This window comes from Collimonas fungivorans (genome assembly GCF_001584145.1).
GTDB lineage: Bacteria > Pseudomonadota > Gammaproteobacteria > Burkholderiales > Burkholderiaceae_D > Collimonas > Collimonas fungivorans.
On record NZ_CP013232.1, the window covers coordinates 4,818,042 to 5,048,727 of the forward strand.

Below are 230,686 nucleotides of genomic sequence, written 5' to 3' on the forward strand. Positions count from 1 at the left end.
CGCCGTAGCCGCAGCCGGCATACAGGAAACTGTAGCCGATGCGCGGATCGGAACCGATGCCATGGCGCACGGCTTCGATGTCGGCGCCGACCTTGTCGGCCAGGTTGGCCAGTTCGTTCATGAACGAGATGCGGGTCGCCAGCATCGCATTCGCTGCGTATTTGGTGAATTCCGCGGAACGCACATCCATCCAGAAAGTACGTTCATGGTTGCGGTTGAACGGCAGGTACAGCTGCTTCATCAATGCCTGCGCCTGCTGGCCTGAAGCGCTGTCGTCGCAGCCGATGACGATGCGGTCGGGCCGCATGAAATCTTCCACCGCGGCGCCCTCTTTCAGGAACTCCGGATTGGAGACGACGGAAAACTGCAATGCCGCGCCGGCCAGCTTGCGTGCGCCCAATTCTTCCTGGATCGCGGCGCTTACCTTGTCGGCAGTGCCGACCGGCACGGTCGATTTGTCGACGATGACCTTGAATCCGGTCATGTATTTGCCGATGTTGCGCGCGGCCGCCAGAACATACTGCAGGTCGGCGGAACCGTCTTCGTCCGGCGGCGTGCCTACCGCAATGAACTGCACCTGGCCATGGGCCACGCTGGCGGCGATATCGGTAGAGAAATGCAAGCGTCCGGCAGCGCGGTTGCGGCTGACGATTTCCGCCAGGCCCGGTTCGTGGATCGGGATGCCGCCGCTGTTGAGCAGCGCGATCTTGTTTTGATCCAGGTCGAGGCAGAAGACATCGTTGCCCAGTTCGGCCAGACAAGCACCTGTGACCAAACCGACATAACCGGTACCGATAATAGTAATTTTCATGTTGTTCCGTGAATGCGCTTCGCTGCCCGCCGTGGTGTAGCGGGCCAGCGGGTTTTAATTCATTACGTTCAGTTCTTCGGTGCGGCGCGGCGGGTAGGTTTCCCAGCGGCTGCAACCCGGACATTGCCAATAGAACTGGCGCGCCTTGAACCCGCAGTGGCTGCACTGGTAGCGCGCCAGCTTCTGCGTATAGCCATGCACCAGGTTCTTGACTACCGACAGCTCGGTATGCATTTCCGGGGTTATTTTCATCAGCCGCGCTTCCAGCAGCTTGTCCAGCCCGAGCAAGGTCGGCGTACGCCGCAATTCATCGCTCACCAGCTGGTTGGTGGCTTCCACGCCGTCCAGCTCCAGCACCGCCTTGAACACCACTTCCAGCAAATCGATGGAAGATGCTTCAGCCAGGTAGGAGCGCAGCAGGCTGACGCCTTCATGCGGCCGGCCGACGGCGCGATAGCCATCCATCAGGCGCTGCGCCACCAGCGCCACATGCGGCACGCTTTGCTGCTCGACCCGGCGCCAGACATGCAGGGCCGCCTCGACGTCGCCCTGCGCCAGATACACATCGCCCAGCAGCATGGTGGCGCGCACGCTGTTGCGGTCGTTGCTCAGGGCTTTTTCCAGCAAGGACATGGCGGCTTCGGGACGGCCGTCCACCAGCTCATCCTGCGCCAGTTCGCAATAAAACTGCGCGATTTCCTTTTGCCGGCCGCCGGCGCCCGATTGCTGCAAGGTCTGCGCCGCTTCGATCGCCCGCAACCATTCTTTTTCGCGCTGGTAGATCTCCAGCAGGGCGCGCCCCGCTTGCGCGCCATACTGGCTGCCTGCAAGCAGGTTGAAGCTCTCTTCGGCACGGTCCAGCAAACCGGCTTTCAGGTAATCCTGGCCGAGTTCGTATTGGGCATGCAGGCGATGTTCTTGCGCCAGGTCGGGACGCGCCAGCAAATTCTGGTGGACCCGGATCGCGCGTTCGGTTTCGCCGCGGCGGCGGAACAGGTTGCCCAGGGCGAAATGCAGTTCCGCGGTTTCCGGATCGAGCTTGACGATTTCGATGAAGGCGTCGATGGCCTTGTCCGGCTGCTCGTTAAGCAGGAAATTCAAACCCTTGAAATAACCGCGGGGCAAGCTGCGTGATTCGGATATCAGCTGATTGATATCGACCCGCGCGGCGATCCAGCCTAATCCAAAAAAGACCGGGATACCGAGTAACCACCAAATTTCAAATTCCATACGGGCTGTTGTGCTTTATGCGTGACCTGAACGTCAGGTGTGAAAATGCCGGCAAGCTGCCGCCGTGGCATGAGGCGGCAAGTTGATACTTAGCGGCATTATATATTCTTGATGCTGTCTGGTTGCGGTGCTTGTGACTCTGCCAGACGCTGCGCCTCTTGTTCTTTTTGCATCGAGGTCAGGGCTTTTTTGGTTTTTGAAGCATTGCGGCGGTGACGGAATACGGACGGCGCCATCGCCAGCACGCCAAGGATCGCGCCAAAGACAAAGAAGCCTAGCAGAAACAGCACCAGCGGCCCCTGGATGGTCGTACCGGGGAAGAACTGCAGGTCGACGCTGCCCTTGTTCTGCAAAGCGAAGCCGAAAAATACAACAAACAGCAAGATCGAAAGAATTCGGGAAATGATTTTCATGATGCCTTTCCGTGTGATTAGGTAATGGTGGACAGCAGACCAGTCATGCAAGTTTGCAGCAGGCTGATTTTACTCTTGTCATTTTTACAAATCCACGACTCACACAAACAATATAACTTTAAATGATGCGAAATTGTACGTGAAAAAAAACGGCATCCGAAGATGCCGTTTCGATTTTGCTCGCGATTTTGCCCATACAGGCGCTGGTACAAACTTTACAACTCAGTCCTCTTGAATCGGTTGCCCGACCATCGCGTCGACCCGCTCGCGCAATTCCTTGCCTGGCTTGAAATGCGGCACCCGTTTTTCGGGCACCATCACCTTGTCGCCGGACTTCGGATTGCGCCCGATCCGCGGTGGCCGCCGATTCAGCGCAAAACTGCCGAATCCACGAATCTCGATACGCTGGCCGGTCGATAAAGCATCGGCCATGGCATCGAGTATGGTTTTCACCGCGTAATCCGCATCCTTGGCTACCAGTTGCGGATAACGTTCGGCCAAGCGGGCAATCAGCTCCGACTTTGTCATTAGCTTGACTCGCTTACTTTAAGTATTGCTTAGTTCTTGCTGTTATCGAGCTTGGCCTTCAGCAGCGCGCCCAGGCTGGTCGTACCGGAAGCGGCATTGGAGTCCGAAGCCGAAGACAGCTTCTGCATTGCTTCCTGGGTTTCAACATTGTCTTTCGCCTTGATCGACAGCTGGATGCTGCGAGCCTTGCGGTCGATGTTGATGACCATGGTTTCGACTGTGTCGCCGACCTTCAGGTGCGTACCGGCATCTTCCACGCGGTCGCGGGAGATTTCGGAAGCGCGCAGGTAGCCTTCGACTTCATCCGACAACTGGATCACTGCGCCCTTAGGCTCGACCGACTTGACGGTACCGGAAACCAGTGCGCCCTTGTCGTTCATTGCAGCGAAGTTGTTGAATGGATCGCCTTCCAGTTGCTTGACGCCCAGGGAAACGCGCTCACGCTCAACGTCGATTGCCAGCACGATGGCTTCCAGCTCGTCACCCTTCTTGAAGCGGCGAACGGCTTCTTCGCCGGTTTCAGTCCAGGACAGGTCCGACAGATGCACCAGGCCGTCGATGTTGCCGGCCAGGCCGATGAACACGCCGAAATCGGTGATCGACTTGATCGCGCCCTTGACCTTGTCGCCCTTCTTGTGGGTAACAGCGAAGTCGTCCCAAGGATTAGCCTTGCATTGCTTCATGCCCAGGCTGATACGGCGGCGGTCTTCGTCGATTTCCAGAACCATGACTTCAACTTCGTCGCCCAGCTGGACAACCTTGTTTGGCGCCACGTTCTTGTTGGTCCAATCCATTTCGGAAACGTGGACCAGGCCTTCGATACCTTGTTCGACTTCGACGAATGCGCCGTAGTCGGTGAGGTTGGTGACTTTACCGAACAGACGGGTGCTTTGCGGGTAACGACGGGACAGACCGGTCCAAGGATCGTCGCCCAGTTGCTTGACGCCCAGGGAAACGCGATTCTTTTCTTGATCGTACTTCAGAACCTTGGCAGTGATCTCTTGACCGACTGTCAGCACTTCCGAAGGATGACGCACACGACGCCATGCCAGATCGGTGATGTGCAGCAGGCCGTCGATGCCGCCCAGGTCGACGAATGCGCCATAGTCGGTGATGTTCTTGACGACGCCGGTGACGATGGTGCCTTCTTTCAGGGTTTCCATCAGCTTCTGGCGCTCTTCGCCCATCGACGCTTCGATAACGGCACGACGCGACAACACGACGTTGTTACGCTTGCGATCGAGCTTGATGACCTTGAATTCCATGGTCTTGCCTTCGAACGGCGTAGTGTCCTTGACCGGACGGGTGTCGACCAGCGAACCCGGCAGGAAGGCACGGATGCCGTTGGTCAGGACAGTCAGGCCGCCCTTGACCTTGCCATTGACAGTACCGGTAACGATCTCGCCGGACTCCATCGCTTTTTCCAGCGAGAGCCACGATGCCAGACGCTTGGCCTTGTCGCGCGACAGGATGGTGTCGCCGAAACCGTTTTCCAGCGATTCGATAGCGACGGAGATGAAATCGCCGACAGCTACTTCGAGTTCGCCGTTGTCATTTTTAAATTCTTCGATTGGAATGAAGGCTTCGGACTTGAGGCCTGCGTTGACGATAACGAAGTTATGGTCAAGGCGCACGACTTCAGCAGAAATCACTTCACCAGAACGCATGTCTTGACGTGACAGCGATTCTTCAAACAGCGCGGCGAAAGCGTCAGCGCCGGCAGATGCAGGGGACAGAACAGTGATGGACATAGTTTTGACTAGTTGGCCAGTATTGCCGCGCAAGGTACTTACTGGTATGCGGTCAATAAAGGGTTAGGTTTTTCAACGTCCGGACAGACTTTGCGTCAGGCCGGACACCAAGGTGCTGCAAAAAAACAACGTATTAATCATGCTTGAGGCTAAAACGGCTAAAACACCTCTTGCCGCCTCTTACATTACTCATTCAGGCTGCGCATGCAGTGCCTTCGCAGCGGCATACCATTCGAGCACTTGTGCCACCGCCTGATCGGCGGTCATTGCAGAAGTATCCAGCAGATACGCCCCTTCCGCGGCCTTCAACGGCGCCGAGCTGCGGTTGCTATCGCGCGCATCACGCTCCGTCAAATCCTTTGAGAGGTCTTCCATATTAGCAGAAAAACCCTTGTCAATCAATTGCTTATAGCGCCGCAAAGCCCTCGCTTCGACGCTGGCGGTCAAAAACACTTTCAGGCCGGCATGCGGGAAAATCACCGTGCCCATGTCGCGGCCGTCGGCCACCAGCCCCGGATGTTGCCGAAAACTCAACTGCAAGCCGTATAAAGCTTGCCGTACCGTTGGTATGGCGGCAATTTTCGAAGCCAGGTTGCCGACCGCTTCGGCCCGGATATCGCTCGACACATCCTCGTTGGCCAGGAAAATGTGGGCGCCGTTGAAATGACAATGCAAATGCTCGGCGGCCTTGGCCAGGGCGTGCTCATCGTCGAGCGCGATGGGGTTCCCATTAGCGCGCCGCATCACCGACAAGGCCGTCAGGCGATACAAGGCGCCCGAGTCGAGGTAATGGAATCCCAGGTGCTGCGCCACCCGCTGCGCCACCGTGCCTTTGCCGGATGCCGTTGGGCCATCGATGGTGATGACGGGAATGGGTGGATTAGACATAGGGATACTCGATGGTGATGGATTGATGAAAATTGTTGCCAGAAAGAATTTTTCGTTATTCGCTCAAAGACGCGGCCAAGGGTGCAAAGATTGCCTGCAAGTCGTCTTGCGTCAATCCGATGTTCTGGGTCTCGCCTTCAGGGGATAGCATGGCTTGTGCCAGGCCGGCCTTCTTCTGCTGCAGCAGCTGGATGCTTTCCTCTACCGTGCCCTTGGCGATCAGCTTGTACACGAATACCGGCTTGTCCTGGCCGATGCGCCAGGCGCGGTCCGTGGCCTGGCTTTCCGCCGCCGGATTCCACCACGGATCGTAATGGATCACGGTATCGGCTGCGGTCAGGTTGAGGCCGACGCCGCCGGCCTTGAGGCTGATCAGGAACACCGGCACTTCGCCGTCCTGGAAGCTGCGCACCGCCTCCGCCCGGTCCAGCGTGGCGCCGGTCAGCATGGCATAGCCGATGTCGCGCTGGCGCAGTTCGGCGGCAATCAGGGCCAGCATACTGGTAAATTGCGAAAACACCAGGATACGCCGATCTTCCTGGCGCAGCTCATCGACCATTTCCAGCAGCTCCAGCAGCTTGGCTGACGGTATCTCGTCCTGCGCTGCCTGGGTTTCCGGCAGGTCGGTCTTGAGCAGGCGCGGATCGCAGCAAGCCTGGCGCAATTTCAGCAAGGCTTCGAGGATCACGATATGGCTGCGGGCCACGCCTTTCTTGGCGACTTCCTCACGCACTTTCTTGTCCATCACCAGCCGCACGTTTTCGTAGAGGTCGCGTTGCGCCCCGCTCAGCGTCACCGAACGCAGCATCTCGGTTTTCGGCGGCAGCTCCTTGGCTACCTTGTCCTTGGTCCGGCGCAGCAGGAAAGGCTTGATGCGACGAACCAGCAAGGCGCGCCGGGTGGCATCGCCATGCTTCTCGATCGGCTGCCGGAAATCTCGGTTGAAGGCTTTTTCGTCGCCCAGCAAACCCGGCAGCAGGAAATGGAATTGCGCCCATAGCTCGCCCAGGTGGTTTTCCACCGGCGTGCCGGTCAGGCAAAGGCGATGGCGGGCATTCAGCATGGCCGCGCTCTGCGCCACCTTGGAGCGGGGATTCTTGATGTAATGCGCCTCGTCCAGGATCAGCAAATGAAACTCATGGCGGCGCCAGTGTTCTTCGTCGCGCGGCAGCAAGGCATAGGTGGTCAGGACCAGGTCGAACTGGCCGATCTGTTCGAACTGCTCCAGCCGCTGTTTCCCCTGCAGCACCAGCACCCGCAGCTCGGGCGCAAAACGCAGCGCTTCCTGCTGCCAGTTATCCATCAGGCTGGTAGGCGCAATCACCAGCGCCGGCGCGCTCAGGCGGCCGCTCTGTTTTTCGACCAGGATATGGGCCAGGGTCTGCACCGTCTTGCCCAGCCCCATGTCGTCGGCCAGGATGCCGGCCAGGTCGTATTCGCGCAGGAACTGCATCCACGCCAGGCCTTCCAGCTGGTAATCGCGCAAGGTAGCCTGCAAGCCGGCCGGCGCCGCGATCTTCTTGACGCCGCCGAAGGTGTGCAATTTTTGCCCCATGCTGCGCAGGCGGTCGCCGCCTACCCAGCGCAGCTTGGCGCCGGCGTCCAGTTCCGCCAGGCGGGCGGCGTCGAGCGCCGACAAGCGCACCGGGCCATCCGATTTTTCGGCGAAATACAGCTCGCCCAAAGTGTTGAGGATAGGTTTGATGCGGCCCCAGGGCATGGCGACATGGATGCCGTCGGACAAACGCACCAGCAGTTCATCCTGGTCGTCGCGCAGCGCCATGGTGCGTGGATCGAAATCCTGGGGCGCGTGGCGGATCAGGTCGACCAGCAAAGGCAGCAAGGAAACCCGCTGGTGATTGACGACGATGCCCATTTCCAGATCGAAGGAAGGGTTGGCAGGCTGGCCTTCCGCTTCGTCGATCTCGGCGTACCAGTCGTCCACCGCGACCACGTCAAAACGGTATTCTGCCCGCTTGTCGATCAGCCAGCCCTGGCTCGCCAGCCGCGGCAAACCCTCTTTCGCGAAACGCAGCCAGGACGACTGGTCCGGCTGCATGAACATGCCGGGCATCATGGCCAGCGGGTGCTGCGTATCCTGCAGCGGCAACATGCCAAGCGCCAGCAAGGCCTGGGTAAATACATTCTCGGCATCCTGGTCGCGCACGATCTGTTCGATGCCGGCCGGCGTGTTGCGGCTCAGGGTCGGCGTGAACTGGGTCGGCGCGATTTCGCCGTCGTAGCGGAAATGCAGTTCGGCGAAATCCTGCATCAGCGGATTGCTGACGCTGGGCAAACTTCCCAGCACCAGCAAAGGCTGCGGCCGGATGTCCTTGCGGATCGTCTGCGGCACTTGCGGCGGGAACGGGATCACGTCGTTCAAACCCTGGGCCAGCAATTGCCGGGCGACAGCCAGGCGGTCGTCAGGGTCCAGCAGCGGCGCCTGTATCACCAGGTCGTTGAGCGCCTTGCTGGAAATCCTGGCGTCGCGCTGCGGCAGCACCAGCTCGCCGCACGACAGATTGTCGACATACCAGGGCGGCTCGGTCGGCAGCAGGTAATCGACATGCTTACGCGCTTGACCGGATCTTGCCTCGGTTCCCGGCTCCGCCTCCGCCTCAAATTGCCAGCCCAGTTGCCACATGTCGCGCACCACGTCGCGGCTGTCCTCCACCCCGTCGTCCATTATTTCGTACCAGGCCAGGCTGGCCCGGCGCGTGGCGGCCAGCTGCAAAGGATAGGCAGTGCCCTTGGCCAGGTCAGCCAGGGAATTGGCCCATAACAGGCGCTGTTGCTGCAGCAAGGCCTGCAGCAGCTGCGCACCGAGCTTGCCGCTCAATTCGCAAGCCGCGTGCTGCGCATGGTTGCCGTCGTTCTGGGCGACGAACAGGCCGATCAGGTCACGGTCTTCCGGACGCAGGAACACGGCAGGATCGGACAGCAGGCGCGGCACGTCGGTCACCGGCTGGGCCGGCAGGAACTGGCCGGTCGGACGCTGCTGCGCCTTGCATAAATGCAGCACGGCCTTCTTGCCGTTATAAGCGGCGGACAATACAAACAGCACTTGATGGGTGGCGGCTTTCTGGCGCAAGCCCGATGGCTGCGCCGGCGCCGATCCGGCTGCGGAGACCTCGCCTTCCACCCGCGTCAGCCAGGCCTCCATGGTGCGCGCCAGCGCTTGCACTGGCAACTGCGCCGGGCTGGCTTTGGGCACGGCGGCCGGCTTTACCGGATTTACCACCGGCACTGCCGGGATCGGCAGCTGGTCCGTGGACGGACGCTGCAGGTATTCAATCAGGGCAGCCGCCACATGCTTGCAATTGGAGCCGACCGGACAGGAACAGACGCTGTCGATATCGGGTGCGTCGTGGAATACGGAGAGCGTGATTTCCTGCTGATAGACGTTGCTGCCGCTGCCCTGGACTGTCGCATTAAGGACGTCGCCGTCCTGCTCCACCGCAAGCACGCGGCGCTGGCGCACGTATTCCTGGCCGCGGTCATAGGTTGCCTGGTGCAACACGTCGCGCACATCGGCAAGTGTCAGGTTCATGCGCGGGCCGTCGCTTTACAATAAGGTTTGCTCGGCGATTTGCGCGAACACGGTGAAATAGTCAGGGAAAGTCTTGGCGACGCACTGCGGATCATTGATGCGCACTGTGGTGCCGCGCAACGCAGCGCCATCCAGCGAAGCCAGCGAGAAACACATCGCCATGCGATGGTCGTCATAGGTATCGATGGTCGCCGCCTGCAGTTGCGCCGGCGGCGTCACGCGCAGGTAATCGCTGCCCTCTTCAATCGTCGCGCCCAGTTTGCGCAGCTCGGTCGCCATGGCGCTGAGACGGTCGGTTTCCTTGACGCGCCAGCTGGCGATATTGCGCAAGGTGCTGGGGCCGTCGGCGTACAAGGCAGCGACCGCAATCGTCATCGCGGCATCGGGAATATGGTTGAAATCGGCGTCGATGGCTTTCAGCACGCCGTTCGACGACGCTTCAATCCAGTTGTCGCCCATGGTGATGGTAGCGCCCATCTGCTGCAGGGCTTCGACAAACCGGACATCGCCCTGGATGCTGTGGTCGCCGACGCCCTCCACCCGCAGCGGCCCGCCGGTGATGGCGCCGGCCGCCAGGAAATAGGAAGCCGAAGAAGCGTCGCCTTCGACGTGGATGGTCTTCTGACTCTGGTACTGCTGCCCGGCCGGGATGGTAAACGACTGCCAGCCATCGCGCTCCACGCTGACGCCGAAACGCTGCATCAGGTTCAGGGTGATTTCAATATAAGGCTTGGAGATAAGCTCGCCGACCACCTCTACCGTCACCGCTTCATGTTTCGCCATCAGCGGCGCCGCCATCAGCAAGGCTGTCAGGAACTGGCTGGAGACGTTGCCGCGCACCTGCATGCGCTGGGTATGCAGCTGGCCGCGCTGGATATGCAGCGGCGGATAACCGGCAACGCCGGTATAGGCAATGCGGGTGCCGACGGCATTCAAGGCGTCGACCAGATCGCCGATAGGCCGCTCATGCATGCGCGCCACGCCGTGCAGGGTATAGTCACCGCCCATCGCCGCCAGGGCCGCTGTCAGCGGCCGGATCGCGGTCCCTGCATTGCCCATGAACAGATCGGCCTGGTGCACCGGGAAGCTGCCGTTGCTGCCGTGCACAGTATATGTCTGCGTACCTTCCGCCTGTTCCCAGGCCACGCCCAATTGCTTGAGCGCCATCAGCATGACCAGTGTATCGTCGGATGCCAGCAAGTCATGGATCCGGGTGGTGCCATTAGCCAAAGCCGCCAGCAGCAGGGTGCGGTTGGAAATGCTTTTGGAGCCGGGCAGCCGGACCGTGCCCTGCACCCGTGCTACCGGATGCAGATCAATGTATTGGGGATAGTGCTGCTTGCGTTGCGTGTTCATTAGTCGCCGCCTTCTTTGTTCTGTTGTTCCGCCGCCTCGATGGCGCTGATCCAGTTGTGCCTTGCCTGCTGCGCATTGCTGTAGACAGCTTCCAGTCCCGGGCCGTCGCCGGCCGCCAGCAAACCCCGCAGGCGGGTCAGCTGCAGCAGGTAGGCATCCAGCTCGCCCAGCAAGGCTTCCCGGTTTGCCAGTGAAATATCGCGCCACATTTCCGGCGACGAGCCGGCGATGCGGGTGAAATCGCGAAAACCGCTGGCTGCGTACTGGAACAGCGACGCCGCGTGCGGCTTGTTGGCGATATCGTCCACCAGCGCATACGCCAGCACATGCGGCAAATGGCTGACCGCGGCAAACACCGCATCGTGCTGCTGCGGCGACAGGCGATGGATCAAGGCGCCGCACTGCTGCCACGCGGCGGCAACCCTGACGATATCCTGCTCGGCATTTTCCGGCAGCGGCGCCAGCACCACTTTCTTGCCGGCATACAGCTCGGCCAGCGCCGCCTCGGGACCATTCTGTTCACGGCCGGCGATCGGATGGCCCGGTACAAACTGGGCAATCTTGCCGCCCAGCGCAGTGCGCGCCGCCAGCACTACATCGGATTTTGTGCTGCCGGCGTCGGTCACGATGGCGCCGGCTTGCAAATGCGGCTCGATGCTGGCCAGGATGGCGCCGGTCTGCGCCACCGGCGCTGCGATCAGGATCAGCTCGGCGCCGGAGACGGCATCAGCCACCGAACTGGCGATGGCGTCGATGATTCCCAGCTCCTGCGCACGCTGCAAGGTCGCAAGCTGACGACCTACCCCGACCACCTGTTCAACCACCCCGGCTTTTTTCAAAGCCAGGGCAAATGAACCGCCGATCAGCCCCACGCCAAATATTGCGATTTTCTTGAACACGAATGATGCTTTAATAAAATTAGTCGAAGCTGAAGTTGACGTCGCTGAAGTTCACGCCGACATCTAGCTCAGCAGTTTTTTCAATGCATCGATAAAGGCTGCGTTTTCCTCCGGCAAGCCGATAGTGACGCGCAACCATTGCGGCAGGCCATAGTTGGCGACCGGGCGCACAATGATGCCCTGCTTCAGCAGCGCCAGGTTGACGCGGGCGCCGGCAGCCTCGTCGTCGCCGACCTTGACCATGACGAAGTTGCCGAACGAAGGCACATACTCCAGGCCCAGTTCGTCGAAAGTCTGCGTCAGCTGGCGATAGCCGTCACGGTTCAGCTGCGCGCTGCGCTGCAAGAAGGCGGTGTCGTTCAAGGCCGCCACCGCGGCGGCCTGCGCCAGCGAGTTGACGTTGAACGGCTGGCGGATGCGGTTCAGCAGGTCGGTGATCAGCGGCTGGGCAATGCCGAAGCCGATACGCAAGCCGGCCAGGCCATAGGCTTTCGACATGGTGCGCGAAACCAGCAGGTTGGGATATTTGCGTACCCAGGAAATCGATTCGTACTGCAGTTCCGGCGGCAAGTACTCATTGTAGGCTTCATCCAGCACCACCACGATTTGCGGCGGTACGCGCGCCAGGAACGCTTCCAGTTCGGCTGCCGGAATGAAGCTGCCGGTAGGGTTGTTCGGGTTGGCGATGAAGATCAGCTTGGTGTCGCCGGTGATGGCGGCAGCCATGGCTTCCAGGTCATGGCCGTAATCCTTGGCCTTGACCACAATGGCGCGGGCGCCGACGGCCTGGGTCGCCAAGGCATACACCACAAAAGAATATTCCGCATACATCGCGGCTTGCCCGGCCTGCACAAAAGCGTGGGTAGCCAGTTCAAGGATATCGTTGCTGCCGTTGCCCAGCGTGATCCACTCTGCCGGCACATCGTATTTGGCGGTGATCGCAGCCTTCAGGTCGAAACCGTTGGCGTCCGGATAACGGCCGATGTCGGCGACCGCCTTTTGCATCGCAACCTTGGCCGATTCCGGCATGCCCAGCGGATTTTCATTGGAGGCCAGCTTGATGATACTGGCTTCGTCCAGGCCGAATTCGCGCGCGACTTCGGCAATCGGCTTGCCGCCCTGGTAAGGGGCGATAGCGCGTACATATTCTGGACCAAATTTAATTGACATTGTCTGCTTTCGAAACGTGTTGTTGACCGCTTATCGGCTATTTTTCAGAAACTGCGCGGATACGATCCCAGCAGCTTGTAGAACGCCGCATTCTGTTGCAGCTCGTCCAGTGCCTTGGCGACCTTGTCGTCGGCTGCGTGCCCTTCGACGTCGACATAGAAATAGTATTCCCACGCACCCATGCGCGCCGGTCGCGACTCAAAGCGGGTCATCGACACGCCATGCTTGGCGAGCGGCGCCAGCAGCTTGTAGACAGCGCCAGCCTTGTTCGCCACCGACAGCACCAACGACGTCTGGTCCTTGCCGCTGGCGCCGTTCTGCAGCCGGCCCACCACGGCAAAACGGGTGCGGTTGTGCGGGTCGTCCTGGATATTTGCGCTGACCACCTGCAAGTCGTATTTCTGCGCCGCCATCTCGCCGGCAATTGCCGCCACGGTATCATTTTCGCTGGCCATGCGCGCCGCTTCGGCGTTCGACGCTACCGCCTGCCGTTCGATGCTCGGGTAGTGCTGGTTGAGCCAGGCATTGCATTGCGCCAGCGCTTGCGAATGGGCGCAGATGCGGGCAATGCCGGCCATCGTGCCTTCCTTGGTCATCAGGCTGTGATGCACCGGGATCGACACTTCGCCGCTGATGTTGAGCGTGGTTTGCAGCAGCAGGTCGAGGGTGCGGTTGATCACGCCTTCCGAGGAATTTTCGATCGGGGCGACGCCGAAATCGGCGGTGCCGGCTTCGGTGGCGCGGAACACTTCGTCGATCGACACGCAAGGCAGGCCTTCCACCGCGTGACCGAACTGCTGGTACACCGCTTGTTCGCTGAAGGTGCCGGCCGGGCCCAGATAGGCCACCGTCACGCGCTTTTCCAGCGCGCGGCAAGCCGACATCACTTCGCGGAAAATGGTTTGTACATCGGCGCCTTGCAGCGGTCCCGGATTGCGCTCGGCAACCTTGAGCAAGACCTGCGCCTCGCGTTCCGGACGAAACACGGGGGCATTGGTCTCGGCCTTGACGTGGCCGACCTCTTGCGCGATTTTCGCGCGGCGGTTCAGCAAGGCCAGGATTTCGGCGTCAATGGCGTCGATCTGCTGACGCAAGGGTAGGAGTTTGTCTTCGCTCATGTTTGTTTCTATCTCTGGTTCTGCTAATTAGCCTGGCGCCCCGGTTAGCCGCGCTGTTTTTCAAATTCCTGCAGATACGCCACCAGCGCCTGCACGCCCTCCAAAGGCATGGCGTTATAGATCGAAGCGCGCATGCCGCCCACCGATTTATGGCCCTTCAGCTGCAGCAAACCCCGTTCCTTGGCGCCGTTCAGGAAGGATTCGTTAAGAGCTTCATCGGCCAGGAAGAAAGGCACGTTCATGCGCGAGCGGCAGCTGCTGGCAATCTTGGTGCGGTAAAAATCGGTGGCATCCAGGTAGTCGTACAACAAGGCCGCCTTGGCGATATTGCGTTGTTCCATCGCGGCGACGCCGCCCTGCTTCTTGAGCCACTGGAACACCAGTCCGGCGATATAGATCGCATAGGTCGGCGGCGTGTTGTACATGGAATCGTTGTCGGCCACGATCTTCCAGTTGAAGGCTGAAGGACAGGCCGGCAAGGCGTGGCCGAGCAAGTCCTCGCGCACCACTACCAGGGTCAGTCCCGCCGGCCCGATATTTTTTTGCGCGCCGCCGTAGATCACGCCATATTTGGAAACGTCCACCACGCGCGACAGGATATGCGACGACATGTCGGCCACCAGCGGCGCGTTGCCGGTTTCAGCTGCGATGTCTGGCGTGAACTGGTATTCGACGCCGTCGATGGTTTCATTGGTGCAGAGATGGACGTAAGCCGGATCCTTGGACAGCTGCCAGCTGTCGCGCTCGGGAATCTGCGCGAAATGACTGTCTTCGGACGAAGCGGCGACATTGACGTTACCGTAGCGCCGCGCTTCTTTCAGCGACTTGGTCGACCAGGACCCGGTATTGATGTAATCGCTAGTCGCAGGCTGTGCCCGGCCGCCGCGGCCCAGCAGGTTGAGCGGCACGATCGCGTTCTCGGCAATCGCCCCGCCTTGCATGAACAGCAGCTTGTAATTGTCCGGCACCGCGAAGAGTTCGCGGAAATCGTGCTGCGCCGCCGCCAGGATAGACATGAACTCTTTACCACGATGACTCATTTCCATCACGGACATGCCGCTGCCTTGCCAGTCCAGCATTTCGGCGGCAGCTTGCTGCAGCACCTCTTTCGGTAACACAGCAGGGCCAGCAGAAAAATTATAGATAGGCATGATGAATAGCGTCAGATAAAGAAGTGAAACAGGAGTGAAACCGAGAACCGAGATTGACTACGAACCAACAGATGGCGTTACTGTGCTGCTGCAAATGTTCCAACTTAGCTATTCAAACTGAAAATCATGCGCACCCCGGCTTGCGGGCCGGGGCGCGCTACTTTCTTTACTCCGCTGCCGGATCGGAGGCCGGAGCGCCACCTTCTTCGGTGCTGCCGCCAGCATCGGCGTCCGCTTCGGTTTCCACCTCAGCGTCAGATTCGACCACGCGCTGCAAACCGCTCAGCTTGGTGCCGTCTTCCACCGCGATCAGCGTGACGCCTTGGGTAGCGCGACCCATTTCGCGAATTTCCGCGACACGGGTGCGTATCAGGACGCCGCCGGTGGTGATCAGGATGATTTCGTCGCTAGGTTCCACCAACGTTGCCGCCACCACCTTGCCGTTGCGCTCGCTGGTCTGGATCGCGATCATGCCCTTGGTGCCGCGGCCGTGACGCGTGTACTCGGTAATCGGAGTACGTTTGCCGAAGCCGTTTTCAGTCGCGGTCAACACCGATTGCTGTTCGTTTTCCGCGACCAGCAAGGCGATAACCTGCTGGCCTTCTTCCAGGTTCATGCCGCGCACGCCGCGCGCGGTGCGGCCCATCGGACGCACGTCGTTTTCATCGAAGCGCACTGCCTTGCCGGAATCGGAGAACAGCATGACGTCATGCTGGCCATCGGTCAGCGCGGCGCCGATCAGGAAATCGCCTTCATCCAGGTCGACCGCGATGATGCCGGCCTTGCGTGGATTGCTGAAGTCGGACAATGGCGTCTTCTTGACGGTGCCCAGGCTGGTCGACATGAAGACATAACGGTCTTCAGGGAAACTGCGGTTGGCGCCGGACAATGGCAGCACCACGGTGATCTTCTCGCCATCCTGCAGCGGGAACATGTTGACGATAGGCTTGCCGCGCGAATTGCGCGAACCCTGCGGCACTTCCCAGATCTTCAGCCAGTACAAGCGGCCGCGATTGCTGAAGCACAGGATGTAGTCGTGGGTATTGCCGACGAACAGCTGGTCGATCCAGTCGTCTTCCTTGGTCGCCATCGCTTGCTTTCCGCGGCCGCCGCGTTTTTGCGCGCGGTATTCGGAGACAGGCTGCGCTTTCATGTAGCCGGTATGCGACAAGGTCACCACCATGTCTTGCGGCGTGATCAGGTCTTCCGTGCCGAGATCGGTAGGATTGTGCTCGATCTGCGAACGGCGCTCATCCTTGTTGCCGATGCCGTATTCGTTCTTGGCAGCGGTCATTTCGTCGGTGATGATGACGGTGACGCGTTCCGGCTTGGCCAGGATGTCCAGCAAGTCGGCGATCTGCGCCATCACGTCTTTGTACTCGTTGACGATCTTGTCTTGTTCCAGGCCGGTCAGGCGCTGCAAACGCATCTGCAGGATTTCCTGCGCCTGGTCGTCCGACAGCTTGTACAAGCCGTCAGCCTGGATGCCGTAATGCTTGGGCAGGTTTTCCGGACGGAAGGATTCGATGCCGCCGATGTTTTCGTCGCCGGTGCGGGCCAGCATTTCGCGCACCATGGAAGAATCCCAGGCACGCGCCATCAGTTCGGATTTCGCCACCGGCGGCGTCGGCGCCGCCTTGATCAGAGCGATGAAATCGTCGATGTTGGCCAGCGCTACCGCCAGGCCTTCCAGCACGTGACCGCGTTCGCGCGCCTTGCGCAGTTCGAACACAGTGCGGCGCGTGACCACTTCACGGCGGTGCGACAGGAAACATTCCAGCATCTGCTTCAGGTTCAGCAGCTTAGGCTGGCCATCCACCAGCGCCACCATGTTCATGCCGAAGGTGTCCTGCAGCTGGGTCTGCTTGTACAGATTGTTCAGCACCACCTCGGCCACTTCGCCGCGCTTGAGCTCGATCACCACGCGCATGCCGGACTTGTCCGACTCGTCGCGCAGGTCGGAAATGCCTTCCAGCTTCTTGTCGCGCACCAGTTCGGCGATGCGTTCCAGCAAGGCCTTCTTGTTTACCTGGTACGGCAGCTCGTCGATGATGATCGCGGTGCGGCCTTCGCGGCCGAACTCTTCGAAGTGGGTCTTGGCGCGCATCACCACACGGCCGCGGCCGGTGCGGTAACCATCGCGCACGCCGGAGACGCCGTAGATGATGCCGGCGGTCGGGAAGTCCGGCGCCGGAATGATTTCGATCAGCTCGTCAATAGTGCAATCGGCGTTGCGCAATACGTGCAGTGCGCCATCGATCACTTCAGTCAGGTTGTGCGGCGGAATGTTGGTCGCCATGCCGACCGCGATGCCGGACGAGCCGTTGATCAGCAGGTTAGGGATGCGCGTCGGCAGCACCGACGGCTCTTTTTCCTTGCCGTCGTAGTTGGGCACGAAGTCGACGGTTTCCTTGTCGAGGTCGGCCAGCAGTTCGCCGGCGATCTTGTCCAGGCGGCACTCGGTGTAACGCATCGCTGCGGCGCCGTCGCCGTCGATCGAACCGAAGTTGCCCTGGCCGTCGACCAGCATGTAGCGCAGCGAGAAAGGCTGCGCCATGCGCACCAGCGTGTCGTAGATCGATGCGTCGCCGTGCGGGTGGTATTTACCCATGGTCTCACCGACCACGCGCGCGCACTTCACGAACGGGCGGTTCCAGACATTGTTCATTTCGTGCATCGCGAACAAGACCCGGCGATGCACCGGCTTGAGGCCGTCACGCACATCCGGCAGCGCACGGCCGACGATCACGCTCATCGCGTAATCGAGATAGCTCTTGCGCATTTCTTCTTCGAGGGAAATTGGGATTGTTTCTTTAGCGAATTGATCCATTAGCGAGTCGGCGAGTCTTTACTTAGGTTGATCGATCACAGATATCTATATCCGATATAGACCAGCATTCAGAGCCGCAATCGCCGCGCATGGCCGGCTGCTGCTCGGAACACTGGTAATAAGACGTATGATTTTAGCACGCGGGGACGCCGGTTCCGGCTTTTCAGAGGCGCGATGAAATCCCGGGTATCAGGGCCGAAAAACTGCTCGCCGGAAAAAATATGTTTAAATGCCGCCTTGCCCGGTAATCAGGCGATTCCTAAAAACAATCCTGCCTTTACCATTTCTATCAGGAAACAATTTATGCGTCATACCATCGCGCTGAGCCTATTGCTGGGTTCAGCCCTCGTCTTTGCGTCCCATCCAGGCTTTGCCCAATCCGCCGCATCCCAAGCCGCCCCTGAAACGAGTGCTTATGTGCACGATGGAAACGGTCCCGTCGTCCGCAGCCAGGACGGTTTGTGCTGGCGCTCCGGTTATTGGGACCAGAATGATGCGGTCACCGGTTGCGACGGCGCCCTGGTGGCGCCGGTGATGAAAGCCAGCGCGCCTGCCCTGGTCGCCGATCCGATGATCGCCAGCAATGAAGTTGCACCGGCAATTGCGGCCCAGCAATGCGATGTTGGCGTAACGCTGGCGAGCGACCAGAGTTTCAGTTTCGGCAAGGCAACCCTGACCAAGGCGGCCAAGCAACGCATCGACCAGCAGATTATTGCCAAATTGACAAACTGCGCCAGCACGAGACTCATATTAGTCACCGGCCATACCGATCGCCTTGGCTCGGAAGCTTATAACCGGAAATTGTCGATGCAGCGCGCCAGCAACGTTGCCAGCTATTTGAAGAGCAAGGGTGTCTCTAACCAAATAGAAACCGCCGGCGCCGGTGCATCCGATCCGGCATTGCAGTGCAGCAACAAACTGAGCCGTAAAAAACTGGTCAGCTGCCTGGCCCCGAATCGTAGAGTCGTAATAAAAACGCAATAAAATTAAAATAAAATAGATAGTTTTCTTGCGTCGATGTAAGATGTCGCCCGTGGTGATGTTTTCATAATGTTATGTTGTATGAAAACAACGAAGCAGGCAAAACGTGAGCTGGATCATTTGGCATCCTTCGCTAGCGCTTGAAGCCTGTGGCAGAATGGTGGTCAAGTTCATTGCGTGTGGTCAATCCCACATGTAACGGCCTGAACCACGTGATACTATCCAATTTTTGATGTCGTATATTAGTTGCGCAGTTAATCTGCGGATATCTCAACCGAGAGGAGAAACATGAATAAATTAGCAAAACTCGTCTTCGCTGCGTCCGCAGTCGTCGCACTCTCTGCCTCCGCGCAGGAAATCAAAGATATCCAGGCGGCTACTCCTAACAGCGCCTACGTGCAAGATGCACGCGGTGTAATCGCACGTGACCCGTACGGTCTGTGCTGGCACACCGGCTACTGGACACCAGCTGACTCGGTTCCAGGTTGCGACGGCGAAATCGCTCAAGCTGCTCCAGCACCAGCTGCTCCAGCTCCAGCACCAGTCGTTCCAGCACCTGCTCCAGTTTCGCAAAAGGTTACTTTTGCTGCTGACGCATTCTTTGACTTCGACAAAGCTGTCCTGAAGCCAGAAGGCAAAGCCAAGCTGGATGACCTGACATCGAAACTGGGCGCAATCAACCTGGAAGTCATCATCGCTGTTGGTCACACTGACTCGATCGGTTCCGTTGCTTACAACCAGAAGCTGTCGGTTCGCCGCGCTGAAGCTGTCAAGGCATACCTGGTACACAAGGGTGTCGAAGCTAACCGTGTTTACACCGAAGGCAAGGGCAAGTCGCAACCAGTCGCTGACAACAAGACTGCTGCTGGCCGCGCTAAAAACCGTCGCGTTGAAATCGAAGTTGTTGGTACACGTACCAACTAATCGATTCAAACTCGATCAGAACCCCGCCTCGGCGGGGTTTTTTTTCGCACAAAAACAAGAGCCGCGCGCCAACTCGGAAACTTTCGGCGATGGTTTTTAATCAGACAACAAACCGCAACACCGTACTTTCCAGCTATGATTCAACCTATGAACGCAGACCCATCAGAACTCAAGAAATTCAGCGACCTGGCCCACCGGTGGTGGGATCCCGAATCCGAATTCCGCCCTCTGCATGAGATCAATCCCTTGCGCCTGGAGTGGATCAACTCGCGCGCCGCGCTGGCCGGCCAGCAGGTACTGGATATCGGCTGCGGCGGCGGCATCCTGGCGGAATCCATGGCGCGCAAAGGCGCTACCGTCACCGGCATCGACCTCTCCGACAAAGCCCTGAAGGTAGCCGACCTGCACAGCCTGGAATCCGGCGTCCAGGTCCGCTATGAAAAAATCGCCGCCGAAGAAATGGCCGACCGCGAAGCCGGGCAATTCGACATCGTGACCTGCATGGAAATGCTGGAGCATGTGCCCGACCCGGCATCCATAGTACGTGCCTGCGCCACGCTGGTGAAACCAGGCGGCCAGGTGTTTTTCTCGACCCTGAACCGCAACCTGAAAGCCTACCTGCAGGCAGTGCTGGCGGCCGAATACCTGTTGCGCATGCTGCCCAAGGGCACGCATGACTACGCCAAGTTCATCACGCCGGCGGAACTGGCGCAATTCGTCCGCAACGCCGGGCTGACGGTGGACGTCATGCGCGGCATGAGCTACAACCCGCTGACCCGGATCTATTCGCTCAACCAGGACACCAGCGTCAACTACCTGATGGCTTGCACCCGGCCCGCTTAACTGGCTCGGCTGATTGCTTCTGGCCGGCGATGCACTTGATCAGCGCCGGCCGTTTTCTCGCATTTTAGGAACCACCCATGCCATTGCCAATGCCGCGCGCCATCCTGTTTGATCTTGACGGTACGCTTGCAGACACCGCTCCGGACCTGGCTGCCGCACTGAACCGGCTGCGCCGCGACCGCGGCTTGAGCAGCACCCCATACGAACAACTCCGGCCGCATACCTCGGCCGGCGCGCGCGGCATGATAGGCGCTGCTTTCGGCCTGAAACCGGGCGATCCCGACTATGAAGAATTGCGGGTCGGTTTCCTCGACCATTACGCTGCCGCGCTGGCGGTCGACAGCACCTTGTTCGACGGCATACCTGCCTTGCTCAGCGACCTGCGCCAGCGCCAGCTCGGCTGGGGCGTGGTCACCAACAAGGCGGCCCGCTTCACCGATCCCCTGGTTTCCCAGATCGGCCTGGGAGATGCGGATTGCGTCATCTCCGGCGACACCACGCCTCATGCAAAACCCCATCCCGAGCCGCTGCTGGAAGCAGCGCGGCGCCTCAAGCTGCAGCCGCAGGAATGCTGGTATGTGGGCGACGACTTGCGCGACATCCAGGCTGGCCGGGCAGCCGGCATGGTTACCGTGGCCGCGGCCTGGGGTTACTGCGGCGAGAGCGCACCGGAATCCTGGGATGCGGATGCCCTGATCGACACTCCCCAGCAATTGCTGGCTTTGCTGCCGCAAGCAGTCTCGAAGAATTGAATTAATCAGCGGGCAATACTGTCTGGCGGTATATTGTGGACATGCTTGCCCATAAGGAATAAAAATGGCAAATATCCCTCGTCCTTCCTGGCTGCCGCGCGCAATGCGCTGGACCGGCATCACAGTCATCGTATTGCTGGTGCTGGCCCTGATCAGCTGGCTGGCGGTGCCGCCGGTCGCCAAGCACCTGGTGGAACAGCAGATCGAAGCCCAGCTCGGGCGCAAGGCAACGGTCGGCAAGATCGCCTTCAACCCTTTCAACCTGGCGCTGACGGTATCCGATTTCACGCTCTACGAGCAGGACAAGACCACTGCCGCCTTTTCGGCAAAAACACTGGTGGTCAATGCCTCCTCGGCTTCGCTGTTCCGGCTGGCGCCGGTGCTCAATGAAGCCAAGCTGGTCAATCCCAGCCTGCATATCGTGCGCACCAGCGCCGACGGCATCGGCCGCTACAATTTCTCCGACATCATCGACCGCATCCTGGCTAAGCCGAAGAACGACGATCCGACACCGCTGTTTTCGGTATCGAATATCCAGCTGGAAAACGGCAGCATCAAGTTCGACGACAAGGTCACCAACAAGCTGGTTGACATCCAGGCGCTCAACATCGGCCTTCCCTATGTCTCGAATTTCCCGAGCAAGGTCGACAGCTTCGTGCAGCCGCATCTCTCGGCCAAGGTGAATGGCACGCCGTTCGACCTGAAAGGCCGCAGCAAGCCGTTCGCCGGCAGCCTGGAAACCGCGCTGGCGATCGATATCGACCAGCTCGATGTCGCCAGCTTCGTGGCGTTTTCGCCGGTGGCGCTGCCGCTGGCCATCCAGAGCACCAAACTGTCGACCAAACTCGACCTGACCTTCCTGCGCAACAAGGACAAGCCGGAAGTATTGCTGTCGGGCGCGATCAAGCTGGCCGACGTCGCCCTGGCCGACAAGAATGCCGCGCCGCTGCTCAAGGCGCAGGCGATCAATGCCCAGATCAATAAACTCAATGTGCTCACCGGCGCCGCCGCGCTCGACCAGATCGAGATCCAGCAGCCGGAAGTCTGGGTCAACCTGAACGCCAGCGGCAGCCTGAACTGGGCGGCCTTGAGCACTCCCGCCGCAAAACAGGAGGTGAAACAGGAAATCGCCAAGGATGCGCCGAAAAAGCCGGCCGGCGCGGCGCCGCAAATGAGCTTGGCCAAGCTCAGCATCCACAACGGCACGGTCAACTGGCTGGATGCCGCCAATGCTTCGCCCGCGCTCAACCTGCAGGTCAAGAACGTGGCGCTGGAAGCGAGCCGGCTGTCGATGGCGGCTGACGCCAAGCCGGCCACCGTGACCTTGTCCACCGGCGCGGAAAACGACCAGCATATCCAGTTCATCGGCCAGATCACTCCGGCCAAAGGCATCGTTGCCGGCAAGGCCAGCATCAATGCCCTGTCGCTCGCACCTTACCAGCCCTACGTCAACCGCTCGCTGGCGGCAGTGCTGTCCGGCCAGCTGTCGCTCAATACCTTGCTGGCCATCGACGGCAGCCGCATCCGCCTGCACCAGCTGGGCATCGATGTCGACGATCTCAAGGTGGCGGCAAAAACCAGCGCCGGCGGCAGCATAGGCGCCAAGAAAATCAGCCTGGAAAACGCCAGCGTCGATACCGAAGCGCACACTTTCAACGCCGACGCCTTGCGCCTGGCCGGGATCCAGGGCGACGTCAAGCGCGATGCCCAGGGCAAGCTCAACCTGCAGCAATTCATCGCCAACACAGGCAGCGCAAACAAAGGCGCCCCCGCCGCTCCTGCAGCCGCCAAGAAAAGCGGACCGGACTGGGTCGCTACCATCAACAAGTTTGCCGTCAGCGACAGCAGCCTGGCCTATCAGGACGACTCGGTCAAACCGGCGGTCAAACTGCGCGCCGACGGCCTCAACCTGAGCGCCGACAACATCTTCAGCAAGCTCGACAAAGCCATCAAGGTTTCGCTGCGCACCCAGCTCAACAAGACCGGCAAATTGTCAGCCGACGGCAGCGTCGCGCCGCAATTGAAATCGATTGCGCTTGACCTCGATGTGCAAAACCTGCCGGTAGCCGCCTTCCAGCCGTATTTTACCGACTACCTGAACGTGAACCTGACCTCGGGCCAGGCCAGCACCAAGGGCAAACTGTCGCTGACGCCGCCCAGCGGCCGCCAGGAACTCGCCACCAGTTATAACGGCAACCTGCGCCTGGCCAATTTCCGCGTGCTCGACAAGGAAACTTCCTCCGATTTCCTGAAATGGAAACTGCTTGACGTCAGCGGCATCAACGCCAGTATCGGCGGCCCGCGCCAAAACGTCACACTGGCGAAAATTGCACTCACCGATTTTTATGCGCGCATCATCTTGTCTGAAACAGCCAAGCTGAACCTGCAAGATATCGTCGTCTCGAAAAATGCTCCGCCAGGCACGCCGGCGCCTTCCCTGACTTCCGCCGAGGCGGGCGAAGGCATGGGCCAGGGGACGCAAAAAGTCACCAAGCCGACTGCCGAAGGCAAGACCACCGTGGCGCCCATCGCTGCCGCCCCGCCTAAAGAGAATGCGCCGGTGATCAAGGTCGGCCAGGTTGTCATCAAGGGCGGCAACATCAACTACACCGATAACTTCGTCAAGCCGAACTACACCGCCAACATGACTGGCATGAACGGTACTGTCGGCGCCATCGCCTCCGACAAGCCGCAGCCGGCGCCGATAGACTTGAACGGCAAGATCGACAACGACGCCCCGGTAGCGATTTCCGGTTCGCTCAATCCGCTGTTCAAGCCGATGTTCCTCGATATCAAGGCCAGCGCCAACAGCGTCGAACTGCCGCGCCTGACGCCGTATGCCGCCAAGTACGCCGGCTACGCGATCGAAAAAGGCAAGCTGTCGATGGATGTCAGCTACCACATCGAAAACGACAAGCTGGAGGCGCAAAACAATGTGCGCATCGACCAGCTCACCTTCGGCAACAAGATCGACAGCCCGACCGCCACCAAGCTGCCGGTGCTGCTGGCGGTCGCCCTGCTGAAAGACCGCAACGGCCAGATCAACATCAACCTGCCGATTTCCGGCACCTTGTCGGATCCGGAATTTTCGATAGGCGGCATCGTCGTCCGCGTCATCGTCAACCTGCTCGTCAAGGCCGTCACCTCGCCATTCGCGCTGATCAGCTCGGCCTTCGGCGGCGCCGGCGGCGACGATCTCGGTTACGCTGAATTCGCGCCCGGCTCGGCCACCCTCACGGCAGCTACCCAAAGCAAGCTGGACACCTTGGCCAAGGCCCTGGCCGACCGGCCGGCGCTGAAACTGGACCTGATCGGCCGGGTCGATCCGAAAAGCGATACCGACGGAGTGCGCCAGCAAATCCTCAACCGCAAGCTGAAAGCGCTGAAGCTCAAGGATTCGGTTGACGGCAGCGACGATGCGCAGTCGGACGATGTGACCCTGACCGACGCCGACAAGGAAAAATACATGAGCAAGGTGTATGGCTCGGAAAAATTCGACAAGCCGCGCAACATGGTGGGCCTGGCAAAATCGCTGCCGACCGCTGAGATGGAAAAACTGATCGTCGCCAACACCGCGGTGACGCAGGACGCCTTGAGCGCGCTGGCGACCCGGCGCGCCGAAGTAGTCCGCAAGTACCTGGAAACCAAGGGCCAGATCCCGCTGGAACGGATCTTCCTGATCGCGCCGAAACTGACGGCCGACGGCATCAAGGACAAGGGCCAGCCGAACCGGGTTGATTTTGCGCTGAAATAGAGAGCGTCCGGCAAGAGAAATTTTTCTCTTGCCGGAACAAGGACGGTAATATCACACCCGTTGCAGTCCCAGTGAAAACACCACGCCGTCCGCGACATTCAGTGCGGTAATGGTCCCGCCCATCTTGGCCATATACGTCTTGGCGACAAACAGCCCTTGTCCCCGGCTGCCATTCGCACCGGCTTCAAGCTGATCGGACACGCCGTATTCGAAAATCTTGTCGATCAGTTCTTCAGCGATATTCGACCCGTGATTATGGATGGCGATGGTGGCTGCGGTTTCCGTGGTTTTCAGGTCGATGGAAATCATGGAACCCGGCTGGCGGCAGCGATCGGCATTGCGCAAGACGTGCGTCACCACATCCTCCAGGGAATAATCGTCCGCCCTGACCATCACGCCCTCCCGCTCGCCGGAAAACCTGACGTCGGCGATACCGACCAGCGGCGCATTGTCCGCCACGTTGCCGAGAAAAGCGCCGATGTCGATTGCTGTCACCTGCAATACCGTGGATTGAAACGCCTCGCTGGGAGAGGCACTGCCATACAGCACCCGCACCGCCTGCTGCATGCGATTGATGTAGCGGCTGCTCTGGCTGTCGGCCGTGCCGTGCAAGGCCATCAGCGACTGCAGCGGCGACATGATTTCATGGCCCACCGCATGCCACATTTCCTTTTCCTGTTCGGCACGGATCTCCTCCCGCTCGACATCTTCCTTGACGCGCCTCAGCAGGTCATGCAGGCAGCTTGCCAGCACGCCAAGCTCATCGGCGCCGCGCAAATCGGTCAGGTCGAACTGGTCGAGGCCGCCGGAACCCTTGACGATCTTCGATACCTTGGCGGCACGCCGGGTCAGCATCGTGATGCGGCGGATGATGCCGATCTCGATGATCAGCCAGGCCACGAACAATGCCAGCAGCATGGCGCCGACAAACCACAATACCCGCGCCGCCACCACGCCCAGGCTTCGATTGACGCTGCGCTCGTCGCCGATCAGGGTGACGTCATAGATCCCCGCCGAAGTCACGACGGATTCCCGGCTTTCGTTCGGCGCGCCGACTTCGTCCACCGGAAGGCGGCGCACCAGGCGACTCAGCAGGCGCGATGCATCGTCCGGATGATCTTCGGCGCCGATCAGGCTGACCAGGTCGGCGCCGTCCGCCGTGCCGCGCTTCTTGATGCGCAAACTCTCGCCCGGCAACAGCAGCGAGGCAAGGTCACCCACCGCAAAAGCTCGCGCTGCAACCGCGCTTTGACTGTCGAAAAGCGGCGATCCGTCATCCGGTGGCAAGACCTCGATGCGGACCTTGATGTTATCGAGGTCGGCCGGCGGCCAGACCGGATTTTTTTTCTGGAACAGTTCGTCCTGCAAGACACCTACCGGCAGGCGCAGCGAGAAAAACGAACTGCGCGGGCAGTCGGCAGCGCCATCATCCTGGCCGGGTTTGCTGCACAAGGTGTTTTGCCAGATCCAGCCACGGAAATCCTTGACCGGCCTGGATCCCACACGGCCGCTATCGTCATCGAGAAAGCCGGTCAGGCGGCCATGCGCGCCGCGCGTTTGAACGGCATTTGGATCGCCGTTCTTTTCAAACGGCGCTATCCAGCGATAGGTCTGCCCGCGCAGCGTCACTGTCACCCGCACGCGATGCGCGTCGCCGATGTCCTGCTCGCCGCGCTGGTGGGGCATCAGTTCACCGCTGACGAAACTGCCGGCAACATAAATGAAGCCGCCAGCCCACGGGTTGTTGCCGATGGCAACGCATAGCGCGCCGTCGTCGCCATACTGCACCAGGCAGCCAGACATGGTAATGGCTTGCCGTACTTTGTTCTGGTCGTCGAAATCGAGCGAGGGAAACGGCAGCAGTATCGGGTGCAGCGCCGCCGCGCCGCCATTTTCGGTGCGCGGATTCAACAGCGCCAATTGTCCGGCGGGATGGCGCAAGGTGGCCAGGACCTGGTCGCCGGTCTTGCGAAAACTGGCCTGGTAATTCTTGTAGCTCAGCTGCTTTTCCTGCTGCAGCACGTACAGCGCCATGGCAATGGTAGCCACCGCCAGCAGCAGGAAGGCGCCGCGAAACAGGATGCGCAGGCGGTATTGGGCGATATTCGGAAAGCTGGTCTTCATGCGCAGTTGTCTCCGCAGTTGAAGTGGCGGCACATCATTTTTCCTGGTCGACCCAGCGAAAGCCGCGCATCGGGATATTTTCAATGCAGGCAAACTCCGCGTCGACCTCGCGGAACGCATCGCGGATGGTGCTGACGTGCTTGCGGATATTGTCGCGATTGCGCCCGCTCTTGACTACCTGGAACAGCTGCTCATAGGTCACGACCTGGCCGCGATGCTCGTACAGCGCAGCCAGCAGGCGCTGCGCCGTCAGCGGCAGGTTGATGCGTTGCGCGCGCCAGATCGGTGTTTTCTGGCGCAGCGGATCGATCGACAGTTCATTGCCGCTGGCCGCAGGCGTACTCTCTTTCGCGCTGTTGCGGTCCTTGGCGGCGCGCAGGATTTCCAGGAAGGTATCGATGAAATCGGATTCCTCGAAGGTTGCCTTTTGCAGGTAATCCCAGGCATCCAGCGCCTTCATGATGCTGCGGTAGATGGTGGCCGGCATGGCCGACACCACCAGCACCGGCGTTGCCTGGCCCTTGTTGATGGCATTGATGATGGCGACGCCGGCGTGACGCTCGCGCCCCAGCTCGATATCAAGCACCACCAGGTCATAGTTCTCGCGCGCCAGCGCCGCTTCGGCATCGTCGCGCGTATACCACTGGTCGACGCGGATGCCGGGCTTGGCCGACTCGATCCAGCCCTTGAGCTGGTTGCTGGTCGGGATGTCGTCTTCGATCACCGCTACTTTTTGTGCCTGCTTTGACATTTTTTCTCCGCTACATCCGCTATCAATGACGCCCTTCGTCCCGGCTCTTGTCGCCGGTTGCCTGCTCTTCCCGTGCATCCGTAGAGAGAGGAGATTGGCTTGCGGGCCGGAGGGTCATGAAAGTATCCACGCTTTCCCATGAAATGTCTGCGCCGCGCTGTGAGTATTTCTTCACACGGCTTACCGGACTGCGACGTTGCGGAGCATTCACCACTCCCGGATAACGCTACTGCCCCTGCCTGGCCATTGTTACTTCCGCCACCTGGAGCGCAAGATTCTTCCCAGGGAAAAGCACTGCATGCCGCTCCCAACCATCGAATTACCACATCAACCGGGGGAAATATCATGTCTGAACGGCTCGAATCACTGGCGCAGGGTCTGCTGGCACTGCTCACCACAACCATTTCGGCAATCGGCGCCACGCTGGTTGGCCTGGGCCGCGCTGCGCGGCGTGCCTGGATGCTGCTGCTGGCGCTGGTCCTGATAGGCGGCAGCGGCTACGAATTGATTACCCACCCGCCGTTCAAGACCCTGGAACCCGGCGAAGTCGGCATCCGCTCCAACAAGCTCACCGGCGGCACCACCGAGATAAAAGACGGCCTGGTCGTGGTCATCCCCGGCCTGCATGAATTGCGGCGCTACTCGCTGCTCGACCAGGTATATCGCCCGGTCCGCAGCAGCAAGGCAAATGGCGAAGCGCCCTTCCAGTCGATCGAAGGCCTGTCGCTGGGCGTGGACCTGACCATACGCTACGCCATCGACCCGTCCAGGCTGGCCGCTATCGCGGCGAAACTGCCTGCCGACATCAACGGCGAGATCGTCGAGCCGATGGTACAAGGCGTGATCTACAAGTCCTTCACCCGCTATTCGGTGCGCGACATCTTTTCCACTCAGCGCGGCGAGATCCAGAAAGAAATAGAGAACGAGTTGAAACCGAAACTGGCGGCCGACGGCATCATCCTGCGCGGCGTACAGATGGGCCAGGTCGACCTGCCGCCGGAATACCGCCAAGGCATGGAAAAACTGCTGGCCGAGGAATTGGAAACCGAAAAAATGAAATACACGCTGGAGCTGAAGAGCAAGCACGTCAAGCAAACCGAGCTGGAAGCCGAAGCCGACAAGGTCAAACGCGAAAAATCGGCGGAAGCGGCTGGCAACGAACAAATCATTGCCGCCAAGGCCCAGGAAGAGGCCATGAAACACGTGCTGCCATTCAAGCAAAAGCAGATCGAGCAGCGCCAGTATGAAGCCGAGGCAGAAAAGGTATCGCGCATCAAGACCGCCGAGGGCAGCGCAGAAGCACGCCGCATCGAAGCCACCGGTGAAGCCGATTCACGCCACAAGCTGGCCGACGTCGAAGCCTACCGACTGGAAACCATCGGCAAGGTCACCAGCGCCCAGCTTGAACGCGACGGTGCGCTGATCTCGAAGAATCCCTTGCTGATCCAGAAAACCATGGCCGACAAACTGTCCGACAAGATTTCGGTAATCATCGCCGCGCCCCCGGCCAACGGCGGTTTCATCGGTTCTGCCCTGCTCGGCGGCGGTCAGGCGGTTGCCTCGCAAAACCCGCAAGCCAACGCTGCCCAGGAGACACAGCAATGATGCTCGCCGCCCTGGCCTTGGTCGCCATCGTCACCCAGGATAGCGCTGCCCTGCGTGCCGCTCCCCGTGAATCGGCCCAGCAGCAAGCCGTGCTCTGGCAAGGCGACAGCCTGGAAGTGCGCGGCGAAAAGATGGACTACCTGCAGGTATACGATCACCGCCGCGAACGCGGCGGCTATATCCGCGCTTCGCAAGTGCGCACCCAGTCGCTGGAACCGAAAGACGCGCCCGACCTGCTGGCAGTGGTGCGCTTCCTGCGCGACACGCCGGGAGCCGAGGCGCTCGGCATCAGCTACGCAGCGGCCTACCTGAAAGCGGCGCCGGCAGAAGCCATCGGCCCCGAACCGTTCGATGCACTGGGCACCATGGCGGAACGCCTGGCGCGCCGCGCCTCCGCCAAACGCGGAAAAACCGACGATGCCGTATTGGCGGCCCATCTTGAAGTGGCATCCAGCTATGGCATTGGCATGCAGGGCTTCGAGCGCGATGGGCGCATCCAGCTTTGCTACAACGGCGAAGCCTTCCGCCGCGTGCTGGCCATGAAATCGGACGATGGCCAGCGTGCGCGAGCAGCCCTGGCCCTGACCCGGCCCGAATGTGTAGATCCGAACCTCACGCCCACCGACCGCAACAGCCTCGACGCCTGGCGCGGCGACATCCTCGACCGTGTGCAATTGACCAACTTGCCAGAATACCAAAAAAACCGCCTGCGCCTGCGCCGCGCCGGCGTCTGGGCCAGCATCGCCTTCGAACGCGCCAGGCAGCGCCAGCCGGTCCAGGAAGCCGCCAACCGCGCCTTGCAGGAACTGGCCGGCGTCAACAAGGAAGAAATCGCCGAACCGGACGCGGCCGCCTATACCGATGCCGCCGTGCGCGTCGCCGCCTCGCGCTGGGCGGCGGAACCGGAACCGGCTACTGGCAGCGGCCTGGCGGTCGTCACCATGCCCGGGGAAGCCGGCGAAACCTGCGTCACGCTGGTAGATGCCAAACACGATCAAAAAAACCCGCTCTTCAAGCGCTGCACCTACGGCCTGGTCTGGAAAGCCTCGGCCAGCGTCAACGCCCAGCAAACCGCGCTGGCGCTCGCCGTGCAGCCGCTCGATTCATGGCGCGAGCTCTGGGTATTCCACCAGGGAGAAAAGGGCTGGACCATCGACATCCTGCCGCCGGCCGCCAACACGCCCGATATCGGCTACCTGGAATTCGCCGGCTGGGTGCCAGGCAGCACGAAAATGCTGGCGGTGCGCGAAGCGCGCGTGGATGGACGCTTCAAGCGCAGCTTCGAAGTGATCCGGATGGATACCATGGATGTCGAGAAACAAGCCGACAACCCGCGCTCCCTGAGCCTGTTTTACCGCTGGCAGGACCCGGCGTGGAAAAGGGGGACCTTGAGCATGCGGTGATGGATAGATATGCAGGAAATGCGAGCCATTGGCGCCATACCGGCCAAGCCCCTGGGATGTCCGCCTCGGATCGAGCGATAAAGTGGTATACTGATACTTGCTTTATAGCGTCGGGGGCGACCTGGTTTCGACGTGGGTTACAAAGCAGCGCAGGGCATACCGAGGACCGACTACCTCGTAAATACAATCGGAATAGATCTAACTGCAAACGATAACTCGTACGCACTAGCCGCTTAATAACCGGTTAGCTCTACACCATCTCGTCCCTGGGGTGGGCTGGTAAAACAGCAGTAGAGTCATTTACAGGGAATCGCTTTCCGTCGGGTTACTTGGCTGAAAGTTAAATTTAGGTGACTCGCCTGAACGAAGCGTGTGCGTCCGCGTCGGCTGGGTTAAATCAAATGACAGCACTAAGTATGTAGAACTGTCTGTAGAGGACTTGCGGACGCGGGTTCGATTCCCGCCGCCTCCACCACCAATACAAAAGGTCACCCTTCAGGGTGGCCTTTTTTATTGGTGCTCGATATGACGGGTATCGAAGCCGCGGCCGGAACAGACGCGGGGCGAAGACAGGGTTTCGGCAAGCATGCTTGCCGCTGTCTGAGCGGTTTTCGCCGCCGCCAGAAATGGAGGCCGTTTTGTTTGGCACGTCAAAATCTGGAACTCAAGTCCGGTCCGGTGAGGCAAGGAAACAACAAATCGTCTCGCATTCGAGGCATTTTCCAAGCCTTTTCACACTCCCTGCCAACAGTTTTTTTGTAAATTCGCAGGAAAGAAACAGCGCGACACAATTCCCGATTATTCCGTATACAAACTTTCTGCACAGACATAGAATCCTGTGCGTAACAATCGTTGCAGCAGCAATGCGAGCCATTGAAAAATGGACATGAGTTCGTTCAATTGATTCTGGGAGTCTTCTTGTGAAGCGTTACACCGGTGTATTTGCATGTATTCTTGTCTATTCCCTTGCCTTGGCAACCACCTTGCTGCCGGCCCATGAGAGCCGCGCCGATGCACTGGAAGATGTGCAGAACCGCCGCGCGATCCGCATCGCGGTGCCAAAAGATACGCCGCCGTTCGGCGCCTCGAACCAGTACAAGGCGCTGGAAGGTTTCGATGTCTCGATCGCCAGGATGATTGCACTGGAACTGGGCGTCAAGCTGGACATGGTGCCGCTCGACAGCGGCGACCGCATTCCGTCGCTGCTGAACCGGCATGTCGACCTGGTGATCTCCAGCCTCGGCAAAAATCCTGAACGTCAAAAACAGATCGATTTTTCGCAAGCTTACGCGCCGTTTTACCTCGGCGTCTTCGGCGCGCCGGGTATCGACGTCAAGAACGCGGCTGGATTGGCCGGCAAGACTATCGCAGTGCTCAAAGGCTCGATCGAAGACGGGGAATTGAGCAAGGTTGCGCCTGCATCGGCCAATATCAAGCGCTTCGCCACCGAACCTGAGGCCGTCAAATCCTATTTGCAGGGCGAGTCCAAATTGCTGGCGGCCGGCAACGTGCTGATTTCCGCCTTTACCAAAGAGCAAGCGGAAGCAACCCAGCTGAAAATCGTGCTGAAAGATTCACCCTGCTTTATCGGCATTAATAAAAACGAAACTGCATTGCTGAACAAGGTCAATGCCATGCTCAGCACCATCAAGCAAAACGGCATGCTTAATGTCAACGCGCAGCGCTGGTTCAAGGCGCCTTTGCCAGACAGCGTTCTGCATAGCACTATCGAATAAAACCGAACCGTGCTGCATCGGATGGAAAAATGGGATTCCGCAACCGGAGTCCCTTTTCTTTTTGTAGGATAAGCTTGTGCAAAGCTGGCGGCGCGGCGCCGTGACGGCATCCAGCGATATTGACGAAACCAGGCATATGAACCAATCCGGAACTCCATCCGCAGCGCGCACAGATCTTCCCCCACCTGCGGTCAGCTTTCGGGAGGCGTTCCTGTTCTGGCTGAAACTGGGTTTCATCAGTTTCGGTGGGCCTGCCGGCCAGATCTCCATCATGCACCAGGAACTGGTTGAGAACCGACGCTGGATTTCGGAACGGCGCTTTCTGCATGCGCTGAACTACTGCATGGTGCTGCCAGGCCCTGAGGCGCAACAACTGGCCACTTACATCGGCTGGTTGATGCACCGCTCATGGGGCGGTATCGTGGCCGGCGTCTTGTTCGTGCTGCCCTCGCTGCTGATCCTGATCGCCCTGTCCTGGGTGTATATCGCCTTTGGCAATTTGCCGCTGGTCGCCGGCCTGTTCTATGGCATCAAGCCCGCCGTGACCGCCATCGTGCTGCAGGCAGCGCACCGGATCGGCTCGCGCGCGCTCAAGAACAATGCCTTGTGGGCGATTGCCGCAGCGTCCTTCGTGGCGATTTTTGCCTTGCAACTGCCGTTCCCGGCCATCATCGCCGCCGCGGCGCTGATAGGTTACGTCGGCGGCCGCATCGCGCCGGACCGTTTCAAGACTGGAGGCGCACACGGCATGGCGGACCAGTCGTTTGGAGCGGCGCTGATCGACGACCATACGCCGACGCCGAGGCATGCGCAATTTCGCTGGCGCACCTTGTCATGGATAGCTACCGCGGGCGCCTTGCTGTGGGCGCTGCCGATGGGCCTGCTGACAGCGTTCTACGGCTGGCATGGCGCCCTGACGCAAATGGGCTGGTTTTTCACCAAGGCCGCGCTGCTGACCTTCGGCGGCGCTTACGCGGTACTGCCCTATGTGTATCAAGGCGCGGTCGAACACTATGGCTGGCTGACGCCGACACAAATGATCGATGGCCTGGCGTTAGGCGAGACCACGCCCGGACCGCTGATCATGGTGGTGGCTTTTGTCGGCTTCGTCGGCGCTTATGTCAAAGCCGTGTTCGGGCCGGACAGCCTGTTTCTTGCCGGCGCCGCTGCTGCGACATTGGTGACCTGGTTCACTTTCCTGCCCTCTTTCCTGTTCATCCTGGCCGGCGGCCCGCTGATCGAAGCCACCCACCATGACCTCAAGTTTACCGCGCCTCTGACGGCGATAACCGCCGCCGTGGTGGGCGTGATCCTGAACCTGGCGGTGTTCTTCGGCTACCACGTGCTCTGGCCGCAGGGTTTTGCCGGCGCCTTCGACTGGATATCGGCGTTGATCGCGCTGGCCGCAGCTGTCGCCCTGTTCCGTTTCAAGCGCAATGTGATCCATGTCATCGCGGCGTGTGCGGTAAGCGGCCTGGCCCTGAAGATGTGGGTGCTGTAACTCGAATCACGCAACTAGTTGCAGCAGATGTGATAAGTTCGGCAGACGACCCGGAATTCAAGCAGGAGAACATTATGCCAAGCGCACGCCTGAATGGCGAAATCATCACCGATTGGGACAGCTTTCATACCGAATGCGCACAGGTGTTCGGTTTTCCCGAATTCTACGGCCGCAACATGAATGCCTGGATCGATTGCCTCAGTTATTTGCGCGATGAAGACGGCATGAGCAAGTTCCGGCTGCAGGAAAACGAAGTGCTGAGCATCGAGATATCGCACAGCGAAAAACTGCGCCAGCAGGCGCCCGAGATCATCGAGGAGCTGGAATTCTGCATCGCCGCGATCAATGAACGCTACGACGACTACGGCGAAAAACCGGCGCTGAAACTGACGCTCCGCTAGCAGCCTGGCTTAATCGATCAGATCGTCGCCATCATAGAACGGATACGGCCCGTCGAACTCTCCGACATAGGCGGTATGGCTGATCAGGCCGGTCTCCGCATCCCACAGGTGCAACTGGAATGCCGGTGGTTCCATGACGAACTGCGAGGCGGCCTGCGGACTGAGGTCCAGCGCCACCTGGTGCGCGACGCCGGGACAGGTGGAGGCGATCGTACCGCCGAAGCGCACCTGGATGCTTCGGTGCAAATGGCCGCAAAGAATGCGCTCAACCTGCGGGTGGCGACGCACCACGTCAGCCAATGCCTGCGGCTGCGCCAGACCTATCTGATCCATATGGCCGATGCCGGTCTTGAACGGCGGATGATGCATCACAATGACTGTCGGTTTATCCGGCTGCGCTTGCAATACCTGGTCCAGCCAGGCCAGGCTGGCAGGCCCCAGCGCACCACCGCTGGCCTGCGGGATGACCGTGTCCAGGGCGACAATGCGCAGAGGATAATCGTCGATTACATATTCGATCCTCTCTGCGCTTTGCCGCAGGTAAGCATGATCTGGAAACGCGGCGCGCAGCGCGCTGCGCTCATCGTGGTTACCCGGCAGCAGGTAGTAAGGCATGTCCAGGGGCTGCAGCAGCTGGCGCAGGAATGCATATTCTTGCGGCTTGCCGAAATCGACCAGGTCGCCGGTCAGCACCACCGCATCGGGCCGCTGCCTGAGCTGATTGACCTGCGCCACGCAACGCCTCAGGCTTTCAGCCGTATCGACGATGCGGTACGATTTTTTGCCGCCTGCCTTGATGTGCAAATCGGAAATCTGGCAAAGAATCATGCTGCTGCTCCATGGTTAAAGTGCAGCAGCGCATGTTCCGCTACGCGCAACGCAATTGCCTCGCCTGCCTGCCAGGAAGCCCGCCTGCCGGTTTCAACAACGACCGGCTGTTCGGCGCCGATATCGATCAGCAAGCGCGTTCTGTCTCCCAGGAAGAAGGTAGACAGCACGGCGCCTTGCATGTTCGCGCCAGCCGTGCCGGCGGCGACGATTTCCACATCTTCCGGGCGGAACATCAGGGTTGCCGCCGATGCCGGCGACGTTGCGGTGAACGGCAGCATGCCGCCGGCAAATCTCAGGTAGCCGTCGTGCACCCGGCCCGTCACTCGGTTCATGGTGCCGATGAAATCGGCCACAAAATGGCTGGCGGGACGATAGTAGATATCCTGCGGGCTGCCGATCTGCGCAATCCTGCCGCGCTCCATCACTACTACCCGGTCGCCCAGCGCCATGGCTTCGCCTTGATCGTGCGTCACATAGATTGCCGTGATGCCGAGCTTGCGCAACAGCTGGTTGAGATCGGCGCGCAAGGTTTCGCGCAGTTTGGCATCCAGCGCGGTCAATGGCTCATCCAGCAACAGCACCTTGGGTTCGACCGCCAATGCACGGGCCAGCGCGACCCGCTGTTTTTGACCGCCCGACAGCTGGTCGATGCGCCTGTGGCTCAATCCTTGCAGGTGCACCATCTCCAGCAGCGTTTCGATTTTTGCCAGGCGTTGAGCTGCCGGCATTTTGCGGATCTTCAAACCATAGGCAATGTTTTCACCAACCGTCATGTTGGGAAACAAGGCGTAATTCTGGAACACCATGCCGACGCCGCGTTTTTCTATCGGCAAAGCGGTGACGTCTTCGCCGCCGAACAAGACCTGGCCGCCTGCATCCGGAAATTCGAGCCCTGCTATCAGGCGCAAGGTGGTGGTTTTGCCGCAGCCGGACGGCCCTAGCAGGACAACGGTTTCCCCGGGCTCGATTGCCAGCTCTATCGGCTGCAGCGCCTGTGCGCCGTTGGCGAAGGTTTTACCGCACTGGATTAGTTGGATGGAAACAGCATTCTTCATAAACGGACTCTTGAACGTGTGGCATGCGTCACCCATTGCATGGCGATCAGCAGCGGAATGATCATCAGGAAGAAGATCAGCGTGTAGGCGGAACCGACTTCGAGCCGCATCGAGGCATAGCTATCGGCCAGCCCGACCGGCAGCGTCATGGTCAGGGGCGTATGCAGCATCCAGGTGATGTTGAATTCGCCTATCGACAAGGTCACCACCATCAGGGCGCCGGCAAGGATGCCTGAAAACACGTTGGGAATCACGATCCCGAAGAACCGCTGCCCCAGTCCCGCGCCAAGGCTGGCCGCGGCTTCCTCCAGCACCGACAATTGCGACGACTGCATTACCGCCAGCACCGGACGCACCATGAATGGCAGCGTAAACAGCACATGGCCGACCAGGATAAACAGCAGGCTGCCGCGAAATTCCCGATACTGGCCGTACGCCATGATCAGGGCCAGTGCCGTCGCCAGCCCCGGCACAGCTACCGGCATCATCAGCAGTTCTTCGATCACGCGCGCCAGCCGGCTGTTGCCGCCGCGATGGCGCGCCAGCATGTAAGCCAGCGGCACGCCGGCGACAGTGGTGATTGCCAGGCAAGCCAATGCGATGGCAATCGAACGCCAGATCGTCTGCTGATAGGTATCCCAGACCTGCACCACCCAGCGTAAAGTGAAACCGCTGGACCAGCCGATGAAGAAATTCTCGGTGACGCCAGCCAGCATCGACAACACGATGGGCACGATCAGGAATGCACACACCAGCAAGGTGAATCCCAGCTGCAGATAGAAGCGGAAAGGAAAACGAAAAGAAGGCTTCATGCCGCTGCTCCCGCCGCATTGCCTGACCATGAACGTGCCAGCGCCAGCACCAGCCAGGTGGTCGCTCCCAATACGATCGACAGCGCGGCTGCCATCGAAAAATTGGCATAGCTGGTAAATTCGTTATAGATCGCCATAGGCAATACGTCAATATTGGTCGCTAGCGTGAAGGCTGTGCCAAATGCGCCGACGCTGGTGGCAAAACAGATCGCGCCGGAGGACACCAGCGCCGGCGCCAAAGCCGGCAGCACGATATCGGCGAATACCCGCAGCGGATTGGCGCCTAGCGAGCGCGCCGCTTCTTCCAGCGCCGGATCGAGTTTTTCCGCCGCCGCCATCACCGTCAGGATCACGCGCGGAATCGAAAAATAGAGATAACCCAGGAACAGGCCGCCCAGCGAATAGGCGAATACCCAGGCGTCGCCGAACAGCCAGTTTGTCACGGCGCCAATCAAGCCTTGGCGACCGGCCAGCATGATCACCATGAAACCGACTACCACCCCGGGAAACGCCAGCGGGAAAGTCAGCATGGCCAGCAGCAGCGCTTTGCCGGCAAAACGATTACGCTGCAAAAACAGCCCGACCAGGGAAGAAATCATCAATGTCGCCAATGTGACTGCGGCCGACAACAGCAAGGTCGACATCAGGCTGGTGAAATAATGGCGGTTGGTCAGCACGGCAATATACGCTGCGGCGCCGCTCGGCCCGCTGGCGCCGACTTCTAGCAGGCGCAGCATCGGCAGCAGCCAGAAGGCCAGGAACAACGTCACGCCTGGCGCTGCAAACAGCAGGTAAATGTGGCGCCCGGCTGGCGTGCGCCGCTTCTGGCTATGCCGGTTCACCGCAATTCAGCCTGATAACGTTCGCTGAATTTACGCTGGACCTCGGCCATCTTGCCGTAGTCGACCGGCTTGGCGCGGGCATACTCCGCAGCCGGCAGGAAACGTGACTGGGCCTCCTTGGAAATGGCGGAAGCACGCACCGGCCGCAGGTAGGCATTGGCCCAAATCGCCTGTCCTTCGTTGGACAGCAGGAAATCGAGTACTTTCTTGGCGTTGGCAGGATTCGGGCCGTTCTTCACCAGGCTGACCACATACGGCACCGTCACCGTTCCTTCGCTAGGGATCACAAACGCGACGTTGGCTTTGTCTTTGTATTTGGCGCGATAGGCATCGAAGTCATAACCGAACAAAATCGGGATCTCGCCAGACAGCAGGCGTGCATAGGACGTCTGCTTGGGCACGATGGGCTGGTTTTTTTGCAGCGCCTTGAAATAATTGAGGCCCGGCGTGAAGTTGTCGAGGGTGCCGCCCAGCGCCTGATTGACCGCCACCGCGCCGACATAGCCGACAAAAGCGCTGGCCGGATCGAGATAGCCGATCAGTCCTTTGTATTCCGGCTTCAGCAAGTCCTGCCAGGAGCGCGGCACCGGTTTCCCCTTGAGCGCATCGACATTCACCATCAGGCCCATGGTGCCGGAATGGATGGTAAACCAATAACCGTCGGGATCTTTCAGGTCGGCCGGAATCTCATTCCAACCAGCCGGCTTGTAAGGAGTCACGACCTCGTTCTTTTTGGCTTCGATGCCGAAGGTCACGCCGACATAGGTGAAGTCGGCCACCGGGCTGGCTTTTTCGGCGATGATCTGCGACAGCGACTGGCCGCTGTTCTTGTTATCGGGCGGCACCGTGATGCCGGTCTTGTCCTTGATGGCCTTGATCTGTGTTGCCCAGTCAGCCCATTCGGGCGGACAGTTGTAGCAGATTGCGTTTTGCGCAAGGGCATGGGCCGATGCGGCCAGGGCGACGGCGGCGGCCATCGCATGGAAAACACGTGCTAAGCGCATGCTGGTTCCTTTCTTGAATTTAACTGTGAAAAGTTCTGACCGAGCCGCCCAGGCGGACGGTGTGAGGCAATAATTGCGCGGATGCCGGCGCCTGGCCCTCTTGTGGCTCTTCGATTGCACGCACCAGCGTGCGCAGCGCCAGTTCGCCGATCTGCTCGGATGGCTGGGCGACACTGCTCAGCATCGGATCCATCAGCTCGCCTAGCGGGATGCCGTCGAAACCCATCACCGATACGTCGTCGGGCACGCGCAGGCCAATTGCGCGCAGATCGCGCATGACGCTCAGCGCCAGTAAATCGTTGGAGCAGAACAACGCGCTTGGCCGCCGCAAGGGATCTCGAAAGATTTGCAGGTGCTCGGAGGAAAGTGCGGCATAGGTATGGCGAGGAATTTCAATTGGCGTCAGCGCTTGCAATCCGTGCTCGTGCATTGCCTGCCGGTAGCCGTGATAGCGTTGCAGGGCCCGGTCGGAAGCGTGAAATTGTCCGGACAGCATCTGGATCCGGGTATGGCCGAGGTTGATCAGATGGGTTACTGCCTCATGCGCGGCAGCCCGGTTATCGACCGATACGGATGGCCGCGCCGTCTGTTGCGGCTGGTTGTACACCAATACATACGGGATGTGTTCGCGGTCAAGTACATCCAGTGTGCTGCTCGCATCGGCATTGGTGACGGTAAGGATGATGCCGTCGACGCGATGCGCCAGCAGCAACTCGACGGCCGCGGATTCATCTTGCTGGCGATATTCGGTTGCGGTGAACATGACCGAATAGTCGCGCTGGCGCGCCGCCGTTTCTACTCCCTGCAGGCATTGCGCAAATACCGTGTTGGACAAAGTCGGCACCACCACGCCGACCGTGCGCGAACGTCCGGCGCGTAAATTGCGTCCGGTGAAATTCGGGCGGAAACCAAGGACTTCGATTGCCTGGTTAATCTTGCTGGCGGAATCGATGCTGACCGAATCCGGCTTGTTCAGCAGACGCGATACCGTGGCGATCGATACGCCGGCTTCCAGGGCTACCTGTTTGATGGATGGACGCACAATTTAATCCGCGATGTAAACGTTTACATCGTGCCAGCGCTTTGTTACGCGCTGATGACCGTGTGCAAGTCTGCCGGGATGGATTGCTTAGTGTTGTATTGCCGGCTCGGCTGCTGCCCAGCGTTGGATGGATGGCGTGGCCGCTGGAGCAGCGCTATCGTGCTGGACGAAGATAATAGATATCCCATTCCTCTTCTGCAAGGAATTCAAAGCCATGGCGCTGATAGAAACGATTGGCATCGCTTCCTCTCAGGGCGCCTACGCGCACCGGCAGTGAGATCGCATCGGCTTCTTTAAAGACTTGTGCAAGGACTGCGGCGCCGATTCCTTTTCCCTGGTTGCCGGGACGGATATAGAGATGGTCGAGCAGCAATTGACCTTGAGCAGGTTTGACAACCACAAAACCCAGGTGCTGGCCATCGACCAGCACGTGCCGTGTGTGCATTGCCGAAAAACCGGAGCGAAATCGTTCCCTTGCACGAATCGGGTCGAAGCGGCCGATACGTTCCAGGCTTTCGCGCATGGCGTCTATGCGCAATGCCACCAGTTCTTCAAAATCCGTTTCAATTGCCTGAACCAGGCTAACAGGCGGAGTATTTGCGGCAGACATGTTCGCCTCCAGAGTTTTCCTTCGATTGACCTGGCAATTGTAAACCGTCGTCCCAAAGCAAAAACCCTCTGCTGGTAAGAGCAGAGGGTTTTTTAATAAAAGCCTGACGATGACCTACTTTCACACTGGTTGCAGCACTATCATCGGCGCAAAGTCGTTTCACGGTCCTGTTCGGGATGGGAAGGGGTGGTACCAACTCGCTATGGTCATCAGGCATAACTTGTATCGTTTTTGTTCTCCGATTGGAGCAACAAAGAACGCAATTTAGAAGAAGTAGTTTTTTATACCGAACTCACTAGGGTGAGTGAGTCCGGTTGGGTATGAGTGTCCAAACGATTCTTTCGAATCTTGGCAAACAAATAAGCTCATCATATAACCTGCTAAGGTTATAGGGACAAGCCTCACGGGCAATTAGTATCAGTTAGCTTAACGTATTACTACGCTTCCACACCTGACCTATCAACGTCCTGGTCTCGAACGACCCTTTAGGGGAATCTAGTTCCCGGGAAATATCATCTTAAGGCAAGTTTCCCGCTTAGATGCTTTCAGCGGTTATCTCTTCCGAACTTAGCTACCCGGCAATGCCACTGGCGTGACAACCGGTACACCAGAGGTTCGTCCACTCCGGTCCTCTCGTACTAGGAGCAGCCCCCTTCAAATTTCCAACGCCCACGGCAGATAGGGACCAAACTGTCTCACGACGTTTTAAACCCAGCTCACGTACCACTTTAAATGGCGAACAGCCATACCCTTGGGACCGGCTACAGCCCCAGGATGTGATGAGCCGACATCGAGGTGCCAAACTCCCCCGTCGATATGAACTCTTGGGAGGAATCAGCCTGTTATCCCCAGAGTACCTTTTATCCGTTGAGCGATGGCCCTTCCATACAGAACCACCGGATCACTATGTCCTACTTTCGTACCTGCTCGACTTGTCAGTCTCGCAGTTAAGCACGCTTATGCCATTGCACTATTAGCACGATGTCCGACCGTACCTAGCGTACCTTCGAACTCCTCCGTTACACTTTGGGAGGAGACCGCCCCAGTCAAACTGCCTACCATGCACTGTCCCCGATCCGGATAACGGACCAAGGTTAGAACCTCAAACAAACCAGGGTGGTATTTCAAGGTTGGCTCCACGAGAACTAGCGTCCCCGCTTCAAAGCCTCCCACCTATCCTACACAGATTGGTTCAAAGTCCAATGCAAAGCTACAGTAAAGGTTCATGGGGTCTTTCCGTCTAGCCGCGGGTAGATTGCATCATCACAAACATTTCAACTTCGCTGAGTCTCGGGAGGAGACAGTGTGGCCATCGTTACGCCATTCGTGCAGGTCGGAACTTACCCGACAAGGAATTTCGCTACCTTAGGACCGTTATAGTTACGGCCGCCGTTTACTGGGACTTCAATCAAGAGCTTGCACCCCATCATTTAATCTTCCAGCACCGGGCAGGCGTCACACCCTATACGTCCACTTTCGTGTTTGCAGAGTGCTGTGTTTTTATTAAACAGTCGCAGCCACCTTTTTATTGCAGCCCTTTCGTCCTTCTGGCGCAGGCCAGTCAAACTACATGGGCGTACCTTATCCCGAAGTTACGGTACAAATTTGCCGAGTTCCTTCTCCCGAGTTCTCTCAAGCGCCTTAGAATACTCATCTCGCCCACCTGTGTCGGTTTGCGGTACGGTCTCGTGTGACTGAAGCTTAGAGGCTTTTCTTGGAACCACTTCCGATTGCTTCACCAATAAATTGGCTCGTCCCATACCCTTGAATTACGCTGCCGGATTTGCCTAACAGCCTTCTCTGATATAGGAACCGGGACTTCCAACACCCGGACAACCTTCCGCGATCCGTCCCCCCATCGCATCACACGACGGTGCAGGAATATTAACCTGCTTCCCATCAGCTACGCATCTCTGCCTCGCCTTAGGGGCCGACTCACCCTGCTCCGATGAACGTTGAACAGGAAACCTTGGGCTTACGGCGTGGGGGCTTTTCACCCCCATTATCGCTACTCATGTCAGCATTCGCACTTCTGATACCTCCAGCATCCTTTACAAGACACCTTCGCAGGCTTACAGAACGCTCTCCTACCATATCAATAAATTGATATCCGCAGCTTCGGTGACTGGCTTAGCCCCGTTACATCTTCCGCGCAGGACGACTCGATCAGTGAGCTATTACGCTTTCTTTAAAGGATGGCTGCTTCTAAGCCAACCTCCTGACTGTTTTAGCCTTCCCACTTCGTTTGCCACTTAGCCAATCTTTGGGACCTTAGCTGGCGGTCTGGGTTGTTTCCCTCTTGACGTCGGACGTTAGCACCCGGCGTCTGTCTCCCAAGCTCGCACTCATCGGTATTCGGAGTTTGCAATGGTTTGGTAAGTCTCGATGACCCCCTAGCCATAACAGTGCTCTACCCCCGATGGTGATACTTGAGGCACTACCTAAATAGTTTTCGGAGAGAACCAGCTATTTCCAAGTTTGTTTAGCCTTTCACCCCTACCCACAGCTCATCCCCTAATTTTTCAACATTAGTGGGTTCGGACCTCCAGTGCGTGTTACCGCACCTTCATCCTGGCCATGAGTAGATCACTTGGTTTCGGGTCTACACCCAGCGACTGAACGCCCTATTCGGACTCGATTTCTCTACGCCTTCCCTATACGGTTAAGCTTGCCACTGAATGTAAGTCGCTGACCCATTATACAAAAGGTACGCAGTCACGGAACAAGTCCGCTCCTACTGTTTGTATGCACACGGTTTCAGGATCTATTTCACTCCCCTTCCGGGGTTCTTTTCGCCTTTCCCTCACGGTACTGGTTCACTATCGGTCGATATCGAGTATTTAGCCTTGGAGGATGGTCCCCCCATGTTCAGACAGGATTACACGTGTCCCGCCCTACTTGTTGCAAGCTTAGTTCCACAATGATCATTTCGTATAAGGGGCTATCACCCTCTATGGCCGACGTTTCCAAGTCGTTCTACTATGTCCACTGCTAAAACTTGCGGCTGTTCCCATTTCGCTCGCCACTACTTTGGGAATCTCGGTTGATTTCTTTTCCTGCAGCTACTTAGATGTTTCAGTTCGCCGCGTTCGCTTTGCATACCTATGTATTCAGTATGCAATGACCACTAGGGCCGGGTTTCCCCATTCGGAAATCTGCGGATCAAAGCTTGTTTGCTAGCTCCCCGCAGCTTATCGCAAGCTACTACGTCCTTCATCGCCTGATATCGCCAAGGCATCCACCATGTGCACTTATTCACTTGTCCCTATAACTTTAGCCTCTGAGTGCGTTCACACCCAAAAAGCGGTTATAGAGGTATTTCTATGAGTTTAGCGTTTGCCGTATCCAAAGTGTTTTCGCATGTCCATGCAGCTTGCGCCCATGGACTCTTTTGAGAACTCTTTACATACTTTTTGATTTGATACAATCATACCCATCCACAACAATGTCTTGTCATGGACGAATCTTTACTACTTCTTCTAAATTGTTAAAGAACAGTTATTGCTTTTGATCTTAAAAAGACCAAACCTAAATCCCAGTGCCTATCCTTCGCACCGACTTAGGTTTGATATTTCACGATTCTCACCAAGGAAACTTGGTGGAGGTTGACGGGATCGAACCGACGACCCCCTGCTTGCAAAGCAGGTGCTCTCCCAGCTGAGCTAAACCCCCGGAAATCTTTGGTGGGTCTGGTTGGGCTCGAACCAACGACCCCCGCGTTATCAACACGGTGCTCTAACCAACTGAGCTACAGACCCGCTTGGATCAGTACGAGCCTACCATCAACTATCGCGTATCTCTACGCAACAGCCTTTGACCGATACCTGTTCTTCTTAACTAACAGACGATAAGTGTGGACGCTTAACTTTCATGCAAACTCTAGAAAGGAGGTGATCCAGCCGCACCTTCCGATACGGCTACCTTGTTACGACTTCACCCCAGTCACGAATCCTACCGTGGTAAGCGCCCTCCTTACGGTTAGGCTACCTACTTCTGGTAAAACCCGCTCCCATGGTGTGACGGGCGGTGTGTACAAGACCCGGGAACGTATTCACCGCGACATGCTGATCCGCGATTACTAGCGATTCCAACTTCATGTAGTCGAGTTGCAGACTACAATCCGGACTACGATACACTTTCTGGGATTAGCTCCCCCTCGCGGGTTGGCGGCCCTCTGTATGTACCATTGTATGACGTGTGAAGCCCTACCCATAAGGGCCATGAGGACTTGACGTCATCCCCACCTTCCTCCGGTTTGTCACCGGCAGTCTCATTAGAGTGCCCTTTCGTAGCAACTAATGACAAGGGTTGCGCTCGTTGCGGGACTTAACCCAACATCTCACGACACGAGCTGACGACAGCCATGCAGCACCTGTGTTACAGCTTTCTTTCGAACACTCCCAAATCTCTTCGGGATTCTGTACATGTCAAGGGTAGGTAAGGTTTTTCGCGTTGCATCGAATTAATCCACATCATCCACCGCTTGTGCGGGTCCCCGTCAATTCCTTTGAGTTTTAATCTTGCGACCGTACTCCCCAGGCGGTCTACTTCACGCGTTAGCTGCGTTACCAAGTCAATTAAGACCCGACAACTAGTAGACATCGTTTAGGGCGTGGACTACCAGGGTATCTAATCCTGTTTGCTCCCCACGCTTTCGTGCATGAGCGTCAGTGTTATCCCAGGGGGCTGCCTTCGCCATCGGTATTCCTCCACATCTCTACGCATTTCACTGCTACACGTGGAATTCTACCCCCCTCTGACACACTCTAGCCTTGCAGTCACAAATGCCATTCCCAGGTTAAGCCCGGGGATTTCACACCTGTCTTACAAAACCGCCTGCGCACGCTTTACGCCCAGTAATTCCGATTAACGCTTGCACCCTACGTATTACCGCGGCTGCTGGCACGTAGTTAGCCGGTGCTTATTCTTCAGGTACCGTCATTAGGGGACCGTATTAGGATCCCCCGTTTCTTCCCTGACAAAAGAGCTTTACAACCCGAAGGCCTTCTTCACTCACGCGGCATTGCTGGATCAGGGTTGCCCCCATTGTCCAAAATTCCCCACTGCTGCCTCCCGTAGGAGTCTGGGCCGTGTCTCAGTCCCAGTGTGGCTGGTCGTCCTCTCAGACCAGCTACTGATCGATGCCTTGGTGAGCCTTTACCTCACCAACTAGCTAATCAGATATCGGCCGCTCTATGAGCATGAGGTCTTGCGAGCCCCCACTTTCATCCGTAGATCGTATGCGGTATTAGCTAGTCTTTCGACTAGTTATCCCCCACTCAAAGGTACGTTCCGATATATTACTCACCCGTTCGCCACTCGTCAGCGGAGCAAGCTCCCTGTTACCGTTCGACTTGCATGTGTAAGGCATGCCGCCAGCGTTCAATCTGAGCCAGGATCAAACTCTTCAGTTCAATCTCTGTTTTGTGGCATTGCTGCCTAGCATCTCTGCTATCGCTCACTCAAAATACTGACAGGCCACTTTCTTTCAAAAGCGCCTATTTTCTTCTTTTGTGAACATTTAATGTTTTAAGTTATACGCCACCCATTTACATGAATGACGCTGCACTTCCATCAAACGCCCACACTTATCGACTGTTAATTGTTAAAGAACCTTCTACTTCGCGTCACCAGCATGCCGGTTCGCGTCGCCAACAAATCGTTTTGTTTGTCAGCAGCAGAGAGATGAGATTATGTGGCGTTTCCAGCTTTTCGTCAACTACTTTTTTTACTACTTACCGAAAAACTTTTACCTGCCCACATCACCTGCAAACCCCCTTTTCCCCTCTCAAACTCCACTCACAAAACAGCTCTAACTTCTCTTCGCTGTCTCGGTAATTTCGCGTCGTTCTCAACGGGAGGCGAACTATAGCAACCCTTCTTCACCCCAGCAAGCATTTTTTCGCTCTTTCCTTAAAATATTTCTATTTACCCCTTTTACCCACCGCTCCCGCCTCCGGCAGCGGCCTGTCCGCTATGCATCAACAGAGTTCAGCACCGCCCAGCGGGCGGCGCTGACGCCCTTTTCCAGGCTGACCCGGCTCACTATCTGCTCCAGCTGCAGGTGGTTGCTAGGTGAAGTAATCAGATCCGCCCGTACTTCCAGCTGGGTGCCGGAAGCCAGGTCCTCGCTGTGCAACGACTGCACCACCAAGTGCGGCATGCCATTGAGCATATGCAGCATCAAGGTACGCACCTGCACCTCGTCTTCCGGCCGGCATACTATAGAGAGGCGATAGACCTGCTCGATTTCAGTCGCGCTATGCAGGTCTTGCTGGTTGATCATGTGAGAGACGCCTCGCAGCAATACATTAGCCCCGAGGATCGCCGCCGCGCCAATGGCGGCTTCCAGCGCATGGCCGAGCCCGCACAACACGCCGACCGCCGCCGAACACCACAGTGTCGCTGCGGTATTGAGCCCGCGCACGTTAATCCCTTCGCGCATGATGACGCCGGCGCCAAGGAAACCGATGCCGGATACTACATAAGAGGCGATCCGCGTCGCCCCCTGCGGATCCGATTCGAATGCCGACACCATGACAAACAGCGAGGCGCCTATCGATACCAGCGCATTGGTCCGCAAACCGGCCATGCGCTGGCGCATCTGGCGCTCCGCTCCTATCAGCGAACCTAAGGTCAGGGCCAGCAATACCCGCAGGGTAAATATTTTCCAATCCATCTTCACTGCCTCTCTATATGCGTCGCCATGCCGGATGGCGACATTCCATGGGTGCGCAGCGCTGCTTCATGCACTGAAGGTCAGCTGGCAACGCAAACAAACGAATGGGTGGGACAGGCGGCGATGCGAGATCGCCCGGGATACCGCGGCACGTCAATTCACGGGCTGCAGCAATGGACGACTAAAAGCGGGCAAATTGCATCGGGCAAGGCGCCCATCCACGGGTACTGGGACAACTGTCCAAAACCGGATCTCCTGTAAAGATAGTCCACCGGATTCTATGGAGGCGCCACGGGCAAGTCAAGCAACGACCGCCGCATCCGCCGCCAGCTTGCGCAGGACATGGCCGGCCGCAACCAGGCCGAAAGTGGCGGTGACCACTACCGCCGAACCATAACCTGCGCAATTCAGGCCAGTAACGCCGGGCGCGGTGTCGGCATCGACGGCGCACACCTCTGCGCTGAGCGGCGCACTCAAGGGTTCGGTGGAAAACACCGCATCGATGCCGAAACGTACCTTGTCGCCGCGCGGGAAACGGTATTCGGAACGTAAACGCTTGCGCACCTTGGCCAGCAGCGGTTCCTGCTCGGTCTTGGCAAGATCGCGCACTTCAATGCAGGTCGCATCAACCTGCCCGCCGGCGCTGCCGATCGTGATCAGGCGAATTCCCTGGTCGCGGCAATAGGCGATCACCGCCGCCTTGGCGCGCACATTGTCGATGGCGTCGATCACGTAGTCGTAGCGTTGCCCTCCTATCATTTCAGGCAAATTGTCCGCCGTAATGAAATCCTCCACTTCGGTGACGTGGCAATAGGGGTTGATCTGGGCGATACGCGCCGCCAGCGCGCTCACCTTGGCCTGGCCGAGCGTATCGGTCAGCGCATGGATCTGGCGGTTGATGTTGGATTCGGCCAGGTTATCCAGGTCGATCATGGTCAGGTTGCCGACCGCACTGCGCGCCAGCGCCTCGATCGCCCAGGAACCGACGCCGCCGACGCCTATCACGCAGACATGCGCTTGCAGGAAGCGCGCCAGCGCGGCAGCGCCGTACAGGCGCGCGATGCCGCCGAAGCGGCGGTCGAAGTCGATTTCGTCGAGGTCGACGGCAGTGGGGACAAATACGCCAGGAGCGCTTGGTACAACGGATGAGGACATGGCTGGAAACAAAAAAGATGCATGGGCAATCGCCAAAATATCCACGGACAGCCGGATATCGCTATTGGCGCTATTTTACCGGCTCCGCAAGACGGATTTATTTTGAAGTGCTTTAATATGAGTGCATTGCCATTTATCGATGAGTTATCAATGAGTTGCCAGATAAACATCTATCCGCCCAAGGCGCCCCAGCTTAACCCACGAGATACATCATCATGCCAAATGCACTGATCAGCACGGCGCCGGACTTCAGCCAGCCGATAGCCGTCCTCAAGCACTGCCACGACAAGATCCGCCAGCAGCTGAGCACGCTGCAGAACCTGCTCGATCACGTGCCGCAATACGGCAGCGACGCCCAGGCGCAGCAGGCTGCCCACAACGTCATGCGCTATTTCAACCAGGCCGCGCCGCATCATCATGCAGATGAAGAGCAAGACCTGCTGCCGATGTTGCGCGCCACTGCGACAGGGGAAGATGCCGACCTGCTGCAAAAACTGACGCCCGAAATCCTCGCGGAACACCAGCAGATGGACAGCCTCTGGCATTGCCTCAACCTGCAATTGGCGCAGATCGCCGATGGCGCGGCTGTTCAGGCCCCGCCCCTGTTGTCACCGCAAGACGTGCAGCAATTTTCCACCATCTATTCCGCTCACATGGAAAAAGAAGAAACCTGGATTGCGCCCATGGCAAAACGCATTTTCAATGACCAGCAAATGCAACAGCTGGGAGCAGCAATGCAACAACGCCGAGGTATTCCAGCATGAGTCAAAGCAAGGACCAATCCATCGCAGATCTCCGGATCGATTACAGCCAGGCCAGCCTGTCGGAGGCAGACAGCGCCGCCGATCCGATTACGCAATTCGGAACATGGTTCGATGAAGCGATCCAGGCGGAAGTGCCGGAAGCGAATGCGATGAGCCTGGCCACCGTGGGCAGCAACGGCCGCCCATCGTCGCGCATCGTGCTGATCAAGCAATTCGATGAACGCGGTTTTACCTGGTTCACCAATTTCGACAGCCGCAAAGGCCATGAACTGCTGGAGCATCCCTACGGCGCGCTGCTGTTTCACTGGGTTGCGCTGGAACGCCAAGTACGCATCGAAGGCAGGGTCGAGCGCGTCGCCGAAAGCGAGAGCGACGCTTACTTCCACAGCCGGCCGCTGCGCAGCCGCCTTGGCGCGATCGCATCGGCGCAAAGCCAGCCGATCGGCAGCCGCGACCTGCTCGAAGCTGAATATGCGAAGGCCGAAAAAGAGTTCGGCGACCACCCGCCGCGGCCGAATCATTGGGGTGGCTACAGACTTTTCCCGGATACGGTAGAATTTTGGCAAGGACGGCGGTCGCGTTTGCATGACCGGATTCTGTATACCCTGGACGCGGATGGCAACTGGCAGCGGCAACGCCTTCAACCTTAGTTCTGCGTTATTGGTCAAGGCCGGCCGCTTGAGTCCACTAGTACAAGTATTTAATCACCGGAGGAGAAATCGTGTTCTGGGAAAAGAAGCTTGAGAACTGGGTTAATGAAGTCCGCCACCGCGCCGCATTACCGTTACGGCTGGAACTGTGGAACGGCCAGAAGTTTGACTTTGGCAGCTATGCGACGCCGGAGGTTACCGTACGGGTACCGCATGCCTCTGCCCTCACCTACCTGTTGACGCCATCCCTCGCCAACCTCGGCGAGGCGTATGTCGAAGGCAAGATCGAGGTCGAAGGAAAAATCCGGGAAATCATCGCTGTCGGCAATGCACTGGCGGCCAATACGCTGAAAGCGGATGGGAAATTCTCACGCATCACCCGCACCTTCCGCCACAACAAGGAGAAGGATGCGGAAGCGATCCGTTACCACTACGACGTCTCCAACGATTTCTACAAGCTGTGGCTGGACCAGAACATGGTCTATTCCTGCGCCTATTTCGAGAATGGCGATGAAGACCTGGATACGGCGCAGCTGAAAAAAATCGATCACATATTGACCAAGATCCAGGTCCAGCCGGGCCACACCCTGCTCGATATCGGCTGCGGCTGGGGCGCCCTGGTGTTGCGGGCAGCGCAGAAGTTCGGCGCCAGGTGCGTCGGCATCACGCTCTCGGAAAACCAGTATGCATTGGCCAAGGAAAGGGTAAAGCAGGCCGGCCTGGAAGACCGGGTAGAAATCCGCCTGCAAGACTACCGCGACATCACCGGCAGTTTCGACCGCATCACCAGCGTCGGCATGTTCGAGCATGTCGGCCTGAATAACCTGCCCATGTATTTCTCGCGCATCCGCGGCTTGCTGGCGGACGACGGCATCGCCATGAACCACGGCATCACCACCACCGACATCGACAATGGCGAATCGCCTTACGGCGGCGGCGAATTCATCGACAAGTACGTGTTCCCGCACGGCGAGCTGCCGCATATCGGCATGGTGCTGAAAACCATGCAGGAAGGCGGCCTGGAAGTATTCGATGTGGAAAACCTGCGGCGCCACTATGCCAAGACCTGCGGCATCTGGGCCGACAACCTGGAAGCGCGCGCCGACGAAGTCAGGAAAACCGTGGATGACCGCCGCTTCCGCATCTGGCGGATTTACCTGGCCGGCAGTTCCTACGGCTTCGAACGCGACTGGGTGTCGCTGTACCAGGTGGTGTGCCGCAAGGCCGGCCGCAGCGCGAGCACGCTGCCCTGGTCGCGCGACTACATTTACCAGGCCACGCAATAATCGCGGCTATCCACTGTTCCGCCTGGAACAGTGGAGCTATTCTCAGCTGGCGATAACCTTGTCGGCAAAAGTCTTGCGCAACTTTGTCACTTTGGGCGCAACCACGAATGCGCAATAGCCTTGCAGCGGATGCTGGCGGAAGTAATTCTGGTGGTAATCCTCGGCCTTGTAATAGGTCTCGGCAGGGCTCAGCTCAGTGACGATGGGCGCATCCCAGACATTCGCCATTTCCGCCATCACTTTCTTGGCCTCGGCCTCCTGCTGCGGCGACTGGTAATAAATCGCGGAACGATATTGCGTGCCGACGTCGTTGCCCTGCCGGTTCAGGGTAGTCGGGTCGTGGATCGTAAAGAAGATTTCCAACAGCTCACGGAAGCTGATCTGGTCGGTGTCGAATGTCACTGCTACTACTTCGGCATGGCCGGTCGTGCCTTCGCAGACCTGCTCATAGCTTGGGTTGGCTACCTGGCCGCCGGTATATCCCGATTCGACCTGCTGCACGCCCCTTATTTGCTGGTAAACCGCCTCCAGGCACCAGAAGCATCCGCCCCCTAAAACTGCAACTTCCTTGGTCATGGCCGCTACTCCCTGGTTACTTTCCATTAACACTTTCACTTTAACGCAATCTGCCACTGCTTGTCGACGTAGATATACAGAATCTCATATGCAATCCGCGCAGGCAAAAAAATGCCCTGGCTATGCAGGGCATTTAATACAAACCTTATCCAGCGCTTGTCTGATGATTTAGAACTTGTAGCCGACGGTCAGCACCGAAACCAAAGGATTCAGAGTGATTTTGGTAGTCGCGTGGGTCGTTGTTCCATTGCTGTGGCGGGTGCTCAGATCAGCCTTGGTGTCCAGCGGAACATACGACAGGGAGAAATTGGCGGACCAGTTCTTGTCGAAATTATAGGCAATACCGATGTTCGCGACCGGCACGAAAGAACTGCTCAGGTCAGCACTGGTGGAAGCACCAGGATCGCCGCCGGCAAGAAGTCCTGTCAGGCTGTTGGTCAGCTTGATATTCGAATACCAGACGTATGCGGCACCGGCGCCGACATAAGGACGGAACTGGCTGTTAGCGTCGCCGAAATAATATTTCGCCAAGATCGCCGGGCTCCACTGCGTCGCCGTGCCCAGTTGGCCGAGGCCGTTGAGGGAACCTTCGCCGCTCAGCTTGAATTTCGGCGGAATGCCCAGATCCGCAGTGACAGCGATATTGTCGGTAAAGAAATGGGTCATCTGCAGGATCGCGGTATCGGCGTTGGAAACATGCGCGCCGCTGTTTGGCACCGTGATGGTCCCGAGCTTCAGCGGTTCGCTGGACTGGTTCAGTCCGATGTGCGCCCAGCCGAAATTGACGATATTATCGCCAGCCTGTTGCGCCATGGCGGGAGCCGCGCATGCTGCCAGTACGGACAGCGCAGCCAGTTTCGGCAATACGTTGAATTGTTTTTTCATATGTCTTCTCCAAGTTACACTTCATTTTTAGTAGCGGGATTTTTGCCTGCAGCGAATACAGTACAAACCCATTTTTTTTGGCGTTTTTCGGCTCTGGCCTATCCAGACAACGCTCTCTTATTCGACTGCATTTACCAGAATCGGCGTATCCGTGACTTCCGGATATCTTGTCTATGCTTTTTTTCCTCGAAAAGAACGCGCGTGCTATTCTTTTTTTTACACTATGCCAGCTTTAGAATCATTTGACTATAGTTGTAGCTTTTTTACCTCAAATTATTTTTTGAAACCTGCCAGGACGGCAGAGGAATCGTGCGCGGCACGGCGTAAACGATCGTTGACGCCCTGCCAGGCCTGGCTGGACGGCGGCGTTTCCACCACGATCAGGTCAGCCGCGGCGTGATCCATATTGCGCAGTGCCGCATAAAGATCGTGGGCATAAGCCTGGGCCTCAGCAGCCATGGGAAATTGCGCGGCCAGGGACGGCATGCCAGTTGTCAGCGCCGAATAGCTGATCAGCGCCAGGCTCTGTCCAGCCTGGTGCATTTGCTGCAAGGTGCCTGCCAGCTGCGCTGAAGCCACCAGCAGCACCGGCGTGCGCGGCGCATAGTGCGACTCCAGCGTGCCTGAGGCGCGCGGAGCGGCGGCGTCGGCGGCTTGCACCGCAACTCCCAGCACCGCGCCGATTTGTGCGGCGCTGATATGGCCGGGCCGCAGCAGCACCGGCCCATGCGAAGCGATACGGGATAAATCGATGATGGTCGACTCGATGCCGACTTCGCTCTGGCCGCCATCCAGGATGCAGGCGATCGGACTGTCGCCTTCCGTGTCGAATTCGTCGCGCACGTGCTGTGCCGTGGTCGGGCTGACATGGCCGAATTTGTTCGCCGAAGGGCCGGCAATGCCGCCCTTGCCGCCCTTGAACTCACGCAACAAGGCCTGCGCCACCGGATGCGACGGGCAACGCAAGCCGACCGAGCTTTGACCGCCCGAGACCTGATCCGGGATATGCGCGGCGCGCGGCAAGATCAGCGTCAGCGGTCCCGGCCAGAAAGCAGCGATCAGCGCTTGCGCCTGCGGCGGCACCGACTCAACCCAGTAAGCGATGTCCGCTTCCGGAGCAACATGGACGATCACCGGATGATTCGATGGACGTCCCTTGGCGGCGTAGATGCTGGCCACCGCCGCCGGATTCTCGGCATCGGCGCCCAGCCCATACACCGTTTCGGTAGGGAACGCGACCAGCGCGCCGGCTTCCAGCTTGCGCGCGGCCAGCCGGATTGCCTGCAGATCGATGACCGGGGCTTTCATTTACGGAGCGATGCCGAGGATAGCGCAAGCTTGCGCCAGTTGTTGCTGTGCTTCCGCCATGGTGGCGGCGATGAACGTGATATGTCCCATCTTGCGCGCACGGCGCGCCTGCGCCTTGCCGTACAAATGCAAATGCGCCGCCGGCAAGGCCAGAATCTGGTCCCATACCGGTTCACGCGCTTGCTGGCTATCATCGCCCTCGAACCAGACGTCGCCCAGGATATTCAGCATCACTGCCGGCGAATGCTGGCGCGTGTCGCCCAGAGGCATGCGCGCCATGGCCCGCACCTGCTGCGCGAACTGGCTGGTGACGCAGGCATCCATGGTGTAGTGGCCGCTGTTGTGCGGACGCGGCGCCATTTCGTTGACCACCAGCGAGCCGTCCTGCAAGACAAAAAATTCGATGCACAGGACGCCGACATAATTCAGCTGCCCGATGATGGCCAGCGCCGCATGTTGGGCGCGTTCGGCGGTTTCGCCGCAGACGTTCGGGCCCGGCACCGTGGTGGTAAACAGGATGCCGTCGCGATGCACGTTTTCGGCAATCGGATATACCGCTGCCTTGCCGTCGACGCCGCGCACCACCAGCACCGAAACCTCATAGGCCAGCGGCAGCATCTTTTCCAGCACGCAGGCGACGCCGTTCATGCCGGCAAACGCCTGGCGCACTTCGTCCAGGCTGCGCACCCGCGCCTGTCCCTTGCCGTCGTAACCGAGCCGCACCGTTTTCAGGATGCCGGGCAACAGGTCGGACGGGATAGTCTCGATATCCGCTGCCGATTCAATCAGGTGATGCGGCGCCGGCAGTACCGTCGAGGTCTTGGCGCATTCAGTAAAAAAGCGCTTTTCCACCATGCGGTCCTGGGCAACCGAGACAGAGGCGGCGGCAGGCGCGACAAAGCTGCTGCGCGCCAGGATCGCCAGGCTATCGGCGGCGACGTTTTCAAACTCGGTGGTCACCGCTGCGCACAAGCTGGCCATCTCGGTCAGCGCGACTTCATCGCTGTAGTCGGCCAGGAAATGACGATCGGCGACATGGCCGGTCGGGCAATCCTGTTCCGGTTCCAGCACCGCCACCTTGTAACCCATGGCTTGCGCTTCGTGGGTAAACATGCGGCCCAGCTGGCCGCCTCCCATCACGCCCAGCCAGGTGGCCGGCGTGGTGGTGGGCGGGGTGGCGTGGACCATTGGTTCTGTCGAATCATGCGCTTTGTCTTCCATACTGCTCATACCGGAGGCAATTTCATATCAAGGGCAATTTGCGTCTGCTTGGCGCGGAACGCCAGCAGTTTGGCGGCAAGCGCATCGTCGGTAGTAGCCAGCATGGCGATCGCCGACAAAGCGGCGTTGGCAGCGCCGGCTTCGCCGATGGCGTAAGTCGCAACCGGAATCCCCTTCGGCATCTGTACGATGGACAGCAAGGAATCCTCGCCGCGCAGATACTTGGACGGCACTGGCACGCCCAGCACCGGCACGATAGTCTTGGCGGCAATCATGCCCGGCAGGTGGGCAGCGCCGCCGGCGCCGGCGATGATGGCGCGCAGGCCGCGCTCGCGCGCGGATTCGGCATAGGCAAACATCTGGTCCGGCATGCGGTGCGCCGAGATCACTTGCGCCTCGTGCGCGACGCCGAACTCGGTCAGGATGGCGACGGCATGCTGCATCACATCCCAGTCCGAGGAAGATCCCATGACGATGCCGATGATCGGCTTGCCGGCTGGCTGGCTATCCTTGCTCATCATCAATCCTTCAGCGTTTCGCCGGTCAGGCTGAACAGCGCTTCGCGATACTTGGCGCCGGTTTTTTCGATGACATCCTGCGGCAAGGTCGGCGCCGGCGCGGTCTTGTTCCAGCTGGTGACGGTTTCCAGGTAATCGCGCACGAACTGCTTGTCGAACGATGGCGGCGAAATGCCGACCTGGTAACTGGATGCCGGCCAGAAGCGCGACGAATCGGCGGTCAGCACTTCATCCATCAAGTGCAGGACGCCGTCCTGGTCGAGGCCGAATTCGAATTTGGTGTCGGCGATGATGATGCCGCGCGTCGCCGCATAGTCGGCTGCCGTCTTGTACAGTTCGATACTGACGCTGCGGATCTTTTCCGCCAGCTCCTTGCCGATGCGCGCTTCCATGTCGGCAAAACTGATGTTCTCGTCATGCTCGCCCATCTCGGCCTTGGCCGCCGGCGTGAAAATCGGCTCAGCCAGCTTGGCTGCCTGCTGCAAACCCGCCGGCAGGCTGATGCCGCAGATGGCGCCGGTTGCCTGGTAATCTTTCCAGCCCGAACCGATGATATAACCACGCACTACCGCCTCGACCATGATCGGCTGCAAGCGTTTCGCCACCACCGCGCGGCCGCGCACCTGCTCGACTTCGTCGCCCGCCACCACCGACTCCGGCGTTATCCCGGTCAGGTGGTTGGGGACAATCGCCGCCAGCTTGTCGAACCAGAAGTCGGACATGCGGTTCAAGACCTTGCCCTTGCCGGGTATCGGCTGGTTCATGATGACGTCGAAAGCCGACAGGCGGTCCGAAGTCACGATCAGGATCTTGTCCTCGCCGACTGCATAGTTTTCGCGCACCTTGCCGCGACCCAGCAATGGCAGTGAGGTAATGGTGGATTGGTAGAGGCTTGTCATGGTTATTCCAAAAGTCAGAAAACCAGGCAGAGAATGATGTAAGCATCATCCTGCACCTGGTAAGTTATTGCGCCAAGCCTTACCTGGCGCCGGTACTACATTATTTATTACTGAACGATCTGCGCCAGTTCGCCCTTCTTGTATTTCTCTGCAATCTTTTCCAGCGAAACCGGCTTGATCTTGGCAGCCTGGCCTTCGCAGCCGAACGCCAGGAAACGGGCTTTCACCACGGCCTTGGCCGCTTCACGCGCCGGCTTGAGGTAATCGCGCGGATCGAACTTGCTTGGATTCTCGATCAGGTAACGACGGATTGCGCCGGTCATCGCCAGACGGATGTCGGTATCGATATTGATCTTGCGCACGCCGTGGCGGATCCCTTCCTGGATTTCTTCCACCGGCACGCCATAGGTTTCTTTCATGTCGCCGCCGAACTCGCGGATTTCCGCCAGCAGTTCCTGCGGCACCGATGACGAACCGTGCATCACCAGGTGGGTGTTAGGAATGCGGGTATGGATTTCCTTGATGCGTTCGATCGCCAGGATGTCGCCGGTCGGCTTGCGCGAGAACTTGTAAGCGCCGTGCGAAGTGCCGATCGCAATCGCCAGCGCGTCGCACTGGGTCTGCTTGACGAAGTCGGCTGCCTGCGACACGTCGGTCAGCAACTGCTCGCGGGTCATCTTGCCGTCGGCGCCGTGGCCGTCTTCCTTGTCGCCCATCATGGTTTCCAGCGAACCGAGCACGCCCAGTTCCGCTTCCACCGTGACGCCAATCGCGTGCGAGAACTCGACCACCTTGCGCGATACCTCGACGTTGTATTCGTAGCTGGCGACCGACTTGCCGTCTTCCATCAGCGAACCGTCCATCATCACCGAAGTGAAGCCGGACTTGATCGCCGCCATGCAGACCGCAGGCGACTGACCGTGGTCCTGGTGCATCACCACGGGGATGTGCGGGAAAGCTTCGACTGCTGCTTCGATCAAGTGGCGCAAGAATGCCTCGCCGGCATATTTGCGGGCGCCAGCCGAAGCCTGCATGATGACCGGCGCACCGGCTTCATCGGCGGCCTGCATGATGGCCGTGACTTGTTCCAGGTTGTTGACGTTGAAAGCAGGCAGGCCATAGCTGTTTTCAGCTGCGTGGTCCAGCAATTGACGCATGGATACTAGAGGCATGATGTACTCCGATAATAAAAACCTGTAATGGAACAGCGTTCAGGCCGCGCGGATTACGCATTACGACGCAGCGTGCCGATTCTGCTCCAACGAATTCAATACTCGCCGATCTTCATGATCTTCAGCGCATTGGTGCCGCCGATCTGTCCCATCGGCTCGCCCCATGTGACAACCACCAGGTCGCCAAGTTGCACTACGCCATTAGCCAGCAGCAAATTCTGCGCCGCCTTCAGCACCTCTTCGCGGTCGATCGACTTGGCCAGTTCGAAGGTTTGCACATTGCGGTATAAGGCAGCCTTGCGCTGGGTAGCGATGCTCGGGGTGATGGCGCAAATCGGGATATCGATATTGTGCCGGCTCATCCACAATGGCGTCGAGCCGGATTCGGTCAGCGCCGCAATCGCCTTGACCCGCAGGTGATGAGCGGTAAACAAGGCGCCGTAAGCGATCGACTGGTCGACGCGGGTAAACTGGACATTCAGGAAATCGGCGTCGAGCTTGCAGTCTTCCGATTTTTCGGCTTCCAGGCAGATCGCCGACATGGCTTCCACCGTCTCCACCGGATATTTACCGGAAGCGGTTTCGGCAGAAGTCATCACGGCGTCGGTGCCGTCCAGCACGGCGTTGGCGACGTCGGACACTTCGGCCCGGGTCGGCACCGCATTGACGATCATCGATTCCATCATCTGGGTCGCGGTGATGGTCAGCTTGTTGGAAATGCGCGCCATCTTGATCATGCGCTTCTGCAGCGCCGGCACAGCGGCGTTGCCGACTTCCACCGCCAGGTCGCCGCGCGCCACCATGATGCCGTCGGAGGCATCGAGAATTTCCTGCAATACCGGGATCGCTTCGGCGCGTTCGATCTTGGCGATCATCATCGGCTTGTGGTCGTAAGGCTCGCCGGCCACATTGGCCAGCTGGCGTGCCATTTCCATGTCGGTGGCGTTCTTCGGGAAAGACACAGCCACATAATCGGCCTGGAAACTCATCGCGGTCTTGATGTCTTCCATGTCCTTGGCGGTCAGCGCCGGCGCCGTCAAACCGCCGCCCTGGCGGTTGATGCCCTTGTTGTTGGACAGTTCGCCGCCGATCTTGACGATGGTGTGGATCTCGTTGCCGAGGATTCTTTCAACGATCAGCACGATCAAACCATCGTTGAGCAGCAATACGTCAGCCGGTTTCAGGTCGCGCGGCAAAGCCTTGTAATCAAGACCGACGCGTTCCTGGTTGCCCATGGCGCAATCTGCGTCGAGAATGAATTTTTCGCCATTTTTCAACTCGATCTTGCCCTGTTCGAACTTGCCGACCCGGATCTTCGGTCCCTGCAAGTCGGCCATGATCGCGACCTGCTTGCCGCAGGCAGCAGCTATTTCCCGCACCAGCTTGGCGCGGTCGATATGGTCTTGCGCCTTGCCATGCGAAAAATTCAGGCGCACCACATCGACCCCGGCGACGAACATCCGCTTCAGTGTGTCAGCATCGCTCGATGCAGGTCCGATAGTGGCGACGATCTTGGTAGCTCTTTGCATGGACAACCTTTCAGTACAACATGGACAAACCTCAAGACAATTGGTTGTGCAACCAGATGTCCGATTTCGAGGTAAAACTTAGGCGGCGGCGCGCTGCAACAGGATCTCGACCGCCGGCAGGGTCTTGCCTTCCAAAAATTCCAGGAAAGCGCCGCCGCCGGTGGAGATGTAGCCGATCTTGTCGGTAATCTGGTACTTGGCGATGGCTGCCAGCGTATCGCCGCCGCCGGCAATCGAGAAGGCCTTGGAATTGGCGATCGCCAGCGCCAGGATCTTGGTGCCTTCGCCGAACTGGTCGAATTCGAACACGCCGACCGGGCCGTTCCAGACCACGGTGCCGGCCTGGGCGATTTGCGCCGCCAGCGTCGCCGCGGTTTTCGGACCGATGTCCAGGATCAGGTCGTCGTCAGCCACATCGCCGACATCCTTGACCTGCGCCGCCGCCGTCGGCGAAAACTCCTTGGCGCAGACGACGTCGACCGGGATCGGCACCGAAGCGCCGCGCTTGGCCATCATGTCGATAATGGCTTTGGCTTCCTCAACCAGGTCCGGTTCCGCCAGCGACTTGCCGATCTTCAGGCCGCTTGCCAGCAAAAATGTATTGGCGATGCCGCCGCCGACGATCAGGTTGTCGACCTTGTCGGCCAGCGCTTTCAATATGGTCAGCTTGCTCGACACCTTGGAGCCGGCGACGATCGCCACCAGCGGCCGCGCCGGCTGGTTCAGGGCCTTGCCCAGGGCGTCCAGCTCGGCGGCCAGCAAAGGGCCGGCGCAGGCGATCGGCGCAAATTTGGCGATGCCGTGGGTAGTGGCCTCAGCCCGGTGGGCAGTGCCGAAAGCGTCGTTGACATAGATATCGCACAGCTTGGCGATCTTTTGCGCCAGTTCGTCGCTGTTCTTTTTCTCGCCCTTGTTGACGCGGCAATTTTCCAGCAGTACCACCTGGCCCGGCGCCACTTCCACGCCGTCGACCCAGTTCTGACGCAGTTCAACCGACTGGCCCAGCAGTTCCGCCAGGCGCTTGGCGATAGGCGCCAGCGAATCTTCCGGCTTGAATTCGCCTTCGGTCGGACGTCCCAGGTGGGACGTCACCATCACCGCGGCGCCTGCATCCAGCGCTTGGCGGATCGCTGGCACCGAAGCGCGCACGCGCGTATCTTCAGTAATATTGCCTGCCGCGTCTTGCGGCACATTGAGGTCAGCACGGATAAACACGCGCTTGCCTTGCAGCTGGTGTTGCGCGATCAGGTCGCTAAGTCGATTGAATTTCATGTCGATCAGGCAATATCAGGGAGGAAAAGCCGCTATTTTACTCCAGCAGGCTCTGTCAAAACACCGTTTTCGGCGCATGGCGGGTCTCAAAACACCGGCGCCGAGACCAATATTCTACAGAGTAGGCTGCGGCGAATCCGTTAAAATGTCACTTTATACCCAAGAATCCGCCAAAGATCGGCAGTGAGCGACGACAGGCCAATAAACACGACAGGCGCCGCAGTCTCATTCGCAGTTTCATTGCTTATCAGGCAATTTTTATTTGAACTGGAGATTTGAACATGTCCATGGACGACCGCGACGGCAAGATCTGGAAAGACGGCAAACTGATCGACTGGCGCGACGCCAATATCCACGTCCTGACGCATTCGCTGCACTACGGCATGGCAGTCTTCGAAGGCGTGCGCGCCTACAAGACGGAACAGGGTCCGGCGATTTTCCGCCTGAAGGAACACACCCAGCGCCTGCTGAATTCGGCCAAGATCTTCCAGATGCAGGTTCCTTACGACCTGCAAACCCTGATCGATGCGCAAATCCAGGTGGTGCGCGAGAACGAGCTGGAATCCTGCTACATGCGGCCGCTGATCTGGATCGGCTCGGAAAAGCTCGGCATCGCGGCCAAGGGCAACACAGTGCATGTCGCGATCGCTGCCTGGCCGTGGGGCGCTTACCTGGGCGAAGACGGCCTGGCCAAAGGCATCCGCGTCAAGACTTCCTCGTTCAGCCGCCACCATGTCAATGTGTCGCTGGTGCGCGCCAAGGCCAGCGGCTATTACATCAATTCCATCCTGGCCAACCAGGAAGCGCTGACCGACGGCTACGACGAAGCGCTGCTGCTGGATACCGACGGTTATGTATCGGAAGGTTCCGGCGAGAACGTGTTCATCGTCAAGAACGGCAAGATCTATACGCCCGACCTGGCCTCCTGCCTGGACGGCATCACGCGCGATGCGGTGCTGACCATGGCGCGCGACAGCGGCATCGAAGTGATCGAGAAACGCATCACACGCGATGAAGTGTATTGCAGCGACGAAGCCTTCTTTACCGGCACCGCGGCGGAAATCACGCCGATCCGCGAACTCGACAACCGCGCCATCGGCGAAGGCAAGCGCGGCCCGATCACCGAAAAGATGCAAACCATGTTTTTCGATGTAGTGGCAGGCAAGTCGGACAAATACCGGCACTGGCTTACCGTGGTCGGGAAATAAGGCAGCGCCGGCATCACTTGGTTACAAGTAAAGTACAAGCAAATTTGGAGAAGCAGATGAGTACAGTTGCAAATTCGGCAGCAAATATACAAACCCCGGTCGAACTCGACGGCAAGGACCTGCCGGCGCATTGCCCCAATCCGGCAATGCCGCTATGGTCTTCGCATCCGCGCGTGTTTCTGGAATTCGACAAGAGCAGCGGCAACGCCAAATGCCCCTACTGCGGCACGCAATATCGGCTGAAACCGGGCGCGGTGGTCAAGGCCCACTGATGACAAAAAGGGAGCCTGGCTCCCTTTTTTGATGGCAGCAAAACATGGTGACAATTCGTTCAACAGTTTGAGCACGGAGGCGATATGCCGCACGTCAAATTCATGCACGGCTCAGCCGAAGAAACCGAAACCGCTTTTTACGACGCCATGAGCCGCGCCGATATCGAGGCCATGATGGCGCTATGGGCGGACGACGACGAGATCGTCTGCATCCATCCGAACGCAACCCGGCTGCATGGCCATGCAGCGATCAGGGCCGCTTTCGAAAGCCTGTTCGAGCGCGGCGGCGTGCACATCCGTGCACGCCAGCTGCACGTGACGCATAATATGTCGACCAGCATCCATAACCTGGTGGAAGAACTGCACCAGGCCAGCGAATCCGACCGGGAAATGCATATCCTGGCGACCAACATCTACATGAAGACCCCGCGCGGCTGGCGCATCGTGCTGCACCACGCCTCGGTGGCGCCGGGAGCAGCGCCGGAAGAAACCACCTCCAGCGCCACCCTGCATTGAATCGAACATCACAGAAAATCGTATGCCCGCTGCTGCCTCACTTAGCTCCTACCCCGCGCCGTTATGGCTGCCGGGCGGCCATCTGCAAACCATTTACCCGGCCACCTGCATCAGCAAGCCGGCGGTCGCGTTCCGGCGCGAACGCTGGGATACGCCGGACGGCGATTTCATCGACATCGATTTTGTCGACGGCAAGCCGGGACAGCCGCTGGTGGTGCTGTTCCACGGACTGGAAGGCTCTTCCGACAGCCACTACAGCCGCGCCCTGATGGCGCAACTGGCCACGCTGGGCTGGTCGGGAGCGGTGCCGCATTTCCGCGGCTGCTCCGGCGAAATCAACCAGGCGCCGCGCTTTTACCATTCCGGCGATGCTGAAGAAGTCGACTGGATATTGCGCCGCCTGGTTGCCAGCCGCGGCACCAGACAATTCGGCAAACTTTATGCGACCGGCGTTTCGCTGGGCGGCAATGCGCTGCTGCGCTGGCTCGGCGAATCCCAGCACCAGGCTGAAATCGTCGACGCCGCCTGCGCGATTTCCGCGCCGCTCGACCTGGCCGGCGGCGGAGCGGCCCTGTCGCGCGGCTTCAACATGGTCTACACGCGCTCCTTCCTGCGCACCATGAAAAGCAAGTCGCTCGACAAACTGCAGCAATTCCCGCGCCTGTTCGACCGCGAAAAAATGCTGCGCGCACGCAACCTGTACGAGTTCGACAATATCGTCACCGCGCCCCTGCACGGTTTCCGCGACACCGACGACTACTGGCATCGCGCCAGCGCCAAGCTGGTGATCAACGACATCACGCTGCCGACGCTGGTGCTCAACGCCCGCAACGACCCCTTCCTGCCGCCGCAGCACCTGCCGCCCAAGGCCGCCGCCAGCGTCACCCTCGACTATCCGGAACAAGGCGGCCATGTAGGTTTCGCCACCGGCGGCCCGCCCGGCCGGCTCGACTGGCTGCCGCAGCGCATGCTGCGTTTTTTGCAGGATAACTAAGGATGGACCAGATCGTCGCTCAAGCCATGCAAAAGTGGCCCAACGTTCCCCATTGCTACGGCTGGCTGACCCTGGACGCACGCGGCGCCTGGCGCATGCGCGACGAACAGGCGCAGCGCCACAACCTGCCCGGCGACAAGATCATGCATGCGGCGCTGGTCGGCTTCATCAACCGCAACTACAGTGCGGACGAAAACGGCTGCTGGTATTTCCAGAACGGCCCGCAGCGCGTGTATGTCGACCTAGAACTGACCCCCTACATCGCCCACACCGACCCTACGCAGGGTTTTGTCTTGCAAAACGGCGCAGCGATGGCGGCTATCGAATCCGTCATGCTGACCGAACAAGGCCGGCTGCTGCTGATCGCCCCAGGCCAGGTCGCCGCCGTCGACGACCGCGACCTGGTGCAATGCTTGGCCGACTTGCGCATGGACGGAAACCCCGTCAGCGACGAAACCCTGCTCGACTGGATAGCAGCGCCGCATCAAACCCTGACCTGGCAAAAATCAGGAACAACATTACCCGTCATGCACATCGCCACGGAAAACATCGCAACGCATTTCGGTTTTACTCAAAAACCCCGCCAGACGTAGTTAAATGGGCTCAGAGTTTTTTTTCGGCAGTTTTATCGCCGAAAATTACTCTGACCCCATTTAACGGACCACGGAGAAGAAAACTCTCGGCACTAACGCTCTTTAGACGCCGCCAACTCCTCTTTCCACCGCTCCTGCAACTCCCGCTCCCGCGCATCAATCATGGACTGGTCATAAAACCCCCCATCCCCCGAATTGCGCGCAATCCGCAACTGATCCAGCGCCGCCGGCACACTCCCGGTCAACACATAAGATTCCGCCAAAGCCATATGCTGCAAAGCCCGCTTGCCCTGCGCCGAATAGGCCTGGGCCAGCAAATCCTGCACATCCGCATCCTGGCGATACAGCCGGGCCTGCTCGCGCAAATATTTGATGGCGTCGTCAAGTCGCTTTGAAGCAATCAGCGCCCGCGCATATTGATGCGCCAGCCCGCGCGACAGGGGATACTGGAGCTGTCCCTGCTGCACCAGCGTCAAGGCTTCCGCCTCGCGCTTGCTGGCCAGCATGATCTCAACGCCCAGGTCCGTCAGCACCAGGCTCGGCTTCGCCGGCAAAGCCGCAGCTACCGCCTGTTGCAGCAATTCCTCCGCCTTGTCGTATGCCCCCTGCTTGAACGCCAGGAAAGCCATGCCATATTTAGCGGCGACAATCTGTTGCTTGGTATTCAGCTGCAGCTGCGCATCGAATACGATCTGGGCGTCGCGCCGGCCCTGCTCGGTATCGTCCTGCAGCACCCGCACGCGAGCGCGTATCAGCTGGAAATCCAGGCTGTCGGCCCGCTGCCGGTAACGCTGCTCGCGGATCCGGGCCTCGATGTCGGCAATCCGCTCGGTAGTCAGCGGGTGCGTCAGCAGATACGGCGGAACCACATCCGAATAATTGCGTGAAGCCGTTTGCATGCGCCCGAAAAAAGCTACCATGCCACTGGTGTCGAAACCGCCGGAATCCAGGATCGACAGCCCGATCCGGTCCGCCTCGCGCTCGGCGTCGCGGCTGAAATTCAGCTGCCTCTGCATCGCCAGCCCGGTGCCGCCCATCATCACCGCCGCGCCGGCATCGCCGCTACCACGCATCGCCAGCGCCCCCAGCAGCATGGACGCCAGGGCAATCATCGAATCCTGCTTCTGGCTGCCCACCATGCGTGCGATATGGCGCTGCGCCACGTGGCCGATTTCATGCGCCAGCACCGAAGCCAGCTCCGATTCGCTCTGCGCCGCCAGCAACAGGCCGGAATGCACGCCGATAAAACCGCCCGGCAAGGCAAACGCATTCAAGACCGGATCGCGCACCGCAAAGAAGAAAAAATCAAACCCAGCTTCGCCGCGCACCTCGGGCCGGGCGTTAACCAGGGTCCAGCCGAAATTGTTCAGGTATTCCAGCAGCGGCGCATCATTCAGGTAATCGGGATCGCGGCGGATATCGTGCATCACCTCCTCGCCCAGCTTGCGCTCCATCAGCGGCGACAGCGATTCGCGGGAAGTGTCACCCAGAGTTGGCAGGTTTTGCACTGCAAATGCAGGCTGCGCCGGCAGCGCGCAGCAGGCGCTGATGAGCGCTGCAAGCAACATTCGCCCGGGCATTTGCAAGGATAGCTTCATCGAGTACTGGGTGGTGTCAAAATCACGATGCTATGATACTAACAGAGGGCAATTGTTCCACCGTCAGTATGTACCGACAGCCTGCAAAATTCGACCAGCGACTGCATCATCTACAGAAAATACCGCCATGACCAATAAAACTCCCGCAGCCGACAAGCTGACCCACTTCGACCAGACCGGCCAAGCCCACATGGTCGATGTCGGCAGCAAAAAAGACACCCACCGCGTTGCTGTCGCCAGCGGCTGCATCCGCATGAAGGCCGAGACATTGGCGCTGATCCAGTCCGGAACAGCAAAAAAGGGCGATGTGCTGGGTATTGCCCGCATCGCCGCCATCATGGCGACCAAACGCACCAGCGACCTGATCCCGCTGTGCCATCCGCTGGCGCTGACGCGGGTTACGGTTGACTTCAGTATTGATAATGCAGCAAGCAGCATTACTTGCAATGCGCAGGCTGAGACTGTGGGCAAGACCGGGGTGGAGATGGAAGCGTTGACGGCGGTGCAGATTGGGTTGCTGACTATTTATGACATGTGCAAGGCGGTAGATAGGGGAATGGTGATTACCGATGTGCGGGTGATGGAGAAGCATGGCGGCAAGTCGGGAGACTGGATAGCCGAATCATGATTCCCGCCTCCTCTCATTGTCAGAAATAGCCGCCCAGCCAAATCCGCGGACGCAATATCGCATCAGGATAGATCTCTTTCTGCAGACTTTGCTCTTCGTACAAAGGCAGGTTACGAATTTCCGGCCACAAGCCGTTACCAAGGATACAGATCAATATCAGTACACCAACTGCACCCCATATGCGCGTGGCGATAGATAAGCGCATTGTCTGCTTGGCTTGCGCCGACGGCATTACTGAACAGCTCCAACCCCACGTACAACCAATATACAAGGCAATCCATAGCTGGCTGCTCGGCATCACGAACAGACCTGAAACCAATCCGTCAACCAGAACTGCAACCCCAGTGGTTAGCCATGCGGCAAGTATCAACTGATTCTTGCCATCCTTCAAAGCTGTATACCGACGTGCCGCGAGTAGTTTTTTAAAAGCTAAAGCGAGAGCCGCAATCAGGCAAAGAAGGGCCGGAATACCCCACTCGCAAGCAATCTGAAGCACCCAATTGTGAGGGTGTGCGCCATTTTGCACAATACGTCCAAAATGAGCGAAGTGCAGAGGCCCCGCCCCCAACCAAGGATGGGCCATTATTATTTCCCATGCCCGTATCCACAGCAGCCAGCGACTAGAGCCAGGATTGTCCAAGGTTCGGCCAACTACGGAAAGTAAAAACCCAAATGGATGCAGGCCCAGAGACATTGGAATCAATACATAAAATAAAAGATACGCGCCGAAACCGAATAACCCAGAATACAGCATCACTTTGCACCATGGCAAAGCCTCTCGCCTCAGGAACATCGCTGTTACGCACAAACCTGCCAGCACACCAATAAAGGTCCCACGTCCGGCAGTCAGGAAAAGAAGCGCCCACCACATTGACAGCACGGTCCAGGCAAATACTTTTCTCCTTGTGTCGTTGCTGCGGACGGCAAACAGGCCCAGGAATGGTAAAGTAATGGTTTGAACATGATTGAGGAAGCGATAGTTATCGAAACCGAGAATGAGTATTTCGTTTGCTGGCTGACCACCTGCATTAATCACGGCGACATAGATGATGATCTCCATAAAAATGTAGAGCCCGCATCCGAGACCACACACGAACAACATCTTGTCCAGCAACACACTGCCCTTCGTGCGCATCTCGGATGCAATCAGCAAAGACATGATTACCAGCGATAGAAAATTTGCCCATTCGAACAAGGCGCGTCGCGGCGAATAAGCAACGATACTGGATATAAAACCAAGCACAAAAAACAACACCAGGAAGAACATCACAGGTTTGTCGTATAAGCGCGGGATTATTTCCCGACGACTCAAAAACAAGATGCGCATGCCGAGCAGAGCAGACAACATCACGCAGAAAATCTGGAGAATGCGCTGGTTGTCATGATGTCCAGCGCCATCTATCAAGGCAAATGGCCACAGCGGACCTATAGCGGCAACGATGGCGGTCAATATCGCAAAAGACAGGCCAGCTGAAGCTGTCACTGGCGAAATCCGTGTAGCCTGAATTCCTGTCACATCGAATCCTTTGAACAGTCCGCAGATCCTCTTATTTTTGTGAAGCGGCCTCAGTGGCCCATTTTGAAAATTCAGTCAAATTTTCATTATCCGCGTGGGCGGCAGCATGCTTGACCATACCCAGCATTTCAAGTACTCGATTCGGAAATATTTTTTTCATTCTTAGGAACGTTATCCTAGCCTCAGCCTGGTCTCCCGCCATTGCCAAATAAATGCTTTGACGGGCAATCACAATGTTATTAATCGACGCATTCAATAAGCGTTGATTCAGTGCTCTATTTTCCGACAGATTTTCAGTGTTCAGAGCGCGCCCGCTGCTATCGATATAATCCACATAAGGCTCAAGAAATAATTTACTCGGCATTTGTGCAATTTCTTTTAACTCCGCTAAATGCAAGGTACGCGAGTAGGCAATATTCGCTCTTCGCCCATACATATCAGTCACGTAGAGGATTTCAAAAAAAGAATAGAACAAAACTCCGACCGCCATAAAGCTTGCCCCCCTAGCGATCACGCCAGTCAATCTCGAAGGCAATTTGAAACACACGACACCCGTCTCGAACATCCCCGCCAATACACCAAGCGGCAAAAGAAAATAGGCGTACCAGAGCGGATATTCGGCCATGCTATGCATACCGAGGACAATCGCCACGCCGAGCACGAATTGTTTTTCAGGCGAAGCAACGAACTTAAGAAACCGTAACGACCACAACACTACTATGGACAGAACCACGACCGTGCAAAAAACGCCAGTTTCGGCAAGGAGCTGCAAGATTAGGTTATGGACATGGTTGGCAGGCAGGGTCGGTAGTACATCCGCCTTGAGGAATTCATAGGAAACCAACCGCCCCCAACCGATCCCCATCCATGGATGCTCCAGGAATAGAGACCAGCCAATCTGGAGTAGTTTTAAACGCTCATCCCAGCCGCTGTTCAGGCGTTGCGATGCCGAGGTGAATTCGCTCCCCATATAATGAAGCGCAGCGTGCATCAAATAGCTCAACGCCAGATAGGCAAATGGCACGGCGCAAAACCAAACTGAACGGTGCGAAGAGTCAGCGGAGGCGTTGCGTTTCATGGGAAAACGCCAGAACAATATACTTAAACACACAACATATATAAAGCCGCTGCGCTGACCAGTCAGGACGATCCCGGCGAACAATAAAAATATAAGAGGTAAATATAGTCTTAGTGGAAACCTGCCACCAGAGAACAGATAATGAGCCGCAGCCCAGCCGATTGCCAAATAGGTAGCCACATGGTTGGTCTGCCCAATATTGCCATATGGGTTATAACCTGCAAGCCTCGGTATCATGAACGGCATGCGAGAAAAATCTTGCCACAGCAGCTGTATAAATTGCACAATCACAGTGTACACAGCACCAAAAACAAAAAAAGCCGCCAGCCATACAATGCAACGTTCGACCAGATCGTGTTGTCGGAGCCAGTAGCCCAACTGGAACGCACCATACAAACTAATGACATAACATATTGGCAACAAAACTTGTTGCAGATACTCTGGCGGACGAATGACGAACTGAAACATCAGGAAAACAAGCAAGAAAACGCTGCTCAATGCAATTTTTGGGATCACTAATGGCGTTATTTTCCGGCCGTGAAAACTCGCAATAAGCAGAGCTGTCCACAATATCAAAAATGCCTGCCATTCCGCAAAGAGCGACGAAATCGGCGCCTCATGAAATGGCTGAATAAAGGGCAATAGGCACAGCAGTCCGAGCAAGGCCAATATCCAAGTTGCAGTGTTAATCTGTTTCAATTTATCAGCTCCGTGACCTGCCTACTTCCGTACTCATTGGAAGTAAATTGAGTACCACATCTAGGTTCTGATTGCAGCGGCAGCCACGATCATTCGTTCATATTGCTGCTACAGAGTAGTAACAGAAGATATTTTTGCGTTCGAAACGATGGATAAAATATTGTTTTCCATTAAAAAAGCCCCTCCGAAAGAGGGGCCTCCCATGAATAACACCGCAATTTGCGGCACTTCATATTTAGTTCGCCAGTAATTAGGAACCGTTGAGTTTGGTCGTAATGTATGACAAAGCAGCCTTGTTCGAAATGTTGCCGTCAGCAGCGGCGGCCCATTTCAAGACAGTGTCGCCAGCGCCAGGCTGCGAAGAAAATGTAATCACTGCACCTGCTGGCACACCGGTGCCCAAACCACCTGCAGCAATAGTTGCTTCGATTGTAGCTTTAGCAGCGTTAAGACCATTTGTCACGGCATAACTAGCTTCCTTGGTAGGCTGAATGTTAATTCCCGCGCTGACCAACGTGTCTTTATCAGGGAAACTACCATTTGATTGGAAATACTCGGCCGCGGCTAACTCGATAGGAGCAACACCTGCCGCCACATTCGACAATTTAGCACGCAGTGTATAGTCTTGGTATTGAGGAATCGCTACAGCAGCCAGAATACCAATAATCGCCACGACGATCATCAATTCGATCAGGGTAAAACCGTGCTGGGCACGTTTAATCATTTTCATCGATTTCATTTGTTTCTCCGGTTAAAAAAAGGGGGCTTCACTACGCAGCACATACAGCAATGTCTGTGCCAGTAGAAAATCTCCGGGTTTAAAAGGTTTGCGCCGTGAAAAGTGAGGAAATTTGGCAGATTTTCGATACGAAGCTGACAAAGTTTGTCACAAGGAAACTATGCCGATCCACCGCCAAGGACTTAATCCGGCACACGGCATGTATGCAGTCGCTGCAACATAAAATGCGGCATGGCATCCCCCAAAAGTCTGATTGATTCCGGAGGAAAATAAAACTGGCATTGAGCTTAAATTTTGCCGTGGGGCCATTCCATTAAGGCAACCTGTCATGGCGCGGACAAACGATATATCTGGCGGCTAGCACCACAGAAACCGATGGAAAGGTTGAATATCGGCTTTGTCAATTATTTAAGCGGCTTTCCAGGAAAATCTCATCAAAGTCCCGGCGATATCGATCACATCCTCATCCTTAAGCGCTCTCGCGCCAGCACTTAAAGGGGTGTCATTGACTCTGGTATAAGTCGAGCCTTCAACATGCGTCAGTTCATAGCCATGTGGCCGGCGCGTAACGATAGCCACCTGGATGCCCGGACGGCCGATCGTGGTCAGGACTTTCGTCAGCAACATCTCCTTGCCGGCACTGGGCCCATCCAGCACGGTAATAGTGGCATCCGGCCGCGGCACCGGAAACATCTTGGGCCGGTTGTCCTTGATTTCCTCATCCGTATCAACTTGGTACAACAGCTTGTACCTGGCCATCTGGATCACATCGTTATGCTGCAAAAAATGCTTGGTGACCGGATGGCCGTTGACCTGGGTGCCGTTGGTGCTGTTGAGGTCTTCCAGGAACGAATCGTTGTAGATAGTGATGATGACCGCGTGTTCGCCGCTGATGGCAAGGTTATCAATGACCATGTCATTGTGGGCGCGGCGGCCGATGGTGGTGCGCTCTTTGGTGAGCGTCATCTCTTGTATCACGGTGCCGCCTTTGGTCAGGATGATCTTCGCCATTCCTATCTCTTTCGGGAAACGCTATCTGTAAGTTAATTTAAAAGCAAGCTGCAGATCCGGCCACGTCCGCAGCTACTGGTATATTCGGTTTCGCATACTTCCACAAACCCCAGTTTAATGTTGTTTCGGGGCAATGATACTCAAAATCCGGGATTTATATCGGGCGCCAGCCTATTCATTGTCCGGCACGCGGACCAGGATCACCGACACATTATCCTGTCCGCCTGACTGGTTGGCAGCATTGATAAGCATGGTGCATGCCATCTTCAGGTCGCCCTGGGCGTCGCTGACAATGTTGAAGATATCCTCGTCGCCGATCCGGTCCGACAACCCATCCGAACACAGTAAATAAAGATCGCCGGCCGACACCTGGTGCTGATGCACTTCCACCACCAGCTGGTAATCGATGCCGACGGCGCGCGTGACGATATTGCGGTTGTTGGCGAATTGCGCGTCTTCGGCGCGGATCAGGCCGGCGTCGATCTGTTCCTGCAGCAGGGAGTGGTCGCGCGTCAGCTGTTCCAGCAAACCGTCGCGGATGCGATAGGCGCGCGAATCGCCGACATGGGCGATGCTGACGCTGCCCTGCGGCGCGAACCAGGCTACCACCAGGGTGGTGCCCATGCCGCGGTATTCCGGCTCGCGGCGGGCGGCGTTGATGATGGTGCTGTTGGCCTGGCGCACGGCCTGCATCAGCCACAGGCGCGTCGGCAGCTCGGCTTCCGGCTTCTGCAGGCGGCGGTACTCCTGCAGCTGGCTTTCGATTTCTTCCTGGATGGCGACGGTGGCGATGCTGCTGGCAACTTCACCGGCGTTGTAGCCGCCCATGCCGTCGGCCAGGATCGCCAGTTGCAGGACATCGTCGACCACGACGGTGTCTTCGTTTTGTACTCGCACCATACCAATATCCGTTTTGGCGGCAAACTCAAGCGGCATATGTCGAGACACGATAAAAAGTTATGGCAGATCAGACGATTGCCTAGTTACAAGTATTTTCCTTGGTTCTGCTAGGGACGGCAAGACAATTTGCAAAGTCGGCGGCGGCCCCGCTCCTGGATGCGACATCTGCCTTCAGGCCCGATTGTGCACGGCAATAAAAAAGGGAGCCGAAGCTCCCTTTTCATGGTTCGGCAGGTAATCGTCTACACGATAAGCGCCTGCCCTGCTAGCCAGCGACGATTACAGCATCGCCTTCAGCAAACGCGCCATTTCCGACGGGTTCTTGGTCACGGTGATGCCACACGCTTCCATGATGTCCAGCTTGGCTTGCGCAGTATCGGCGCCGCCCGAGATCAGCGCGCCGGCATGGCCCATGCGCTTGCCCGGAGGAGCGGTGACGCCGGCGATGAAGCTGACCACCGGCTTCTTCATGTTGTCCTTGATCCAGTAAGCCGCATTGGCTTCGTCCGGACCGCCGATTTCACCGATCATGATGACAGCATCGGTTTCAGGATCGTCGTTGAACATCTTCATGATGTCGATGTGCTTCAAGCCGTTGATCGGATCGCCGCCGATGCCGACTGCAGAAGACTGGCCCAGGCCCAGTGCGGTCAGCTGACCGACTGCTTCATAAGTCAGGGTGCCGGAGCGCGAAACCACGCCGATGCGGCCCTTCTTGTGGATATGGCCCGGCATGATGCCGATCTTGATTTCGTCCGGCGTGATCAGGCCTGGGCAGTTAGGTCCGAGTAGCAAAGTCTTGCTGCCGGCTTTTGCCATGCGGTCTTTCAAGGCCAGCATGTCGCGTACCGGGATGCCTTCGGTGATGCAGATGGCCAGGTCGAGTTCGGCTTCGACGGCTTCCCAGATCGCTGCTGCCGCGCCTGCTGGCGGCACATAGATCACCGAAACGTTGGCGCCGGTGGCGGCCTTGGCTTCGGCAACGTTAGCGAAAATCGGGATGCCTTCGAAATCTTCGCCGGCTTTCTTCGGGTTGACGCCAGCGACAAACGCGTTCTTGCCGTTTGCGTAGTCGCGGCAGCCGCGGGTGTGGAATTGGCCGGTCTTGCCGGTAATGCCTTGGGTGACGACTTTAGTGTCTTTGTTGATCAGGATCGACATAGTTGTTCCTAGTTATTTACTTATTTACCGTTAGCCGCAGCAACAACCTTCTGCGCCGCTTCTTCCATGCTGTCCGCCGCGATGATCGGCAGGCCGGAGTCGGCCAGCATTTTCTTGCCGATCTCTTCGTTGGTGCCCTTCATGCGGACCACCAGCGGCACTTGCAGCGAAACGGCCTTGGATGCGGTGATGACGCCTTCAGCGATCACATCGCAGCGCATGATGCCGCCGAAGATGTTGACCAGGATGGCTTTCAGGCCTGGGTTCTTCAACATGATCTTGAATGCTTCGGTGACTTTTTCAGCAGTAGCGCCGCCGCCGACGTCGAGGAAGTTGGCAGGTTCGCCGCCGAACAGCTTGATGGTGTCCATGGTGGCCATGGCCAGGCCGGCGCCGTTCACCAGGCAGCCGATATTGCCGTCGAGCGAGATGTAAGCCAGGTCGAACTTGGAAGCTTCGATTTCAGCCGGATCTTCTTCGTCCAGGTCGCGGTAAGCGACGATTTCAGGATGGCGGAACAGGGCGTTGGCGTCGAAGTTGAACTTGGCGTCCAGGGCGATGACCTTGCCGGAACCGGTGACGATCAGCGGGTTGATTTCCGCCAGCGAGCAATCGGTATCCCAGTAAGCCTTGTACAGACCTTGCAACTGAACACGCGCATCGGCGATCGAACCGGCGGGAACGCCGATCAGGGTGCTGATGCTGTCGGCTTCAGCATCGGTCAGGCCGGTAGCCGGGTCGATGACGACCTGGTGAATTTTTTCCGGATGGCTGGCAGCGACTTCTTCGATGTCCATGCCGCCTTCGCTGGATGCCATCAGCACCACGCGCTGGCTGACGCGGTCGGTGACCATACTGACGTACAGTTCCTGCTTGATGTCTGCGCCTTCTTCGATCAGCAGGCGACGGACTTTCTGGCCTTCAGGGCCGGTCTGGTGCGTGACCAGCTGCATGCCGAGGATCTGGTTGGCGTATTCACGCACTTGTTCCAGCGACTTGGCAACCTTGACGCCGCCGCCCTTGCCGCGACCGCCGGCGTGGATCTGGGCTTTCACGACCCAAACCGAACCGCCCAGGGTTTCCGCTGCCTTGACCGCGTCATCGACGCTCAGGCACGGGATGCCACGCGGTGTTGTCACTCCGAACTGGCGGAGAATTTCCTTACCCTGATACTCATGGATCTTCATACGAGCTTCCCTTCTGACACTTAATTGAATGAAATTGCTTGGTTGGATAAATTAATGCGATGCTTCTAAATGCGATGTTTCTAAATCAGATCCGGTGCCGGTTCCTGCTGGAGGGCTGATTGCCCACTTCGGATAATATTTGGCGACAACTGCGCCTTCACTACGTAAAGCGTGGCAACGATCGAGCTGGGGCGGTTTCTGGTCGGTGGCGCGATTGATCTCGCCGCCGAAGGCCTGCAATGCCGCGGTCGGCAGTATCTGCGCCAGCTCGGTCAGGTGCGTACAGCCGAGCGCGCCGCCGATATTCTCTCTCAGAGTATGGCGAAAGCCCTTGACCAGGCTCAAGCCAATCAATTTCTTGTAATCAGGTTCGATGGTATTGCAATGGCCGTGATACGGCACCGCTTCGGAATTCGCCTCGACCTCGACGATCACGAACTGGCGGTCGAGCGTGAGCCTCAGCCACAGGCTGTGCAACGGCTGGCCTGCAGGTAAATTGCCGGCTGGCAAAGGAAGATCGAAGGATTTGGTATCGGTAACATGGGCGTCGATTTCCCATAGGTCGTCGTCACGTACGAACGCGTCGATCTGAATCGCGCGGGTGTGCTTCAACGCTCGGCGGGAAATGGAAGGTGTCAGAGACATAATGGTGGACTGATTTGCGTGTCGTTACCACAGTTTCTATGTGTAACTGCCGCTCCTGCGGTTTGCAAAAAACCCCAAAAGTTTAGCACAGCTGGCGATAGGGCGCGCTATTTTGATGCCGGACTTGCCCGCCCCAGCTGCGTTTCTGGAGTTCTGATGGCAATGGCTGATCAAACATATCTCTGTTAAAAAGATAACTTACATGATCAATATTACAATATTTCCACAAGTAAATTCATGATATATTGACTTTGAACTATACAATATATTTACATATAGCCATCTTTAAAGATGTGTCTAATTTTACAAAAGCCAATTCGACAATGAAATCCGTTTTTTTCAAAATCTCCACCCTTTCCGTATTTCTTTTTCTTCCAGGTTTAATCCTTTTAACCACAAATCATATTCATGATGGCAGCGAAGCATTTGCAGTCATTGCTTTCTCCATTTTCCTGATCTTATCTCCGCTGGTATTTTTTTCGAAATTAAGAAATTATTTTCTGGCATGGACCCCACTGGCTTTCCTGATACCACCATATTGTTATCTTGTGTTGATCTACCACAGCGTGCCGGGAGACGCTTTAATATCGGCAATAGTGCATACGAGCGCAGCGCAATCACTGGAGGTATTTTTATCGTTTGGCTCGAAGATATTAATAATTCCATTTTTTGGAATTGGTTATTTCTTGCTTTCATTTTCAATTGATAAAAATATCTCAATATCGATAATTTCGCGAAAAAAACTATTGGCATCTCTTTTAATATTCGCGATGTTTTTTATGGGAGCACGCGCGGCTCTCGAGAATCATGCCAAAACACCTCCGGTATTTGAAGATTACACTCTAAATTTATGTTTCCCGATTAATCTCGTGATGTCATATACGCGAGTGATAAGAAACGATGGAAAATATGGCAATACACTTTCAGCGAATGGAAGAATTCCTGTTACTTATCCTGCGTCTAAAATTGTAGTTTTAGTTGTTGGTGAAAGCGTAAGAAGCGATCATCTTGAAATTAACGGATATGTGCGAAATACGACGCCATATTTGGAAAATTTAAGAACGAAGCTTATTTCCTACTCGGATGTTGTCTCTACTGCCAATAGCACTCAAAACGCCGTTCCAAATATCGTTCTAAGAAAACACGAAAGTGGCCAAATATCCCTTGCCAGGACGTTCCGCGAAGCCGGATTTAAAACTGCATGGTTCTCCAACCAAGAGCAGGAACCTTTTGCAAAAGATGCAGAAATTACCGATTTCCCGGAATCCAATTTTGATTTTCGCATGCGCAAGGATATGAGCTTGATTCCTCTTTTTGAATCATTTGTCCAGCAGGCCGGATCATATCAATTCATCGTTCTTCATATGATAGGAAGTCATGTTGTTTATGACCAAAGATATACTGGCGATTCAAAAATTTTCCAGCCAACATTATCCGACATCGGAGTGACTGATCCAGTTTCAAAAAACAAGCTAGAAGCCATTAATTCTTATGACAATACGATCATAGAAATGGACAAATTCATGAATAATATAATTACCATTCTGAACAACCAGGATAAACCGGCCGTTTTAATGTACACCTCTGACCATGGTGAAAATCTGTTCGATGATGACCGTCAATTTTTTATGCATACCCAATTTCCTCCCACACAATATGATCTGCATGTGCCATTATTACTTTGGATGAATCCGGCGTATAAGAAAAATCAACCTGGTTTAGAAAAAATATTGACGGATAATAGTAAAAAACAAATCAGCCATAGAAATATATTTCCATCTCTACTTGAGATTGCCGGAATAAATTGGGATGGCAAACAGGAGACTGAAAGTTTTGCATCTGAAAAATTTACAGAGCGCAAAAGAATGGTGATTTCGCCAAAAGGTGACGGGGAATTTGATTACGAAACTTTTAAAAATAAAAACCATTAACCGTCTTCATCCAAGTTGCTCTTGAAGACGCCTCGAATGGATTGCAATGAAAACCCGCGCTGGAGCAAGAATCGCATTTGCTTGGCCCGTTCAACAGCATCCACCGGCGGGTGATTGAATTTCTTGCGCCAGACCTCGCGCGCGCGCGCAACTTCACCGCTAGCGAGATCGGCCCTGATATCCGCCAATGATTCGGCGTCAATCCCGTGGCTTTGCAATTCAGAGAGGATGCGGCTATTGCCGTAGCGATGGGCACGCCTGTGAATCAAGGATTCGGAAAAACGCGCCTGCGACAAGAGTTTTGCCGCCTCCAGCGTATCCAGCAAGGCTTCGATATCGTCGCCTTCCTGCGCATAACGCGCCAGCTTGCGCGCCAGTTCCAGGCGGCTGTGCTCACGCGCCGACAGATAACGCAGCGCCCTGGCCTTGAGACTGATCTGTAGTTTTGCCATGGCAGCTTCCTGTAGTTCTAAATACCTGCCCGAAAACTAAAACGCCCTTCAACAATCCGTCTGGCGGATATGTATGAAGGGCGTTTGCCAAACGGGGCCGGCTATATTGCTATAAGGCGAAGTCTATTAAACCGGCTCTTCAGCCTTGGCAGCAGCCTTGCTTGCCTTGGCAGCAGCTTTTTCCGCCGCCTTGTCACCGCTGTCCGACTTGATCTCGCCCAGCAGCGGCACACCCAGCGAAGCACGCACCTTGTTTTCGATTTCACGCGCCAGTTCCGGCCGTTCTTTCAGGTAGGTACGGGCATTGTCCTTGCCCTGGCCGATACGTTCGCCGTTGTAGCTGTACCAGGCGCCCGACTTTTCAACGATCTTGGCGTCGGAGCCGAGATCGAGGATTTCACCTTCGCGCGATGTGCCTTCGCCATACAGGATGTCGAAGTGCGCTTCCTTGAATGGCGGCGCGATCTTGTTCTTGACGACCTTGACCTTGGTTTCGTTGCCGATGACTTCATCGCCCGACTTGATCGAACCGGTGCGGCGGATATCCAGGCGCACCGAAGCGTAGAACTTCAGGGCGTTGCCGCCGGTGGTGGTTTCCGGATTGCCGAACATGACGCCGATCTTCATGCGGATCTGGTTGATGAAGATCACCAGCGTGTTGGTGCGGTTGATGCTGCCGGTCAGCTTGCGCAGCGCTTGCGACATCAGGCGTGCTTGCAGGCCAGGCAGGGAATCGCCCATGTCGCCTTCGATTTCGGCGCGTGGCGTCAGTGCCGCCACCGAGTCGACCACGATCAGGTCGACGCCGCCCGAGCGCACCAGCGCATCGGTGATTTCCAGCGCTTGTTCGCCGGTGTCCGGCTGCGAAATCAGCAGCTCGGACAGGTTGATGCCCAGCTTCTGCGCATAACCGACGTCCAGCGCGTGTTCCGCATCGATGAACGCGCAAGTGCCGCCCAGCTTCTGCATTTCGGCGATGGTTTGCAGGGTCAGCGTGGTTTTACCGGAAGATTCCGGGCCGTAGATCTCGACCACCCGGCCGCGCGGCAGGCCGCCGACGCCCAGCGCGATGTCCAGGCCGAGCGAACCGGTCGAGACAACCTGCACTTCTTCGACCACGGCGCCGTCTTCCATGCGCATGACCGAACCTTTGCCGAATTGTTTTTCGATCTGCGCCAAGGCTGCGGCAAGGGCCTTGCTTTTATCCGGATTTGGTGCGGATTTTTTATCGTCCATGGTTGTTCTTTCGGCAAAAATGGTGAGTGATAATGGTGAATGATTCAGGACCTGAGCTAGAGCTTCAGGTAGTACTGTATAAAAAAACAGTGATTTATGCAAGCACTGTCGCAAATTTTTAAAAGCCTGATGCATATTGTATGTGCAGAAATCGCTGCCGGCGATGCGAATCGCCCTAAATCCCCTGCAAAAAATCACGCTTTAGGTGCGGACTTATTACGAATCTTATTGCCACGGCTGCGAAGCATCGGGCGCATTTTATGCTTATTACGCATATCGTCATCCGGAAAAGTAAAAAGGATGCCGGATGCGCAAGAGGATGCAATAATCGTGACGCACATTTTGCTTCGGCCGCCAGTCCGCCGCCGGGGCAATGCGCCATATTTCGAGACAGGGGCAAGCGGCTTGCCCACTAATAACGGGGAGAAGGTATGCGTATTACATATTGGATGAAACCATTGGCGGCGTCGGCGCTGCTGCTGGGTTTGCTGGGCACGGCGCAGGCAGCGTCCGCGCCTGCGGTCGAGGCAAAGAACGGCATGGTGGTGACTTCGCAGCACCTGGCGTCGCAGGTCGGGGTCGATATCCTGAAGATGGGCGGCAACGCGGTCGATGCGGCGGTGGCGGTCGGTTATGCGCAGGCCGTGGTGAATCCCTGCTGCGGCAATATCGGCGGCGGCGGTTTCATGACCATCCACCTGGCCGACGGCCGCGATACCTTCATCAATTTCCGCGAAACGGCGCCGGCCGCGGCCAGCGCCAACATGTACCTGGACGCCAATGGCAAGGCGATCACCAACGCCAGCCTGTTCGGCTACCTGGCGGCCGGCGTGCCGGGCACCGTGCTGGGACTCGACAGCGCGCAACGCAAATACGGCAAGCTGACCCGCGCCCAGGTCATGCAGCCGGCGATCAAGCTGGCGCGCGACGGCTACATCCTGAACCGCGGCGACACCGACATCCTCGACACCACCATCGCCCAGTTCAAGAAGGACCCGGAAGCAGCGCGCCTGTTCCTGCGCCGCGACGGCACGCCACTGCAGCCGGGCGACCGCCTGGTGCAAAAAGACCTGGCCAAGACGCTGGAAGCGATTTCACGCAACGGCCCTGACGCCTTCTACAAAGGCGCGATCCCGGCCGCGGTGGAACGCGCTTCCAAGGCTGGCGGCGGCATCATCACCGCAGCCGACTTTGCCGGTTACAAGATCAGCGAAAGCGCCCCGCTGTCGTGCAACTACCGCGGCTACGTATTCGTCTCCGCGCCGCCGCCTAGCTCGGGCGGCGCCACCATGTGCCAGATCCTCAATATTCTCGAGGGCTACGACATGAAGGCGCTCGGTTTCCACTCGGCGTCGGCGGTGCATTACATGACCGAAGCGATGCGCCATTCCTATATGGACCGCAATACTTTCCTGGGCGACCCGGCGTTCGTCAAGAATCCGCTGGACCGTTTGCTGAGCAAGGAATATGCAGCCTCCATCCGCGAGAAAATCGCCGCCGACAAAGCCACGCCTTCGGTCGAAGTGCAGCCAGGCATGGCGCCGCATGAAAAACCTGAGACCACGCATTATTCGATCGTCGACAAGGACGGCAATGCAGTGTCCACTACCTACACCATCAACGGCCGCTTCGGCGCAGTGGTGATTGCGCCCGGCACCGGCTTCTTCCTCAACGATGAAATGGACGACTTCACCGTCAAGGCCGGCGTGCAGAACCTGTTCGGCCTGGTGCAAGGCGCCACCAACTCGATCGCACCGGGCAAGCGTCCACTGTCGTCGATGGCGCCGACCCTGGTCACCAAGGATGGCAAGACCTACATGGTGCTTGGCTCGCCAGGCGGTTCGCGCATCATCACCATCACCCTGGAAACGGCCCTGAACGTGATCGACTACGGCATGGCGCCGCAGGAAGCGGTCGATGCGCCGCGCATCCACCACCAATGGCTGCCGGACGAGGTCTACTACGAAACCCGCGGCCTGTCGCCGGATACCCTGAAAATCCTGGACGGCATGGGCTACAAGATGAAGGAACAAACCCCTTGGGGCGCGGCTGAACTGATCATGATCGGCCTGCCGGGCGCAGCCGGCGTCGCCGGCGCCAGCTCGGGCAACGATGCCGGCGTATCGGGCGTTGTCCGTCCGGGCCTGTATTACGGCGCCAACGATACACGCCGCCCTGCCGGCGCTGCTATCGGTTACTAAAATTTACCTGCCTGATCCGAAAACGGGTGGTCTGCACCCGTTTTTTTTCGCCTGGTCATGAGAAAAACGCATTGAACTATCAGTATTAATCGTTTTATCTCGCCTCAAATCAAATTTACACTGCGCCTATCCTCCCCCGATAAAGAGCGCGCATGTCCTCCACCAACCTGCCCACTAATCTGCAATATATGCTGACGTCGCTGCTGGGCGCCGAGCATGCCAATCAGTTATCCAACCTGCTGCAGATCCCGGCCAGCACCCTGCGGCCGCGCGCCGATACGGTTTCCCGCATCGAAATCGCGCAGGCGCTGAACATGCTGCTGTTCGAGAAACTGTTGAAAGCCGTCCCGCAAGGCAACGACTATGTGCAGGACTCGGTACGCGCCGGCAACAAGATCCGCTTCGACCATGGCGCCTTGCGCACCGTTCTGGGCATCAGCACCGGCACCCTGCCGGCTGGCGAAGCCGCCTTTACCCGTATCCTGCGGCCGCTGGGCTACCGTGTGAACGGCGTCTATCCTCTGCAGCGGATCAGCATGACCGGCCGCGCTTATGCGCATGAAGACGACGCCGAGGAAATCGCCCAGTTCTTCCTGAGCGAACTGCACCCGCATCATTTCTCCAGCGAATTCCAGGCAACCGTCAACAAGGTCTTGTCGACCTCGCAAGACCCAGTCGATACGCACTCGGCGCAGCTATTGCAGCAGCTCGGCAACGACAAGAGCTTGCCGCTGGCCGATGCGCTGGCCTTGCTGCCAGTGCTGGTGACCTGTTTCGACCGCCAGCATGCCCTGCCCAGCATCGCCGAATACCAGGTCTTGCTGGCGGAATCGGCCGAAATGGCCTGGATTTCGACCGAGGGCAACGCCTTCAACCACGCCACCGACCGCGTCGCCAATGTGGAGCAGGTAGCCGATGCGCAGCGCGCGCTGGGGCGCGCCATCAAGGAAAAGATCGAAGTATCGCGCAACGGCCGGGTGCGGCAGACGGCTTTCCGCGCCAGCACCGTGACGCGCCCGATGCGCGACGACAACGGCGCCATGGTCGAGATGAAGGTGCCGGGATCGTTTTACGAATTCATTTCACGCGACCGCTACCTCGACGAGGAAACCCGGCAAGAAAAACTGGACCTGACTTTCGACAGCGGTAACGCCCAGGGCATCTTCAAAATGACCGCCTCGGCCGGCGCTGCATCCTGCTGAAGGCAGACATGGACGATACCAGCCTGGTCCGGCAACACATCGGCGACCTGCTCGGGCCGCAAGGCTGCCTGGTCGCCCCCGACCAGCGCCAACCCTATGAAAAAGGCGCACGCTACGGCGACGGCCGCAGCTTGTGCATCGCGCGCCCGGCCAGCGTCGAAGAAGCAGCCGAACTGATGCGCCTGTGCGCCAGGGAAAAAATCCGTATCATTCCGCAGGGCGCAAATACCGGCCTGGTCGGCGCATCGTCGCCGGACCGTTCCGGTCTCGACGTGGTGCTCAGCATGGAACGCATCAAGGGTGTGATCGATATAGATCCGGTCGACCGCATAGTGCAAGCCTATGCCGGCACCCGCCTGTCCGACCTCAACCAGGCGCTCAAGCAACATGAGCTGTACTTCCCGATCGACCTGGCTGCCGATCCGTCGATCGGCGGCATGCTGGCGGCCAACACCGGCGGCGCGCGCCTGATCCGCTATGGCGACGTGCGGCATAACGTGCTGGGGCTGGAAGCATTGCTGATCGATCCGCCCGGCCAGCGCCTGGACCTCACCAACCGCCTCCGGAAAAACAATACCGGCCCCGACTGGAAACAGAACTTCATCGGCAGCGGCGGCGCCTACGGCATCATCACCCAGGCGCTGCTGCAAGTGCATCCGCTGCCGCAGCAATGCGCCACGGCGCTGGTGGTGCCAGCTTCGCTGCAGGCCGCCGCCTTGCTGCTGCGCGACGCCGAACGCAATTTCTCCGATTTCCTGAGCGCGTTCGAGGGTATCTCGCACAATGCCATGCAAGCCGTATTGCAGCACATCCCTTCGATACAAGCGCCGTTCGAGCCGCTGCCGCCCTATGCTTTCCTGATCGAACTGAGCAGCGCGCGGCCGCGCAGCGCCGATTTCGACCTGGAAAAACTGTTCGGAGCCTGGCTCGAAGCCTGTTTCGGCGACCTGATCCTGGACGCGGTGATCGACAAACCCGAAGTCCTGTGGCGCATGCGCCATGCCATCACCGACAGCGTGCGCCAGGAAGGCAAGGTAGTCGCCTTCGACATCGCCGTGCCGCGCTCGAAACTGGCCCTCTTCCGCGATGAAGCGATAGCGCTGCTGGAGCAGTCTTATGCCGGCGTCAAGGTGTATGACTTCGGCCACTGGGGCGACGGCGGCCTGCATTTCAACCTGGTGCTGCCGCAGCATCTGGCCGACGACTACCCGCCGCAGCGCATCCATGCCCTGCGCCAGGAAATCTACGACCTGGCGGTCCATAAATATCACGGCAGCTTCAGCGCCGAACATGGCGTCGGACCGTACAACCAGCAGTTCTATGAACGCTACACGGCGCCTGAATCGCAGGCGCTGGCCGCCAGGATGCAAGACGTATTCGATCCGGCCGGGCTGCTGGGCCTGACGCGTTTCGGCACGGCGCCGTAACGGCCATGCCCGACTCCCCGCGCAGCCAGGCTAAAGGTAAAGCTGAAAAGCGCCGCCGCGTTTGGTATAGTGCCTGCTCGGCAGCAAGCACGGCAGCACATACCTACACGGCACCAAGAAAAATGCGCAGATTCATCCCTTCCACCTCCTGCCTGATCGCTTTCGATACGGCGGCGCGCCACTTGTCGTTTACCAAGGCCGCCAATGAACTGCACATGACACAGGGCGCAGTCAGCCGCCAGGCCGCCATCCTCGAGGATTACCTGGGCGTCAAGCTGTTCGAACGCATTAACCGCCGCCTGATACTGACCGCGGCCGGCGCCGAATACGCGGCCCAGGTCGCCGCCATCCTCAAGGAAATCGAGATGGCGACGTTCCAGGTGATGGCGCACAAGAATTCCGGCGGCGTGCTCAATCTGGCAACATTGCCGACTTTCGGCGTCAAGTGGCTGATTCCGCGCCTGGCCAAGTTCACCGCCGCCCATCCCGACGTGATCCTCAACCTGAGCACTGAAGTGCTGCCTTTCGATTTCAACAGCCGCGCAGTCGATGCGGCAATCCATTTCGGCGAGCCGAACTGGCCGGGCGCGGTCATGGTGCGGCTGATGGGCGAAGAAGTGCTGCCGGTGTGCAGCCTGGAGCTGGCCAGGAAAATCAAGCGCATCGAAGACTTGCCGGAAATGACGTTGTTGCAACACACGACCCGGCCGCAAGCCTGGCACGACTGGTTCAATCATGTCGGCGTGGCCTGTCCCGACGCCTTGTCCGGTCCGCGCTTTGAACAGCTGTCGATGGTGATCCAGGCCGCCGCCGCCGGCCTTGGCGTGGCGCTGATGCCGAAATTCCTGGTGGAAACCGAAATCGCCCTGGGCCAGTTGCACCTGCCCTTCCCGTTCGCGGTCAAAAGCCCGCAATCCTATTACCTGACCTATCCTGAAAAAAACGCCAGCAAGGCGGCCGTGATCAAATTCCAGGAATGGATACTGGGCGAACTGGCAGAGGCCTGATCAACGTTCTGCATGATCAAAGGTAATGATGTTCTGATATTTTTTGATTTTAAGGAATGACGATTTATTCCTTATACTCAAGCTATAAGCTCGCCCGCAGCATTCCGCAGCATCCGTTTGGCGGCGCTCAGATCAATTCCAGAACAAAGGTTTTCCAATGACGCAAATCTCCACCATCTTCGCTGAACTCGGCTTCGATTTTTCCGCACATGCCGGCGACGACCTCCATTCGCGCTCGCCGCGCGACGGCGCCGCGATCGCTTCGCTGCGCGCGCACACGACGGCGGAAGCTGAAAGCGCCATCAAGAACGCCCACCAAGCCTACGAAAAATGGCGCGTGGTGCCGGCGCCGGTGCGCGGCGAACTGGTACGCATCCTGGGCGACGTGCTGCGCGAGCATCGCGAGCCGCTGGGCAAGCTGGTCACCCTGGAATCCGGCAAGATCCTGTCCGAAGGCATAGGCGAAGTGCAGGAAATGATCGACATCTGCGATTTCGCGATCGGCCTGTCGCGCCAGCTGTACGGCCTGACCATCGCTTCCGAGCGCCCAGGCCACCGCATGATGGAAACCTGGCATCCGCTGGGCGTGTGCGGTGTCATCACTGCCTTCAATTTCCCGGTTGCGGTATGGGCGTGGAATGCGGCGCTGGCGCTGGTCTGCGGCAATGCCGTGATCTGGAAGCCGTCGGAAAAAACCCCGGTCGTTGCGCTCGCCGTGCATGCCTTGTTTGAAAAAGCGGCCGCGCGCTTTTCGCAACAGCGTCCGGACCTGCTGCCGGCCGACCTGTGCCAGGTGTTGTTGGGCCGCGCCGAAATCGGCGCCGCGCTGTCGGCTTCGCCGCTGGTGCCGCTGGTCAGCGCCACCGGCAGCGTGCGCATGGGCCGCAAGGTTGCCACTACCGTGGCCGAGCGCCTGGGCCGCAGCCTGCTGGAATTGGGCGGCAACAACGGCATGATCGTCACGCCTACCGCCGACCTCAACCTGGCTCTGCGCGCCATCACTTTCTCCGCTGTAGGCACTGCCGGCCAGCGCTGCACCAGCTTGCGCCGCCTGTTTGTCCATAGCAGCATTTATCAAGACGTGGTCAGCCGCATCGAACGCATCTACGCCAGCGTCAAGGTTGGCGATCCGCTGGCGGCGGAAACGCTGGTCGGCCCGCTGGTCGACCAGCATTCCTTCGACGCCATGCAAACCGCGCTGGCGCAAGCCAAGGCCGAAGGCGGCGTGGTGACCGGCGGCGAACGGGTGCAGGTGGGCGACAGCAGCAATGCGTTCTATGTGCGGCCGGCGCTGGTGCGCATGCCTCGGCAAAGCGACATTGTGCATCACGAAACCTTTGCGCCTATCCTTTACGTGCTGTCTTACGATAATTTCGAGGACGCGGTGCGCCTCAACAACGCCGTGCCGCAAGGCTTGTCCTCGGCCATCTTCACCAACGACGTGCGCGAAGCGGAGGCGTTCATGTCGGCCAGCGGTAGCGATTGCGGCTTGGCCAATGTCAACATCGGCACCAGCGGCGCTGAAATCGGCGGCGCTTTCGGCGGCGAAAAAGAAACCGGCGGCGGCCGCGAATCAGGCTCCGATTCGTGGAAAACCTATATGCGCCGGGCGACCAACACCATCAACTACAGCCGCACCCTGCCGCTGGCGCAGGGCGTCAAGTTCGATATCGACTAAGCAGCATTGCAGGGCGGATTCGTCCGCCCTGCCTTGTCGTCAGATCTTCAGTAAAGTCGGCGTCCGCTGCTGCAATACATCTTGCATGCGGACCTCGATCGCCTGCTTCATTTCCGGATGGGTCAGGATGTAAAAACGCCCGGCGGCAATTGCATCGAATACCTCGTCCGCCACCTGCGTCACCGCAATCCCGTTCTGCACCGCGTTCAATACCGACATGCCGACCTTGAGCGCCACCGCATCGGCCGGGCTGCTGTCGCCGCCATCGTCCCGGTTGCGTTCCGAATGGCCGATGCCGGTCTTGACCCAGCCCGGACACAGCACCGACACCTTGATGTGCGACTGGCGCAGCGCCAGGTCATGATGCAAACCCTCCGACAGCGTCACCACGGCATGCTTGCTGGCGTTATAGCTGGCCAGGCTGGGCTGCGAAGTGAGTCCGGCCATGGAAGCGGTGTTGACGATATGGCCCTCCTCGCCGTTCTCCAGCATGCACGGGATAAAAGCGCGCAAGGCGTGGCTGACGCCGTAGAAATTGACGCCCATGACCCAGTCCCAGTCCTTCTGGCTGGTTTCCCAGGCTGGCTTGGCTACCGCGACGCCGGCGTTATTCACCAGCAAATGCACATTGCCGAATCTGGCAAATGCCTGGTCCGCCAGGGTATTCATCTGTTCCTCCCTGGCGACATCGGTAGCCAGGCCTATCACTTCCGCGCCCATGGCTTTGAACCCGGCTACGGTTGTTTCCAGCTTGGCGGCGTTGATATCGGCCAGCACCAGTTTCATTCCTTCGGCCGCGGCCCGTGCCGCGATTCCTTTGCCTATGCCTTCCGCAGCGCCGGTAATCACGGCAACCTTGCCTCGCAAATTCTTCATATGGTTTCCTGTTGATCCCAAATCAGTTGAGCAGATAGCCGCCGTCGACATTCAGGCAAACCCCGGTGGTGTAGCTGGCCGCGGGCGACACCAGGTACAGCACGGCGCCTGCCATCTCCTCCGGCTGGGCGACGCGGTTCATCGGGATATGCTGCAGCGCCTGTTTCAGGATCGCCGGGTTGTCGATCAGGGCGGCGGCAAACCTGGTTTCGGTGAAACCCGGCAGCAAGGCATTGACGCGCACGCCGCTGGCGGCGCATTCCTTGGCGAAGGACTTGGTCATCGAGATCACCGCCGCCTTGGTGATCGAATAGATGCCCTGGAACACGCCAGGCGTGACGCCATTGACCGAGGCGACATTGACAATCGCGCCGCCGCCGTTCTGCGCCATCAGCTTGGCGCCGTAGGACGACATGAAAAAATAGCCGCGGATATTGACGTCGACGGTCTTCTGGAAAGCTCCCACATCGGTATCGGTGATCGGCCCGAAATGCGGATTGGCGGCGGCGTTGTTGACCAGGATATCGAGCCGCCCATGTTTGCTGCTGATGGCTTGGTACAACGCCTCGATCTGCGCCATCTCGCCGATATGGCAAGCCATGGTTTCGGCCGAACCGCCCGCTGCCTTGATTTCCGCCACGACTTTCTCGCATGCCTCCGCCTTGCGGCTGGATACGATCACGTGCGCGCCCTGCTGCGCCAGGATCTTGGCGATGGCTTCACCGATGCCCCGGCTGGCGCCGGTCACCAGCGCGATCTTGTCCTTCAAGTCAAAAATGGCCGTGCTGCTCATGTTGTCTCCTTTATCTGTAACTCACTAAAGCCGGGTCGCACGCTGCTACCAGATGCGAAAAATTGTTCAGGTAACTCAGGCTGACGCGCTCCGGGCCGTCACGCCCCGAGCGGTACAACAGCTTGGTCACGCCGGTGTTGGCCAGCGACCAGTTCAAATCGAAAATCTGCCGGTCCGGGATCGCCAGCAGCTGCTGGCAAATCACACTGATCGGTCCGCCGGAAGTAAACACCCAAGCGGTCTGTCCCTTGCCAAGCTGCGCCAGCAAGCGGGCCAAGGCGGCGTTGCAGCGCTCCTTGAACACTGGCCATGGTTCGCTGTATTCGGCGTCATGTTCGCCGCTGACCCAGCGCGCCACTGCGTTCACGAATACCCTCTGGAAAGCGCGTTCGGGATGCTCCTGCTGCTCCAGGTAGGCAGAGAACAGGCTATCGGCAAAACGCGGCATGAAGCGCAGCAGTATTTGCTTGTGATCGAATTCGTCGAATCCCGGATCTTCCAGCACCTTCAGCTCAGGCCCGGCAGCGTTACCTGACATGGCCGCGAGACAGGCTGCGCTGCTCTGCAGTTGCCGGCGGTGGCTGCCTGTCACCAGCAGCGGAATTTCCTGACCGGTCTGGGCCAGCCATTTTCCTAGCAATGCGGACTGCCGCAGGCCGAGCTCCGACAGCTGGTCGTAGTCGGCGGCGCCGAAACTGGCCTGGCCATGGCGCACCAGATAGATAGAGCCCATCTTAAACGCACTCCAATGACGTGTTCTGTGTCATATGCTCGACTGCGCAATCAGGTTCTTGCATCGCTGCTCCAGGTAATTGGTGACGTGGACAAACAAGGCAAATTGCGGATTCTTGGTTTGCCCGTGATGGAAACGATAGTAGATTTGCTGCACGATCACCGCCAGGCGGAACAGCCCGTAGATTTCATAGAAATCGAAATGATCGGTGCGGTGGCCGGTTTTTTCACCGTAATAGGCGATCACTTCCTTGCGCGTCAGCATGCCCGGCAAGTGCGTCGGCTGGCGCCGCATCTGCTTGAATTGCGGCTCGTCGTCGGCCTGCACCCAGTAGGCCAAGGTATTGCCCAGGTCCATCAACGGATCTCCCAGGGTCGCCATTTCCCAATCCAGCACACCGATCACATGCAGCGGATTGTCAGCATTAAGCACCACGTTGTCGAAGCGGAAATCGTTGTGGATCAGGCAGGTGGCGACATCGGCGGCCGGCATCTTGTCTTCCAGCCAGCGCATCACCGACTCGAAATCGACAGCGTCGTCGGTGCGCGCCTTGCGGTAACGCTCGCTCCAGCCGCTGATCTGGCGCTGCACATAACCCTCGCCCTTGCCCAGATGCGCCAGGCCGGCGGCCTGGTAGTCGACCTGGTGCAGGGCGATCATCTTGTCGATGACGTTCAGGCACAGCTGGCGCGTATCGGCGGCGGTCAGCTCCAGGCCGGCCGGCAACTTGTCGCGCAGGATGATGCCGCGCAGCCGCTCCATCACATAAAAATCGCTGTCCATCACGGCCCGGTCCTGGCAGGTCGCAAACACCTTTGGCACATAGGGATAGACCGGCCTCAATTCGGCCATGATGTTCGCTTCGCGCAGCATGTCATGGGCCGATTTGGCCTTGGCGCCGAACGGCGGCCGGCGCAAGATCAGTTCGCGGTCGGCGCCACTCAGCCGATAAGTCAGCAGGTAGGTCAGGTTCGAGGCGCCGCCAGGGAACTGACTCACGGCCGGCGTGCCTTGCAGGCTGCCGTCGACGCTTTGCAGAAACGCGGCGACCTTTGCCGCATCCAGTTCTTCACCGCTGCGCACCGCGCCGGCTTGATCGATCAGCGTCATGCCGGCTCTCCCGCAGCAACCATGCTCCCGGCCTTGGCGGCTTGCGCTTTCAGTTCCAGCTTGGCGATCAGGGCACGGTGCACTTCGTCCGGTCCGTCCGCCAGGCGCAGCACCCGGGCATAGGCAAACAAGGCCGTCAGCGGCAAGTCGTCGCAGAGACCGGCGCCGCCGTGGATCTGGATCGCCTGGTCGATCACCAGCTGCGCCACGCTGGGCGCCACTACCTTGATTTGCGAAATTTCGCTCATCGCCGCCTTGGCGCCGACCGTATCCATCATCCATGCCGCCTTCAGAGTCAGCAAACGCGATTGTTCGATCGCCATGCGGGCATTGGCGATGATGTCGGCATTACCGCCGAGATCGGCCAGCGGCTTGCCGAATGCGCTGCGCGTCAGCGCACGTTTGCACAGCATTTCCAGCGCCACTTCAGCCGCTCCCAGCGCCCGCATGCAGTGATGGATCCGACCTGGGCCAAGACGGCCCTGGGCGATTTCAAAACCGCGCCCTGGCCCCGCAATAATGTTGGTCAGCGGCACGCGCACATTGGTGAAACTGACCTCGCCATGGCCGTAAGGTTCATCCAGGGCGCCAAATACCGGCAACATGCGCTCGATCTTCACGCCAGGCGTCGCCATCGGCACGATCACCATGGAGTGGCGCGCATGCTTGGGGCCGTCCGGATAGGTCAGCCCCATGAAGATCACGAACTTGCAGTTGGGATGGCCGATGCCGGTGCTCCACCATTTGCGGCCGTTGAGCAGCACTTCGTCGCCTTCGACCAGCGCGGTAGCGCGCATGTTGGTGGCGTCGCTTGAAGCGACATCAGGTTCGGTCATGCAGAACGCCGAGCGGCATTCGCCTGCCAGCAAGGGCTTGAGCCATTGTTCCTGCTGCGCCGGCGAGCCGTATTTGGCCAGCACTTCCATATTGCCGGTATCAGGCGCATTGCAGTTGAAGACTTCCGGCGCGATGAACGAGCGGCCCATGATTTCGGCCAGCGGCGCGTAATCGGTATTGCTCAGTCCGGCGCCGAACTCTTCATCCGGCAGGAACAGGTTCCATAAACCGGCTTCCCTGGCCTTGGCTTTCAGGGCCAGCATGACCGGCGGCACATTCCACGGCAGCGGGCCGCGCTTGAGCTGGCTGAAATATTCGGCTTCGGCCGGAAACACGTGCTCGCTCATGAAGGCATTGAGCCGTTCTATATATTGGCGGGCGCGGGGTGAGTAGGCGAAATCCATGGCATTCCTCAACTGTGTAATCGACATTAGGACCCGTCAGGCAGTAAGTTGAACATTTGTGCTGGCCGTGGCCGGCGCGCTGCTGCGTTGCCCACCGCTTGCAGTGCTCGCACTGCGGCGCGTCGGGCGCCTTGCATCGCATCCGGCCACGACCGCCCAAATATCCAACTTACTGCCTAACGGGTCCTATGAAGTGTGCCGCAACGGCTATAATTCATCAAATGAATGATTTATATAGACCATAATTAATCTCATGCATATAAGTCGAATCGACCTCAACCTGTTCGTGGTGCTTGACACCATCTACGCGGAAGGCAACATCACCCGTGCGGCCAAGGCGCTCAGCCTGACCCAGCCGGCGGTCAGCCACGCGCTGGCGCGCTTGCGCGAACTGCTGGGCGATCCCTTGTTCATCCGGCAAGGCAGCAAGATGCTGCCGACGCCGATGACGCGCTCGCTGATCGGCCCGGTGCGGCAAGCGCTGCAAACGCTGGAGGTCAGCGTCAAGCACGGCAACCAGTTCGATCCGACCACCAGCCGCCGCAGCTTCAGCCTTGGCCTGCCGGGCGTGCTGGAAGCGCGGCTGCTGCCGCCGCTGATGCAGCTGCTGCAAATCCAGGCGCCGATGGTGGAAATCAATTCGGTACGGGTCGAGCGGCGGCAGCTGGAATCGGAGCTGGCGGCCGGCACGCTGGACATCGCGGTGGACGTCTTGCTGCAGCGCCCCGGAGAAATCCGCAGTGCTTCGCTGTCGCGCGATACGCTGGTGGTGGTGGCGCGCCAGGATCATCCGGCGCTGAAACACGGACTCGACCTGGAAACCTACCTGGCGCAAAACCATATCCTGGTTTCCTCGCGCCGCACCGGCCCCGGCGTCGAAGACGTGGAGCTGGCCCGCATCGGCCGCCAGCGCCACATCGGCCTGCGCTGCCAGCACTATTACGCGGCTTGCCAGGTGGCCAGCGTTTCCGACCTGCTGACCACGATGCCGGAACACTACGCGCACATCGCCAACATCAACCTGCCGAACCGGATCTATCCGCTGCCGCTGCCTACGCCGCCGCTGGATGTCTATCTGTACTGGCATGAGAACGCCGAACTTGATCCGGCCAATCGCTGGCTGCGCGGGCTGTTGGGATTATTGTTTCCCCGGGCGGACCTGCCGCCGGGCGACACGGAGAAGATGGATTCCTGACTCAGCTTTTTTTTGCCGGGTGAGCCGTTTGCCATTTGTTGACGCAGAATTCGATGTATTCGCCTATGCGGTTCTGTTCTGCCTCCGGGATCGCAAGGAACGATTCCACGCTGATGCTGAAAGGCCACTGGCCGGAAGCCTTGAGCAATATCTTGGGGTCGCCGAGTCCCGTGGCCAGCCAGAATATGTCGACGCCCAGGAATCTTGCCGCAAGCGCCGAATTCTCCGCAGTCAGCGCCTTGGTTTTGCCGGCGATCACCTGCCCGATCGCCTGCACGCTGACGCCGATGCCGTCTGCGAGTTCCTGCCTGTCTTTTTGCGCCAAATGCAAAGCTTCTGCGAGCCGCGCCCCGTAATTATTCATCATCGGTAAAGAATACTTTCAATCATTTAAAGCATGGTTGCAATGTGCACTAAAGAATGCTTTAATTGCGTGTAAAAACTGACAATGATTCTGCCGACCATGAATCCACTTACCGCCTATTTCCCTCTTAAAAACAAGGTCGCCCTGGTCACCGGCGCGGCGCGTGGCATCGCTTTACATATCGCCTGCGCGCTATCGGCGGCTGGTGCACATTTGGCGATTCTAGATGAACGGGAGCAGGAGGGGCGCGTCATCGCCAGGCTGCTCGGCGGCAAAAAGGACAATGTGCGTTTCTGGCAAGTCGACGTCAGCGACAACGACGCGGTGCAGCGGGTGATGGCGGCAGTCGAAGCGCATTTCGGCCGCATCGATATCCTGGTCAACAGCGCCGGCGTCGACGCCAGCAATGCCTCGGCACAGGAACTGCCGCTGAAGCATTGGGAACAGGCGATGCAGACCAACGTCAACGGCAGCATCTTGTGCAGCAAACACGTGGCGCCGGCAATGGAACGCGCCGGCGGCGGCTCCATCGTCAACGTGCTGTCGCTGTGCCCCATGGATGGCGAGCAGCAGGAAGCGGCCGACCATGCGGCACGAGCGACGCTGCGGATGGGCAATGCGCATGCGATGCGCTACGCAATGCAGAATATCCGCGTCAATGCCATCCATCCGGGCGTGGTGCGGCCGCCTGCGCTGGCTGCAGCCATGCGCAGGCAGGATGACCTGACCCAGGTGCTGGCAGACAGGGCGGAATTGCAGATGCTGACAGAGCGCGGTTCGGCTGCCGATGTGGCGGCGGCGATCCTGTATCTGGCGTCGGATGCCGGACGTTTTGTTACGGGTAGCGAATTAGTGATCGATGCAGGGCCATGCCGTTGCTTTTGACATGTACTCCGCAGCCCTTTAGAAGTAAGTTAAGCCCAGAGCTGCCTTGACTTCGTCGGCGGTTTTCGCCGCTACTTCGCGCGCCTTGGCGGTGCCTTCCTTCAGGATCTGCATGACATGGCCCTTGTCCTTGGCCAGCTCCTCGCGGCGGGCGCGGATCGGCGCCAGCAGGTCTTGCAGGCAGGCTTCCAGGCGCGCCTTGACCAGGCTGTCGCCCAGGCCGCCGCGCACATAATGTGCTTTCATCTCAGCCAGGCCGGCCTGGTCGGGATCGAAGGCATCCAGGTAGAGGAAGGCGACATTGCCTTCCAGGTGGCCGGGATCCTGCACCCGCAGGTGCAAAGGATCGGTATACACCTGCTTGACCGCCGCCCGGATCTCGTCGGCAGTCGCACCCAGGTTGATGGTATTGCCCAACGACTTGCTCATCTTGGCCTTGCCGTCGATGCCAGGCAGGCGTCCGATCTCCGGCACCAGCGCCTTCGCCTCAACCAGCACATCGCGCCCCGCGGTACGGTTAAAACGCCGCACGATTTCATTGGTTTGCTCGATCATCGGAATCTGGTCTTCGCCCACCGGCACCAGCGCCGCCTTGAAAGCCGTGATATCCGCCGCCTGGCTGGCCGGATAGGTCAGGAATCCGGCCGGGATATCGCGCTCGAAACCGCGCAAGCGGATTTCTTCCTTGACCGTAGGATTGCGCTCCAGCCGCGCTACCGTCACCAGGTTCAGGTAATAGAAAGTCAGCTCCGCCAATTCCGGAATCTGCGACTGGATCAGGATCGTCGACAAGGCCGGATCGATGCCGACCGCCAGGTAATCGAGCGCAACTTCCACCACATTGCGGTGCACCTTGCCGGTGTCGTCCATATTGTCGGTCAGCGCCTGGGCGTCGGCCAGCATGATGAACTGGCGGTATGTGTGCTGGTAAGCGACGCGGTTACGCAAGCTGCCGACAAAATGGCCCAGGTGCAAAGGGCCGGTCGGACGGTCGCCGGTCAGAATCACGGCAGAATTCGACAGCGGCAGCGGCGCCGCCGACGGCGAACTTGTTGGCAAACTCATTGAAATTCCTTTAGCGGTATCCTGAAAACCCCGTATTGTGCCACTACTGGCGCCACTGGCGCGCGCCAAAAGAAAAAGCCGCCGGCAATTTCTCGCCGGCGGCTTTGTTATGAAAGCTGGTTTCAGCCCGGGCTCAACCCTTTTGTTCGACCTGCTCGATCCCAGCCAGTATCCAGCCGCCCTGCCCCGCGGTCGGCTTCGACAAGTTCCAGACCTCGGAGAACGGCGCGGCGAAAGCTGCATCGTCTTCCTTGATCATGCCGGTGAATTTCACGCTGGCCAGGTATTCGGCGTCGGCAGTCTCGATTCCCAGCAGTTCGGCATCCAGCGTCACGACGTCGGTATGGTTGTCCGAAGCACCGCGCTCCTGCAATTGCATGCGCAGTTCGGCAAACATTTCCGGTGTGGTGAATTCGCGGATGTCGTTGCTGTCAGCCTTGTCCCATGCGGCTTGCAGGCGCAGGAAATAGGTCTTGGAATGGCGCAGGAAACCGGCCGTATCGAAATCGGCAGGCACACCCCAGGCTGCAACGCCTGCGGCGCCAGCGCCAGTCGCCGCCGCTGCAGGCGCGGCGTCAAATGCCGTGCGCTGCATAGGCTGCTCGAGGCGCGAAGCGATTTCCGGCGTGAAGCTGGAAGGCGCTTGGGCGGCATAGGCCGGACGCATGCCATTGCCGCCGGCAGCGCCGTTGCCCATCTTGCGGCGCACCAGCTTGTAGATGAACATGGCGGCGAATGCGAACAAGGCGATCATGATGATATTGCTGATCATGCCGGCCATGGCGCCGCCCAAGCCCATGCTCGACAGCAAGGCGCCCAGGCCCAGGCCCAGCAGCGCACCGCCCAGCATGCCTTTCCACATGCTAGGTTTGGCGGCAGCCGCAGCGGCCGGCGCTGCTGCAGCAGCAGCTGGCTTGGCGGCATTGCCGGCCTGGTTCTGCGCCGGCGCCGCCTGGCGGTTCATGCTTTGCGATTTTTTGCCGAAGGAACCGCCACCGCCCATGCGCTTGGCTTCAACGGCCGACATGCCAGCTGACAACGTCATGGCGACGACGATCAGCGCCACAAATAATTTTTTCATACTTTCTCCTGAGATTTGATGCCGTCACGGCCACACGGGCCGCTAAGTTTTAAAACTTCACAGCCATGCCATGACGCCGAGCCGGCCCGGAATTAAGGCGAGATGCAAGACGCACATCAGCCCGCCGCTCAACATCATGGATGGTTGGAATCGCCGGGCAGTTACCCGGCAGATGGGAAGGCGCCTGCCGCCGGATGCAATCGGGCGGCGTAAAGGCGCTTAAGCTCTGGGCGGAGGACCGGCCGGAGGCAGGAACGGAGGCTGGAGCGCTTTATCGTTGCTCAACGCAGGTGTAGAAGCGATCGCCGCAGCGGCAAATACAAGGGGAAAAGCAGGGACTGTCTCATCGCCGAGATCGACATGCATCTCGATGTCGTCGACAACACTGTCCTGTGAACTGCAATCGTCGCCAGCCGTGCAGGCGGAGGCATCTTGCAAGACTCCTTTCAGAATTTCCTGCTGGACTGCCAGCGTCGCCACGGTGTTTGCCTGGGATTCGGTCATGCCTGCAAAAACTTGCATAGGCAGCAGAAACATCAGCAAAAGAATCAGTAAGCGTCGCATCAAAGTAGGAAAGCAGGTCCAGGCTGGATTGAGTGGCAATGATTATACCAAACAGCGCCAATACCAGCGGCAATGTTACGTCGACCTTGCTGGGAAGAATGAAACGCCATAGACTACAAGCAGTACTTCCATCCACCGTACCGGAAACACCTCCATCATGCGCATCCTGCTTGCCGAAGACGACAGTGTTCTAGCCGATGGACTGACGCGTTCGCTGCGCCAGTCGGGTTATGCCACCGACTGCGTGATGAACGGCATGGAAGCGGATTCGGCCCTCTCGACCCAGGATTTCGACCTGCTGATCCTGGACCTGGGCCTGCCCAAGATGACCGGCCTGGAGGTGTTGCGCCGCCTGCGCGCCAGGAATTCGCGGCTGCCGGTGCTGATCCTGACCGCCGCAGATTCCCTGGAGCAACGAGTCAAGGGCCTGGACCTGGGCGCCGACGACTACATGGCCAAGCCGTTCGAACTGTCGGAACTGGAGGCGCGGGTGCGCGCCCTGACCCGGCGCGGCGCCGGCGGTGGCCCTACCGTCATCAAGCACGGTCCGCTGAGTTACGACCAGGTCGGACGCATCGCCTATATCAATGAGCAGATGCTGGACCTGTCGGCGCGCGAACTGGGTTTGCTGGAAGTATTGCTGCAGCGTACCGGCCGCCTGGTTTCCAAGGAACAGCTGGTCGACCACCTGTGCGAATGGGGCGAAGAAGTCAGCAACAACGCCATCGAGGTGTATGTGCATCGCTTGCGCAAGAAAATCGAAGTCGGCGGCGTGCGGATCGCCACGGTGCGCGGCCTCGGTTATTGCCTGGAAAAAATCAGCGAGCCGCAAGCCGCTGCCGCAGGTCCGGCAGCTTCCTCTGCTTCGCTCTCGCCGCTCGACGCCTCCAGCCGCCGCTGACGCTTGCCCTCATGCGCGACGCTCAATCTCTGGCTGCGCAGCCAAACCCATCCGCCCCGGCCGCCGCGCAAACCGAAGAACGGGTGCAGCGCTCCCTGTTCGGCGAAATCCTGGACTGGATGCTGGTGCCGCTGTTGCTGCTGTGGCCGATCAGCATCGCGATTACCTACGTGGTGGCGAAGTCGATCGCCAACCAGCCTTTCGACCAGGCGCTGGACGACAGCGTCACGGTCTTGTCGCAGCAGGTGAGCGAGGTCAACGGCAAGGTCCTGACGCGCCTGACCACACCCTCGCGCGACTTCCTGCGCGCCGACGATGTCGACAATGTGTATTACCTGATCACCGGACCGCACGGCGAATATATCGACGGCGACCGCGACATGCACACGCCTGTCGCCGAAGACGAGCCCGCACACCCTGGCAAGGTCAAGTTCTGGGACAGCTCCCTGCATGGCAGCGATGTGCGGATCGCCTATACCTATGTCGACCTGCGCAACACGGTCGACGCCGGCGGCAGCGCCGACAAACAGGAGCGGCCGCGGGTAGCGCTGGTGCAAGTCGGGGAAACGCTGGAAAAACGCGCCCGGCTGGCGAATGAAATCATCAAGGGCGTGATCCTGCCGCAATTCCTGATCCTGCCGATCGCGCTGGCCCTGATCTGGTTCGCCTTGTCGCGCGGCCTGTCGCCCCTGTCCGAATTGCAGCAGCGGATCCGGGCGCGCCGCCCGGACGACCTCAGCCCCATCGATTCCGGCCAGGTGCCGGAAGAAATTTCGCCGCTGGTTCGTTCGCTCAACGACATGCTGTCGCGCCTGTCGCTGTCGATCCAGACCCAGAAACGTTTCATCGCCGACGCCGCGCACCAGATGAAAACGCCGCTGGCCGGCATGCGCATGCAATCCGAACTGGCGCTGCGGCAGACCAGCCAGCACGATATCCATCGCTCGCTGGAGCAGCTGGCAAAGAGCTCGGAATCGGCGACCCGGCTGGTGAACCAGCTGCTGTCGCTGGCGCGGGCGGAAAACCAGTCGCAGGAAAGCGCGCCGTTCATCGAAGTCGACCTGTCCGAATTCGCTCGCGCCGTGGTGCAAGACTGGGTCGAAGCTTCATTCGGCCAGCGCATCGATTTCGGTTTCGAACAGGACGAGCAACCGGTGCCGGTGCTGTGCAATCCACTCATGCTGCGCGAACTGCTGGGCAACCTCATCGACAATGCCTTGCATTACACGCCGGTCGAAGGCCGGGTGACAGTCCGCGTGCGCGGCGAGTGGGCAGAAAACTCCACGGCGGTAGCAAGGGGATTCGCGATACTGGAAGTCGAAGATACCGGCCCGGGCATCCCGCCGGCCGAACGCGGCCATGTGTTCCAGCGCTTTTACCGCATCCTCGACAGCGGCCGCGGCGGCAGCGGCCTGGGGCTGGCGATCGTGCGCGAGATCGCGCAGCAGCATGACGCCCAGGTGACGATTTCCTATAATCCGCGCAGCAGCGAGCCGGAACTGCCAGGCAGCCTGTTCCGCGTCACCTTCCGTTTACTGGAAAAACCTGCGCTTGATTTCAACTCGGACTTCCATTGACAACCACCAGCCACCGGACCAGACATGCCCATGCTGAAACCCCGCCCGCACCATCCCGCCAGCCATTGGCACAGCACCAGGCGACTGACGCTGGGCCTGCTGCTGGTCTGGTTCGTCCTGACTTTCGGCGTCATCTTCTTTGCCCGTGAATTGTCCGGCATACGCTGGTTCGGCTGGCCGCTGTCGTTTTACATGGCGGCACAGGGACTGGCGCTGGCCTACCTGCTGATCGTCGCGGTATACACCTGGCAGATGCGGAAGATAGACCGGCGCCAGCAGGAATCCGAGCATAATCGCGGGCATAACCGCGAGCAAAAGCGTGAGCAGCAATGAAAGACGGCTCTTTTTTCTGGCGCCTGGTGCGCTACTACGCCTGGTATACCGGCGGCTTCATCCTGTTGCTGGTGGTGCTGGCGATCCTCGAAAAGGAAGGCTTGCCGCGCACCTGGATCGGCTACCTGTTCATGTTCGCCACCATCGTCCTGTATGCCGGCATCGGCATCATGAGCCGCACTTCCGATGTCTCCGAATATTATGTCGCGGGTCGGCGGGTGCCGGGGCTGTTCAACGGCATGGCGACCGCTGCCGACTGGATTTCCGCGGCCACCTTCATCAGCCTGGCCGGCGGCCTCTACCTGCAAGGCTTCGACGGCCTGGCCTATATCATCGGCTGGACCGGCGGCTATTGCCTGGTGGCGCTGCTGATCGCGCCTTACCTGCGCAAGTTCGGCCAGTACACGATCCCGGATTTCCTGGCGGCGCGCTACCGCGGCCGCACCAGCAGCAATCCGGTCAGAGTATTGGCGGTGGCGGCCACCGTGGTGATTTCCTTCATTTACGTGGTGGCGCAGATCTATGGCGTCGGCCTGATCACTTCACGCTTCACCGGCGTCGATTTTTCGGTCGGGATTTTCCTTGGCCTGGCCAGCATCCTGGTCTGCTCTTTCCTGGGCGGCATGCGGGCGATCACCTGGACCCAGGTGGCGCAATACGTGATCATCCTGTTTGCCTACCTGATCCCGGTGATCTGGCTGTCGATGGAGCACACGCACAGCCCGGTGGCGCAGGTTTCCTATGGCTCAGTGCTGGCGCAGATCACCAATATCGAAAAAAAGCTCGATGTCGACCCCAAGGAAATCGATGTGCGAGCGATCTTCAAGGCCAATGCGGATGACTACGACGCCCGCCTGCGCGACCTGCCGAAATCCTGGGAACAGGGGCGGATTGAAGCGCAGCAGCACCTGGAACTGCTGAAACGCAACAACAGTTCCCTGATCGAGATTCGCGCCGCCAACCGCGCCTTGAACAGCTATCCGAAAACGCCAGAGGAAGCCGAGCGCAAATGGCAGCAGGACAAGGCCAGCAACCTGGCGCGCGCCGAACCGCCGGTGCCGCAGGCGACGCCGTTTCCCGGCGCCACGCGGGAGGCGTCCGACATCAAGCGCAACAATTTCCTGGCCCTGGTGTTTTGCCTGATGATGGGTACGGCGTCCCTGCCGCACATCCTGATGCGCTACTACACTACGCCGTCGGTGCAGGAATCCCGCAAGTCGGTGTTCTGGACGCTGTTTTTCATCCTGCTGATCTATCTCACGGTGCCGGCGCTGGCGGTGCTGGTGAAATACTATATCTATACCTCGCTGGTCGGTTCCGACTACGCGCACCTGCCGGAATGGGTCTCGTACTGGGCCAATATAGACAAGAGCAACCCGCTGGTCAGCATCACCGATTTCAACCATGACGGCCTGGTGCAATTGTCAGAGATCACCCTGGACGGCGACATGATCATGCTGGCGACGCCGGAAATCGCCGGCCTGCCCTATTTCGTTTCCGGGCTGGTGGCGGCGGGCGGGCTGGCGGCGGCGCTGTCGACCGCGGACGGTCTGCTGCTGACCATTTCCAATGCCTTGTCGCACGATGTCTATTACAAGATGATCGATCCGCACGCCTCCACCGCCAAGCGCGTCACGGTATCGAAGCTGCTGTTGCTGGTGGTGGCGCTGTTGGCGGCGTATACCGCTTCCCTGAAACCGGGCGATATCCTGTCGATGGTGGGCGCGGCGTTTTCGCTGGCGTCCTCGACCTTGTTCCCGGTGCTGGCGCTAGGCGTGTTCTGGAAACGCGGCAACCAGCAAGGCGCCATCGCCGCCATCGTGGTCGGCTTCGGCACCTGCATCTACTACATGCTGCATACCTATCCGGCGCTGGGCGGTTCGGCCAGCGGCCAGTGGTTCCACATCGCACCGATGGCGGCCGGCATCTTCGGCGTGCCGGCCGGCCTGCTGGCGCTGATCGTGGTCAGCCTGCTGACGCCGCCGCCCGATCCGCGCGCGGTGGCGCTGGTGCATCATGTGCGGACGCCTTAGGGGTGTTGACGTTGCTTTTTAGCGTGTCACCGCCCCCACTCCGTAGAACGTCAAATGGGGTCAGAGTAATTTTCGCAAAACCCGCGAAAAAAACTCTGACCCCATTTGACTGCTGCCGTGGAAGCTTTTTGATCGTTCAGGGCTTGCTGCCAAAAGGCTCCGACAGGATGCCTACCAGGCTGTTCACACCATTGATGTAATTTCCCAACCGCATATTCTCATTGGCGCTGTGCTGATTGTTATCGGCATTGACCAGCGGCACAATCACAAAAGGAACTTTCAGTGCATCGACTAGCGCGCCGGTGGGAACAGTGCCGCCCATCATTCTGATCTGCACCGGTTCCTTACCGTAGGTCTTGGTCAAAGAGCGGCGCAGCCAATTACTGATTGGCGCGTGCAGATCGGTACGCACGGCGCTGCTGGAAGCCGATGCCGACTCGAACTCCAGCGAGGCCAGTTTAGGATAGCGGGCGCGATCCGCATCGCTCGGCTCCCCATTGACCAAGTGAAAACCCCGCTTCTCCACAAATCCCTTGAGTAAAGCTATCAAGGCCGCCGGCTCAGTTTCAGGTACGGTACGCAGATCCAGTTCGGCGACGGCCATCGCCGGCACGACAGTGCGAGCCTTCTCGCCGACATCTCCAGATTGCATGCCACGCACGTTGAGTGACGGATATTGCATCGCTTCCTGATAATTTTGTCCGACCTTATCTGCGACTGCAATTCCAAGACGCTGGCGCAGCGCCGCTTCGTCGTCAGGCACTGCGCGCATGACACGCAATGAATCGGCGTCCAGCTTGACGCTATCGTAATAACCGGGAACCGTAACTCGGCCCTCGTCATCTTTCATCGATGCCAGCAAACGCGCCATCAATTGCGCCGGGTTGGCGGCATAGTTACCGTAGTGTCCACTATGGCTATCTTGCTTCGGGCCATAAACCTTCAAAGTGCCGACAACGATTCCGCGATTGCCGAATACCAATGTTGGCTGATTGCTGGGATGCATCGGTCCGTCCAGTACGACCAGCATATCGGACTTCAATAAATCCTGATTACGCTTAATGACGCTGCCCAATGACGGCGATCCTTTTTCTTCTTCCGCGTCAAGAATGACCTTGAGGTTGATCGCCGGCGTCCTGCCGCCGGCTTTGAGTGCGTCAATCGCAGCCAGCAGCATCATGATCGGCGCTTTGTCGTCCGCAGAAGCTCTGGCGAACAAACGCCACTCAGGATCGACATCCTTGGCGAACAACTTATCCAGCGGCATGGCTTCCCACTGGCCTGCTGCATTGCGCTGTTTCAATACCGGCGCCCACGGGCTTTTCTGCTGCCACTCGGAGGGATTGACCGGCTGTCCATCCATATGTCCATAAAACAGTACTGTCGGAAGACCCGGATCGCTCTTTGGAAACTCTGCGAACAGCAGCGGCTTGCCGTTATTGGCCAATTGCCTGGCATGGAAACCTCGCCGCTGAAAAGCTTGTTCAAACCAGGCGGCATTGCGCTGGATATCCGCGGCTACCGCAGAGTCGTTGGGAATTGCCAGCACCTCGGCCCATTCCTTGAAACTTGCTTGCGCAGCAAGCTGCACTTGTGGCGCGATCGGTGGCTCAGCCGCAGCCGGTGCCGAAAATATGGTCATGGCGCAGGCCGCCAACTGACAGTGCTGGAAGAATGTTTTCATATGCTTTTTATAGGTGCGATCAAATGAGGTCGGGGCATGTATCGGTTAAACCGCGAATCCGAAACCTGGTGCTTCATGGGCTGGCATGACGGTGACGGCAACATCCATGGTTTGCTGGCCGCCGCCGATCAGGACGCCGCGCAAGGGCGAGATGTCGAGAAAATCGCGGCCCCAGCCAAGCGTGATATGGCTGGTGTCGGGGAAGATGCCGTTGGTCGGATCGGCATCTATCCAGCAGCTGGCTTGGCCGTTGAATCCGGGGCAATACACCGACACCCAGGCGTGCGAAGCATCGGCGCCGATCAGGCGCGGCTGCCCGGGCGGCGGTTCGGTCAGCAGATAGCCGCTGACATAACGCGCCGCCAGTCCCAGGGAGCGCAGGCAGGACAACATGAAGTGGGCAAAGTCCTGGCATACGCCGCGCCGGGTAGCGAACACATCGGTGACCGGGGTGGAAACGGTAGTGGCTAGCGGGTCGAAGGTGAATTCCTGGAAAATCCGCGTCATCAGAGCGTTGATCCCTGCCAGCAAAGGCAGTCCTGGCGTAAACGATTCCATCGCATACGCCAGGAATTCACGCTTGATCCGCACATGCGCCGATTCAAACAGGTAGCGCGTGGCTTCCAGGTCGTCAGGCAGCAGGAACTGGCCGGCCTGGTATGACAGCGCGGCGCGCGCCTGCTCCCAGGGCGGCGTCGCCGGCGGCAGCTGGCGCGGCGTCAGCGTGACCCACGATTCGGCCAGGGCGCGCAGGTCGGTATGGTCGTTTTCCAGCGAAAACGATTGCAGGGGATTGCCGAAGCTGTCCAGGAACATGCGCAGGTTTTGCGGCTCGGGCGTGATGCTGATGCCGTGCGAAGTGCAGGTCTGCCACGGCAGCGAACGCGGTGTCAGGCGCAGCATCTGGTGCGACAGGCGCACCGCCTGCGAATAGGCGTAATGGGTATCGTGGCGGATGTGATAGGTGTGCTCGCTCATCATGACACTCCCTGGCTGACCGGCGCGTTCAAGGGCGTGAAGAAATGGCGCGCCAGTTCGTCCGACAGCGAAAAGGCGCCGGCGATGGCGTCGCGCATCAGCTGCACCAGGCGCGCATGGGCGTCTGCCACAAACAAGGAATCATGGCTGAGGTCTTGCAATTCGAATTCGCGCAGTAAGGCCGACAGATGCGCCGGCGTATCCATGCTGAGGGTGCCGAGCTGTTCGGCGATATCGCTTAAATAGCGCTCCAGCATATGGAACTGGAATGCGATGCCGTGCGGATTGCTGACATCGAACACCAGCAGATGCAGCACCGGCAGCCATTCCGGCGCGCGCCGGTAGCGCACGCGGTAGGTGACCACGCTGTTGGCCGATTCCAGCAGCCACGGCAGGGTCCGGTTCTGGCGCTCCGCCGGCAGCCGCAGGAACTGGCCGAACAGGTTGGCCAGGTGGGTCATGCGTTCTATATGGCGGCCCAGCATCAGGAAGTGCCAGCCTTCATCGCGCGTCATGTCGTCCAGCGCATGGCCGGCCAGGCCGACGCAGGCCTGGATTACATTGTTCAGCATGTGCAGCGCAGCAGCAGGAGTCACGCCGCTGGGGCCACTGCTGTCCGTCGTCAGGCCCGGCATGCGGTTGAGCGCTTGCCAGTTGTCCAGCGACAGATGTTCTCGCACCTGGTAGCCGCAGTGATGCAAATGACGCAGGTTGCCAGCAATGCCGACGCTGGCGGCAGGATCGGCGATGGCGGCAATCAGCGCCTGCTGCAAGGCGGCGACGGTTGGCCGTGTGGTCGCGGCCGGCAGGGCAATCCCGAGGCCGCGGCAGATTTCGCACAGCTGGTAGAAGGTCTCGCGCGCTTCGCCTTGCAGGTCGCTGCTGCGTTGCAGGGTGGCGCGCAGCAGATGCGCCAAGTTGTCGCAGCGCTCGGCGTAGCGCCCCATCCAGAACAGGTTTTCGCCGGCGTGCGATGAAATGTCAACGGTGCTTCTGATCAGATCCAGCGTACGCTGCCGGCCGTCGCTGTCTTCCAGCGGCGCCGTCGCCGTCGCGGCCACATCGCCGACCGCATTGCCAGCCTCGTCGCGCACCGGGCTCAGCACCCAGACATCCTTGCTGGCGCCGCCCTGCTGCATCGACACCACGTCCTTGCGCTGGCGCGGCGCGACCCGCGTCAGGCCGCCCGGCATCACGTGGTAGCTGCCGTCGGCGCCGGCGACCACGAATACCCGCAAGCTGACCGCGCGGCTCATCAAGCGATATTCGCCGCTGCGCGACAGCACCGGCGCCTGTGACAGCCGCACCCATTCCTGCGCCACGTAGGCGTGCGGCTGGGCCAGCAGGCTGTCGACCAGGCGCTGGCGCGATTGCGCATTCAGGCTGTGGCCATAGACCGGTTGCATGCGCATCGACGGAAACGCCGGCATGATCACCAGCTGCTCCAGGTTGGCCAAGGTGTAATCGAGCGCCGGTTTTTCACCGCACCACCAGGACGCCACCGCCGGCAGCGCCAGCGGCTGGCCCAGCAGACGCTGGCAGATGGCCGGCAGGAAACCGTGCAAGGCGCCCGATTCCAGCACGCCGCTGCCGAGCGAATTGGCAATCAGCACATTGCCCAGGCGCGCCGCCTGCACCAGCCCGGGAATGCCGAGCGCGGAATCGGAGCGCAGTTCGAGCGGATCGCAATAGTCGTCATCCAGCCGCCGCAGGATCGCATGCACGCGCCGCAAGCCGCTCAGGGTCTTGAGGTAGACCATGTCGCCGCGCACCATCAGGTCCGCCCCTTCGACCAGCGGAAAGCCCAGGGTATGCGCCAGGAAGGCGTGCTCGGAATAGGTTTCGTTATACGGCCCCGGCGTCAGCAGCACCACCAGCGGCGTCTCGCCGCCAGCCGGCGCCAGCGCGTTCAGGCTGTCGTGCAGGGTATGGAAAAATTTCAGCAGCGATTGCACATGCATATCGCGCACCGTCTCCGGCAGCGCGCGCGACATAATCTGCCGATTCTGCAAAGCGTACCCGGCGCCCGACGGCCCCTGGGTACGGTCAGACATGACCCACCAGTGACCGTCCGGCGAACGCGCCAGGTCGATTGCATACAGGTGCAGGTGTATGCCTGCCGGCGGCTCGATGCCGCGGCAAGGCCACAGGTAGCCATGCTGGCCGAACACCAGCGCCGGCGGCAGCAATCCTTCGGACAGCAGCGTCTGCGGGCCGTACAGGTCGGCCAGCACTGCATTGAGCAGGCGCGCACGTTGCACCACCGCGGAGGACAAGGTCTGCCATTCGTCGGCGGAAATAATCTGCGGCAACAGATCCAGTTCCCAGGGACGGTTGGCTCCCTGCGGATCGGCGTACACATTGTAGGTCACGCCGTCGGCGGCAATCGCTTCGCGCACCTCGCGCGCGCGGCGCCGCAGGATCTCCGGCGACAGCCCTTCGAGCTGGTCGATCAGGGTGCGCCAGTGCGGCCGCAAGCGACCGCCGGCTTCCAGCATTTCGTCGTAACGATCCGCCTCTGCGGGATAACTCTCGAGTAAACGCCGGTACATGGTTATTCGCTTGCGTCACTTGAAACGGTTAAATGCAAACCTTGCCGCCAAGACTGCAGAAAGTCGCAGCGCAACCTCAAATTAGTTGCGCTACGGCTTTTCTGCACCACGGCTGCCGAGCTTGATCAGAAGTGACGTAAGTCTAACGTAAATGGGAACTCGATGGATGCTATCGGTTGCGTTACCTGCATCGGGCCCGGAGTATGGTTGAGACGGAAATAACGCCCCAGGCGCCGGCTTTCGGCTTCGAAGGCATTGACCGGGAATGTTTCGTAGCTGCGCCCGCCGGGATGCACCACGTGATATTGGCAACCGCCCAGGCTGCGGCCGTTCCAGGTATCGACCAGGTCGAAGGTCAGCGGCGAGTCGATGCCGATGGTCGGATGCAGGGCCGACGGCGGCTGCCAGGCGCGGTAACGCACGCCGCTGACAAACTCGCCGACCCGGCCGGTCGGCTGCAGCGGCACCGGTACGCCGTTGCAGGTCAGCACATAACGATCCGGTGCCATGCCGTTCACCTTCACTTGCAAGCGCTCCAGCGAAGAATCGACGTAACGGGCGTTGCCGCCGGAACGGCTTTCCTCGCCCAGCACATGCCAGGGTTCGAGCGCGGTGCGCAATTCCAGCCCGATGCCGTTTATGGCAAAGTCGCCGATTTTCGGGAACCTGAACTCGAAATGCGGCGCGAACCACTCCGGCTTGAGTGCGTAACCGGCCTGCCGCATGTCGTCCATCACATCGCAGAAATCCTGCCAGATGAAATGCGGCAGCAGGAAACGGTCGTGCAGCTCGGTACCCCAGCGCACCAGGCGCGGCGGTTTGTACGGTGTCTTCCAGAAGCGCGCCACCAGCGCCCGCAGCAACAGTTGCTGGGTCAGGCTCATGCGCGCATGCGGCGGCATTTCGAATGCGCGCAGTTCCAGCAGGCCAAGGCGGCCGGTGCTGCTGTCGGGCGAATACAGCTTGTCGATGCAGAATTCGGCACGATGCGTGTTGCCGGTGACGTCGATCAGCAGGTTGCGCAGCAGCCGGTCGACCAGCCATGGCGCACAGCCGTCTTTCGCCAGCTGCTTGTCCATTTCGGTAAACGCCAGTTCCAGTTCGACCACCGCATCGTTGCGCGCTTCGTCGACGCGCGGCGCCTGCGACGTCGGACCGATGAACATGCCGGAGAACAGGTAAGACAGCGCCGGATGGTTGTGCCAGTAGCTGATCAGGCTGCGCAGCAGGTCGGGCCGGCGCAGGAACGGCGAGTCGCTGGTGGTGGCGCCGCCCAGCACCAGGTGATTGCCGCCGCCGGTGCCGGAATGGTGGCCGTCGAGCATGAATTTCTCGGTAGTCAGGCGAGTCTCGCGCGCTACGTCGTACAGATAGGTGGTGTTGCTTACCAGCTCGCTCCAGCTGTGCATGGGCTGGATATTCACCTCGATCACACCGGGATCGGGCGTGACGCTGAACTTGGCCAGGCGTGGATCGTGCGGCGGCTCATAGCCTTCCATCAGCAACGGCTGTTCCAGGGCTTGCGCCGTGGCTTCGATCGCCGCCACCAGTTCCAGGTAATCTTCCAGCCGCTCCAGCGGCGGCATGAACAGGTACAGCACGCCCTGCCGTACTTCCGCGCACAGGGCGGTGCGGGCAATCTGGTCAGCCGATTCGAACGGCGCCGGCGCCGCCTGCGCTTCGCTGGTGAAGGCTGCGCTGTATGAAGTCGAGCTGTACTTCGTTGCATCTGCCGCGGTCGCCTTGCCGGCGGTAGAAACCGGCGTAACCAGCTGCTGGCGGATTTGTTGACCGATTTTCTGACTTAGCGGCAGTGGCGCGAATTCCTGGGTCGGGTCCTGCTGGTGCACAAAGGGATAGTCAGCCTTCTTGACCCACGGCTGCGAATCGAGCGGCAAGCGGTAACCCAGGGGAGAATCGCCCGGCAGCAGGTAGCAGTGTTCGCCGCGCAGGTACCAGCTGCTGCTTTGCCAGCTGCTTTCATCGGCGGAGCGGACCAGCGGCAATACGTAGCCGGCGACCTTGCGCAAGCCTTGCGAAAAGACCCGCGCCAGCCGCGCCCTTTCCTGCTTGTCGTCCAGCCGCGCATCGGACGGATCGACGTTGATCGCCAGGCGGCGTTCGCGCCACAGGTAATAGTAGATGTCTTCATAGGCTGCGAACACATGCTGCCGCTCCAGCGTCAGCCGTGCGGCAACACCATGCAAGAAGCGCTCGGCGATATTGTCGTCGGTGACCTGTTTCTTGGTTTCGTCGGCAATCAAGGCCGGCGTCGACCAGATCGGCTCGCCGTCGCGGCGCCAGTAGCAATTCAGCGCCCAGCGCGGCAGCTGCTCGCCCGGATACCATTTGCCCTGGCCGAAATGCGGCAGGCCTTGCGCCGCATATTGCTGGCGCAGCCGATGGTAGAGCTCGGCTGCCAGCGGCTTCTTGGTGGGGCCCATGGCGGCCGTGTTCCACTCCTCGCCTTCAGGATCGTCAAGCGCGACGAAAGTCGGCTCGCCACCCATCGTCAGGCGCACGTCGAGCTCGTCCAGGTCGTCGTCGATGGCGTGGCCCAGTTCTTCGATCTCTTCCCACTGCTGCTCGCTGTACGGCTTGGTGACGCGCGGCGATTCCCAGATGCGGCGCACGCTCATCGCATGTTCGAACTCAACTTCGCATGGCTCGACCATGCCGCTGACCGGCGCCGCCGACGACGGCTCCGGCGTGCAGGACAGCGGGATATGACCTTCGCCGGCGAACAGGCCGGAGGTAGGATCAAGACCGATCCAGCCGGCGCCGGGCAGGTAGACCTCGCACCAGGCGTGCAGATCGGTGAAATCAGTCTGCGGGCCGGATGGACCGTCGAGCGATTTCTGGTCGGCCGTCAGCTGGATCAGGTAGCCGGAGACGAAACGCGCCGCCAGCCCGAGGTAACGCAATATCTGCACCAGCAGCCAGGACGAATCGCGGCATGAGCCGGAACCGAGGGTTAACGTCTGTTCCGGGGTCTGCACACCAGGTTCCATGCGGATGGTGTAGCTGATCAGCTGCGCCAGCTGCTGGTTCAGGCTGACCAGGAAGTCTTCCGTGCGGATCCTTTCGCGCGGCACCTGGTCCAGGAATTTCTGCAGCAAGGGCGTCAGCGGCAGTTTCTTGCGATACGGCTCGAGCTCGTTCTGCAGCTCCGGCGCGTAGGAAAACGGCACTTTCTCGGCATACGGCTCGAGGAAAAAGTCGAATGGATTGAGCACCGACATTTCGGCCACCAGGTCGACCTCGATGCGGAATTCGCTGGCCTTTTCCGGAAACACCAGCCGCGCCAGGTAGTTAGCCTGCGGATCCTGCTGCCAGTTGATGAAATGCGGCTCCGGCAGTATCCGCAGCGAATAGCTGAGGATGCGGGTGCGGCAATGCGGCGCCGGGCGCAGGCGGATGATCTGAGGCCCCAGGGTGATCGGGCGCTCGTAGCGATAGGTGGTGAGATGATTGAGTGCTACGTGAATTGACATGGATATCCTCTGCGACAATCAATAAGTAGTTCGTAGGGTGGCCCCCCGTACCCATGCGCGACCGAGATAACCGGAGCGCAGGCAACGGCGTGGGCACAGGGTGCCCACCCTACTGATGGCTGTGGATGAAATCGCGCAGGCGCGGGTAAATTTCGTTGTCCCAGCGCCGGCCGTTGAAGACACCATAGTGCCCGACCCCGGTTTGCACATGATGCGATTTCATGTACGGCCGTATGCCGCTGCACATGTCCTGGGCGGCCACGGTCTGGCCTACTGCGCAAATATCATCCTTCTCCCCCTCTACGGTGAACAATGCGGTGCGCCGGATCGCCGACGGCTCTATCGTACGCCCTAATGCCTGCATTTCGCCAAGCGGCAATGCATGGTCCTGGAATACGCTCTGCACGGTTTCCAGGTAAAACTCCGCGGCCAGGTCAGACATGGCGAAATATTCGGCGTAAAAGGTCTTGATGGTGTTGGCTTTTTCGTCTTCGCCGTCGACCAGGTAGTTGTACAAGTTCTGGAAGGCCTTGAGGTGGCGCTCCAGGTTCATGCTCATGAACGCATTCAGTTGCAGGAAACCGGGATAGACCTGGCGCTGGCTGCCGGTGAAACGGCCGGGGACAGTGCTCACCAGGTTTTTCCGGAACCACTCGATCGGCTTGCTTTTCGCCAGCTGGTTGACCGCTGTAGGATTGATGCGGGTATCGATGGGACCTGCCATCAGGGTCATGCTGGACGGCTGCGCCGGATGTTTGTCAGCCGCCATCAGCGACACCGCCACCAGCGCCGCCACGGTCGGCTGGCAAACTGCCACCACGTGGGTGCCGGGGCCGATCTTCTCGATGAAGCGGATCAGGTGGGCGACATATTCGTCGAAACCGAAACGGCCGTCGCTGAGGGCGACGTCGCGGGCGTTGTGCCAGTCGGTGATATACACGTCATGGTCACGCAACAAGGTGCTCACGGTGCCGCGCAGCAAGGTGGCGAAATGTCCGGACATGGGCGCAACCAGGAGGATGCGCGGCTGCACCGCCTTGGTTTCTTTACGGAAACGCAACAAGGTGCAGAATGGCGTCTGGTCGCTTATTTCTTCATGCACCGAAATTGTGCGCCCATTCTCTTCGACGCTGTCTATCCCGAATGCAGGGCGCTGGTGCGTCAACCGGGTGCACGAAAACACTTCGCAGGCGGCGGCCAGCTTGCGCATGGCCAGGCTGTCGGGCCAAACCGGCCAGCGGTAGCCCAACATCGGTGCGGCAGCGCCAGCCCACGCACGCATCGGATCGCTGAGATCCGCATAGCCCTGATATGCCTGGTAAATTTTAGTCATGGGACTACCCTGTTATTGGAATGCCGGCAAATGCGTCAGGTGCAATATCCATGCCCATACATCTGGCACGGCCTTTGCTCAGTAGACATCAAACGGTTTGCCAATCAAAAACGCTTTCGATCCAATACGGAAGAATATTGCCATGCCTAAGACCACTCTGAGCATCACCAGTAAAAACTATTCGTCGTGGTCCTTGCGCGGCTGGCTGCTGACCAGGTTCTCCGGACTGGAATTCCAGGAAAACCTGATCTCGCCGGACGATCCGGATGCGCGCGCCGAGATCCTGCTGCTGTCGTCGTCGATCCTGGTGCCCTGCCTGTACCACGGCAATATCGTGGTGTGGGATACCCTGGCCATCGGCGAGTACCTGCACGAGATCCGGCCCAAGGCCGGGCTGCTGCCGGCGGACCGCGCCGCGCGGGCGCACTGTCGCTCGATCTGCGGCGAAATGCATTCCGGCTTCAGCGCCTTGCGCTCGGCGCTGCCGATGAACATCAAGGCGCGCTTCCCCGACTTCAAGGTGTGGTCGCGCGCCGAAGCCGACATCAAACGCATCACCACCATCTGGAAACAATGCCTGGCGACCTATGGCGGCCCGTTCCTGTTCGGCGAACGCTCGATGGCCGACGCCATGTACGCGCCGGTGGCGACGCGCTTTCTGACGTACGATGTAAAGCTGGATTCCGTCTGCAGCGCCTATTGCAAGCGCATCATGGCGTTGCCGGAAATGCAGGAATGGATCAAGGCGGCCAAGCTGGAGCCGGACGATATCAATGAACTGGATGTGGAATTCTGAAAACGATTTCCAATGCCAAGGAAAGGATAGCTGCAATGGATACGAAGACAGAAGCGAAGATAGACGCGAGCCCGAAGACCGTGTTCTCCCATGTGCGCGAAGGCGACACCGAATTCGAATCGGGCGGCCTGCGCGATTTTTTCCTGTACCGCGATCTCGGTATCGCCGCCGCCACCGGCGGCCAGGTGGTGGCGCACCTGGTGAAAGCCAACATGGCGCCCGAGGTCGGCACCGGCTGGCACCGGCATGAAGCCGATTTCCACATCGTCTACATGCTCAAAGGCTGGGCGCGCTTCATGTATGAGGACAAGGAAACGCTGGTCAAGGCCGGCGACTGCGTGCACCAGCGACCGGGCATCGTGCATTTTTTATTCGACTACTCGGAAGACATGGAGTATCTTGAAATCGTCAGCCCGGCGGCATTCACCTCGATCGACATGCCCGCGCCGTGTCCTGTCCCGGCGCCGGCGCCATGGCCCAAGGAGGGTTGAGCCGCATGGGTTAAGAGCATTTAATGCAGCAGTTTTTGCAATCAGATCATGACGGAGGCCATCACCCAGATTATGCAAAATTTGCTAAGAGCGGACCTAGCATTGCCTAAAATAAAGCCTATTCAACCAGCAAGATCGCATGTTAATCTTTAGTTAAGATAATGCTGAATAAGCAACGAATGAGCAACAACAGGCATGTTACGGGCACGCTTCTTGATAGCTACTTGATAGTTTCCGATCAAACCACAGCAAAGCAAGATCATGGCAAATTTTTTCGATGAAATGTACTCCGATGGCAATTCGTCGGTGCGCCCGCACTATAACGAATTTTCCAATTGGCTCAACGCCCAGACCGCTGAAACGATCGCCCGCAAACGCGCCGAAGCCGACCTGATTTTCCGCCGGGTCGGGATTACTTTCGCCGTGTACGGCAACGACGCCGGCACCGAACGTCTGATCCCCTTCGACATCATTCCGCGCATCATCCATGCGCAGGAGTGGGCGACGCTGGAAGCCGGCCTGATCCAGCGCGTCAAGGCGCTCAACATGTTCATCCACGACATCTACCACGACCAGAACATCGTCAAGGCAGGCGTGATCCCGGCTGAACAGATTTTCCGCAACGCCCAGTACCGCCCCGAAATGCAGGGCATCTCGGTCGCTTCTGACATCTACGCGCACATTGCCGGAGTCGATATCGTACGCGCCGGCGAGGGCGAGTTCTACGTTCTCGAAGATAACCTGCGGGTGCCGTCGGGCGTGTCCTACATGCTGGAAAACCGCAAGATGATGATGCGGCTGTTCCCCGAGCTGTTCCTGCGCCACAAGATCGCGCCGGTCGACCATTATCCCGACATGCTGCTGGATAACCTGCGCTCGGTAGCGCCGGTCGGCGTCACCGATCCGACCGTGGTGGTGATGACGCCGGGGATGTACAACTCGGCCTACTTCGAACACGCGTTCCTGGCGCAGCAGATGGGCGTCGAGCTGGTCGAAGGACAGGATTTGTTCGTCAACGACAACCACGTCTACATGCGCACCACACGCGGCCCCAAGCGGGTCGACGTGATCTACCGCCGGATCGACGACGACTATCTCGATCCACTCGCCTTCCGCGCCGATTCATCGCTCGGCGTGCCGGGCCTGCTGTCGGTGTACCGCGCCGGTAACGTCACGCTGGCGAATGCGATCGGCACCGGTGTCGCCGACGACAAGTCGGTGTATCCGTTCGTGCCGGACATGGTGCAGTTCTACCTGTCGGAAAAGCCGATCCTGAACAACGTGCCGACTTTCCAGTGCCGCAAGAAAGAAGACTTGCAGTACACCCTGGACAACCTCAAGGACCTGGTGGTCAAGGAAGTGCATGGCGCCGGCGGCTACGGCATGCTGGTCGGCCCGGCGTCGACCAGGCAGGAAATCGAAGATTTCCGCCAGCGCGTGCTGGCCAAGCCGGACGGTTATATTTCCCAGCCGACGCTGGCCTTGTCGGCTTGCCCGACCTATGTCGAATCCGGCATCGCACCGCGCCACCTGGACCTGCGGCCATTCGTATTGTCCGGCAAGAATGTCTCCCTGGTGCGCGGCGGCCTGACCCGCGTCGCCCTCAAGGAAGGTTCGCTGGTGGTCAACTCGTCCCAAGGCGGCGGCACCAAAGACACCTGGATTCTGGAGAAATAACATGCTCAGTCGCACCGCCGACCATTTGTTCTGGATGTCCCGCTATACCGAGCGGGCAGAAAATACCGCACGCATGCTGGACGTGCACGTGCAGACCGGGCTGCTGCCGCAGTCGGTCGAGGATGTCGAGAAGGGCTGGCGTGCAGTGCTCGGCATTTCCGAGCTGACCCACGCCTACGACAAGAAATACAGCGTGGTCACGCAAAAAGACGTGATCGATTTCATGGTGCGCGATCCCAGCAATTCTTCCTCGATCGCCTCCTGCCTGAAACAGGCGCGAGAGAATGCGCGCGCAGTGCGCGGCGCGCTGACCACCGAAGCTTGGGAAATCCAGAACGCCACCTGGATCAAGATGCAGGGTTATCTGCAGACCAACGCGCTGGAGCAGAACCCCAGCGAGTTCTTCGAGTGGGTCAAACACCGCTCGCACCTGTCGCGCGGCGTCACCATCGGCACCATGCTCAAGGACGAGGCGTTCCACTTTATCCGTCTCGGCACCTTCCTGGAGCGCGCCGACAACACCGCGCGCATCATCGACGTCAAATTCCACGGCGCCAAGGAAGGCGCATATACGAAGAACCTGCAGAACCAGAACGGCCAGCGGCAAAGCCAGGAGCAGGATTCGATCGCCGATCCGCAAATCGACTTCTATTACTGGGCGGCGATCCTGCGTTCCGTGTCAGGTTTTGAAATCTACCGCAAAGTGTATCGCGACGTGATCACGCCGGCGCGCGTGGCCGATCTGCTGATCTTGCGGCCGGACATGCCACGCTCGCTGCTGTCTTGCATGGAGCAGGTGGTCGGCAATCTCAAGCATGTGCATAACGATACATCCTCCGACACCGAACGCTTCGCCGGGAAATTGCATGCCGACCTGAAATTCAGCAATCTCGATGAAATCCTGGACGCCGGCCTGCACGATTACCTGACCCGCTTCTTCGAACGGATCTTCGAGCTTGGCAATCGCATCAGCCGCGATTTCCTGGTGCCGCTGAATACCTGATAGCGAATTTCCCCACTGATGCTCCTTACCATCCGGCATGAAACGGTTTACCACTACACCGCGGCACTGACCTACACGATCCAGCAGCTGCGGCTGTCGCCGCGCGCGGAAGCGCAGCAGCGCACGCTGGCGTGGCATATCAGCAGCTCAGGCAACCGCCATCCCTACATCGATGCATTCGGCAACCTGTGCCATACGCTGACTGTCACCAAACCGCACCATGAGGTGCGCATCATCGCTGAAGGCACGGTCGCGGTGACGCCGCTGCAGCAAGGGCGGCTGCCGCAGGCGGGAGAATTTTCACCGCTGGTGTTTACCGTGCCGACCCAGCTGACGCAAGCCACCGCGGCAGTGATGGATTTCGCCCATCGGAATTTGCGCGCAGGCGCCGACAGCAGGCAGCTGCTGGAGCTGGCGCAGGCGATCTGCGCCGCGGTGGCTTACCAGAGCGGCTCGACTGCGGTAACCAGCAGCGCCGACGATGCGCTGGCGCTGGGCCAGGGCGTGTGCCAGGACCATGCGCATCTGTTCCTGGCTTGCTGCCATATAGCGGGCATCCCGGCGCGTTATGTGTCGGGTTATATCGACCCCGGCAACACCAATCATGCGGAAAGCCATGCCTGGGTCGACGTCTGGGTGCAGGAAGGCGACTTTGCCGGCTGGATCAGCATCGATGTGACCCATGCCTGTTTTGCCAGCGACAATTATTGCAGGCTGGCAATCGGGCGCGACTACGATTCGGCCGCGCCGGTGCGCGGCGTGCGGCGCGGCGGCGGCGAAGAAACACTGACTGTGCAAGTCAATGTTTCTGCATTACCATCGGATCAATAGGCGGATCAATGAAGGTTTACATTAATTTACAATAAATTGTCGTATTATTAACTAAAAAGCCAATCTGACCGAGAAACTGCCTTGGCTTCCTGTAAAATCGCCACTTTGTATTTTTCTTCGACACCATGACTTACTGCGTTGCCCTCCGCCTGGAAACCGGCCTGGTTTTTCTTTCCGATTCACGCACCAATGCGGGTGTCGACCATGTCGCCACCGCGCGCAAGATGAGCGTGTTCGAAAATCCCGGCGAACGCCTGATGGTGTTCATGACCGCCGGCAACCTGTCGATTTCGCAATCGATCAAACAAGTCATCGGCGAGCACGTGAATGCCGCCGGCAAAACCATCTGGACCGCAACCTCGATGTATGAAGCGGCGCAGATCGTCGGCGAAGCGGTACGCGTCGTGTACGACCGCGAAGCGCTGAAGCTGGAGAAATTCGGCATCGACTTCAATGTCGGCATCATTTTCGGCGGCCAGATCAAGGGCGAGGAGTGCCGCCTGTTTCAGGTGTATGCCGCCGGCAATTTCATCGAATCGCTGAACGAGAACACCTATTTCCAGATCGGCGAAGCAAAATACGGCAAGCCGATCCTGGACCGCGTGATCACGCCCGCCTCGACCCTCGACCAGGCGGCGAAATGCGCGCTGATCTCGATGGACTCCACCATGCGCTCCAACATCTCGGTCGGTTTGCCGCTGGACCTGCTGCTGTATGGGGCGGACACGCTGGCTGTGACGCGTTTCGTCACCATCGACGAGAAAAACCAGTACTTCCAGATGATCCACGAGAACTGGGGCAAGCAGCTGACCAATGTGTTCAACGGCCTCGCCGATCCGGTCTGGAACGCCAATCCGGACACCGTCCCGAATGTCGTGCTGGCCAAGGGTTCAGCCAGCGAACCGCTGGTGCTGGCACCGCCCCTGGCAAACCCCGGCGTCAGCCAGGTGGCGCCGCTGCAAACCCTGGCACAGGGTGCGGACAACAAAGAACAGCACTGAAAATCGAGATATCAGCAAAAACGGCGGCGCATTGCGCCGCCGTTTTCATTGCCGCCGCCGGAATCTCAGAAACAGTGCTCAGGCGCCGGAAACGACTGGTTTTTCACCGCGCTGACATAAGCCAGTACAGCCGCATCGATGCTGGCCTGGCCTTCCATGAAGTTTTTCACGAATCGCGCCTTGTGGCCGGGGAACACCCCCATCAGGTCGTGCATCACCAGCACCTGGCCCGAGCAGTCAGGACCGGCGCCGATGCCGATGGTCGGGATCGTCAGCAGTTCGCTGACTTCCTTGCCCAGCGCTGCCGGAATCGCTTCCAGCACCAGCAGGCTGGCGCCCGCCTCTTGCAGCGCCAGGGCGTCGGCTTTCAGCTGTTCGGCAGCCGCATGCGACTTGCCTTGCACCTTGTAGCCGCCCATCTGGTGCACCGACTGCGGCGTCAGGCCGAGATGGCCGCAGACCGGGACCGCGCGTTCGGTGAGGAAACGCACGGTAGGCGCCAGCCAGGTGCCGCCTTCGATCTTGACCATCTGCGCGCCGGCCTGGATCACCGGCACGGCGTTGGCAAATGCGCTTTCCGGCGTGGCGTAGGCGCCGAACGGCAAGTCGGCCAGCACCAGCGCGGTGTGGTTGCCGCGCGCCACGCTGGCGGTGTGGTAGACGATGTCCTGGATGGTGACCGGCAAGGTTGAGCTGTGGCCCTGGCATACCATGCCGAGCGAATCGCCGATCAGCAGGGTTTCCACGCCGCAGCGGTCCATCAGGGCGGCGAAGCTGGCGTCGTAGCAAGTCAGCATGGTGATTTTTTCACCTTTGTCGCGCAAGGCCTGCAGCGCCGGGATGGTGATCGGCTTGCTACGTGCCGCGGGTCGCTGCCTTGTAAATATCCTGCCATTGTCATTCTCCACGATTGAAAAATTCACGCTTGCCGCGCATGCCGTCGATGCGCGCCAAGAGCAAGCTGAAATCGGCATCGTTGCCGGCCAGGTCCAGGTGTTCGTTATTGACGATCATCAGCGGCGCTTCGTCGTAGTGATAGAAGAAGCGGCTGTAGCTTTCGCACAGGCGCGCCAGGTACTCCGGCGAAATGCTTGCTTCCATCTCGATGCCGCGCTTCTTGATGCGCTCTATCAAGGTTTCGGGCTCCGCCTGCAGGTAAATCACCAGGTCCGGCGTCGCCGCCTGCGGCCGCAGGTGGTCGTACATTTGCTGGTACAGCTTGAATTCCTCGTCGGCCAGCGTCAGGCGGGCAAAGATCGGATCCTTGGCCAGCAGGAAATCGGCGACCAGGTGGCCGGGGCTGTCGAACAGGTCGTTCTGCGCTGAATCTCGCAGCTGGTTGATGCGCTGGAACAGGAAGAACATTTGCGTCGACAAGGCATAACGCGGCGCATCGCGATAGAATTTTTCCAGGAACGGATTGGCTTGCGGCTGCTCCAGCAAGACCCGGCCGCCCAGGTGCATGGCGATCTTGTTGACCAGCGTGGTCTTGCCGACCCCGATCGGGCCTTCGACGACGATGTACTTGTAGCTGTCTAGATTCATGTTTAAGAAGTGTGCTGCATACGTGAAGGGGACAGTGTGCCAGAAGCCGGCGCAGGCTGCCCCGATGAAACCAATCCCTATATCTTGCGGATGGCCTGGTCCGCGACCTGCGGGGCAAACTGGTGCGCCGGGCCTTGCTTGGGAATGACGATGAAGGGATCCAGCTGCAACAGCGGGATCAGGACAAAAGCGCGCTGCGTCATGCGCGGGTGCGGCACGGTCAGCACCGCATCGGCGAAGGTCGACTGACCATACAACAGCAGGTCCAGGTCCAGCGTGCGCGGGGCATTCGGATAGGGGCGCTGGCGGCCGAAATCCTGTTCGATCTGTTGCAAGCCTTGCAGCAAGGCATGCGCGTCCAGGCGGGTCTTGATGCGCGCCACGGCGTTGGTGTAATCGTCACCGCCGGCGTCCAGCGGCGCCGTGCAAAACAGGCTGGACTGGGCATCCAGGCTGGTGTCAGGCAGTTTGCCGAGCTGCAGGATGGCGCGCTGCACCTGGCCGCTGGCGTCGCCCAGGTTGGCGCCGATGCCGATGTAAGCAGTGACCGCTTCGGCGGCAGGAGAAATTGCCGTCATTGACCACCTTGCTCATCATTACCGCGGCCGCCCGCGCTGCTGCCGGTGTTGACACCCTTGGCGCCGCTGCGCGAACCGCGCCGGCGCGGACGTTTTTTGGCAGGCGCCGCTTCGGCGGCAACCTTCGGCTTTTGCGCCAACAGCAATTCGCGCTCGCTGCCGTCGCCTTCCATGAAGCCGGTCCACCACTCGCCGATTTCGCTGTCGATCTCGCCCGAGGCGCAACGCAGCAGCAGGAAGTCGTAGCCGGCGCGCAGGCGCAGGTGTTCCAGCAGCTTGTACGGCGCTTTGCCGACCCGGCGCTCAAAGCGCGGCTGCATGGCCCAGATGTCGCGCATGTCGGAAGCGATCTTGCGCTGCAAAGCCAGTTTGTCGGTCTGGGCTTCCAGCACATCGTCGGCCGCCAGGTGCAGCGCCGGGATCGGGAATTCGCCGGCCGCCTTGTAGGCCGTCCATTTTTCCAGCACCTGGTGCCACAACAGCGATGCAAACAGGAAACCGGGGGAAACCGGCTTGCCCTGCTGCACCCGGACGTCGGTATTGGCCAGCGCCAGCGTGACGAACTTTTCGCCCAGCGGCTGCTCCAGCACGACGTCGAGCAAAGGCAGCAGGCCGTGATGCAAACCTTCCTTACGCAATTGCTGCAGGCAAGCCAAAGCATGGCCGCTCATCAGCAGCTTCAGCATTTCATCGAACACCCGCGCCGCAGGCACATTGTCGATCAGCGCCGCCATCACCGGTATCGGCGCCCGCGTAGCCGGATCGATCGTAAATTTGAGCTTGGCGGCGAAGCGCACGATGCGCAGCATGCGCACCGGATCTTCGCGGAAGCGTGCTTCCGGTTCGCCGATAATGCGCAAGGTCTTGGCGCGGATATCGTCGATGCCGCCGTGGTAATCGAGCACGCTCTCGGTGGCCGGATCGTAGTACATCGCATTGATGGTGAAATCGCGCCGCACCGCGTCTTCGTGCTGTTCGCCGAAAGTGTTGTCGCGCAAGACACGGCCGTGCTCGTCTTTCGGCGAACCGTCCGAGGAAGCACCGCGGAAAGTGGTGACTTCGATCAGTTCCTGGCCAAACATCACGTGCACGATCTGGAAGCGCTTGCCGATGATGAAGGCGCGCCGGAACAGGCGCTTGACCTGTTCCGGCGTGGCATTGGTGGCGACATCGAAATCCTTGGGTTTCACGCCCAGCAGCAGGTCGCGTACCGCACCGCCGACGATAAAGGCCTTGAAGCCGTTATCCTGCAGGGTCTTGGTGACCCTTACCGCATTCGGCGACACCAGCTGCGGATTGATGCCATGCTGTTTCGGGCCGAGTATCAACGGTTGGGTGGGATCTTTTTTCTTTTTCCCAAGGATGGAGCGAATCAGCTTCTTGATCATTGCGCGTCGAATAAATTCAGGATGGGCCAGCCGTTGGCAATTGCATGCTCTTTCAGGCGGGCGTTCGGATTGGTTGCAACAGGGTCGGTGACCAGCGCCATCAGCGGCAGGTCGTTGTGCGAATCGCTATAGAAAAAACTGCGCGGAAAACTGGCCAGCGTCATGTCCATGGTCGCCAGCCAGGCCCGGGTGTGGGTAACCTTGCCGGGGCCGTAGGTCGGCGTATCGGCCAGCTTGCCGGTGATCTCGCCGTCGCCGGTGGTTTCCGGATCGGAGGCGATCAGGAAATCGACGCCCAGGGCCTTGGCGATCGGCTCCGTCACGAAACTGTTGGTGGCGGTCACGATCGCCACCAGGTCGCCGGCGTCCTGGTGCTGCTGCAGCAAGTCGCGCGCCGCCGGGGTAATCTGCGGCAGGATCACCTGCGCCATGAACTGTTCATGCCAGGCGTCGAGCTGCTTGCGCGGGAATTTCGACAAGGTGCCGAACGCAAATTCCAGGTATTTGACCGGATCCAGCGTACCGGCCTGGTATTGGGCAAACCATTCGGCGTTGCTCTTTTCAAAGGCGTCGGGATCGACTGCGCCGATGCGCGCCAGGAACTGCCCCCATTCATAGTCTGAATCGACAGGCAGCAGCGTATGGTCAAGGTCGAATAGGGCCAGATTCATAGTGATTGTTTATCTTCGGATTCGAGTTGCAACAAGCTGCGTAGCAAGGGCAGCGTTATGGGGCGCTGGGTTTCCAGCGAATAGCGGTCGAGTTCGTCCAGCATGGCTGACAAAGACCGCATGTCGCGCCGGAAATGCGTAATCAGGTAGGGTAACACGCCGCTCGACAGATGCAGGCCGCGCGCTTGCGCCGCATGGGTCAGGGCGGCGATCTTTTCTTCGTCGCTCAAGCCGTGCAGCTGGTAAATCAGGCCCCAGCCGAGGCGGGTCCGCAAATCTTCGCGCACGCTCAGCTCGGACGGCGGCAGCTCGCCGCTGGTGACCAGCCAGCCGCCGTGTTCGCGGATCTGGTTGAACAGGTTGAAGGCTTCGATCTGGTCGTCGGCCGACAATTTGTCGCAGTTGTCGATCAGGTAGCCGGCCACGTCCGGCGAAAAATGGAAGGCATCGGCATCCTCATTCGGGCCGTGGATCAGGCGCGCGCTGGTGCTGCTGGCCAGCGCCTGCAGCACATGGCTTTTGCCGGCGCCGGCCTGGCCCCATAGGTAAACGAAGCGGTCGCCCGGCGCGGTGAGGGATTTTGCCGACGGCGCGACCAGACGCTGCAAGAACTGTAAGGCTTCTTGATTCTGCCCGACCACGAAAGTAGCCAGGGTCTGCGGCTCGTCCGCAGTAATGTCCAGCGTTAGCTGCCTCATTCTTGTTTCTTCACTTGTTACTTAAACTTAATCAATTTGGGGAGCAATATAGGGGCATACGGAAGCGATGCATGCTTCACGTATTATAAAAGCTGCTGCTCAGGTAATGTGCGCGCACATGCTTGACCACCACCGACATAATCGCCGAACACGGCAGCGCCAGCAGTATGCCGACAAAACCGAACAGCTGGCCGAAGGCCATCAAGGCAAAAATCACCACCAGCGGATGCAGGCCGATGCGCTCGCCTACCAGCCGCGGCGTCAGGATAAAACTTTCCAGCACCTGGCCGATGCCATACACGATGGCGACCGCGATCAGCCCGTGCCAGCCGCTGAACTGCAGCATCGCCGCGATCAGCGCCAGCGCCAGCCCAAGGCCGAAACCGACATACGGGATGAATACCAGCAAACCGGTAATAATGCCCACTGGCAACGCCACATCAAAACCGGCAATCGCCAGCCCGGTCGAATAATAAATCGCCAGAACCAACATTACCAGCAATTGGCCGCGCAGATACTGCGCCAGCAGGCTATCCACCTCTTGCGTCATGTTGCCGGTCTTGCCTTGCCAGCGGCGCGGCACCAGGCGGCTCAGGCGCGCGACGATCGAATGCCAGTCCTGCAGCAGGTAAAACAGCACTACCGGCACCAGCAGGATAGTGGCAAGCCAGCCCAGCACCGCCGTGCCGCCGACCTTGACCGAAGCCAGCACCGAGGTCCAGATTTCATCGCCGCTGGTGGACAGCTGCTTGGTCAGCATTTCCTTGATGCCGGTACCGTCCAGCCGCACATTGATGCCGAAATCCTGCAGATGCGGTCCGATCACGCCGTCCAGCTTGTTGAGGAAGTTGGGGATCTGGTCTTGCAGCAAGGGAAATTCCTTGCGCAGCACCGGCACCACGATCAGGATCACCGCCAGGATCGCGAACACCAGCAGCAGTATCACCACCAGCACCGCCAGCGCGCGCGGGAAGGGAAACTTGCCGATGCGCCTGCGCGCCAGCCAGTCGACCCCGGGATTGAGCGCATAGGCGAGGATGGCGGAGGCGATGAAAGGCGTCAGGATCGGTCCCAGAGCCACCATCAGCGCTATCAGCAACAGGCCCAGTCCCAGCCATAATGCGGTTTGTTTTTGTTCGTCGGTAAAAGAAAATGGCATGGAATCGAAAGTTTGATGGATCGGTTTGATAAAATACCGCTTTTACCGCGCAATAACCTGGCCGCAACCAAGCGATTGGAAAGTTAAAAACAAGCTAAAAACAAGACAAAACCCGTGGGAAAGCCGTATTTTCCACTGATTTACTGCTTGTTTGGCTGTTTTTGGCCGGTTATTTGACCTGACAGTTGATCTGAGAAGCAGCGCCGATACGGCGCCGAATCTCAGGTGCGTGGCCGAATTCCCCCTATTTTACCGCCTCTGCCGCCAATCACATCATGACTTCCACTTCAAACGTGTCCAACGTTCCTCTCTCTTATCGCGATGCCGGTGTTGATATCGACGCCGGCGACGCCCTGGTCGAAGCCATCAAGCCCTTTGCCAAGCGCACCATGCGCGAAGGCGTGATGGGCGGCATCGGCGGTTTCGGCGCCTTGTTCGAAATCAGCAAGAAATTCAAGGAGCCGGTGCTAGTGTCCGGCACCGACGGCGTCGGCACCAAGCTGAAGCTGGCTTTCCTGCTGAAGCGCCATGACACGGTCGGCATCGACCTGGTTGCAATGAGCGTCAACGACATCCTGGTGCAAGGCGCCGAGCCGCTGTTTTTCCTGGACTACTTCGCTTGCGGCAAACTCGACGTGCCTAGCGCCACCGACGTCATCAAGGGCATCGCCAAAGGCTGCGAGCTGGCAGGCTGCGCCCTGATCGGCGGCGAAACGGCTGAAATGCCGACCATGTACCCGGACGGCGAATACGACCTGGCCGGCTTCGCGGTCGGCGCGGTTGAAAAATCCAAGCTGATCGACGGCACCAAGATCACCCCGGGCGACGTGGTGCTGGGCCTGGCATCCTCGGGCGCGCACTCCAACGGTTATTCGCTGGTGCGCAAGATCATCGAAGTCGCCCAGCCAGACCTGGACGGCGACTTCCACGGCCGCAAGCTGGCCGACGTGCTGATGGAGCCTACCCGCATCTACGTCAAGCCTCTGCTGGCGCTGATGGAGTCGATGGAAGTCAAGGGCATGGTTCATATCACCGGCGGCGGCCTGGTGGAAAACATTCCGCGCGTACTGCAAGACAACCTGACAGCCGTATTGCACAGCGACAGCTGGACCATGCCGCCGCTTTTCACCTGGCTGCAGCAGCATGGCAAGGTGGCGGACGCCGAAATGCACCGCGTCTTCAACTGCGGCATCGGCATGACTGTCATCGTCGCCAAGGAAAACGCCGACGCTGCCGTCGCGCAATTGCAAGCTGCCGGTGAAACGGTCTACCGGATCGGTGAAATCCGCGCACGCGCCGAAGGCGAAGCACAGACTATCGTGCTGTAACTCCTGCTCGGTTAGCCTCAAAAGAAAAAGACGACCTCTCGGGGTCGTCTTTTTTTGCCGGACAATCTCAAGCTGCTTTAGTCTTCATAGCGCTTCAGGCTGGCGGCCATGCCTTTTTCCAGGTCCGACATGCAGCTGACGGTCACTTCCAGGTCGCGCAGCAGGCCGTCGCGCACGCCGTACACCCAGCTATGGATGGTCAGCGGCTGGCCGCGGTCCCAGGCATCCTGGACGATGGTGGTGCGGCAGATGTTGGCGACCTGCTCCATCGAATTGAGTTCGCACAGGCGGTCGTGGCGCAGGCTTTCCGGCAAGGCCTCGCCCAGGTAACGCTCATGCTTCTGGTGCACGTCCTCGACATGGCGCAGCCAGTTGTCGGCCAAACCGACACGACGCTTGGTCAGCGCCGCATGGACGCCGGAGCAGCCGTAATGGCCGACCACAAAAACGTGTTTGACCTTCAGTACGTCTACCGCAAACTGCAGCACCGACAAGCAGTTCAGGTCGCTATGGGCAACCACGTTGGCGATGTTGCGGTGGACGAACAGCTCACCCGGCAGCAAGCCCAGCAACTCATTTGCCGGCACCCTGCTGTCGGAACACCCGATCCAGAAATACTCCGGCGCCTGCTGCGATGCCAGTTTTTTGAAAAACTCCGGATCGCGGGCGGTAATTGCCGCCGCCCACTCACGGTTTCTCTGGAAAAGGTCTTCTCGGGTCAGGGATTGCTTGTTGTTTGCTGTCATCGTTTTCTATTCAATAAAGTTCCATCTGCATGCTGTTTTTACAACACATGCACGACATCCTGGGCCTTATTTTATAGAAAGTTAGCTATTTCCATCGGCTTTTATCCGATATGCAGCATTCCCTTTGGCGCTAGTGTGGTGCTTCGTAAATGGGGGAGCCACAGAAGTATCGATTTTTTGTGTCAGGCTAGGCGCAAACCGGAGCGATAGTGGTGCTATCGCGAGGATTTGCAACGACGCATGGCACAAAAAAGCGGTGCTTATGTGGTTTCATCATTTGCGAAGCACTACACTAACTACCCGGTCTGGCCCAGCAACAGGAGCTTCAGTTTGCTGTCCGCCGGCTTCTCGCCCAGCCAGATTTTCAGCAAGGAGTTATAGAAAACCAGGTCAGGCAGCGTCTCCGATACCGGCTTACCGTTAAAGTGGATCTGGGTGCCGACGCCTGGAATCCAGTCGGTGGTCATGACGTCGCCTTTTTTAAGCTCCGGGATCGAGGCAAACAGCTCGCCGAATTTCAGCAGCTGGTTGACGATCTTCGACTTGTCCGCCTTGTCGACGTTGTTCTGGATGCCGCTCATGAAAGCACGGCTGAAATCTTCGCTGCTGACATCGCGCAGCATCACCAGTTCGATCCGGCGCGCGCCCGGGGCTGCCAGCACGTCCGGCACCGTGGTTTTCTTGTCGGATAAATATAAGGCCGCGGTATAGACCTTGAAAATGACCTTGTAGCGGATCCCGGCGCCGTTGAGCTTCAGGTCCTGGTTGCCGACCTTGGCGGTTTCTTCGATCTTGACGCCGGCCACGTCCACCGCAAATGCACCCTGCGCCAGGAACAGCGCAGACAATACGCAGGCGCAAGCCCCTGCACGCTTCAAACGAGCAACTACTTTCATGTCTCCCCCTATGTTTGTATATGGAGTTTGTATTGATCGCAAATAAAAGAACGATCGTTTTATTATTACCCTATACAGAATAGTGAGCTGGACAAAATTATGCAATAAAGAATTTGTTAACGATGATTAGGCAGTCCGCCCTATCTGAGGTAGCCGCCATGAAAAAAGCCGCCAACCTGCAAGGTTGACGGCTTTCATGAGCCCAGGAGCAGACCGGCTTACTCGAAGAACTCTTTCACCTTGTCTTTCCAGGACTTGCTCTGCGGGCTGTGCTTGGCGCCGCCTTCGCTGGTCAACTGCTCGAATTCCTGCAGCAGTTCCTTCTGGCGATCGCTCAGCTTGACCGGCGTCTCTACCACGACGTGGCAAAACAGGTCGCCGGCATAACCCGAGCGCACGCCCTTGATGCCCTTGCTGCGCAGGCGGAAAGTCTTGCCGGACTGGGTACCGTCGGGAATCGTGAAGGAAGCTTTGCCGTTCAATGTCGGCACTTCGATTTCACCACCCAGCGCCGCTTTGGCGAACGAGATCGGCATTTCGCAGTGCAGATCGTCGCCTTCGCGCTGGAACACCGCATGCGGCTTGATGTGGATTTCCACATACAGGTCGCCGGTAGGTCCGCCGTTCATGCCTGGCTCGCCGTTGCCGGACGAGCGGATCCGCATGCCGTCGTCGATGCCGGACGGGATTTTCACTTCCAGCGTCTTGTTGCGCTTGATGCGGCCGGCGCCGGCGCAAGACGGGCATGGTTCAGGAATGATCTTGCCGCTGCCGTGGCATTTCGGGCAAGTCTGCTGGATGCTGAAGAACCCTTGCTGCATCCTGACCTGGCCGTGGCCGCCGCAGGTCGGGCAGGTGACCGGCTCGGTGCCGGGTTTGGCGCCGCTGCCGTGGCAGGGTTCGCACTCGTCCCAGCTTGGCACCCGGATCGTGGTGTCGAAACCGTGTGCGGCTTGCTCCAGCGTGATTTCGAGGTTGTAGCGCAGGTCGGCGCCGCGGTATACCTGCGGTCCGCCGCCACGGCCGCCGCGGCCACCGCCGCCGCCGAAAATATCGCCGAAGATGTCGCCGAAGGCGTCGGCAAAACCGCCGCCGCCACCGCCGCCGCCCATGTTGGGATCGACCCCGGCATGGCCGTAACGGTCATAGGCCTCGCGCTTTTGCGGATCGGCCAGCATTTCGTAGGCTTCTTTCGCCTCTTTGAATTTTTCTTCCGCACCTTTGCTATCCGGATTGCGGTCCGGATGGTGCTTCATCGCGAGCTTGCGGTACGCCTTCTTGATCTCTTCATCAGTAGCGTTTTTCGCAACACCCAGTATTTCGTAAAAATCACGCTTCGCCATCTTTTTGCACCCTGTTGTTTAAGCGAAAACGCCGAACAGTGCTGCAATAGCATCTGCCCGGCGCATCTTCGCGCCGGTTTGCGGTTATACATTGCATAAATCGCAAACCAGCGCTGACGAAGATCTTACTTGTCTTTCACTTCCTTGAAGTCGGCGTCGACCACGTCGTCTTCTTTCGGCTTGGCTTCCGCACCCGCCGCACCGGCTTCAGCGCCGCCAGCGGCAGCTTGCTGCGCCTGCATGTCAGCGTACATCTTCTCGCCGAGCTTTTGCGCGGCAGTGGTCAAGGCAGCTGTCTTGTTATCGATGGCGGCCTTGTCGCTGCCCTTCAATACTTCTTCCAGTTCCTTGATCGCTGCTTCGATGCTAGCTTTTTCGCCGGCTTCCAGCTTGTCGCCATATTCAGCCAGCGATTTTTTGGTCGAATGGACCAGTGCATCGCCTTGGTTATGCGCTTCGGCCACTTCCTTCAGGCGCTTGTCTTCCTCGGCATTCGCCTCGGCGTCGCGCACCATCTTCTGGATTTCTTCTTCGGTCAAGCCGGAGTTGGCCTTGATGGTGATCTTGTTTTCCTTGCCGGTCGCCTTGTCCTTGGCGCCGACGTGCAGGATGCCGTTGGCGTCGATGTCGAAGGTGACTTCGATCTGCGGCGTGCCGCGCGATGCCGGCGGGATCCCTTCCAGGTTGAATTCGCCCAGGCCCTTGTTGCCGGCAGCCATTTCGCGCTCACCCTGGAACACCTTGATGGTCACGGCCGGCTGGTTGTCGTCGGCAGTCGAGAACACTTGGCTGAACTTGGTCGGGATGGTGGTGTTCTTCTGGATCATCTTGGTCATCACGCCGCCCATGGTTTCGATACCCAGCGACAATGGCGTCACGTCCAGCAACAGCAAGTCCTTGCGGTCGCCCGACAGGACCGAACCCTGGATCGCTGCGCCGACGGCGACGGCTTCATCCGGATTGACGTCCTTGCGTGGTTCCTTGCCGAAGAATTCCTTCACCTTTTCCTGCACCTTAGGCATGCGGGTCATGCCGCCGACCAGGATGATGTCGTCGATGTCGGAAACCTTGACGCCGGCGTCCTTGATAGCGATACGGCAAGGCTCGATGGTCTTGGCGATCAGCTCTTCCACCAGCGATTCCAGCTTGGCGCGGGTCATCTTCAGGTTCAGGTGGATCGGTGCACCGTTCGCCATGGCGATGTACGGTTCGTTGATTTCGGTCTGTTGCGACGACGACAATTCGATCTTGGCGCGCTCAGCGGAAGCCTTGATGCGTTGCAGAGCGATTGCATCCTTCTTCAGGTCGATGCCGTTGATCTTCTTGAACTCGTCCAGGATGTAATCGATGATGCGCTGGTCGAAGTCTTCGCCGCCGAGGAAAGTATCGCCGTTGGTGGACAGCACTTCAAATTGCTTTTCGCCATCGACATCTGCAATTTCGATGATGGAAACGTCGAATGTACCGCCGCCCAGGTCATATACCGCAATCTTGCGGTCGCCCTTTTCTGCCTTGTCCAGGCCGAAAGCCAGCGCAGCCGCGGTCGGCTCGTTGATGATGCGCTTGACGTCCAGGCCAGCGATACGGCCGGCGTCCTTGGTGGCTTGGCGCTGGGCATCGTTGAAGTAAGCCGGTACGGTGATCACGGCTTCGGTGACTTCTTCGCCGAGGTAGTCTTCAGCAGTCTTCTTCATCTTGCGCAGCACTTCCGCGGAAATTTGCGGCGGCGCCAGTTTCTGGTCGCGCACGCCTACCCATGCATCGCCGTTGTCGGCCTTGATGATCTGGTAAGGCATCAGCGCGATGTCTTTCTGCACTTCTTTTTCGTCGAACTTACGGCCGATCAGACGCTTGGTGGCGTACAGCGTGTTGGTCGGATTGGTGACTGCCTGGCGCTTGGCAGGAGCGCCGACCAGGATTTCGCCGTCTTCTTGATAAGCGATGATGGAAGGCGTAGTACGCGCGCCTTCCGAGTTTTCGATCACTTTTGGCTGACCGTTTTCGATAACCGAAACGCAAGAATTGGTGGTGCCCAAGTCAATGCCGATAATTTTACCCATGGTGTATGTCCTTTACTGAATATCTGATGAATGTTTGGATGGTCTGAATATAGGGAGCGAAAGCGCGCTTTCAAGCGCTAAACTGCTCGCTCCTGGCGTTTTTTTCTATTTTCCTTGCGCCACGACGACCAAGGCTGGCCGCAACAGACGATCGGCAATGGTGTAGCCCTTTTGCAGCACGGTCACCACGGTATTGGCATCCTGCTCGGCCGGCACTGTCGAAATAGCCTGGTGCTTCATCGGGTCCAGCTTCTCTCCAACTTCCGGCGAGATTTCCAGCAAACGGTTTCTTTCGAAGGCAGACGACAGCTGCTTGAGCGTCATTTCCACGCCTTCCTTGAGTGATTCCAGCGAAGGCGTTTCGATCTTCAGCGCCATTTCAAGGTTGTCCTTGACCGGCACCAGCGCCTCGGCAAAACCTTCGATCGCGAATTTATGGGCGCGGGCAATATCTTCCTGGGCCCGGCGGCGGATGTTTTCCGACTCGGCCTTGGCGCGCAGGAAAGCATCCTGCATTTCGGCGATCTTGGCTTGCGCTTCCGACAACTGGACTTCCAGCGTCGTTTCGGGAATTACCGCTGCATCTTCGGCAACCTGGCTCTTTTCCGTTTGCGCCTGTTCGTTCTGATTTTCCATGTGTTCCATTCAAAAATCTCCAACAATCAATAACTTACTAAGTATAGGAAGCCAAATGAGGCTAAGCCCTTACTTTTTCAAGGGTTAAAAAATGAGCGCCCTGATTTGGCTGCAGGCCGTGGTCCGGTTGCCGGGGGAATACATCAAACCTGGCAACAATTTGAAACAACATTTACCAGCCAGGGTTTGCTGCAACGCGACATCGGAACTAAGCTGTAGGTGTGGACTCCAACAAGCGAATGTTGCCTCACCCCAACAAACAAAAAGGGAAATATCGTGAAACTACCGTTAATTTCCGCATTTCTGGTCGTTTATATTTTGCTTGCAGCAAGCTGGATCAGCTATTCGCAACTGATCGCATTATATTGACTTTGGCTGATCGCCTTTGCAACTTGCAAAACAAGCAATAAACGCCCATATGCACCCGGCATTGGGCGCTCATTATAGTTGCGCCTTGCCGGAGCGGCGCACTCACACTCAAAATTTCTACGCCAGATAGGCTGTTCTATTGGCTTGCGCCCAGGCGCACAGCCTGTTGCCGCGACACCTCAGCCTGCTGCATCAATTCTTCCCGCTCGCTCTCGGTGGTAGGCCAGCCGATCATGTGCTCCTCTACCAGCGAGGCCATGCCGGTTATCCAGGCCGGTGCCTGGTTCAGGCAGGCAATGAAATGGAATTCCTTGCCGCCCGCCCTGAGGAAATCCTGTTTCGCCTCTATCGCAATCTCTTCCAAGGTCTCCAGGCAATCGCTGGTGAAACCCGGGCACATCACATCGACCCGGCCGACGCCCTGCTTCGCCAGTTTTTGCAAGGTCGGCGCGGTGTATGGCTGCAGCCATTCGGCCTTGCCGAAGCGCGACTGGAAAGTCAGCTGATACCGCTCCGGCCCCAGCCCCAGCTGCTGCGCCAGCAGGCGTGCGGTTTTCTGGCATTCGCAATGATAGGGGTCGCCCAGCAGCAAGGTACGCTTCGGCACCCCGTGAAAACTCATGATCAGCTGGTCCGGCGTGCCGTGCATCGCCCAGTAAGCCAGCACCGACTCCTTCAGCGCCTGGATGTAGGCTTCGTGATCGTGGTAGTGCTTGATGAAACGCAGTTCGGGGACATTGCGCACCCGGGCGTAGTGCGCAAACACCGCGTCATAGATCGACGCCGTGGTGGTCGCCGAATACTGCGGATACGCAGGCAGGACCAGGATCCGCTCGCAACCGTCCGCCTTCAGCTGGTCCAGCACTTCCGGTATCGAAGGCGAGCCGTAGCGCATTGCGTAAGCGACCTGCACCTGATGGCCGCGCTGCCCGAGGTAGCCGCGCAACAGGATCGCCTGCTTGCTGGTGTGGACTTTCAGCGGCGAGCCTTCATTGCTCCAGATGGAAGCATATTTGTGCGCCGATTTGCTGGAGCGGAACGGCAGGATCACGCAATGCAAGATCAGCCACCAGATCGCCCGCGGTATTTCCACTACCCGCGGATCGGACAGGAATTGCTTCAGGTAGCTGCGCACCGCCTTGGTGGTCGGCGCATCTGGCGTACCGAGATTGACCAGCAGCACCGCGCTCTTGCCGGCCTTGCCATGGGTGAACGGGGGTTCTTTACGGAATGCCATGCGGGAGCTCCGGGGAAAAAAGTTAGAGCGCCAGCAGCTCACGCGCATGCTTGCGCGTAGTTGCGGTAATCTCCAGGCCGCCCAGCATGCGGGCGATTTCTTCGATGCGGTTCTTGGCGTCCAGGCCGTCGATTGCCGATACGGTCTTGTTGCCCTGGCTTTGCTTGCTGACCTGGAAATGCTGGTTGGCCTGGCTCGCCACCTGCGGCAAATGAGTCACGCACAGCACCTGGCGATCCTGCCCCAGGCGCTTCAGCAAACGTCCGACTACTTCCGCCACGCCGCCACCGATGCCGCTGTCGACTTCATCGAAAATCAGGGTCGGGGTCGCGGTGGAACTGGAGGTAATCACTGAAATCGCCAGCGCTATCCGCGCCAGCTCGCCGCCGGAAGCTACTTTGGCCAAGGGCCGCGGCGCTACGCCGGCGTGGCCCGCCACCAGGAATTCCACCTGTTCGACGCCATAACTGGCCGCTTCGCAGGGATTCAGCGCAACCGCAAAACGGCCGCCGCTCATGCTCAGGTCCTGCATCGCCGCGGTCACCGCCGTGCCCAGCGCCTGGGCGGCCTTGGTCCGTGCTTTCGACAATTTTTGCGCCAGCCCCAGATAGCTTGCCTTCAGCTTTTCTTCCTGCGCCTTCATGGCGTCGAGATCGCTGGCGTCCGCCAGTTGCCGCAGCTGTTGCGATAATGTTTCCAGTTCCTGCGGCAGTTCGTCCGGCGCCAGCCGGAATTTGCGGCCGGCCGAATGAATCGCTTCCATCCGGTCCTCCACCTGGTGCAGGCGCGCCGGATCGAGCTCGACCCGGCTCAGGTAATCGTTGAGCGCGTAGACCGCTTCCTGCAGCTGGATGCGCGCCGGCTCCAGCGCTTCCAGCACCGGCTTGAGGCTGCTGTCGACATCCACCAGCTTGCCGATCTTCTGGTTCAGCGCCGACAACTGGGACAGCATCGGCGGCGTATCGTCTGCATCGTTTTCGGAAATCACGTTGAGCGCTTCCTGCGCCCCTTCGATCAGGCTGGCTGCATGCGACAGACGGCTGTGCTCATTGGTGATCTCATCCCATTCGCCGGGCTTGACCGCCAGCTTTTCCAGTTCGCCGACCTGCCATTCCAGGCGCTCCCGCTCCAGCAATACATTCTTGGCGTTGGTTTCGAATTCTTCGCGCTGGCGCGCCAGCGAACGCCAGCTTTTGAAGGCGGCCGCCACGGCCAGCAAATCGTCCTGCAAACCGGCTTGCCCATCCAGCAACAATCGCTGCGCGTCGCTTTTCAGCAAAGACTGGTGCGCGTGCTGGCCGTGGATATCGACCAGCATTTCTCCCAGTTCGCGCAGTTGTCCAGCGGTTGCCGCCACGCCGTTGATGAACGCCTTGGAGCGGCCGGCATTGTCGATCACTCGCCGCATCAGGATCACGCCTTCCTCGCTGGCGAACTCGTTCCGTTCCAGCCAGGTGCCAACTTCGCCGTCGGCCTCCCCCGCCAGTGCGAACTCCGCCGTCACATCCGCCTTGGCCGCACCTTCGCGCACCACGCTGGCGTCGCCGCGGCCGCCCAGCGCCAGCGCCAGGGCGTCGATCAGGATGGATTTGCCGGCGCCGGTTTCACCGGTGAATACGGTGAAACCGGCGGCGAATTCAAGCTCGATGGCGTCGACAATGACAAAATCGCGTATGGAAAGTGTGCGCAGCATGGGAGGGCTCAAAATAAGGATAAATGCAGAGGTGTAAATACAGCGCCGGCCAGGCGACGCTGGATAATGGCAATCAGCATAGCAAAATCGGAGACGGCTTAGAACCTGTTTATGATCTTACTGCGCGCCCGTGATCTGGCACTAACCGGTGCTCAAAATCCTCATGTACTGAAGTACATTCCGGTTTTTCCGCGCCGTTTAGTACCAGCTGACGGGCGCTCGCTACAGATCATAAACAGGTTCTTACTTCAGTTGCCCTTCCGCCGACGGATATTCGTTCCAGTGCAGCTTTTGCCGCAGGGTGTCGTAATAACTCCAGCCGGCCGGGTGCAAAAAGGTGATGGCATGTTCGGAGCGCCGTATCAGGATGCGGTCGCCGTGCTGCAGACTGGCCAGCGACTGCATGTCGAAATTGGCGCTCATGTCGCGGCCGTTGACGATTTCGATCACGATTTCACTGCTGTCCGGAATCACGATAGGCCGGTTCGACAGCGCATGCGGCGCAATCGGCACTAGCACGATGCCGCCCAGCGAAGGATGCAGCAAAGGGCCGCCGGCGGACAGGGAATAGGCGGTGGAACCGGTCGGCGTCGCCACGATCAGGCCGTCGGAGCGCTGGTTGTACATGAAACGGCCGTCGACCTCGACCATCAGCTCCGCCATGCCGGAACCGGCGCCGCGCGCCACCACCACATCGTTGAACGCCAGCGCGCTGAAGATCTGCTGGCCGTCGCGCATGACCGAACCCTGCAGCAGGCTGCGCCGCTCCGATTCGACTTTACCGTCCAGCATTTCACCCAGCACCGGCAGCATGCGCTCGAGCGAGATATCGGTGATGAATCCGAGGCGGCCCTGGTTGATGCCGATCAAAGGCACGTCGTAAGGCGCCAGCTGGCGCGCGATACCCAGCATGGTGCCGTCGCCGCCGACCACGATCGCGGCGTCAGCCTGCTGGCCGATCTGCGCCGGCGTCATCGCGGCGATCGGCAGCGCGACGTTCTGCGCGGTCTCGGTCTCCAGCACCACATGGTGGCCGCGGCCTTGCAGGAAATCGGCGATTTCGGTCAGCGACTCGGAAATGCCGGCGGCGAAATACTTGCCGACGATGGCAATGGTTTTCGGCATAGACTCGGGCAAATTCGCTGGCAAAACCGTTTTGGAAGGTAATTTTATAGGCCACATGCTGGCGATTAGACCATAATTTAGGCTTGCAATGAAGGATACGCATATGGCCCCGACGAATAATTCAGCTATCTCCCCAGGTTTCCGGCCCGGCAAACCGCTGACCGGCAAAAAGCCGGCCATAAAAGCGCTGCTGTTCGACCTCGACGATACCTTGTGGCCGATCGTGCCGGTGATCGCGCGCGCCGAGCAGTTGCTGTTTGACTGGCTGCAACAGAATGCCCCCGCGGTCAGCCGCCGGTATACGATCGAGAGCCTGCGCCAGCAGCGCATGGACCTGGTGGCAAGCAACCCGGTGTTCAAGTTTGATCTTTGGAAGCTGCGCCATGCGGCGCTGACCATCGCTTTCAACAGCGTCGGCGAAGATGCTGGCAAAGTGGATGCGGCGATGGCGGTGTTTTCCGAGGCGCGCCACGCAGTGACGCCGTTCGTCGATGTCCAGCCGGCCTTGACGCGGTTAAGCCAGCGCCTGCCGCTGGGCACAGTCTCGAACGGTTTCGCCGACCTCGGCAAAATCGGCCTGGCCCGGCATTTCCAGGCATCCATCGCGGCCCACAGCTTCGGCTGCGCCAAACCCGACCCCAGCATTTTCCACGCCGCTTGCGCGACCTTGGGGGTAGCGCCCGAACACACTGTGTACGTCGGCGACGATCCCTTGCTGGACGTGGCCGGGGCCCAGCAGGCCGGCTTGCAGGCGGTCTGGATCAACCGTTTTGACCGCGTGCTGCCGGCCGGCATCAGCGCCCAGGCCAGTTGCACCAGCTTGCATGAGCTGGAGGCCTGGCTGGAACAAACCGCGGGTGGCGGGTAAAAACAGTGTATAAGTGCATGCATAAGCTGGTAAGCCAGTGCAGTGCTCGCTAAAATAGACCTATATGCAACTAGATAATCGCGCTCAAACCCTGCTCAAAGCCCTGGTCGAACGGTATATCGCCGACGGCCAGCCGGTTGGCTCGCGCGCCCTTTCCAAGATCTCCGGCCTGGAACTGTCGCCGGCGACGATACGCAACATCATGGCCGACCTGGAGGAAATGGGTTTTGTCGCCAGTCCCCACACTTCCGCCGGCCGGGTGCCGACGCCGCGCGGTTACCGCATGTTTGTCGATACCCTGCTGACGGTCGAGCCGATTGACGAGACTGCGCTGGAATCCAAGATGCAGGCGCGCCTGCAGCCGAATTCGCAACAGAAAATCATCGCCAATGCGGCCCAGGTGTTGTCATCCTTGTCGCATTTCGCCGGCGTGGTGCTGACGCCGCGGCGCGAATCGATCTTCCAGCAGATCGAATTCCTGCGGCTTTCGGAGAAACGCATCCTGCTGGTGATCGTCAGCCCCAACGGCGACGTCCAGAACCGGCTGTTGCTGACCGACGTCGACTACAGCCCGGCCAAGCTGGTGCAGGCCGCCAACTACATCAACCAGCATTACGGCGGCCTCAGCCTGGACGATGTCCGCCTGCGCCTGCAAGGCGAGTTGCGCAAGCTGCGCGACGACATGACCTGGCTGATGCAGGCCGCGGTTGAAGCCGGCAGCGACGCCATGACCGACAACAGCGACGAAGTGGTGATTTCGGGCGAACGCAACCTGCTCAGCGTCACCGACCTGTCGTCGAACATGGATTCCCTGCGCAAGCTGTTCGACATGTTCGAGCAAAAAACCAGCCTGATGCAATTGCTCGACATCTCCGGCAAGGCCACCGGCGTCCAGATCTTCATCGGCGGCGAATCGCAGCTGGTGCCGATGGACGAAATGAGCGTGGTGACCGCGCCCTACGAGGTCAACGGCAAGATTGTCGGCACGCTGGGCGTGATCGGTCCGACCCGGATGGCGTATGAACGCGTGATCCCGATCGTGAATATCACCGCCAAGCTGCTGTCGAACGCCCTGAGCCACAGCTGAACGTGTCCCGCAACGACGCCATCATCGACTATATCCGCGAGCTGCTGGCGCCGCTGGGCGCAATCAGCGCACGCAAGATGTTCGGCGGTTACGGCGTCTACCACGATAGCATGATGATCGCCCTGGTTGCCGAAGGCATCCTCTACCTCAAGACTGACGAAGAAACCCGGCCGCAGTTCGCCGCCGCAGGATGCACGCCCTGCATCTTCGAAAGCAAGGGAAAAACCATTGAGATGAGCTACTGGTCGGCGCCTGAAGAGGCGATGGATTCAGCCCCGGCGATGACGCCCTGGGCGCGGTTGGCTTATGCCGCGGCGGTGCGCAAGGCTAACGCCAAGCCGGCGCCGAAGGCGCGCAAGCGCAAGGCGGCATAGTCCGGATCAGCCCTTTTTCTTGCGGCAGTCGCGGCAATGCCCGTACAGGGCCAGCGCATGGTCGGCGATTTCAAAACCGTGTTCCTTGGCGACGATCTTCTGGCGTTTTTCAATTTCTTCGTCGTAAAACTCTTCCACCAGGCCGCAATCCAGGCAAACCAGATGGTCGTGATGCGAGCCTTCGTTGAGTTCGAACACGGCCTTGCCGGTTTCAAAATGGTTGCGCTGCAACAGCCCGGCCTGCTCGAATTGAGTCAGTACGCGGTACACGGTCGCCAGGCCGACGTCGAGATTGTCGCTCAGCAGGATTTTATAAACGTCCTCGGCGCTCAGGTGGCGCACCTCGCTGTTCTGGAAGATTTCCAGGATTTTGAGGCGTGGCAAGGTGGCTTTGAGGCCGCTGGCTTTCAGTTCTGATGGATTGTTCGGCATGTTTTGGTCACAAATGGATGATCTGCTTTATCATATAGCGTTTTAGCACAGTTGCTCAATCAATTGAGATCCTTATGCGAATGTTGCTCTCCCCTGTCCGTACCTCCGCCCGCATCGTCCCTTTAGCCGTTGCAGTTGTCTTCATGGCCGCCCTGGCCGGCTGCGCGTCAAAAAATCCCCCGGCCGGCCAACCCGTCGCCGGCACAGATCCGGCAGCGGCTCCTGTCGCCACTGATACCAGCGGCGTGCAAACCATCAAGCATCGCCGCTTTCTGGGCATTTTTTCCCCGTACCGGATAGATATCCAGCAGGGAAACTTTGTCTCGAAAGAAATGTTGGCACAAGTTAAAGAAGGCATGACTCGCGAGCAGGTGCGGTTTGCACTGGGCACGCCGCTGCTGACCGACTTGTTCCATGACGATCGCTGGGACTACGTGTTCCGCCTGCAAAAGGGTAATGGCGAAGTCACCACCAGCCGGGTCAGCGTTTTCTTCAACGGCAACCTGCTGGCACGCGTCGACGGCGGCAACCTGCCTACTGAGAACGATTATCTGGACCGGATTTCAGGCGGCGCTTCGGAAGCCAAGAAGAGCGTCAAGAATGTCGAAATCGCACCATCTGTGCCTAGCGCGCCTGGCCCTTCCAAGAACTGATTGACAAATTGTCCAGATCGCTGTCTGGGCGACCCCGCAGAGATAATTAGATAATGACTCAGATGAAAATAGCCGTTGCCGGCGCCTCCGGGCGCATGGGGCGCATGCTGGTTGAGGCGATTCAAAACGCCGACGACGCCCTGCTGGCCGGTGCGCTGGACGTGCCGGGCGCGCCTGAACTGGGAACCGACGCTGCCGCGTTCCTGGGCAAGCCTGCCGATGTCCTGATTGAAGCCGATCTGGCCAAGGGCTTGGCGCAAGCGGCTTACCTGATCGATTTCACCCGTCCGGAAGGCACGCTGAAACACCTCGACTATTGCGCCGCCCACGGCATCAAGATGATCATCGGCACCACCGGTTTCGACGAAGCCGGCAAGGCAGCAATCGCGGCGGCGGCAAAAAAGACCGCCATCGTGTTCGCCTCGAACATGAGCGTCGGCGTCAATGTCACGCTGAAACTGCTGGAAATGGCGGCCAAGAGTTTTTCCCACGGCTACGACATTGAAATCATCGAAGCCCATCACCGCCACAAGGTCGATGCCCCCTCCGGCACCGCGCTGATGATGGGTGAAGTCGTGGCCGATGCGCTCGGGCGCAAGCTGGACGACGTCGCGGTCTACGGCCGCGAAGGCATCACGGGAGAGCGCGATCCGTCCTCGATCGGTTTTGCAGCCATCCGCGGCGGCGATATCGTCGGCGACCATACGGTGTTGTTTGCCGGCATCGGCGAGCGTGTGGAAATCACGCACAAATCCTCCAGCCGCGTCACTTACGCGCAGGGCAGCTTGCGCGCGGCCCGTTTCCTGCGCGACAAGAGCAGCGGCCTGTACGACATGCAGGATGTGCTGGGCCTGCGCTGAAGCGCCGGCAAAAAACCCTCGCAATAAAGTAATTTCCCCCGCCCGGCGGCCTTCCGGCCTTGCCGGGCCTGTCTTTTTCTTGCCATCGCTCCCTTTGTAGCTTCTCAGCGCTAGTCCAGGCGCCATCAATTTCCTCTTGGCAATCCAATAATTTCATCAAACTGCGTCGGCTTGCAAGTTTGCATGTAACATTCTATTTTTATTTGTATCTTTATGTTTCTCAAAGTAACGAAACAGATACATAGATGTTTACATGTTTTTTTATTATTTTTTGCTAGACTTCTGATCGCCCAAGCATATGACGCTGTCCTCTTACAATCACCTTTTGTGGTCGGCGGGCCCTCCGGGCTTTATCGGGATTCCATTCCTGCTGGCGCTGGCGATCGCCGAATGGGGCGTGTACCTGGTGCCGACCAGCCTGGTCGGCCTGTGGATCAGCGGCAGCAAGGCTAGCCGCCTGCTTTCCCTCAAGGCAATCGTTACAACTGTTGCTGCGGTATTGGCCAGCAAACTTATCCCCCTGTTTTGGGACGCCCTGGCGCCAACCGCATGGACCGATCACCTGCACCGGGCCAAAAACGCGCATTGCATTTCGCCCAGCGTCACGATTGCCGTCATCCTGGCCACCGGCCTGACGCTATGGACAGCCAGGACCATCAAGATCAAATGGCTGGGCGTATTGCTGGTGATACTGTCGCTGGCCGTCAGCTGGGCCAAGATATTCCTGGGCGTGCATTATCCGCTGGACATTTTTGTCGCCGGCCTGGTCTCCCTGGCGATGATGCTGGCCATGAACACCAGATACGGCAAGGCTATCAGCCGCGGCGCCATCCGGCTGCTCCACGGCCGCCTGCAAAACCTGGCGTTGCTATCGGAAATATCCCATCTTTTTTACCTGCGCCCAGCCCTCGCCCGAACCGGCAGCAGCGGTCCGCGCATTACCCTGCACACTTGCCTGAGGCACTCGCCGCGCGGCTTGTCGTATTTTGCCAAGCAGTTCAAGCTGAGTCTCCGCACCGTGCTGCATTACCGCCAGACGCAGCGCTGGCTGGCCTACTGGAATGCAACGCCGATGCACGCCAAGCTGGCGCAAGCCACGCCCAGGCTGCTGCAGAAAATCTACCGCCCCTATCAGTCGCTGCGCTTGCACAGCCAGGACCGGATGAATATCCTGGTCAGCCACTACGATTTCATCTTCCGGCAAGGCCTCGCCCCCTTGGTCCTGCGCGCGGCGCAAGCACCGCTGCTGCTGGGCAGCTTCAGCGGCAAATCCGGAACCACTTATGAAATCCGGCTATCGTCGATTGCCACCCTGGACCGTGAGGGCGAGCTGGCGCTGGACCTGTGCAGCGACCAGCAGCGCCTGTTCTCGGTGGCCTTCACTTTTTACGGTAACGAAATGGTCCCCTGCGTCGGCGTCGGCTGTCTGCAGGGCCCGCGCGGCAGCGACGCCCAGGAACGGGTGCGCAGTGCTACCCGCGACATGTTCGGCCTGCGGCCGAAGGGCCTGATGGTGCGGCTGGTGCGGGAAATCGGCCGGACCTACGGCTGCAAGAAGCTGATCCTGGTGGGCAACCAGAACCGGGTCCTGTTCCATCAGATCCGCACTGGCAAGGTGCTTGCGGACTATGATGATTTCTGGCAAGAAATAGGGGCGATTCGCCGCCCGGACGGCGAGTACCAACTCTGCTGCGAGGCAATTCCCGTCCCGAATCTGCAGGAAATCCCCTCGCACAAGCGCTCAGAAGCGCGCAAACGCATTGAACTGACCGAACGCGCAGTCCAGGCCGCGCTGAACGGCTTCGCCGGCAGCTTCCACGAAGCCTGAAACAAGACGGCTTTCGGGCCTGCCGGCCGGCATTGCCCAACTCAAGACGCGACTCCCCGCTCCCTAACGCCTCCTTTGCGCTAAAGCGGCATCCGAACCAGTATAATCACCGGTTCGGATGCCATGAATATTGGCTCAGCAAGTTTCCATTCCGATTTGCAACCCGATGTGCAACGACCAAGATCGTCGAATTCGTCCCGGCCGACGCATGACTTGCCGCCGACGATGCGGCGCCTTGTGTTTTTGTAAAGCGGAATAACATTCACCTTTTAGCTCTAGTCTTCAGCTCCAGCCATGCAAGAAAAATACAGCCCTACCGAAGTCGAAAAATCAGCACAAGACCATTGGCATTCCATCGACGCCTACAAGACCGTCGAACACGCCAAGGACCGGCACGGCCAAGAGAAGAAGAAATTCTATGCCTGCTCGATGCTGCCTTATCCTTCGGGCAAGCTGCACATGGGCCATGTGCGCAACTACACCATCAACGACGTGATGTACCGTTATTTGCGGATGAACGGCTACAACGTGCTGATGCCGATGGGCTGGGATGCATTCGGCATGCCGGCGGAAAACGCCGCTATGGCCAATAACGTGCCGCCGGCGCAATGGACCTATGCCAACATCGCCCACATGAAGAAGCAGATGGAAGCGATGGGGCTGGCGATCGACTGGTCGCGCGAAATGACCGCCTGCACGCCGGAATACTACAAATGGAACCAGTGGATGTTCCTCAAGATGCTGGAGCAAGGCATCATCTACAAAAAAACCGGCACCGTGAATTGGGACCCGGTCGACCAGACCGTGCTGGCCAACGAGCAGGTGGTCGACGGCCGCGGCTGGCGCTCGGGCGCGCTGATCGAAAAGCGCGAAATCCCGATGTACTACGCCAAGATCACCGACTACGCCGAAGAACTGCTGGAGCATGTCGAAACCAAGCTGCCGGGCTGGCCGGAGCGCGTGCGCCTGATGCAGGCCAACTGGATCGGCAAGTCGACCGGCGTGCGCTTTGCTTTCCCGCACAAGATCGAAGAAGACGGCAAGGTGATCCAGGACGGCAAGCTGTGGGTCTTCACCACCCGCGCCGACACCATCAAGGGCGTGACCTTCTGCGCCGTGGCGCCGGAACACGCGCTGGCCACTTTCGCCGCCAAGAGCAGTCCGGAACTGGCCGAATTCATCGCCGAATGCAAAAAGGGCAGCGTCATCGAAGCCGACATGGCGACGATGGAAAAGAAAGGCATGCCGACCGGCCTGTGCGTATCGCATCCATTGACCGGCCAGCTGATCGAAGTATGGGTCGGCAACTATGTCCTGATCACCTACGGCGACGGCGCCGTGATGGGTGTGCCGGCGCACGACGAACGCGACTTCGCCTTCGCCCAGAAATACGTGCTGCCGATCCGTCCGGTGATCGCCATCGAAGGCAAGACCTATTCCGAGGAAAGCTGGCACGACTGGTATGGCGACAAGGAAAACGGCGTCTGCGTCGATTCCGGCAAATACGATGGCATGCACTACCAGGAAGCGGTCGATGCGGTCGCTGCCGACCTGGCCGCGCATGGCCTGGGCGAAAAGAAAATCACCTACCGCCTGCGCGACTGGGGCATCTCGCGCCAGCGCTACTGGGGCACGCCTATCCCGATCATCCACTGCGGCGAGTGCGGCGACGTGCCGGTGCCGGAAAAAGACTTGCCGGTGATCTTGCCGGAAGACTGCGTGCCCGACGGCAGCGGCAATCCGCTCAACAAACATGAAAAATTCCTGCACGTCGACTGCCCGCAATGCGGCAAGCCGGCACGGCGTGAAACCGACACCATGGACACCTTCGTCGACTCGTCCTGGTATTACATGCGCTATTGCTCGCCAAACAGCAACGACGCCATGGTCGATTCGCGCAACGATTACTGGATGCCGATGGACCAGTATATCGGCGGTATCGAACACGCCGTGCTGCATCTGCTGTACGCCCGCTTCTGGACCAAGGTCATGCGCGATTTCGGCCTGATCAAGTTCGACGAACCGTTCTCCAACCTGCTGACGCAAGGCATGGTGCTCAATGAAACCTATTTCCGCGAAGACGCCAGCGGCAAGAAAACCTGGCACAACCCGGAAGACGTCGACCTGACCTTCGACGACAAGGGACGGCCGCTGACCGCCATCCTGAAAACCGATGGCAAGCCGGTGGAAATCGGCGGCACCGAAAAGATGTCGAAGTCGAAAAACAACGGCATCGATCCGCAAGCCCAGATCGACCAGTACGGCGCCGATACCGCGCGCCTGTTCACCATGTTTGCCTCGCCGCCGGAACAGACCCTGGAATGGTCCGGCACCGGAGTGGAAGGCGCCAACCGCTTTCTGCGCCGGGTCTGGGCCTTCAGTTATGCCCGCGCCGGCAGCATCGCGCCCGCCGCTGCTGCCGATTTCTCCGGCCTGAACGATGTACAGAAAACCTTGCGCCGCGAAGTGCACAAGATCCTGCAGCAAGCAGATCATGATCTCAAGCGCATCCAGTACAACACCGTGGTGTCGGCCTGCATGAAAATGCTGAACACGCTGGAAGCCGCCAAGCTCGACCAGTCGCCGGCCAGCAATGCGGTCCTGACCGAAGGCCTGTCGATTTTCCTGCGCGTGCTCAATCCGGTGGCGCCGCACATCACCCACGCGCTGTGGCAGGAGCTCGGCTTTGCCGCCGTCCATGGCGACATCCTCGACGCCAGCTGGCCGCAGGTGGACGGCAAGGCGCTGGAGCAGAGCGAAATCGAAATGATGATCCAAGTCAACGGCAAGCTGCGCGGCAGCATCACCGTCGCCAAGGACGCCGACAAGGCCAGCATCGAAGCAGCGGCGCTGGCCAACGAGAGCGTCCAGAAATACCTGGAAGGCGCGCCGAAGAAGATCATCGTGGTGCCAGGAAAACTGGTCAATATCGTCGCCTGAATATCGTCACCTAACTGCAGGCCGGACTGCCCGTCCGGCCTTGAACCTTGAAACAAGGAATGCCCGAATGTTGAATAGAACGCCTCTCGGAATGCCCGCCGCTTCCCGCACCTGGCTGCTGATACTGGCCATGATGACGCTGCTGTCCGCCTGCGGCTTCCAGCTGCGCGGCTCGGCCAATCTGCCGTTCAAGTCGCTGTACATGACCTTCGGCGCCAACTCGCCGCTGGGAATCGAGCTCAAGCGCAACATCCTCGCCAGCGGCAATACCCAGGTGCTGACTTCAGCCGAAGGCGCCGAGGCAACCCTGGAAGTGCTGGCCGAGACGCGTGAAAAAGTAGTCCTGACTACCAACAGTTCAGGCCGCGCCAGCGAATACATGCTGTATTACCGGCTGACTTTCCGCGTCACCGACGCCCAAAAGAAAGAGCTGCTGCCAGCCACCCAGATCACGCTGAAACGCGACATCAGCTACAACTCGTCGCAAGAACTGTCCAAGGCCGCAGAAGAAGTGCTGCTGTACCGCGACATGCAAAGCGACATGGTGCAGCAGATCCTGCGCCGCCTGACTGCCATCAAGACCGCCCAGCCGACCCAGCCGGAGGCAGCGCCGGCAGCCGTCCCGGCGCCGGTCCCTGGTCCAGCTTCCGCGCCCGCCAAATAACCGGGGACCTGTACATGCAACTGCGGTTTGACGCGCTCGACGGCCATTTGGCGAAAACCCTGGCGCCCTTGTACGTAATCACCAGCGACGAGCATCTGCTGGCGCTGGAGGCATCCGACAAGATACGCAAGAGCGCACGCGGCAACGGCTGCAGCGAGCGCGACGTGCTGGTAGTCGACCGCAGCTTCAAATGGGGGGAGCTGCTGGCGGCCAACCAGTCGCAATCGCTGTTCGGCGACAAAAAGCTGATCGAGCTGCGCATCCCGACCGGCAAGCCGGGCAAGGATGGCGGCCAGGCTTTGCAAAGCTATACGGCGACGCTCAATCCGGACAACGTCACCATCATCAGCCTGCCCAAGCTTGACTGGGCCACCCAGAAAGCTGCCTGGGTCGCAACCCTGCAACAGAACGCGGTCTATATTGATATTCCTCTAGTGGAGCGGGCGCACCTGCCGAACTGGATCGGCGTCCGCCTGGCGGCCCAGCAACAGAGCGCGGATCGCCAGTCTCTGGATTTCATCGCCGACCGGGTCGAAGGCAACCTGCTAGCGGCGCACCAGGAAATCCAGAAGCTGGCCTTGCTGCACCCCCCCGGCAAACTGAGCTTCGAACAGTGCCACGATGCAGTGCTCAACGTCGCGCGCTATGATGTATTCAAGCTGAATGAAGCAATGCTGGTGGGCGATACCGCGCGCCTGGTGCGCATGATGGACGGACTGAAAGGTGAAGGCGAAGCGCTGCCGCTGGTGCTGTGGGCGGTTTCCGAGGAAATCCGCACCTTGCTGAAATTGAAATCCGCGGCTGCCCAGGGCCGTCCGATACCGGCGCTGCTGAAGGAATACCGCATCTGGGGACCGCGCGAAAGGCTGATGGAACCGGCGCTGCGGCGCCTGAGCCTGGCGACATTGGAAGCGGCTTTGAAAGATGCGGCGCAAGTCGACAAGATGGTAAAAGGCTTGCGTGCCAAAGCCTTTTCCGGCGATGCCTGGGACGCTTTGCTGCAGTTGGGTCTAAAAGTCGCACATACTTGATAGAGCATATGGATATCCAACAATACATGACCGAAGTCGGACAACGCGCACGCGCCGCATCGCGCGCCATGGCGCGTGCCGACACTGCCGTCAAGAACCGCGCGCTGAGCCTGATCGCCGCCGCCATCCGGCGCGACGCAGACCTGCTGCGCGCGGCCAACCAGGTCGATCTCGAAACAGCGCGCGCCAACGGCCTGGCGCCGGCCATGCTGGACCGCCTGACGCTGTCTGAGCAAGCCATCGCCACCATGATCGCCGGACTCGAACAGATTGTCGCCCTGCCCGATCCGATCGGCGAAATATCGAACATGAAATACCGTCCTACCGGCATCCAGGTCGGCCAGATGCGGGTGCCGCTGGGCGTGATCGGCATCATTTACGAAGCCCGGCCCAATGTCACGGTGGATGCAGCAGGCCTGTGCATCAAGAGCGGCAACGCCACCATCTTGCGCGGCGGCTCGGAAGCGCACCATTGCAACCAGGCGCTGGCCAGGCTGGTGCAAGAAGGCCTGGCCGGCGCCGGCCTGCCGCAAGATGCGGTGCAGGTGGTCGACACTACCGACCGCGCCGCGGTGGGCGCCCTGATCACCATGCCGCAATACGTCGACGTTATCGTGCCGCGCGGCGGCAAGGGCCTGATCGAACGCCTGATCAAGGAGGCCACGGTGCCGATGATCAAGCATCTCGACGGCATCTGCCACGTCTACATCGACGACCAGGCCGATCTCGACAAGGCCGTGAAGATTGCCTTCAATGCCAAATGCCATCGTTACGGCACTTGCAACACCATGGAAACCTTGCTGGTGGCGCGCGCGGTTGCGCCGCAGGTTTTGCCGCAGCTGGCCAAGCTGTACCAGGGCAAGGAAGTCGAACTGCGCGCCGACGATGAAGCGCGCGCCATCCTGGCCGGTTATCCTCACCTGGCTGCCGCCAGCGAGGAAGACTGGCGCACCGAGTACCTGGCGGCGATCCTGGCGGTCAAGGTGGTTGCCGATGTGGATGAAGCAATCGCCCACATCAATACCTATTCATCGCAGCACACCGACAGCATCGTCACCGAGAACCATTCGCGCGCCATGCGCTTCCTGCGCGAAGTCGATTCGGCATCGGTCATGATCAATGCTTCGACCCGCTTTGCCGACGGTTTCGAATTCGGCCTCGGCGCCGAGATCGGTATCTCCAACGATAAGCTGCATGCGCGCGGACCGGTCGGCCTGGAAGGCCTGACTTCGCTAAAATATGTGGTGTTCGGGCACGGCGAAGTACGCGAATAAAATACGGCGGGCGGCAGTCAGGCCGATACCGCCGTCCCCATGCAACCGAATTTCCCTTCCCGCAATAAAAAAAGGAAACACCATGCTTTGGATCAAATCGCTGCATATTGTCTTCATCGCATCATGGTTTGCCGGTTTGTTTTATTTACCGCGTATCCTGGTCAACCTGGCGCAGGAAACCGATACTGCCGCCACCACAAGGTTGCTGCTGATGGCGCGCAAGCTGTATCGCTTCACGACGATGCTGGCGCTGCCGGCGATTGTCTTCGGCGCCTGGCTGTGGCTGGGTTATGGCATAGGCAAAGGTCCGGGCAACGGCTGGCTGCATGCCAAGCTGTTCCTGGTGATTCTCGTGATCGGCTATCACCATGCCTGCGGCAGCCTGCTGAAGAAATTTGAAAACGGGGCGAATACCCGCAGCCATGTCTGGCTGCGCTGGTTCAATGAAGTGCCGGTCCTGCTGCTGCTCGCGATCGTCATCCTGGTGGTTGTCAAACCGTTCTAAGCCCATCCGAGGATCAGCCATGAGCAAGCTCTGTGAATATTATTTTGCCCCGCACTCGCCATTCGCCTACCTGGGCCATACGCGCCTGGTGGCGTTGTCCAGGCAATACGACGTCAAGGTCGCATTAAAGCCCTGCGACTTGTCCAGGGTCTTCAATACCTCCGGCGGCTTGCCGCTGGCCAAACGGGCGCCCCAGCGCCAGGCTTACCGGCTGGAAGAGCTGCGGCGCTGGAGCGAATACCTGCAGCTGCCGCTCAACCTGCAGCCGACGTTTTTCCCGGTGCAGAGCGACGACGCCGCAAAACTGATCATCGCCGGCCAGCTGGCGCACGGCACGGAAGCCGCCCTGGCGCTGACCGGCGCTATAATGCGCGCAGTCTGGGCCGAACAGCGCAATATCGCCGACCACGCCACCTTGGCTGCGATCGCCTCGGAACTGGGGCACGATGGCAAGACCTTGCTGAAATCGGCGGAAACCGCCAGCGTCCAGAGCGAATTCGACCGTTTTACCGAGGAAGCCATTTCCGCCAGCATCTTTGGCGCTCCCTGGTATGTAGTCGACGGCGAAGCGTTCTGGGGCCAGGACCGGCTGGATTTCGTGGAACGTGCTTTCGCCAGATGAATTGTTTTGTAAGGTGGGCACATCGTGCCCACCAGAATACGGGTCCATACGGCTCCCAAACAGGTAGGTGCGTGGAGTCAATTCACGCGTGGGCACGATAGGCCCACCCTACGCAAAATTGTAGTACCAACGGATAAAAGGTCCCCCATGTCACATAAATCTACCGATAAACATTCCTATTTTTGTCCCTGTCCGCGCGGGCTGGAAGCCGCGCTGGCTGAAGAACTGGATGAAATAGCGCAATTCAGCGCACCCGCCGTCACCCTCAAGGTCCATACCCAGGTGCCGGGCGGCGTCCATTGCTCGGGCCTGTTAAGCGACGCCTGGCGCATCAACCTGCATTCGCGCATCGCCAGCCGGGTGCTGCTGCGCCTGACGCATGGCGCTTACAAGAATGAAAACGATATCTACGACATGACGCTGGAACAGGAATGGGAAAGCTGGTTTCCAGTCAGCCATACCATCCGGGTCGACGTCACTGCCGTGAAATCGCCGCTGCGCAGCCTGCAGTTCACTACGCTCAAGATCAAGGACGGCATTTGCGACCGTTTCCGCGACCTGTGCAATGAGCGGCCGTCGGTAGACACCGGCACGCCGGACATGCGCATCGTCGGCTTCCTCGATGCCCACAATTTCACGCTGTACCTCGACACTTCCGGCGAAGCGCTGTTCAAGCGCGGCTGGCGCGCCGAAACCGGCGACGCGCCGCTGCGCGAGAATCTTGCCGCCGGCCTGCTGCGCACCTCAGGCTGGAAGCCGGGTACAGTCTTGTTCGATCCCATGTGCGGCTCCGGCACCATCCTGGTCGAAGCAGCCCAGATCCTCGCCGGCATCCCAGCCGGCGCGCGCCGTCACTTCGCCTTTGAAAAATTCAACGATTTCGAAAGCGCGAAATGGCTGGCGATCAAAGGCAGCTTCAAACCCAACCCTTTGCCGGCCACGCCGACCATCTTCGGCAGCGACATCTCCGGCGACATGGTCCAGATCGCGGCCAACAACCTGCGCAACGCCGGCATCCTGTTTGAAGTGCCGGTCAAGCAGATTGAAGCGCAAGAAGTCAAACCGCCGGCCGACGCCGAGCACGGCATCATGCTGACCAACCCGCCGTATGGCGAACGGATAGGCGTGCGCGGCGACAGCACCCTGAGCAGCGACGATTTGCTGACCGCCTTCTTCAGCGCCTTCGGCACGACGCTGAAACAGCGCTTCGCAGGCTGGAGCATCTTCCTGTTTTCCGCCGACCTCGGTTTGCCCAAGCTGCTGCGCCTGAAAGAAGCACGCAAGACGCCTTTCTTCAACGGCGCGCTGGAATGCCGCCTGTTCCGCTTCGACATGGTGGCCGGCTTCAACCGGCGCGAAGCAGCCAAGCCGAAGGCAGAATGACCGCCTGCGGCTTTCCTTAGCAATATATCAATAAAACAAGCGCAATCTTTGCGCTTGTTTTATTTCCGGCTGTCCAGATCCGCTGCCGCTATTCCCGTCCCCCAAAAATCCATCTCCCCAGAAGCAACTTTGCCCATGTGCATCATGGGCAAGGTGCGGCTGATATTTCCCACTTGACATCTTTTCCAGATTACCCCGCCGGATGCGCTAAAAACGCTTGCATTCCCCGCTCAGGTGACGAATAATACAAATACGAATTGTTCGCATTTACAGAAAGGACTATAATGAGCCAGACGATACGACGCGAAACACAAGTTGAGAAAACCCCTGTGTCCAGCATCACGAAGTCAGTTGCATCAGCAGTCACGCGAATCAAGAGCCAGGATCTGTTCAAGCAAATGCGCGAACTGGAAATTGACCACGGCGGCAGGATTTACAAGCTGCGGCTGACGCAATTGAACAAGCTGATCCTGACCGCTTGATTGGAAACCTGAGCACGGCGTTTTTAATTGATCCAACACCAGCCCGCCCGCAGCAAGTGCCAGCCAGCGAGTTACTGCGAGTTTACTGATAGAGGAGTGCTGATGGTATCGGAGAAAATCAATCCGGCTTTTGTGGAGCCAAACGGCGCACCGGCACAGCCGGAGCTGCTGGTCTCGGCAGTGCTGCACCTGATGTCGCAGTACACCGCGAACAGCCAGGAAATCAGCGGTTGCGTCAAGCTGGCCTCGGTGATCGAGCGGCATTTGAAAGCGCTGGCGGATTTGCCGAACCTGGCGCCGGTATTACGCGCAACCTGCCTGCAGTTGTCGGAGCAGTGGGGCACGGTGGTAGAGAGTACGATGCCTCGCCCTGAGAAGTACAGTCTGTTCAGCAGGTTCGGAGCTGCCAGCCGGGTCTGTTAATGAAGCATGGCGCAGTAACGGCCAACCGCCGCAAGAACATCTTTGTCGGCGGACCCGAATTTCTTAATTTCGATTTCTTAATCTGCCTTTTAACCATGGCAGTGAGGTACAAAATGATCGTTTGTATTTGCAATAACGTGTCGGACCGCAAGATCCGGCAGGCAGTCGATTCGGGCATGTCTTCCATGTCTGAATTGCGCGAGAACCTGGGGATTGCCACCTGCTGCGGGAAATGTCATTCCTGCGCGAAAAGCGTATTGCGCGAATGCCTGGATAACCGGGCCCCGGCAGCCCTTCGCCATGTTCAAGCATTGGTATTTCAACAAAACATACAAGCTGCTGCTTAGTACACAGCGACCCAGCAGGATCAGCGCAACCATGTCGTCAGCAACAATCAGCTCCCCTGCGCTTGCGTGGAAAAAGATAAAACGCATTGGCCCCCTGGGGACGATCCTCCTGCTGCACGTCGCCTTTTTCTGGGCCCTGGAAAGCGGCTTGATTCACCAGGCCGCGCAAGCCGTGCCAAAGGAAATTTTCGCCAGCTTCATCACACCGGAAAAAGCACCTGAGCCGACGCCGGCCGCACCTACGCCGGTCGCACCGAAAACCGTCGCCGTCGTCAAGAAAAACATTACCCCGCCACGCCCCACGCCGGTAGTCAACAACACTCCGTCGGAAACCGCCATTTCAGTACCGACGCCGGCGCCGCAACCGCCCCAGCATGAGGAACCGGCAGCAGCTGCGCCGCCGGCGCCGGCCGCCGCCCCGCCCCAGCCGCGCACCATCACTTCCGGAGTCGAATACATCCAGCCGCCCGACGTGAAATATCCGGCGGCCTCCAAGCGCATGGGCGAAGAAGGCAAGTCGGTCATCCGTGTCCTGATCAATGAAAAAGGCCGCGCCGAGCGCGTCGAGGTGCAAAAATCCTCCGGTTCCAGCCGCCTCGACGATGCCGCCAAACAAGCGGTAATGCGAGCTTTGTTCAAGCCCTATATGGAAGATGGCAAGCCGCTGCCGGTATTTGCCATCGTGCCTATCAATTTCCAGTTATCCAATTAATCAACGGCGCTCTTGGCGCTCCGCCGAGGCAGCCGCACTCAGTTCACAGATACAAGGGAGTTCATCATGGAAGTAAGTCCGTACGGATTGGAAGCGCTCTGGAGCCAGGGCGATTTCGTCATTAAAAGCGTCGCCGTGCTGCTGGTGGCGATGTCGATTGCATCCTGGTATGTGATCCTGACCAAGGCCTTGCAGATCCTGCGCTTCCAGCGCGCCGCGCACGCCGCCGGCCACCAGTTCTGGGACACCACCAGCCTGCCGGAAGGCATCGCCACGCTGGGCACCGAGAATCCGTTTGCCGAAGTAGCCCAGGCCGGCGTTTCCTCGATGCGCCACCACGCCGCACACAAGGGCCATTTGCACGATCAGCTGTCGGTCAGCGACTGGGTCACCCTGTCCCTGCGCCAGGCCATCGACGAGGTGTCGGGCAAGCTGCAGAGCGGCATGGCGGTACTGGCTTCAGTCGGCTCCACCGCGCCTTTCGTCGGCCTGTTCGGCACGGTCTGGGCATTTATCACGCGCTGGTGTCGATCGGCACTTCCGGCCAGGCCAGCATCGACAAGGTCGCCGGTCCGGTCGGCGAAGCGCTGATCATGACCGCCCTCGGCCTGGCCGTGGCGATCCCGGCCACCTTCGGTTATAACGCCCTGGTGCGCGGCAACAAGACCATCATCGCCAAACTGAATAAATTCGGCTTTGACCTGCACGCCCTGTTTGTCACCGGCTCCCGCTCCAGCAGCAACGAAACGGACCACGCCAACGGCTCGAACAATGGCGCCAAGCTGGTCGCCGTGAAAGGTGCATGATGGGCATGGGTTCCCTGTCCGATTCGGACGACGATTTTAATCCGGAGATCAACACCACGCCGCTGGTGGATGTGATGCTGGTGCTGCTGATCATCTTTATCATGACCATCCCGGTGATGAACCACGCGGTAAAAATCGATTTGCCGCGCGCCACCAACCAGCCGGACCAAACCAAGCCGGAAAACATCAACCTGTCTATCGATGCCGACGGCAAGCTGTTCTGGAATGAGGAAGTGGTCGACCGCAACGAACTGAATGCGCGTATCGCCGTTGCGGCGCAAAAGCAGCCGCAGCCGGAATTGCATTTGCGCGCGGCGCGCACGGTGCAATATGAAAAAGTGGCCCAGGTGATGGCGGCAGCCCAGTCGGGCGGCCTTGGAAAAATCGGCTTTGTCACCGATCCGGACGCCAAGTAGGAACGGCGCCGCATAAGCATTCACGGCGGCCGGCGGCCGCCTCTACAAGAGCCTGTGCCGCCATGCACAGGCTTTTTTTTCGTCCGGGGCGGCTATCGTGGCGATGCACAAATCACAATGAAAATGATTCGCGCTACCTGATGATGAAAAAGCTTATCGCTTGCGCTATCATGGCTGCGATTTCGGTTGAAAGTCGCTTAAGCGACGCGCCGATCAAGTGAGAAGCCGGCATACAGTCCAGAAATCCCCGACTTTATCGCTGTGCACTCCGCATCCCCATCATAGCGAGGTTCCCATGCAAGGCGAAAAACAAATCATCACGCTGCTCAATGCGCAGCTGACCAACGAACTGACAGCGATCAACCAGTATTTCCTGCATGCGCGCATGTACAAGCACTGGGGCCTGGAAAAGCTCGGCAAGAAAGAATACGAAGAATCGATCGGCGAAATGAAGCATGCCGACAAGCTGATTGACCGTATCCTGATGCTGAACGGCTTGCCAAACCTGCAAGCGCTGCACAAGCTGATGATCGGCGAATCGACGCCGGAGATGCTGCAATGCGACCTGAAACTGGAGCAAGGCGCGCAAAAAACCGTCAAGGACGGCATCGCTGCCTGCGAAAAGGCCGGCGATTATGTGTCGCGTGAACTGTTCAAGGAAATCCTTGAAGATACCGAAGAACATATCGACTGGCTGGAAACCCAGCTCGATCTGATCGACAAAGTCGGCCTGCAAAACTACCTGCAAAGCCAGATGGACGCTTAAACCGGCGTCTTCCCGGAGTACCGGCTCGCGGCTTCCGATTCATCATCGGAAGCCGTTTTTCTTTTCTTGGCCGCAGTTTACTGCGCCAATGCCAGCAAACTGCGCATGACGGCTTCCGCCTTCAGTGACGGACCAAGCGCTTCGACGATTTTGCGCCTGTTGGCAAGGCCGTGGGTGATGACAACCTGGCTGCGCGGCACATCCAGCAGTTCCGCCAGGTAGCGCACCAGCGCTTCATTCGCCTTGCCCTCTATAGGCTGCGCCTGCAAGCGCAGCTTGAGTACATTCTCCAGGGGGCCGACGATCTGGCTTTTCTTGGCGTTAGGCGTCACCTGCAGCGCCAGCCTGACGCCGCCGGCAATATCGGAGCACCATGCAGCGCCCGCCTTTTGGTTCATGCCATCGACGTGATCAGGTAAATCACCAGCTGGTGCACCACCCGCAACAGTATCAGCGCTGCCAGCGGCGACAGATCGATATTGCCGATCAGCGGGATGATCCTGCGCAAAGGCCGCAGCAGCGGCTCATTGAGTGCCCGTACAAAGGGCGCCAGGGGCGCATTCGGATTCACCCAGCTAAAGATCGCCTCGATGATCAGCAGCGCAATCAGCCCGTAGAATACCCACTGAAAAAACAGCAGCGCCGACAGGCTGAAGATCAGCGAAGCATTCAGCGCCGACCTGACGCCCAGCTCCAGCAGGATGCAGATGACGGCAACCAGGGCCGCGCCTATCAGGCTGGCCCAGTCATAGCCGCCAACCCCCGGCAGCAAGCGGCGCAGCGGGCGTACAGCCCAGTCGGACAAGGTAAAAATGAATTGCGCCAGCTGTTGCGGAGGCCGTACCCGCACCGCCTGGATCCAGAACCGAAGCAACAAGACGCCGCCCAGGACGCTGGCGATAGTTTCGATAATCAAGGTGAAAATGTTCTGCAGCACGACGTGTTTCCCTTTCCAGATGAGGCAACGATACAGGCGAGCCGTCAATCCGCGACGACCCAGCCCATTTACTGATAACTTACCCGAATTCGGGTGGAAGATGTAGAGCCTGTGGGCGAACGCCACGTTTCAAGAAAAGAACGGACTTACCAGCTGGCTATCGTAGCAGTTATTTCAGGTTCGCTGACAGGCCTGCATGGCCGGGCGCCACGCTCATCGCACTTGTCTGCTGCGCCCGATACCCGTAGCCGCAAATAAAAACCCGCTGAAGGGCGCTAGGCCATTCAGCGGGCGATATACCTGAACTTAATCAGGTAAGCCGACAAACGCTAATTACGGGCGTGTGCCAGTTGGGAAAGGCCAAGCTGCTGCCGGGTTCAGCACGGTAGTTGCTGCTGGTGCCGCTGGCTTTGCTGCTGGCTTCTTGGCTGCAGGTTTCGCTGCGGCCTTTTTAACAGCTGGCTTGGCTGCAGCAGGTTTCGCTGCAGCTTTAGCTACTGGCTTTTTTGCTGCTGGCTTAGCCGCGACTTTCTTGACTGCCGGCTTTTTGGCCGCTGGTTTCGCTGCTGCCTTGGCAACCGGCTTCTTGGCTGCTACCGCTTTTTTAGCTACTGGCTTTTTGGCCGCGACAGCTTTCTTAGCAACCGGTTTCTTGGCTGCTGGTTTTGCTGCTGCTTTCTTAGCTACTGGCTTTTTGGCCGCGACAGCTTTCTTGGCAACCGGTTTCTTGGCTGCTGGTTTTGCTGCTGCTTTCTTAGCTACTGGCTTTTTGGCCGCGACAGCTTTCTTGGCAACCGGTTTCTTGGCTGCTGGTTTTGCTGCTGCTTTCTTAGCTACTGGCTTTTTGGCCGCGACAGCTTTCTTGGCAACCGGTTTCTTGGCTGCTGGTTTTGCTGCTGCCTTAGCTGCCGGCTTTTTCGCTGCTACAGCTTTCTTAGCAACTGGTTTCTTAGCTGCTGGTTTTGCTTTAGCTGCTGGCTTCTTGGCCGGGGCTGCTTTCTTCGCAGCGGGTTTCTTCGCTGCGGGTTTCTTTGTTGCTGTTGCCATTTTGTTTCTCCTTCACGTGATGGAAAAAATCAAGCTCCAAGTTGGAAACCCGACGAACCCATCGCGATGGGAACGGCGGATTATTCATCGGCGCAATCAACTCTGCTTGCGCTAATGAATTCGGCACCAGCTGAACTGCTCCATCCCCTCATTGATGCAGCACTTCAGCCATTATTGGTTAAGGGCCTTTTCCCGGCTTCCGGGCCGGGAAAAGGAATTCGCATCACCTGTCGGCTGCGATCCTTAGCCAAAAAAACGCCAGCGGCTATGCCGGCGTCGGAATTCTGTTACAAAACGGTTGGTTTTTCCAAAGAAAACGCCGCCAAACCCGACCGAATCGGGGTAAGCGGCGACAACAGATAAGTACGTTTCTGTCTTTGGCTGTTCATTAAATTTGGAAATCACCTTTTAGTTTGCAGACTTTTTTATAGTACTAAGCGCTGCAGGTTTCCATTTACCTCGTCCATCCACTTCATTATTCTTGTCCGAGATCTGAAGCCTTTATTCCCAGTTCAGGGCACCGCCTGTTTGATATTCGATTACACGAGTCTCAAAAAAGTTGCGTTCTTTTTTCAGATCGATCATCTCGCTCATCCAGGGGAAGGGATTTTCTTCCTGAGGGAACATCGGGTCCAGTCCGATCTGTTGCGCGCGGCGATTTGCGATGAACCGCAAATAACCTTTGAACATTGGCGCATTCAAACCGAGCACTCCACGCGGCATTGTATCCTCTGCGTAGCGATATTCCAACTCTACTGCGCTTAAAAACAACGCTTTGATCTCGTCGCGGAATTCCGGCGTCCACAAATGCGGGTTTTCCATCTTGATTGTGTTGATCAGATCGATCCCGAAATTGCAGTGCATCGACTCGTCGCGCAGGATGTATTGATACTGTTCTGCCGCGCCCATCATCTTGTTCTGGCGGCCCAGGGCAAGGATCTGCGTGAAGCCGACGTAGAAGAAAAGGCCTTCCATGATGCAGGCGAAAACGATCAGCGAGCGCAGCAATTTCTGGTCGTTTTCAGTAGTGCCGGTCTTGAATTCGGGATCGGTCAGCGTATTGATGAAGGGGATCAGGAATTCGTCTTTGTCGCGGATCGATTTGACTTCGTGATAGGCGTTGAAGATTTCCGCTTCGTCCAGGCCGAGCGATTCCACGATGTATTGATAGGCGTGGGTATGGATCGCTTCCTCGAAAGCCTGGCGCAGCAGGTACTGGCGGCACTCCGGCGCGGTGATGTGGCGGTAGGTGCCGAGCACGATATTGTTGGCGGCGAGCGAGTCGGCGGTGACGAAGAACCCCAGGTTGCGCTTGACCAGGCGGCGTTCGTCTTCGGTCAGGCCGTTCGGGTTCTTCCACAGCTCGATATCGCGCTGCATGTTGATTTCCTGCGGCATCCAATGGTTGGCGCAGCCGGCCAGGTACTTGTCCCAGGCCCATTTGTACTTGAACGGCACCAGCTGGTTGACGTCGGTATGGCCGTTGATGATGCGCTTGTCCGCGGCATTGACGCGGTGCGTGACATCGACTGCAGGTGCGGCAGCTGCCTGCCCCACCAATGCCGGGTTGAGAGCGGTATCGGACATCTGCGGACGCGCCGAAGGAGCAAATGCCGGTTGCGCCGGCACAGGCGGAGTACGAGGGGCCGAACTTTTTTCTTCATCCCAGGAGAGCATTCTTTATTCCTTTATCTTTCGTAGGGTGGGCACCCGTGCCCACGCGTGACGTCAACTCGGTCACCAAGCTTGTTTCGGGAACGCGTAGGCAAAACTTCTTGCCCACCCTACTTTTGCAATTGTTTCGTTTTATCTGACTGATGTTACTGGCAGGCTTCGCACTCTTCGAATCCTGGATCGCCGGGACGCATGGTGCACGCCGGACCATCCAGTTCCTGTGGCGCGGCTGCAACAGCAGCAGTGCCGTAAGTTGCCGCCGCACCGCCGCTGGCGCCGCCGTCTACCGACACGGCGTTCAGGGCGCCGGTCTTCGATGTCGACTTCTCGGTATGCGTCGCGCCAATGGTGCGCAGGTAATAAGTGGTCTTCAGGCCGCGCAACCACGCCAGCTTGTAGGTTTCATCCAGCTTCTTGCCGGATGCGCCCGCCATGTAGATATTCAGCGATTGCGCCTGGTCTATCCATTTCTGGCGACGCGACGCTGCTTCCACCAGCCAGGACGGCTCGACTTCGAACGCGGTGGCGTAGATGTCGCGCAGGTCTTGCGGAATGCGGTCGATCTTGGCCAGGCTGCCGTCGAAATACTTGAGGTCGGAGATCATCACTTCATCCCACAAGCCGCGTGCTTTCAAGTCGCGCACCAGGTATTCATTGATTTCAGTGAATTCGCCTGACAGGTTCGATTTCACGTACAGGTTCTGGTAGGTCGGCTCGATGCAAGCCGATACGCCAATGATGTTCGAGATGGTCGCAGTCGGCGCAATCGCCACGCAGTTCGAATTGCGCATGCCGAATTCCTTGATGCGGCCGCGCAGCTCAGTCCAGTCCAGCGAAGCGGACATGTCCGCTTCGAGATAACCGCCACGCTCTTCCGCCAGCAGCTTCAGGGAATCCTGCGGCAGGATGCCGCGGTCCCACAGGGAACCGCGATAGCTGCTGTAGCGGCCGCGCTCTTCCGCCAGCTCGGTCGACGCCCAATAGGCGTGGTAGCAGACCGCTTCCATCGACTTGTCGGCAAATTCAACCGCGGCTTGCGAAGCATAAGGTACGCGCATCATGTGCAGGCAATCCTGGAAACCCATGATGCCGAGGCCAACCGGACGGTGCCGCAGGTTGGAATCGCGCGCCTTCTTCACTGCATAATAGTTAATATCGATCACATTATCCAGCATGCGCATCGCAGTATTGATGGTTTTCTGCAACTTGGCGTGGTCCAGCTGGCCGTCTTTCATGTGCGCAGGCAGGTTGACCGAGCCCAGGTTGCACACGGCGATCTCGGATTCGTTGGTGTTGAGGGTGATCTCGGTGCACAGGTTGGAGCTGTGCACCATGCCGACGTGCTGCTGCGGCGAACGGATGTTGCATGGGTCCTTGAAGGTGATCCATGGATGGCCGGTTTCAAACAGCATCGACAGCATCTTGCGCCACAGGTCCAGCGCCTGGATCTTCTTGAACAGGCGCAGGTCGCCGCGGGCGGCCCGGGCTTCGTAGCCGGTATACGCTTCCTCGAAGGCCTTGCCGACCTTGTCGTGCAGGTCCGGCGCATCGCTTGGCGAGAACAGGGTCCACTCGCCCTTTTCCATGACACGCTTCATGAACAGGTCCGGAATCCAGTTGGCGGTGTTCATGTCGTGGGTGCGGCGGCGGTCGTCGCCGGTATTTTTGCGCAGGTCGAGGAATTCCTCGATGTCCATGTGCCAGGTTTCCAGGTAGGCGCAGACTGCGCCTTTGCGTTTGCCGCCCTGGTTGACCGCGACGGCGGTATCGTTGACCACCTTCAGGAACGGCACCACGCCTTGCGACTTGCCGTTGGTGCCTTTGATATGGGCGCCCAGCGAACGCACCGGGGTCCAGTCGTTGCCCAGGCCGCCTGCATATTTGGCCAGCAAGGCGTTTTCCTTGATCGCTTCGTAGATGCCGTCGAGATCGTCGGCCACGGTGGTCAGGTAGCAGGACGACAGCTGCGAGCGTTGCGTGCCCGAGTTGAACAGGGTCGGCGTCGAGCTCATGAAATCGAAGCTCGACAGCAGGTTGTAGAACTCGATGGCGCGCGCTTCGCGGTTCACTTCATTCAGCGCCAGGCCCATCGCTACCCGCATGTAGAACGCTTGCGGCATTTCGATGCGGATCTCGCGGACGTGCAGGAAATAACGGTCATACAGGGTTTGCAGGCCAAGGTAACCGAATTGCAGGTCACGTTCCGGCTTCAATGCTTCGCCCAGTGCTTTCAGGTCGAATTGCGCCAGCTTGGCATCCAGCAAGTCGGCTTCAATACCCTTTTTAATAAATTTCGGGAAATATTCAAGGTATGCCTCCGGCGCATCGGCTTGCGCCACTTCCTTGCCGAACACTTCCTTGCGGATCGTGTGCATCAGCAGGCGCGCAGTAACCGTGCTGTAGGCAGGGTCTTTTTCCATCAGCGCACGGGCCGCCAGGATCGCCGACTTGTGCAGTTCTTCGACCGGCACGCCGTCGTACAGGTTCTTGACGGTCTCGGCCAGGATGGCTTCAGCGTCGACGTGTTTTTCCAGGCCGATGCACGCGGCGGTAATCAGGCTGCGCACCTGTTCCATGTCCAGCACACGGCGCTGGCCGTCTTCGGTCACGAACAATTCGGTGCCGGCTACGGTCGGCTTGGCGCCGGTCTGCTGCTGCGAACGCTCTTCCATGCGCTTGGCGCGGTACAGCACGTAGGCACGCGCCACGTCGTGCTCGCCGGAGCGCATCAGGGACAGTTCGACCTGGTCCTGGATATCTTCAATATGGAAAGTGCCGCCATTCGGCTGGCGGCGCACCAGGGCGGCGACGACGTTCGAAGTCAGCTGTTCGACCAGCTCGCGCACCCGTGCCGATGCCGCACCCTGGCCGCCGTTGACGGCGAGGAATGCCTTGGTGACGGCGATCGAGATCTTGGACGGTTCAAAACCGACTACGGCGCCATTGCGGCGGATGATTCGGTAGTCGCCGAAACTGCTGGATACCTTGACGGGAGAGCCGCTGCCGGTGGATGGCTGAACACCAGCGATGTCAGCTGATGATTTAACGGAAATTTCTTGAGTAGATTGCACTGAGCCTCCCGAGACTGTGAAAGCAGGCGAAACAATTACGCCTGCTGTTATTAATTAGAACCTTGGAACCGTTGATGGTTCAGATACTGCTATTACTGCATCAGTCATTGCTGTATCGGCTGCCTGTCGGCAGGCGTTCGCGACCGATGCCCGAATCAAGATGAAAAAGAGAAAAACCAGCGTTAAAAGAATGGTTGACGAAGACCGGCAACAAACCCAGAGGCCGCTTAGCAGCCTGTCCGACACCTGCATTTATACTGACATGAGTACAAAAACAAAACACCACATAGGTGGACAGACCATGCAAGGCAAACCAAGGACGAAATACGAGAAAAGACACTACAAACACTACATATAGTTTTCTGGATTTGATTTTTACTAATTGTAGTACCTAGAACTCGCCGATGCAATCCAAAAGTAGGATCTTTTTTATATACAAAAACAGACTAATCAATTGACTTTTTTGTCTATGGCAGGAAAGTGCAGCGCAGGCTTGCCTGGCGTTTTTGGTGCATGCCCGGCTAAGGCTTGCTGGTATTGGGTCCAGTCAAAAAAAGGACCGGGATCGGTCTTTCTGCCGGGGGCAACATGCTCGTGTCCGGCCACCGCGGCGAGAGGGTAACGCAACTGCAAGGCGTGGGTCAATGCCGCCAGCGCACGATATTGCAGCGCGGAAAATTGTTCGAAATCGCTGCCTTCAAGCTCGATGCCGATGGAAAAATCATTGCAGCGCTCACGGCCTTCGAAACACGAAGCACCTGCGTGCCAGGCCCTGTCGTTGGCAGAGACAAACTGGACTACCCCGCCGTCGCGCAGTATCAGGAAATGGGAAGAAACCCTGAGCGGGCGCAGCTGTTCGAAATAAGGATGGGCGTCATAATCCAGGCGATTGCCGAACAGGTCGGCTATATAGGGGCCGCCAAACTGTCCCGGCGGCAGGCTGATGTTATGGATCACCAGCAGATCGGCGGTGTTGCCGTCCGGCCTGGCGTCGCAATTGGGGGAAGACTGGCGCACCACTTCATCGGGACGGCACCAGCCGTCTGCGCCGATTTCAAAACTTGGGGGAAGCGGTTTTTGCTGCTCCGTCATTGTTACCTGATCCTAATCTTGCTCGTGGATCGACAATCGCTGCATCCGGTAGCGCAGCTGGCGAAAACTGATGCCCAGCAGATCGGCGGCCTTGGTGCGGTTGAAATGCGTGCGCGTCAGCGCCTGCCGGATGACGTCGCGCTCGATATCGTCAAGATAGTCCGGCAACGATGACGGCAGTTCGCCGCCATTCAATTGTACCGCCGCGCCGGGCGCAGCCGACTCCAGGTTCGTCGCCATGGGCACGCCGGCAACCGCTGCGGCCTCGCTGTAGTGATCGGCCAAGTCAGGCATTTCCGCCGGCCGTCCCTGGCCGCCCTTCAGACCCAGATCCGCCACTTCGATGACGCCGTCGTTGGCAAACGCCAGCGCCCGCTCCAGGATATTTTCCAGTTCGCGCACATTGCCGGGAAACGCATAAGCGCACAGCGCCGACAACGCCGCCGGCGCCAGCGTCACCTGTTCCGCCTCCGGTGTAAACGTCGACAAGCGCGCCAGGATCGCGGCGACCAGCAGGCCGATGTCGTCCAGCCGCTCGCGCAGCGGCGGCAATTTTAATTCGATGACATTCAAACGATAGTACAAATCCTGGCGAAATCTACCTGATTCGACACACTCGGCCAGATTCTGGTGGGTGGCGCTGACCAGGCGCACATCTACCGCCTCCTCCACCGTCGCCCCAACCTTGCGCACGCGGCGCTCCTGGATCGCACGCAACAGCTTGACCTGCATCGCCAGCGGCAGGTCGGCGACCTCATCCAGCAGCAAGGTGCCGCCGTTGGCGGCCTGGAAAAAACCGTCGCGGTCGTCGGCGGCGCCGGTAAACGCGCCTTTGCGATAGCCAAAGAACTCCGCTTCCATCAAGGCTTCCGGGATGGCGCCGCAGTTGACGGCGACAAACGGCTTGTCGGCGCGCGGACTGAGCGCATGGATATCGCGCGCCGCCAGTTCCTTGCCGCTGCCGGACTCGCCGGTGATCGCCACCGGCGCCATGCTGCGCGCCAGGCGCACGATCTGCGTGCGTAATTCCTGCATGGCGGCAGACTGGCCGATGAGGCGCAACGCCGAGCTTGAGCCGGCGCGCAGCTTCGAGTCCGCCGCCGGACGCAGGTTCTCCACCGGCTTACCGACACGCAGAGCCGACTGCACCATCAGGCGCAGTTGGTCCAGCGCCACCGGTTTCGATAAATAATCGAAAGCGCCTGCTTTCAGCGCCATGACGGCATTGTCGGCGCTGCCATAAGCGGTGATCACGGCAATCGGTATGACCTTTTCGCCAGCGCTGACTTCGCGCACCAGCTCGATTCCGAGCCCGTCCGGCAGGCGCATGTCGGTCAGGACCAGCGCATATTCATTTTGCGCCAGATGGCTGCGCGCAGCGGACAGGCTGTCGGCGCTGTCGACATCCAGCCCCATCTTGACCAAGGCGATTTCCAGCAGTTCGCGCAGGTGCGCTTCGTCGTCAACAACCAGAATACGGGGTGAGCTCATGGCATTCGTCTTTTTCAGTCAGTTCTAATCAGCAGGAGACACAGGGTCATGGGCAGCAAACGCAATAACAAAACGACCACTCACATGGCTGGAATTCTGTCCTTGGACATCATGCCGGTATTCATAATCGAGCAACGCGCCGTTATTCAAGCATAACTCGCGCGCTAAAAACAAGCCCAGCCCGGTGCCCTTGCTGGAGGTGGTATAAAACGGCTCGAACAGGTGCGCCCGCACCGCCGGTGAAATCGGTTCGCCGTCGTCCTGCACATGCAGCTCCAGCCGCCCGGCGACGCTGGACATCACCTGCAAGCGCATCCCGCCCGGCTGGCCGCTGGCGTAACGCACTGCGTTCGACAGCAGGTTGGTCACGACTTCGCGCAGATGCAAGGGATCAAACCAGACGCTCTGCCGCTCCGCCGCGTCGATCTGCAAGTCAATCGCGGCCGGCGCCACCGCATGGGTCTGCCTGAAATCCCTGACGATATCCTGCAGCAAGGGCGCCAGCAAAATCGGTTCGAGTTGCCGTTGCGCCTTGCGCGACAGCTTCAGGATATCCTCAATCATGCGGTTCAGGCGCGCTACATTGTCTTCGATGATAGTCAGCAGGCGCGCCTCCGCCTCGTCAGTCGCCTCCTCCGCCAGCAAGGTCGCAGCATAGGAAATCGACGCCAGCGGGTTGCGCACCTCATGCGCGATGCTGGCGGTCAGGCGGCCCATGGCTGCCAGTTTCAGCTGCTGGGCCTGGTTCTCGATTTCACTGACATCCTGCAAAAAGATGACCGCACGGTACTCGCTCAGCTCGCGCATCCTGACCGCGGCAAAGCGCACTTTCAGATGCGCCGCCAGTTCGCGCCGGCCGCTCCAGTCGATGGCGGCGGCGTCCTGGCCAAGGTCATCGGTATGCTTGATGGTGACGAATACAGCCTCGCCTACTGCCGGCGAAACCGCGTGCGGCAGGTCGCCGGCCCGCGATTCCCAGGCAAACAAGGCATCCGTTATTGGCGCCAGCATCGCATAGTCGCTCAATTTGTGCTGCTGTTCCTCGTCCAGCAAGGATAAGGACAAACCCAGCATACGCTCCGCCGCCGGATTCGCCATGATCAGGGTGCCAAGCGGATCGACCACCAGCAAGCCATCGCCCATGTCCTTGATCGCGATGCGGTTGATATCCATTTGCACCCGCAGGTCCCTGCCGCGCTGGGTCGCCAGTTCCTCTTGCTTGATCAGCTTGTCGGCCAGCCGGTTGATCACCAGCACGGCAAAAAAGAAAGCGCCGCCATACAAACCGGCCTGCAGGGAGGAGGCATCCGGCGCCGACTGCAATATCTGATAACCGCTTTCCGCCAGCAGCACCATGGTCGCAATCGAGACAAACAACAGCGCCACCAGCAGCGGCGCCAGGATGGCTGCGCCGGCCAGGGGGAACAGATACAGGATCGCCAGGCCGCCCTTGGCGCCGCCGGCGCCTATATACAGGATGGACACCGCGATCATGTCCACCGTGATCGGCAGCACTATCTGCGCCATGTAATGGCGGTGGTAATAAGCGGTGACCAGCGTGAAGATGGCCGCGCACAGCAGGTAGACGCTGCAGGTCTGCGGATTGGTAAACAGCTGCGAGAACCAGGTTTCGTTTTTGCTCTGGGTGCTGAGGTAGGCCAGCATCACCATCGCCACCACGATCCGGGTCACGTTGAATGTCTGCAACGTACGCCAGAATGTATCCGGTTTACCGTTCATGGGAGTGAGGCTGGTGCTAATCATGCATGTCCTGTCTCACAATGGATCGTGCAGCCGCAAGCCGGGCGCTCTCAAGCGCCGGCTTCGACTGGAATGTGCGTAACGGCTCAAGTGGGCAGGGTTCAGGTCGAATGCAGGCGACGGTGTTCCGCACTGCAAAAAACCGCGCCGGAAGCATCGGCCAAGGCCTCCGACGCCGGGAAATGCATGCCGCAATGGGCGCAAGCGACTATGGCTTCAGCCTGCGGCGAATCGCCGGCGGCGGAAGCCGCGGCGCCACTGTTGAAGGTCGGCTCGCCTGGTGCCGGACGACTCTGGGTGAGGTTCTTTTTCAGGCGCTGCAGCCAGACGATTACAGCCAGGACGACAACAATCAAAATAATCAGTTTCATACTAATACCCGATGCAACACAACTTCAAGCACGAAGCGGCTCCCTACATACGCCAATAATAAAACGGCAAACCCGGTCAAGGTGAAACTGAGGGCAGTGCGGCCGCGCCAGCCCTGCCACCTGCGGCCCGCCAGCAGCAGCCCGAACAAGGCCCATGACAACATGGTGAAAATGGTCTTGTGATCCCATTTGAAAGCCTTGTTGAACAGCTCTTCGGAAAACACCACACCCGACAGCACCGTCAGCGTCAACAGGAAAAATCCGAAAGCAATCAGGCGAAACAGCAGTTTTTCCATGGTCAGCAAGGCCGGCAAGCGATCCAGCGCAACCCCGAACCAGCCGGCTTTCGCCGCGCCCGGCCGGGTATGCAGGCGCGACTCCTGCAATACCATCAGCACTGCGTGGAATGCGGCGATAGTCAGGGTGCTGTAGGCCAGGATGGAAATCACGATATGCCACAGGAACACCGGCGACTTGCCGTTCAGCGGCACCATGTTGCCCGGGAATATGGCCGGCAGAATCGCCGCCAGCGCCGCCATCGGCAGCACCAGGACCCGCAGGCCGTCCAAGGTATAGTTGCGGTTCTCCAGCCAGTAGGCCGCGACCGACACCCATAAGGTGGCCGACAGCATCATCGAAAACCCGACCCGCAGCTGTTCCGGCCCGACCACGTCGGACCACAGCACGCCGCCGTGCAGCACCCAGGCGGCGGCGACAACAATGGAAATGGTCTGGCGCCGGCTCGACGGCAAAAAGGTGCAGCCTATATATAGCAGCGCCACCAGAACGAAAAGATATGTTTGCATCGTGTAAGTTTACAACATGTGGCGTCTGCGCGGCGTGCTCAAACAGGGTGACTGGCCGGGCTGGCGAACCGGACCGCGATTTCTTGCATCTTGTACATCATCCGTGGCGATCCCCGACGCATGCCTCTATTCCCGGGTCAGCCTCGGCCGGCATCAGGTAAAATGGCTGTTTACATGCATTATCGTGGCCATTTAATGCGCGTCCGTGCATTGCAGACGCAAAAACCGGGCCACATTGACCCATCGCAGTTCTTCTGGAAACGCTGTTACCCATGCTCGACAATCTGACCCAACGCCTCGCCAAAGTCGTCAAAACCATGCGCGGCGAAGCGCGCCTTACCGAAACCAATACCGCCGACATGCTGCGCGAAGTGCGCCTGGCCTTGCTGGAAGCCGACGTCGCCTTGCCGGCGGTGCGCGAATTCATCGCCAACGTCAAGCAAAAAGCGCTGGGCGAAGAAGTGATTGCTTCGCTGACCCCGGGCCAGGCCCTGGTCGGCGTGGTGCAGCGCGAGCTGGCCTCGCTGATGGGCGCCGACCTCGGTCCTGAGGCGTCGCAGCTGAATTTCGCTACCCAGCCGCCGGCGATCATCCTGATGGCAGGCCTGCAGGGCGCGGGTAAAACCACCACCGTCGGCAAGCTGGCCAAATACCTGCGTGAACAAAAGAAGAAAAAAGTACTGACCGTTTCGGCCGACGTCTACCGTCCGGCCGCGATCGGCCAGTTGCAGACCGTGACTGCCCAGGTCGGTGCCGACTTCTTCCCCACCGCCACCACCGACAAGCCGGTCGAGATCGCGCTAGCCGCGCTCGACTACGCCAAGCGCCATTATCACGATGTCCTGATCATCGACACCGCCGGCCGGCTCGGCATCGACGAAGCGATGATGAAGGAAATCAGCGCCATCCATGCCGCCGTCAAGCCGATCGAAACCCTGTTCGTGGTCGACGCCATGCTCGGCCAAGACGCCATCAATACCGCCAAGGCCTTCAGCGACGCCCTGCCGCTGACCGGCATCGTGCTGACCAAACTGGACGGCGATGCGCGCGGCGGCGCCGCGCTGTCGGTCAGGCATATCACCGGCAAGCCGATCAAGTTCGCCGGCACCGCGGAAAAGCTGGACGGCCTGGAAGCCTTCGATCCGACCCGCATGGCCAACCGCATCCTCGGCATGGGCGACATCCTGGCCCTGGTCGAAGAAGCCCAGAAAGGCGTCGACGTCGCCGCCGCCAAGGACCTGGCGCACAAGATCAAGGGCGGCGGCAAATTCGACCTGAACGACTTCAAGGCGCAGCTCGGCCAGATGAAAAAAATGGGCGGCTTGTCCAACCTGATGGACAAATTGCCGGCCCAATTCCAGCAGGCGGCAGGCGGCGCCAATATGGACCAGGCGGAAAAACAGGTACGCCGGATGGAGGGCATCATCAACTCGATGACTGCCCAGGAACGGGCCAAGCCGGAGCTGATCAAGGCTTCGCGCAAACGCCGCATCGCCGTCGGCGCCGGCGTCCAGGTGCAGGAAGTCAACCGCATGCTGTCGCAATTTGACCAAATGCAGTCGATGATGAAAAAACTCAAAGGCGGCGGCATGATGAAAATGATGCGCGGCATGAAAGGCATGATGCCGGGCATGCGCTAAACACCGTATCGCCACGTCGCGCCACTCTCGCGATACCCTGAAAAGCCTTGCAAGTCATTGACTTGCAAGGCTTTTCGTCAATTTGCGACGTTTGTGGGAAGCCGCCGGCCGGCGGCGCCGGCCATTTGTTACCTTGCCCGGATTCCGGCAACCGGCCGCAAAAGCCCGCCAAGCGGGCGTTTCCCCCGCCATGCCGGACGTTCCGCTTCCGTATCAAATCCCGCACAAACCCGCAAAAAACGCTTGCATCGCCAGGAAAAGCGCAACACTATTAGCGATGCGTGCTTGACGCATTTTTTCACTATCCCTGAAGGAGGCTCAAAGATGGCCACAGCCAAAAAACCAGCAGTTGCAGCAAAGAAGCCAGCAGCGACCAAAGCAAAAGCAGCTCCGGTCAAAGCGGCAGCCAAGCCTGCAGTAAAAAAAGCCGACGCTCCGAAAGTAGCGCGCAAGCCTAACGCAGCATTCATGAAAGCATTGACGCCGTCAGCTGTCCTGGCTGCTGTCGTCGGCGCGACACCGCTGCCACGCACTGAAGTCACCAAGAAGGTTTGGGAATACATCAAGAAGCACAAGCTGCAGAATCCAGAAAACAAACGCAATATCATTGCGGATGAAAAACTGAAAGCTGTCTTTGGCGGCAAAAAAGAAGTGTCGATGTTTGAAATGACCAAACTCATTTCCGATCACTTGAAATAATGCTTAGGGCCTAGCTGGATTTTGTCCAACCCGCCGCCCTGAGTGCCAAACAAAAACGCCCGCATCACGCGGGCGTTTTTGTATCTGCAGAATCGGGTCGCCTCTAATCGAGCAGATCCGAGTAGTCGATTTCCGCATAACCAGCCAGTGTCTTCCACGGCAAGACCGGCGGCGCCGCGATCACGCTGACCGCGGTCTGGCGGCGCGCCAGACCGTGCGCATCGAACGACTCCACCAGCCGCGGATACTGGCCCTTGACGTCCCAGCTGACCCGCACTGTCAATTCCCCGCGCTTGCTTTCGTATAGCTGGACGCCGTCCTTGGCCGGACCGACGGCACGCATGTTTTTCAAGCTCTGCGGATCGCTCAGGTAAAACGTACTGCCCCAGTTGCCGTTGAAGCCGATGTTGCCGTAATACTGGGAGTCGACCTTGACGGTGCGGCGCTGGTGCCGCTCGATCAAACGCGCATCCAGCGAACCGTCGGCCTGGCGGCGCACCCACATCGGCGAGCTGCCGGCATCCGGATGGTTGTGCCCGCTGTGGTCGTGCTGATCGGCGGCGTCCGCGGTTCCGGCCGCAGTTCCAGCAACAGTCAGGCGCTCGGTCCATACCTGGTCGCTGCGCCGGTACAGGCGCTCGGTGAATGTCGTTTCGCGCTTGACGCCGTCACGTCCCAATACCATCGAATAGTGCTGCACCTGCAGGTTCTGGTCAGGCGCATTGACAGCCGCCAGCACCGCCGGCAGCGGCGACAGCAGGACCAGCGCGGCCATCAGCTTGCCGGCATTGCCTGCGATTTTTTTCAATAAAATCATTTTTCCACCAAAAGAATTGCCGCCATTATTGCGATGGCGGCATCGGTATTACTAAAAAAAGGATTACAAGCCAAGTGCGTTTTTCACTTTGCCAAACACCTTGATGTTTTCAAACGTGCCCTTGAAACTGTCGCTGCCGGCACCGGCCGAGAACAGCATCACGTCGCCGCCGCCGTGCGTCTCCGAACCAGGCGAACCGGCAAAACGCACGCCGACCTGCTGCAGGTAGTCATCGGCTTCGGTATCGACATTGGTCAGGTCGCCGTCTTCCGGGCGGCGCGGCGCGCTGCCGTTGCCGAACACCAGCGTGGTGTAGGGTTTGCCGTCGGCCGCCAGCGCCAGCTTGCCGTCGTAGTAGTTGGCGACCTTGCCCAGGATCGGATTGCCACGCTTCGGATAGCCATTGAAACCGATCGCATGATCGTGGTCGGCGGTAACCACTATCAATGTGTCTTTCAGGTCGACAAGTTCCAGCGCCTTCTTGATCGCGGCATCAAAAGCCAGGGTGTCTTCCAGCGCGCGTTTGGCGTTGGTGCCGTGCAAGGCATGGTCGATGCGGCCGCCTTCCACCATCAGGAAATAGCCTTTCGGATTCTTCTTGAGCACGCCGATGGCTTTTTCGGTCATCTCGGCCAGGCTCGGCTGGTTCAGGTTTTTCTTGACGCGGTCCAGTTCGTAATCCATGTCGCTGGCGCTGAACAAGCCCAGCAGTTTGCTGACACCGGCCGGATTGACGTTCTTCAGTTCGCTGCCGGAAGCGACGTAGGTATATCCCGCCGCCTTGAACATGCCCAGCGCATCGAGCTCATCGTTACGCTGGCTGCCCGCCGTGCTCTTCGGCAGGAAATGCCGCAAGCCGCCGCCCAGCAATACATCGACGCCATCCTTCAACGCCGTGTTGTAGCGCGCCGCGCCCGGCGTCGCCTGTTCGGTGATGGTGTTGTAAGCGTCGCGGTTGCAGACGTGGGAATAAGTCGTGGCCGGAGTCGCATGGCTGATGCGGGTGGTGCTGACGGCGCCGACCGCCTTGCCGGCGCCTTTGGCCAGTTCCAGCAAAGTCTGCACCGGCTGGCCGTTGCCGGCCACGCAGGTGGAATCCGCCTTGACTTGATACGGCTTGCCGTTGGCGTCGAAGGCATTGGTATCGGAAGACATGGAAATCACATCGTTCTTCATCTTGACGCCAGTCATGTACGCCGCCATCGATGGTGCGCTATCGGTGGTCTGGGCATCCAGCGAGAAGGTCTTGACGCGCGCAGTGCGGGTCAAGGTCTCCATGGTCAGGCGCCCTGCTTCGCCATGGCCGTAGATGCGCGCGGCGGTGACAGTCACCGGGCCCATGCCGTCGCCCAGGAAGAAGATGACGTTTTTCGCGGCCGCGGCGTCGGCCGCCATGACGTTCGCGGTGAAAAGTAAAGACAGCGGCGTCAACGCGCACAGTGCGGCGCATTGGTAGATCCGGCGCTGGAATTGCTTGCTAGCTGGTTTAATCATGGTCTGTACCTTTGTCTATCTTGGGCAAATTCGTTCGGTAAATTCGAAGCGGCATCACAGGCCGACAGCTTTTTTCACCAAGCCGAACACTTCGGTGTTGTCGAGCACGCCGCGGATATTCTCGGCCCCAGTCCCTGCGCACCGATGAAGACGTTGGTGCCGCCGTGGGTTTCGCCGCCGGCTTCGGTCGGGATCACCGACTCTTGCATGTAGTCCTTGTCAGCCACCTGCATGTCGGACAACGCGCCGCGCGTGGCCAGGTGGTTGGGGCCGTTGCCGAAACCGATCACGGTGTAAGGGTTGTTGTTGATATCGCGTTCAGGCTGGCCGGTAGCGACATTTTTCACCAGGCCGAGCACACCCGGCTCGCTGCTGGTGGTCTTGCCGGTGCGCTTGGCGTAGCCGTTCAGCAGGATCGAATGGTCATGGTCGGCAGTAACCACCACCAGGGTGTTTTTCAAACCCGGATCGACTAGCTGCATCTTGTCCAGCGCGACCTTGATCGCCTCATCGAAAGCAACGGTTTCCTGCAACGCGCGCCGCGCATTGGTGGCGTGCAAGGCATGGTCGATGCGGCCGCCCTCAACCATCAGGAAGAAGCCGGTCTTCTTGCTGTTCAGCAGGTCTATCGATTTGCCCGTCATCTGCGCCAGGCTCGGCTCCTTGGCGGCGTCGCGGTCCAGATCGTAAGTCATGTGGTCCTTGTGGAATAGGCCGACCACTTTTGGCGTTGCGGCGCCGATCTTGTCGAACTCGGCAAAGTTGCTGGCATAGGTATAGCCGGCCGCCTTGAATTCCGCCACCAGGTCGCGGCTGTCGCTGCGCTTGCTGTCGGCGTCGGCTTTCGGCAGGAAATGACGGCGGCCGCCGCCGAAAATGACGTCGACGCCATCGCTCAGCTTGCTGTTGAAGCCGGCGCCCTTCGGCGTCAATTGCGCGGCGATATTGTTTTCGCCGTCGCGGTGGCAGATATGCGAATAAGTCGCCGCCGGCGTCGCATGCGTGATCCGGGTGGTGGTCACGACGCCGGTGCTGTAACCCTTGGCCTTCATGATCTCCAGTAGAGTGTCGGCTGGCGTGCCGTTGCCGGCGGGGCAGGTGCTGTCGGCGCCGTTGACATAACTTTTGCCGCCGGCGTCGCGGGCGCTGGTATTGGCCGACATGGCAATCACTTCGTTGTTCGCCTTGACGCCGGTCATGTAGGCCGCCATCGACGGTGCGCTGTCGGTCACTTGGGCATCGTTGGAATAGGTAGTGACGAAACCGCTTTCCGGCAGGGTATCGATGGTCAGGTCGCCCTCTTCGCCCACTTTGTAGATGCGGGCGGCAGTCATGGTGGTGATGCCCATGCCGTCGCCCAGGAAGAAGATCACATTCTTGCCCGGCTTGACTTCAGGCCGCTCGACCGGCACCTCGACCAGCGGATTGCTGGAACCGCTACACCCCGCCAACACCATTGCTCCCGTGGCGGCGGCAATCAAAATACGTAATTTCATTCATCGCTCCGTGTTGTCAATCAGAAACATGCAATCATTTGTAATAATGTGTAACAACTGTAACCAGAAGTTATTACATGCTGATGACGAAAGAGCATGGATCTTCAGAAAATGGGAGGCACAACGGAAGGTTGACCCGTGCAATGCCGGGTCAACCAAAGGGAAGAAGGAGGAGCTATGAGCTTGCTGCGCGACCGTTGTTGGCCAAGGAAGTGTTACTTGCGTGCGGATACCGTATGGATCGGCAGGTCATCCTTGTATTCCCAGCGTTTCCACGCTGCCAGCACGGCGTTGGGATATTCGGGACGGCCGCGGCTGCCGTTGTAGCGGCCGAGCGCGAGGTACAGGTTGCCCTTTTCCATGTCGATATACATGCGCAGGATCGAACAGCCGTAACGCAGGTTGGTCTGCATGTTGAACAGCTTGCTGCGGTCGGCGTCGCCGATCACGCGGGTCCAGAACGGCATCACCTGCATGTAGCCATGGGCGCTGACGCTGGACAGCGCGTACTTGCGGAATGCCGATTCGACCTGGATCAGGCCCAGCACCATGCCGGGATCAAGGCCGGCGCGCTTGGCTTCATACCAGGCGGTTTCCAGGAATTCGATGCGCACCTGCGCATCCGGCAGCTTCTTCTTCAGGCGTTCCGACATTTCACCCAGCCAGTACAGGTACTGGATGCGCTGGTCGATTTCAGAGAACTGGGCTTTTGGGGGACGGGCGTCATTGATGGCGCGCGACAAAGCCAGGCGTACCGAATCCGCCAGCTCTTCTTCTTTTTGATTTCCGGCGTGCGCCATGCTGCAGAGCAGCAACAACATGGGCAACAAGCCAAGCCAACGAGACCAGCGCAATCGATACTCCCCAAAATACACTTTTATTTTGGGGAGAGTATACAAAGAAAACGGCGCAAAAAACCAATCCGCCGCAAATCTGTTGTTATTGGGAAACCAGGCGAGCCTTGATGAAGTCTGCCACCTCCGCCAGCGGTACCGTAGTTGCCTCGGTATCGCGCCGTCCCTGGTACTCCAGCTGGCCATCCTTGAGGCCGCGGTCGCCGATCACCACCCGATGCGGCACGCCGATCAGCTCCCAGTCGGCGAACATCGCGCCCGGGCGCTCGCCGCGGTCGTCCAGGATGACGTCGACGCCGGCAGCCAGCAAGCTGTCGTACAGCTTGTCGGTCTCGGCCTTGACCGCTTCGCTGCGGTCATAGCCCATAGGGCACAGGACTACTTCGAACGGGGCGATGGAGGTCGGCCAGATGATGCCCTTGTCGTCGAAATTCTGTTCAATCGCGGCGCCCAGGATGCGTGTGATGCCAATTCCATAACATCCCATCTGCAGCATCTGCGGCTTGCCGTTCTCGTCCAGGAAAGTCGCTTTCATCGATTCCGAATAGGCGGTGCCCAGCTGGAACACGTGGCCGACTTCAATCCCGCGCAAGATCGCCAGGGCGCCCTTGCCGTCCGGCGAAGGGTCGCCTTCCACCACATTGCGGATATCGAACACCATAGGCTCGGGCAAGTCGCGGCCCCAGTTGACGCCGGTGTAGTGGAAATCCACTTCGTTGGCGCCGCTGACGAAGTCATGCATGTTGGCGACAGTGACGTCCGCCACTACGGTAACCGGCTTCTTTGTATTGACCGGGCCAAGGTAGCCTGGCGGCGTGCCGAAGTACTCGACAATCTCCTGTTCGGTAGCAAAACGATAACCGGCCAGGCCGGGAATCTTGTTGGCCTTGATTTCGTTGAGCTCATGGTCGCCGCGCAGCATCAGCAGCCAGACCACCTTGCTTGCCGGCTCTTTGTCGGTTGCTTCTTTTTCAACAGTCAGGACGATCGACTTGATGGTTTGCGTCAAAGGCAGCTGCAGCAGCTCGGCTACCGCTTCGCATTTGGCCTTGCCCGGCGTCGCCGTCTTGGTCAACGCCTGGGTCGCCGCGCCGCGGGCCGGATACAAGGGCAGGGACTCGGCCGCTTCCATGTTGGCGGCGTAATCCGAGTTCGGGCAATACACGATGGCGTCTTCGCCGGTAGCGGCGATGACGTGGAATTCGTGCGAACCGGTACCGCCGATGGCGCCGTTGTCGGCCGCCACCGCCCTGAATTGCAGGCCAAAGCGGTTGAAAATCCGGACGTAGGCGTCGTACATGATCTGGTAGGACTGTTTCAGGCCATCCAGGTCGCGATCGAAGGAATAGGCGTCTTTCATCGTGAATTCGCGTCCGCGCATCAAACCGAAGCGTGGCCGGCGCTCATCGCGGAACTTGGTCTGGATATGGTAAAAATTCACCGGCAGCTTGCGGTAAGAGCGTAATTCAGTGCGAGCGATGTCAGTAATCACTTCTTCCGAAGTCGGCTGGATGATGAAGTCTCGGCCGTGACGGTCCTTGACGCGCATCAGTTCGGCGCCGTATTTCTGCCAGCGCCCGGTTTCCTGCCAGAGTTCGGCCGGCTGCACTACCGGCATCAGCAATTCCACCGCCCCGGAACGGTTCATCTCCTCGCGCACAATGCTCTCCACCTTGCGGATCACGCGCAAACCCATGGGCATGTAGGTGTAAATGCCGGAACTGATGCGTTTGATCATGCCGGCGCGCATCATCAGCTTGTGGCTGACGATTTCAGCGTCGGATGGAGCTTCTTTGAGCGTGGAGATAAAAAAACGGGAGGCGCGCATAACGATGAATTCTTTTTAAAAAGAGAGGGTTATAATCAACTCAATTTTAAAGGATTAGCTGGCTGATGCGCCTACTCTTTGCACAATTGATTGATGTTCTGGCCATTGTTGTCACTGGCAAGGGCAGATTGCGCGCCTAATCGGGCGAGGACAGAGCTTTCCGCCTAGCCATGGCGGCTGTACGGGCCTGTTCCGCAAATGATGACGGCAAGCAAAGATTTAGCAGAAATACGCAAATAGAGCCGCCCGGCCGCAGAAAGTTTTGAGGTAACAACATGCTTGACCGTGAAGGCTTTCGCCCGAACGTCGGCATTATCTTGCTCAACACCCAGAACGAAGTCTGGTGGGGCAAGCGCGTGCGTGAACATTCGTGGCAATTTCCACAAGGCGGTATCAAATACGGTGAAACCCCGGAGCAGGCAATGTTTCGCGAACTCGAGGAAGAAATCGGGCTGAAGGCGGAACACGTCAAGATCATCGGCCGTACCCGCGACTGGCTGCGCTACGAAGTGCCGGATCATTTCATCAAGCGTGACGTGCGCGGACATTATCGCGGCCAGAAACAGATCTGGTTCCTGCTGCGCATGGTCGGACGCGACTGCGACGTCAACCTGCGCCTCACCGAACACCCCGAATTCGACGCCTGGCGCTGGCATGATTACTGGGTGCCGCTGGATGTCGTGATCGAATTCAAACGGGATGTCTACCAGCGCGCCTTGCAAGAATTATCACGTTTCCTGACGCGCCCGCTGCAAAACGCGCCGCATCACGCCCGTCACCTGCGCACCGGCCATGGACCGCGCGCATCGACGCAATCCCCTCCGGCCTGTGCCGAACCCGAAAAGAAGTGAGTACCCCTATGGCTTTTGCCTTTCGCGCCTTTCATTTTTCTCCCGCTACAAACAAGATACTGCAGCTGCTGGCTGCCAGCCTGCTGTTGCTGAGCGCCGTCACCCAGGTGCACGCCGCCGGCGATCCGTTCAATCCCGGCGCCGGTGCGAGTTCCAGCAATTCAGGCATGTCTGACGATGACGATTACGACGACGGCAAATCCTGGCAAGAAGCCAAGACCGAAATCCCGCCGCAGCCGCAAGCCGCCAACCTGGTGTCGTTTTATGTCAGCCCGACCGCCACCATGAATTTTTTCATCGATGTCAATTCGATATCGGCCGGCAGCGACGGCGTGGTGCGCTACACGCTGGTCAGCAAGAGCCAGGGCGGTGCTGAAAACATCAGCTACGAAGGCATTCGCTGCCAGACCTATGAGAGCAAGTCATATGCATTTGGCCAGAAAGACGGCAGCTGGTCGCGCGCGCGCCTGAGCGGCTGGAAGCAGATCAGCGAATCGTCGGGAAACCGCCAGCATGCCGCTCTTGCCAAAGACTTTCTTTGCCAGGATGGCATGATAGCCGGCAAAGTTGAGGACATACGCAGCAGGCTGCGCAGCAACCGTCCGATCAAACCGGGCAGCTGACCCGCCCTGCCCGCATGTAAAAACGGCTCCTGCAATTTGCGGAGCCGTTTTTTATTGTCCGGAGCTGCCGGTCTTGCCGCCTAGAGCAAGACCATGTTGTCTCGATGGATCAATTCTGATTCTTCGACAAAACCCAGGATAGACTGGATCTCCGCCGATGGATGGCGCATGATGCGGCGCGCTTCCGAACTGGTGTAATTGCTGATGCCGCGCGCGATGGCGTGGCCGTCGACATCGGTGCAGGTAATGACGTCGCCGCGGCCGAACTCGCCGGATACGGCGGTTACGCCGATCGGCAGCAGGGATTTGCCTTCGTTGCGCAGCTTTTGCACGGCGCCGGCATCCAGCACTACCTTGCCGGCGGTTTTCAGATGATCGGCCATCCACTGCTTGCGCGCGGTGAGCTGCGCGGTCTGCGCATTCAATTGCGTGCCGATGGCTTCGCCGCTGGCGAGCCGGGTCAGCACCGCATCTTCGCGGCCCCAGGCAATTACCGTGTGTGCGCCCGAGGTGGCGGCGCGCTTGGCGGCCAGGATCTTGGTGATCATGCCGCCGCGGCCGATGCTGGTGCCGGCGTCGCCCGCCATCACTTCCAGCGCCGGATCGCCGGCTTTGGCTTCATGCACGAACTCCGCATTCGGGTCCTTGCGCGGATCGGCCGTGTACAAACCCTTCTGGTCGGTCAGGATGATCAAGGCGTCGCCTTCGATCAGGTTGGCGACCAGCGCGCCCAAGGTGTCGTTGTCACCGAACTTGATTTCATCGGTGACCACGGTGTCGTTCTCGTTGATGATCGCCACCACGCCGAAGCGCAACAGGGTAAACAGCGTCGAACGGGCATTCAGGTAGCGTTCGCGGTCGGCCAGGTCGGCGTGCGTCAGCAATACCTGGGCGGTGCGTATGTTGTGGGCGCGAAAGCTGGTTTCATAGATCTGCGCCAGGCCCATCTGGCCGACGGCGGCGCAGGCCTGCAGTTCGTCGATGCTGGTCGGACGTTTGTCGAAACCGAGCCGCTGCATGCCTTCGGCCACGGCGCCGGAACTGACCAGCACGACTTCCTTGCCCATCGCCCGCAACTCGGCGATCTGGGTCGCCCATTTTTCGATGGCGCCGGCGTCCAGGCCCTTGCCGTCATTGGTCACCAGGGAGGATCCGACTTTGATGATGATGCGCTTGGCTTTTTGAATGACGGAATTCATATTTTTATCTATCGTGCCTCGGCGACTGGCGAGGGTGGCGGGAAAAAAATAGACCGATGGAGAGAGACTGATTTCTCCGCAGCCATCGGTGCCGGATACTTGCTTAGTCGAGTATCTTGAAGCGAGGATCGTCCGGATCGATAGACAAGATGGCTTGCGCTTCGACCACCATGTGCGTCTCTTCCGAGCGGGTTTCCTGCTGGCGTTTCTCTGCCAGGTAACCGTAGATTTCCGTTACCAGCTCAGGGCAGCCGTCGCGGTTCAGCGCGGAAATTTCAAACACCGGGCCTTTCCAGCCGAAACGCTTGATGAAGTCCTTGACGCGCTTGACGCGCTCGCCTTCCGGGATCACGTCGATCTTGTTGAGGACCAGCCAGCGCGGCTTGTCGAACAGCGACTGGTCGTATTTCTTCAGTTCCTTGACGATCGCCTTGGCTTCCTTGACCGGATCAACCGTGTCTTCGAACGGCGCCAGGTCGACGATGTGCAGCAGCAAGCCGGTGCGCTGCAAATGCTTCAGGAACTGGATGCCGAGTCCGGCGCCTTCCGCCGCGCCCTCGATCAGGCCCGGGATATCGGCGATCACGAAGCTCTTTTCGTGGCTGACACGGACCACGCCCAGGTTCGGATGCAGCGTGGTAAACGGATAGTCGGCGATTTTCGGGCGGGCATTCGACACCGCGGTGATGAAAGTCGATTTGCCGGCATTCGGCTGTCCCAGCAGGCCGACATCGGCCAGCACTTTCAGCTCCAGCCGCAATTCGCGGCGCTCGCCTTCCTTGCCGTCGCTTTTCTGGCGCGGCGCACGGTTGGTCGAGGACTTGAAATGGATATTGCCCCAGCCGCCCTCGCCGCCCTTGGCCAGCAACACTTCCTGGCCGTGGTCGGTCAGGTCGGCGATCGCTTCGCCGGTGTTGACGTCGACGATCAGCGTGCCGACCGGCATGCGCAGCTTGATATCGTCGGCGCCCTTGCCGTAGCAATCCGAACCGCGGCCGTTTTCGCCACGGCCGGCCCGGTGCATCTTGGAGAACCGGTAATCGACCAGGGTATTGATGTTACGGTCGGCCACGGCCCAGATACTGCCGCCTACGCCGCCATCGCCACCGTCAGGGCCGCCGAACGGGCGGAATTTTTCACGGCAAAAACTCGCAACCCCATTGCCGCCATCGCCGGCAATGACTTCGATTTTTGCTTCATCTATAAACTTCATTCGAAGGTCCTAATGAGGTTGGAGGTTAAATTCTTATTGAAAGCCACAGGTAACTTTACCGATTTTTGGCGATCGTTGCAGCCTAGGCCGCAGCTTGTATTGCAATAATGCCATTGCTTCAGGCATAACTCGCCGCCAGCGGAATAGACACGCTGCGTGTTCCGGTTAGCCAGAGCAGTGTTTTACGACCAGAAACTAAAAAGGCTCCACCAGCTGGCAGAGCCTTTCGCAGCAAGGCTGACGCCTTGCCTGTGTCGACGCTTAAAGAAACTTAAGCTGGTACGACAGTAACGTAGTTACGCTGTGTAGCGCCTTTGGTTACGAATTGTACTTTGCCTGGAATCAGTGCGAACAAGGTGTGATCCTTGCCCATGCCAACATTTTCGCCTGGATGCGTCTTGGTGCCGCGTTGACGAATGATGATGCCGCCGGCGTTGATCGCCTGGCCACCGTAGACCTTGACGCCAAGTCGCTTTGACTCTGAGTCACGGCCGTTGCGCGTAGTGCCGCCGCCTTTTTTATGTGCCATTTAAAACTCCTGGTATCTGGTTAAGCCGACCGACGCAATTAAGCGTTGATCGAAACGATTTGAATTTCGGTGTAATTTTGACGATGGCCTTGATGCTTCTGATAATGCTTACGACGACGCATTTTGAAGATCTTGACTTTATCGTGGCGACCTTGCGCCAATACCTTAACCGACACCGTAGCACCTTCGACCAGCGGTGCACCAAACTTAATGGTGTCACCAGCGCCAACTGCGAGCACTTGATCAATAGTGAGTTCGGTGCCAATGTCTGCAGGTATCTGTTCTATTTTGAGTTTTTCGCCGGCAACAATCTTATATTGTTTGCCACCGGTTTTTATGACCGCGTACATATGAAACCTCATCGAAATGATTGAAGACTATTAAAAAAATTTCTTTCCTAAAACACCATATTCAGCGATGGAAAAGCATGAAATCACTGGGCGGAATCGGGAGAACCTGAGATTGTACATGGACTTGGCGCTTTCGTCAAAATCTCTTGACAAGTGCGGAATTCACCACACTTCTGCGCTTCCGCCGGGCAACCCCAGCCAAATCTTGCCTCACGGCCACTCGCAGTCGCAGTCTCACCAGCAGCACAGCGGCCTTTTTCATATAATGGCGGTATTCTGAAACTTTTTAAGGTATTGCCATGAGCGATGTACAAGCGTGGATCAAGGAAACCGTGACCAGCAACCCGGTGGTGCTGTTCATGAAAGGAACCGCGCAATTCCCCCAATGCGGATTTTCCGGTCGCGCCATCCAGCTGTTAAAGGCTAACGGCGCCGAAAACATCGTCACCGTCAACGTCCTGGAAGACCCGACCGTACGCCAGGGCATCAAGGACTATTCCAACTGGCCGACCATTCCGCAGCTCTACGTCAACGGCGAATTCGTCGGCGGCTCCGACATCATGAACGAGATGTCTGACTCCGGCGAACTGAAAACCTTGCTGACGGCCTGAGACCCCACGTGGTCTCACCCAGCCGCCCAGCTGCAGACGCCGCGCCGCCGCGCCGCCTGATTGTCGGCATTACCGGCGCCACCGGCGTGATTTACGGCGTGCGGCTGCTGCAGCTGCTGCGCGACATTCCCGGCGTCGAAACCCATCTGATGATTTCCGACGCCGGCGTGCTGAACCTGCACCAGGAACTGGAGATGCGGCGCAAGCAAGTCGAGGCGCTGGCGCACGTGGTGCACAATGTGCGCGATATCGGCGCCGCCATCGCCAGCGGCTCGTTCCAGTCGGATGGCATGATCGTCGCGCCCTGTTCGATGAAAACCCTGGCCGCGGTCGCCAACGGCCTGTCCGACAACCTGATCACGCGCGCCGCCGATGTCGTCCTCAAGGAGCGCCGGCGGCTGGTCCTGATGGTGCGCGAAACGCCGTTCAACCTGGCGCACCTGCGCAACATGACCAGCGTCACCGAAATGGGCGGCGTCATCTTCCCGCCGCTGCCGGGGTTTTACCACCGGCCGCAAAGCATTGCGGAAATGGTCGACCATACTCTGGGACGGGTGCTCGATCTGTTCGCCATTCAGCATGCGCTGACGCCACGCTGGAATGGCTTGAAAGCCGATTAAAAAAAGCCGGACAACTGCTCCGGCTTTTTTTGCTCAACCCTGCCCGGCTTAACGGCCGCTGCGCCCGGCCAGCCAGGCGGTACGCAGCGCCGGCACCAGCGCCGGTTTTGCTTCTGCCTGCAGGCCGATTTGCGGTGCACTATCCGCCAGCAGCCTGACACGGAAAGTCATCAATTCATCGCGCCGGAAAGCATGGACGACGACACTGTCGCCGACCCGGTAACGCGCCAGCAACGCATCCACACTGTTAGGCACACGAATGCCGTCGACCGCCACCAGCACGTCGCCCGCCGACAAACCGGCGCGATGGGCGGCGCCGCCTTCGTACACGTTGGCCAGCTTGCAATCGCCGCCGTTGCGCGCGGTGCGTACGCCGAGCGACGGCTTGCCCGGCTTGCGGCTATCGTTGAGCACGATGCCGGTCGGCGCCAGCAATTTCGCCAGCGGCAAATCGTCGGTTGCGCGCACATAACGATCGAAGAAACGTTTCAGCTTGAGGCTGCTGACTTCATCGAACAGGGCTTCGACCGCGGCCTCGCTGACGCCGCGCCCGCTGGAAGCATCGCCGGCATAAAAATCGCGGCCGTATCTTTGCCACAAGGCGCGCATCACATCGTCCAGCGACTTGCGGCCCTTGGTCTCGCTGCGGATTGTCAGGTCCAGCGCCAGCGCTACCAGCGAGCCCTTGGTGTAATAGCTGACAATCGCGTTCGGCGCGTTTTCATCCTGGCGATAATATTTGACCCAGGCGTCAAAGCTGGATTCGGCCACGCTTTGTTTATGCCGGCCGCTGCCGAGCAGCACACCGTTGATGGTCTTTTCAATCAACTTGAAATAGGCAGGCTGGTCAATCAGGCCGCTGCGCAACAGCATCAGGTCGTCGTAGTAACTGGTGAAGCCTTCGAACAGCCACAACAGCGGCGTGTAATTCTCCACCTGCAGGTCATAAGGCGCGAACGCCGCCGGCTTGATGCGCTTGACGTTCCAGGTATGGAAGTATTCGTGGCTGCACAGGCCGAGGAAAGTGCGGTAGCCGTCGCTCATGTCCGCCTGGCCCTTGACCGGCAAATCGGCGCGCGCGCAAATCAGTGCGGTAGAGGCGCGATGCTCAAGGCCGCCATAACCGTCGCCCACCGCCAGCGTCAGGAATACGTAGCGCTGCATCGGAGCGCGCTTGGCAAACTTGCTGCCGGCCGGTTCGAAGAAGCTGATCTGGGTTTCGCAGATCTTTTTCAGGTCGGCGCTCAAGCGCGCCAGGTCCAGGTTCGGGACATTGCCGGTGATCGCAATTTCGTGCGGCACGCCGTGCGCTTTGAAAGTCGCCAGCTGGAAAGTGCCCATTTCGACCGGATGGTCGATCAACTCGTCGTAGTTGGCGGCGACATAACTGCCGAAAGAGCCGCGCTTGGCTTTCAGCGTCGGCAGCGCGGTAGCGATGCGCCACGCTTCGTACGCTTCGCCTTGCGGACGCTGGATGTCCACGACGTGCGGCGCATTTTCCTGGCCGACCGCGCGCAGGAATACGCTGGTGCCGTTGAAAAAGCCGTGGGTCTGGTCGAGATGCGCGGTGCGCACCGACAGGTCCCATGCGTACACCAGATAATGCAAGGTCAGCGGTCCGTCGCATGGCGCCGCCTGCCAGGAGTGCTTGTCGAGTTTCTTGAGGGTGATCTTGCGGCCGTTCGACTCGGCGCGGATCTGTACGATATTGCGCGCAAATTCGCGGATCATGTAGCTGCCCGGGATCCAGGCCGGCAAGGCGACGATCTGCCCCACCGCAGCCGGCTCGGCAATACTCAGGGTAACGGCAAACAGATGGGCGGCAGGATCGGCTGCGATGATGCTGTAGCTTAGAGCGCCGCGAGCCGACTTGGCGCCTGATTTTGCAGTACTTTTTTTCATCTCTATCCTCGAACGTTACCGGCAATCACGGTCAGCATCAGCGCCGCCACCGCCACACATGTCAATCTGAAACGCAATTCAATGAACCAGGTCGGCAAGCCGTACCATGGGAACAGGCGCTTGTCGGCCTGGTAAGCCGCAATAAACCCGGCAATCAGCAAGGCGAATCCGAAACCACCGGCCATGGTCGAGAACCAGGCGATGCTGGTCGGCGCCACGCCCCAGATCAGGGCCTTTTTTGTATGATCGGCCGACAGGTCGGCGCGCAACACCACTGCACCCCAGTGTATCCCGCCGAGAAAAGACAGGGCGGCGATGCCATAGGCCAGCTGTCCGCGGATAAAATCGCGCAGCCAGTCGGTGTTGACCAGCCAGCACGCCAGCGTCAGCAGCACGAACGGAATCAATCCGGCATAACCGAGTAAATGAATAATACGTTTGTTCAGGAAATGTGGATTCATCTGGAGGCTTCGTCAGGAGAAACAGCGCTGGCTGCGCAAAAAGACGATAGTGTAGCGGGATTGCGCCCGGCAGGCCCGGCCTCGGTCGCCTGGCGCTGAAAAGTACGGCGGATTGCCGGCTTCAGGCCGTCGATTGTCGTATATCGGCGACGGTGTCGATGTCCTGGTGGATGCCGGGATCATCCACCGCCACTTCAACTACGGGATACGACTGCAACAGACTGCGCGCGCCATGGTCGCCTTGCAGCGCCAGCAGCTGCGGCAGGTGCCGGCGGCTGAAGCCGACCGGATTGCCGCGCCGGCCGAGGCAGGTCGGCACCGCAATGCCGGCGCCTTGACGCAACGCCGACGCCAGTGCCTGGATGGTCGCCGCCTGCACATAGGGCATGTCGGCCAAGGCAATTACCCAGCCTGCGGCATCTGCGGTCTGCTCCAGGCCACAGAGCAGCGACGCCGCCATGCCGTCATCGGCGGTTTCGCATGGCACCCAAGGGTAAGCGGCAACTTGTGCAGCCAGATCCGGGGCATCACCGCGCAACACAACACAGATGGGCAGGGCCGCGGCCAGATTGCCGGCAGCAGTCGCCAGCACCGTCCGACCATCGGCGGTCGGCAACGGTTGCAGCAATTTGCTGCGCGCACCGCTCGGGTCAAAACGCCGGCCGCGGCCGGCGGCCAGCAGCAGGCCGACGATTTGGCCGCTTATTTGACCGCTTACCTGTCCGCTCATTTGCTTGCTATTTGGTTGAACACCCATGACAGGTTTCAGGGAGAAGTCGCGCCTGCCGGATGGCAGGCGTCTGCTTCATTTCAAAGAACTGAATTTCGCTTCCATGGCTTTCGCATCGATCCAGCCTGGCGTACGGGAACCATCGGCAAAAATGATGGTAGGCGTGCCGGTCACGTTCAATTTCTGGCCGAGCGCCAATACCTTGTCGTTCGGCGCCTGGCAGGCTGCCGGCGCGGCGGCGGCGGCTTTGCCGTCGACCATCAGGTCGGTCCAGGCCTTGTTGCGGTCGGCGCTGCACCAGACATTGCGGGCCTTGACGGCGGAATCCTCGGCCAGGATGTTATACAAGAAGGTGTACACGGTAACGTTGTCGACTTCCTGCAACGTGGTCTTGTGGAAGCGCTTGCAATAGCCGCAGTTAGGATCTTCGAACACCGCGATCACGCGCTTGCCGTTGCCTTTGACCTTTTTCATGGCCAGCTCCAGCGGCAAGTCCGAGAACTTGACCTTGCTCAGTTCATCAACCCGCTCGCGGGTAAAGTCGCGCGAGGTCTGGGCATCCATGATGCGGCCGACGAACACGTACTTGGCGGCGGCATCGGTATAAAAGATATCGTTGCCGACGCGCACCTCAAACAAGCCTGAATATGGAGTCTTGGTCACTTCATCGACCTTGACGTTGTCTCCCAGGCGCGGCTCTATCAGTTTCTTGACCGCGGCTTCCTGCAAGGTCTCGGCGCCGGCAGCGCTTGCCCACAAACCCATCAGGGCCGCCAGGGTTGTCAATACCACGCTTGTTTTTTTCATCGTTGTTCCAGTTATTCTTTGTCAGCTGTCCGACCCAAAGCGTGGGCCATCAATTGTCTTTTTAAGACCGGTACTTTATCCAGCAAGTTCAACCCGGCATTGCGCAGCAAACGCAAGGGTCCGAAATCGAAGCCAAACAGCCGCTCCAATCCATCGGTCGTCATTTGCATCAGGACTATTTCTTCCTTGCGCGCGCGCGCATAACGCGCCAGCACGCCGGCATCGCCGCAATCCCGGTGGGCGCCGCGCTCGGCCAGCACCTGGACCAAAGCCGCGACGTCGCCGAATCCAAGGTTCATGCCATGTCCGGCCAGCGGATGCACCACGTGGCCGGCGTCGCCGATCAGAGCGACACGCGGCGCCACCAGCGCATGGGCCCTCAGCAAGGATAACGGAAATGCTTGCGCCAGCTCCGGCTGCAGGGGCTGCAACTGTCCCAGCTTGTCGCCGGCCAGCGCCGTCAGCCGCGCGGCCAGTTCCGACAGGGGTTCGTTTAATAATTCAAGCGCCAGGGCCTCCGGCGCCGACCACACCAGGGATACCCTTTGCCCAGGCAACGGCAGCAAGGCGACAATGCCCTCGGTTTCGGTGAACCACTGGCAGGCAATGCCATGGTGCGGCCGCTCGCACGAGAAATTGGCGACCACGCCGCGCTGTTTATATGAGCGGTAATCGATCCCGATCTGGCATTGGCTGCGTACCCAGGATTGGGCGCCGTCGGCGCCCACGACCAGCGCAGCGCTGACAGTTTCGCCCGATTCCAGCTGCAGCGCCGCCGCATCCGCAGTTACTTGCAGAGACTTGATGCGGCTGCTGAGCAGCCGCACGTTCGAAGAAAATTTCAGCGCCGCATCCAGCGCCTGGTTGAGATTGCGGTCTTCCACAATCCAGGCCAGCGCATCGACCCGCGCGCTGTAAGCGTCAAATGCAAGATTGCCGGCGGCGCTGCCGGTCCCGCCTTTGATCGCCATGCCTTCCACCGGACTTATCCGCTCAGGATCCAGGGCGTCCCACACCTTGACCGTCGACAGCAGGCTGCGCGCCACATGATTCAGCGCATAGACGCGCGTGTCCCAAGCCTCCGGCGCGGCAACCGCCGCCGGCGGCGGCATCCCCAGCAAAGCGACGCGCAAACCTGCCTGCGCCAAAGCCAGCGCCGCCGCCTTGCCGACAGCGCCATTACCGACGATGCAAATATCGTATTTCGCCATCGGCGCGGCACCGGCATTTTTCGAGATTGATGCGATATCTTTCATGCCGCCATTATAACGACTACGCCCGCAAAGCCCTGTGCGCCCCGTTAAATATGGGTTTCCACGCATCCAGGCTTGGAGTTGCCGCTCACAAATCGAGCAAGGCAAAGTTTTTTCAAGAAGTTTCAACAAGGGGCTTTGCGGATCGAAAATGTTTTGCTATACTCCTGTCCCTTGGCCTGGTAGCTCAGTCGGTAGAGCAGAGGATTGAAAATCCTTGTGTCGGTGGTTCGATTCCGCCCCGGGCCACCAAAAACAGAAAAAGGGCTTAGCTTCGGCTAAGCCCTTTTTGCATTTGCGGCGCATTGCGTAACAGTGAAAACCCGTGAAAATCCCCGGCTCAGGCCGAGTGCGGCGGCATGAAGGAACAACAGCCCAGCTATGCTTTTTTCGTGATCTTCCCGAGATTTGGTAAGATCGCAAAACAGGACAATATTTTATATACCCTTAAGCAAACAGATAAGCGAACCATTTGCCGCCTAAACGTTCTATAAACCAATCCATCAGCATTTTCCGCTTTGGTTGCCTATATACCTCACTGCTTTATGCTCAAAAACAAATCCCGCAAGCCGATTGAAATAAAAATTGCAACCGTGGTGGCCGTATCCGCCATCTTGCATGATTCAGATCCGATGGCGCTGGAAGCCGCTTTGCAGGAGATGACCGGCGGCAGCGCCGACTTCTTTGACAATGAATTTGCCGTCATCGATGTCGCCGCACTGGGGCCGGACCGCTCGCCCATGGACTGGCCACAACTGATAGAACTGCTGAAAAAATATCGCCTGAACGCAGTTGCCGTACGCAATGCCCCGGCGGAAATGGAAGCCGACATCATCGCCAGCGGCCTGAGCATCGATCACGTCGTTGCGGCGCGCCAGGAGCCTGCCGCTGCAGCCCCGCCGCCCGCCGCACCGGCCGCCGCGCCTCCCAAGGCTGCCGCCAGCACCATGATCATCGATACACCGATACGTGCGGGGCAGCGGATCTATGCGCGCGACGCCGACCTGGTGATCACCGCCACAGTCAACAATGGCGCCGAAATCATCGCCGACGGCAGCATCCACGTCTATGCGCCATTGCGCGGACGCGCGCTGGCGGGCGCCAGCGGCGATACCTCGGCGCGCATTTTTGCCGCCAGCATGGAGGCCGAACTGGTCTCCATCGCCGGCGTCTACCGCACTTTCGAAAACGGCTTGCCGCCGGAACAAAAGGGCCAGCCGGCACAAATTCGCCTGAGCGGCGACAGGATTGACGTACTATCGCTCAATTCCGCGTCGCGTAATTAAGGGAATCTGCTCGTTACATTAACCGTTTTATCTAATCAGTTGAGGACAGAGTAATTCGTCGCACGGCGGCGACTCTTAAACTCTGTCCCGCAATGCATAACAAAGGAGCTCTTCGTGGCAAAAATCATCGTTGTTACGTCCGGCAAAGGCGGGGTTGGCAAGACCACCTCCAGCGCCAGTTTTGCATCGGGTCTGGCCATGCGCGGCCACAAAACCGCTGTGCTCGACTTTGACGTCGGCCTGCGCAACCTGGACCTGATCATGGGCTGTGAACGGCGCGTGGTGTACGATCTGATCAATGTGGTCAACAAGGAAGCAACCTTGACCCAGGCCTTGATCAAGGACAAGCATTGCGAAAACCTGTTCATCTTGCCGGCTTCGCAAACCCGCGACAAAGATGCTTTGACCGAAGAAGGCGTGGAGACCGTCCTCAACGACCTGGTGAAGATGGATTTCGAATACATCATTTGCGATTCGCCGGCCGGCATCGAACGCGGCGCCGTGATGGCGCTGACGTTTGCCGATGAGGCGATCGTCGTCACCAACCCTGAAGTATCGTCAGTGCGCGACTCCGACCGCATCCTCGGCATCATCCAGGCGAAATCGCGGCGCGCGCAAAACGGCGGCGAGCCGGTCAAGGAACACCTGCTGATCACCCGCTATTCGGCCAAACGCGTCGAAGCCGGCGAAATGCTGTCGTACACCGACGTCCAGGATATCCTGCGGATTCCGCTGATCGGCATCATTCCTGAATCGGAATCGGTGCTGCATGCCTCCAACCAGGGCAATCCGGCGATTCATATCAAGGGCAGCGATGTCGCTCTGGCCTACGAAGATGTCGTCTCGCGCTTCCTCGGCGACGACGTCACCCTGCGCTTTACCTCCTATGAAAAACCGGGTTTCCTGCACCGCATCTTTGGAGGGAAATAACATGGCATTGCTCTCGTTCTTGTTTAACAGCAAGCCTAAAACAGCATCGGCCGCCAAGGAACGCCTGCAGATCATCATTGCCCGCGAGCGCAATGGCCGCTCGGGCCATGATTTCCTGCCGGCGCTGCACAAGGAGCTGATCGAGGTGATTTCCAAATACACCAAGGTCAATGCCGACGACATCAAGATTTCTCTGGATCGCCAGGGAAATCTGGAAGTGCTGGATGTCAACGTGGTGCTGCCGGACGCGTAACCCGGCATTTCTGACTGCAGCTGAATTCAGCGCAATGCCGCGCTAGCCGCGCCGGCCGCAATCCGTGCAGCGACCGGCCAGGATCGCAGGCCCGGACAGGCTCTCGTTATTGAGCGCCGCTGGTGGAATTTTACAAATCCCGTCATACACTGTATGACAATCGCATGTATCGCCAGACAAATACCGCTTCGGTTAAAGTCTTGGCATGGGCTTTGTCAAACACATCCGGCACCACTGAATTATTTAATTTTTTGTGGCAATTGAAAGACACTGGAAATATATAGAATATTTATCTACAGCAATGTAGCAATAAGATTAATATAGTCCATGTATTCGTCCTTGTATTCGCCACAACACCGATGCCGGCCCCCAGCGCTGAAGTCACCTAACATATATAAAATATGAGAATTGCTGTCCTTGATGACGACCCCAGTCAAACCGATCTAGTTTGCCAGGTGCTCACATCCAGTGGGCATATCTGCCATCCATTCCAGAGCGGCAAAGAAATACTGAACCAGCTGCGCCGGGAAAGCTACGACATGCTGGTCCTGGATTGGCAGGTTCCTGATCTCAGCGGCCCCGAGGTATTGCGCTGGGTCAGAGACAAACTTCCCAAAACCATTCCGGTGCTGTTCATCACCAGCCGTTCCGGCGAGGATGACATTGTCGAAGGCCTGGCCGCCGGCGCCGACGACTACATGATCAAGCCGATCCGCCGCAGCGAGCTGGTGGCGCGCGTGCAAGCCTTGTTGCGGCGCGCTTATCCGATCCAGAATTCGAGCGAACAGATCGTATTCAACGATTACCTGTTTGAAACACGCTCAGGCCGCCTGACCCTGGCCGGCAAGCCGATCGAGATCACGCAGAAGGAATTCGACCTGGCGCTGTTGTTTTTTCGCAACCTGGGCCGCCCTCTGTCGCGCGCCTATATCCTCGAAGCCGTATGGTCGCGTGATGTCGACATTCCTTCCCGTACCATGGATACCCACGTCTCGCGGGTGCGGAGTAAGTTACAATTACGACCAGAAAACGGCTATCGACTCGCTCCGGTTTATAGCTACGGTTATCGACTAGAACAACTAACAGGATAAGGCGCGTTTCGGTTGCGCTGATAGACAGATATGCGCAGCACATTCACCAAAATAGCTTTCCTGGCGCTCTGCCTTGCAGGGGCGCCGCTATTTGCTGCCCCGCCGGCGCTGGATCCGGCCGCAGTGCAGGTGGGCGCGGCGACCATCACCTACCGCGCGCAACTCGGCGACACCCTGGGCGTGATCGCCGCCCAGCTGACTTCCAGCAAGAACAACTGGGTGCAGCTGGCGAAACTCAACCATATCGAGAATGACCGCACAATCCCGGTCGGCACCGCCATCATCATTCCGGTGGCGCTGCTGCCGGACGATCCGAGCACGGCCCAGGTAGCAGCCATGTCAGGCAATATCGACGCTGTCGGCGCCGATGGCCGCCCGATCGAGATCGGCATCGGCACCACCTTGAGCGAAGGCACGGTCATCAATACCGGCAGCAACAGCTTCCTGTCGCTCAGCCTGCCGGACCAGTCGCATGTCGCCTTGCCGTCCAACAGCCAGGTAAAACTGAGCAAGCTGCGCACCGCGCGCTATACCAACAGCCCGCGCACCGAGATCACGCTGCTGAAAGGCCGGGTCGAATCCAAGGTCTCGCCGCTGGACAAGAACAAAGGCCGTTTCGAAGTCCATTCGCCGCTGGCGGTGGCCGGTGTGCGCGGCACCGACTTCCGGGTCGACCTGGTCGGCGACAGAGTCATGACCGAAGTGCTGAGCGGCGGCGTCGCGGTGGCGAAGAAAAACCAGGCGCCGGCGCTGACCCTGCGCCCGGGGCAAGGCAACGTCACCAATATCAAAGGGGTGGGCAAGGCAGTTGCGCTGTTGCCGGCGCCGCAGCTCAATGGCCGCCCGCAGCTGCAGGAGCGGCCGACGGTGCGCTTCAGCGTCGCTCCGGTAGCCGGCGCGCGCAGCTACCGTGCGCAAATCGCCACCGATGCCGATGCGCGCAATGTCGTCAGCGAGGCCGAGTCGGACAATGCGGAACTCAAGGTCAACGGGCTTGAGGACGGCAAATATTTCGCCCGCATCACCGCGCTCGACCAGACCGGCTTGCAGGGCATTCCGCAGATCACCGCCTTCACATTAAAAGCCCGGCCCGAACCGCCGATTTCGATCGAACCTAAAAACAAATCGCGCGCCGAAGACGTCATGTTCAGCTGGGCCGAAGTCGGCAACGCGCAAGCCTATCATCTGCAAGTCGCCAGCGATGCCGAATTCAGGCAGCTGGTGCTTGACCAGCCGGCCCTCGCTGCGCCGCAGTTCAGCGCCGGAAAGCTGGCGCTGGGCACTTACTTCTGGCGCGTGGCGACCATCGTCGAGCAAAGCAAGGGCACGGGCAGCGACCAGGGACCTTACGGCGATCCGCAACGCTTCAACTTGCTGCCGGCGCTGCAGGTTCCCAAGATCGCCGATGCGGTCGACGGCGACCTGTCGTTCCGCTGGAGCGCAGAACCGGGACAGACATTCGTGGTCGAAATCGGCCGCGACGCCGGCTACTCGGCACTGCTGCTGACGCAAACCACGGCGACGCCGGAGATCACCGTCCCGCGCCCAGGCAACGGCACCTATTTCATCCGCATCAAGGCGATCGACGCCGACGGTTATGTCGGCCCCTTCTCGCCCTCGCAAAAAGTGTATATCGGCAGCCGCTGGATCACCAGCGACGGTTCGCCCTTGCTCAATGTCGGCGGCAACACCCAGACCGGACATTAAGCCTGCCACGACCATGCCACCTTTCGCCGACTGTTCATGATCAAGCAGGTCATTCCGCTCATCAAACGGGTAGCGTTCCGCCAATGGATGGCGATCACCATACTGATGCTGATCGTCGCCGGCAGCATGGGCTACGTCAACGGCCTTGGCCGCCTCGACCGCACCTTGTACGACCAGTTCATGCGGGCCGATTCGCGGCCGGCGCGCGACGACATCATCATCGTCGCCATCGACGACTACAGCATCAACAAGCTGGGCCGCTGGCCATGGGAACGCAGCCTGCACGCCAAACTGCTGAACCGGATCATGCATGCCAATCCGCTGGCGATCGGGCTGGACGTGATCATGCCGGAGGCCGAACAAGGGCAGTCCCCCGGCCAGCGCGCCGATGATCGCGCGCTGACCAAGGCGCTTGCGGCCAGCAAGCTGACGGTGCTGCCGATGGTCGCTGCCAGCGCCGGCCCCGGCCTGAAAGCCCTGCTGCCGACGCCCGATTTCCTCAATGCCGCACGCGGCATAGGCCATGTGCACCTGGAGCTCGATCCAGACGGCGTAGTGCGCAGCGTCTTTCTACGAGAAGGCCAGGACGGCAAATGGTGGTCGCATTTTGCGGTAGCGCTGGCCGGCGTCGCAGGGCAAAATATTACCAACGCGGACGGCAGCCTGCCAGGCGCACGGTTAAGCGAGACGCCGGTTGATCCCGCCCCGCACAAGGCCGACAGCTGGCAACGCGATTACCAGATCCAGATCCCGTTCGCCGGCGGCAGCGGCCATTTCCGTTCCGTGCCCTATGTCTCGGTATTGCGCGGCGACGTGCCCGATCAGTTTTTCACCGGCAAATACGTGTTGATCGGCCCCACCGCGCTCGGCATGGCGGACACTTTTCCGACGCCGGTGTCGGGCACCTCCGGCGTCATGCCGGGCATCGAGATCAACGCCAATATCCTGGCCGGCCTGCTCGACCACAAATCGATCAGCATCGCCCGGCCGCTGCAAACTGCGCTGTTCAGCATCGTGCCCGTACTCATTGCGCTCTCCAGCTACCTGCTGTGGACGCCGCGCATCTCCTTGCTGATCACCGCCACCCTGATGCTGCTGACGATGGCGGCCAGCTATCTGCTGCTGATGCTGGGGATCTGGATCGCCCCGACCGCAGCCCTGATCGCGCTCGCCATCGCCCATCCCATATGGAACTGGATCCGCCTCGAATCGGCGATTTCCTATCTTGGCCAGGAATTCATGCTGCTGGACCAGGAACCGCACCTGCTGCCTGAAGTGAATACCGAACGGGCGCCGCAGCAAGTGGAAGACTTGCTCGAGCAGCGTATCAACGCCATGCGGGTCGCGGCGCGCCGCGTGCGCGATTTGCGCCAGTTCATCTCCGACAGCGTGAACAGCCTGCCGGACGCCACCCTGATCACCACCATCGACGGCCACGTGCTTGTCTCAAACCAGTTTGCGCGGGATTATTTCGCCGCCGCCGGCATCCGCAATATCGACGGCGCGCTGCTGCCCTACCTGTTTTCCAACATGAGCACGCCGCAAGCCGGCAATACCGCCGCCGGCCACGTCTTCAGCTGGTGGGACCTGATCGACCTCGAGCATGTGGCCACCCTCACCAGCGGCACCACGGTGCAGGACCAGCAAGGGCGCGACCTGCTGATCAAGAGCGGCCCCTGCCATTCCGCGCACCAGGTGCTGACCGGCTGGATCGTCAGCATCGTCGACATCACCATCATCCGCGCCGCCGAACGCAGCCGCGACGAAACCCTGCGTTTCCTGTCGCACGACATGCGTGCGCCGCAAGCCTCGATCCTGGCTTTGCTCGAATTGCAAGGCAACCCGTCCTCGGCGCTGCCGCAGAAGGAGTTTTTCGCGCGGCTGGAGCAGGCGGCGCGCAAGACCTTGGGGCTGGCGGACAATTTTGTCCAGCTGGCGCGCGCCGAATCGTCTGAATACCGGCTGGAAGAAGTCGATTTCCAGGATGTGCTGTATGACGCCGTCGATGAAATGTGGAGCCTTGCCCACAACAAGAAGATCGAGCTGATCACGGATATCGAGGGTCAGGAATTCCTGACCAATATCGATCGCTCGCTGATGGCGCGCGCACTGTGCAACCTGATTTCCAACGCCATCAGCTACAGCTTGCCGGATACCCGGATTACCTGCACCTTGCGCCTGAAATACGTCAAATTGCTGCCGCAGGTAGTCTGCCGCATCACCGACCAGGGTTTTGGCATTGCGCCGCATGACCAGGCCAAGCTGTTCCAGCGCTTCCAGCGCGTCAGCGCCCCGGGCCAGCCGCATACGGACGGCACCGGCCTCGGCCTGGTGTTTGTAAAAACCGTGGTGGAACGGCACTTTGGTGAAATCTCGCTGGAAAGCACCCTGGGCGAAGGCAGCACTTTCATTGTCACTTTGCCAGCCCTCACCTAAGCTGCCCCGAGGGCCAGCCAGGCTGGAATTTCCTCCCTGGCTACTAAGAGTATAATCTTGGGTTAACAATATTGCCCCGTTTCATTGCCAACCCTGCTGCCAACCGCATCCATGCACCTGTTTCTATGCAACTGTTAACCGTCGGACTTAACCACACCACCGCGCCCGTTTCCCTGCGCGAAAAGGTGGCTTTCCCGACTGACCAGATCGGTCAGGCGGTGATGGCGGCGCGCGCCTGGTTCAGCGGCGGCAATGCAGTGAGCATGTCGGATGAAGCTGCCATCCTGTCAACCTGCAACCGCACCGAACTGTATGCGGCCGCCAATTTCGAGCATGGCGTCGACGCTTCTATCGATTCCACCGCACATTTCCTGGCGCATTACCACCAGCTGCCCTACGCCGAGTTGCGGCCGCATTTGTACACGCTGCCGCAAGACAATGCCGTGCGCCATGCGTTCCGGGTGGCTTCAGGGCTTGATTCGATGGTGCTGGGTGAAGCGCAGATCCTGGGCCAGATGAAGGATGCCGTGCGCCATGCAGAAGCGGCGGGCGGCCTCGGCACTTACCTGCACCAGCTGTTCCAGCGCACCTTCGCGGTCGCCAAGGAAGTCCGCAGCACTACCGAAATCGGCGCCCATAGCGTTTCCATGGCCGCCGCTGCGGTGCGCATGTCGGAACGGATTTTCGATACCGTCGCCGGCCAGCATGTGCTGTTCATCGGCGCCGGCGAAATGATCGAGTTGTGCGCCACCCACTTTGCCGCGCAAAATCCGAAATCCCTGACAGTCGCCAACCGCACCCTGGAACGCGCCGAATTGCTGGCGCACCGTTTCAACGGCCAGGCCATACGGCTGGCCGAATTGCCGACGCAGCTGGGCAATTTCGACATCATCGTTTCTTGCACCGCATCGAGCTTGCCGATCATCGGCCTCGGCATGGTCGAACGCGCGGTCAAGGCGCGGCGCCACAAACCGATGTTCATGCTGGACTTGGCCGTGCCGCGCGATATCGAAACTGAAATCGGCCGCCTCGACGATATTTTCCTGTACACCGTCGACGACCTCGGTTCGATCGTGCAGACTGGCATGGAAAATCGCCAGGCCGCCGTAGCGCAAGCAGAAGCCATCATCGAAACCCGGGTGCAGTCCTTCATGCACTGGGTCGATAACCGGGCGGTGGTGCCGCTGATCCAGGACCTGCAGGAATCGAGCGAAGCCATGCGCCGGCTGGAGCTGGAGCGCGCCCGCAAGATGCTGGCCAAGGGCGAAGATATCGAAGTAGTCCTGGAAGCGCTCTCCAAGGGCCTGACCGCCAAATTCATGCACGGCCCGCAACAGGCTTTGCACAATGCCCAGGGCGACGAACGCGCGCGCCTGGCAGCCCTCCTGCCGCAACTGTTCCGCACCAAACGTTAGCGCAGCTGCCGCTATACCCTGCGCGGCCGCGAGCAATCGCCTGCCCTGCGCACTGCTGCATCCCCTTTTCGATTCGCCTTGCCCTGACTGAAACCCGCCATGAAACCATCAATGCTCGCCAAGCTCGATCAACTCGCCAATCGCCTGGTCGAGGTCGGCGACCTGCTGATGCAGGAAGACGCCACCGCCAGCATGGACAGCTATCGCAAGCTGACGCGCGAACATGCGGAACTGGGGCCGCTGGTTGAGCTGTACCAGGCCTACCTGCAAGCCGACGCCGATATCGCCGCGGCGCAAGAAATGCAATCCGACCCGGACATGAAGGAATTCGCCCAGGATGAGATCGTGGCGGCAAAAGCCCGCATGGAACAGCTCCAGGGCGACCTGCAAAAGATGCTGCTGCCCAAGGATCCCAACGACGAACGCAATATTTTCCTGGAAATCCGCGCCGGCACCGGCGGCGACGAGTCGGCGCTGTTCGCCGGCGACCTGCTGCGGATGTATACGCGCTTCGCCGAACGCAACCGCTGGCAGGTCGAGATGGTGTCGGAATCGGCGTCGGAAGTCGGCGGTTACAAGGAGGTCATCGTGCGCGTGATCGGCTTCGGCGCCTACTCCAGGCTCAAGTTCGAGTCCGGCGGCCATCGCGTGCAGCGGGTGCCCGCGACGGAAACCCAGGGCCGTATCCACACCTCCGCCTGTACCGTCGCCATCATGCCGGAGGCGGATGAAGTCGGCGACGTCGACATAAATCCTGCCGATATCCGCATCGACACCTACCGCGCCTCGGGCGCCGGCGGCCAGCACATCAACAAGACCGATTCCGCGGTGCGCATCACCCACATGCCGACCGGTATCGTGGTCGAATGCCAGGACGATCGCAGCCAGCACAAGAACAAGGCGTCTGCCCTGAAAGTGCTGGCGGCGCGCATCAAGGATGGCCAGCTGCGCGCGCAGCAGTCGAAAGAGGCTGCGACCCGCAAATCGCTGATCGGCTCGGGCGACCGCAGCGAGCGCATCCGCACCTACAATTTCCCGCAAGGCCGGATGACCGACCATCGCATCAACCTGACCTTGTACAAACTCGATTTCATCATGGACGGCGACCTGGAAGAGCTGACCAATGCGCTGGCGGCAGAACACCAGGCTGACCTGCTGGCGGCGCTGGGAGATGCGGTTTAAACGCTGCGCAGCCGATCTGAAAATCGCATATGCTAGCGGCTGGCGCGGAACCAAGTAGCACAGGCCGCATCTGACTCGCGACAGGCCCTCATCGACTCAAATCACAATCCAAAAATGAAAACATCCAAATCCGTTTTGCTTGCAGTCGCCTTCATCGCCCTCGCCATCCTGGGCGGCGCATTGTATTTGCAGCACTACCAGGACATGCAGCCTTGTCCGCTGTGCGTGATACAGCGTTATGCATTCGCGGCAATTGCGCTGATTTGCCTGATTTGCGCCGGCTTGCCGGCCGGCGCCCAGAAAGCCGGCGCGGGAATCGGCATCCTGGCAGGACTGGGCGGCGCCGGCACCGCCATCTGGCACCTGTGGATCATTGCCCACCCCTCGGTCTCGTGCGGCCGCGATGCGCTGGAAGCACCCATGAACGCCTTGCCGCCGGCCACCTTGCTGCCGTCCGTGTTCAAGGTAGACGCCTACGCGCTCTGCTCGACCCCTTACGACCCGATCCTCGGCCTGTCGATCCCGCAATGGTCGCTGCTGTGGTTTGTGGTGCTGATCGTGATCCTGGTGGCTACACTGTTCAAACGCAATAGCCGCTACTAAACGACGCAGTGAGATGACTGGAATTCCCGATACGTTCGCAATAGAAGCAGGCGCCAGCATCGCCGCGATATTGAAGCAGGCGCCGCTCAACCCGCTGGAAAACCGCATCCTGCTGATGCACGCGCTGCAGCTGACGCGAATACAGCTGATTACCCAGGACGAGCGAACTATCGACGCCCGGCAAGCGCAGCAGCTGTCGGCCTTGTTTCAGCGGCGCCTGCTGGGCGAACCGATTGCGTACATTGTCGGCCAACGCGAATTTTATGGCTTGCAACTCGAAGTCACCCCGGACGTCCTGATCCCGCGCCCCGAGACCGAGCTGCTGGTGGACCTGGCGCTACAGCATTTACCCGCCGCCGGCACCCTCAATATGCTGAGCGTGCTGGACCTGGGCACCGGCTCCGGCGCCATCGCGGTCGCCATCGCCCACAGCCGGCCGGACCTGCAACTGACCGCGCTGGACGTCAGCGCCGCCGCGCTGGCGGTCGCCAGCCGCAATGCCGCCCACCATCTGGCGCCAGGCAAGCTGCCCATGCAGCTATTGTTAAGCAGCTGGTATGGCGCGCTGGACGGCCAGCAGTTCAACCTGATCGTTGCCAATCCACCGTATATCGTTGCCGGCGACCGCCACCTGACGCAAGGCGACCTGCGTTTCGAGCCGCAAGATGCGCTGACCGACCATGCGGACGGCCTGAGCGCGCTGCGCATCATCATCGGCGGCGCAGCGCGCCACCTGAAAGACGGCGGCTGGCTGTTGATGGAACATGGTTACGACCAGGCGCCGGCAGTGCGCGAACTGCTGCAGGCACAGCAATTCGACGCCGTGCAAAGCTGGGAAGACATCGCCGGCATCGAACGCGTCAGCGGCGGCAGGCGCAAAGAACCAAGTTAATCGGCAGAAAACAAAAAAGCGCGGCATGCCGCGCTTTTTTACATCCATGCAAAGTCAGGACATCAGTCCTTCTCGCCCCAGATTGCCGGGTACACGATACCCGCGATAACCGCACCGACCAGCGGCGCCAGCCAGAACAGCCACAGCTGCTGCAACGCCCAGCCGCCGACAAACAGCGCCTGGCTGGTGCTGCGCGCTGGATTCACCGAAGTATTGGTAACCGGAATGCTGATCAGGTGGATCAGGGTCAGGCACAGGCCGATCGCGATCGGCGCAAAGCCGGCCGGCGCCCGCTTGTCTGTCGCCCCCAGGATCACGATCAGGAAGATGAAAGTCATCACTACTTCAGAGATCAGGGCCGCATTCATCGAATACAGACCCGGCGAATGGTCGCCATAGCCGTTGGCGGCGAAATTGCCGATCTCCGCGCCCGCTTTGCCGGTGGCGATCAGGTACAGGATGCAGGCGGCGATGATGCCGCCGACGACCTGGGCGATCCAGTAAGGCAGGATTTCGCTTTTCGGGAAACGGCCGGCGGTAGCCAGTCCGAGCGTCACTGCCGGATTCAGGTGGCAGCCGGAAATATGGCCGATGGCGAACGCCATCGTCAGCACGGTCAAGCCGAAAGCCAGCGCGACGCCGTGAAAACCGATTCCCAGGCCTGGAAACCCTGCCGCCAGCACTGCGCTGCCGCAACCGCCGAGAACCAGCCAGAATGTGCCAAGGGCTTCTGCGCCCAGACGTTTAGAAAGATGCATATTTGACTCCTGAAGAAATACTACTGTGTGATTAATGAACAACGGGCTTTACCTCTTCGCCCTGTCGCATACGGCCACAAGCATATTTGCTGACTCATCGGCAAACAAGAAAAAAATTATCATTTAACAATATTTTTCATTTACAACCATTTTCCTCACGTCTGCTCAGACTCATCTGACAGTTGTCTATCGAACAGTCTGACAAGCGTGCATAAATAATACCACCAGGAAATAAAAATATGGTGATATGACAAGCTTTTCAGTTCAGGGGATTTTCAGGGCGGCTTCTTTTCGGACTGTCAAGACTGGCGGAATTATCTGGATTGCGTATGATCCAACGCTTGATTTTCATTCTTAAGACCCTCGACTCTCTATGCTGCCTTCGATCGAACAACGTCTCGCCCTTGAACTTGCCGCCAAACCGGTGCAGGTCGCCGCTGCCGTCGCCCTGCTGGACGAAGGCGCCACCGTGCCTTTTATCGCTCGCTACCGCAAGGAAGCCACTGGCGGCCTGGACGATATCCAGTTGCGCTTGCTGGAAGAACGCCTGCGCTACCTGCGCGAACTGGAAGTTCGCCGCAGCGCGATCCTGGCCTCGATTGAAGAACAAGGGAAAATGACGCCAGCTCTATTGCAGGCGATCTCGCTGGCAGAGGACAAGACCCGGCTCGAAGACTTGTACCTGCCGTACAAGCTGAAGCGCCGCACCAAGGCCCAGATCGCCGCAGAGGCTGGCTTGACCGAGCTGGCCGATACACTGCTGGCCAATCCCGAACTGAATCCGGAACAAGAAGCCGACAAATACCTGAAGCCGGCATTCAGCACCGACAATGGCGATAACCCTGGCATCGCCGATGCCAGGGCCGCGCTCGACGGCGCGCGCCAGATCCTGATGGAGCGATTCTCGGAAGACGCCGCGCTGCTGCAGGCGCTGCGCGAATACCTGACCGAGCACGGCGTGGTCGAATCGAAAGTGGTGGAAGGCAAGCAGGATGCCGGCGAAAAATTCGCCGACTACTTCGACTATTCCGAAACCATAGGCACGATCCCGTCGCACCGCGCGCTGGCGCTGTTCCGCGGTCGCCGCGAAGAAATCCTGAATGTGGTGCTGCGCCTCGACACGGAAGAAGAAAAACCGAAATGGGATGCCCCGCACAATCCGTGCGAAGGACGCATCGCCGCCCGTTTCGGCATCAGCAACAAGAACCGCGGCGCCGACAAATGGCTGAGCGACACGGTACGCTGGAGCTGGCGCGTCAAGGTCTTCATGCACCTGGAAACCGAGCTGATGACGAAGCTGCGCGAAACCGCGGAGGTGGAAGCAATCAACGTCTTCGCGCGCAACCTGAAAGCGCTGCTGCTGGCGGCGCCGGCCGGGCCGCGCGCCACCATGGGCCTCGATCCCGGCCTGCGCACCGGCGTCAAGGTGGCCGTGATCGACGCTACCGGCAAGGTGGTCGACACCACCGCGATTTATCCGCACCAGCCGCGCAACGACTGGGACGGTTCGCTGCACACGCTGGCGCAACTGGCGGAAAAGCACAAGGTGTCGCTGATTTCGATTGGCAACGGCACCGCTTCGCGTGAAACCGACAAGCTGGCGCAAGACCTGATCAAGCTGCGGCCGGAGCTGAAGCTGACCAAGATCGTGGTGTCGGAAGCCGGCGCTTCAGTGTATTCGGCCTCGGAATTCGCCTCGCGCGAACTGCCGGACATGGACGTCTCGCTGCGCGGCGCAGTGTCGATTGCGCGCCGCCTGCAAGATCCGCTGGCGGAACTGGTGAAGATCGATCCGAAGTCGATCGGCGTCGGCCAGTACCAGCATGACGTCGGCCAGACCCAGCTGGCGCGTTCGCTGGACGCGGTGGTGGAAGATTGCGTGAATGCCGTCGGGGTAGACGTCAACACCGCCTCGGCGCCGCTGCTGGCGCGGGTTTCCGGCCTCAATGCCAGCGTTGCCCAGAGCATCGTCACTTATCGCGACATGAAAGGCATGTTCACCTCGCGCGCTGGGCTGCGGGAGGTGCCGCGCCTGGGTGAAAAAACCTTTGAACAGGCAGCCGGTTTCCTGCGCATCATGAACAGCGACAACCCTTTGGACGGCTCCGCGGTGCATCCGGAATCCTATCCGCTGGTGGAAAAGATCCTGGCCGACATCAAGAAAGACGTCAAGGGCGTGATCGGCGACGACAGGCTGCTGAAATCGCTCAACCCGGCCAAATACGCCGATGAAAAATTCGGCGTGCCGACCATCGCCGACATCCTCAAGGAACTGGAAAAACCAGGCCGCGACCCGCGCCCGGAATTCACCACCGCGACCTTCAAGGAGGGAGTCGAAGAAATCCGCGACTTGCGTCCCGACATGATCCTGGAAGGCGTGGTCACCAATGTGGCGGCGTTTGGTGCGTTTGTCGACATCGGCGTGCATCAGGACGGCCTGGTGCATATTTCCGCGCTCTCGAATACTTTCGTCAAGGATCCGCACAGCGTGGTCAAGGCCGGCCAGGTGGTCAAGGTGAAAGTGCTGGAAGTCGACGAAAAGCGCAAGCGTATCGCGCTGACCATGCGCCTGACCGACAACGCGCCGGTCGCCGGCGCCAAACCGGAGCAGCGCGCCGACCGCAACGACGCCAAGCGCCTGTCGCAGCAAAAGCAGGCAGCGCCGGCGCCGGCAAATAGCGCCATGGCCGCCGCTTTTGCAAAGTTAAAGGGATAGCAATATCCCTGGGACCGGACAGCGCCGCGCCAGCGCGAGGCGGCACTGTCCGGTATGCCAGTACCAGTTCGGGCGAGAGCCAATTTGGGGCCAACGGGCCCTAATCCTGGCTGTCATCGTATAATCACGGCACAATCGATTTCCAACAGGTTTTATTTTGTCAGCCGCTCCCAACACTTCATCCTCACAATTCATGATGTCCCCGATCGCGGCCGATATGGAAGCGGTCAACGCAGTGATTCGCCGGCAGTTGCATTCCGATGTGCCGCTGGTGAACCAGATTGCCGAATACATCATCAGCGCCGGCGGCAAGCGCCTGCGCCCGGTGCTGGTGCTGCTGATGGCCCAGGCCTACGGCTACAGCGGCGAAAAACACCACGAACTGGCGGCGGTGATCGAATTCATCCATACCGCAACCCTGCTGCACGACGACGTGGTCGATGAATCGTCCTTGCGGCGCGGCCGCCAGACCGCCAATGCGCTGTTCGGCAACGCCGCCTCGGTGCTGGTGGGCGACTTCCTGTATTCGCGCGCCTTCCAGATGATGGTGGCGGTCGATAATGCGCGCGTGATGCAGATCGTCGCCGACGCCACCAACGTCATCGCCGAAGGCGAAGTGCTGCAATTGCTGAATATGCACAATCCGGACGTGTCCGAAGAAAATTACCTGCAGGTGATCCGCTCCAAGACCGCCAAGCTGTTTGAGGCGGCGGCGCAGCTCGGCGCCCTGATTGCAGGCGCCGGCGACGATGCGATTGACGCTGCCGGCGAATACGGCCGCTCGCTCGGCACCGCCTTCCAGCTGATCGACGATGTACTGGATTATTCCGGCAATGCCGGCGATATCGGCAAGAATGTCGGCGACGACCTGCGTGAAGGCAAGCCGACCTTGCCCCTGATTTATCTGATGGAGCATGGCAGCGCCGAACAGCGCGCACTGGTGCGCAGCTGCATCGAAAACGGCGATGAACAGCATTTCGATGAAATCCTCGCCGCCATCACCAGCTCGGGCGCCCTGAACTACACCAGGCATGAAGCAGAGAAAGCCTCGCAGCGGGCGGCAGCGGCGATCTCCGGGTTGCCAAATAGTCAGTTCAAGGATTCTTTGCTACAATTATCCGTGTTCGCAGTGGATCGGAATCACTGAGAATTCAACAAGGGGGACTGCTGCATCGCCACCGCGCGCCACGGTGCGGGCCGGCAGCCCCAAAACCTGTCCAAGTCATTGGACAGCTAGATCGGGGTGTAGCTTAGCCTGGTAGAGCGCTACGTTCGGGACGTAGAGGCCGGAGGTTCGAATCCTCTCACCCCGACCATACAAACACATTGGTTTATTAACTTTTCCTTTACGGTGACCCTTTGGATGCCGTGCCCATATGGGTGCAGTTACTTGCACTAGTCGTACTCATCTTCCTGTCGGCTTTTTTTGCAATGGCGGAGACCGCCCTAGTCGCCGCCAACAAGCACCGCCTGCGCCACCTGGCCAAGCGCGGCAGCAAAGCAGCGACCACCACGCTATGGCTGCTGGAGCGGACCGATAAGCTGCTGTCGCTGATCCTGATCGTCAACACCCTGGTCAACGCCCTGGCCACCGCCCTGGTGACGGCGATTGCCATTACGACATTCGGCAACCACCAGGAAGTGATCACTATCGCTACCGCGGCGGTCGCCTTCCTGCTGATCGTATTCGCCGAAATCACGCCGAAAGTGATAGGCGCGACCTATCCCGAGCGCATTGCCCTGCCGACCAGTTTCGTGCTCAAGCCTTTGATGGCTTTGGCCAAGCCGCTGATCTGGTTCGTCAACCTGTTCGTGTCGGCGATCCTCGGGCTGCTGCACATCAAAACCGGCAAACACGCGCAGGAACAACGGGTATCGCCGGAAGAACTGCGTTCGATCGTGCTCGAAGGCGGCAATTTCATGCCGCAAAAACACAAAAGCATCTTGCTCAACCTGTTCGACCTGGAAAAAATCTCGGTGGAAGACGTCATGACGCCGCGGGCGCAAGTCGAGGCGCTGAACCTGTCGGCTTCAGTAGAGGATATCAAGCACCAGCTGACCACCTGCTATCACAACAAGCTGCCGGTATATGAAGGTGAAATCAACCAGATCGTCGGCATTTTGCACGTGCGCAAGGCCATGGTATTGCTGAACCAGGAAGAGGAACTGACGGTAGAACATTTCCGCCAGCTGCTCACTACGCCTTATTTCGTTCCGGAAGACACCGACGTTTTCACGCAACTGCAATATTTCCAGGAAAACCACGAACGGCTGGGCATCATCGTCGACGAGTATGGCGAAGTACAGGGACTGGTCACGCTGGAAGACATCATTGAAGAAATGATTGGCGAATTCACCACTTCCAAGCCGGGCGCGGCGCGCGCCGACAGTTTTTCCTGGAATCCGCAGGGACAGTGCCTGCTGGAGGGCACGACTACCCTGCGCGACATCAACAAACGGCTAGGCTTGAATTTTCCGCTCGACGGTCCCAAGACCCTGAACGGCCTGCTGCTCGAATGGCTGCAGGATATTCCCGACAACAATGTCAGCCTGAAAATTGCCGGATGCATCATAGAAATCGTGCAGGTGCAAAACCAGGCGATCAAGGTTGCCAAATTGATGCGGCCGAATAAACTACAAGAACATTAAAAACACTGCCCATCGGCAACTTTTACGACACATTTCTTCACAAATCCTTTACAAGTGAGTTTCCCGTAGGGCATCATTGGTCGGTTCGAATGGTTCGGCACATCTTTTGGTATTGACCCCCCTATGGCAGCAGTATTTCCCAACGCTAATTCCACCAGCCCGATCTCCGGACTTGCCCGCGCATTGCTGCAAGCCGGACGTCTTTCCGTACCCCAGCTGGAGGCCTTGCACAAAAAGGCTAGCGAGAGTCAAACGCCGTTTATCTCCGCCTTGCTGGAAAGCGGGCAGCTGGATGCCCGTTCGCTTGCCCTGTTTTGCGCCGAGACCTTCGGTTATCCGCAGCTGGACCTGAGCGTACTCAACCTCGGCATGCTGCCGGAAAAAGCCATCGACGCCAAGCTGATGGAAACCCATTCCGTATTGGCCCTGGCGAAACGCGGCAACAAGATCTATGTCGCCTTTTCCGATCCGACCAATATCCAGGCGCTGGACCAGATCAAGTTCCAGACCGAGCTGACGGTTGAACCGATCATCGTCGAACACCCGGTGCTGCTGAAACAGATCCAGAAACTGGTCAAGTCGGCCGAGCAAAGCCTCAACGAAATGGTCGGCGACGAGCAGGAAATCAACTTCGTCGAAGAGGATGCGGTAGCGGTTGCCGATGCTGCGGCTACCGATATCGACGATGCGCCGGTAGTCAGGTTCTTGCAGAAGATACTGACCGACGCCATCAACCAGGGCGCGTCCGACTTGCATTTCGAGCCGTTCGAAAAATTCTACCGTATCCGTTTCCGGGTCGACGGCGTCTTGCGCGACATGGCGCAGCCGCCGCTGTCGATCAAGGAAAAACTGGTATCCCGCATCAAGGTGATCTCCAAGCTGGATATTTCCGAAAAGCGGGTGCCGCAAGATGGCCGCATGCGCCTGGCGGTATCCAAGACCCGCGCAATCGATTTCCGGGTCAGCACATTGCCGACCTTGTTTGGCGAAAAAGTCGTAATGCGGATCCTGGACCCGAGCCAGGCCCAGATGGGGATTGACGCGCTGGGTTACGACCCGGACCAGAAAGAAATCCTGATGGAGGCTATCCAGCGTCCCTACGGCATGGTGCTGGTGACCGGGCCGACCGGTTCCGGCAAAACCGTATCGCTGTATACCTGCCTGAACATCCTGAACCAGCCCGGCATCAACATTTCCACCGCCGAAGATCCAGCCGAAATCAATTTGCCCGGCGTGAACCAGGTCAACATCAACGACCGTGCCGGACTGACTTTCCCGGTGGCGCTGAAAGCCTTCCTGCGGCAGGATCCCGACATCATCATGGTCGGTGAAATCCGCGACCTGGAAACCGCCGACATCTCGATCAAGGCCGCGCAAACCGGGCACATGGTGTTTTCCACACTGCACACCAACGATGCGCCATCGACGCTGACGCGTCTGATGAACATGGGGGTGCCGGCCTTCAATATCGCCTCGTCGGTGATCCTGATCACTGCACAGCGGCTGGCGCGCCGCCTGTGCAGCTGCAAGCAGCCGATTACCGTCCAGGAAGAAGCCTTGCTGGAAGCCGGCTTCACCGAGGACGACCTCGACGGCAGCTGGATGCCGTACAAGGCGGTCGGCTGCGATCGCTGCAACGGCACAGGATACAAAGGGCGGGTCGGCATCTACCAGATCATGCCGATCACCGAAGAAATAGAACGGATTATCCTGGCGCACGGCACGGCGCTGGAAATCGAAGCGCAGGCTAAGCGCGAGGGGGTCAAGACCCTGCGTTTGTCAGGATTGATGAAGGTTAAACAAGGGTTGACCAGCCTCGAAGAAGTGCTTGGCTGCACCAATATCTAATTTAGGGGAATAGTTCATGGCAACTGCCGCACGCAGCGCCGCAAGCGCACGTCAGGTCAAAGAGTGGGTATATCTTTGGGAGGGCAAGGATAAAAAGGGCAAGGTGGTGCGCGGCGAACTGCGCGCCGGCAGCGAGACCGTGGTCAACGTCACCATGCGGCGCCAGGGGATCTTGGTCACCAAGGTTAAAAAGAAGACCTTCCGCAGCGGGAAGAAAATTTCCGACAAGGATATCTCCCTGTTTACCCGCCAGCTGGCTACCATGATGAAGGCCGGCGTGCCTTTGCTGCAGTCTTTTGACATCGTGGCCAAGGGCCATGCCAATCCGTCGGTGTCGAAACTGGTCAATGACATCCGCGGCGATGTGGAGACCGGCACCAGCCTGAGCCAGGCGTTCCGCAAGTTTCCGCTGTATTTCGACCCGTTGTTTTGCAACCTGGTTGGTGCTGGCGAACAGGCTGGTATTCTTGAGGACTTGCTGGAGCGGCTCGCGATCTACAAGGAAAAAACCCTCGCAATTAAAGGCAAAATCAAATCCGCATTATTTTATCCAGTATCGATTCTGGCGGTAGCGTTTGTCGTAACCGCGGTCATCATGATCTGGGTGGTGCCCGCTTTCAAACAGGTGTTTTCCAGCTTCGGCGCGGACTTGCCGGCACCGACAATGGCGGTAATGGCAATGTCGGATTTCATGGTGGGCAACTGGTACATCATCTTCCCAACCATATTTGCCGGCTTATATTTATTCTTCCAGTCCTGGAGACGTTCGCTCAAAATGCAACGGGTCATGGATCGTTTATTGCTAAAAGCGCCGGTTTTCGGCGACGTGATACGCAAAGCCACGATTGCGCGCTGGACTCGCACTTTGGCCACCATGTTTGCCGCCGGTGTACCATTGGTAGAGTCGCTTGACTCGGTAGGCGGCGCATCAGGCAATGCAGTCTATCTGGACGCCACCAAGAAGATCCAGAGCGAGGTCAGTACCGGCACCAGTTTGACCGCAGCGATGGAAAACGCCAATGTATTCCCGAATATGGTGACGCAAATGGTTTCGATCGGCGAAGAGTCCGGCTCACTGGATCAAATGCTAGGTAAAGTAGCCGATTTCTACGAGGCTGAAGTGGATGACGCAGTAGCCTCCCTGTCCAGCCTGATGGAACCCTTGATCATGGTGATCCTAGGCGTACTGATCGGCGGCCTGGTGGTTGCCATGTACTTGCCAATCTTCAAGTTAGGCTCGGTGGTCTGATGCAAGACGGGATTTTTTTCCTGGCGGCGGGGAGCCTGCTTCCCACCGCGCTGGCAGCTGTTTTTGGATTATTGATCGGCAGTTTCCTGAATGTAGTGATTCACAGGCTGCCGGTCATGATGCAGCGCGAATCGGATAATTACGTCGCCCACGAAAGCGGCAAGCCGCTGCCGCATACCGAGCGCTACAACCTGGTGGTTCCGCGCTCGGCTTGCACACAATGCAAACACCAGATCGGCGCGCTCGAGAATGTGCCGATCTTGAGTTACTTGGCCTTGCGCGGCAAATGCGCAGCCTGCAAAACCCCCATCTCGATGCGCTATCCTCTGGTCGAGGCATTGACCGGAGCGCTGTCGGCCCTGCTCATCTGGCACTTCGGCAGCGGCTGGGTCGGCCTGGCGACCCTGGTTTTCGTCTATCTGCTGATCGCGATGACGTTTATCGACGCCGATACCCAGTTGCTGCCGGACGACCTGACCCTGCCGCTGCTCTGGATAGGCCTGCTGCTGAACCTGTCCGGCCTGTTCGTGCCTTTACAGGACGCCGTGATCGGCGCCGCGGCAGGCTACCTGAGCCTGTGGGCGATTTACTGGGCATTCAAGCTGCTGACCGGCAAGGAAGGCATGGGCTATGGCGATTTCAAGCTGCTGGCGGCGCTTGGCGCCTGGCTGGGCTGGAAGATGCTGCCCATCGTCATCTTGTTTTCATCATTGGTGGGCGCGGCAGTCGGGATCATATTGATCGTTTTTGCCCGCCGCGGACGCGACAATCCCATCCCCTTCGGCCCCTACCTGGCCGCCGCCGGCCTGCTGGCCCTGCTCTACGGTCAAACAATTCTGGAAACTTATTTCGGTTTTGCTACCTAACATCGTATGAACCAGCACCATGCGGCCAGTCACGACCAGCCAGCGCAAGGCAACCCCAGATTCAGCGTCGGCCTGACCGGCGGGATCGGCAGCGGCAAGAGCACCGTCGCCGACATGTTTGCCGAGCGGGGCGCCGCTGTCATCGACACCGATGTCATCGCTCATCAGCTGACTGCGCCGGACGGCGCCGCCATTGCGCCGCTTGCCGCCGAATTCGGCAGCGCTTTCATCGACGCCAGCGGCGCCATGGACCGGGCCATGATGCGCGCCCATGTATTCTCGGACCCGCAGGCAAAACAACGCCTGGAGGCCATCTTGCATCCTTTGATCCGGGCCGAAACCGCCAGCGCGGCGCAACATGCCCAAGGCTTGTACCTGATTTTTGTAGTCCCGCTGCTGGTTGAGTCCGGCAACTGGAGAGAACGGGTACAGCGCATACTGGTGGTAGATTGCGACGAACAGATCCAGCTGGAACGTGTGATGCAGCGCAATGCAATGACGCCGTCTCAAGTACGGGCCATCATGGCGACCCAAGCCTCCAGGCAGCAACGACTGCAGGCCGCCGACGATGTGATTGTCAATGACAGTGAGCCGGCGGCGCTATTGCCGCAAGTGACGCGATTACACGCGCTATATGAAGCATTGAGCCGATCGTTATAATGGTATAAAGCTTTATATATCAGGCAGGAAGCCTGTCGCTCAATGTTAAAAATAGAGGGGCATTTGTAATTTCTGTTCGCATCGTTCAGAATCATGTCTTATCCGGCTCAAATTTTTAAGGGATGTCACTTTGATCGTCTACGAATATCCTTTCAACGAGCGCATTCGCACCATGTTGCGGCTGGAAGACCTGCACGAAAGATTCGGCTTTTTCGTGCAGCAGGAAAGTCCGCTGCAGCACCATATCGCGCTGTCCACCATTTTCGAAATGCTGGAGGTTGCCGGACGCGCCGATCTGAAGTCGGATTTGCTGCAAGAACTGGAACGACAAAAACAAACCCTGCTCGGCTTTAAATCCAATCCCAACGTTGCGCCCGACATGCTGGACGCCATCCTGCAAGAGATAGACCGGATCAGCACGGCTCTGATGGCGACCCAGGGCAAGACCGGCCAGCACATACGCGAAAATGAATGGCTGATGAGCATCCGCGGCCGCACCATCATTCCCGGCGGCGCCTGCGAATTCGACCTGCCTTCCTACTATGCCTGGCAACAGCACCCCGCCGAACAGCGGTTTGCCGATATCGTCGGCTGGTTCGCGCCGCTGGCGCCATTGTTCGACGCTATCAGCATTGTATTGCGATTACTACGAGAAACCGGAAGTTCGGTAAAGATAGACGCACAAAACGGCAGTTATCAGCAAATGCTGCAAGGAAAATCTTACCAGATGCTGCGCCTGATCATTGATGAGCAGCTGGCGGCGATTCCTGAAATATCCGCCAACAAGTACATGCTGTGGGTACGTTTCACCACCCAGGGCGGCGACCTGAAGCCAAAAGCGTATGAAGGCGACGTGCCGTTCGAGCTCACTCTTTGTAATTTTTAAATGTTTTTTGAATAGATTTGTATGACTACTACCGTCGATTGCCCGACATGCGGCACAAAAGTTGAATGGATTCCCGCCAACCGGTTCAGGCCGTTTTGCTCGGAACGCTGCAAGCAGATCGACCTGGGCGCCTGGGCCGAAGAGAAATATGCGATTCCGGCGGTCAATCCGCCCGATGAAATCGATGACGACGGCAAGCTGCCGCAATAACTCGAGGTAGCGAGCTAGGTTACGCGCTCTCTCGGCGCAATTCGTCCAGCCATTCAATCAAGGGAATCGCCGCCGGTAACAATGGCTCGACGTCGACGCTGCCTTGCCATGAAAACGCCTGCCCTTCCAGGCTTTGCGGTTCGCCGCGCCATTCGCGGCTGATGTAGAAATGCAGACGCACGCGCGCATGCGGATAATAATGTTCAATTCCGCACCAGGGCTCGGCAGAGGCAATTTCAACCCCCAGCTCCTCCAGCAGTTCACGCTTGAGGGCGTCGAAAATCGACTCTCCCGATTCGACTTTCCCCCCCGGGAACTCCCAGTAACCAGCCATCGGCTTGCCGGCCGGCCTCTGGCCCAGGAGCACGTCGCCGTTGGGCTTCATCAGGATGCCGACTGCTACATTGACCGGTTCCCGCTCAAGAACGGTCATGGCGGCGTCATTCTGCCGGCGTAATCGCGGGCAAACTGCCATGCAACCCGGCCTGAACGCGAAGCCCGTTGCAGGGCCCAGCGCAAGGCATCGCCACGCGCCTCCGCAATCTGCTCTGCATTGCAGCCGAAATGACTGAGCCAATGGCCGACGATGTCCAGATAATCGTCTTGCTTGAACGGATAAAACGATACCCACAATCCGAAGCGCTCTGAAAGTGAAATCTTTTCTTCGACGGTTTCCCCCGGATGCAAATCTCCATCCTCGGTAGTTTTATAGCTGGCATTGTCCGACATCCGCTCCGGCAGCAAATGGCGCCGGTTGGAAGTGGCATAAATCAGCACATTGTCCGACTGCGCGGCGATGCTGCCGTCAAGCGCCACTTTGAGCGCCTTGTAACCACTCTCGCCCTCTTCGAACGAAAGGTCGTCGCAAAAAATGATGAAGCGTTCCGGCCGCTCCGCCACAAGGTCGACAATATCCGGCAACGCTGCCAAATCGTCCTTATCCACTTCGATCAGCCGCAAACCCTGGGGAGCATACTGGTTCAGGCAAGCTTTGATCAGGGACGACTTGCCGGTACCGCGGGCGCCGGTCAGCAGCACGTTGTTGGCCGGCCGGCCGTCGACAAACTGACGGGTATTCTGGTCGATCTGCTGCTTCTGCACTTCGATATTATGCAGATCCGACAGCGCAATATCCGAAATATGGCCGACTGCCTGCAGGTAACCGCCGGCAGATCCGCCGCGGTGGCGCCAGCGAAAGGCGGTCGCCGCCTGCCAGTCGGGAGCAGCCTTGGCTTGCGGCAGGATGGATTCAAGCCGGGCCAGCAAGGCTTCGGCGCGGATCAGGAATTGGTCTAATTGAGTCATGGCTGGTTTGGTGACAAATGGGATTTCCCCATTCTGACGTAAAGCAAAACGCTGCTGGGTGAATATTATTTGTCAAAACAAATTCGCCGCCGCGACCGACAAACGGCCTCGGACGGCATTTTTCTCAAAGTATGATCGGCTCAGGAGCGATAGTCAGCATTGATCGAGACATAGTCATGCGATAAATCGCAAGTCCACACAGTCGCATCGGCATCGCCTCGCGCCAGTTGCACCCGCACCAGGATCTCGCTCTGTTTCATGACGCGCTGGCCGTCGGCTTCCTGGTATTCTGGATTGCGGCCACCACTTTTTGCCACCAGGACGTCATCCAGGTACAGGTCCAGCTTGCTGACGTCCAAGTCGTCGACGCCAGCATAACCGATAGCCGCCAGGATACGGCCCAGGTTAGGATCAGAGGCGAAGAAGGCCGTCTTGACCAGCGGCGAGTGAGCGATCGAATAAGCGATCTTGCGGCATTCTGCAGCATTCTGCCCCTGTTCCACGGTGATCGTGATGAACTTGGTAGCGCCTTCGCCGTCGCGGATGATCATTTGCGCCAGATGCCGGGAAATATCGGTGACAGCCGCCGCCAGCTCCGCATATTCCGGACTATCGACGCTGCTCACTTCCAGTTCGCCGGCGCCGGTGGCGATCAGCATGAACGAGTCGTTGGTCGAGGTATCACCGTCGATGGTGATGCAGTTGAACGAACGGTCGGCGGCCTGGCGCACCATGTGCTCCAGCACCGGCTGCGCCACTTTCGCATCGATCGCCAGGAAACCGAGCATTGTCGCCATATTCGGCTTGATCATGCCGGCGCCCTTGCTGATGCCGGACAGCGTCACCGTTTTGCCGGCGATAACCAGGCTGCGTGAAGCAGCTTTTGGCTGCGTATCGGTAGTCATGATAGCCTCGGCGGCATTGAACCAGTTGTCGCTTTGCAGGTTCTGTATCGCCTGCGGCAAACCGGCAGCGATGCGCTCCACCGGCAGCGGCTCCAGGATCACGCCAGTCGAAAACGGCAATATCTGTGCTGCATGGCAGCCCAGCAACTCCGCCAGCGCATCACAAGTGGCATTGGCTGCCGCCAGGCCGGCTTCGCCGGTGCCGGCGTTGGCGTTGCCGGTATTGATCAGCAGCGCACGGACAGGCTCGCCGGAAATCTCGGCGGCGGCCAGATGCGCTTTGCTGACTTGTACCGGAGCAGCGCAAAAGCGGTTTTGCGTAAACACCCCGGCTACCGTCGCCGTCGGCGCCAGTTTCATCACCAGCAAATCCTTGCGATTCGCTTTGCGCACACCGGCCTCGGCATGGCCAAGCTCGATGCCCGCCACAGGCAGCAGATCGGCGGCGACAGGAATGGGGGAATTGACGGCCATGAGAATCCTTAACTAGGTATATAGGTGTTGGCGGCGCTGGTTTGCCGAGATTAATGGGTGGTTGCCCGGTCCAGCAGACCGGCAGCTGATCCAAGTGCTTATTTTAAGGGGTATTAAGGCGTATGCGCAGACCATGTGTACATCTGCCGCAACAAAAGCAAAGGGCGGGTTTCCCGCCCTGCTTTAGCCGTTGCCCATCATTGCCGGTTACATCAGCTGGCCGTGGCACTGCTTGTATTTCTTGCCGCTGCCGCACGGGCAAGGATCGTTGCGGCCGACCTTCGGCACGCTGCTGCCCGGCTGCTGCGATTCATCGCTATGCGCGGTGGGCGCCAGCAAGGCTTCCGGCGCCGCGCTCGGATCGAAGTCGGCATGCTGGTAGTGCACGTTTTCCACGTGGGACTGCGCCATTTCTTCTTCGGCAGCCGCAATTTCCTCGCGGTTTTCGATACGCACCGTCATCACCACCTTGACCACTTCATTTTTGATCAGGTCCAGCATCTGGCCAAACAGTTCAAACGCTTCGCGCTTGTATTCCTGCTTCGGATTCTTTTGCGCGTAGCCGCGCAGGTGGATCCCCTGGCGCAGATGGTCCAGCGCAGCCAGATGCTCGCGCCAATGGCTGTCGACACTTTGCAGCATGACGCTGCGTTCGAAGCCTGCGAACGATTCCTTGCCAACGATTTCGGTCTTGGTGTCATAGGTAGTGCTGGCGGCGGTCAGCACACGCTCCAGCAGATCTTCGTCGGTCAGGTTCGGTTCCGATTTCAGCATCTCGCCAAGCGGTACTTCCAGGTGCAGGTCGTTGGCCAGGGCCGTTTCCAGCGCCGGGATATTCCATTGCTCTTCAAGCGACTCTTCCGGCACATAGGTACGGAAAGTATCGTCCAGCACACCTTCGCGCAGCGACGCCACCGTTTCGGAAACGCCTTGCGATTCCAGCAATTCGTTGCGCTGCTGGTAGATCACCTTGCGCTGGTCGTTGGCGACATCGTCATATTCCAGCAGCTGCTTGCGGATATCGAAGTTGCGCGCCTCGACCTTGCGCTGCGCCGATTCGATCGAACGCGACACGATGCCAGCCTCGATCGGCTCGCCTTCCGGCATTTTCAGCCGGTCCATGATGGCGCGCACGCGGTCGCCGGCAAAAATGCGCAGCAAGGCGTCGTCCAGCGACAGGTAGAAACGCGAGGAGCCCGGATCGCCCTGGCGCGCAGCGCGGCCGCGCAACTGGTTATCCACCCGCCGCGATTCATGGCGCTCGGTGCCGATGATATGCAAGCCGCCGGCATTGACCACGTGGTCATGCAGCGATTGCCAATCATCGCGCAGCTTGTCGGAGCGCAGTTGTTTTTCGGTGTCGCCGAGCGACTCGTCGGCTTCGATGAACTGGATCTGCTTCTCGACATTCCCGCCCAGCACGATGTCAGTGCCGCGCCCCGCCATGTTGGTGGCGATAGTGATCGCTTGCGGACGGCCTGCCTGCGCGATGATTTCCGCTTCCCGTGCGTGCTGCTTGGCGTTCAACACGTTGTGCGGCAGCTTGGCCTTGGTCAGGATCGAAGACAACAGCTCCGAGTTTTCGATCGAAGTGGTGCCCACCAGCACCGGTTGCCCGCGCTCGTAGCAGTCCTGGATATCCTTCAGCATCGCATTGTATTTTTCCTGCGATGTCTTGTAGACCTGGTCCTGCCGGTCCTTGCGCTGGTTCGGCCGGTTTTGCGGGATCACCACGGTTTCCAGGCCATAGATTTCCTGGAATTCGTAGGCTTCGGTATCGGCGGTGCCCGTCATGCCGGCCAGCTTGCCGTACATGCGGAAATAGTTCTGGAAAGTGATCGAGGCCAGGGTCTGGTTCTCGTTCTGGATCTTGACGCCTTCCTTGGCTTCCACTGCCTGGTGCAAGCCGTCCGACCAGCGGCGGCCGGTCATCATGCGGCCGGTGAATTCGTCGACAATGACGATTTCGCCGCCCTGCACCACATAGTGCTGGTCCTTGAAGTACAGCGAGTGCGCGCGCAACGCGGCGTACAGGTGATGGATCAGGCTGATGTTGGCGGCGTCGTACAGGGAGGCGCCTTCTGCCAGCAAACCCATGTCGGTGAGGATCTGCTCGGCCTTTTCATGGCCGGCTTCGGTCAGCAGCACCTGGTGCGCTTTTTCATCCTTGGTGTAATCGCCGGGGACTTCAACCTTGCCCTTGCCGTCCGGCGTTTCTTCGCCGACCTGCTGGGTCAGCAGCGGCGGCACTTCATTGATCTTGTAATACAGGTCAGTGTGATTTTCAGCCTGGCCGGAAATGATCAGCGGCGTACGCGCTTCGTCGATCAGGATCGAGTCGACTTCATCGACAATGGCGAAATTCAGGGTACGCTGCACACGGTCGGCGGCGTCGTACACCATGTTGTCGCGCAGGTAATCGAAACCGAATTCGTTGTTGGTGCCGTAGGTGATGTCGGCGCCGTAGGCGACCTGCTTGGCGTCATGCTCCACCGACGACAGGTTGACCCCGGTCGTCAGACCCAGCCAGCTGTATAAACGTCCCATCCACTCGGCATCGCGCTGCGCCAGGTAGTCATTCACGGTCACCACGTGCACGCCCTTGCCGGACAGCGCATTCAGGTATGCCGGCAGGGTCGCCATCAGCGTCTTGCCCTCGCCGGTACCCATTTCGGCAATTTTCCCGTAATGCAATACCATGCCGCCTATCAGCTGCACGTCGAAATGGCGCATTTTCAAGACCCGCTTGCCGGCTTCACGGCAAACCGCGAACGCTTCCGGCAGCAAGGCGTCGAGCTTTTCGCCGTCGGCTATGCGCTGCTTGAGCTCCGGCGTTTTCGCCTGCAGCTCGGCATCGGACAGTTTTTCGAACGCCGGTTCAAGTGCATTAATTTGTCGGACGACTTTTTTATATTGCTTAAGCAGGCGCTGGTTGCGGCTACCGAAAATCTGGGTCAGTAATGACATGCTTGGATTCTAAAAAAAGCGCCGGCGGCATTCCGCGGCATCTTGTGGATGGCCCCGAAACCGGGCTGTGGCTAAATAAATAATCGGAGAATTTTATCATGCAGTCCCCGACACATTGGGGTTATGCACCAGGAAACAATAGCAAGTTGCGCAAATTGTGCCCGGCATCCGGCGCATCCGGGCTCTACTGTGCTTGCATTACAACAACATTCATTACTTCCCGGCCAATGTTGCCATCTTGGCCAGGTCGGTGCCCGCGTTCAGGAACTTGCGCGGATCCTGCGCCACGCCCTTGATTCTTACTTCGAAATGCAGGTGCGGTCCGGTCGAACGCCCGGTAGTGCCGATATCGGCGATATGCTGGCCGCGCTGCACGATGTCGCCCACTTTGACAAACAGCCTGGAGGCATGGGCGTAGCGGGTGATGATGTCGTTGCCGTGGTCTATATCCAGCATGTTGCCGTATTGCGGATGATATTCGGCCGCGATTACCACGCCGGCCGCCGCGGCGACGATATTGGTGCCGACCGAGGCTGGAAAATCCAGTCCCTCATGAAATGCACTGCGGCCGGTGAACGGATCGAGCCGCCAGCCGAAGCTGGAGGAATTGTAGTTGACGCTGACCGGCTGGTTGGTCGGCAGCAGCTTGGACTTGATGCGGTCGCTCATCAGTACGGTTTCGACCACGTTCAGGTAGTCGGTGCGGAAACCGACATCGCGCGACATGGCGTCCAGCGCCAGCTGGAATTCGCTCATGCTCATGTCGTGCGAGCGCCGGTCGTACAGGCTGCTCGATTCGGCGCCGCCGCGTCCCGGCGCTTCCTTGAAATTGAACTCTTCCGGCTTGACCCCAGCCAAGCCCTGGACCCGCTCACCCAAGGCATCCAGGCGCATCAGCTGCGCCTGCATTTCACCGAGCTTGATGGCCATCGCCGCCAGGTTTTCCTTCAGGTACTTGTCTTTATCCTGCACTCCGGCGACAGCGTCGCCGGCGGCCTTGCCCGCAAACGGCAGGCCGACCGCATAACGGGCGGTGAGGAAATACAATAATCCGGTCGCCAGCAATACCGCCAGTAAAAAAACGACGATCATCAGGGTGATGTGCCTGGCGCCTAAGGTGATGGATTTTGCGCGATTAAAACGCGGGTGCAACAGAATTACCTGCATTGCAGCTCCGGTGAAGCCCTGAGCGGGTCACAGGTGTGATATGGTTTCACCATCATGCGTAGACTCTCACCTTCTTCTTACCGGCCAGCGACAACGGGTTCCAGGCCTCAAACTCAAAAAGCCGTTGCCGATTTTTTACGGGGGAATGACAAGATGGCGGCTTTGCTGCCCGCTGTCACACGCATGGCGGCGCTGCAAAAGCAATGCGCCGCCGAATTGCCTGCCATGTTCAGTACCTGCGAAGTATTGCAATGCGAAGCCGGGCAGCTGGTACTGTCAGCTCCCAATGCAGCTCTGGCAAGCAAATTGAAGCAGCAACTGCCACGCCTGCAAAACCAATTGCTGGCAGGAAATTGGCAGATTAATGCAATCCGAATCAAAGTGCAAGTAAGCCAAAACCTAATGAAAGCGCCTGCTGTCAAGCAGGCACTACTTTCATCCAAAGCTGTTTCGGCATTCTCTTCGCTGATGGAGGAACTGGAGCCATCGGCTGCCAACGAAGCACTGAAAAATGCTATCGCAGCGATGGTCAGGCGCTATAGCGATAAAAAATAAATCGCTACGGGCGGGGATAAACGCCATCTTGCAAAAATGGCATTATACACAGACAGCTAGTTGAGAGCCCACTCTTGCCCGACCTGACGCTGATAAGCGCCGGGCGCTTCAGTCAACTCGTCGAAGCTGACCACCTCATAGGCATCCGGCTGAGCCAGTAAAGCGCGCAGCAGCTGGTTGTTCAGGCCATGGCCAGATTTGTGGGCGGTGTAGCTGGCCAGCAGCGGATGGCCGATCAGGTACAGGTCGCCGATGGCGTCCAGGATCTTGTGGCGGACAAACTCGTTTTCGTAGCGCAAACCGTCGCTGTTGAGGATGCGGTACTCATCCATCACGATGGCGTTTTCCAGCGAACCGCCGCGCGCCAGTCCCAGGCCGCGCATGGTTTCCACATCCTGCATGAAACCGAATGTGCGCGCACGCGCCACTTCCTTCACATACGACTGGATGCTGAAATCCACTTCCGCGGTCTGGCCGGTGCCATCCACCGCTGGATGGTTGAATTCGATAAAGAATTTCAGCTTGAAACCGTTGCATGGATCGAGCCGCGCCCATTTCTCGCGGTCGCCTTCGCCTTCACGCACCTCGACCGATTTTTTGATGCGCACGAATTTCTTGGCGGCGTTTTGCTCTTCCAGCCCCGCTTGCTGCAGCAGGAATACGAACGACGAGGCCGAGCCATCCATGATGGGGATTTCCTCGGCAGTCACGTCGACATACAGGTTATCTATGCCCAGCCCCGAGCAGGCCGACATCAGATGTTCGATGGTGGAAACCCGCACGCCGTCCTTGACCAGCACCGAGGCCATGCGTGTATCGCCGACTTCGGTGGCCTTGGCCGGGAAGTCGATGGCAGGATCCATATCGACGCGCCGGAAAACGATGCCGGTATCCACTGCCGCCGGGCGCAGGGTCAGCTCGACCTTGGTGCCGGAATGGACGCCAATGCCTGTCGTCTTGACAATTCTTTTGATAGTGCGCTGTTTCAACATGATGACATTATAAGTCTGACTGATAATTATTCTGTAACGATGTGTAGTTATTGTGGGGTAAAAAACACGCCTGGATGTTTCCGCCCCCGGAACTGAAAAACGGCGCCACTGGCGCCGCCTACTCTACCCGCAACGGCTAGCTTTTAGGCCAGTTGCGCCAGCAGGGTTTCCGCATTGGACACTTCGAACTTGCCGCCCTGCTCCACGTTCAGCTGCTTGACCACGCCGTCGTCGATCAGCGCCGAGAAACGCTGCGAGCGCACGCCCATGCCGAACTTGCCGAAATCGGCGTCCAGGCCCAGCGCCTTGACGAAATCGGCGTTGCCGTCAGCCAGCAAACGCACGATGCCGGTGGCTTTCTGGTCACGGCCCCAGGCGCCCATGACGAATGCATCGTTGACGGAGATCGCCCAGATTTCATCGACGCCCTTGGCCTTGAATTCTGCCGCATGCTGGATGTAGCCAGGCAGATGCTTGGCGGAACAGGTCGGCGTGAAAGCGCCCGGCACGGCGAACAGGGCGATTTTCTTGCCCTTGACCAGGTCGCTGACATTGAACGAGTTCGGTCCGAGCGAACAACCTTCGGTCTCGGTTTCGATGAATTCTGCTAATTTGCCTTCCGGCAGGCTATCGCCGATCTTGATGGTCATGATTAATTCCTTGTCTAGGTGTGGATGCCCTGAAGCCCGTGGCGCAACGCTAAGGCGCGCGCCGGTATTCCAGAGGCACAGAATGTTGGCGGATGCTACAAAAGAAAACGCCGCGCCTTTCGACGCGGCGTTGAACCCGCAGTATGCCCTGTTCCGCAACTTCATGCAGAATGCCGGCCATGATAGCGGGTATCAGCACCCGCCATCATCATTGAGACTAAAGAGCCCTGACTTAGTCGGCTTGCTTGCGCAGGAAAGCCGGAATGTCGTAGGTTTCCATGCCGTTCTTTTCCAAAGCCCGCACCGTGTCGGAAGCCGACTCGCGACGCCATACCGCCGGCGCCTTCATGCCTTCGAACGAAGAGCTGCCGTGTCCCACCGAAGCCTGGCCATGCATCATCGGCTCGTTGTGGGTGCCAGTACGCATCATCGGCGCCTGCACCAGCTGCACGGCCTTGCGTGCACGGCCCAGGCCGGTGGCCACCACGGTGACACGGATATCGTCGCCCATGGTTTCGTCGTAGGCGATGCCCTGGGCAATCGAAGCGTCCGGCGCCGCAAACGCACGCACGGTCGCCATCACTTCCTTGATTTCCTTACCCTTCAGGCTGCGGCTGGCGGTGACGTTGACCAGCACGCCGCGCGCGCCGGACAGATCGATGCCGTCCAGCAGCGGCGAGGCAACCGCCTGCTCCGCCGCCAGGCGCGCGCGATCGACGCCGGATGCGGTAGCGGTACCCATCATCGCCTTGCCTTGTTCGCCCATGATGGTCTTGACGTCATTGAAGTCGACGTTGATGTGACCAGGCACATTGATGATTTCAGCAATACCGGCAACGGCGTTGTTGAGAACGTCGTCGGCGTGCTGCAACCACTCCATCATGCTGTCGTCTTCATAAATCTCTTCGAGCTTCTCGTTGAGAATGATGATCAGCGAATCAACATGCTGGGACAGGGCTTCCAGGCCTTCGTCGGCGATGTCCATGCACTTCTGGCCTTCATACGAAAACGGCTTCGACACTACCGCCACCGTCAGCGCGCCCAGTTCCTTGGCGATCTGCGCCACCACCGGCGCAGCGCCGGTGCCGGTGCCGCCGCCCATGCCGGCAGCGATGAACACCATGTGCGCGCCGCGCAATGCGTCTTCGATCCGGCCGCGCGATTCCTCGGCCAGCTGACGACCCACCGACGGCTTCATGCCCGCGCCCAGGCCGGTCTCGCCGATCTGGATCACGTTGTGCGCCTTCGATTGCTTGAGCGCCTGCGCATCGGTGTTGGCGGCGATGAACTCCACTCCTGACACACCCTTGTTGATCATATGTTGGACCGCATTGCCGCCGGCGCCACCGACGCCGACAACTTTAATCACGGTGCCCAAAGTTGCATTGTCAAGCATATCGATTTCCATGATATTTCCTCATAAAGATGCAGCATTCAGTCAATAGGCATCACGCTGTGTGAGGCCTAGCAACTGACAACTGCGTGTTGCACAAACAACGTTAAAAACAAATCTCGTATTAAAAACCGTATTAGAAATTACCCAAAAACCATTCCTTCATGCGCTGCCAGATCGCCTTCGCCGAACCTTCCTGGCGTGTCACGATATAACCGCGCAGGTATTGCTTCTTCGCTTCCAGCAGCAGCCCCAGCACAGTCGAATAACGCGGGCTGCGCACCACGTCGGCCAGCTGGCCGCGGTAGTCCGGCGTTCCCAGCCGTGCAGGCTTGAGGAAAATGTCTTCCGCCAGTTCGATCATGCCGGGCATCATTGCCGAGCCGCCGGTCAGCACCACTCCGCTCGATAACACTTCTTCGTAACCTGACTCGCGCACCACCTGGTGCACCAGCGCAAACAGCTCTTCGACTCGTGGCTCGATCACCGCCGCCAGCGCCTGGCGCGACAGGGTGCGCGGATTGCGGTCGCCCAGGCCCGGCACTTCCAGCGTCTCGCCCGGATCGGCCAGGATCTGCTTGGCCACGCCGTAGCGCAACTTGATTTCTTCCGCCTCGTTGGTCGGCGTACGCAGCGCCATCGCGATGTCGTTGGTGATCTGGTCGCCGGCGATCGGGATTACCGCGGTATGGCGGATCGCGCCTTCGGTGAACACCGCAACGTCGGTGGTGCCGCCGCCGATATCGACCAGCACCACGCCCAGCTCTTTTTCGTCTGGCGTCAGCACCGCATCGGCCGACGCCATCGGCTGCAAGATCAGGTCCGACACTTCCAGGCCGCAGCGGCGGATGCACTTGACGATGTTCTGCACCGCCGACACCGCACCGGTCACGATGTGCACCTTGACTTCCAGTCGGATGCCGCTCATGCCGATTGGTTCACGCACATCTTCCTGGCTGTCCACAATAAATTCCTGCGGCACCGTATGCAGCAATTGCTGGTCGGTCGGAATGTTGACCGCCTTCGCCGTTTCTATAACGCGCGAGACGTCGGCCGCGCTGACTTCCTTATCCTTGATCGCCACCATGCCACTGGAATTGAAGCTGCGGATATGGCTGCCTGCGATCCCGGTGTACACGTTGCGGATCTTGCAGTCGGCCATCAGCTCCGCCTCTTCCAGTGCGCGCTGGATAGACTCGACGGTGGCCTCGATGTTCACCACCACGCCTTTTTTCAGCCCCTTGGACTCAGCCTGGCCCAGGCCGATGACTTCATGGCGCCCATCGGACAATACCTCGGCTACCACGGCCACCACCTTGGAGGTGCCGATGTCGAGACCGACGATCAGGTTTTTTGCGTCTTTTGTCATAGTGTTTCGCTTATTTTTTCTTGCTTCCCAATCCGGTCGACAAACCGCTAGCCTTCAGCGCCAAGCCATTCGGATACCGCATATCTACACTCTCAATCCGGTTCTGCAAACGCGACAGCAGTTGCGGATAAATCTGCACCAGCCGTTCCACACGGTCTTTCAGCGTGCTCTTGTTTTGCTCACGCCCCAGCTCCACCGTCATGCCGTTGTCCAGTTTCACGGTCCACGCATAACGGCTCGATAAATCCACCTCTACCGGGTTCAGCTTCAGCGGCGCAAACCATGCCCGAAAATCCGCCAGGCGCGCCGTGACATCTTTCTCACTGCCTTTCGGGCCTGACAAGCGCAGCAGTTCGCCGTCTTCTTCCGCCTCATCCAGGTTGGCGGTAAACAAATCGCCATATACCGACAGCAGGCGGCCGTCATCGTCCCAGGTAGCCAACGGCTGATGCTCTTCAATCGTCACGATCAGCGTATTCGGCCATTCGCGCTGCACCGCCGCCTTGCGCACCCACGGCACCGATTCGAACGCGCTGCGCACCGTATCCAGGTTGGCCGTGAAAAAATTGCCCTTGATGCGCGGCAGCGCGCTGGCGCGGACAATCAACGGATTGACGCGCCGCAGTTCGCTCTGCCCCGCACCTTCGATCCTGATCGTCTTCAGCGTAAACATCGGACGCTGCGCCAGCCACCAGACGCCAGACGCCAGCAATGCGAGCGCAGCCAGTCCCAGCAGGGTGCCGGAAATCGCGTTCAACATTTTGATGTCTTGCCACATGGTTATCGACTTTATCGCTTGGATCGTTAAGGTTTTCTATTCAGGTTTTTCGGCCCGGATCAGTCTGGCTTCCAGTCTTTTGACGGATTCAGGTCAAGCGAGGCCGATTTCAGTATTTCCACACACAGGTCTTCATAGCTCACACCGTCCGCCTTGGCTGCCATCGGCACCAGCGAATGGCCGGTCATGCCCGGCGAAGTGTTGATCTCCAGCAGGAACGGTTCGTTGTCGGAAGAGCGCAGCATGAAATCGACCCGCGCCCAGCCCTCGCATCCGAGTGCATTGAAAGCCTGCACCGCCAGCGACTGTATGTGCTGCGTCAGTCCCTCATCCAGGGGCGCCGGACACAAGTACTTGGTATCATCGGTAAAATATTTATGCTGATAGTCGTAATTGCCTTCCGGTGCGCGAATTTCAACAATAGGTAAAGCCCGTGCATTGCGGCCGGCGCCAAGCACCGGCACCGTCAGCTCGCGTCCGGCGACGAATTCTTCCGCCAGCACTTTTTCATCGAATTTGGCGCACAAGGCAAAACCTTCGCTCATGTCGGAATAGCCCACGACCTTGCTGATGCCGATAGTCGATCCTTCATGCGGCGCTTTCAGCATCAGCGGCAAACCCAGCACGTCCGGCACCTGGCGCAGTTCTTCGCGAGTTGCGCTGTGCGAATCCAGTACGATAAAACGCGGCGTCGGCAAACCCATGCTTTGCCAGATGCGCTTGGTCATGACCTTGTCCATGGCAATCGCCGACGCCATCACGCCCGGCCCGGTATAAGGAATGCCGAGCTGCTCCAGCGCGCCCTGCAAAGTCCCGTCTTCGCCGTAACGGCCGTGCAGGGCGATGAACACGCGGTCGAATTTCTCCGCCGCCAGCTCGGCCAGGCTGCGCTCGCGCGTATCAAACAGATAGGCGTCAACGCCATGGCTTTTCAATGCCTTCAGCACGCCGTTGCCGGACATGATGGAAACTTCGCGCTCGGCCGAACGGCCGCCGAACAGCACCCCGACTTTGCCGAATTGATGGCCTGTCTTTTTTTTGCTCATCGTTTCACTCATCGCTGTATTCATGTCTATTGCTCTACCAATTGCGCCAGCTTGCCGGGCACGCCGCTGATCGAGCCGGCACCCATCGTCATCACTACATCGCCGTCGCGCACAATGTTCAGGACCGATGCCGGCATGTCGTTGATGTCTTCCACAAACACCAGCTCGGCCATGCCCGCCACCCGCAAGGCATGCGCCAGGGCGCGCCCGTCGGCGGCGATGATCGGCGCTTCGCCGGCGGCATACACTTCAGCCAGCACCAGCACATCCACCGTCGACAGCACTTTTACGAAATCTTCAAACAGGTCGCGGGTACGGGTATAGCGATGCGGCTGGAATACCAGCACCAGGCGCCGTCCGGGATAAGCGCCGCGCGCCGCCGAAATCGTCGCCGCGGTTTCCACCGGATGATGGCCATAGTCGTCGACCAGCGCGAACTCCCCGTTTGCCTTGCCGGCGGCGTCCTGCAACTTGATTTCGCCGTAGCGCGTGAAGCGGCGGCCGACGCCGTTGAATTCGGTAAGCGCCTGCTGGATCGCCGCATCCGCGACACCCAGCTCACGTGCAATCGCAATCGCCGCGCAAGCGTTCTGGACGTTGTGCATGCCCGGCTGATTCAGGCTGATCGGCATCGCCGCATAACCTTTCTGGATCACCGTGAACTGCATGTGGCCGGCAACAGCCTTGGCGTCGATCGCACGCACGTCGGCGTCGGCGTGGAAACCGTAGGTGGTGATCAGCTTGGAAATCTGCGGCATGATTTCACGCACGTTGGCGTCGTCCATGCACAGCACCGCCACCCCGTAAAACGGCAGGCGCTGGGTAAACTCGACAAAAGCCTGCTTCAGCTTGCCGAAATCATGGTCATAGGTATCCATGTGATCGGCATCGATGTTGGTGATCACTTCGATCACCGGCGACAGGTTCAGGAACGAGGCATCCGATTCATCGGCCTCGGCCACGATGAAATCGCCGGAACCCAGCTTGGCGTTGGCGCCGGCGCTGGTGAGGCGGCCGCCAATGACGAAAGTCGGATCGAGGCCGCCCTGCGCCAGCACGCTCGCCACCAGGCTAGTGGTAGTGGTCTTGCCGTGGGTGCCGGCAATCGCGATGCCGCGCTTCAGGCGCATCAGCTCCGCCAGCATGACCGCGCGCGGCACGATCGGAATGTGCTTCTCGCGCGCAGCCACCACTTCCGGGTTATCGGCCTGCACCGCTGTCGATGTCACGATCGCGTGCGCCTGGTCGATATTCGCGGCGGCATGGCCGCGGCTGACTTTGGCGCCAAGGCTGACCAGGCGCCGTGTGGCGGCGTTATCGCCAAGATCGGAACCGGAAATCGTATAGCCGAGATTAAGCAGCACCTCGGCGATGCCGCTCATGCCACTGCCCCCGATACCTACGAAATGGATATTTTTAACTTTATGCTTCATGGTCTTCGCTCACTGCGTACCTGCCAATTCTTCAAGAACCTGCGCGATCGCCTGGTTGGCGTCGCGCCGGCCGTTTTCATATGCTGCCTGCGCCATCGTCTGGCAGTCCTGGCGCGAGATCCGCGTCAACAAGGCGGCTAGGCGCTCTTTGCTCAAGTCTGTCTGCGGCAAATGGATCGCCGCTTGCTGGGTCGCCATCCAGCGCGCATTGTCGCGCTGGTGAGATGTGGTCGACGCCACCAGCGGCACCAGCACGCTGGCGACACCCGCGGCAGTCAGTTCCGAAATCGTGATCGCTCCGGCGCGGCAGATCACCAGGTCGGCGTCGGCATAACGGCGCGGCATGTCGTCGATGAACGCCACCACCTCCGCGGTCACGCCGGCCGCCGCATAAGCGCTGCGCAAGGCATCGATATGCTGCTTGCCGGACTGATGCGTTATGCTGGGCCGCAGGTCGGCCGGAATCAAGGCCAGGGCCGCCGGCAAGCAGTCGTTGAGCGCCTTCGCGCCCAGGCTGCCGCCCACCACCAGCAAACGCAAAGGACCGATGCGCCCGCTGTAACGTTCGGCCGGCAACGGCAGCGCCAGGATTTCCTTGCGCACCGGATTGCCGGTAACCAGCGCCTTGCTTGCGGCCTTGCCAAAATCCGCCGGGAACCCGAACAGCACCCGCTGCGCCAGCGGCGTCAGGGTCTTGTTCGACAACAGCAACGCCGCGTCGGCGTTCACCAGCACCAGCGGCACGCCGCGCAAGCGCGCCATCGCTCCGCCCGGCACCGTCACATAACCGCCCATGCCCAGCACCACATCGGCCTGGCGCCGGCCCAGGATGCGGAAACAGGCCGGGAAACTAGCCAGCAAGCGCCAGGCGCCACGCAAGGTATGCGCCAGGCCTTTGCCGCGCAAACCCGAGAAGGTGATCTGGTCCATCTCGATGCCGTGCTGCGGCACCAGGTCGCGCTCCATGCCGTGGGTAGTCCCCAGCCAGCTTACTTGCCAGCCGCGCGCGCGCATGGTGTCGGCAATCGCCAGCCCGGGAAATATGTGGCCGCCGGTGCCTGCCGCCATGATCAATAGGCGTTTTGTGCCGAGATTCATGCCCGGCCTCCGCGCATCAGAACCCGGTTTTCGTAATCGATGCGCAGCAAGATCGCCAGGCCGACGCAATTGATCAGCACGCCGGAGCCGCCGTAGCTCATCAGCGGCAAGGTCAGGCCCTTGGTCGGCAGCAAGCCCAGGTTGACGCCCATGTTGATGAAAGTCTGCACTCCGATCCAGATGCCTATGCCCTTGGCCGTCAAGCCGGCAAAAGTCTGGTCCATGGCTATCGCCTGGCGGCCGATTTCAAAAGAACGCTTGATGATCCAGTAAAACAGCATGACTACCACCAGCACGCCGGCAAATCCCAGCTCTTCGCCAATGACCGCCAGCAGGAAGTCGGTATGCGCTTCCGGCAGGTAATGCAGCTTCTCGACGCTGGCGCCAAGGCCGACGCCGAACAGTTCGCCGCGGCCGAAGGCGATCAGCGAATGCGACAGCTGATAAGCCTTGCCCAGGGCATTTTCTTCCGCCCACGGATTCAGGTAAGCGAAAATCCGCTCGCGCCGCCATGGCGACAGCCAGATCACCAGGGTAAACATGCCGGCCAGCATGGCGCCTATGCCGCCAAACCAGACGCCGTTGATCCCGCCCAGGAACAGGATGCCCATCGCAATGCAGACGATCACGCCGAGCGCACCGAGGTCCGGCTCCAGCATCAGCAGCAGGCCGACCAGTCCGACCGCGGCGGTCATTGGCAGAAAGCCCTTGGTCAGCTTGTGCATCACTTCCTGCTTGCGCACCGTGTAGTTGGCGGCGTACAGGACGATGAACAGCTTCATCAATTCCGACGGTTGCAGGTTGAATACGCGGAACGACAGCCAGCGCTTGGCGCCGTTGACGCCGCGCCCCAGGCCCGGCACCAGCACCATCGCCAGCAGGATCAGGGTAATCACGAACAGGTACGGCGCCCAGCGCTGCCAGGTGGCGATCGGGATGCGGAAGGTCACCAGCCCGGCCAGCAGCGAAACGCCGATAAAAATCGCTTGCCGCACCAGGAAATGGCCATTCGTGTAATTCGAATACTTGGGCGAATCCGGCAGCGCGATCGAGGCCGAATACACCATCACCAGGCCGAACAGCATCAGCAGCACGACCACCCACACCAGCGGCTGGTCGTACTCCATCATTTTCGACCGCTGGACGCCGGGTTTCTGGCTGTCGAGCGTGCGCGGCCGCGCCGGCGCTTGGTCCGCCGGCTTGCCTGAAAATGATGGGAAGGCAAATTTCATAGCCCGACCTCGCCACGCGACAAAGCCAGCTCACGTACGGCATCGACGAATACCTGCGCGCGATGGGCGTAATTGCGGAACATGTCGAAACTGGCGCAAGCCGGCGACAGCAATACCGCATCGCCCGCCCGCGCCAATTCGGCGGCACGCGTCACCGCCTCTTCCAGCGTGGCGCAATCCACCATGGCGATGCCGGCCGCCTGTTTTTCAACAGCGGCGCGGATCACCGGAGCGTCGCGGCCAATCAGCAGCAAGGCGCGGCCGTAGGTGGCCAACGGTGCGGCCAGCGGCGAAAAATCCTGTCCCTTGCCTTCGCCGCCGGCGATCAGCAGCAGGCGGCTAGGGTTAGCGTTACCCGTGCCGTCACCGTCGCAGCCGCGTCCCAGGCCGTTCAAGGCCGCCACCGTGGCGCCGACATTGGTGCCTTTGCTATCGTCGTAATATTCGACGCCGCCAATCGTCGTCACCAGTTCGACCCGATGCGGCTCGCCGTGATACTCGCGCAAGCCGTGCAGCAGCGGCGCAAAGGGCAGGTCGATGGCGCGGCACAGGGCCAGCGCGGCCAGCGCGTTGGCGGCATTGTGGCGGCCGCGGATCCGCAGCGCGTCCGCCGGCATCAAGCGTTTTACCGAGACCGGCAGCAAGGCCAGTTGTTCCTTTTTACTGCGTCGCTTTTCGACCCGTTCATCTTCGTCACCCGGCACCGCCACCGACAGCCACTGCATGCCGTTGTCGCTGACCAGGCCGAAGCAGTCGCCGTCCAGCGGTTCGTCGAAACCGAAACTGATGCTGTTGCCGTTACTGAACTGCATCGTCAACGGATCGTCGCGATTCAGCACCCGCACCGTATCGGCGCTGAAAATGCGCGCCTTGTCAGCCACATAGGATTCCATGTCGCCGTGCCAGTCCAGATGGTCCTGCGTGATGTTCAGGATGGTCGCGGCGTCGGCGTGCAGGTTGCAGGTTGCATGCAATTGGAAACTGGACAGTTCCAGCACCCAGACCTGTGGCAAGGCGTCTTTTTCCAGCGCGTTGCGCAATACATCCAGCGCCGCCGGGCTGATATTGCCGGCCACCTGCACCGTCAGGCCGGCGCGCTCGCACAGCAGGCCGGTCAGGCTGGTGACTGTTGTCTTGCCGTTGGTGCCGGTGATGGCAATCACCTTCGGCGTATACGAGCGGCTCTCGCGCAATGCCGCCAGGGCTTGCGCAAATATTTCGATTTCACCCCATACCGGGATATTGCAGTCGGTCGCCGCCGACAGGATTTCCTTCAGCTCGCCGGCGGGCGCCAGGCCCGGGCTGGTGACGGCAAAGTCGATGCCGTCCAGCAGCTCGACGGCAAAACCGCCTTCCGGGCTGGAGGCGACAAATTCCACCGCCGGAATTGCCTGTTGCAGCAGCGGCAGGCGTTCCGGTGTGCTGCGCGTATCCGCCACGCGCAGCGTCGCACCGCAGTGCGCCAGCCACAATGCGGATGCCAGGCCCGATTCTCCGAGCCCTAATACCAGAACATGTTTACCCGTGTAGTCCATTACCGCCGCTTACCTTAGCTTCAGAGTTGAAAGTCCAAACAGCACCAGCATCATCGAGATGATCCAGAAACGCACCACAACCTGCGTTTCCTTCCAGCCTTTTTGTTCATAGTGATGGTGCAAAGGCGCCATCAGCAATACCCGGCGGCCGACGCCGAAACGCTTTTTCGTGTATTTGAAATAGATTACCTGCAACATCACCGACAAAGTCTCGACGACGAAAATACCGCCCATGATGAACAGCACGATTTCCTGGCGCACGATCACCGCCACGGTGCCGAGCGCGCCGCCCAAGGCCAGCGCGCCAACATCGCCCATGAAGACCTGGGCCGGATAGGCGTTGTACCAAAGGAAGGCAAGTCCGGCGCCGGCCATCGCGCCGCAGAAAATCAGCAGTTCGCCGGCGCCCGGGATATGCGGGATCAGCAGGTATTTGGCGAAAGTCACGTTACCTGTCAGGTAAGCGAACAAACCTAGCGCAGCCCCTACCATCACGGTCGGCATGATCGCCAGGCCGTCCAGGCCGTCGGTCAGGTTGACCGCGTTGCTGGTGCCGACGATGACAAAATAAGTCAGGGCCATGAAACCCCAGACCCCCAGCGGATAGCTGATGGTCTTGAAAAACGGTACGATCAGGTCGGCCTTGGGCGGCAGGTCCAGGCTGAAGCCGGACTCGACCCAAGCCACAAACAAGTCCCAGACCTGGGTGTTGTTCGGCGCCGACACCGAAAACGCCAGGTAGATCGCCGCCACCACGCCGATCACCGATTGCCAGAAATATTTTTCGCGCGAACGCATGCCGTTCGGATCCTTGTAGACCACCTTGCGGTAATCGTCGACCCAGCCGATGGTGCCGAAACCCAGCGTCACCACCAGTACGATCCAGACAAAACGGTTGCCCAGGTCGCTCCACAGCAAGGTCGAGATGCCGATCGCAATCAGGATCAGCACGCCGCCCATGGTCGGCGTGCCGGATTTGATCAAATGCGTCTGCGGACCGTCGGTGCGCACCGCCTGCCCGACCTTCAGGCGCGCCAGCATGCGGATCACGCCGGGCCCCGCGATCAAGCCGATCATCAACGCCGTCAAGGTCGCGAACACAGCGCGAAAGGTGATGAAGTTGAAGACGCGCAGGAAACTGAAATCCTGCTGAAAATTTTGTGCCAGCCATAGCAGCATGTTAGTGAGTCCCCTCAGATGTTGTACCGGCCAGATGCTGGACAGCACGCTCCATTTTCATGAAGCGCGACCCTTTGATCAGCACCGTGGTGTCCGGCGTCATGGTCGCATCGAGCGCGGCTAGCAACGCTGCGATGTCGTTAAAGTGTTGTGCCTGCGGGCCGAAGGCGGCGCTGGCGTCTGCCGCCAGGTCGCCCAGGGTGAACAGTTGGGTAATGCCGCGCTGCTGCGCATAAGCGCCGATTTCCTGATGGAATTCGCGTCCTTCGTTGCCGACTTCGCCCATGTCGCCCAGCACCAGCAAACGCGGCGCGGCCGATTGCGCCAGCACGTCGATGGCGGCCCGCACCGAATCCGGATTGGCGTTGTAGGTGTCATCGATCACCAGCGCGCCGGCGCAACCGACAGCTGTCGCCAGTTTGCGTTGCAGGCGGCCGCTGACCGGTGCAAAGGTTTCCAGGCCGCGCTTGATCGCGGCGACGTCGATGCCGATCGCCAGGGTGCAGGCGATCGCGGCAAGCGCGTTGCGCACATTGTGTTCGCCGGCGGCGGCCAGCTGCAAAGCGAATATTTGCGGACCGCCCGCGGTGGCGAAGGTAACGATCAGGTCGCTGCCGAAACCATGCGCCGCGCCGGTGTAGCTGCAGCTGACATCGGCGTCGGCGCTCAGGCCAAAACTGATGCTGCCAGCCTTGTCGGCGGCATAACCGCGCCACAGGCCGGTAAAAGGATCATCTGCCGGGAACACCGCGATGCCGCCGGCCGGCAAGCCGCGTATCACGCTGCCGTTTTCTTCAGCGACCGCGGCGACGCTGGCCATGAATTCCTGGTGCTCACGCTGGGCGTTGTTGACCAGCGCCACCGTCGGCTCGGCCAGCGCTGTCAGCAGCGCGATTTCGCCGGGATGGTTCATGCCGAGCTCGATCACTGCAGCCTGGTGGCCGGCGTCCAGCCGCAGCAAGGTCAGCGGCACGCCGATCTCGTTATTGAAATTGCCGCGCGTCGCCAGCGACTTGTCCGCGCCAAAAGCCGCGACCAGGATCGCGGCGATCATTTCCTTGACAGTGGTCTTGCCGTTGCTGCCGGTGACCGCAATCAAGGGCAGCGTGAATTGCTGCCGCCAGCGTTGCCCTATCGTACCGAGCGCAATCCTGGTGTCGCTCACCACCAGCGCCGCCGGCATTGCCAACCCGGCCAGCGCGGCCGGCACGTGTTCCACCACCACCGCAGCCGCGCCTTGGGCGATTACCTGGGCCAGGAAATCGTGGGCGTCGAAGCGCTCGCCGCGCAAGGCGACAAACACGCAACCTGGCGTCACCGCGCGGCTGTCCGTGCACAAGCCGCTGATCATGACCTGGTCCTGGCCGGCGCCAACCGAAGGCAATCCCAGCCACGCTTGCAATTGCGACAATGAGACGTTCATGCGGCGCCGCCTTTCATCGTAGCCCGCGCGGCCAGCGCCAGCGCGGTATGGTCGGCATCTAGAAACGGCAATTTCTTTCCTTTTATTTCCTGATAAGTTTCATGTCCTTTGCCCGCCAGCAAGACCACATCGGCCTTGGCCGCATGGCGCACCGCCCACAAGATCGCTGCAGCGCGGTCTTCCAGCGCCTGCGCAGCCTGCGGCGCTTTCATCCCGGCCAGGATCTGGCCGATGATGAGGCTGGGCTCTTCGCTGCGTGGGTTATCGCTGGTGACGATGACGTGATCTGCGAGTTCCGCCACGGCGCCCATCTGCGGCCGTTTGCC

Annotated in this window: 200 protein-coding genes, 4 tRNA genes, 3 rRNA genes, 1 other RNA gene and 2 pseudogenes (2 of these 210 only partly in view); 88 read left to right on the forward strand and 122 right to left on the reverse strand. The window is 59.1% G+C overall.

Translation table 11 applies throughout. The features are described from left to right. From CFter6_RS21055 to gyrA, 13 genes are all read right to left on the reverse strand, one after another. Positions 1-811: the 5' portion of a UDP-glucose dehydrogenase family protein gene (locus CFter6_RS21055; RefSeq protein ID WP_061541577.1), read on the reverse strand. Its footprint begins 572 nt before the window's first position; only the first 811 of its 1,383 coding nucleotides appear in the window; its start codon is at positions 809-811; its stop codon lies off the left edge, out of view. Positions 812-865: 54 nt separating this feature from the next. After that, positions 866-2,041, reverse strand: a complete 1,176-nt coding sequence (gene lapB, locus CFter6_RS21060) for a lipopolysaccharide assembly protein LapB (protein ID WP_014007721.1) — start codon at positions 2,039-2,041, stop codon at positions 866-868. A gap of 98 nt (positions 2,042-2,139) precedes the next feature. Next, the gene (locus CFter6_RS21065) at positions 2,140-2,454 is read right to left on the reverse strand and encodes a LapA family protein (RefSeq protein ID WP_061541578.1); all 315 of its coding nucleotides are present in this window, start codon (positions 2,452-2,454) and stop codon (positions 2,140-2,142) included. A 222-nt stretch (positions 2,455-2,676) separates the two neighbouring features. Further along, a complete protein-coding gene (locus tag CFter6_RS21070) occupies positions 2,677-2,982 on the reverse strand; it encodes an integration host factor subunit beta (RefSeq protein WP_061541579.1) in 306 nt (101 codons plus the stop codon). 29 nt (positions 2,983-3,011) lie between these two features. Then, entirely contained in the window at positions 3,012-4,733 is a 1,722-nt protein-coding gene (rpsA, locus tag CFter6_RS21075) for a 30S ribosomal protein S1 (protein ID WP_014007724.1), read from the reverse strand. A gap of 189 nt (positions 4,734-4,922) precedes the next feature. Beyond that, complete coding sequence (gene cmk / locus CFter6_RS21080; RefSeq protein WP_061541580.1) at positions 4,923-5,621, reverse strand: (d)CMP kinase; 699 nt, start codon at positions 5,619-5,621, stop codon at positions 4,923-4,925. Positions 5,622-5,676: 55 nt separating this feature from the next. Then, the gene (locus tag CFter6_RS21085; protein WP_082814928.1) at positions 5,677-9,171 is read right to left on the reverse strand and encodes a DEAD/DEAH box helicase; all 3,495 of its coding nucleotides are present in this window, start codon (positions 9,169-9,171) and stop codon (positions 5,677-5,679) included. 15 nt (positions 9,172-9,186) lie between these two features. Next, a complete protein-coding gene (aroA, locus tag CFter6_RS21090; protein WP_061541581.1) occupies positions 9,187-10,527 on the reverse strand; it encodes a 3-phosphoshikimate 1-carboxyvinyltransferase in 1,341 nt (446 codons plus the stop codon). After that, the gene (locus CFter6_RS21095; RefSeq protein WP_061541582.1) at positions 10,527-11,426 is read right to left on the reverse strand and encodes a prephenate dehydrogenase; all 900 of its coding nucleotides are present in this window, start codon (positions 11,424-11,426) and stop codon (positions 10,527-10,529) included. Before CFter6_RS21095 ends, aroA begins: the two co-directional genes overlap by 1 nt. Before the next feature lie 63 nt (positions 11,427-11,489). After that, positions 11,490-12,596, reverse strand: coding sequence for a histidinol-phosphate transaminase (hisC, locus tag CFter6_RS21100; protein ID WP_061541583.1), 1,107 nt, complete (start codon positions 12,594-12,596; stop codon positions 11,490-11,492). 44 nt (positions 12,597-12,640) lie between these two features. Further along, positions 12,641-13,714, reverse strand: a complete 1,074-nt coding sequence (pheA, locus tag CFter6_RS21105; protein WP_061541584.1) for a prephenate dehydratase — start codon at positions 13,712-13,714, stop codon at positions 12,641-12,643. 44 nt (positions 13,715-13,758) lie between these two features. Further along, positions 13,759-14,865, reverse strand: a complete 1,107-nt coding sequence (serC, locus tag CFter6_RS21110; RefSeq protein WP_061541585.1) for a 3-phosphoserine/phosphohydroxythreonine transaminase — start codon at positions 14,863-14,865, stop codon at positions 13,759-13,761. Positions 14,866-15,031: 166 nt separating this feature from the next. Then, a complete protein-coding gene (gene gyrA, locus CFter6_RS21115; protein WP_061541586.1) occupies positions 15,032-17,695 on the reverse strand; it encodes a DNA gyrase subunit A in 2,664 nt (887 codons plus the stop codon). Positions 17,696-17,869: 174 nt separating this feature from the next. On the opposite strand from gyrA, the gene CFter6_RS21120 reads away from it, so the two are divergent. From CFter6_RS21120 to CFter6_RS21140, 5 genes are all read left to right on the forward strand, one after another. Next, positions 17,870-18,679: an OmpA family protein gene (locus CFter6_RS21120; RefSeq protein ID WP_082814929.1), complete on the forward strand. Its 810-nt coding sequence runs from the start codon at positions 17,870-17,872 to the stop codon at positions 18,677-18,679. Positions 18,680-18,964: 285 nt separating this feature from the next. Then, positions 18,965-19,600: an outer membrane protein OmpA gene (gene ompA, locus CFter6_RS21125; protein WP_061541588.1), complete on the forward strand. Its 636-nt coding sequence runs from the start codon at positions 18,965-18,967 to the stop codon at positions 19,598-19,600. A 147-nt stretch (positions 19,601-19,747) separates the two neighbouring features. Then, positions 19,748-20,443 carry a bifunctional 2-polyprenyl-6-hydroxyphenol methylase/3-demethylubiquinol 3-O-methyltransferase UbiG gene (ubiG, locus tag CFter6_RS21130; RefSeq protein WP_061541589.1) on the forward strand — a complete coding sequence of 232 codons (696 nt, stop codon included), beginning with the start codon at positions 19,748-19,750 and terminating at the stop codon, positions 20,441-20,443. 77 nt (positions 20,444-20,520) lie between these two features. Beyond that, positions 20,521-21,195, forward strand: a complete 675-nt coding sequence (locus CFter6_RS21135; protein ID WP_061541590.1) for an HAD family hydrolase — start codon at positions 20,521-20,523, stop codon at positions 21,193-21,195. Between the two features lie 64 nt (positions 21,196-21,259). After that, positions 21,260-24,949, forward strand: coding sequence for a DUF748 domain-containing protein (locus CFter6_RS21140; RefSeq protein ID WP_061541591.1), 3,690 nt, complete (start codon positions 21,260-21,262; stop codon positions 24,947-24,949). A gap of 51 nt (positions 24,950-25,000) precedes the next feature. On the opposite strand, the gene CFter6_RS21145 is transcribed toward CFter6_RS21140, so the two are convergent. Together CFter6_RS21145 and CFter6_RS21150 are read right to left on the reverse strand one after the other, a co-directional pair. Beyond that, positions 25,001-27,073, reverse strand: coding sequence for a sensor histidine kinase (locus tag CFter6_RS21145; RefSeq protein ID WP_061541592.1), 2,073 nt, complete (start codon positions 27,071-27,073; stop codon positions 25,001-25,003). A gap of 34 nt (positions 27,074-27,107) precedes the next feature. Further along, a complete protein-coding gene (locus CFter6_RS21150; RefSeq protein WP_061541593.1) occupies positions 27,108-27,824 on the reverse strand; it encodes a response regulator transcription factor in 717 nt (238 codons plus the stop codon). Positions 27,825-28,169: 345 nt separating this feature from the next. Between CFter6_RS21150 and CFter6_RS21155 the strand changes: the two genes are divergently transcribed. The 6 genes from CFter6_RS21155 (at position 28,170) to CFter6_RS21180 (ending at position 34,470) form a co-directional block, all read left to right on the forward strand. After that, entirely contained in the window at positions 28,170-29,429 is a 1,260-nt protein-coding gene (locus tag CFter6_RS21155) for an SPFH domain-containing protein (RefSeq protein WP_061541594.1), read from the forward strand. Next, positions 29,426-30,832: an SH3 domain-containing protein gene (locus CFter6_RS21160; RefSeq protein ID WP_061541595.1), complete on the forward strand. Its 1,407-nt coding sequence runs from the start codon at positions 29,426-29,428 to the stop codon at positions 30,830-30,832. Before CFter6_RS21155 ends, CFter6_RS21160 begins: the two co-directional genes overlap by 4 nt. Before the next feature lie 112 nt (positions 30,833-30,944). Next, positions 30,945-31,307, forward strand: a transfer-messenger RNA (tmRNA) gene (gene ssrA / locus CFter6_RS21165). A 445-nt stretch (positions 31,308-31,752) separates the two neighbouring features. Continuing rightward, the gene (locus tag CFter6_RS21170; RefSeq protein ID WP_082814932.1) at positions 31,753-32,568 is read left to right on the forward strand and encodes a transporter substrate-binding domain-containing protein; all 816 of its coding nucleotides are present in this window, start codon (positions 31,753-31,755) and stop codon (positions 32,566-32,568) included. Positions 32,569-32,704: 136 nt separating this feature from the next. Further along, complete coding sequence (gene chrA, locus CFter6_RS21175; protein WP_061542512.1) at positions 32,705-34,069, forward strand: chromate efflux transporter; 1,365 nt, start codon at positions 32,705-32,707, stop codon at positions 34,067-34,069. Positions 34,070-34,143: 74 nt separating this feature from the next. Continuing rightward, positions 34,144-34,470 carry a barstar family protein gene (locus CFter6_RS21180; RefSeq protein WP_061542511.1) on the forward strand — a complete coding sequence of 109 codons (327 nt, stop codon included), beginning with the start codon at positions 34,144-34,146 and terminating at the stop codon, positions 34,468-34,470. 9 nt (positions 34,471-34,479) lie between these two features. Here CFter6_RS21180 and CFter6_RS21185 read toward each other — a convergent pair whose 3' ends face one another. The 14 genes from CFter6_RS21185 to tcdA all read right to left on the reverse strand — a co-directional run bounded on the left by CFter6_RS21185 (position 34,480) and on the right by tcdA (position 48,500). Beyond that, on the reverse strand, positions 34,480-35,298 hold the full coding sequence (locus CFter6_RS21185) for a phosphodiesterase (RefSeq protein ID WP_061541596.1): 819 nt from the start codon (positions 35,296-35,298) through the stop codon (positions 34,480-34,482). Further along, positions 35,295-36,356: an ABC transporter ATP-binding protein gene (locus tag CFter6_RS21190; RefSeq protein WP_061541597.1), complete on the reverse strand. Its 1,062-nt coding sequence runs from the start codon at positions 36,354-36,356 to the stop codon at positions 35,295-35,297. Before CFter6_RS21190 ends, CFter6_RS21185 begins: the two co-directional genes overlap by 4 nt. Further along, positions 36,353-37,168, reverse strand: a complete 816-nt coding sequence (locus CFter6_RS21195; protein WP_061542513.1) for an ABC transporter permease — start codon at positions 37,166-37,168, stop codon at positions 36,353-36,355. Before CFter6_RS21195 ends, CFter6_RS21190 begins: the two co-directional genes overlap by 4 nt. Continuing rightward, positions 37,165-38,010: an ABC transporter permease gene (locus CFter6_RS21200; protein ID WP_061541598.1), complete on the reverse strand. Its 846-nt coding sequence runs from the start codon at positions 38,008-38,010 to the stop codon at positions 37,165-37,167. Before CFter6_RS21200 ends, CFter6_RS21195 begins: the two co-directional genes overlap by 4 nt. Further along, positions 38,007-39,014 carry an ABC transporter substrate-binding protein gene (locus CFter6_RS21205; protein WP_061541599.1) on the reverse strand — a complete coding sequence of 336 codons (1,008 nt, stop codon included), beginning with the start codon at positions 39,012-39,014 and terminating at the stop codon, positions 38,007-38,009. The genes CFter6_RS21200 and CFter6_RS21205 overlap by 4 nt, the downstream gene beginning before the upstream one ends. Before the next feature lie 19 nt (positions 39,015-39,033). Next, complete coding sequence (locus tag CFter6_RS21210) at positions 39,034-40,056, reverse strand: LacI family DNA-binding transcriptional regulator (RefSeq protein WP_061541600.1); 1,023 nt, start codon at positions 40,054-40,056, stop codon at positions 39,034-39,036. Between the two features lie 154 nt (positions 40,057-40,210). Continuing rightward, positions 40,211-40,666: a GNAT family N-acetyltransferase gene (locus CFter6_RS21215; RefSeq protein WP_061541601.1), complete on the reverse strand. Its 456-nt coding sequence runs from the start codon at positions 40,664-40,666 to the stop codon at positions 40,211-40,213. Between the two features lie 101 nt (positions 40,667-40,767). Beyond that, positions 40,768-40,880: ribosomal RNA gene (gene rrf / locus CFter6_RS21220) — 5S ribosomal RNA — on the reverse strand. 176 nt (positions 40,881-41,056) lie between these two features. Further along, positions 41,057-43,931: ribosomal RNA gene (locus CFter6_RS21225) — 23S ribosomal RNA — on the reverse strand. A gap of 331 nt (positions 43,932-44,262) precedes the next feature. Next, positions 44,263-44,338, reverse strand: a tRNA-Ala gene (locus tag CFter6_RS21230). Positions 44,339-44,347: 9 nt separating this feature from the next. Next, positions 44,348-44,424 (reverse strand) — tRNA-Ile (locus CFter6_RS21235). 125 nt (positions 44,425-44,549) lie between these two features. Continuing rightward, positions 44,550-46,080 (reverse strand): 16S ribosomal RNA (locus CFter6_RS21240). Together the 16S, 23S and 5S rRNA genes with 2 tRNA genes alongside form the textbook arrangement of a ribosomal RNA operon. Before the next feature lie 560 nt (positions 46,081-46,640). Beyond that, positions 46,641-47,345 (reverse strand): MgtC/SapB family protein, encoded by a 705-nt coding sequence (locus tag CFter6_RS21245; RefSeq protein WP_061541602.1) that lies wholly within the window; start codon positions 47,343-47,345, stop codon positions 46,641-46,643. 300 nt (positions 47,346-47,645) lie between these two features. Further along, positions 47,646-48,500 (reverse strand): tRNA cyclic N6-threonylcarbamoyladenosine(37) synthase TcdA, encoded by an 855-nt coding sequence (gene tcdA, locus CFter6_RS21250; RefSeq protein WP_061542514.1) that lies wholly within the window; start codon positions 48,498-48,500, stop codon positions 47,646-47,648. Between the two features lie 215 nt (positions 48,501-48,715). Here tcdA and CFter6_RS21255 point away from each other — a divergent pair, with 215 nt between their 5' ends. The 3 genes from CFter6_RS21255 to CFter6_RS21265 all read left to right on the forward strand — a co-directional run bounded on the left by CFter6_RS21255 (position 48,716) and on the right by CFter6_RS21265 (position 51,200). Beyond that, positions 48,716-49,264: a hemerythrin domain-containing protein gene (locus CFter6_RS21255; RefSeq protein ID WP_061541603.1), complete on the forward strand. Its 549-nt coding sequence runs from the start codon at positions 48,716-48,718 to the stop codon at positions 49,262-49,264. Continuing rightward, positions 49,261-49,914 (forward strand): pyridoxamine 5'-phosphate oxidase, encoded by a 654-nt coding sequence (gene pdxH / locus CFter6_RS21260; RefSeq protein WP_061541604.1) that lies wholly within the window; start codon positions 49,261-49,263, stop codon positions 49,912-49,914. Before CFter6_RS21255 ends, pdxH begins: the two co-directional genes overlap by 4 nt. A 71-nt stretch (positions 49,915-49,985) precedes the next feature. Then, the gene (locus CFter6_RS21265; RefSeq protein ID WP_061541605.1) at positions 49,986-51,200 is read left to right on the forward strand and encodes an SAM-dependent methyltransferase; all 1,215 of its coding nucleotides are present in this window, start codon (positions 49,986-49,988) and stop codon (positions 51,198-51,200) included. 42 nt (positions 51,201-51,242) lie between these two features. Here the strand turns inward: CFter6_RS21265 and msrA are convergent, their stop codons facing one another. From msrA to CFter6_RS21310, 9 genes are all read right to left on the reverse strand, one after another. Further along, positions 51,243-51,776, reverse strand: a complete 534-nt coding sequence (msrA, locus tag CFter6_RS21270) for a peptide-methionine (S)-S-oxide reductase MsrA (protein WP_061541606.1) — start codon at positions 51,774-51,776, stop codon at positions 51,243-51,245. A gap of 168 nt (positions 51,777-51,944) precedes the next feature. After that, positions 51,945-52,661 (reverse strand): OmpW/AlkL family protein, encoded by a 717-nt coding sequence (locus CFter6_RS21275; RefSeq protein ID WP_061541607.1) that lies wholly within the window; start codon positions 52,659-52,661, stop codon positions 51,945-51,947. Positions 52,662-52,934: 273 nt separating this feature from the next. Further along, positions 52,935-53,969, reverse strand: coding sequence for an L-threonylcarbamoyladenylate synthase (locus CFter6_RS21280; RefSeq protein WP_061541608.1), 1,035 nt, complete (start codon positions 53,967-53,969; stop codon positions 52,935-52,937). Further along, the gene (locus CFter6_RS21285; RefSeq protein ID WP_150118830.1) at positions 53,970-55,157 is read right to left on the reverse strand and encodes a 5-(carboxyamino)imidazole ribonucleotide synthase; all 1,188 of its coding nucleotides are present in this window, start codon (positions 55,155-55,157) and stop codon (positions 53,970-53,972) included. A gap of 38 nt (positions 55,158-55,195) precedes the next feature. Beyond that, positions 55,196-55,711: a 5-(carboxyamino)imidazole ribonucleotide mutase gene (purE, locus tag CFter6_RS21290; RefSeq protein WP_183081642.1), complete on the reverse strand. Its 516-nt coding sequence runs from the start codon at positions 55,709-55,711 to the stop codon at positions 55,196-55,198. Continuing rightward, complete coding sequence (locus tag CFter6_RS21295) at positions 55,711-56,607, reverse strand: phosphoribosylaminoimidazolesuccinocarboxamide synthase (RefSeq protein ID WP_061541610.1); 897 nt, start codon at positions 56,605-56,607, stop codon at positions 55,711-55,713. The genes purE and CFter6_RS21295 overlap by 1 nt, the downstream gene beginning before the upstream one ends. Positions 56,608-56,714: 107 nt before the next feature. Continuing rightward, the gene (fba, locus tag CFter6_RS21300) at positions 56,715-57,779 is read right to left on the reverse strand and encodes a class II fructose-bisphosphate aldolase (RefSeq protein WP_014007762.1); all 1,065 of its coding nucleotides are present in this window, start codon (positions 57,777-57,779) and stop codon (positions 56,715-56,717) included. 95 nt (positions 57,780-57,874) lie between these two features. Then, on the reverse strand, positions 57,875-59,308 hold the full coding sequence (gene pyk / locus CFter6_RS21305) for a pyruvate kinase (protein ID WP_061541611.1): 1,434 nt from the start codon (positions 59,306-59,308) through the stop codon (positions 57,875-57,877). A 78-nt stretch (positions 59,309-59,386) separates the two neighbouring features. Continuing rightward, a complete protein-coding gene (locus tag CFter6_RS21310; RefSeq protein WP_061541612.1) occupies positions 59,387-60,580 on the reverse strand; it encodes a phosphoglycerate kinase in 1,194 nt (397 codons plus the stop codon). A 281-nt stretch (positions 60,581-60,861) separates the two neighbouring features. Between CFter6_RS21310 and CFter6_RS21315 the strand changes: the two genes are divergently transcribed. The 5 genes from CFter6_RS21315 (at position 60,862) to CFter6_RS21335 (ending at position 64,163) form a co-directional block, all read left to right on the forward strand. Further along, on the forward strand, positions 60,862-61,788 hold the full coding sequence (locus tag CFter6_RS21315; RefSeq protein WP_061541613.1) for a branched-chain amino acid transaminase: 927 nt from the start codon (positions 60,862-60,864) through the stop codon (positions 61,786-61,788). A 56-nt stretch (positions 61,789-61,844) separates the two neighbouring features. After that, entirely contained in the window at positions 61,845-62,060 is a 216-nt protein-coding gene (locus tag CFter6_RS21320; protein ID WP_061541614.1) for a zinc-finger domain-containing protein, read from the forward strand. 84 nt (positions 62,061-62,144) lie between these two features. Then, positions 62,145-62,576, forward strand: a complete 432-nt coding sequence (locus tag CFter6_RS21325) for a YybH family protein (RefSeq protein WP_014007767.1) — start codon at positions 62,145-62,147, stop codon at positions 62,574-62,576. A 22-nt stretch (positions 62,577-62,598) separates the two neighbouring features. Continuing rightward, complete coding sequence (locus CFter6_RS21330) at positions 62,599-63,570, forward strand: YheT family hydrolase (RefSeq protein ID WP_061541615.1); 972 nt, start codon at positions 62,599-62,601, stop codon at positions 63,568-63,570. Positions 63,571-63,572: 2 nt separating this feature from the next. After that, positions 63,573-64,163 (forward strand): DUF2946 family protein, encoded by a 591-nt coding sequence (locus tag CFter6_RS21335; RefSeq protein WP_061541616.1) that lies wholly within the window; start codon positions 63,573-63,575, stop codon positions 64,161-64,163. A 92-nt stretch (positions 64,164-64,255) separates the two neighbouring features. On the opposite strand, the gene CFter6_RS21340 is transcribed toward CFter6_RS21335, so the two are convergent. Next, complete coding sequence (locus tag CFter6_RS21340; RefSeq protein WP_061541617.1) at positions 64,256-65,761, reverse strand: M48 family metalloprotease; 1,506 nt, start codon at positions 65,759-65,761, stop codon at positions 64,256-64,258. A gap of 127 nt (positions 65,762-65,888) precedes the next feature. Between CFter6_RS21340 and moaC the strand changes: the two genes are divergently transcribed. Continuing rightward, entirely contained in the window at positions 65,889-66,389 is a 501-nt protein-coding gene (moaC, locus tag CFter6_RS21345; protein ID WP_061541618.1) for a cyclic pyranopterin monophosphate synthase MoaC, read from the forward strand. A 19-nt stretch (positions 66,390-66,408) separates the two neighbouring features. On the opposite strand, the gene CFter6_RS21350 is transcribed toward moaC, so the two are convergent. The 8 genes from CFter6_RS21350 to CFter6_RS21385 form a co-directional block, all read right to left on the reverse strand. After that, positions 66,409-67,905 (reverse strand): O-antigen ligase family protein, encoded by a 1,497-nt coding sequence (locus tag CFter6_RS21350; RefSeq protein ID WP_150118831.1) that lies wholly within the window; start codon positions 67,903-67,905, stop codon positions 66,409-66,411. Positions 67,906-67,936: 31 nt separating this feature from the next. Next, positions 67,937-69,682 (reverse strand): PglL family O-oligosaccharyltransferase, encoded by a 1,746-nt coding sequence (locus CFter6_RS21355; protein WP_061541620.1) that lies wholly within the window; start codon positions 69,680-69,682, stop codon positions 67,937-67,939. Between the two features lie 250 nt (positions 69,683-69,932). Beyond that, positions 69,933-70,421 carry a pilin gene (locus CFter6_RS21360; protein WP_061541621.1) on the reverse strand — a complete coding sequence of 163 codons (489 nt, stop codon included), beginning with the start codon at positions 70,419-70,421 and terminating at the stop codon, positions 69,933-69,935. A gap of 408 nt (positions 70,422-70,829) precedes the next feature. Beyond that, positions 70,830-71,432, reverse strand: a complete 603-nt coding sequence (locus CFter6_RS21365; RefSeq protein WP_061541622.1) for an FHA domain-containing protein — start codon at positions 71,430-71,432, stop codon at positions 70,830-70,832. A 171-nt stretch (positions 71,433-71,603) separates the two neighbouring features. Then, positions 71,604-72,368: a Stp1/IreP family PP2C-type Ser/Thr phosphatase gene (locus CFter6_RS21370; protein WP_061541623.1), complete on the reverse strand. Its 765-nt coding sequence runs from the start codon at positions 72,366-72,368 to the stop codon at positions 71,604-71,606. Between the two features lie 243 nt (positions 72,369-72,611). Next, complete coding sequence (sucD, locus tag CFter6_RS21375) at positions 72,612-73,493, reverse strand: succinate--CoA ligase subunit alpha (protein WP_061541624.1); 882 nt, start codon at positions 73,491-73,493, stop codon at positions 72,612-72,614. A 20-nt stretch (positions 73,494-73,513) separates the two neighbouring features. Next, positions 73,514-74,710 (reverse strand): ADP-forming succinate--CoA ligase subunit beta, encoded by a 1,197-nt coding sequence (sucC, locus tag CFter6_RS21380; protein WP_257722423.1) that lies wholly within the window; start codon positions 74,708-74,710, stop codon positions 73,514-73,516. A gap of 21 nt (positions 74,711-74,731) precedes the next feature. Then, positions 74,732-75,325, reverse strand: coding sequence for a DUF2889 domain-containing protein (locus tag CFter6_RS21385; protein WP_061541626.1), 594 nt, complete (start codon positions 75,323-75,325; stop codon positions 74,732-74,734). Between the two features lie 323 nt (positions 75,326-75,648). Here CFter6_RS21385 and CFter6_RS25270 point away from each other — a divergent pair, with 323 nt between their 5' ends. After that, positions 75,649-77,256: a phosphoethanolamine transferase gene (locus CFter6_RS25270; protein ID WP_082814935.1), complete on the forward strand. Its 1,608-nt coding sequence runs from the start codon at positions 75,649-75,651 to the stop codon at positions 77,254-77,256. On the opposite strand, the gene recX is transcribed toward CFter6_RS25270, so the two are convergent. After that, positions 77,253-77,708, reverse strand: coding sequence for a recombination regulator RecX (gene recX / locus CFter6_RS21395; RefSeq protein WP_061541628.1), 456 nt, complete (start codon positions 77,706-77,708; stop codon positions 77,253-77,255). The genes CFter6_RS25270 and recX overlap by 4 nt on opposite strands. A 126-nt stretch (positions 77,709-77,834) precedes the next feature. Further along, positions 77,835-78,944, reverse strand: a complete 1,110-nt coding sequence (recA, locus tag CFter6_RS21400) for a recombinase RecA (protein WP_061541629.1) — start codon at positions 78,942-78,944, stop codon at positions 77,835-77,837. A gap of 96 nt (positions 78,945-79,040) precedes the next feature. Between recA and CFter6_RS25800 the strand changes: the two genes are divergently transcribed. From CFter6_RS25800 to amaB, 6 genes are all read left to right on the forward strand, one after another. Beyond that, positions 79,041-79,397, forward strand: a complete 357-nt coding sequence (locus CFter6_RS25800) for a hypothetical protein (protein ID WP_150118832.1) — start codon at positions 79,041-79,043, stop codon at positions 79,395-79,397. Further along, positions 79,394-81,145, forward strand: a complete 1,752-nt coding sequence (ggt, locus tag CFter6_RS21405) for a gamma-glutamyltransferase (protein ID WP_205631503.1) — start codon at positions 79,394-79,396, stop codon at positions 81,143-81,145. Before CFter6_RS25800 ends, ggt begins: the two co-directional genes overlap by 4 nt. Before the next feature lie 167 nt (positions 81,146-81,312). Further along, positions 81,313-82,347 carry a DUF1338 domain-containing protein gene (locus tag CFter6_RS21410; protein WP_417924813.1) on the forward strand — a complete coding sequence of 345 codons (1,035 nt, stop codon included), beginning with the start codon at positions 81,313-81,315 and terminating at the stop codon, positions 82,345-82,347. An 8-nt stretch (positions 82,348-82,355) separates the two neighbouring features. Next, positions 82,356-83,774 carry an FAD-binding oxidoreductase gene (locus CFter6_RS21415; protein WP_061541632.1) on the forward strand — a complete coding sequence of 473 codons (1,419 nt, stop codon included), beginning with the start codon at positions 82,356-82,358 and terminating at the stop codon, positions 83,772-83,774. A gap of 122 nt (positions 83,775-83,896) precedes the next feature. Beyond that, a complete protein-coding gene (gene gcvA, locus CFter6_RS21420) occupies positions 83,897-84,781 on the forward strand; it encodes a transcriptional regulator GcvA (RefSeq protein WP_061541633.1) in 885 nt (294 codons plus the stop codon). 157 nt (positions 84,782-84,938) lie between these two features. Then, on the forward strand, positions 84,939-86,459 hold the full coding sequence (gene amaB / locus CFter6_RS21425; protein ID WP_061541634.1) for an L-piperidine-6-carboxylate dehydrogenase: 1,521 nt from the start codon (positions 84,939-84,941) through the stop codon (positions 86,457-86,459). A gap of 39 nt (positions 86,460-86,498) precedes the next feature. Here the strand turns inward: amaB and CFter6_RS21430 are convergent, their stop codons facing one another. From CFter6_RS21430 to CFter6_RS21450, 5 genes are read right to left on the reverse strand one after another with little or no spacing between them, the layout of a single operon-like run. Next, positions 86,499-87,335 (reverse strand): SDR family NAD(P)-dependent oxidoreductase, encoded by an 837-nt coding sequence (locus CFter6_RS21430; protein WP_061541635.1) that lies wholly within the window; start codon positions 87,333-87,335, stop codon positions 86,499-86,501. Positions 87,336-87,357: 22 nt separating this feature from the next. After that, positions 87,358-88,128, reverse strand: a complete 771-nt coding sequence (locus CFter6_RS21435; protein ID WP_061541636.1) for an SDR family oxidoreductase — start codon at positions 88,126-88,128, stop codon at positions 87,358-87,360. A gap of 10 nt (positions 88,129-88,138) precedes the next feature. Then, positions 88,139-88,861 carry a histidine phosphatase family protein gene (locus tag CFter6_RS21440; protein ID WP_061541637.1) on the reverse strand — a complete coding sequence of 241 codons (723 nt, stop codon included), beginning with the start codon at positions 88,859-88,861 and terminating at the stop codon, positions 88,139-88,141. A 30-nt stretch (positions 88,862-88,891) separates the two neighbouring features. Next, complete coding sequence (locus tag CFter6_RS21445) at positions 88,892-89,971, reverse strand: phosphotransferase family protein (RefSeq protein ID WP_061541638.1); 1,080 nt, start codon at positions 89,969-89,971, stop codon at positions 88,892-88,894. Next, the gene (locus tag CFter6_RS21450) at positions 89,968-91,212 is read right to left on the reverse strand and encodes an acyl-CoA dehydrogenase family protein (RefSeq protein ID WP_061541639.1); all 1,245 of its coding nucleotides are present in this window, start codon (positions 91,210-91,212) and stop codon (positions 89,968-89,970) included. Before CFter6_RS21450 ends, CFter6_RS21445 begins: the two co-directional genes overlap by 4 nt. A gap of 253 nt (positions 91,213-91,465) precedes the next feature. Here CFter6_RS21450 and CFter6_RS21455 point away from each other — a divergent pair, with 253 nt between their 5' ends. After that, entirely contained in the window at positions 91,466-92,407 is a 942-nt protein-coding gene (locus tag CFter6_RS21455; protein ID WP_061541640.1) for a LysR family transcriptional regulator, read from the forward strand. Position 92,408: 1 nt separating this feature from the next. On the opposite strand, the gene CFter6_RS21460 is transcribed toward CFter6_RS21455, so the two are convergent. Then, positions 92,409-92,732, reverse strand: a complete 324-nt coding sequence (locus CFter6_RS21460; RefSeq protein WP_205631414.1) for a helix-turn-helix domain-containing protein — start codon at positions 92,730-92,732, stop codon at positions 92,409-92,411. A 138-nt stretch (positions 92,733-92,870) separates the two neighbouring features. Between CFter6_RS21460 and CFter6_RS21465 the strand changes: the two genes are divergently transcribed. Beyond that, the gene (locus CFter6_RS21465; RefSeq protein WP_167351431.1) at positions 92,871-93,656 is read left to right on the forward strand and encodes an SDR family NAD(P)-dependent oxidoreductase; all 786 of its coding nucleotides are present in this window, start codon (positions 92,871-92,873) and stop codon (positions 93,654-93,656) included. A gap of 18 nt (positions 93,657-93,674) precedes the next feature. Here the strand turns inward: CFter6_RS21465 and trpS are convergent, their stop codons facing one another. From trpS to CFter6_RS21480, 3 genes are all read right to left on the reverse strand, one after another. Further along, positions 93,675-94,721, reverse strand: coding sequence for a tryptophan--tRNA ligase (gene trpS, locus CFter6_RS21470; protein WP_061541643.1), 1,047 nt, complete (start codon positions 94,719-94,721; stop codon positions 93,675-93,677). Between the two features lie 133 nt (positions 94,722-94,854). Further along, complete coding sequence (locus CFter6_RS21475; RefSeq protein ID WP_061541644.1) at positions 94,855-95,802, reverse strand: Tim44 domain-containing protein; 948 nt, start codon at positions 95,800-95,802, stop codon at positions 94,855-94,857. Between the two features lie 219 nt (positions 95,803-96,021). Then, positions 96,022-96,405: a hypothetical protein gene (locus CFter6_RS21480; protein WP_150118833.1), complete on the reverse strand. Its 384-nt coding sequence runs from the start codon at positions 96,403-96,405 to the stop codon at positions 96,022-96,024. Positions 96,406-96,523: 118 nt separating this feature from the next. Between CFter6_RS21480 and CFter6_RS21485 the strand changes: the two genes are divergently transcribed. From CFter6_RS21485 to CFter6_RS21500, 4 genes are read left to right on the forward strand one after another with little or no spacing between them, the layout of a single operon-like run. Continuing rightward, a complete protein-coding gene (locus tag CFter6_RS21485) occupies positions 96,524-97,267 on the forward strand; it encodes a response regulator transcription factor (RefSeq protein WP_061541646.1) in 744 nt (247 codons plus the stop codon). Positions 97,268-97,278: 11 nt separating this feature from the next. Beyond that, positions 97,279-98,844: a sensor histidine kinase gene (locus CFter6_RS21490; RefSeq protein WP_061541647.1), complete on the forward strand. Its 1,566-nt coding sequence runs from the start codon at positions 97,279-97,281 to the stop codon at positions 98,842-98,844. Positions 98,845-98,874: 30 nt separating this feature from the next. Continuing rightward, positions 98,875-99,177, forward strand: a complete 303-nt coding sequence (locus CFter6_RS21495; RefSeq protein WP_061542516.1) for a DUF4212 domain-containing protein — start codon at positions 98,875-98,877, stop codon at positions 99,175-99,177. Next, positions 99,174-101,210 (forward strand): sodium:solute symporter family protein, encoded by a 2,037-nt coding sequence (locus tag CFter6_RS21500; RefSeq protein WP_061541648.1) that lies wholly within the window; start codon positions 99,174-99,176, stop codon positions 101,208-101,210. Before CFter6_RS21495 ends, CFter6_RS21500 begins: the two co-directional genes overlap by 4 nt. A 136-nt stretch (positions 101,211-101,346) precedes the next feature. Here CFter6_RS21500 and CFter6_RS21505 read toward each other — a convergent pair whose 3' ends face one another. The 5 genes from CFter6_RS21505 to CFter6_RS21525 all read right to left on the reverse strand — a co-directional run bounded on the left by CFter6_RS21505 (position 101,347) and on the right by CFter6_RS21525 (position 111,251). Continuing rightward, positions 101,347-102,894 carry a M20/M25/M40 family metallo-hydrolase gene (locus CFter6_RS21505; RefSeq protein WP_061541649.1) on the reverse strand — a complete coding sequence of 516 codons (1,548 nt, stop codon included), beginning with the start codon at positions 102,892-102,894 and terminating at the stop codon, positions 101,347-101,349. Between the two features lie 45 nt (positions 102,895-102,939). Then, positions 102,940-103,875: a transglutaminase family protein gene (locus tag CFter6_RS21510; RefSeq protein ID WP_061541650.1), complete on the reverse strand. Its 936-nt coding sequence runs from the start codon at positions 103,873-103,875 to the stop codon at positions 102,940-102,942. Next, positions 103,872-106,424: a circularly permuted type 2 ATP-grasp protein gene (locus CFter6_RS21515; protein WP_061541651.1), complete on the reverse strand. Its 2,553-nt coding sequence runs from the start codon at positions 106,422-106,424 to the stop codon at positions 103,872-103,874. The genes CFter6_RS21510 and CFter6_RS21515 overlap by 4 nt, the downstream gene beginning before the upstream one ends. Positions 106,425-106,549: 125 nt before the next feature. Further along, positions 106,550-109,918: a transglutaminase family protein gene (locus CFter6_RS21520; protein WP_061541652.1), complete on the reverse strand. Its 3,369-nt coding sequence runs from the start codon at positions 109,916-109,918 to the stop codon at positions 106,550-106,552. Positions 109,919-110,027: 109 nt separating this feature from the next. Continuing rightward, entirely contained in the window at positions 110,028-111,251 is a 1,224-nt protein-coding gene (locus CFter6_RS21525) for a polyhydroxyalkanoate depolymerase (protein ID WP_061541653.1), read from the reverse strand. Between the two features lie 142 nt (positions 111,252-111,393). On the opposite strand from CFter6_RS21525, the gene CFter6_RS21530 reads away from it, so the two are divergent. The 6 genes from CFter6_RS21530 to CFter6_RS21555 all read left to right on the forward strand — a co-directional run bounded on the left by CFter6_RS21530 (position 111,394) and on the right by CFter6_RS21555 (position 117,050). Then, positions 111,394-112,047, forward strand: a complete 654-nt coding sequence (locus CFter6_RS21530) for a glutathione S-transferase family protein (RefSeq protein WP_014007806.1) — start codon at positions 111,394-111,396, stop codon at positions 112,045-112,047. Positions 112,048-112,082: 35 nt separating this feature from the next. Further along, positions 112,083-112,538, forward strand: coding sequence for a cupin domain-containing protein (locus tag CFter6_RS21535; RefSeq protein ID WP_061541654.1), 456 nt, complete (start codon positions 112,083-112,085; stop codon positions 112,536-112,538). 261 nt (positions 112,539-112,799) lie between these two features. Continuing rightward, a complete protein-coding gene (locus CFter6_RS21540) occupies positions 112,800-114,215 on the forward strand; it encodes a circularly permuted type 2 ATP-grasp protein (protein ID WP_061541655.1) in 1,416 nt (471 codons plus the stop codon). 1 nt (position 114,216) lies between these two features. Further along, complete coding sequence (locus CFter6_RS21545) at positions 114,217-115,218, forward strand: alpha-E domain-containing protein (RefSeq protein WP_061541656.1); 1,002 nt, start codon at positions 114,217-114,219, stop codon at positions 115,216-115,218. A gap of 18 nt (positions 115,219-115,236) precedes the next feature. Further along, on the forward strand, positions 115,237-116,049 hold the full coding sequence (locus CFter6_RS21550) for a transglutaminase family protein (RefSeq protein WP_061541657.1): 813 nt from the start codon (positions 115,237-115,239) through the stop codon (positions 116,047-116,049). A 125-nt stretch (positions 116,050-116,174) separates the two neighbouring features. After that, positions 116,175-117,050, forward strand: coding sequence for a proteasome-type protease (locus CFter6_RS21555; RefSeq protein ID WP_061541658.1), 876 nt, complete (start codon positions 116,175-116,177; stop codon positions 117,048-117,050). Positions 117,051-117,115: 65 nt separating this feature from the next. Here CFter6_RS21555 and panB read toward each other — a convergent pair whose 3' ends face one another. From panB to CFter6_RS21590, 7 genes are all read right to left on the reverse strand, one after another. After that, the gene (panB, locus tag CFter6_RS21560) at positions 117,116-117,973 is read right to left on the reverse strand and encodes a 3-methyl-2-oxobutanoate hydroxymethyltransferase (protein ID WP_236904440.1); all 858 of its coding nucleotides are present in this window, start codon (positions 117,971-117,973) and stop codon (positions 117,116-117,118) included. Beyond that, positions 117,948-118,595: a deoxynucleoside kinase gene (locus tag CFter6_RS21565; protein ID WP_061541660.1), complete on the reverse strand. Its 648-nt coding sequence runs from the start codon at positions 118,593-118,595 to the stop codon at positions 117,948-117,950. The genes panB and CFter6_RS21565 overlap by 26 nt, the downstream gene beginning before the upstream one ends. A gap of 77 nt (positions 118,596-118,672) precedes the next feature. Further along, positions 118,673-119,173: a 2-amino-4-hydroxy-6-hydroxymethyldihydropteridine diphosphokinase gene (gene folK / locus CFter6_RS21570; protein WP_061541661.1), complete on the reverse strand. Its 501-nt coding sequence runs from the start codon at positions 119,171-119,173 to the stop codon at positions 118,673-118,675. Continuing rightward, positions 119,170-120,561: a polynucleotide adenylyltransferase PcnB gene (gene pcnB, locus CFter6_RS21575; protein ID WP_061541662.1), complete on the reverse strand. Its 1,392-nt coding sequence runs from the start codon at positions 120,559-120,561 to the stop codon at positions 119,170-119,172. Before pcnB ends, folK begins: the two co-directional genes overlap by 4 nt. Beyond that, positions 120,558-121,232, reverse strand: coding sequence for a histidinol-phosphatase (locus CFter6_RS21580; protein ID WP_061541663.1), 675 nt, complete (start codon positions 121,230-121,232; stop codon positions 120,558-120,560). Before CFter6_RS21580 ends, pcnB begins: the two co-directional genes overlap by 4 nt. Continuing rightward, positions 121,229-121,930 (reverse strand): DnaA regulatory inactivator Hda, encoded by a 702-nt coding sequence (gene hda, locus CFter6_RS21585; RefSeq protein WP_061541664.1) that lies wholly within the window; start codon positions 121,928-121,930, stop codon positions 121,229-121,231. The genes CFter6_RS21580 and hda overlap by 4 nt, the downstream gene beginning before the upstream one ends. Before the next feature lie 76 nt (positions 121,931-122,006). After that, positions 122,007-123,089, reverse strand: a complete 1,083-nt coding sequence (locus CFter6_RS21590; protein ID WP_061541665.1) for an AI-2E family transporter — start codon at positions 123,087-123,089, stop codon at positions 122,007-122,009. A 275-nt stretch (positions 123,090-123,364) separates the two neighbouring features. Between CFter6_RS21590 and purM the strand changes: the two genes are divergently transcribed. Continuing rightward, positions 123,365-124,417 (forward strand): phosphoribosylformylglycinamidine cyclo-ligase, encoded by a 1,053-nt coding sequence (gene purM, locus CFter6_RS21595; RefSeq protein WP_061541666.1) that lies wholly within the window; start codon positions 123,365-123,367, stop codon positions 124,415-124,417. Between the two features lie 77 nt (positions 124,418-124,494). Here the strand turns inward: purM and can are convergent, their stop codons facing one another. From can to CFter6_RS21635, 8 genes are all read right to left on the reverse strand, one after another. Beyond that, the gene (gene can, locus CFter6_RS21600; protein ID WP_061541667.1) at positions 124,495-125,163 is read right to left on the reverse strand and encodes a carbonate dehydratase; all 669 of its coding nucleotides are present in this window, start codon (positions 125,161-125,163) and stop codon (positions 124,495-124,497) included. A 296-nt stretch (positions 125,164-125,459) separates the two neighbouring features. Next, positions 125,460-126,059, reverse strand: a complete 600-nt coding sequence (locus CFter6_RS21605) for a chalcone isomerase family protein (protein WP_061541668.1) — start codon at positions 126,057-126,059, stop codon at positions 125,460-125,462. Between the two features lie 218 nt (positions 126,060-126,277). Then, positions 126,278-127,402 (reverse strand): molecular chaperone DnaJ, encoded by a 1,125-nt coding sequence (gene dnaJ / locus CFter6_RS21610; RefSeq protein ID WP_061541669.1) that lies wholly within the window; start codon positions 127,400-127,402, stop codon positions 126,278-126,280. A 125-nt stretch (positions 127,403-127,527) separates the two neighbouring features. Further along, positions 127,528-129,462 (reverse strand): molecular chaperone DnaK, encoded by a 1,935-nt coding sequence (gene dnaK, locus CFter6_RS21615; protein ID WP_061541670.1) that lies wholly within the window; start codon positions 129,460-129,462, stop codon positions 127,528-127,530. A 105-nt stretch (positions 129,463-129,567) separates the two neighbouring features. Further along, positions 129,568-130,107 (reverse strand): nucleotide exchange factor GrpE, encoded by a 540-nt coding sequence (gene grpE / locus CFter6_RS21620; protein WP_014007824.1) that lies wholly within the window; start codon positions 130,105-130,107, stop codon positions 129,568-129,570. A 496-nt stretch (positions 130,108-130,603) separates the two neighbouring features. After that, positions 130,604-131,704 carry a ferrochelatase gene (gene hemH / locus CFter6_RS21625; RefSeq protein WP_061541671.1) on the reverse strand — a complete coding sequence of 367 codons (1,101 nt, stop codon included), beginning with the start codon at positions 131,702-131,704 and terminating at the stop codon, positions 130,604-130,606. Between the two features lie 22 nt (positions 131,705-131,726). Continuing rightward, positions 131,727-133,397, reverse strand: a complete 1,671-nt coding sequence (recN, locus tag CFter6_RS21630) for a DNA repair protein RecN (RefSeq protein ID WP_061541672.1) — start codon at positions 133,395-133,397, stop codon at positions 131,727-131,729. A 243-nt stretch (positions 133,398-133,640) separates the two neighbouring features. Beyond that, positions 133,641-134,579, reverse strand: a complete 939-nt coding sequence (locus tag CFter6_RS21635; RefSeq protein ID WP_061541673.1) for an NAD kinase — start codon at positions 134,577-134,579, stop codon at positions 133,641-133,643. Between the two features lie 46 nt (positions 134,580-134,625). Here CFter6_RS21635 and CFter6_RS21640 point away from each other — a divergent pair, with 46 nt between their 5' ends. The 3 genes from CFter6_RS21640 to CFter6_RS21650 all read left to right on the forward strand — a co-directional run bounded on the left by CFter6_RS21640 (position 134,626) and on the right by CFter6_RS21650 (position 136,851). Further along, complete coding sequence (locus tag CFter6_RS21640; protein ID WP_236904441.1) at positions 134,626-135,390, forward strand: HAD family hydrolase; 765 nt, start codon at positions 134,626-134,628, stop codon at positions 135,388-135,390. 64 nt (positions 135,391-135,454) lie between these two features. Continuing rightward, positions 135,455-136,477, forward strand: coding sequence for a heat-inducible transcriptional repressor HrcA (gene hrcA / locus CFter6_RS21645; protein ID WP_061541674.1), 1,023 nt, complete (start codon positions 135,455-135,457; stop codon positions 136,475-136,477). Between the two features lie 2 nt (positions 136,478-136,479). Continuing rightward, entirely contained in the window at positions 136,480-136,851 is a 372-nt protein-coding gene (locus CFter6_RS21650) for a TfoX/Sxy family protein (RefSeq protein WP_061541675.1), read from the forward strand. 6 nt (positions 136,852-136,857) lie between these two features. Here CFter6_RS21650 and fur read toward each other — a convergent pair whose 3' ends face one another. Continuing rightward, complete coding sequence (fur, locus tag CFter6_RS21655) at positions 136,858-137,283, reverse strand: ferric iron uptake transcriptional regulator (protein WP_014007830.1); 426 nt, start codon at positions 137,281-137,283, stop codon at positions 136,858-136,860. Positions 137,284-137,357: 74 nt separating this feature from the next. Here fur and CFter6_RS21660 point away from each other — a divergent pair, with 74 nt between their 5' ends. The 17 genes and pseudogenes from CFter6_RS21660 to bfr all read left to right on the forward strand — a co-directional run bounded on the left by CFter6_RS21660 (position 137,358) and on the right by bfr (position 152,995). Continuing rightward, entirely contained in the window at positions 137,358-137,936 is a 579-nt protein-coding gene (locus CFter6_RS21660) for an outer membrane protein assembly factor BamE (RefSeq protein WP_061541676.1), read from the forward strand. A 53-nt stretch (positions 137,937-137,989) separates the two neighbouring features. Then, positions 137,990-138,796: a 4-hydroxy-tetrahydrodipicolinate reductase gene (dapB, locus tag CFter6_RS21665; protein WP_061541677.1), complete on the forward strand. Its 807-nt coding sequence runs from the start codon at positions 137,990-137,992 to the stop codon at positions 138,794-138,796. A gap of 298 nt (positions 138,797-139,094) precedes the next feature. After that, entirely contained in the window at positions 139,095-140,624 is a 1,530-nt protein-coding gene (locus CFter6_RS21670; protein WP_150118836.1) for a DUF535 family protein, read from the forward strand. A 294-nt stretch (positions 140,625-140,918) separates the two neighbouring features. Further along, positions 140,919-143,564: a leucine--tRNA ligase gene (gene leuS, locus CFter6_RS21675; protein ID WP_061541678.1), complete on the forward strand. Its 2,646-nt coding sequence runs from the start codon at positions 140,919-140,921 to the stop codon at positions 143,562-143,564. A 91-nt stretch (positions 143,565-143,655) separates the two neighbouring features. Next, positions 143,656-144,228 carry an LPS-assembly lipoprotein LptE gene (locus CFter6_RS21680; RefSeq protein ID WP_236904442.1) on the forward strand — a complete coding sequence of 191 codons (573 nt, stop codon included), beginning with the start codon at positions 143,656-143,658 and terminating at the stop codon, positions 144,226-144,228. 14 nt (positions 144,229-144,242) lie between these two features. Beyond that, on the forward strand, positions 144,243-145,259 hold the full coding sequence (holA, locus tag CFter6_RS21685) for a DNA polymerase III subunit delta (RefSeq protein WP_061541680.1): 1,017 nt from the start codon (positions 144,243-144,245) through the stop codon (positions 145,257-145,259). Positions 145,260-145,267: 8 nt separating this feature from the next. Continuing rightward, positions 145,268-146,533, forward strand: a complete 1,266-nt coding sequence (locus CFter6_RS21690; protein WP_061541681.1) for a glutamate-5-semialdehyde dehydrogenase — start codon at positions 145,268-145,270, stop codon at positions 146,531-146,533. 82 nt (positions 146,534-146,615) lie between these two features. After that, positions 146,616-147,038 (forward strand): CopD family protein, encoded by a 423-nt coding sequence (locus CFter6_RS21695; protein ID WP_061541682.1) that lies wholly within the window; start codon positions 146,616-146,618, stop codon positions 147,036-147,038. 19 nt (positions 147,039-147,057) lie between these two features. Continuing rightward, positions 147,058-147,660 (forward strand): 2-hydroxychromene-2-carboxylate isomerase, encoded by a 603-nt coding sequence (locus tag CFter6_RS21700; RefSeq protein WP_061541683.1) that lies wholly within the window; start codon positions 147,058-147,060, stop codon positions 147,658-147,660. Between the two features lie 147 nt (positions 147,661-147,807). After that, positions 147,808-149,043 (forward strand): THUMP domain-containing class I SAM-dependent RNA methyltransferase, encoded by a 1,236-nt coding sequence (locus CFter6_RS21705; RefSeq protein ID WP_061541684.1) that lies wholly within the window; start codon positions 147,808-147,810, stop codon positions 149,041-149,043. 284 nt (positions 149,044-149,327) lie between these two features. Then, positions 149,328-149,525, forward strand: coding sequence for a hemin uptake protein HemP (gene hemP, locus CFter6_RS21710; protein WP_061541685.1), 198 nt, complete (start codon positions 149,328-149,330; stop codon positions 149,523-149,525). Positions 149,526-149,627: 102 nt separating this feature from the next. Next, a complete protein-coding gene (locus tag CFter6_RS21715; RefSeq protein WP_061541686.1) occupies positions 149,628-149,948 on the forward strand; it encodes a hypothetical protein in 321 nt (106 codons plus the stop codon). Between the two features lie 113 nt (positions 149,949-150,061). Then, a complete protein-coding gene (locus tag CFter6_RS21720; protein WP_061542519.1) occupies positions 150,062-150,295 on the forward strand; it encodes a (2Fe-2S)-binding protein in 234 nt (77 codons plus the stop codon). 31 nt (positions 150,296-150,326) lie between these two features. Next, on the forward strand, positions 150,327-151,007 hold the full coding sequence (locus tag CFter6_RS21725; RefSeq protein WP_061541687.1) for an energy transducer TonB: 681 nt from the start codon (positions 150,327-150,329) through the stop codon (positions 151,005-151,007). Positions 151,008-151,073: 66 nt separating this feature from the next. Next, positions 151,074-151,813, forward strand: a pseudogene (locus tag CFter6_RS21730) (MotA/TolQ/ExbB proton channel family protein). After that, a complete protein-coding gene (locus tag CFter6_RS21735) occupies positions 151,813-152,229 on the forward strand; it encodes an ExbD/TolR family protein (protein WP_061541688.1) in 417 nt (138 codons plus the stop codon). The pseudogene CFter6_RS21730 and the gene CFter6_RS21735 overlap by 1 nt, the downstream one beginning before the upstream one ends. 295 nt (positions 152,230-152,524) lie before the next feature. Next, positions 152,525-152,995: a bacterioferritin gene (gene bfr, locus CFter6_RS21740; RefSeq protein ID WP_014007847.1), complete on the forward strand. Its 471-nt coding sequence runs from the start codon at positions 152,525-152,527 to the stop codon at positions 152,993-152,995. A gap of 77 nt (positions 152,996-153,072) precedes the next feature. On the opposite strand, the gene CFter6_RS21745 is transcribed toward bfr, so the two are convergent. From CFter6_RS21745 to CFter6_RS21790, 10 genes are all read right to left on the reverse strand, one after another. Further along, entirely contained in the window at positions 153,073-153,393 is a 321-nt protein-coding gene (locus CFter6_RS21745; protein WP_061541689.1) for a DUF167 domain-containing protein, read from the reverse strand. Then, complete coding sequence (locus tag CFter6_RS21750; RefSeq protein WP_061541690.1) at positions 153,390-153,932, reverse strand: YggT family protein; 543 nt, start codon at positions 153,930-153,932, stop codon at positions 153,390-153,392. Before CFter6_RS21750 ends, CFter6_RS21745 begins: the two co-directional genes overlap by 4 nt. Positions 153,933-154,265: 333 nt before the next feature. After that, the gene (locus CFter6_RS25275) at positions 154,266-154,979 is read right to left on the reverse strand and encodes a histone H1-like DNA-binding protein (RefSeq protein ID WP_082814937.1); all 714 of its coding nucleotides are present in this window, start codon (positions 154,977-154,979) and stop codon (positions 154,266-154,268) included. Positions 154,980-155,480: 501 nt separating this feature from the next. Beyond that, the gene (locus tag CFter6_RS21760) at positions 155,481-156,656 is read right to left on the reverse strand and encodes a ribonucleotide-diphosphate reductase subunit beta (RefSeq protein ID WP_061541691.1); all 1,176 of its coding nucleotides are present in this window, start codon (positions 156,654-156,656) and stop codon (positions 155,481-155,483) included. Positions 156,657-156,799: 143 nt separating this feature from the next. Beyond that, positions 156,800-159,724, reverse strand: a complete 2,925-nt coding sequence (locus CFter6_RS21765) for a ribonucleoside-diphosphate reductase subunit alpha (protein WP_014007854.1) — start codon at positions 159,722-159,724, stop codon at positions 156,800-156,802. 450 nt (positions 159,725-160,174) lie between these two features. After that, a complete protein-coding gene (gene ampD / locus CFter6_RS21770) occupies positions 160,175-160,816 on the reverse strand; it encodes a 1,6-anhydro-N-acetylmuramyl-L-alanine amidase AmpD (protein WP_061541692.1) in 642 nt (213 codons plus the stop codon). A 12-nt stretch (positions 160,817-160,828) separates the two neighbouring features. Next, positions 160,829-162,307 carry a sigma-54-dependent transcriptional regulator gene (locus CFter6_RS21775; RefSeq protein ID WP_061541693.1) on the reverse strand — a complete coding sequence of 493 codons (1,479 nt, stop codon included), beginning with the start codon at positions 162,305-162,307 and terminating at the stop codon, positions 160,829-160,831. A gap of 24 nt (positions 162,308-162,331) precedes the next feature. After that, positions 162,332-164,071: a sensor histidine kinase gene (locus CFter6_RS21780; RefSeq protein WP_061541694.1), complete on the reverse strand. Its 1,740-nt coding sequence runs from the start codon at positions 164,069-164,071 to the stop codon at positions 162,332-162,334. A gap of 98 nt (positions 164,072-164,169) precedes the next feature. Then, positions 164,170-164,439, reverse strand: a complete 270-nt coding sequence (locus CFter6_RS21785; protein ID WP_061541695.1) for a PP0621 family protein — start codon at positions 164,437-164,439, stop codon at positions 164,170-164,172. Next, the gene (locus CFter6_RS21790) at positions 164,436-165,245 is read right to left on the reverse strand and encodes a cytochrome C assembly family protein (protein ID WP_061541696.1); all 810 of its coding nucleotides are present in this window, start codon (positions 165,243-165,245) and stop codon (positions 164,436-164,438) included. Before CFter6_RS21790 ends, CFter6_RS21785 begins: the two co-directional genes overlap by 4 nt. A 272-nt stretch (positions 165,246-165,517) precedes the next feature. Between CFter6_RS21790 and ffh the strand changes: the two genes are divergently transcribed. Beyond that, positions 165,518-166,885 (forward strand): signal recognition particle protein, encoded by a 1,368-nt coding sequence (ffh, locus tag CFter6_RS21795; RefSeq protein WP_041742543.1) that lies wholly within the window; start codon positions 165,518-165,520, stop codon positions 166,883-166,885. 324 nt (positions 166,886-167,209) lie between these two features. Beyond that, complete coding sequence (locus CFter6_RS21800; RefSeq protein WP_041743727.1) at positions 167,210-167,584, forward strand: SWIB/MDM2 domain-containing protein; 375 nt, start codon at positions 167,210-167,212, stop codon at positions 167,582-167,584. Positions 167,585-167,687: 103 nt separating this feature from the next. Here CFter6_RS21800 and CFter6_RS21805 read toward each other — a convergent pair whose 3' ends face one another. From CFter6_RS21805 to CFter6_RS21825, 5 genes and pseudogenes are all read right to left on the reverse strand, one after another. Further along, positions 167,688-168,392: a hypothetical protein gene (locus tag CFter6_RS21805; protein ID WP_150118838.1), complete on the reverse strand. Its 705-nt coding sequence runs from the start codon at positions 168,390-168,392 to the stop codon at positions 167,688-167,690. Positions 168,393-168,464: 72 nt separating this feature from the next. After that, the gene (locus CFter6_RS21810; RefSeq protein ID WP_061541698.1) at positions 168,465-169,895 is read right to left on the reverse strand and encodes an alkaline phosphatase; all 1,431 of its coding nucleotides are present in this window, start codon (positions 169,893-169,895) and stop codon (positions 168,465-168,467) included. Between the two features lie 54 nt (positions 169,896-169,949). Further along, positions 169,950-171,391 (reverse strand): annotated as a pseudogene (locus tag CFter6_RS21815) (alkaline phosphatase). A gap of 215 nt (positions 171,392-171,606) precedes the next feature. Beyond that, positions 171,607-172,212, reverse strand: a complete 606-nt coding sequence (locus CFter6_RS21820; protein ID WP_061541699.1) for a lytic transglycosylase domain-containing protein — start codon at positions 172,210-172,212, stop codon at positions 171,607-171,609. 118 nt (positions 172,213-172,330) lie between these two features. Further along, positions 172,331-174,073, reverse strand: a complete 1,743-nt coding sequence (locus CFter6_RS21825) for a proline--tRNA ligase (RefSeq protein ID WP_061541700.1) — start codon at positions 174,071-174,073, stop codon at positions 172,331-172,333. Positions 174,074-174,348: 275 nt separating this feature from the next. On the opposite strand from CFter6_RS21825, the gene CFter6_RS21830 reads away from it, so the two are divergent. After that, on the forward strand, positions 174,349-174,924 hold the full coding sequence (locus CFter6_RS21830; protein ID WP_061541701.1) for an RNA pyrophosphohydrolase: 576 nt from the start codon (positions 174,349-174,351) through the stop codon (positions 174,922-174,924). Between the two features lie 8 nt (positions 174,925-174,932). Next, positions 174,933-175,547 carry a CNP1-like family protein gene (locus CFter6_RS21835; RefSeq protein ID WP_236904443.1) on the forward strand — a complete coding sequence of 205 codons (615 nt, stop codon included), beginning with the start codon at positions 174,933-174,935 and terminating at the stop codon, positions 175,545-175,547. A gap of 80 nt (positions 175,548-175,627) precedes the next feature. Here CFter6_RS21835 and proB read toward each other — a convergent pair whose 3' ends face one another. From proB to rplU, 4 genes are all read right to left on the reverse strand, one after another. Further along, the gene (gene proB, locus CFter6_RS21840) at positions 175,628-176,746 is read right to left on the reverse strand and encodes a glutamate 5-kinase (RefSeq protein ID WP_061541703.1); all 1,119 of its coding nucleotides are present in this window, start codon (positions 176,744-176,746) and stop codon (positions 175,628-175,630) included. A 103-nt stretch (positions 176,747-176,849) separates the two neighbouring features. Beyond that, a complete protein-coding gene (obgE, locus tag CFter6_RS21845) occupies positions 176,850-177,959 on the reverse strand; it encodes a GTPase ObgE (RefSeq protein ID WP_014007872.1) in 1,110 nt (369 codons plus the stop codon). A 271-nt stretch (positions 177,960-178,230) separates the two neighbouring features. Next, positions 178,231-178,488 carry a 50S ribosomal protein L27 gene (gene rpmA, locus CFter6_RS21850; protein WP_061541704.1) on the reverse strand — a complete coding sequence of 86 codons (258 nt, stop codon included), beginning with the start codon at positions 178,486-178,488 and terminating at the stop codon, positions 178,231-178,233. A 38-nt stretch (positions 178,489-178,526) separates the two neighbouring features. Next, entirely contained in the window at positions 178,527-178,838 is a 312-nt protein-coding gene (gene rplU / locus CFter6_RS21855; RefSeq protein ID WP_038493216.1) for a 50S ribosomal protein L21, read from the reverse strand. A gap of 299 nt (positions 178,839-179,137) precedes the next feature. Between rplU and grxD the strand changes: the two genes are divergently transcribed. Both grxD and CFter6_RS21865 read left to right on the forward strand, forming a co-directional pair. Further along, positions 179,138-179,449 carry a Grx4 family monothiol glutaredoxin gene (gene grxD / locus CFter6_RS21860; protein ID WP_014007875.1) on the forward strand — a complete coding sequence of 104 codons (312 nt, stop codon included), beginning with the start codon at positions 179,138-179,140 and terminating at the stop codon, positions 179,447-179,449. 8 nt (positions 179,450-179,457) lie between these two features. Beyond that, on the forward strand, positions 179,458-180,069 hold the full coding sequence (locus CFter6_RS21865) for a UbiX family flavin prenyltransferase (protein ID WP_061541705.1): 612 nt from the start codon (positions 179,458-179,460) through the stop codon (positions 180,067-180,069). 48 nt (positions 180,070-180,117) lie between these two features. Here the strand turns inward: CFter6_RS21865 and CFter6_RS21870 are convergent, their stop codons facing one another. The 5 genes from CFter6_RS21870 to CFter6_RS21890 all read right to left on the reverse strand — a co-directional run bounded on the left by CFter6_RS21870 (position 180,118) and on the right by CFter6_RS21890 (position 185,225). Beyond that, positions 180,118-181,971 (reverse strand): M61 family metallopeptidase, encoded by a 1,854-nt coding sequence (locus CFter6_RS21870; RefSeq protein WP_061541706.1) that lies wholly within the window; start codon positions 181,969-181,971, stop codon positions 180,118-180,120. A gap of 2 nt (positions 181,972-181,973) precedes the next feature. Next, positions 181,974-182,432, reverse strand: coding sequence for a DUF3429 domain-containing protein (locus CFter6_RS21875; protein ID WP_014007878.1), 459 nt, complete (start codon positions 182,430-182,432; stop codon positions 181,974-181,976). Between the two features lie 121 nt (positions 182,433-182,553). Next, entirely contained in the window at positions 182,554-183,162 is a 609-nt protein-coding gene (locus tag CFter6_RS21880) for a nucleotidyltransferase family protein (protein WP_061541707.1), read from the reverse strand. A gap of 75 nt (positions 183,163-183,237) precedes the next feature. Beyond that, on the reverse strand, positions 183,238-183,969 hold the full coding sequence (locus tag CFter6_RS21885; RefSeq protein ID WP_061541708.1) for a DsbC family protein: 732 nt from the start codon (positions 183,967-183,969) through the stop codon (positions 183,238-183,240). Between the two features lie 11 nt (positions 183,970-183,980). Beyond that, on the reverse strand, positions 183,981-185,225 hold the full coding sequence (locus CFter6_RS21890) for an FAD-dependent monooxygenase (RefSeq protein ID WP_061541709.1): 1,245 nt from the start codon (positions 185,223-185,225) through the stop codon (positions 183,981-183,983). A gap of 173 nt (positions 185,226-185,398) precedes the next feature. On the opposite strand from CFter6_RS21890, the gene CFter6_RS21895 reads away from it, so the two are divergent. The 11 genes from CFter6_RS21895 to prmC all read left to right on the forward strand — a co-directional run bounded on the left by CFter6_RS21895 (position 185,399) and on the right by prmC (position 197,017). Next, a tRNA-Phe gene (locus CFter6_RS21895) sits at positions 185,399-185,474 on the forward strand. A 293-nt stretch (positions 185,475-185,767) separates the two neighbouring features. Further along, complete coding sequence (gene minC / locus CFter6_RS21900) at positions 185,768-186,508, forward strand: septum site-determining protein MinC (RefSeq protein WP_061541710.1); 741 nt, start codon at positions 185,768-185,770, stop codon at positions 186,506-186,508. Between the two features lie 114 nt (positions 186,509-186,622). Continuing rightward, a complete protein-coding gene (minD, locus tag CFter6_RS21905; RefSeq protein ID WP_061541711.1) occupies positions 186,623-187,438 on the forward strand; it encodes a septum site-determining protein MinD in 816 nt (271 codons plus the stop codon). Between the two features lies 1 nt (position 187,439). Further along, positions 187,440-187,691, forward strand: coding sequence for a cell division topological specificity factor MinE (minE, locus tag CFter6_RS21910; RefSeq protein WP_038493233.1), 252 nt, complete (start codon positions 187,440-187,442; stop codon positions 187,689-187,691). Between the two features lie 401 nt (positions 187,692-188,092). Next, on the forward strand, positions 188,093-188,782 hold the full coding sequence (locus tag CFter6_RS21915) for a response regulator transcription factor (protein WP_014007885.1): 690 nt from the start codon (positions 188,093-188,095) through the stop codon (positions 188,780-188,782). 30 nt (positions 188,783-188,812) lie between these two features. Then, positions 188,813-190,489, forward strand: a complete 1,677-nt coding sequence (locus CFter6_RS21920; protein ID WP_061541712.1) for a FecR domain-containing protein — start codon at positions 188,813-188,815, stop codon at positions 190,487-190,489. Positions 190,490-190,525: 36 nt separating this feature from the next. Next, positions 190,526-192,925, forward strand: coding sequence for a CHASE2 domain-containing protein (locus CFter6_RS21925; RefSeq protein ID WP_061541713.1), 2,400 nt, complete (start codon positions 190,526-190,528; stop codon positions 192,923-192,925). A gap of 125 nt (positions 192,926-193,050) precedes the next feature. Next, positions 193,051-194,340 (forward strand): glutamyl-tRNA reductase, encoded by a 1,290-nt coding sequence (gene hemA, locus CFter6_RS21930; RefSeq protein WP_061541714.1) that lies wholly within the window; start codon positions 193,051-193,053, stop codon positions 194,338-194,340. A gap of 99 nt (positions 194,341-194,439) precedes the next feature. Further along, positions 194,440-195,522 (forward strand): peptide chain release factor 1, encoded by a 1,083-nt coding sequence (gene prfA / locus CFter6_RS21935; protein ID WP_082814940.1) that lies wholly within the window; start codon positions 194,440-194,442, stop codon positions 195,520-195,522. 114 nt (positions 195,523-195,636) lie between these two features. Next, complete coding sequence (locus CFter6_RS21940) at positions 195,637-196,125, forward strand: disulfide bond formation protein B (RefSeq protein WP_061541716.1); 489 nt, start codon at positions 195,637-195,639, stop codon at positions 196,123-196,125. 13 nt (positions 196,126-196,138) lie between these two features. Continuing rightward, positions 196,139-197,017, forward strand: coding sequence for a peptide chain release factor N(5)-glutamine methyltransferase (gene prmC, locus CFter6_RS21945; RefSeq protein WP_061541717.1), 879 nt, complete (start codon positions 196,139-196,141; stop codon positions 197,015-197,017). Positions 197,018-197,079: 62 nt separating this feature from the next. Here the strand turns inward: prmC and aqpZ are convergent, their stop codons facing one another. Further along, a complete protein-coding gene (gene aqpZ, locus CFter6_RS21950) occupies positions 197,080-197,775 on the reverse strand; it encodes an aquaporin Z (RefSeq protein WP_061541718.1) in 696 nt (231 codons plus the stop codon). A gap of 373 nt (positions 197,776-198,148) precedes the next feature. Here aqpZ and CFter6_RS21955 point away from each other — a divergent pair, with 373 nt between their 5' ends. The 10 genes from CFter6_RS21955 to CFter6_RS22000 all read left to right on the forward strand — a co-directional run bounded on the left by CFter6_RS21955 (position 198,149) and on the right by CFter6_RS22000 (position 208,859). Then, the gene (locus CFter6_RS21955; protein ID WP_061541719.1) at positions 198,149-200,491 is read left to right on the forward strand and encodes a Tex family protein; all 2,343 of its coding nucleotides are present in this window, start codon (positions 198,149-198,151) and stop codon (positions 200,489-200,491) included. A gap of 196 nt (positions 200,492-200,687) precedes the next feature. Then, positions 200,688-201,638: an octaprenyl diphosphate synthase gene (ispB, locus tag CFter6_RS21960; RefSeq protein WP_150118924.1), complete on the forward strand. Its 951-nt coding sequence runs from the start codon at positions 200,688-200,690 to the stop codon at positions 201,636-201,638. Between the two features lie 92 nt (positions 201,639-201,730). Then, positions 201,731-201,807 (forward strand) — tRNA-Pro (locus tag CFter6_RS21965). A gap of 43 nt (positions 201,808-201,850) precedes the next feature. Further along, positions 201,851-203,140: an HlyC/CorC family transporter gene (locus CFter6_RS21970; RefSeq protein ID WP_014007896.1), complete on the forward strand. Its 1,290-nt coding sequence runs from the start codon at positions 201,851-201,853 to the stop codon at positions 203,138-203,140. 123 nt (positions 203,141-203,263) lie between these two features. Beyond that, entirely contained in the window at positions 203,264-204,988 is a 1,725-nt protein-coding gene (gene pilB / locus CFter6_RS21975) for a type IV-A pilus assembly ATPase PilB (RefSeq protein ID WP_014007897.1), read from the forward strand. Between the two features lie 16 nt (positions 204,989-205,004). Then, positions 205,005-206,237: a type II secretion system F family protein gene (locus CFter6_RS21980; protein WP_061541721.1), complete on the forward strand. Its 1,233-nt coding sequence runs from the start codon at positions 205,005-205,007 to the stop codon at positions 206,235-206,237. Beyond that, the gene (locus CFter6_RS21985; protein WP_061541722.1) at positions 206,237-207,103 is read left to right on the forward strand and encodes a prepilin peptidase; all 867 of its coding nucleotides are present in this window, start codon (positions 206,237-206,239) and stop codon (positions 207,101-207,103) included. The genes CFter6_RS21980 and CFter6_RS21985 overlap by 1 nt, the downstream gene beginning before the upstream one ends. Before the next feature lie 6 nt (positions 207,104-207,109). Beyond that, positions 207,110-207,763 carry a dephospho-CoA kinase gene (gene coaE, locus CFter6_RS21990; protein ID WP_061541723.1) on the forward strand — a complete coding sequence of 218 codons (654 nt, stop codon included), beginning with the start codon at positions 207,110-207,112 and terminating at the stop codon, positions 207,761-207,763. A 130-nt stretch (positions 207,764-207,893) separates the two neighbouring features. Continuing rightward, a complete protein-coding gene (gene zapD / locus CFter6_RS21995) occupies positions 207,894-208,649 on the forward strand; it encodes a cell division protein ZapD (protein ID WP_014007901.1) in 756 nt (251 codons plus the stop codon). Between the two features lie 21 nt (positions 208,650-208,670). Beyond that, on the forward strand, positions 208,671-208,859 hold the full coding sequence (locus CFter6_RS22000; RefSeq protein ID WP_061541724.1) for a DNA gyrase inhibitor YacG: 189 nt from the start codon (positions 208,671-208,673) through the stop codon (positions 208,857-208,859). A gap of 19 nt (positions 208,860-208,878) precedes the next feature. Here CFter6_RS22000 and mutT read toward each other — a convergent pair whose 3' ends face one another. From mutT to CFter6_RS22025, 5 genes are all read right to left on the reverse strand, one after another. Continuing rightward, positions 208,879-209,292 carry an 8-oxo-dGTP diphosphatase MutT gene (gene mutT / locus CFter6_RS22005; RefSeq protein WP_061541725.1) on the reverse strand — a complete coding sequence of 138 codons (414 nt, stop codon included), beginning with the start codon at positions 209,290-209,292 and terminating at the stop codon, positions 208,879-208,881. Then, positions 209,289-210,164 carry an ATP-binding protein gene (locus CFter6_RS22010; RefSeq protein ID WP_061541726.1) on the reverse strand — a complete coding sequence of 292 codons (876 nt, stop codon included), beginning with the start codon at positions 210,162-210,164 and terminating at the stop codon, positions 209,289-209,291. The genes mutT and CFter6_RS22010 overlap by 4 nt, the downstream gene beginning before the upstream one ends. 140 nt (positions 210,165-210,304) lie before the next feature. Continuing rightward, positions 210,305-211,543: a bifunctional glutamate N-acetyltransferase/amino-acid acetyltransferase ArgJ gene (gene argJ / locus CFter6_RS22015; RefSeq protein WP_061541727.1), complete on the reverse strand. Its 1,239-nt coding sequence runs from the start codon at positions 211,541-211,543 to the stop codon at positions 210,305-210,307. A 207-nt stretch (positions 211,544-211,750) separates the two neighbouring features. Continuing rightward, complete coding sequence (gene secA / locus CFter6_RS22020; RefSeq protein WP_061541728.1) at positions 211,751-214,510, reverse strand: preprotein translocase subunit SecA; 2,760 nt, start codon at positions 214,508-214,510, stop codon at positions 211,751-211,753. Between the two features lie 213 nt (positions 214,511-214,723). Next, the gene (locus CFter6_RS22025; protein WP_061541729.1) at positions 214,724-215,677 is read right to left on the reverse strand and encodes a M23 family metallopeptidase; all 954 of its coding nucleotides are present in this window, start codon (positions 215,675-215,677) and stop codon (positions 214,724-214,726) included. A gap of 153 nt (positions 215,678-215,830) precedes the next feature. On the opposite strand from CFter6_RS22025, the gene CFter6_RS22030 reads away from it, so the two are divergent. Continuing rightward, positions 215,831-216,232, forward strand: coding sequence for a hypothetical protein (locus tag CFter6_RS22030; protein ID WP_236904444.1), 402 nt, complete (start codon positions 215,831-215,833; stop codon positions 216,230-216,232). A gap of 56 nt (positions 216,233-216,288) precedes the next feature. On the opposite strand, the gene lpxC is transcribed toward CFter6_RS22030, so the two are convergent. The 13 genes from lpxC to CFter6_RS22095 form a co-directional block, all read right to left on the reverse strand. Further along, positions 216,289-217,224: a UDP-3-O-acyl-N-acetylglucosamine deacetylase gene (gene lpxC / locus CFter6_RS22035; RefSeq protein ID WP_061541731.1), complete on the reverse strand. Its 936-nt coding sequence runs from the start codon at positions 217,222-217,224 to the stop codon at positions 216,289-216,291. Positions 217,225-217,367: 143 nt separating this feature from the next. Then, entirely contained in the window at positions 217,368-217,874 is a 507-nt protein-coding gene (locus CFter6_RS22040; RefSeq protein WP_061541732.1) for a peroxiredoxin, read from the reverse strand. 232 nt (positions 217,875-218,106) lie between these two features. Continuing rightward, on the reverse strand, positions 218,107-219,282 hold the full coding sequence (gene ftsZ / locus CFter6_RS22045) for a cell division protein FtsZ (protein ID WP_014007911.1): 1,176 nt from the start codon (positions 219,280-219,282) through the stop codon (positions 218,107-218,109). A gap of 121 nt (positions 219,283-219,403) precedes the next feature. Continuing rightward, positions 219,404-220,636: a cell division protein FtsA gene (gene ftsA / locus CFter6_RS22050; RefSeq protein WP_014007913.1), complete on the reverse strand. Its 1,233-nt coding sequence runs from the start codon at positions 220,634-220,636 to the stop codon at positions 219,404-219,406. A gap of 10 nt (positions 220,637-220,646) precedes the next feature. After that, entirely contained in the window at positions 220,647-221,414 is a 768-nt protein-coding gene (locus tag CFter6_RS22055) for a cell division protein FtsQ/DivIB (protein WP_014007914.1), read from the reverse strand. Between the two features lie 59 nt (positions 221,415-221,473). Next, complete coding sequence (locus CFter6_RS22060) at positions 221,474-222,460, reverse strand: D-alanine--D-alanine ligase (RefSeq protein ID WP_061542520.1); 987 nt, start codon at positions 222,458-222,460, stop codon at positions 221,474-221,476. Between the two features lie 26 nt (positions 222,461-222,486). Next, a complete protein-coding gene (gene murC, locus CFter6_RS22065) occupies positions 222,487-223,893 on the reverse strand; it encodes a UDP-N-acetylmuramate--L-alanine ligase (RefSeq protein ID WP_061541733.1) in 1,407 nt (468 codons plus the stop codon). 9 nt (positions 223,894-223,902) lie between these two features. Next, positions 223,903-224,991 carry an undecaprenyldiphospho-muramoylpentapeptide beta-N-acetylglucosaminyltransferase gene (gene murG, locus CFter6_RS22070; RefSeq protein WP_061541734.1) on the reverse strand — a complete coding sequence of 363 codons (1,089 nt, stop codon included), beginning with the start codon at positions 224,989-224,991 and terminating at the stop codon, positions 223,903-223,905. Beyond that, positions 224,988-226,223, reverse strand: coding sequence for a putative lipid II flippase FtsW (gene ftsW, locus CFter6_RS22075; RefSeq protein WP_061541735.1), 1,236 nt, complete (start codon positions 226,221-226,223; stop codon positions 224,988-224,990). Before ftsW ends, murG begins: the two co-directional genes overlap by 4 nt. Then, complete coding sequence (gene murD / locus CFter6_RS22080) at positions 226,220-227,758, reverse strand: UDP-N-acetylmuramoyl-L-alanine--D-glutamate ligase (RefSeq protein ID WP_061541736.1); 1,539 nt, start codon at positions 227,756-227,758, stop codon at positions 226,220-226,222. The genes ftsW and murD overlap by 4 nt, the downstream gene beginning before the upstream one ends. A 9-nt stretch (positions 227,759-227,767) precedes the next feature. Continuing rightward, complete coding sequence (mraY, locus tag CFter6_RS22085; RefSeq protein WP_014007920.1) at positions 227,768-228,937, reverse strand: phospho-N-acetylmuramoyl-pentapeptide-transferase; 1,170 nt, start codon at positions 228,935-228,937, stop codon at positions 227,768-227,770. 1 nt (position 228,938) lies between these two features. After that, positions 228,939-230,360 carry a UDP-N-acetylmuramoyl-tripeptide--D-alanyl-D-alanine ligase gene (locus CFter6_RS22090; RefSeq protein WP_061541737.1) on the reverse strand — a complete coding sequence of 474 codons (1,422 nt, stop codon included), beginning with the start codon at positions 230,358-230,360 and terminating at the stop codon, positions 228,939-228,941. Then, positions 230,357-230,686: the end of a UDP-N-acetylmuramoyl-L-alanyl-D-glutamate--2,6-diaminopimelate ligase gene (locus CFter6_RS22095; RefSeq protein ID WP_061541738.1), read on the reverse strand. The gene runs 1,218 nt beyond the window's last position; only the last 330 of its 1,548 coding nucleotides appear in the window; the start codon falls outside the window, past its right edge; the stop codon is at positions 230,357-230,359. Before CFter6_RS22095 ends, CFter6_RS22090 begins: the two co-directional genes overlap by 4 nt.

Bases quoted from the DNA above. Each gene is read 5' to 3' on its own strand.
- lapB (WP_014007721.1), bottom strand. From the start codon at position 2,041: ATGGAATTTGAAATTTGGTGGTTACTCGGTATCCCGGTCTTTTTTGGA.
- CFter6_RS21065 (WP_061541578.1), bottom strand. From the start codon at position 2,454: ATGAAAATCATTTCCCGAATTCTTTCGATCTTGCTGTTTGTTGTATTT.
- CFter6_RS21070 (WP_061541579.1), bottom strand. From the start codon at position 2,982: ATGACAAAGTCGGAGCTGATTGCCCGCTTGGCCGAACGTTATCCGCAA.
- rpsA (WP_014007724.1), bottom strand. From the start codon at position 4,733: ATGTCCATCACTGTTCTGTCCCCTGCATCTGCCGGCGCTGACGCTTTC.
- cmk (WP_061541580.1), bottom strand. From the start codon at position 5,621: ATGTCTAATCCACCCATTCCCGTCATCACCATCGATGGCCCAACGGCA.
- CFter6_RS21085 (WP_082814928.1), bottom strand. From the start codon at position 9,171: ATGAACCTGACACTTGCCGATGTGCGCGACGTGTTGCACCAGGCAACC.
- aroA (WP_061541581.1), bottom strand. From the start codon at position 10,527: ATGAACACGCAACGCAAGCAGCACTATCCCCAATACATTGATCTGCAT.
- hisC (WP_061541583.1), bottom strand. From the start codon at position 12,596: ATGTCAATTAAATTTGGTCCAGAATATGTACGCGCTATCGCCCCTTAC.
- pheA (WP_061541584.1), bottom strand. From the start codon at position 13,714: ATGAGCGAAGACAAACTCCTACCCTTGCGTCAGCAGATCGACGCCATT.
- serC (WP_061541585.1), bottom strand. From the start codon at position 14,865: ATGCCTATCTATAATTTTTCTGCTGGCCCTGCTGTGTTACCGAAAGAG.
- gyrA (WP_061541586.1), bottom strand. From the start codon at position 17,695: ATGGATCAATTCGCTAAAGAAACAATCCCAATTTCCCTCGAAGAAGAA.
- CFter6_RS21120 (WP_082814929.1), top strand. From the start codon at position 17,870: ATGAAATCCCGGGTATCAGGGCCGAAAAACTGCTCGCCGGAAAAAATA.
- ompA (WP_061541588.1), top strand. From the start codon at position 18,965: ATGAATAAATTAGCAAAACTCGTCTTCGCTGCGTCCGCAGTCGTCGCA.
- ubiG (WP_061541589.1), top strand. From the start codon at position 19,748: ATGAACGCAGACCCATCAGAACTCAAGAAATTCAGCGACCTGGCCCAC.
- CFter6_RS21135 (WP_061541590.1), top strand. From the start codon at position 20,521: ATGCCATTGCCAATGCCGCGCGCCATCCTGTTTGATCTTGACGGTACG.
- CFter6_RS21140 (WP_061541591.1), top strand. From the start codon at position 21,260: ATGGCAAATATCCCTCGTCCTTCCTGGCTGCCGCGCGCAATGCGCTGG.
- CFter6_RS21145 (WP_061541592.1), bottom strand. From the start codon at position 27,073: ATGAAGACCAGCTTTCCGAATATCGCCCAATACCGCCTGCGCATCCTG.
- CFter6_RS21150 (WP_061541593.1), bottom strand. From the start codon at position 27,824: ATGTCAAAGCAGGCACAAAAAGTAGCGGTGATCGAAGACGACATCCCG.
- CFter6_RS21155 (WP_061541594.1), top strand. From the start codon at position 28,170: ATGTCTGAACGGCTCGAATCACTGGCGCAGGGTCTGCTGGCACTGCTC.
- CFter6_RS21160 (WP_061541595.1), top strand. From the start codon at position 29,426: ATGATGCTCGCCGCCCTGGCCTTGGTCGCCATCGTCACCCAGGATAGC.
- chrA (WP_061542512.1), top strand. From the start codon at position 32,705: ATGAACCAATCCGGAACTCCATCCGCAGCGCGCACAGATCTTCCCCCA.
- CFter6_RS21180 (WP_061542511.1), top strand. From the start codon at position 34,144: ATGCCAAGCGCACGCCTGAATGGCGAAATCATCACCGATTGGGACAGC.
- CFter6_RS21185 (WP_061541596.1), bottom strand. From the start codon at position 35,298: ATGATTCTTTGCCAGATTTCCGATTTGCACATCAAGGCAGGCGGCAAA.
- CFter6_RS21190 (WP_061541597.1), bottom strand. From the start codon at position 36,356: ATGAAGAATGCTGTTTCCATCCAACTAATCCAGTGCGGTAAAACCTTC.
- CFter6_RS21195 (WP_061542513.1), bottom strand. From the start codon at position 37,168: ATGAAGCCTTCTTTTCGTTTTCCTTTCCGCTTCTATCTGCAGCTGGGA.
- CFter6_RS21205 (WP_061541599.1), bottom strand. From the start codon at position 39,014: ATGCGCTTAGCACGTGTTTTCCATGCGATGGCCGCCGCCGTCGCCCTG.
- CFter6_RS21215 (WP_061541601.1), bottom strand. From the start codon at position 40,666: ATGTCTGCCGCAAATACTCCGCCTGTTAGCCTGGTTCAGGCAATTGAA.
- CFter6_RS21245 (WP_061541602.1), bottom strand. From the start codon at position 47,345: ATGGATTGGAAAATATTTACCCTGCGGGTATTGCTGGCCCTGACCTTA.
- tcdA (WP_061542514.1), bottom strand. From the start codon at position 48,500: ATGTCCTCATCCGTTGTACCAAGCGCTCCTGGCGTATTTGTCCCCACT.
- CFter6_RS21255 (WP_061541603.1), top strand. From the start codon at position 48,716: ATGCCAAATGCACTGATCAGCACGGCGCCGGACTTCAGCCAGCCGATA.
- pdxH (WP_061541604.1), top strand. From the start codon at position 49,261: ATGAGTCAAAGCAAGGACCAATCCATCGCAGATCTCCGGATCGATTAC.
- msrA (WP_061541606.1), bottom strand. From the start codon at position 51,776: ATGACCAAGGAAGTTGCAGTTTTAGGGGGCGGATGCTTCTGGTGCCTG.
- CFter6_RS21275 (WP_061541607.1), bottom strand. From the start codon at position 52,661: ATGAAAAAACAATTCAACGTATTGCCGAAACTGGCTGCGCTGTCCGTA.
- CFter6_RS21280 (WP_061541608.1), bottom strand. From the start codon at position 53,969: ATGAAAGCCCCGGTCATCGATCTGCAGGCAATCCGGCTGGCCGCGCGC.
- CFter6_RS21285 (WP_150118830.1), bottom strand. From the start codon at position 55,157: ATGGTCCACGCCACCCCGCCCACCACCACGCCGGCCACCTGGCTGGGC.
- purE (WP_183081642.1), bottom strand. From the start codon at position 55,711: ATGATGAGCAAGGATAGCCAGCCAGCCGGCAAGCCGATCATCGGCATC.
- CFter6_RS21295 (WP_061541610.1), bottom strand. From the start codon at position 56,607: ATGACAAGCCTCTACCAATCCACCATTACCTCACTGCCATTGCTGGGT.
- fba (WP_014007762.1), bottom strand. From the start codon at position 57,779: ATGCCTCTAGTATCCATGCGTCAATTGCTGGACCACGCAGCTGAAAAC.
- pyk (WP_061541611.1), bottom strand. From the start codon at position 59,308: ATGCAAAGAGCTACCAAGATCGTCGCCACTATCGGACCTGCATCGAGC.
- CFter6_RS21310 (WP_061541612.1), bottom strand. From the start codon at position 60,580: ATGAAATTCAATCGACTTAGCGACCTGATCGCGCAACACCAGCTGCAA.
- CFter6_RS21315 (WP_061541613.1), top strand. From the start codon at position 60,862: ATGTCCATGGACGACCGCGACGGCAAGATCTGGAAAGACGGCAAACTG.
- CFter6_RS21320 (WP_061541614.1), top strand. From the start codon at position 61,845: ATGAGTACAGTTGCAAATTCGGCAGCAAATATACAAACCCCGGTCGAA.
- CFter6_RS21325 (WP_014007767.1), top strand. From the start codon at position 62,145: ATGCCGCACGTCAAATTCATGCACGGCTCAGCCGAAGAAACCGAAACC.
- CFter6_RS21330 (WP_061541615.1), top strand. From the start codon at position 62,599: ATGCCCGCTGCTGCCTCACTTAGCTCCTACCCCGCGCCGTTATGGCTG.
- CFter6_RS21335 (WP_061541616.1), top strand. From the start codon at position 63,573: ATGGACCAGATCGTCGCTCAAGCCATGCAAAAGTGGCCCAACGTTCCC.
- CFter6_RS21340 (WP_061541617.1), bottom strand. From the start codon at position 65,761: ATGAAGCTATCCTTGCAAATGCCCGGGCGAATGTTGCTTGCAGCGCTC.
- moaC (WP_061541618.1), top strand. From the start codon at position 65,889: ATGACCAATAAAACTCCCGCAGCCGACAAGCTGACCCACTTCGACCAG.
- CFter6_RS21360 (WP_061541621.1), bottom strand. From the start codon at position 70,421: ATGAAATCGATGAAAATGATTAAACGTGCCCAGCACGGTTTTACCCTG.
- CFter6_RS21365 (WP_061541622.1), bottom strand. From the start codon at position 71,432: ATGGCGAAGATCATCCTGACCAAAGGCGGCACCGTGATACAAGAGATG.
- CFter6_RS21370 (WP_061541623.1), bottom strand. From the start codon at position 72,368: ATGCCGCTTGAGTTTGCCGCCAAAACGGATATTGGTATGGTGCGAGTA.
- sucD (WP_061541624.1), bottom strand. From the start codon at position 73,493: ATGTCGATCCTGATCAACAAAGACACTAAAGTCGTCACCCAAGGCATT.
- CFter6_RS21385 (WP_061541626.1), bottom strand. From the start codon at position 75,325: ATGTCTCTGACACCTTCCATTTCCCGCCGAGCGTTGAAGCACACCCGC.
- CFter6_RS25270 (WP_082814935.1), top strand. From the start codon at position 75,649: ATGAAATCCGTTTTTTTCAAAATCTCCACCCTTTCCGTATTTCTTTTT.
- recX (WP_061541628.1), bottom strand. From the start codon at position 77,708: ATGGCAAAACTACAGATCAGTCTCAAGGCCAGGGCGCTGCGTTATCTG.
- recA (WP_061541629.1), bottom strand. From the start codon at position 78,944: ATGGACGATAAAAAATCCGCACCAAATCCGGATAAAAGCAAGGCCCTT.
- CFter6_RS25800 (WP_150118832.1), top strand. From the start codon at position 79,041: ATGCAAGCACTGTCGCAAATTTTTAAAAGCCTGATGCATATTGTATGT.
- ggt (WP_205631503.1), top strand. From the start codon at position 79,394: ATGAAACCATTGGCGGCGTCGGCGCTGCTGCTGGGTTTGCTGGGCACG.
- CFter6_RS21415 (WP_061541632.1), top strand. From the start codon at position 82,356: ATGGACGATACCAGCCTGGTCCGGCAACACATCGGCGACCTGCTCGGG.
- gcvA (WP_061541633.1), top strand. From the start codon at position 83,897: ATGCGCAGATTCATCCCTTCCACCTCCTGCCTGATCGCTTTCGATACG.
- amaB (WP_061541634.1), top strand. From the start codon at position 84,939: ATGACGCAAATCTCCACCATCTTCGCTGAACTCGGCTTCGATTTTTCC.
- CFter6_RS21430 (WP_061541635.1), bottom strand. From the start codon at position 87,335: ATGAAGAATTTGCGAGGCAAGGTTGCCGTGATTACCGGCGCTGCGGAA.
- CFter6_RS21435 (WP_061541636.1), bottom strand. From the start codon at position 88,128: ATGAGCAGCACGGCCATTTTTGACTTGAAGGACAAGATCGCGCTGGTG.
- CFter6_RS21440 (WP_061541637.1), bottom strand. From the start codon at position 88,861: ATGGGCTCTATCTATCTGGTGCGCCATGGCCAGGCCAGTTTCGGCGCC.
- CFter6_RS21445 (WP_061541638.1), bottom strand. From the start codon at position 89,971: ATGACGCTGATCGATCAAGCCGGCGCGGTGCGCAGCGGTGAAGAACTG.
- CFter6_RS21450 (WP_061541639.1), bottom strand. From the start codon at position 91,212: ATGGATTTCGCCTACTCACCCCGCGCCCGCCAATATATAGAACGGCTC.
- CFter6_RS21455 (WP_061541640.1), top strand. From the start codon at position 91,466: ATGCATATAAGTCGAATCGACCTCAACCTGTTCGTGGTGCTTGACACC.
- CFter6_RS21465 (WP_167351431.1), top strand. From the start codon at position 92,871: ATGAATCCACTTACCGCCTATTTCCCTCTTAAAAACAAGGTCGCCCTG.
- trpS (WP_061541643.1), bottom strand. From the start codon at position 94,721: ATGAGTTTGCCAACAAGTTCGCCGTCGGCGGCGCCGCTGCCGCTGTCG.
- CFter6_RS21475 (WP_061541644.1), bottom strand. From the start codon at position 95,802: ATGAAAAAATTATTTGTGGCGCTGATCGTCGTCGCCATGACGTTGTCA.
- CFter6_RS21485 (WP_061541646.1), top strand. From the start codon at position 96,524: ATGCGCATCCTGCTTGCCGAAGACGACAGTGTTCTAGCCGATGGACTG.
- CFter6_RS21490 (WP_061541647.1), top strand. From the start codon at position 97,279: ATGCGCGACGCTCAATCTCTGGCTGCGCAGCCAAACCCATCCGCCCCG.
- CFter6_RS21495 (WP_061542516.1), top strand. From the start codon at position 98,875: ATGCTGAAACCCCGCCCGCACCATCCCGCCAGCCATTGGCACAGCACC.
- CFter6_RS21500 (WP_061541648.1), top strand. From the start codon at position 99,174: ATGAAAGACGGCTCTTTTTTCTGGCGCCTGGTGCGCTACTACGCCTGG.
- CFter6_RS21505 (WP_061541649.1), bottom strand. From the start codon at position 102,894: ATGAAAACATTCTTCCAGCACTGTCAGTTGGCGGCCTGCGCCATGACC.
- CFter6_RS21510 (WP_061541650.1), bottom strand. From the start codon at position 103,875: ATGATGAGCGAGCACACCTATCACATCCGCCACGATACCCATTACGCC.
- CFter6_RS21515 (WP_061541651.1), bottom strand. From the start codon at position 106,424: ATGTACCGGCGTTTACTCGAGAGTTATCCCGCAGAGGCGGATCGTTAC.
- CFter6_RS21520 (WP_061541652.1), bottom strand. From the start codon at position 109,918: ATGTCAATTCACGTAGCACTCAATCATCTCACCACCTATCGCTACGAG.
- CFter6_RS21525 (WP_061541653.1), bottom strand. From the start codon at position 111,251: ATGACTAAAATTTACCAGGCATATCAGGGCTATGCGGATCTCAGCGAT.
- CFter6_RS21530 (WP_014007806.1), top strand. From the start codon at position 111,394: ATGCCTAAGACCACTCTGAGCATCACCAGTAAAAACTATTCGTCGTGG.
- CFter6_RS21535 (WP_061541654.1), top strand. From the start codon at position 112,083: ATGGATACGAAGACAGAAGCGAAGATAGACGCGAGCCCGAAGACCGTG.
- CFter6_RS21540 (WP_061541655.1), top strand. From the start codon at position 112,800: ATGGCAAATTTTTTCGATGAAATGTACTCCGATGGCAATTCGTCGGTG.
- CFter6_RS21545 (WP_061541656.1), top strand. From the start codon at position 114,217: ATGCTCAGTCGCACCGCCGACCATTTGTTCTGGATGTCCCGCTATACC.
- CFter6_RS21550 (WP_061541657.1), top strand. From the start codon at position 115,237: ATGCTCCTTACCATCCGGCATGAAACGGTTTACCACTACACCGCGGCA.
- CFter6_RS21555 (WP_061541658.1), top strand. From the start codon at position 116,175: ATGACTTACTGCGTTGCCCTCCGCCTGGAAACCGGCCTGGTTTTTCTT.
- CFter6_RS21565 (WP_061541660.1), bottom strand. From the start codon at position 118,595: ATGAATCTAGACAGCTACAAGTACATCGTCGTCGAAGGCCCGATCGGG.
- folK (WP_061541661.1), bottom strand. From the start codon at position 119,173: ATGACGGCAATTTCTCCTGCCGCCGAAGCGGTCACTGCTTACATCGGC.
- pcnB (WP_061541662.1), bottom strand. From the start codon at position 120,561: ATGATCAAGAAGCTGATTCGCTCCATCCTTGGGAAAAAGAAAAAAGAT.
- CFter6_RS21580 (WP_061541663.1), bottom strand. From the start codon at position 121,232: ATGAATCTGGCCCTATTCGACCTTGACCATACGCTGCTGCCTGTCGAT.
- hda (WP_061541664.1), bottom strand. From the start codon at position 121,930: ATGAGGCAGCTAACGCTGGACATTACTGCGGACGAGCCGCAGACCCTG.
- CFter6_RS21590 (WP_061541665.1), bottom strand. From the start codon at position 123,089: ATGCCATTTTCTTTTACCGACGAACAAAAACAAACCGCATTATGGCTG.
- purM (WP_061541666.1), top strand. From the start codon at position 123,365: ATGACTTCCACTTCAAACGTGTCCAACGTTCCTCTCTCTTATCGCGAT.
- can (WP_061541667.1), bottom strand. From the start codon at position 125,163: ATGACAGCAAACAACAAGCAATCCCTGACCCGAGAAGACCTTTTCCAG.
- CFter6_RS21605 (WP_061541668.1), bottom strand. From the start codon at position 126,059: ATGAAAGTAGTTGCTCGTTTGAAGCGTGCAGGGGCTTGCGCCTGCGTA.
- dnaJ (WP_061541669.1), bottom strand. From the start codon at position 127,402: ATGGCGAAGCGTGATTTTTACGAAATACTGGGTGTTGCGAAAAACGCT.
- dnaK (WP_061541670.1), bottom strand. From the start codon at position 129,462: ATGGGTAAAATTATCGGCATTGACTTGGGCACCACCAATTCTTGCGTT.
- grpE (WP_014007824.1), bottom strand. From the start codon at position 130,107: ATGGAACACATGGAAAATCAGAACGAACAGGCGCAAACGGAAAAGAGC.
- hemH (WP_061541671.1), bottom strand. From the start codon at position 131,704: ATGGCATTCCGTAAAGAACCCCCGTTCACCCATGGCAAGGCCGGCAAG.
- recN (WP_061541672.1), bottom strand. From the start codon at position 133,397: ATGCTGCGCACACTTTCCATACGCGATTTTGTCATTGTCGACGCCATC.
- CFter6_RS21635 (WP_061541673.1), bottom strand. From the start codon at position 134,579: ATGTGGCCTATAAAATTACCTTCCAAAACGGTTTTGCCAGCGAATTTG.
- CFter6_RS21640 (WP_236904441.1), top strand. From the start codon at position 134,626: ATGGCCCCGACGAATAATTCAGCTATCTCCCCAGGTTTCCGGCCCGGC.
- hrcA (WP_061541674.1), top strand. From the start codon at position 135,455: ATGCAACTAGATAATCGCGCTCAAACCCTGCTCAAAGCCCTGGTCGAA.
- fur (WP_014007830.1), bottom strand. From the start codon at position 137,283: ATGCCGAACAATCCATCAGAACTGAAAGCCAGCGGCCTCAAAGCCACC.
- CFter6_RS21660 (WP_061541676.1), top strand. From the start codon at position 137,358: ATGCGAATGTTGCTCTCCCCTGTCCGTACCTCCGCCCGCATCGTCCCT.
- dapB (WP_061541677.1), top strand. From the start codon at position 137,990: ATGACTCAGATGAAAATAGCCGTTGCCGGCGCCTCCGGGCGCATGGGG.
- CFter6_RS21670 (WP_150118836.1), top strand. From the start codon at position 139,095: ATGACGCTGTCCTCTTACAATCACCTTTTGTGGTCGGCGGGCCCTCCG.
- leuS (WP_061541678.1), top strand. From the start codon at position 140,919: ATGCAAGAAAAATACAGCCCTACCGAAGTCGAAAAATCAGCACAAGAC.
- CFter6_RS21680 (WP_236904442.1), top strand. From the start codon at position 143,656: ATGCCCGCCGCTTCCCGCACCTGGCTGCTGATACTGGCCATGATGACG.
- holA (WP_061541680.1), top strand. From the start codon at position 144,243: ATGCAACTGCGGTTTGACGCGCTCGACGGCCATTTGGCGAAAACCCTG.
- CFter6_RS21690 (WP_061541681.1), top strand. From the start codon at position 145,268: ATGGATATCCAACAATACATGACCGAAGTCGGACAACGCGCACGCGCC.
- CFter6_RS21695 (WP_061541682.1), top strand. From the start codon at position 146,616: ATGCTTTGGATCAAATCGCTGCATATTGTCTTCATCGCATCATGGTTT.
- CFter6_RS21700 (WP_061541683.1), top strand. From the start codon at position 147,058: ATGAGCAAGCTCTGTGAATATTATTTTGCCCCGCACTCGCCATTCGCC.
- CFter6_RS21705 (WP_061541684.1), top strand. From the start codon at position 147,808: ATGTCACATAAATCTACCGATAAACATTCCTATTTTTGTCCCTGTCCG.
- hemP (WP_061541685.1), top strand. From the start codon at position 149,328: ATGAGCCAGACGATACGACGCGAAACACAAGTTGAGAAAACCCCTGTG.
- CFter6_RS21715 (WP_061541686.1), top strand. From the start codon at position 149,628: ATGGTATCGGAGAAAATCAATCCGGCTTTTGTGGAGCCAAACGGCGCA.
- CFter6_RS21720 (WP_061542519.1), top strand. From the start codon at position 150,062: ATGATCGTTTGTATTTGCAATAACGTGTCGGACCGCAAGATCCGGCAG.
- CFter6_RS21725 (WP_061541687.1), top strand. From the start codon at position 150,327: ATGTCGTCAGCAACAATCAGCTCCCCTGCGCTTGCGTGGAAAAAGATA.
- CFter6_RS21735 (WP_061541688.1), top strand. From the start codon at position 151,813: ATGGGCATGGGTTCCCTGTCCGATTCGGACGACGATTTTAATCCGGAG.
- bfr (WP_014007847.1), top strand. From the start codon at position 152,525: ATGCAAGGCGAAAAACAAATCATCACGCTGCTCAATGCGCAGCTGACC.
- CFter6_RS21745 (WP_061541689.1), bottom strand. From the start codon at position 153,393: ATGAACCAAAAGGCGGGCGCTGCATGGTGCTCCGATATTGCCGGCGGC.
- CFter6_RS25275 (WP_082814937.1), bottom strand. From the start codon at position 154,979: ATGGCAACAGCAACAAAGAAACCCGCAGCGAAGAAACCCGCTGCGAAG.
- CFter6_RS21760 (WP_061541691.1), bottom strand. From the start codon at position 156,656: ATGCTCTCCTGGGATGAAGAAAAAAGTTCGGCCCCTCGTACTCCGCCT.
- ampD (WP_061541692.1), bottom strand. From the start codon at position 160,816: ATGACGGAGCAGCAAAAACCGCTTCCCCCAAGTTTTGAAATCGGCGCA.
- CFter6_RS21775 (WP_061541693.1), bottom strand. From the start codon at position 162,307: ATGAGCTCACCCCGTATTCTGGTTGTTGACGACGAAGCGCACCTGCGC.
- CFter6_RS21780 (WP_061541694.1), bottom strand. From the start codon at position 164,071: ATGATTAGCACCAGCCTCACTCCCATGAACGGTAAACCGGATACATTC.
- CFter6_RS21785 (WP_061541695.1), bottom strand. From the start codon at position 164,439: ATGAAACTGATTATTTTGATTGTTGTCGTCCTGGCTGTAATCGTCTGG.
- CFter6_RS21790 (WP_061541696.1), bottom strand. From the start codon at position 165,245: ATGCAAACATATCTTTTCGTTCTGGTGGCGCTGCTATATATAGGCTGC.
- ffh (WP_041742543.1), top strand. From the start codon at position 165,518: ATGCTCGACAATCTGACCCAACGCCTCGCCAAAGTCGTCAAAACCATG.
- CFter6_RS21800 (WP_041743727.1), top strand. From the start codon at position 167,210: ATGGCCACAGCCAAAAAACCAGCAGTTGCAGCAAAGAAGCCAGCAGCG.
- CFter6_RS21810 (WP_061541698.1), bottom strand. From the start codon at position 169,895: ATGATTAAACCAGCTAGCAAGCAATTCCAGCGCCGGATCTACCAATGC.
- CFter6_RS21820 (WP_061541699.1), bottom strand. From the start codon at position 172,212: ATGTTGTTGCTGCTCTGCAGCATGGCGCACGCCGGAAATCAAAAAGAA.
- CFter6_RS21825 (WP_061541700.1), bottom strand. From the start codon at position 174,073: ATGCGCGCCTCCCGTTTTTTTATCTCCACGCTCAAAGAAGCTCCATCC.
- CFter6_RS21830 (WP_061541701.1), top strand. From the start codon at position 174,349: ATGCTTGACCGTGAAGGCTTTCGCCCGAACGTCGGCATTATCTTGCTC.
- CFter6_RS21835 (WP_236904443.1), top strand. From the start codon at position 174,933: ATGGCTTTTGCCTTTCGCGCCTTTCATTTTTCTCCCGCTACAAACAAG.
- proB (WP_061541703.1), bottom strand. From the start codon at position 176,746: ATGAATTCCGTCATTCAAAAAGCCAAGCGCATCATCATCAAAGTCGGA.
- obgE (WP_014007872.1), bottom strand. From the start codon at position 177,959: ATGAAGTTTATAGATGAAGCAAAAATCGAAGTCATTGCCGGCGATGGC.
- rpmA (WP_061541704.1), bottom strand. From the start codon at position 178,488: ATGGCACATAAAAAAGGCGGCGGCACTACGCGCAACGGCCGTGACTCA.
- rplU (WP_038493216.1), bottom strand. From the start codon at position 178,838: ATGTACGCGGTCATAAAAACCGGTGGCAAACAATATAAGATTGTTGCC.
- grxD (WP_014007875.1), top strand. From the start codon at position 179,138: ATGAGCGATGTACAAGCGTGGATCAAGGAAACCGTGACCAGCAACCCG.
- CFter6_RS21870 (WP_061541706.1), bottom strand. From the start codon at position 181,971: ATGAAAAAAAGTACTGCAAAATCAGGCGCCAAGTCGGCTCGCGGCGCT.
- CFter6_RS21875 (WP_014007878.1), bottom strand. From the start codon at position 182,432: ATGAATCCACATTTCCTGAACAAACGTATTATTCATTTACTCGGTTAT.
- CFter6_RS21880 (WP_061541707.1), bottom strand. From the start codon at position 183,162: ATGAGCGGACAGGTAAGCGGTCAAATAAGCGGCCAAATCGTCGGCCTG.
- CFter6_RS21885 (WP_061541708.1), bottom strand. From the start codon at position 183,969: ATGAAAAAAACAAGCGTGGTATTGACAACCCTGGCGGCCCTGATGGGT.
- CFter6_RS21890 (WP_061541709.1), bottom strand. From the start codon at position 185,225: ATGAAAGATATCGCATCAATCTCGAAAAATGCCGGTGCCGCGCCGATG.
- minC (WP_061541710.1), top strand. From the start codon at position 185,768: ATGCTCAAAAACAAATCCCGCAAGCCGATTGAAATAAAAATTGCAACC.
- minE (WP_038493233.1), top strand. From the start codon at position 187,440: ATGGCATTGCTCTCGTTCTTGTTTAACAGCAAGCCTAAAACAGCATCG.
- CFter6_RS21915 (WP_014007885.1), top strand. From the start codon at position 188,093: ATGAGAATTGCTGTCCTTGATGACGACCCCAGTCAAACCGATCTAGTT.
- CFter6_RS21920 (WP_061541712.1), top strand. From the start codon at position 188,813: ATGCGCAGCACATTCACCAAAATAGCTTTCCTGGCGCTCTGCCTTGCA.
- CFter6_RS21925 (WP_061541713.1), top strand. From the start codon at position 190,526: ATGATCAAGCAGGTCATTCCGCTCATCAAACGGGTAGCGTTCCGCCAA.
- hemA (WP_061541714.1), top strand. From the start codon at position 193,051: ATGCAACTGTTAACCGTCGGACTTAACCACACCACCGCGCCCGTTTCC.
- prfA (WP_082814940.1), top strand. From the start codon at position 194,440: ATGAAACCATCAATGCTCGCCAAGCTCGATCAACTCGCCAATCGCCTG.
- CFter6_RS21940 (WP_061541716.1), top strand. From the start codon at position 195,637: ATGAAAACATCCAAATCCGTTTTGCTTGCAGTCGCCTTCATCGCCCTC.
- prmC (WP_061541717.1), top strand. From the start codon at position 196,139: ATGACTGGAATTCCCGATACGTTCGCAATAGAAGCAGGCGCCAGCATC.
- aqpZ (WP_061541718.1), bottom strand. From the start codon at position 197,775: ATGCATCTTTCTAAACGTCTGGGCGCAGAAGCCCTTGGCACATTCTGG.
- CFter6_RS21955 (WP_061541719.1), top strand. From the start codon at position 198,149: ATGCTGCCTTCGATCGAACAACGTCTCGCCCTTGAACTTGCCGCCAAA.
- ispB (WP_150118924.1), top strand. From the start codon at position 200,688: ATGTCCCCGATCGCGGCCGATATGGAAGCGGTCAACGCAGTGATTCGC.
- pilB (WP_014007897.1), top strand. From the start codon at position 203,264: ATGGCAGCAGTATTTCCCAACGCTAATTCCACCAGCCCGATCTCCGGA.
- CFter6_RS21980 (WP_061541721.1), top strand. From the start codon at position 205,005: ATGGCAACTGCCGCACGCAGCGCCGCAAGCGCACGTCAGGTCAAAGAG.
- CFter6_RS21985 (WP_061541722.1), top strand. From the start codon at position 206,237: ATGCAAGACGGGATTTTTTTCCTGGCGGCGGGGAGCCTGCTTCCCACC.
- coaE (WP_061541723.1), top strand. From the start codon at position 207,110: ATGAACCAGCACCATGCGGCCAGTCACGACCAGCCAGCGCAAGGCAAC.
- CFter6_RS22000 (WP_061541724.1), top strand. From the start codon at position 208,671: ATGACTACTACCGTCGATTGCCCGACATGCGGCACAAAAGTTGAATGG.
- mutT (WP_061541725.1), bottom strand. From the start codon at position 209,292: ATGACCGTTCTTGAGCGGGAACCGGTCAATGTAGCAGTCGGCATCCTG.
- CFter6_RS22010 (WP_061541726.1), bottom strand. From the start codon at position 210,164: ATGACTCAATTAGACCAATTCCTGATCCGCGCCGAAGCCTTGCTGGCC.
- argJ (WP_061541727.1), bottom strand. From the start codon at position 211,543: ATGGCCGTCAATTCCCCCATTCCTGTCGCCGCCGATCTGCTGCCTGTG.
- secA (WP_061541728.1), bottom strand. From the start codon at position 214,510: ATGTCATTACTGACCCAGATTTTCGGTAGCCGCAACCAGCGCCTGCTT.
- CFter6_RS22025 (WP_061541729.1), bottom strand. From the start codon at position 215,677: ATGCAGGTAATTCTGTTGCACCCGCGTTTTAATCGCGCAAAATCCATC.
- CFter6_RS22030 (WP_236904444.1), top strand. From the start codon at position 215,831: ATGGCGGCTTTGCTGCCCGCTGTCACACGCATGGCGGCGCTGCAAAAG.
- lpxC (WP_061541731.1), bottom strand. From the start codon at position 217,224: ATGTTGAAACAGCGCACTATCAAAAGAATTGTCAAGACGACAGGCATT.
- CFter6_RS22040 (WP_061541732.1), bottom strand. From the start codon at position 217,874: ATGACCATCAAGATCGGCGATAGCCTGCCGGAAGGCAAATTAGCAGAA.
- ftsZ (WP_014007911.1), bottom strand. From the start codon at position 219,282: ATGGAAATCGATATGCTTGACAATGCAACTTTGGGCACCGTGATTAAA.
- ftsA (WP_014007913.1), bottom strand. From the start codon at position 220,636: ATGACAAAAGACGCAAAAAACCTGATCGTCGGTCTCGACATCGGCACC.
- CFter6_RS22055 (WP_014007914.1), bottom strand. From the start codon at position 221,414: ATGTGGCAAGACATCAAAATGTTGAACGCGATTTCCGGCACCCTGCTG.
- CFter6_RS22060 (WP_061542520.1), bottom strand. From the start codon at position 222,460: ATGAGCAAAAAAAAGACAGGCCATCAATTCGGCAAAGTCGGGGTGCTG.
- murC (WP_061541733.1), bottom strand. From the start codon at position 223,893: ATGAAGCATAAAGTTAAAAATATCCATTTCGTAGGTATCGGGGGCAGT.
- murG (WP_061541734.1), bottom strand. From the start codon at position 224,991: ATGAATCTCGGCACAAAACGCCTATTGATCATGGCGGCAGGCACCGGC.
- ftsW (WP_061541735.1), bottom strand. From the start codon at position 226,223: ATGAAATTTGCCTTCCCATCATTTTCAGGCAAGCCGGCGGACCAAGCG.
- murD (WP_061541736.1), bottom strand. From the start codon at position 227,758: ATGGACTACACGGGTAAACATGTTCTGGTATTAGGGCTCGGAGAATCG.
- mraY (WP_014007920.1), bottom strand. From the start codon at position 228,937: ATGCTGCTATGGCTGGCACAAAATTTTCAGCAGGATTTCAGTTTCCTG.
- CFter6_RS22090 (WP_061541737.1), bottom strand. From the start codon at position 230,360: ATGAACGTCTCATTGTCGCAATTGCAAGCGTGGCTGGGATTGCCTTCG.